Raw genomic sequence first — 226,995 nt, 5'->3', positions numbered from 1 at the left:
GCCGAGCCCGAGAACCAGCGCTTTCCGAGACGCTGCTGCGCGGGCACCGAGGTCACGTACGAGTCGAGGAGAGCCGACATGCGCCACGTCTGCGAGATGTGGCGATCGAGGCTGTGCGACTTGTACTGCGTGAGCACGACGATCTGGCGCAGACCCGAGTTGATGAGGTTCGAGATCGCGAAATCGATCAATCGGTACTGTCCGCCGAAAGGCACTGCAGGTTTGGCCCGATCGGCCGTGAGGGGCATGAGACGCTTTCCCTCGCCGCCGGCGAGGATGATGCCGAAGATCTTCTTTGGTGCGGACATGCACCAACCATAGATGCGATTCGGCTCGGCTAACTAGCATCTGGACAACTGAGTCACTACCGTCTAGACATGCGCGTCGAGATGATCACGAAGGAATACCCGCCGGAGATCTACGGAGGTGCCGGTGTGCACGTCGCCGAGCTCGTCACGGCCCTGCGGCAGAATATCGATGTACAGGTCAGGGCCTTCGGAGCTCCTCGTGACGAGGCGAGCACTTTCGCCTATCGGACACCCTCGGGACTGGCCTCCGCGAACCCCGCGCTGCAGACGCTCGGGACGGACCTCGAGATCGTCGCGGCGATCTCGGACGCCGATCTCGTGCACAGTCACACCTGGTACGCGAACTTCGCCGGGCACATCGCCTCGCAGCTTCACGGCATCCCGCACGTCCTCACCGCGCACAGCCTGGAACCGCTGCGCCCGTGGAAGGCCGAGCAGCTGGGCGGGGGATACGCGGTGTCGAGCGGAATCGAGAAGCTCGCGTACGAGAACGCGGCGGCGGTGATCGCGGTCAGCGCCGGCATGCGCGAGGACATCCTGCGGAGCTACCCGTCGGTCGACCCGACCCGGGTGCGCGTGATCCACAACGGCATCGACGTGGATCGCTGGCGGCCGGTGCAGAACCCGGCGTTCCTCGAGTCGGTCGGTATGGATCCGACCAGGCCGTCCGTCGTGTTCGTCGGCCGGATCACCCGGCAGAAGGGCCTGCCGTACCTCCTTCAGGCCGCTCGTCTGCTGCCCCCGGAGGTCCAGCTCATCCTCTGCGCCGGCGCGCCGGACACCCCCGAGATCATGGCGGAGGTGCAGGAGGGCGTGCGGCTTCTCCAGCAGACCCGCGAGGGCGTCGTCTGGATCGATCGGATGCTGCCGCGCGACGAGCTGTCGGCCATCCTCACCGCGGCGACGACATTCGTGTGCCCGTCCGTCTACGAGCCGCTGGGAATCGTGAACCTCGAGGCCATGGCCTGCGGCGCTGCCGTCGTCGGCACGGCGACCGGCGGCATCCCCGAAGTCGTCGACGACGGGGTCACCGGCCGCCTGGTGCCGATCGAGCAGCTCCAGGACGGCACGGGGACGCCGGTCGATCCGGAGCGCTACGTCGCCGACCTCGCTGACGTGCTCACCGAGGTGACGTCCGATCCCGAGCGAGCCCGTGCCTACGGCGCGGCTGGCCGGGAGCGGGCTCGCGACGAGTTCAGCTGGGGCGCGATCGCCGACACCACGCGGGCGCTGTACGCGGAGCTGACCGCCTGAGCCGATAGGCTGGAGGCATGTCGAGCGCTCTGGAATTCACCGACGTCGTCGTGCGCCGCGAGGGGCGCAACATCATCGATCACGTGACCTGGCAGGTCGACGATGATCAGCGGTGGGTGATCCTCGGACCCAACGGCGCAGGCAAGACGACGCTGCTCCAGCTGGCTGACACGCTGATGCACCCGACGTCCGGAACCGTCACGGTGCTGGGAGAGACCCTCGGACGCACGGATGTGTTCGAGCTGCGCCCGCGCATCGGCTTCGCGTCCTCCGCGATGGCGAAGCGCGTGCCGCGCGAAGAGACGGTTCTGAACACGGTGCTCACAGCGGCATACTCCGTGCTCGGGCGATGGAACGAGAGCTATGAGGACATCGACGAGCGTCGTGCGCTGCGCGTCCTCGGCGATTGGCGACTCGACCACCTCGCCGACCGGACCTTCGGAACGCTGAGCGACGGCGAGCAGAAGCGCGTGCAGATCGCCCGCGCCGTGATGACCGATCCCGAGCTGCTGCTGCTCGACGAGCCGACCGCGTCTCTCGACCTCGGCTCTCGCGAGGAGCTCCTTGCACTCCTGAGCGGCTATGCGTCGTCGCCGACGACGCCGGCGATGCTGATGGTCACGCACCACGTCGAGGAGATCCCGGTCGGATTCACTCATGTGCTGCTGATGCGCGAGGGGCGCATCGTCGCCGCCGGGCCCGTCGCCGAGACTCTGACGGCCGAGGCTCTGACCGAGACGTTCGGCATGCCGATCGTCCTCAGCAGCGAAGAGGGTCGATATGCGGCCCGCGCGGCATCCTGATGCGCATCTGATAGAATCGATCCTTGGTGCTCTCTGCACCGCAGACTTCCCTCGTCCCTGGCACAATCCAGGGCAGCAACTAAGGAATCCCATGAAGACTGACATTCACCCCGTGTACAAGGCTGTCGTGTTCCGCGACCTCGGCTCGGGCGAGACGTTCCTCACCCGTTCGACTGTCTCGAGCGACAAGACCATCGAGCTCGACGGCGTCGAGTACCCGGTGATCGACGTCGAGATCTCCTCGGCATCGCACCCGTTCTACACGGGCAAGCAGCGCATCATGGACTCGGCCGGTCGCGTCGAGAAGTTCAACCAGCGCTTCAAGGGCTTCGGCGGATCGTCCAAGTAACGACCCCCGCGATCGAAGGCCCCGTGTTCCTCGGAACACGGGGCCTTCGTCGTCTGCAGGGGGTTCGTCTTCTGCGGTCGGATCGCGCGCGAGTCGTCAGACGTCGATGACGATGCGCTCTCCGTCGATGCGGCCCAGCGGGTCGCCAGGGGCCGGTGCGGGGGCGGTGCGCTGAGTCTGACGGTCTCGCTCGGCACCGGCTTCGTGCGCCGACGGCATCCACACCGCGTCGAACGATCCGCCCAGGCCGCCGCCCGCGCTCTCGTACTTCTTCTCGAGCGGAGTACGGGAGTAGACCGCCACGATCACCACCACGACCGCGGTCGCGGCGACGAGGAGGATCGCGATCGTCAGCAGGGTCCCGAGAATGTCGGCCATGACTCCAGGCTAGGCGGGACGGCTCCGATCGGCATCCGTCTGCAGGAGGATCCTCAGCGGATGCGTCGGCCCTGGGCGAGATCGATGAGATGCGTCAGCACGGGACCCGACCGCAGGCCGTTGTGCTCGTGTTCGCTCGTCACCCAGAGCTTCACGCCCGGCAGCAGGCGCGCGGTCTCGAGGGAGTACTCCAGCGGCACGTAGACGTCGTTCACGTACACGGCGGCCGCGCCCGTCGCACCCGAGGTGGCGATCGCGACCTCGTCGTAGATGCGCGGCCACTCGAACTCGGCGAGCGCGAGCGTCACATCGCGCCACGGCCGGAAGGCCGGCACGGTCTCGGTCCAGTCGCGGCGGATGTGCTCTCCGGTGAACAGCGTGACGTCGTCCCGGAAGTCCTGGGGCTCCGCCCGCTCGGCGGACCAGCGGGTCGCGTGTCCGCTGGCGTAGCTCGACTCGTGGAAGACGAAGTAGAGCGGGTTGCGCCCGCTGTAGGGCAGCGCGTGCATGAGGTCGTGGCGGAACGCGTTCGATGCGGCATCTCGCTCCAGGAGCGACCACAGGGTCTGCCAGCCCTCGTTCGTGCCGAGCGCCGAACCCACAGAGCGCAGTCGAGACGGCGAGACCACCTCGCCGTCGGGGAGCACGATGTCGCCGGCCGCTGCCCGGTCGACCAGACCCCGCATGACGTCGCGATGCTGCGGGAATCGCCGGTAGTACTGCTCGGAGGCCGCGCGCATCTTGTCATAGCAGAGCGCGTACACCTCGTCAGGATGACGATCGACGGTGCTCAGGCCGCCCGTGATGAAGACGTCCGCCAGCGAGTCCGCATCAGTGGACAGATAGGCCAAGGTCGTGAACCCGCCGAACGACTGGCCGAGCACGCTCCACGTCTCAGCGCTGAGGTGCTCGCGCATCGCCTCGCAGTCCCGGACGATCGAGTCCGCGCGGAGATGGGTCAGGTACTCGGCCACTGCCTCGGAGCCTCGTGCGAGGTCGCCGTCGCCCACGGGCGTGGACAGGCCGGTGCCGCGCTGGTCGAGCATCACGACGCGGTAGTGCGCGAGGGCCTCGTCGAGCCAGGCGGGGGAGGATGAGGCGTGGAAGGGTCGCGGCGCTTCGTGACCGGGGCCGCCCTGCAGGTAGACGAGGAAGGGGAGTCGCTCGCCTCCCTCGCGGGTGACGACGCGGGCGAAGATGTCGATCGTGCGGGTGTCTGCGGCGTCGCCCCAGACGAGCGGCACGGTCAGCGTGTGCTCCTCGATCGTGAGGTCGAAGAGGCGGTGGATGGTGGTGGTCATGTCACATCACATTCCCGATGTAGGAGTACTTGACGAAGACCTCCGAGGCGATGTCGGCCTCGTGGAGCACGCCCTGCACTGCGTTCATCATGTAGTTCGAATCCCACCCCATGTAGAGGTGGTGCGTCTCGTCCAGCTGGTCCCACTGACCCTTCCAGGCCATGGTGTCGTAGATCGGACCGCCGTGAGCGGCGCAGTACGACACGGCGGCCGCGCGGGTGTCGGTCCAGGCGCGGCGGAAGACGCGGTTGAAGAGGTGCTTGACGTCGAAGACCTCCCAGCGCTCTCCGCGGTATTCGACGTACTCGAACTCGCGTTCCCACCCGGCGGGCCACCCACGGCGGCGGACGGCATCGAGGATGGGAGTGAGGCCGTCGTCATCGATCTCCGGCAGTGCGGGGCGGGCCCAGATCCGCAGCAGGTCGGCGGTCAGGCGGATCGTGCGCTGCGAGATGGCCGCGGTGCCCCAGGTGTCGGTGGCCGCGAGCGCCTTCGTCTCGGCGATCGTGCTGCGGGCGTACGCGGAGTCGCGCTTGACGGAATAGGACTCTCCGAAGACCCGCTCCGAAAGACGCTGCTCGAGAAGCGTGAGGTTGCCGAGCGTGGGTGCGAGAGCACGATGCGCGTTGCGTTCGTCGTCCGAGTACTCGATCCACTGGCGCACGCCGTCGCCGGACCAGCTGTCGCTGGGCACCGTGGGCACGATGTGCTCGACATCGAAGTCGATCGGGTCGTCGACTCCCTCGATGCGGCCCAGCACGTATGCCGGGTGCGCGAGCTCGCTGTACTTCACCACCGCACTCACCCGTTCGTCAGACGGGGTGATGCGGGCGAAGGCGCGAGCCAGGGCGTCGCGCCCATGCGCACGTGCGCGGCAGAGACGGGCGACCAGGCGCTCGTTCGGAAGATTGACGAGCGTCCGCCGCAGGTACATCGCCTGGATCCACTCGAGAGTCTCGACGAGCTCATCCCGCTCGATCAGACCTCGGGCGTGCTCGCTGTAGACGCTGAGGACGAGAGGGTAGGACGCCCGGCCGAAGGTGTTGACGTAGCGCAATTGCCGGGCGATCTCCGGGTCCTGCTCGCGCGAAGGATCGAGCAGGATGCCGTAGATCTCGGCGTAGTGGCGCCAGACCTCGGCATCCGCCTGCAGATGGTCCAGGTCGACGCGAGGGAACGACTGCCGGAACGCGCTGTAGACGCCGTGCTCGCCGTTGGCGGCGACCTCCCGTCCCGTCGTCATCACCAGATAGTGCCGCCAGAAGGCTCCGATCGCCTCTCCGGTGTGCCGTTCGATCGGAAGCCAGAACCGCTCCTCGACGTCGAGCTGCTCCGTGTGGGTCAGGCCCATGAGCATGTAGTTGTGGATGAGCTCGTGGTCGCGCAGCGGCTCGCCCGTCGAGTTCAGGCTTGCGAAGATCTGCTGGGCGTTCGCGTCGGCACCGAGCGTGATCGACACGTGCTCGAGCTTCTGCAGGCCCGCCCAGATGAGCGGGGCTTCATCGGCGTGCACCTGGCTGCGGAAGAACGCGTAGTTGTCATCGAACCGCGACTCGCGGTCGGCGTGACCGTCGCGTTCGAGCACCACGGATTCGTAGAGCTCGGCCCACGCGTCGTGCGGACGCAGCTTCGTGCGGGTGGGGTCGTCGGGGCGCACGAGCACGCGGTCGAGATCGGCGGCGAGCCGGGGGTCGGAGTCCTGGACCGCATGCCGAAGGGCCGCGACCAGCAGCATCAGCGTGGTGATGCGCTGCTGCCCGTCGATCAGGACGAGGTCGGTGTCGGCATCGCTGTCGTCGGAAGCCGACAGGATCGACCCGATGAAGTGGCGGTGGGATGAGTCCTCGCGGGCGACCGCACGGACGTCCGAGAGAAGCTGCTCGCACCCGCCGATGTCCCACCGGTACTGGCGCTGGTACACCGGCACGACGATGGTCGTGGAGTCCTCTGCGAGCCACTCGATCGTGTTGACAGCTGTCGCCTCGACGTTGGTCGCAGTGCTCATGCTGGTGTCTCGTCCTCCCGTAACGCCCGGCGCCGAGGAGTCGCCAGGCGCCCGATTCAGTCTATTCGCTTATTCACGGCGGCCCTCGGCGGCGCTCCAGAGGTGCCCTGTTAGGCTTGCCTTATCAGGGCCTGTTAAAACGTGCTGGCCCCCGATGAAGGGACATGACCTAGATCATGGGATACATCAAATCGAAGGCGCTCGAAGACAAGGGCTTCGTCGTGCTCGACAGCTACGACCAGGAGCTCGACCCCAAGGAGTGGCTCGACATCGAGTACAACGACTGGAAGTCGTCGGGCGACACCCGCTTCGCGCCGCTCGCCAGCGCCAAGGGCGAGATCGAGTGCAACGGCTTCTGGAACCACAAGCCGCCGCGCACCGACAAGGACGGCGTCTGGATCGACTCGCAGACGGCGAAGGCTCCGAACCTCACGCGTCGTGCACAGGAGCCCGGCGCGAACGTCGGTCGCTGCCGCGTCATCGAGCTGCAGCCGACCCCGTACGGCGAGTGCCTGTACAACCTCCACCAGGACGACAACAACCGTCTGAACCCCGACGGCACCGGATGGGTCGTGCGCGGATTCTTCAACCTCAGCGACGACAAGGACAGCTTCTTCGTCCTGCGCGAGAACCGCACGGACCCGAGCATCGAGTACCGCATCGCCCTGCCCGCCGGTGCACAGCTCATCGTCGACACGCAGCGTCTGTGGCACGCCGCGACGCACGTGGGCACCGAGCCCCGCTACTGCCTCATCACGTCGTGGACGTCCGGCCCTGAGCTCGACGCCTACATCGAGAAGTACCACGGCACCCAGGACGTGCCGAACGTCGAGGTCCCGCAGGAGGTCCTCGAGGCCGGGTACGCCGAGCAGGCTCGCCGTGACGCCGCCCGTGCCGCGTACTACGCCGCCAAGGGGCAGCAGGTCAAGCAGGCCATGAGCGAGGCCTGAGCCTCATCCGAATCAGGACCGGCGACGGTCCGAAGGCCCCGGTCCTCGTGACCGGGGCCTTCTTCGTGGAATCACATGCTTGTGATTTCGCCTGGTCTGGGCGAGAATAGCCCCATAACCGCATATTCACGCCAGTTCTCGGTGTTTCAGGTCGTTGGGGAAGACGCACCTGATGAAACGGAGAGATCATGGCGACGGCTTACGCACGCGGAGTGGTGTTCATCCACTCTGCACCTCGCGCGCTCTGCCCGCACCTGGAATGGGCGGTAGGACGCGCTATCGGTCGTGCGGTGAACTTCGACTGGAGCGACCAGCCCGTGCTCGACGGCGCACGCCGCGCCGAGTTCTACTGGGATGGTCCGGTCGGCACGGGCGCTGCTCTCGCGACCGCGATCCGCGGCTGGGAGCATCTCCGCTTCGAGGTGACCGAGGATCCGACTCCTCGCAGTGACGGAGGGCGCTGGCTGCACACTCCCGACCTCGGGATCCACTACGCCCAGACGGACGCGGCCGGAAACATCGTCATCGGCGAGGACCGCATCCGCTACGCGATGGAGATCGCGGCCGGGAGCGCGACCGAGCTGCAGCGTGAACTCGACATCGCACTCGGCTCGGCCTGGGACGAGGAGCTGGAGCCGTTCCGCCACGCGAGCGATGACGCGCGTGTCGTGTGGCTGCACAAGGTCGGCTAGGTAGCCGCCCACAGACCTGGAAGGGGAAGGCGCGAGTATCGGATGCCGGTGAGCGATCCCGGACGCTGAGAAGGCGAATTCCCTTTCCATACATGACGAGGACCCCGCCCCTGGACAACAGGGACGGGGTCCTCGTCCGTCAGATGACGGCTGACCGGGCCATGTCGGTGCGGGCGGTGGTTCCGCCGGACATCACGTCGTCCCACGCGAGCCGCAGTCGCTGCATCGCCTCGGCGGTGCGCTCCGGGGGCAGCGTGATCGGGATGCGCAGGCGCCGCTCGAGCACGCCACCCGTGGAGAAGCGAGGTCCGGGCGGGAGGATCAGCCCGTGATCACGTGCGGCCAGCGACAACTCCGTCGAGACGGGCGCGCCGAGATCGAGCCAGGCGGACAGTCCGCCGTTCGTCTGAGGCATCGAGAGGCTCTCGATCGATTCGAGTCCCTCCGCCACGGCATCCCGACCCGCGTGCAGGCGTGACGCGACGTGCGCGGTGAGAGCGGGCATCTCGCGCAGCAGCTCGACGGCGATGCACTGCTCGAGCAGCGCTGTGCCGAGCTCGAACGAGGGGCGGACGGCGAGCAGGCGGGTGATCATCGCGCGGTCGGCACGGATCCAGCCGATGCGCATGCCGCCCCAGGCGATCTTCGACATCGAGCCGACGGTGATGACGCGCGGGCCGAACGCCGCGAGAGGACGTGGAGTCCAGCCTCGATCGATGTCGAGCTCCGCGGTCGTCTCGTCGACGACGAGATGCGTCCCGACGCTCTGCGCCGTCGCCGCTATGCGTGACCGGGCCGTGTCGGGCAGCGTCGCGCCGGTGGGATTGTGGAAGTCGGGGATCAGATACGCCAGGTGGGGGCGACTGCGAAGAAGCGTGTCGGCGATGTGGCGCTCATCCCACCCGGTGACATCCACCGGAGTCGGCACCAGTCGGTAGCCATGGCGGTGGAGCGCCTCGAGAGCGTGCGGGAAGGTCGGCTGCTCGACGAGTGCACGCTCTCCGCGTCGGCCGATCGTCGCGAGCACCAGGTTGAACGCGTGGAGGGCGCCGGACGTGATCATGATCTCGTCGGCATCCGTCGGGAGCCCCCGCTGCGTGAAGCGCTCGGCGACTGCGTCACGCAGTTCAGGGAGGCCCTGCAGCGAGTATCCGCTCGTGCCGCGCAGCGCGGCCAGACGGGGGAGCGATCGTACCGTCGCGTCGTACAGCCCCGGCGTCGAATCCATCGAGGCGATCGACAGATCGATCGCCGAGGCGTCAGCCACAGGACCGACACGTGCTGCGGTGTGCGGAAGTGTGACACGTGTGCTGCCTCCGTGCCGACGCGAGACGTAGCCGTCGACCTCGAGGAGCCCGTACACGCGGGTCGTGGTGGAGCGGGACCGTCGCAGCTCGAGGGCGAGCGCTCGCTCGGACGGCAGACGCTCGCCCACCGTCAGTCGACCGTCGAGGATCAGCGCACGGATCTGTTCGGCCAGGGCCTTCGCTGTACCGCCGGCGACGTTCTGTGCGCCGAGCTGCTGGACGAGTCGTGAGGTCATCTGTCCAGCATGCCGTAAAGTGGCCTGAGGAAAGCAGGCCACTTCTCGTCGAGTGGACGTCTGGCGCGCATCCGCGGCGGGTGCACGATGGAGGGATGCAGCTCCGTTCCGTCTTCCTCCCCATCGCAGCCACCAGTCGTCGTGACGTCGTCGAGCGCATCGTCCAGTTGCTCGTCGGGCTGTTCCTCTACGGTGTGGCACTCGGTCTGATGGTGCGCGGAGGCATCGGTGTCGCGCCCTGGGATGTCCTCGCTCTCGGCATCGCCGGAAACGCAGGCATCGGCTACGGGGTGGTGACGGTGCTCGTCTCCGTGCTGGTGCTGCTCCTGTGGATCCCCCTGCGGCAGCGCGTCGGTCTCGGCACGCTGCTCAATGCACTGCTCGTCGGACCGAGTGCAGATCTCGCACTGTTCGTCCTCCCCGTGCCCCCGTCGTTGTGGGTGGGTGCCCCGATGTTCGTGGCGGGGCTGCTGCTCCTCGCGTTCGCCACCGGGCTCTACATCGCCGCGGACTTCGGTCCCGGCCCGCGTGACGGCCTCATGACGGGTCTCGTCGGGCGAACGGGCTGGCCGGTCTGGCTCGTCCGCACTCTGATCGAGGGCAGCGTGCTGCTGATCGGGTTCCTGCTCGGCGGACCTGTGGGCGTGGGAACCGTGCTCTTCGCGTTCGGAGTGGGGCCGCTGATCGGGTGGTTCCTGCCCTGGACGACGCGGCTGCGGGCGGCTCGCTCACGGCAGCTCGCCCGCGCGTAGTCCCACCGCTGTCGACGACAACGGCCCCCGGGATCACCCGGGGGCCGTTCTCTCTTCCGCCTCGGTCAGTCGGCGCTTGCGAACACGGCGACGGCGTTGTGCCCGCCGAAGCCGAACGAGTTGCTGATCGCGTAGAGCTGACCGTCGCCGAGGGGCTGCGGTTCGCCCGAGAGCTTGAACGGCACAGCCGGGTCGGGCTCGGTCATGTTGATGGTCGGCGGAGCGACGCGGTCCCGCAGGGCGAGCAGCGAGAAGATCGCCTCGAGGGCTCCGGTGCCGCCGAGCAGGTGCCCCGTCGACGCCTTCGTGGCCGACACGGGGATCTCATCGATCCGGTCGCCGAAGACCTTCTTGAGTGCGACGTACTCGTTGGGGTCGCCGACCGGGGTCGACGTCGCGTGGGCGTTGATGTGGGCCACCTGGTCGGCGCTGATGCCGGCCTCGTCGAGAGCCTGGGTGACGGCGCGGGCCGCACCGGTGCCCTCGGGGTCATTGCCCGTGATGTGGTAGGCGTCGGCCGTGACGCCACCGCCGAGCACGTAGCCGTAGATCTTGGCGCCGCGCGCCCGGGCGTGCTCCTCGGTCTCGAGGATAAGCGCCGCAGCGCCCTCTCCCATCACGAAGCCGTCACGGTCGATCGCGCCGGGGCGCGAGGCGGTCGCCGGGTCGTCATTGCGCCGCGACAGGGCCTGAGCCGAGGCGAAGGACGCCATCGTGATCGGGTGGATGGCGGATTCGGTGCCACCCGCGATCACGACGTCGGCGAGACCGTCCTGCAGGTGGTGGAAGGCGTGGATGATCGACTCGGTGCTCGATGCGCAGGCACTCACGACGGTCTGCGCGTAGGCGCGAGCCTGGAACTGCAGCGACAGGTTGCCGGCAGCGGCGTTCGGCATCAGCATCGGAACGGTCAGGGGCATCACCCGGCGCGGTCCCTTCTCGCGCAGGGTGTCCCAGGCGTCGAGGAGGGTCCAGAGGCCGCCGATGCCGGTGGCGAAGTCGACACCGAGGCGCTCGGGTGCGACCTCGGGCGAGCCGGCATCCGCCCAGGCCTCGCGCGCCGCGATGAGCGCGAACTGCGACGACGGGTCGAGACGCTTCGCCTCGTGGCGGGGAAGGACCTCTTCGGGGCGGACGATCGCCTCAGCGGCGAAGGTCACGGGGAGTTCGTACTGCTGCACCCAGTCGTGCTCGAGAGTGCGGGTGCCGGACTGGCCTGCGAGCAGGTTCGTCCAGTTCTCGGGAGCTGTCCCGCCGATGGCGGACGTGGCGCCGATGCCGGTGACGACGATGCGCTTGGTCATGTGTGGTTCCTTGTCAGGCGGGTCGAGCAGAGGGCGGGCAAGGCGGAGGATGCCACGCCCCGCAGACGCGGGGGTGGCATCCTGCGTGGATTACTCCTGGCCTGCGACGATGAAGTTGACGGCGTCGCCGACGGTCTTGAGGTTCTTGACCTCGTCGTCGGGGATGGTGACGCCGAACTTCTCCTCGGCGTTGACGACGATCGTCATCATCGAGATCGAGTCGATGTCGAGGTCGTCGGTGAACGACTTCTCGAGGGCGACCTCGGAGGCGTTGATGCCGGTCTCGTCGGTGATCAGCTCTGCGAGGCCAGCGAGGACCTCATCGTTGGTGAAAGCCATGTGGTCTTCCTCTTTCTTACGGGTTGTATTCGGAACCGTGGAACAGTCTAGGGAAAGTCGGCGCGTTGTCAGGGAAGGACGACGACCTGAGCGGCGAACACGAGACCCGCGCCGAAGCCGATCTGCAGTGCGAGGCCGCCCGAGAGCTCGGGGTGCTCGGCCATCAGACGGTGACTCGCGAGCGGGATGGAGGCCGCCGACGTGTTGCCGGTGGTCTCGATGTCGCGGGCGATCACGGTGCTCTCCGGAAGCTTGAGCTGCTTCGCGAACTCGTCGATGATGCGCATGTTCGCCTGGTGCGGGATGAACGCGGCGATGTCCGTCGGCTCGACGCCGGCCCGGTCGAGCGCCTCGCGCGCGACCTTCGCCATCTCCCAGACCGCCCAGCGGAAGACCGTCTGGCCCTCCTGACGAAGGGTGGGCCACGGCACCTCGCCGTCGCGGAACTCGGTGAGCGTCGCATTCATGCCGACAGCGTCGGCCTTCGACCCGTCCGATCCCCACACTGCGGGCGCGATGCCCGGCGTGTCGCTCGGGCCGATGAGCGCGGCTCCGGCACCGTCGCCCAGCAGGAACGAGATGCTGCGGTCGGTCGGATCGACGACGTCGGACAGCTTCTCGGTTCCGATCACGAGCGCGTAGCGGGCGGCGCCGGACCTGATCAGCGCGTCCGCCTGGGTGATCGCATAGGCATAGCCGGCACAGGCGGCGTTCACGTCGTAGGCCGCGGCGGGGTTGGCACCGACCCGGTCGGCGACGATCGCGGACACCGACGGCGACTGCTTGGGGTTGCTGATGGTGGCGACGATCACGAGGTCGACCTGGTCAGCGGGGATGCCCGACTTCTCGATGGCCTCAGCGCCGGCGATCGCGGCGAGATCGATCGCGTCCGTGTCCTTGTCCGCGCGGACACGTGTGACGATGCCGGTGCGCTGGCGGATCCACTCGTCGCTCGAGTCGATCGGTCCGATGAGGTCCTCGTTCGGCACGGCGTTCTCGCCCCGGGCAGCACCGAAGGAGTAGATGCGGGTGTAGGCGGGACCGGTGATCTGGTTCAGGGTGGGGCTCATGCGGCTTCTCCGTTCAGCAGCGCGACGGCCGCATCGAGATCATCGGGGGTCTTCACGGCGACGGTCGGCACGCCGCGCAGGCCGCGCTTGGCGAGACCGGTCAGCGCGCCCGCCGGGGCGAGCTCGATCAGGCCGGTGATCCCCTGGTCGGCGAACGAGGCCATGCACAGGTCCCAGCGCACCGGCGAGGAGACCTGGTCGACGAGATAGGTCAACGCCTGCGAACCGTCACGGACGACCGAGCCGTCGCGGTTGGTCCACAGTGTGATGTCGGGATCTGCGGGAGTCACGGTCGACACGGCGTCACGCAGCGCGGCGACGGCCGACCCCATGAACGAGGTGTGGAACGCGCCCGCCACCTGCAGAGGGATGACGCGGGTGCCCTTGACGGGCTCGGTGGCGAGAGCATCGAGCCCGGCGAGCTCACCGGCCACGACGAGCTGGCCGCCGCCGTTGTAGTTGGCGGGGGAGAGACCGAGCTCGCTCAGACGGGTGAGGATGGCCTCCTCGTCTCCGCCGAGCACGGCGCTCATGCCGGTCGGAGTCTGGGCGGCGGCATCGGCCATCGCGCGGCCGCGGATGCCGACGAGGCGCATGCCGGTCTCGGCATCGATCACTCCGCTGCCGACGAGTGCGGCGATCTCGCCGACGGAGTGTCCGGCGACGCCGTCTGCTCGGCGTCCCGCGCGAGCGGTGAGTGCGGCGGCGGCGATGAGGGACGCGGCGACGATCAACGGCTGGGCGATGCGCGTGTCGCGGATCGTGTCAGCATCCGACACCGTTCCGTGCTGCCGGAGGTCGACCTCGGAGGCCTCGGAGTACGAGGCGAGAGTCTCCGTCACGCCGTCCAGCTCGAGCCAGGGGGAGAGGAAACCGGGGGTCTGCGAGCCCTGTCCAGGGCATACGACGACAATCACCACCCCAGTCTGCCAACGATCTGCCAGAAGTGGTGGATGATCCATCACAAGATTCCGAAGAACCCTTGTGTGTGGCGTACAGCTGAAGGGCGTCTGGTGCGGCGATCAGCGTGAGGGACGCCGCAGCGGAGGGCGACGTCGCACCTGCTCGGCGGCGCCGATCGAACCGAGGATGAGGGCCGTCTGCAGGATCAGAGCCTCGCGTGGGCCCGTGGCGTCCCAACCGATGACCTCGCTGACGCGCTTCAGGCGATAGCGCACGGTGTTCGGGTGCACGAACAGCTCGCGGGCGGTCGCCTCGAGGGAGCGACCGTTGTCGAGGTAGCTCCACAGCGTCGTCACGAGGTCGGTCGAATGGGCCTGCAGCGGTCGGTAGATGCGCTCGATCAGCGTCTGCTTGGCGAGCGGATCACCGGCGAGGGCGCGCTCGGGAAGCAGGTCGTCGGCGTCGACGGGCCGCGGAGCGCTCCGCCACGCCCGCGCCACGGCGAATCCGGCGAGGGCGGCTCGGGCGCTCTGGCTCGCGTCGACGAGCGCGGCGACCGCGGGGCCGAGCACGACGTAGCCCGGACCGAAGGAGGGCTCGAGGCGCGTCGCGATCTCTTCGAAGCCGAGTTCCTCCTCTTCGCCCTCCGCGAGCTCCTGGCCGGCGACGCGTGCCCGCCCGATGACGAGAACGAGGCGCGAGCCCTGCACGCCGATCAGCACATCGACCGCGAGCTTGCGTGCCGTGCGACGCACCAGATCGACATCGAACTGCGGGGGAGTCGTGCCCACCAGCACCGCGACCTCGCCGTGTCCGTGCCAGCCCAGCGCGGCGATGCGACTCGGCAGCTCTTCGTCGGCTTCGCCGGTCAGGATCGAGTCGACGACGAGCGCCTCGAGCCTGGCATCCCAGAGGCCGCGGGCCTCAGCAGCGCGGGCGTAGACGTCGGCCGCGGCGAAGGCCACGTCGCGAGAGTAGAGGAGGATCGCCTCGCGGAGATCTGCACCCCGACCGGCGACCCTCTCTTCCGTCACCTCGACGGTGACGCGGATCAACTGGAGGGTCTGCTGCAGGCTGACGCTGCGGAGCAGCTCGCGCGGTGCCGCCGCGAAGATGTCGGCGGCGATCCACGGCGTCGACGTCGGGTCCTCGTACCACTGGATGAACGAGGTGATGCCCGCCTGGGCCACCAGCCCGACCGCAGAGCGGCGGGCTGGTGGCATGTCGGCGTACCACGGGAGGGTGTCCTCGAGGCGCTTGATCGTCACCGAGGCGATGTCACCGGAGATCCGGCGCAGCCAGGTGAGCGTGGCGGACTTGTCCATGCCGCGCGAAGAGGAGCCCGTCACCGATGACTCAGCTTTCGCCGCCCGCGTTGCCGCTGGTGCCGGCGTTCACGTCGAGCAGGCTGTACTTCTGGATGGCCTGCGCGGCGAGAGAGCGATCGACGACCCCGTCTTCGGCGAGCGACTGCAGCGTGCGGACGACGATCGACGGACCGTCGATCTTGAAGAAGCGACGAGCGGCCGCACGCGTGTCGGAGAAGCCGAATCCGTCGGCACCGAGCGTCGCGAAACGCTGGGGGACCCAGGGACGGATCTGGTCCTGCACGGCGTGCATGTAGTCGCTCACCGCGACGACGGGACCCTCGGCACCCTGCAGCTTCTGCGTGAGGTACGCGGTGCGGGGCTCTTCTTCGGGGTGCAGGAAGTTGTGCTCGTCGGCGGCGAGGCCGTCGCGGCGCAGCTCGGTCCACGAGGTGACCGACCAGACATCGGCGATCACGCCCCAGTCGTTCTTCAGCAGCTCCTGTGCTTCGAGAGCCCAGGGGAGTCCGACGCCCGAGGCGAAGAGCTGGGCACGCGGGCCCTCGCCCTCGCCGACGGAGATGCGGTGGATGCCGCGCACGATGCCGTCGACGTCCACGTTCTCCGGCTCGGCCGGCATCACCATCGGCTCGTTGTAGAGCGTGATGTAGTACATGACGTTCGGGTCTTCGTGGTTGCCGCCGTACATGCGCTCGAGACCGGAGCGCATGATGTGCGCGATCTCATAGCCGTAGGCCGGGTCGTACGAGACCGTCGCCGGGTTGGTGGCGGCGAGCAGGTGCGAGTGGCCGTCGGCGTGCTGCAGGCCTTCACCCGTGAGGGTGGTGCGGCCGGCCGTCGCCCCCATGATGAAGCCGCGCGCCATCTGATCACCGGCGGCCCACTGGGCGTCACCGGTGCGCTGGAAGCCGAACATCGAGTAGAAGAGGTAGATCGGGATCAGCGGCTCGCCGTGCGTGGCGTACGACGTGCCGGCCGCGGTGAACGCTGCGAGGGCGCCCGCCTCGTTGATGCCGACGTGCACGATCTGTCCCTGAGGGCTCTCCTTGTAGGCGAGGAGGAGCTCGCGGTCGACCGAGGTGTAGTGCTGGCCGTTCGGGTTGTAGATCTTCGCCGAGGGGAAGTACGCGTCCATGCCGAACGTGCGGGCCTCGTCCGGGATGATCGGGACGATGCGGTGCCCGAAGTCCTTCGAGCGCAGCAGGTCCTTCAGCAGACGGACGAACGCCATGGTCGTGGCGATCTCCTGCGTGCCGGAGCCCTTCTTCGGAAGCGCATAGGCCGTGTCGTCGGGAAGCGAGAGTCCCACGTGAGTGGAACGGCGCTCGGGCAGGTAGCCGCCGAGAGCCTGGCGACGCTCGAGCATGTACTGGATCGTCTCGTCCTGCGGGCCCGGGTTGTAGTACGGGGGCAGGTAGGGGTTCTCCTCGAGCTGCGCATCCGTGATCGGGATGTGCATCGCGTCGCGGAACGTCTTGAGGTTGTCCAGCGTCATCTTCTTCATCTGGTGGGTCGCGTTGCGGCCCTCGAAGTGCGGACCGAGGCCGTAGCCCTTGACGGTCTTCGCGAGGATGACGGTGGGCTTGCCCTTGTGCTCGGTCGCGGCCTTGAACGCGGCGTAGACCTTGCGGTAGTCGTGGCCACCGCGCTTCAGGTTCCAGATGTCGTCGTCGGAGTAGTCCTTGACGAGGGCCGCAGCACGCTCGTCGCGGCCGAAGAAGTGCTCGCGGACGTACGCACCGGACTCGGCCTTGTAGGTCTGGTAGTCGCCGTCGGGGGTGACGTTCATCAGGTTGAGCAGCGCACCCTCGGTGTCGCGGGCGAGCAGGTCGTCCCATTCGCGACCCCAGACGACCTTGATGACGTTCCAGCCCGCGCCGCGGAAGAACGACTCGAGCTCCTGGACGATCTTCCCGTTGCCGCGCACCGGACCGTCGAGACGCTGGAGGTTGCAGTTGACGATGAACGTCAGGTTGTCGAGCCCCTCGTTGGCTGCGACCTGCAGCTGTCCGCGGCTCTCGACCTCGTCCATCTCACCGTCGCCGAGGAAGGCCCAGACGTGGGACTGCGAGGTGTCCTTGATGCCGCGGTTCTCGAGGTACTTGTTCGACATCGCCTGGTAGATGGCGTTGATCGGACCGAGTCCCATGGAGACGGTGGGGAACTGCCAGTACTCCGGCATCAGACGCGGGTGCGGGTACGACGGGATGCCGTGCGGTGCGTGCGACTTCTCCTGGCGGAAGCCGTCGAGCTGGTCTTCGCTCAGGCGGCCCTCGAGGTACGAGCGCGCGTAGGTGCCGGGGGAGGCGTGGCCCTGGATGAAGATCTGGTCGGCGCCACCGGGGTGGTCTGCGCCCTTGAAGAAGTGGTTGAAGCCGACCTCGTACAGAGCGGCCGACGATGCGTACGTCGAGATGTGGCCGCCGACGCCGATGCCGGGGCGCTGCGCGCGGTGCACGGTGATCGCGGCGTTCCAGCGGATCCACGCACGGTAGCGGCGCTCGATCTCTTCGTCACCCGGGAACTCGGGCTCGTTCTCCGGCGCGATCGTGTTGATGTAGTCGGTGGTCGGGACCATCGGCACGCCCAGGTGCAGCTCCTTCGAGCGCTTGAGCAGGCTGAGCATGATCTCGCGGCCACGACCGTGGCCCTTCGCGTCGACGAGCTCGTCGAGAGACTGCTGCCACTCGCCCGTCTCTTCCGGATCGCTGTCGAGGGGGCCCTGGGAATACGGATCCTGGTCGTGCACAGTCACGGGGAGCCTTTCGTCAAGCTGGCAGGTCATGCCAATGAAACGGGAAGCGACGCGGGCAGCCTTGTCGGCTGTGCACAACGCGTGCCGCCCTCAGCCTATCCCTCTTCCACGACATCAGCGCGCATCGGGTCATCTGTAGACTGGGACGCACCAGGGCCTTTAGCTCAGCTGGTAGAGCGCCACGTTTACACCGTGGATGTCGTCGGTTCGATCCCGGCAGGGCCCACCGCATCGATCATCTGCTGAAGGCGGACGCTCCTCCACCCCGTGTCTCCGACGGGGCGCAGAACTCTACTCCGCAGGGTCGAGAATGGCCAGGGTCGGCTGATTTCTTCCTGCGGCGTCGCGCCGCTCGTAGAGTTCTCCGTGGACTCTGAGCGGCTTGCGGACGTCGAGGCGATGCCGGGAAGGAGGCCACGTGGACATCTGTCGAGAGTGTCGGTTCATCGTGGTCAATCCGGTGGGCCGACTCACCGTCTCGCGTGTGGGACTGCTCTCCGACGCCCGGTTCCCCGGCCGGAGCATCCTGAGCCTCCGCGATCACTACGACGACATCGCCGACGCGCCGGCGGAGATCGCCGAGCTCTTCCTGGTCGACATCCAGTTCGCCTCTCGCATCATCCGCCGAGCGACCGGAGCCGATCGGGTCGATGTCGTGCTCTCCGGAGCTGCAGGGCCGCATGTGCATGCGCACCTGGTCCCGCGCCGCCGAGACCGCGACCCTCGTCCTGACCACGGCCCCGACGAGGACCCGAGGGCGTGCCGGCCGCTCGAGCCGCTTCCTGAAGCGATGGCCGTCGGACTGCTCGCCGCGGCCTTCGACGTGGCCGGGGCCGGTCTCGCCGGGACATAGCGATGGCGCACCCGGACTCTCGGTCCGGATGCGCCATCGTGTGCCGCGTGGGCGGCTACTGCTGGATGAAGGCGAGGATGTCGGGGTTGATCACATCGGCGTGCGTCGTCAGCATGCCGTGGGGGAACCCGGGGTAGATCTTCAGGGTCGAGTCGCTCAGGAGCTCCGCCTGCTTCAGAGCGGCATCCTTGTACGGCACGACCTGGTCGTCGTCGCCCTGGATCACGAGGACCGGAACGGTGATCGCCGTGAGGTCTTCGGTCTGGTCCGTCTCGGAGAAGGCCCTGATCCCCTCGTAGTGAGCGAGGGCGCTGCCCGTCATGCCCTGTCGCCACCAGTTGTCGACCACGGGCTGCGACAGCGTGACACCATCACGGTTGAAGCCGTAGAAGGGCCCGGAGGCGACAGCCTGGAAGAACTCGGCGCGATTCGCGGCGAGTGCCTCGCGGAAGCCGTCGAAGACCGAGATCGGGGTGCCCTCGGGGTTGCTGTCGGTCTGCACCATCAGCGGCGGCACCGACGAGACGAGCACCGCCTTGGCGACGCGGCCCTGCGGCTGTCCGTACTGCGCGACGTAGCGCGCGACCTGGCCGCCGCCCGTCGAGTGCCCGATGTGGATGGCGTTGCGGAGGTCGAGGTGCTCGACGACGGCCGAGGCATCGCTGGCGTAGTGGTCCATGTCATGGCCGGTGCCGATCTGCGACGACCTTCCGTGGCCCCGGCGGTCGCTCGCGATGACGCGGTAGCCCTTGTCGAGGAAGAACAGCATCTGCGCATCCCAGTCGTCGGACGAGAGCGGCCAGCCGTGGTGGAACATGATGGGCTGCGCGTCGGGGCTGCCCCAGTCCTTGTAGTAGATCTCTGCGCCATCATCCGTGGTCACGAACGCCATGATCAGCCTCCAGGTTTCCGCCGTCCCGAGAGAGATCAGGACGACTGTCGAACGCCCCACGTCAGCTTCGTGGGAGCGCGACCACGCTAACCCGTCCGTCCTCACGGCGCGCTCGACATCTGTCCAGAATCCGTCCCCGCCGTTTTCGACATCTGTCCGGTGCGGCGTCGAGGCCGCATCGATAGCGTCTCGACCATGTCGAACTCCCGGATCTCGCACGGGGCGGGATTCTGGGTGGTCGCCTCCGCCTTCCTGCTCGTGATGGCGTACGCGACCGTGCCGACCCCTCTGTACCCGCTGTACCAGGAGGTCGACGGGTTCCCGGTCTCGGTGATCACCCTGATCTTCGCGGCCTTCGCCGTCGGCGTCGTGCTCAGCCTCTTCCTGCTCGGGCATGTCAGCGACTGGATGGGGCGACGGCGGATGCTGGTGATCGCGATCCTCATCGCGGCTCTCAGCGCCGTCTTGTTCCTCGCATGGCACGAGGTGCCGGGACTGCTCGCCGCGAGGCTGGTGAACGGCGCGAGCGTCGGCATCCTCACCGCCACCGCCACCGCGCATCTGGGTGAGCTGCGGGCCCAGGCGCGCCCCAGTGAGAACGCGATCATGGCCGCATCCGTGGCGGGTGCCGCCAATCTCGGCGGACTGGCGCTCGGACCGCTGATCGGCGGTCTGTTCGCCGAGTTCCTGCCCGCGCCGCTGGTGCTGCCGCACGCGGTCTTCCTCGTCGTGCTCATCGCGGCCGCGATCGCGGTGTCCGGTGTCCCGGAGACGGTGACGCCACCCGGCGAGCCGAGACGGTACAGGCCCCAACGCATCGCCGCACCGCCGCGATCGAGGGCGGCATTCATCGCCGCGGGCTTCGGAGCATTCGCCGGATTCGCCCTGTTCGGCCTGTTCACCTCTCTCGCGCCCACCATCCTCATCAGCACGTTCGGCGAGCATGACCACCTTCTCGCCGGGATCACCGCGTGCTCGGTGTTCGCTGCCGCGGCAACCGGCCAGGTGGCTCTCGCTCGGGTGCCGCTGCGCATCCAGCTGTCGGTCGCGGCTGTCTGCTGCGCATGCGGGCTCGTCGCCGTCGCCGCAGGAACGCTGGTGCCGTCGCTCGCGGTGTTCCTCATCGGAGGCGTCGTCGCAGGCGTCGGCGTCGGGCTGCTGTTCAAGTCGTCGGTCGCGACGGCCGCGGGCCTCGCCGAGCCGGGACGACGGGGGGAGACGCTCGCGCTGGTCTTCCTCATCGCCTACTGCGGCCTCGCACTTCCGGTGCTCGCGATCGGAGTGATCCTCACGTTCGCATCGCAGACCACGGTGCTCCTCGTCTTCATCTCGATCGTGTCGGTCGCGACCGTCTCGGCGGCGGTCGTCATGCGTCGCGCGCTCGTCGGCCAGGAGCCCGGCGCGAGGGCCGGACGTGCAGTGTCCGGTCCCGACGAAACCGCCCCGTAACCGGCGCGCCATCATCCCGCCGACGAGACCTGCCAAGCTGAGATCAGCGAAAGGCGGACGTCGTGACACAACCCTCACCCTTCGGGCTGATGCTGCGCTCGTTGCGCGTGGGCCAGAACCTGACTCTCGAAGCGCTCGCGTCTCGATCCGGGGTGAGCGTGCGCACGATCGGCGACCTCGAACGCGGAGCGAGCGCCTCGCCGCAACGGCGCACCGTCGATGCGCTCGCCGACGGACTCGGACTCGATGTGGCCGATCAGCATGCGTTCCTCCGCGCTGCGCGTGCCCGGCCCCGTGCCGCCGTCGCGACAGAGCCCGCGGGGGCCATAGCCCCGCACCGGGTGTTCGACTTCTCGGGCCGGCAGGCCGAGATCGATGAAGCACTTCGCATCCTGCACGGCCCTCCGCCCGCAGATCGGCAGCGACCGGCGCTGGTCATCAGCGGCGCGCCGGGAATCGGCAAGACGACCGGCGCCGTCGAGATCCTGTCGCGTGGAGGAGAGGCCGACCGCCGTCCGCTGGTCTTCGTGGGGCTGGACGGCTTCAGCTCGTCTCCGCTGACACCGCTCCAGGTGGTCACCGCCATGCTGCGGCAGCTCCCCGGAGCGGAGCAGAAGCCGCCTGCTGATCTGGCGACGGCGCGGACGCAATGGCAGGCAGCGGTCGCGGAGGCTCCCGTCCAGGTGCTGCTCGACAACGTCGCGAACGAGGCGCAGATCCGTCCGATCCTGTCGATCTGCGCGGGAGATGTCGTGGTCGTGACGTCGCGCCGCAGTCTCGCAGGCCTCGAAGGGGTGCGGCGCCTGCGGCTCGGGCCCCTGCAGCGGGACGAGAGCATCGCGTTCCTCGGTCGTCTCATCCCGCATGACGATGCCTCCGATCTGGACGCGCTGAGTGAGATCGCGGCCCTGTGCGACGACGTGCCCCTCGCGCTTCGAGTGGTCGGCAACCGCATCGCCAGTCGCCCCTCATGGACGGCCGCCGATCTCCTGAGCCGCCTGCGCATGTCGGAGGACAGGCTGCGCATGCTCGTCGCCGGTGACCTGGCCGTGGAAGCGGCCATCTCTCTCTCCTACGAGGAGCTGGACCCGCGCACTGCCGCGCTGTTCCGGTGGATCTCGCTCATCGACGGTCGCACCTTCGGGGCCCATCTCGCCGCGGCTGCCGTGCGATCGTCAGATGTGTCCGAGGTGGAGCGACGGCTGGACGACCTCACGGACCTGGGAATGCTCGAGGCGCGTGGTGGCGACCGCTACCGTCTGCACGACCTGATGCGTCTCTTCGGGCTGGGCAAGCTGCGCGATGCTGTCGGATCCGATGAGATCGCACGGCGCCACGCCCATATCCGCGCGTGGCTGCTGGGGAGTCTGGAGCGCGCCGGCGCGTGGTACGAACCGGGAAGGGATGCGAGCGCAGTCTCACGCAACGGCCGCAGCTTCATCGATGCCGAGGCCGCCGCGGTGTGGATCCGCGAGGAGGTCGAGCACTGGTGGCCGGCGTACGCGGAGGCAGCGGAGCTCGGCGAGGACGCGATGGTCTGCGACGTCGCGGATGCGCTGCACTGGTACTCCGACATCTGGATCACGTGGGGACACTGGCATCGATTCTTCTCTCTCGCGGCTGCGGCGGCGAAGAGGCTGGGCGACCCGAGAGCAGAAGCCGCGCAGCTGGGGTACGTCGCGTGGGCGGAGATCGTCGAGGTCGGTGACCGGGCGCACGCGGTGCTCACCGGGCATGCCGCGCTGGAGGCGGCCACCCGCGCGGGTGATGCCGCGCAGCAGGGCTGGGCGCACTACTACATCGGGTGGGCGAGCTGGACGCTGGATCGTCTCGTCGAGGCCGACGCGGCGGCCGCGGCCGCCATGGTCGCCTTTCGCGCGGCTCAGGAGACGACAGGGGCGGAGAACGCGCAGGTGCTCTCGTCGATGGTCAAGGCCCGACGCGGCAAGTACCTCGAGTCGATCCCCGAGACGGAGGCGACGCTCGCGCGCGTCCGGTCCGCCGAGACCACGGACAGTCTGACCAGCATCGTCACGCAGTTCGCGGCGTGCCTCGACCTCGTCGACGCCTATGTCGCCGTCGGACGACACGAGGACGCGGTCCGAGTCGGCGCGCTGGGCATCGAGATCGCACGATCGCTCAAGGACGACACCCGTGTGCTGCTGATGATGCGCCGACACATCCGTGCGCTGATCCACGCGGGCGACGGCGAGGCTGCGATCGCCGAGGCGGATGAGGCTCTGGCCATGCTGGGGCCGGGGAGCAGCGAGGCGTTCATCTTCGACAGAGTGCGCCGGGAGGTGTCGCTCATCGGCACGTCTCGCGCACCCGGTTCAGAGGGCGATGCAGCGTGATCGTCCGGCGGGGTCCCGCGGTCACAGGCGGCCGGTCGACTCCCAGAGCCTGATGAGCTTCAACGCAAGATGGAGAGTGCTGCGCGCGACGCCGTCGTCGAGCGCCTCTCTGACCACCTCGGGCAGACGCTCGAGCCGGTAGTAGAGCGTCGTCCGATGGACGAACAGGATGCGGCATGCCGCGACGACGTTCGCACCCACGTCGAGATACGTCTCGACGGTCACCCGCTGGCTGTCGTCTCGTTGGGAGTAGAGCGCATGCGCGGCGGGCGAGATGATCCGGAGTGCTGCCGGATCGGCTGACGCCGAGGCGAGCAGCCGCCATCCGCCGAGAGCGCTCGAGTCGACCGAGGGGTGGAACTGCGGGAGGGCGGCCGCGAGAGAGGCGGCGATGACGGCCTCATCGGCGGCGCTGCGCAGGTCCGACGCGCCCTGCGCAGGGGACGCGGTGCCGATTCCGAGAATGCGGATGCCGCGTCTCGCCGCCTCGTCGAGGAGGAGGTCGGTGAGGCCGTTGTCGGACGGCTGTCCCACGAGCAGGACGACACCGCGCTCCAGCCCGATGAAATGAGCCGGCACGGGCCGGAGGTGCGTCAGGTGGCGTCCGAAGGCGATGCGGTCGACATCGCTCACCGTCGCATCGATGAGGACGGCTCGAGCGACCGTGCCGGGGCCCGGCCGGAGCCACCGCTGCTGGACGGCGTGCGCGAAGGCGCCGCGACGCACGGACTCGTCGGCGTGCAGCAGATCGACCAGGATCGACTCTCGATCGACACGCGACGAGCCAGGGGCCCTGCGCAGGGCGATACGGGTGAGGGCGACGGCCGCATCGATCGCCTCGAACTCGCTCGCCGTGAGCTGCGGCCCATCTCCGAGGTCGATCTCGATGACGGCGACCGGGACACCGTCGTCATGCACCGGAACGGAGAGGAGCGAGGCGGATGCCTGAGGTGATGCGGACAGCCCGCCGTCGGACGCCGCCGGACCGAACTCGTGCACGACCACTCGGCGGTGCAGGGATGCTGCGAGTTGGAGGGCGATCTCCGACAGCGCCGTCGAGGCTGCGGGGGTCGTCGTATCGCTGATCGTCATGGGTCGCTCCTGTGCGGGGGATGGGCTCACCGTGTCGCTCTGCGTCGATGGATGCGGACGTCACATCCACCGAACTCGAGTACGCCCCATAGAAGCGTCTTCCGAGCAGCCGCACCAGGCGGAAAGCAGGCAGAAGTGAGGAACGACCGTCTTCGACTCCTGTCGCATGGTCGTGAGTCTGACGGTTCATAGATTCGTATTCAGCGGACGAAGGGACACGAGGTGACGCGATGATGAGCAGCAGCACGGTCGTCCTCGTGCACGGAGCCTTCCTCGACGCATCCGGTTGGTGGCCGGTCGTGCTCCGCCTGCTAGACGGCGGACACCGGGTGCTCGCTCCTCCGGTGACCAGCCGCAGCTTCCGCGGCGACTGCGACTACATCCGCACGATCGTCGAGCACGTCGACGGAGAGGTGCTGCTCGTCGGACACGGGTATGGCGCGGCCGTCATCACGGTCGTCGGCGAGGCGGCGAACGTCTCAGGGCTGCTCTTCATCGCGGGCTATGCGCTGGAACGGGGCGAGAGCATCGCCGAGATGCGAGACCTCTTCGCGCCGGCAGAGGCATCCGCGCATCTCGTGGCCACCGTGTTCCCGGGTGAAGACGGCGCACGGCGAACGGAGCTGACCGTCGCACCCGACCAGTTCGCGCGCCTTCTCGCGCAGGGCCTTCCCGCCGACGAATCGGGAGTCCTCGCGGTCTCACAGCGCCCGATCTCCGACTCCGTGTTCGCCGAGCGGGCGTCCGGCGCGGGCTGGAGCGTGACGCCGAGCTGGGGCGTCGTGGCGACTCACGACCGTCTCATCAGCCCGCACCTCCAGCGCTTCGGATATCGGCGAGCGGGATGTCGAGCGGTGAGGGAGCTGGACGCACCGCACCTGGTCACGCAGACGCACGCCGCGGAGATCGTGCGGTTCATCGACAGCATCCTCGACGAGATCGAGACCCGTGGCTGAGCAGCAGGGGAATGCTGTCGATCCCCGCCCCGGTTGGACGGCGGGGTTCGCGCCGCTCGCCGTCCCGATCTTCCGCCTGGTGTGGCTGGCATCGATCGTCAGCAACATCGGCAGCTGGATGCAGACCGTCGGCGCTCAATGGCTCCTGGTGCAGGACGACAGCTCGCCGCTGCTCGTCGCGCTCGTGCAGACGGCATCGGCAGCGCCCGTGCTCCTGTTCGCGATCCCGGCCGGCGTCATCGGCGAGTTCCTCAACCGTCGGCGCGTCCTTCTCTGGTCGCAGACGGTCCAACTCGCCGTCGTGCTGGGTCTCACGTATCTGACCGCGGTCGGCCAGACGACCACGACCATCCTGCTGGCGTCGACGTTCGTGCTGGGGACGGTCTCGGCCATCCAGCTGCCGGCATTCCAGGCACTCGTGCCGGACATCGTGCCACCGAAGCTCCTGATCGATGCGGCGAGCCTCTCCTCGATCGGCGTGAACATCGCCCGCGCGGTGGGACCGGCGATCGCCGGCCTCGTGGTCGCCCAGTTCGGCGTCGCGGCGGTCTTCCTGCTCAATGCGCTCTCCTTCCTGGTGTTCCTGGGCGTGCTGCTCTTCTGGAAGACCTACAGTCCGCCGGTGGCTCGGCCCGAGCCCTTCGTCGATGCGACGCGGGCCGGCATCCGCTACATCCGCCACTCGCGGATCGTCCGCCGCATCCTGCTGCGGCTCGCCGTCTTCCTGATACCGGCGAACGCGCTCTGGGCGCTGCTGCCGACCATCGCCAAGAACTCGCTCGGGTTCTCTGCGAGTGGCTACGGCCTTCTGCTGGCAGCGCTGGGAGCAGGATCGATCGTCGGTGCGTTCGTGCTCCCGTGGGCGCGGCGCGTCGCAGCGGTCAACGGTGTGGTGCTGACCTCGTCCGTGGTCTTCGGGGCGGGACTCGTGGTCCTCGTGACCTCGCCGACCCTGTGGATCACCTTTCCGGCGCTCGTGGCGACCGGTCTCGCCTGGATCGGGGTGATCGCGACCATCAACGGCACGGTGCAGGCGTTCCTGCCCGTCTGGGTGCGTACGCGCGGCCTGTCGTTCTACCAGCTCGTCCTCTTCGGCTGCACGGCCGCCGGGTCTGCGGGCGCGGGCGTGCTCGCGTCCGTGTGGGATCCCGGGCTCGTGGTCATCGGGGCCGGGATCCTCTGCGGCCTGGGCGGACTCTCCCTGCTCGTGTGGCCCATGCCGGCGACGAGCGGCATCGGCCGCGGCATCGTGGAGGTGCCGGGGGTCGAGGACCGGCCCCGCCCGGACGGTGCTGACGACGCGCCCGTTCTGGTGGTCATCCGGTATCGCATTCCGGTCGAGCGGAGACAGGAGTTCCTCGACACGATGACCGGCGTGCAGCAGACCCGTCTGCGGACGGGGGCGCGGGGGTGGCAGGTGTACGTCGACGCCGACGACCCGGGGTCGGTCATCGAGGCGTACTCCGTCGGCTCGTGGCGCGAGCACGTGAGTCAACACGAAGGTCGCACCACCGAGTTCGACGCCCAGCAGATCGCCCGTGCGCGCGCGATGAGCACCCAGGAGCTCGAGGTGACGCACCTGCTCGCCATCCCCCTGCCTCACCACCGCGGCGTCGAGAAGCGCCGCACCCGCGACAAGAGACGGAGCATCCCGCATGGAACGTGACGACAACCCCACCACTCACCCCGAGATCCCGTCGCTGGGCGACCCCGATCTGCCGCAGGAGGGGGAGGTGAACATCGCCGACCGCCCGCAGAGCAACACGATGACCGGTCCGCAGAACGAGGTCATCGAGTCGCAGTTCCCGAATCAGATGCACGCGCCGGCGACGGACATCAGCACGCAGCCGTTCTTCTGGTCCTCGTTCAACATCTCACCCCGCCGGGTGCAGCGCGGCGGCTGGGCGCGGGAGCTCACGAAGCAGGACTTCCACATCTCCGACGAGATCGCCGGGGTCAACATGTACCTCGAGCCCGGCGGGATCCGCGAACTGCACTGGCACCAGACCGCCGAATGGGCGGTGATGACCCGCGGCAAGGCGCGGGTGACGACTCTCAGCCGGTCGGGTCTGCCCGCGGTGGAGGATGTCGAAGAGGGTGATCTGTGGTTCTTCCCGGCGGGCACCCCGCACTCCCTGCAGGGGCTCGGGCCGGACGGGGCGGAGTTCGTGCTCGCGTTCGACGATGGCGACCAGTCCGAGTCGAACACGCTGCTGCTGACCGACTGGTTCGCACACACCCCGCCCGAGGTCCTCGCGAAGAACTTCGGCGTCGCCCAGGAGGTCTTCTCCGACATCCCGCTGCACAACCTCTGGATCTTCCCCGGCGAAGAACCACCCGCGCTCGACATCGACCAGGCCGCTGCAGGCGTGGAATGGGGCATGGAGCCCGTCATCTTCCGGCTGTCGCGCTCGAAGCCGCTGTATGAGAACACCGGCGGATCCATCCAGATCGCCGACTCCACCAACTACGCCTACTCCAGCACCGTCGCTGCAGCGCTGGTGACGGTCGAGCCGGGGTCGATGCGCGAACTGCACTGGCACCCGAACGCCGACGAGTGGCAGTACTACCTGCGCGGCTCCGCCCGCATGACCGTCTTCAACACCGGCCCCCATGCGAACACGACCGACTTCCGCGCCGGCGACGTGGGCGTGGTCAGGAAGAATCTCGGCCATTACATCGAGAACACCGGTGACGATGTGCTGCAGTTCCTCGAGGTGTTCCGCACCGACAAGTACGAGGAGATCTCGCTCGCGAACTGGCTCTCCCACGTGCCCCCGCAGCTCGTCTCCGCGCACCTGAACATCGACCCCGCAGTGCTCGCGACCTTCCCCCGCGGAGCACAGGGCATCACACCACTGCGCTGATCAGCGCCCTCCGAGCGCGATCAGCGTTGAGCGCCTTCGGCGAGGTATCGGTGGATGAGGGTGACGGCCATCGCGCCCTCGCCGACGGCGGATGCGACGCGCTTGACGGAGTTCGCACGGACGTCGCCGGCCGCGAAGATCCCGGGCACGGATGTCTCGAGGTAGTAGGGCGAGCGATCCAGCGGCCACTTCTGCAGGTCGTCGGAGGCGAGGTCCACGCCGGTGAGCAGGAACCCGCGACTGTCGAGCTGCACATCCGTCGTCGCCGCCCACTCGGTGTTGGGAGCCCCGCCGATGCAGACGAACAGGTGGGTCGCGGGCACGCGTGTGGTCCTGCCAGCCTGGTCGAGGGTGATCTCCCGCAGATGCTCGTCTCCGTCGACCGCGACGACGCGGGAGTGGACGAGGATGGTGACGTTGCTCTGCGCGGCGAGCCGGTCGAGCAGATAGGCCGACATGGTCGACGAGAGCGAGGGGCCGCGGACGACGACAGTGACGTGCGCCGCGTGGGCCGCGAGGTTCATGGCCGCCTGTCCTGCGGAGTTGGCGCCGCCGACGACGTACACGTGCTGACCGATGCAGGCGGAGGCTTCGCTGATGCCCGCGCCGTAGTAGATGCCGGCACCGCGGAAGCCCTGCTCGCCGTCGAGGCCGAGTCTGCGCCACTGCACGCCGGTGGCGCAGAGCGCCGCGCGTGCATGGATCTCCGACCCGTCGGCGAGCCGAGCCCGCACGTCGTGGTCCCTGAACGTGCGGGCGATGCCGTACCTCATGACGATGAGTTCGGCGCCGAAGGAGAGCGCCTGCCGGCGGGCGCGCTCGGCGAGCTCCGCCCCGGAGATCCCCCCGGGGAAACCGAGGTAGTTCTCGATGAGGCTGCTGAAACCGGCCTGCCCGCCGACGGCGTCGCGCTCTACGACGGCGACGCTGAGACCCTCGGATGCCGCGTAGACGGCGGCCGAGAGTCCGGCGGGTCCTGCTCCGTAGATGATGAGGTCGTACGTCGACTGCGCCGGAGGCTTCACCCAGCCGAGAGCCGCAGCGACCTGCTCGGGATTCGGGTCCTCCAACACGGCGCCTTCGGGAAGGACGACCAGCGGTAGCCGCCTGCCGGTCAGGTCGATTCCTGCCGCCGCGGCGGCACCTCGGGGAACCATGATCGGCAGGAACGGAACCTCGCTGCGGGTCAGATAGTCGCGCAACGCGAAAGCCTGCGGCCCGTCGGCGTCGGCGATGAGACGCAGGGGCGACCGCTGGTCGGGTGCCTCGGTCACGCGTCGCCTGCGAGCTGCTCCTGCCAGTCCGCAGGCACGCGCTCAGCCGGGCCGGGGGTGGTCTGCGACCGCGGATGGCTGTGCGGGGGAGCGAGGACGGGACCGTCGAAGGCTGTCTCGGTGCCGAAGTCCCAGAACCAGTCCTCACCGGGCTCGAAGCTCTGGATCACTCGATGGCCGCTCGTGTGCGCGTGCTTCGTCGCATGCTTGTGCAAGGAGTCGTCGCAGCATCCGATGTGCCCGCAGTAGGCGCACCGGCGCAGATGCAGCCACCACGAGCCGATCGCCTCGCAGTCCAGACACCCCGGGCCGGAGGGGGGAACGTCCGCCCGGATGAAGTCGCTGACGTCGCTCATGGGTGCATCTCCTGTCGTCGGTATGCCGTCGGGGTCATGATGTCGGGATTCCGTGTCGTACTCAAGGGTGCCCGCGGGAGTCCTCATGTTCCTTCGACACCCGTCGAAGCCGTGCTCGTCGACATCCTCTAGGTTCGGGGAGGTGAGCACCTCTTCCTCCCGCCGGGTCCCGATCGAATCGCAGAAGGTCGATGCGCCGCTGACGTCCAGCGCGACGTTCCTCGTGCTGCAGATCGCTGACGGAGCGGATGCCGCGTCGACCGCGCGCGACGCGATCGCCGGTATCGACGACCTCGTGAAGAACGTCGGATTCCGTGATCTCGACGCGATGCTGTCGTGCACGGTCGGCATCGGAGCCGCGGCGTGGCCGCGCCTCACCGCGCGCCGGGTTCCGGCCGAGCTGCACCCCTTCGCACCGGTCGTCGGCCCGGTGCACACCGCGCCGGGCACGCCCGGGGATCTCCTCTTCCATATCCGTGCGAACCGCCAGGATCTCGTGTTCGAGTTCGAGCGCCAGTTGCTCGACGTGCTGGGCGACGCCGTGACCGTGGTCGACGAGACCTCGGGATTCCGGTATTTCGACGTGCGCGACCTGCTCGGCTTCGTCGACGGGACCGCGAACCCGGTGGGGAACGCCGTCGCCGAGTCGACGCTGGTGGGCGCAGAGGACGGTGATCACGTCGGGGGCAGCTACGTCGTCGTCCAGCGATATCTGCACGACCTCGGTCAGTGGCAGGCGCTGACGACCGAGCAGCAGGAGGCCGTGATCGGCCGCAAGAAGGCCGACAATGTCGAGCTCGACGATGCGGCCGTCGGGCAGAAGTCCCACAAGACCCTCGCCACGATCGTGGTCGACGGTGTCGAGCACGACATCCTTCGTGACAACATGCCTTTCGGCAGCCCGGGCTCGTCGTCCTTCGGCACCTACTTCATCGGATACTCGCGCTACCTGTGGGTCATCGAGAAGATGCTCGAGAACATGTTCATCGGTGACCCGCCCGGCGCCTACGACCGACTCCTGGACTTCTCCCGCGCCACGACCGGCAGCACCTTCTTCGCGCCGTCCGCGGACTTCCTCAGCGGGCTCGCCGACGAGCCGATGCCCGTGCAGCGCATCTGAGGGCAGACGAGCGGACAAGAGTCACCTCCCATCTCGCGCCGCACGCGCGTAGCGTTGATATGAGGGAAGACTCTTCTACGGAGCCGCTCAGCCGCCGATCCTCATCGAGGACCGAGCGTTGGCTCACCTCAAGATCGTCGTCACGACGAAGCTGCGCCGCAACGAGAGCTTCACCCTGTCGTGGATCCACAAGGACGGCGAGGTCCCCGGTCGATCGACCATCTGGCTGCATCCATCGATCCCGCTGCGCTTCGTGTTCGACGAGACGGAGGCGCCGACGCTGAACCGTCGGTGGATCGAGGAGCTCTCTCAGACACTCAGCAGCACGGGCGGCGTCTGCCTGACTGCGGAGATCATCGATCCCACCGAAGGCGGCGAATCGGAACGCGCAGGCAGAGGGCGGTGACCGACTCGCTCACAGGGTGAGGCGGCGGTCGACGATCTGCTGCGCGACATCGTGCAGTCGCCCACCGACAGAGCGCGCGTGTCGTCGAAGGATGGTGAAGGCATCGTCGATGGAGACGCTGCGCTGAAACGACAGCGCGCCCTTCGCCTGCTCGATCAGGATCCTGCTGTCGAGCGCGTGCTGAAGCTGCGCGGTGCGGTCGGCGTGCGCGCGGAGCGTGCGATGCTGCACCAGACCGATCGTGGCGAACTCGCCGAGTGCCTGAGCGACGGCCGCATCCTGGTCGGTGAGCACGCCGACCCTGTCGAAGAAGAGGTTCAGCGCACCGACGTGCTGATCGCGAAGCGAGAGCGGCACCGCGTAGCCAGCGCGAAGGCCGCGTCGCACCGCGAGAGGAGCGAACTCGGGCCAGCGATCGGCGCTCGCCCGCAGATCGGCTGTCTCCACCACGCGCCCGGACCGGAAGCTGTCGAGGCAGGGGCCCTGCTCGATGCCGAGCTCTGCCTCCTCCACATCGCTCGCACGTTCACTCGTCGAGCCCAGCACGTGGAGTTGTCCTCCGGCATCGGCCAGGACGATGCCGGCGTCGACCGCAGGGGTGAAGTGCGTCCGGTCTCGACGAGAAGGTCCACGGTGTCGATGACGTCATAGTCCGGATCCAGAGCGTCAGCCAGGCGGCGGAAGACAGCGGTCAGGTCGTTCGGCGAGCGCGGGTCGCGGATCACATCGAACGGCATTCGGATGCGATCCTCAACTCACGCCCACGGCATGGCCCTGCTCTGCGCCCATGTTCTCGGGTTCGTGAACCAGATACAGTCCGGACGGCGCATTCGCGGTGAACGCGAGCGCGTCGATCCAGTGCCGATTGAGCTCGGGGACTTTGCCGCCGGTGTACTTGAAGACGAGGTTGCAGCCGGGGTGCATCCAGACCGAGCTCCGACCGCCGCCGATGCTGGCGTCCTCCCTCCAGGTGAAGAGGAACGGCTCGCCGCGGCGCAGCTTCGTCGTCATCACGACCTGCAGATGATGGAGCGCGCGGTCGTCGATCTCCACCTTCTGATTTCCCTCGTAGACGAACTTGCCCATGATGGGACGTCCCTTCGTAGATCTCCTTCTCTGCCCAGACCTACACAGGGGTGGGGTGCCCCCCGCAAGGCCCTTGCAGACCGATCGAGAGTGTTCCTGCGCCGTTCGCAGGCGTCTCGGTCGGACGCCTTTTACACCCGAGACCTCGATGTCGGCAAGGGTGCTGGAACGGCTTTCTCACCCCGTTAGACCAGTGCTCACCAATCCAGAGGATCGGTCGACGAAGTCGTTCGATCCGAGACGACCCCGCACGAAGGAGCACTGATGTCGGACACTTATGGCACGACGAGCCTGAGCGGCTCGGACGCGCATCACGAGCAGGATTCAGGGAAGGCGGAGGCTGCCAAGAACGAGGCGGCCGGTCTTGCCGACACGGCCGGCGCTCAGGCGAAGGACGTGATGGGCACCGCCAAGGAAGAGGCGGCGAGCGTCGTCGGCGAGGCCAAGACGCAGGCGAAGGACCTGTACGCGCAGACCACCCGTGAGCTGAAGGAGCAGGCGCACACGCAGCAGCAGCGCCTCGCCGGTGGGCTTCGGTCGGTCAGCGACGAACTCGGTTCGATGGCTGCGAACTCGGAGGGCAGCGGTGTCGCGAGCGATCTGGTGCAGCAGGTCGCCGGACGGCTGTCGGGCGCGGCGAGCTGGCTCGGGGACCGGGATCCGGCCTCCGTGCTCACGGAGGTGAAGCGGTATGCGAGACGCAAGCCCGGAACCTTCATCCTCGGGGCGGCGATCGTCGGCGTCGCCGTCGGCAGGCTCACCCGAGCGCTGGCCTCGAACTCGAGCGAGGTCGCCAACTGCAGGCGGGCATCGCCGCAGAGCGGGAGATCCGCCTTCCTCCGAGGGACACACGCAAGAGCGACAAGGCCGCAGAGAAGGAGCGGCAGGACATCGACGAGGCCCGCCGCATCCGCGAGCATGCCGATGCAGAATCGGGGCACCGCGAATCCGACGGGTCCGACCGTCGATGACCGATCAGCGTGCGGTCGGCGGAAGCTTGTCCACGCCGTGCCGGTTCGGCTTGTCGGGCTCCGCGGCGGTATCGGGAGACACGTGTGCGGGTCCGGTCGGCCCCGCTTCGGACGTCGGATAGTGCGGCTCGTCGATCTCGACGGCCTTGTCTCGCTCGTCGAGAGGAGGCAGATGGTCGAGCGGTTGCTTGATGTCGTCTGGGTGGCTCATGCCTACAGGCTCCGCCACCGGTGACGTGGGCGACCAGGGGCTTGTCATCGAAAGGATGATGTGGTGGGCGACTGCTCTCCGGTGAGGCGTAGGGTCGATTCCATGCACGCCCGGCCACTTCTCGTCTATGACGGCGATTGCGCGTTCTGCACCACGTGGGTGCAACGACTCGAACGCTGGCTCGGCAGGTTTCCCGAGGCTCAGCCGTGGCAATGGCTCGACCTCGATGAAATCGGACTGAGTTCCGCGGATGTCACCCGCTACGCGTGGCTGCTGGTCGGCGCGCGTCGGATGCGCGGACATGCTGCCTTCGCAGGATTGCTCCGCATGCAGCGATCCCGGCTGCTGCGCTTCGCCGGCGTGCTCCTCGTCACGCCCCCGTTCTCCTGGGTCGCTGCGCTGGGCTATTCGCTGATCGCGCGCTTCCGACACCGTCTTCCCGGCGGCACGGCCGCCTGTGCGCTTCCGCGGGCCTGAGACAGCACCCGACGATCCTCCGGTTGTCAACGCCCCTTCACCCGGGCGGGCGCTCACCTAGCATCGCCGGATGGGACGCCTCAGGTATGACAGCACACTCGACCCGATCGTCATCGACGATGTGACGCTCGCGCACATGAAGATCGTCGTCGGCACGAAGCTCAGGCGGCAGGAGAGCTTCATGATGTCCTGGATCCCGGGAGACGATTCCCGCGACGGCCGACTGACCGCATGGATTCATCCGAGCATTCCGCTCGTCCTGGCGTTCGACAGCGTCGAGCCGATTCACGTGGATGCCGAGCGCGTGTCACGGATGATGAACAGCCTCAACGCTCACGGAGAACTGTTGATCGAGGATATGTAGGCCGCTGACACCACTTACATCGGGATCCCGTCGGCTGTCAAGAGAGGCGAAGTTCGGGCCGCGCGGTCCGAAGAATGAACCGCATGAACCCATCGCCCCATGCGCTTGCCGCCCACCCCTCCTCCGACATGAGACTCGCACGGACCCTCCGGAGCATCGACTACCCCGCGACCAAGGACGATCTGCTGCGGATCGCCGTCGTCGATCATCTCGAGGTCGCGACCATCGACGCCATCCACGAGCTGTCCGCCCGCGACTATCACGGAGTCGCCGAGGTGCTGAAGACGCTCGATGGCGCCTGACTGACCCGCGGGCACCGCGCAGGGTGAGGGCGAACTTGTCAATACCCTGCGATAGCGCCCGCTGTGTTCCTAACCTGGCACCATGTCCGACCTCACCGGCGCGCCACTGACGCTCACGTGGCCGCACGAATCCGATACATCGTCGCCGTCGCGACTCACCATGCACGCGCCGCAGGGAGGTGCATGATGGGCAGATTCATCTATGAGGGCTTGATCAGGATCGAGATCGAGGATCGCGCGCTCAGTCACCTGCAGCTCGTTATCACCGCGAAGCTCCGACGAGCCGAGCCCTTCAACTTCAGCTCGCGCGAGGATCAGAGCATCGGGGGAGGCCGCACCACCGTCTGGCTGCACCCGGGGAGTGCGCTGGTCTATCGGTTCCTCGGCAGCAGGCAGCCATCGATCAACCGGCGGTGGGTCGATGCGCTCGCATTCACCGCGAATGCCCCGACCGGGCTGTACCTGGTCGCAGAGCCGGATGAGCTGTCATCGGGGGAGAAGCTCGGAGTGCCCGCCGACCTGTAGCCGCCAGCTGCCGCGATCCTCGGTGTGAAAACGGGGCGTGCTTACGGGCGGCGCCGCATCCTGATGACGATCCGAGAGCGGAGAGATCGGCACGAGAATCGCCACGTCTCGTCACGCTGACTCCGGTAACCTCATGCGCATGGCCACCGCAACGACGCAGACCCCGAAACGCGAGGCCTTCGGCTCGCGCAACGTCTTCATCCTCTCTGCGATCGGCTCTGCCGTCGGGCTGGGGAACATCTGGAGATTCCCCTACGTGGCGTACGAAGGCGGAGGCGGGGCGTTCCTCATCCCGTATCTGTGTGCGCTTCTCACTGCCGGAATCCCGCTCCTCTTCTTCGACTACTCGATCGGCCACCGGTTCCGCGGCTCCGCGCCGTTGGCCTTCCGACGGATGCACCGCAGGGCCGAGCCGCTCGGCTGGTGGCAGGTGCTCATCTGCGTGGTGATCGCGGTCTACTACGCGGTGATCATCGCGTGGGCTGCGATGTACACCTGGTTCTCGGCGCAGCTGACCTGGGGGCCGGGCAACGAGAACGACTTCTTCTTCATCGACTTCCTCCGCTCGGCCGATGTCGCCGAGGTGGGCATCTCGACGGACTTCGTGCCGCAGGTCGGCCTCCCGCTCGTGGCGGTCTGGCTGATCGTCATCGTCATCATGGCGCTGGGTGTGAAGCGCGGGATCGGCCGGGCGAACATGATCCTGATGCCTCTGCTCACGGTGATGTTCGCGATCCTCGTGGTGCAGTCGCTGTTCCTGCCGGGAGCCATGGACGGGCTGAACGCCTTCTTCACCCCCAACTGGGAAGCGCTCGGCGACCCGGCCGTCTGGGCATCGGCCTACGGCCACATCTTCTTCTCGCTGTCGGTGGCCTTCGGCATCATGGTGACCTACTCGTCGTACCTGAAGCGCAAGACCGACCTCACCGGTTCCGGTCTGGTCGTGGCGTTCGCGAACTCCGGCTTCGAGATCCTCGCGGGAATCGGCGTGTTCGCGGCCCTCGGCTTCATGGCGCAGGCACAGGGGACCGAGGTGGCCGGTGTCGCGTCGTCGGGAATCGGCCTGGCCTTCATCGCCTTCCCCACGATCGTCTCTCAGGCGGCAGGCGGCTCGATCATCGGCGTCCTCTTCTTCGGAGCGCTGGTCTTCGCGGGGGTGACCTCGCTCATCTCGATCCTCGAGGTGATCGTCGCGGCGCTGCAGGACAAGCTGGGCTGGGCGCGCATCCGCACGACGCTCACGGTGTCCATCCCGCTCGCGATCGTCTCGTTGGCACTGTTCTCGACGACCACCGCGCTGTCCGTGCTCGATACCGCTGACGCCTTCGTCAATGCCTTCGGCATCATGGCCGTCGCACTGGTCGCGGTGATCGTGGTCGCATGGCTGCTGCACAAGCTGCCGGCACTCGTCGACCACCTCGATCGTCGGTCGAGCTTCCGGGTCGGGCGAGTGTGGATGCTGCTCGTCGGCGCGCTCGCGCCCCTCGTGCTCGGGTACCTGCTCGTCACCGAGCTGATCTCGAAGATCTCCGAGCCGTACGGCGGCTATCCGGGATGGTTCCTCGCCGTCTTCGGATGGGGCATGGTCATCGCGCTCGTCGTGATCGCACTGCTGCTCTCGGCGCTGCCATGGAGCGGCCGCTCCCACGCCAAGGATGATCCCGAGTACGACGAGTTCCTCACCGAGGAAGACTACGAACCGGATGCCGAGACCTCGTCGATCCCGCTGATCGCGACCTCGGAACCGCACGCGACGGAGAAGGGAGCGGGCGCATGACCACGACAGCGGTCGTCATGATGATCATCGCGATGGTCACGATCTGGGGCGGCCTCATCGCCGCCGTCGTGAACCTCGCTCGTCACCCCGAGGCAGCGGATTCGGAGCCGGCGCCGCCCGTCGAGCTCTGACCGTCTTACCTGCACGGGGAGCGGGAATCAACCCGCTCCCCACGTTCCTCGATCCTGACTACTTTCTCTTCCAGAAGCACTGTCGACGGAAGAGGAGCCCATGAGCAGGACGCGGCCGAGATTCGATATCGACGAGTGGAGCATCGGTGCCGACGGCATCGACGTCGAGAACCTCGCCCATGAGGAGTCCGTCTTCGGCCTCTCGAACGGTCATGTGGGCTGGCGGGGGAACCTCGACGAAGGCGACCCGCGCGGCGTCGCGGGAAGCTATCTGAACGGCCTCTTCGAAGAGCACCCGATGCCGTATGCCGAAGAGGGATACGGCTACCCCGAGTGCGGGCAGAGCGTGATCAACGCGGCCAACGGCCAGCTCATCCGGCTGATCGTCGGGGACGAGCCGTTCGATGTCCGTCGTGGATCGCTCACGTCGCACACCCGTCGACTCGACTTCCGCGCGGGAACTCTCGAACGCGAGGTCGAGTGGACCAGTCCGACCGGCCAGCGGGTGCGGATCCGGTCGACGAGGATCGTCTCCTTCGCGCACCGCTCCGTCGCAGCGGTGCACTACCGTGTGCAGGCGCTCGGCGGTCCGGCGGACGTCACCGTCATCTCCGAACTGCTGGCGAACGAGCCGCTGCCGATCACGCACGACGACCCCCGGGTGCAGGAGCTGCTGAGCGAGCCGCTCGAGGGGGTGGCCTCGGCCGCCGGCGCGGGTGCCGCCACCCTCGTGCACCGCACGAGGAAGAGCGGGCTCACGACCGCTGTCGCGATGGACCATCGCGTGAGCGGTTCTCCCCGGAACGAGCCGAGCGTCGAGACGGATGTCGATGCGACGGGCGACCGTGCGCGTACCACGGTGCGCGCATCCCTGGCTGCCGGAGAGACGCTCGAGATCGTCAAGCTCGTCGGTCATGAGTTCTCGTCCGACCTCTCGACCGCCGCCCTGCGGGACCGGGCCGAGACGGCGGTCGGCGACGCGCTGCGGGCCGGATGGGACGCACTGGTCGCCGATCAACGAGCACGGCTGGACGACTTCTGGGAGTGCGCCGACGTGCGGGTCGACGGACCGGCACGGCTGCAGCAGGCCGTGCGCTTCGCGCTCTTCCAGGTGTTCCAGGCCTCCACCCGCATGGAATTGCGATCCGTTCCGGGCAAGGGGCTGACCGGCTCCGGATACGAGGGGCACACCTTCTGGGACTTCGAGGCGTTCGTGCTCCCCGTCCTCACCTCGACCCTCCCGCACGCCGCCGAGCAGGCGCTGCGATGGCGACATTCCGTGCTCGACCGCGCTCGTGACAGGGCGGCGCAACTGCATCTGCAGGGTGCCGCGTTGCCGTGGCGAACCATCGACGGCAGAGAGTCGTCGGGGTACTGGCCTGCCAGCACGGCCGCGTTCCACATCAACGCCGATGTGGCCGGAGCGGTTCTGCACTACGTGCGGGCGACGGGCGATGCCGACTTCGAACGGGAGGCCGGCCTCGAGATCCTGGTCGAGACCGCTCGCCTCTGGGCCTCGCTCGGTCGGTGGGACCCGCACGGCGGCTTCCACATCGACGGCGTCACGGGGCCGGACGAGTACTCGGCCATCGCGAACGACAACGTCTTCACGAACCTGGCGGCTCAGAAGAACCTTCGAGGGGCGGCGGCCGCTGCCCGACGGCATCCGGAGGTCGCGTCGGAGCTCGAGGTCGTAGACGACGAGATCGCGAGGTGGGAACTCGCTGCCGCGGCGATGACGGTGCCCTTCGATGACGAACGGGGCGTGCACCCGCAGTCCGCCGGCTACACCGACCTCGAACGGTGGAACTTCGAGTCGACGGCGCCGGACGAATACCTGCTGCACGACCACTTCCCGTACTTCGACCTCTACCGCAAGCAGGTCGTGAAGCAGGCCGACCTGGTGCTCGCCCTGTTCTTCTCGCATGAGTCGTTCACCGCGGAGCAGAAGGAGCGTGCGTTCGAGTATTACGAGGCGATCACCGTGCGGGACTCATCGCTGTCGGCGGCGGCGCAGGCCGTGGTCGCCGCAGAGGTCGGTCACCTGGATCTCGCGCTCGACTACCTCGCCGAGGTCGCGACTCTCGATCTCGACGACCTTCATGGCAACACCGGTCAGGGGCTTCATGTCGCCGCTCTCGCGGGGGTCTGGACGGCCATCACCGCGGGCTTCGGCGGGATGCGCGACAGCGACAGCGGCCTGCGGTTCTGCCCGCGTCTTCCGTCCGAGATCGACGGGCTCGAGTTCGGGGTGCGCATCCACGGCTGCATCCTGCGTGTCGATGTCCGCCAGGCGGAGGCCACCTATCGGCTCGCCTCAGGCGACCCGGTCACCATCACCCACTACGACGAGCAGGTGACGCTCGACGCCGGACATCCCGTCACCAGAGGGATTCCACCACTGCAGTCGCGGGGGCCGCAGCCCCGGCAGCCTCGAGGACGAGCGCCCCGACCGGCGCTCGAGGCGTTCAGCGCCTGAGGTGGCAGAGAGAGGAGACAGTCCTGTCGGATCGAACCATCGGTCGCGCATCGATGCGAATCGCGTTCTTGTCATGGACGCTCCTCATCGTGGTCGGGCTGGCGACCATGATCGCCCTGCCTGTGATGGGGAGGTGAACGAGATGCGTCGCTTCGTCGGAGACGGGGGACTCAGCCTCGTCTTCCTCGCGATCTTCGCGCTCAGCCTGATCGGGCAGTCGATCGCGGGACACGCCTACAACAACCAGGAGCTGGCTCGGCACGGTCAGCCGCCCACTCCGTATCTGGAGTTCATCACCTCCTCCGACTTCCTCGTCGATGTGGCGGAGAACTGGCAGTCGGAGTTCCTGCAGTTCTTCCTCTTCATCCTCGCGACCATCTGGTCATTCAGCGAGGATCACCTGAATCCAAGAAGCCGGGCGACGAGGGAGTGGGGTCGGACGCCGATCAACTCGTCGGAGAGCACGCGCATGTCGACTCCCCGCGCTGGGCGAAGGTGCACGGACTGCGCGGGTGGATCTACTCCAACTCGCTTCTGCTCGCGATGGGAACGATCTTCCTGCTCTCGTGGCTCGCCCAGTCGCTCGCCGGCCATGTCGTCGCCAACGAGCAGAACGCGCAGCACCCAGGATCCACGGCGAGATGAACAGGTATCCGGCCAGGACCTCACGCCTGTTGTACGGATCGCGCTGCCGTCGCTGCCGGTGTGCCGTCTTCATGAGAGGAGAAGTTAGACGCGCGGGGTGAAACCGGCCCGGGGCTTGTCACCGACCGGTTGTTGCGCAGCTCTCGGACTTCGTAGGTGCCTCCATCGCGCGGCCAGTCCGGTGGCGGTATCGTGAAGACCACTATGAGTGAGTCCTTCGACGATGCGCTGAGTGATCTGGAGCGCTCCGGTCGTCAGCTGGACGCCCTCAGTGTCTTCTTCGTCGATCGGTTCCCGGTCACCGGTGCCGCGGTCTCGACGGTGGGGGACGTGCTCGGGAGCGAGACGATCTCCGCGTCCGACGACGTGGCGGCACGCCTGGATGAGCTCCAGTTCGACCTCGGTGAAGGCCCGTGCTGGGAGGCCATGCGCACCTCTGCCGCTGTCCTCGAGCCCGACTTCCGGCACCGCGGCGTCTCTCGGTGGCCCGCCTTCGCCTCGGCTGTGGAGGACGGCGCGGAGGTCGCGTCGATGTTCGCCTTCCCGCTGTCGGTCGGCGAGATCAAGATGGGGGCGGTCGACCTCTACTCGACAGCACCCGTGGCGCTCACTCCGAGCGAGTGCACGCAGGCGCGCGCCATGGCGGATGTGGTGAGCCGGCATGTGCTGAGGGACGCGCTGTCGGACTTCGCGGACAACGACGCGCAGACGGGCATCTACTCTCGACGAACCGTGCACCAGGCGACCGGCATCGTTCTCGCGCAACTCGACATCGGTCCGGACGACGCGCTGCTCATGCTTCAGGCGCGGGCGTTCTCGACCGGGCAGCGCGTCATGGAGGTCGCGCAGGCGGTAGTCGACGGTACTCTCCGCTTCTCGCGCACGTCAGGCGGCATCGAGGCGGGGTCATGACCGCGCCCACGCGCGAAGCTCGGTTGCTGGAGCTCTTCGCCACCCTCGCCGACACGATGGTCGACGACTACGACGTCGTGGATCTGCTGCAGACACTCGTGGATGCGTGCCAGGAGCTGCTGGATGCGAGCGACGCCGGAATCCTTCTCGCCGACCCCTCCGGTGAACTCGAACTCGTCGCATCCACGAGCGAGGCGACCGAGCTCGTCGAGGTGATCCAGCTCGCCGCAGAGGCGGGACCCTGCATCGAGTGCTTCCTGACGGGGACAGCGGTGTCGGTTCCCGACATCGCCGCCGGTTCAGAGAAGTGGCCGGTCTTCCGCCAGGCGGCGTTGGAGAACGGCTTCGCGTCGATCGAGGCGATACCGATGCGGCTGCGGAACACGACGATCGGCACCCTCAACCTGCTCCGATCCGATACCGGGTCGCCGCCCCCTGAAGACCTCTCCGCGGCGCGAGCGTTCGCCGATGTGGCAACGATCGGGATCCTGCACGAGCGCAGCCTCCGAGAGCAGGAATCGCTGTCGTCGCAACTGCAGACCGCACTGAACAGCCGGGTGATGATCGAGCAGGCCAAGGGTGTTGTCTCGTTCACGGCGGGGGTGCCGATCCCCGATGCCTTCACGCTCATGCGCGCCTTCGCCCGTGATCGCGGCCTGCGTCTGAGCGAGGTGGCTGAACGCATCGTGCGGCGGGACATCAGGCTTGAATCACCTGAATCCTGAAAGCGCAAGGGGGGTCGACCTCGCACACGATCGGGCCTAGCGTGAAATCGCTGCCCCGGCCCCGGTAGCGGAAATGCAACCGTCGAGAGTTCCGGGAGTGATCATGAAGTCCCTCATCACCCAGGTCGGCACCTACCTGACGGGTGACGCGACCGCAGACGCGGTGCTGGAGTACTGGAAGGCCTTGGCGGAGGAGCGGCGCTCGGATGTCGTGGAGATCCCCGTCGTCGGCCCCGCGGGCGGTCGGTCGAGTGTGCGGGTGACGCTCGGTGCCATGCTGCCGATCGCGGTGGCGCACGCGGAGTTGTCGCCGCAGATCGAGGACGATGATGGCCGCAGCTGAGGGGATCCGGGCCCGTGCTCTGGCGCTTGTGCCGACGGCGACCACGGCATTCGAGCCTGACGACGTCCGTGAGGTGTTCGACGCCGAATTCGACTCGGGCCCCGTCTGAGCGCCGGTCGCCGACGAGCGAGCTAGTCGCCGTCGGAGGCCCACTCCAGGCGGGACAGAGCCCCGACATCGAGCGAGTACCGCCCGTCGATCTGAATACAGGTCAACAGGGTGTGTCCGCATCCGCGACACAAGAGGATCACGCCGGCCGGATCCAGTTCTGCGACGGCGTCGCCGAGCACGGCCTTGCGATCGCAGCGCGTGCAGGTGGCCCGAGCACCGGTCATGTCCCTGCCGAACACTTCGATCAGGATCCCGCCAGCGGCGTTGCCGTCGACTCTCGTGCGATGGCCGGGGTGGGCAGCGTTCATCAGGCACCTCCGAAACGCTCGGTACGGATGCGGTCGGGCGGATGCCCCGCCGCGACGAGCAGATCGGCGACCGCCTCGACGAAGCCGGTCGGCCCGCAGACGTATACCGAGGGGCGCTGGGCGGCGGGGATGGTCGAGGCCTCGAGCGTCGCGGCATCCACCCTGCCCGCGGGGCGAGCGAAGCCGACCGGTGCCGAGCGGCTGTACGCCCAGTCGACGCTGAAGGCGTCGTCGGCGAGATCGCCCAGTTCGGCCGCGTAGAAAGCGTCGTCCGCGGAACGCACCGCGTACAGGAGCCGCATCGGTGCGGAGCTGGCCGAGCGCGCATGCTCCCGGGCCATCGCGAGGAGCGGCACTATCCCTGACCCGCCCGCGATGAGCTGAACGGGCTCGGGCTGGGCAGGGGTCCACACGAAGTAGGCGCCGATCGGACCGCGGACCTCCAGCTCGTCGCCGGGCCGGACATCCTCGACGAGATACGGAGAGACCTCGCCCTCCGGCACCTCGTCGACGGCCAGCTCGAGCACGTCACCCTCTCCGGACGATGCGAGCGAGTACGACCGCACGGCCTGATAGCCGTCCTCAGCGGTCAAACGCACATCGACGTGCTGTCCGGCGAGATTCCCCGGCCACCCGTCGACCCGGAGGGAGAGCACGCGGCCATGGGGTGTGGCTCGTCGGACCTCGATGACACTGGCGACAAGCCACAGCGACGACGAGGTCACCAGTAACGCTCCTCTTTCCACGGATCGCCGTACATGTTGTATCCGTTCTGCTCCCAGAACCCCGGTTCGTCGTTCTCGAGAAGATCCAGGCCGTGGACCCACTTCGCGGATTTCCAGAAGTAGAGGTGGGGGACGAGAAGTCGGGCGGGGCCGCCGTGCTCTGCCGCGAGCGGCTCGCCCTCGAACTCGAATGCGATCCACGCCTTGCCGCCGGTCAGGTCGGCGCGGGGAACATTCGTCGTGTACCCGCCGTAGGAGAAGACCCGCGTGAAGTCGCCGTCTCCGGCATCCTGCAGCAGATGATCGAGCGAGACTCCGCGCCACTGCGTGCCCAGCTTCGACCACCGCGTCACGCAGTGGATGTCGGTGGTGATCGTATCGATCGGCAGTGCCTGCAGCTCATCCCACGACCAGGTGCGGCGAATGCCGTCGAGCCCGACGACCGCGAACTCCCAGGTGTCGGTCGCGACTCGGGGTGTCGGTCCGGCCGAGAGCACCGGGAAGTCCTCGGTGAGGTACTGACCCGGGGGGAGCCGGTCATCCGACTCGCGTCGCCGGGCGCCGAAGCCGCGGGAGATCACAGCCATGATCGCCTTCTTTCGTTGGTCCCACTCATTCCACCCGATTGAACGGGCGGACGCCTCCTGCAGGTGTCGAACGCGGCACGCGCGGGTCGCCCCGATTCTAGGACCGTGGGGCGCGGTGTCGCACCATTCGAGGGCGGAGAGCGCCGGACGGCGTCTCCGCCCTCGAGAGGTCAGACGACCTCGGCAGCCGCCTCGACGATGAACTGGATGATGTCCTGGGGGAGGGCGCGCATCACGAGGTGCGGTGCGTCGAGTTCGATGACGCGACGGAAGTTGCCGCGGGTGTAGCCGAAGCGCTCGACGTCCGGGTTGATGGTGTGGTCGGCAGCGGACACGATGCCGAAGGCAGGCTTGGTCTTCCATGCAGCGACCGGTGCGGCCTCGCTGAACGCAAGGGCTGCGAGGGGGCGCTGTGCCACGGCGAGGACCTCGGAGATGGCGGGGTCGATGCCGGCAGCGAAGACCTGCGGGAAAGCCTCGACCTTGACCGAGACGTCCGTGCCGTCCTCAGCGCCGGGGTTCGGGAACGGAGTGTAGACGACGTTGGCGGCCAGCTCGGAGTCGGGGAACCCGCCCTGCAGCTGGCCGAGGCTCTCGCCTTCTTCGAGTGCGTAGCCCGAGAGGTAGACCAGCCCCACGACGTTGTCCGCAGCACCGGCGACCGTGATCACTGCGCCACCGTACGAGTGGCCGACCAGGAGGACGGACCCCTCGATCTTCTCGACGACAGAGCGGATGTACGCCGAGTCGCCGAGCAGACTGCGGTTGGGGACGGCGGGGACGACGACCTCATGGCCGAGATCGAGAAGACCGCGAGTCGCGGTACTTGCCGGGGATGTGCATGTTCCACGCCTGGAACTGGTACTGCATGGCGACCGTGATCTCGCCGTACTGGCCGCCCAGGACCTCCTGGAGCTTTCGGGCGTAGACGGCATCCGGGGCTTCGGGGATGGCGGTGAACTGAAGTTCCTGACGATGGAAGAACATGGCTGCCTTTCTGGTCGGATCGTGATGGGTGCCCATGAGACCGGTTCTCGCTGCGACGGGATAAGGGCTTCACAGACCGCCGGGCGACGAGGATAATCCGCGAACCGGGTCCGGAGAACTGAACGACTCGAGGATCGAGTTCCGCGTTTTCTGCTCATAAACGTGTTGTTCGTGCTAGCTTCACTCGTAAAACAGTTGTTCTAGCCACGGAGTCACATTGCTGAGTAGTTCTGCTGTTTCCGCTGATTCCACTCAGCCCCCGGAAGCCCCCGCTTCGCCCGAGAAACTCGCACGCGACAACATGCCGCTCGCCACCTTCCTGGCTGTGGAGAAGGCGCGGTCGGCGACGCACGTCGATCTGGACGACCTTCTCTCCGCCGCCCGCCTGGGCCTCGCCCGCGCGGCCATGTCGTATGACGCCGCGCGGGGCATTCCTTTCGGTGCGTTCGCGAGCAGCCAGATCAACTGGGCGATGCTGTCGGAGATGCGCCGCGCCGACCCCGCCGGCGAGCGAGGACGCGACAAGATCGAGCGCGTGAGAGTCGCCGCCGAGACGGTGCTCGCCCGCTCCGGCCGAGCCGCGAGCACGGCGGAGCTCGCGCGGGAGTCGGGGCTCACCGCCGAGGTCGTCTCGGAGATGATGAAGCTCGACGAGATGGTGCGCACCGCGATCAGCTTCGAGGAGCACTTCGACGCCGAGACCGGCCGACAGGCGGTCGATCTCATTGACAGCGTCATCCTCCCCGAGCACGCCGTCGAGCAGTCCGAGACGCGAGCGATGATGAACCGAGTGGTCGACGCTCTGCCCACGGCGATGCAGCAGGTCGTGCGCGGCATCTATCTCGAAGACCGCATGGTGAAGGACATCGCCGAAGAGCTCGCCGTCAGTCATGCCTATGTGTCGAAGCTGCGCTCGCGTGGTCTCGAACTGATGCGCGAGGCCATGGAGGCCTGGGAGAACGGCACGACGGGTGACCGATCGACCAAGGCCAGGGCCGAGTTCTTCGAGGCGCTCTTCGGGCCCGTCCGCGCCGAGATCCGCGACCGGTCGAGCGAGCTCCTCGCCGCCGTGTGACGCGACCCGTGGAATCTTCCGGATCCGTGGTTACGCCGGCGGCCGATGTCGCGAATATCGGTTGTGCAGGCCCACGGACGGGCCCGCGTCCAGCCCCATAACCACGGAGGAATTCTCATGGGTCTTCAGATCGCAACCAACGTCGGTGCACTCAACGCGTACCGCAACCTCTCTGTCAACCAGAACGACGTCTCGAAGTCGCTCGAGAAGCTCTCGAGCGGTCTGCGCATCAACCGTGCAGCCGATGACGCCGCCGGCCTCGCCATCTCCGAGGGCCTGCGTTCGCAGGTCAACGGTCTGAACGTCGCAGCCCGCAACGCTCAGGACGGCATCTCGGTCATCCAGACCGCAGAAGGCGCGCTCACCGAGGTCCACTCGATCCTGCAGCGTGTCCGCGACCTCGCGGTCCAGGCCGGCAACGACTCGAACAACACCGAGTCGCGCGACGCCATCAAGACCGAGATCGACTCGCTGGGCGAGGAGCTCACCCGCGTCGCCGCCAGCACGAACTTCAACGGGATCAAGCTGCTCGACAGCGCGAACACCCTGACGTTCCAGGTCGGCGCAGGCTCCGAGGCCGCCGAGGACCAGATCGGCGTCACGCTGACCGACTTCTCGGGCCTGGGCGCCACGATCGGCGCTCTGACGGTCGACACCGCGGCCAACGCACTCACCTCGATCGGCGCGATCGATGACGAGATCACCGCCGTCTCGACCGCTCGTGCGGGTCTCGGTGCGGTGCAGAACCGCTTCGAGTCGACGATCAACTCGCTGCAGGTCTCGGCCGAGAACCTCGCCGCAGCGAAGAGCCGCATCGCGGACACCGACATGGCCGCCGAGATGGTCAAGTACACCGCCTCGAACATCCTGCAGCAGGCCGGCACCGCCATGCTCGCTCAGGCGAACCAGTCGGGCCAGGGCGTCCTGCAGCTTCTCCGTTGAGTCGCTGCGCCTGAGGCGCACAGGGCGCCCGGGCGGAGTCACCTCCGCCCGGGCGCCTTCCTGTAGGACACCCTTGACCGCAACGCACGGAAGACGACCGGGATGAAACTCGACGGACTGGTATCAGGGCTCAAGACCGAAGAGCTCATCAAGGCGCTCATGGACGTCTCGGCGATCCCGAAGACGCTCATCACGAACAAGATCACCGACCGCAACTCGGTCATCACCAACCTGCAGTCGCTGAACAAGACGCTGCAGGAGCTCGTCGACAAGGCCAAGACCGCCGCGGGTCCCAGCTCTCTGGCATCCTTCACCGCGTCCTCGTCGTCCGAGACGGTCACGATCACCGCCGGCAGCAAGGCGACCGCATTCTCGACCGCCATCGTGGTGGATGCCGTCGCCACAGCGCACTCCGTCGTCACCGCTGCCGCAGGAGGAACAGCGTGGGGCGGCACCTTCACCCTCGTGGGATCCGACGGCGAAGCCGTCGAGGTCACTCCGCTGGGCACCGGTCCGCAGGACCTCGCGAAGGCGATCAACGCGTCGAAGGCCGGTGTGAGCGCGACCGTCGTGCCCGCGGGAACGGATGCCGACGGCAAGCCGCTCTCGCGCATCCAGCTCACCTCCGCCGAGACGGGCGCGGCTGGTGCCTTCACCCTGAACCGCGGAACCGCGGCGGAGGTCACCGCCGGAACCGCGGTCGATCTCGGTGCCGCCCCCGGCGCCGCACTGCTCACCCAGGGCGCGGATGCCCGCATCCGCCTCTTCGCCGGCACCGACGCCGAGCAGACCCTGAACAGCGCGAGCAACACCATCACCGTCGGAGAGGGCATCGAGGTCACCGTCACGAAGGCCAGTGCCGACCCCGTCACCGTGACCGTCGCACGCGATGCGAAGAAGCAGAGCTCGACGGCGGAGGCGTTCGTCAAGGAGATCGCCGCGCTGCTGGTGCGCATCGACAACGGCTCGAAGGCGACCATCGGCGAGGTCGGCGAGACCACGACCCTCGGCGTCTTCACCGGCGACAGCACGGTGCGAAACCTCCGCGGCGCGCTGGCGACCGCCGTGCAGCATCCGATCGACGGCATCTCGCCCTCGACGATCGGCATCACCGTCAGCGACAAGGGCGTGCTCTCGTTCGACGCCGAGAAGTTCGCCGCAGCTCTCGCAGAAGACCCGGAGGGCACGCAGGAGCTGTTCTCCGCCGTCTCGGCGCGGGTGCAGGACGTGACGACCCAGTACTCCGACAAGTACGACGGCCTCCTGACCAAGCGCATCACCGGACAGGAGGACGAGGTCAAGACGCTCAAGACCCAGGTCGAGCGCTGGGACATCCGGCTCGAACAGCGCCGCGCCACCCTCGAACGCACGTACGCGCAGCTCGAGGTGCAGCTCTCGAAGCTGCAGTCGCAATCGTCGTGGCTGACCAGCCAGCTCGCCGGACTCACCCCGTCGGATTCCTGACCTCGTCCTCGTGACATCGCATCGCATCGGAGCACGTACTCATGGCACTCACCTCACTCGACCGGGCCAAGCAGCAGTATCTGGAGCAGCAGGTGGCCTCCGCCACGCCTGAGCGCCTTCTCGTGTTGCTCTACGACCGCCTCCTGGTCGACATCGAGCGCGCGGACGCCTGCCAGGAAGCGGGGGAATGGGCGGCCGCGGGGAACCACCTCGTGCACGCGCAGCAGATCGTCGCCGAGCTCAACGGCTCGCTCACCGATGAGTGGGACGGCTCCGCAGAGCTGCACGGCGTGTACACCTACCTCACGGGACGCCTGATCACCGCCAACATCGCTCGAGACCGCGCGGCCACCGCGGAATGCCGAGCTCTCGTCGTGCCGCTCCGCGAAGCGTGGCATGCGGCGGCTGCGGCGGTCGCGTCGACCGCGCAGACCCCCATCACGGCCCTGGCCTGAGCGACCGTGCCCGACACTCTCTCGGCCTGGCTGACGGTGCTCGACCAGTTCGAGCGCGCCCTCGACGCCGCCGACGAGCACCTCGACGAGCAGTCCTTCGAGGCGCCGGACGGCCCCGTCCCCGAGGAGCTGCGCGAGCGTGCCGAAGCCGTGCTCGCGCGGCAGCAGCTCATGATCGGCGGACTCGTCACGTCGCGCGCCAATGTGGCTCGCGAGATCGCCGCACTGCGACGCGTGCCGACCTCCACCCAGAATGTGCCGGCATACCTCGACGTCGAGGGTTGAGCACAGCGGTTACATGACTGCCCGGGTGCCGCGATAGTCGGCACAGAGCACGGATCGCTCGACGATTGGCCAGGGATCGGCCTCTCCACCAACATCCCGGAGTGCCCCCGTGCTCGAATCCGTCACGTCCTCTGCGCTCATCAGCGCGCTCGACGGGCTGGCCCTGCGCCAACGCTCGATCGCCGAGAACATCGCCAACGTCAACACGCCGGGCTACCAGGCCCAGCGCGTGCGGTTCGAGGATGAACTCCGTTCTGCTGTCCAGGGCGGCTCGGGAAGCGTCGCCGCGACGGTCGAGCGCTCGCTCGAGCCGACGAGGCTGAACGGCAACAACGTCAACCTCGACACCGAGACGCTCTCGAACATCGACACCGTGCTGCGTTTCCAGTTCGCGAGTCAGGCGATCGGCGGTCAGGCGGCCTCGATCACCAAGGCGATCGGGCAGGCCTCCGCATGACCTTCGACGCGATCGGCATCGCCGGCACCGGCCTGACCGCGCACCGCAAGTGGCTCGACGCGCTCAGCGACAACATCGCCAACGTGAACACCGCGACACCCGCAGGCCAAGAGGCGTTCCGGGAGAAGTTCGTGACCGTGCAGGCCGGCACCGACAGCCCCGGCGTGTACGTCGCCGGCGTGGTCGAATCCGAAGCCGACGCGAAGCTCGTGTACGACCCCGAGCACCCCTATGCGAACGAGGACGGCTACGTGCAGTACCCGAACGTCGAGCTCGGCGACCAGATGAGCATGCTGATCCTCGCCCAGCGCGGATACGAGGCGAACGCCGCTGTCGTCGACCGGGCGAAGACGACCTACGAGGCAGCGCTGCAGATCGGCCGCAACTGATGTCGGGCATCGAGGCCATCGGCGCCTCCGGTGTCGCGCCGCTCTCGGCGCTCAGCTTCGAGACGGGCCCGGACGCGACCAGCGCTCCTGCCTCCGGCAACGCCTTCGCCACGACGCTCTCGGGGGCGATGGAGAACCTGCAGCAGCTGCAGTCGACGTCGAACGAGCTCGCGGTGCAGGCGGTCACGGGAGACCTGCAGGACATCCATCAGGCGATGATCGCGTCGACGCGCGCCTCGGTGACGCTCGACCTGGTGGTGGCCGTGCGTGACCGCAGCGTCTCGGCGTTCAACGAGATCATGAGGATGCAGGCCTGACGATGCCCAAGATGCTCACGACCTACTACGACCGCGCCAAGCAGGTCGTCTCAGGATTCTCCCTCGCACAGCGCACGATCGCCATCATCGGTGTCGCGCTGCTCGTGATGGGCGCCATCGCCCTCGGCGCGTGGCTCACCAAGCCGCAGATGAGCCCGCTCTTCACCGGCCTGAGCGCCGGCGACGCGTCGGCCGTCGTCGAGCAGCTGAAGTCGGCAGGCGTGAGCTACGAGCTCGCCGAGGGAGGCGCGACGATCCTCGTTCCCGACGACCAGGTCTATCCGCAGCGTCTCGCGGCGGCATCCGCCGGGCTGCCCGGCGACACCAGCGAGGGCTACACCCTGCTCGACGAGATGGGTGTGACGGCGAGTGAATTCCAGCAGTCGGTGACCTACAAGCGTGCCATCGAGGGCGAGCTGGCCAGCACGATCGGCGCGATGGAGGGCATCTCGACGGCGTCGGTGCAGCTGGCGATCCCGGAGGAGAGCGTCTTCGTCTCGGAGCAGCAGAGCCCGACCGCATCCGTGTTCGTGAAGACCCGCAACGGCTCAGGGCTCAGCGACGAGAAGATCGAGGCGATCGTGCACCTCACGAGCGCCGCCGTGCCGGGGATGACGCCGGAGGACGTCGCGGTGACCGATCAGGACGGCCGCGTGCTCTCGGCGGTCGGCACCGGGCTCACCGGGAACTCCTCGAAGCAGGCGACGGAGCATGAGGCCAAGGTCGCGGCATCCGTCAGCAAGATGCTCGAGACGATCGTCGGGCCCGGCAACGCGACGGTGACGGTATCGGCCGATGTCGCGAACTCCACATCCGAGCGCATGGACGAGACGTACTCGGCCCCCGAGGGCGAGCTGAGCGCATCGGAGCAGACCAAGACCGAGACGTACAACGGCGGCGAGGGTGGAGGTGCCGGCGTGCTCGGCCCCGACAACATCGCGGTTCCCAACAACGCCGAGGGGACCGGCGCCTATGAGTTCGAGGAGACCTCTCGCAACAACGCCGTCAACAAGTCGACGGAGAAGACCATCACCCCCGCCGGAGAGGTGACGCGGCAGACCGTCAGCATCGCGCTCAACCGAGGGACGGTCACCGGAGTGACGGCGAACCAGATCGAATCGCTCGTGGCATCTGCGGCAGGGATCGATGTCGAGCGCGGCGACGAGATCGCGGTCGAGTTCGTCGAGTTCAACCAGGCGGGTGCGACGGCGGCGCAGACAGCGCTGCAGGCGGCGGAGGCCGAGCGCGACGCGCAGTTCCAGCAGGAGCTGCTGCGCTCTGCGATCATCGGCGGCGCGATCCTGCTCGCGGCGATCATCCTGATCGTCTTCCTCGTCGTGCGCCGCAAGATGAAGCGTCGGGTGATGTACACCGAAGACGGACCGATCGAGTACTTCGCGACGGTGACCGAGAGCGAGGAGCAGAAGCTCCGCTCGCTCAGAGGGCTGAAGGAGGCCGAGGCGATCATCGCCCCGGCGCCGACCAAGCTGCTGCCGTCCGCGTCGGCCGATCTCGACGACGAGCCCGAGCCCGACAAGGTGCTGGTCGAGCGCCGTCGCCGGGAGATCGACGACCTCGCCAAGCGCGAACCCGACACGATCGCCAGCGCACTGGCCGACCTGATGGATGAGGCGACCGTATGAGCGCGCTGACCGAGCTGCTGGACGCGCAGGCCGACACGGTCGAGGTGTCGGCCGTCGAGGCGCCGGCGCCCGTGGCTGCGCCGGAGATGAGCGGACTGCGCAAGGCCGCGATCGTGCTGATGAACATGGATCGCGCCGCCAGCGCCGAAGTGCTCCGCCACCTCGGCGAGGAGCGGTCCGAGATGCTCGCCGCCGAGCTGACACAGCTCGGGGGAGTGGACGTGGCCTCGACGGCCCGTGCTCTCGGCGAGTTCCGGCGCATCGCCACCGGCGGCTCGGTGCCGTCGCGCGGCGGACAGGAGCTCGCCACCGGACTGCTCGAGACGGCATTCGGCCGCGAGAAGGCGGTCGGGATGGTCGGTCGAGTCATGTCGCAGGGGTCGGTCTCGTTCGACTTCCTCAACGCGGCGGACCCGGCCCAGCTCGCCACGATCATCGAGGGTGAGCTTCCGACCACCGTCGCCGTCGTGCTGGCCAATCTCAGAGCCGATCGTGCGGCGGCGGTTCTCGCCGCCCTGCAGGATCCCCTGCGCACGGACGTCGCTCAGGCGATCGCGACGATGGGCACCGCCACGCAGGAGGCGATCTCGATCGTGGCCGACTCGCTGCGCTCACGCACCGGCGTCTTCGCGATGCGCGACAACCATGAGTCCATCGGAGGCGTGCAGCCTCTCGTCGAGATCATCAACCGCTCGGACACCGCGCTCGAGAAGTCGCTCCTCGCAAGCCTCGAAGGCCGTGATCTCGCCCTGGCCGAGGACATCCGCAGCCGCATGGTCACGTTCGCCGACATCGCGCGCCTCGAGGATCGCGACGTCCAGCGGGTGATGCGCGGTATCGACCTGCGCATGCTCGCCCTCGCGCTGAAGGGCGCGGACGACCAGATCACCGACAAGGTGAAGAGCAACATGACGGAGCGCAACCAGGAGAACCTCGCTGAGGAGACCCGAGTCCTCGGTCCCGTGCGCATGCGTCAGGTCGATGAGGCCAGAGCCGAGATCGTGCGCATCATCCGCGACCTGGAAGCCGCGGAGGAGATCACGATCTCGCGCGAAGACGAGGATGAGCTCATCGAGTGATCCCTCTGACGGCAGGTGAGTCGGCCGATCCGGTTACGGACGCAGCCGGGTGTCGCGATAGTGGGTCTGGAGCACGGATCGCTCGACCTACGGGCCACGGACAGGCCTTGCCCTTCGATTCCGAGGTGTCCGCCGTGCTCGATTCCGCCTTCACGCCACTGGTCGTGCCGCGCGTCGGCGAGACGCCCATGGACCTCCGCGGCGAGGCCGACAGGGCCCGCACCCGTGGCTATGCCGACGGCTTCGCCGAGGGCCGCAGGCTCGCCCTCCACGAGGGAGAGGTGCAGCACGCCGCGCAGCAGCAGCGGATGCACGAACTCCAGGAGCTGTACCTGCATGAGCGCGGCTCGGGTCTGCGCGCGTTGGAGAGCGCGCACGCGGCCCTCGACCGCCGCATCGACGAGCTGAGCATGCTCGCCGCCGATCGCATCGAAGAGCTCGCCGTCGCCCTCGCCACCACGATCCTCGGAGCAGAGCTGTCGGATCCGGCACGTTCGGCGGCGCATGCGCTGCGCCGGGCGCTCACGGAGATGCCGGCGGAGCGCTGGACAGGGGTCGCCTTCAGCGAGCAGGACGTCGCAGTCCTGCAGGACGAGATGTCGTCGATCGACGCGTTGCGCGGCATCCGGATCTCCGCCTCTCCGGCCGTGGACAACGGCGGCGCCATCGTCGAGATCGAGAACGGGGCCGTCGACACGCGCATCACGTCGGCGCTCGCCCGCGCGGCCGCAGCACTCGACGGCGACGAACAGGATGCCGAGGTGATCGTGTGATCACCGCGACGCGGTCGTGGAACCGTGCGCTCCTGGCAGCGCGCCCGGAGCGCTCAGGAACCGTGAAAGCCGTGCGAGGGCTCGGCGTCGAGGTGCTGGGCATCGACGGCGCGGTGGGCGACCGCATCCGCATCGACGCGACCGACGGCCGTGTGGTGGATGCCGAGATCGTCGCCGTCGACGGAGCCGCCGCCCGCTGCATGCCGCTGGGCAGGCTCGACGGGATCACCGCCCGTGCCCGGGTGCGGCACGGGGGAGCGCCGCTGCAGGTGCCGACCGGACGAGCGCTGCTCGGACGCGTGCTCGACGGACTCGGGCGGCCGATCGACGGCAAGGGGCCGCTCGACCGGGGTGTCGCTCCCGTCTCGCTCGACCACGATGCGCCGAGCGTCATGGATCGCCAGCGCATCGATCGTCAGCTCGGCCTCGGCGTCCGCGTGCTCGACACGATGACGCCGGTGGGTTCGGGGCAACGTCTCGGGCTCTTCGCCGGCTCGGGCGTCGGCAAGTCGTCGCTGATGTCGATGATCGCCCGTGGCTCCACTGCCGATGTGAACGTCATCGCCCTCGTCGGGGAGCGCGGTCGCGAGGTGCGCGAGTTCCTCGAGGACGACCTGGGCCCCGAGGGTCTGGCGCGGTCGGTGGTGGTCGTCGCGACCTCGGATCAGCCCGCGATGGCGCGCCTGCGCTCGGCATTCGTCGCGACCAGGATCGCCGAGGCGTTCCGCGACGACGGCCTCGACGTGGTGCTGATGATGGACTCCCTCACGCGCGTCGCCATGGCGCAGCGCGAGATCGGGCTCAGCGCCGGCGAACCGCCCGCCACCCGCGGGTATCCGCCATCGACGTTCTCGGTGCTGGCCCGCCTGCTCGAGCGCGCAGGAACCGGACCCGTCGGATCGATCACCGGCCTGTACACGGTGCTCGTCGACGGCGACGACCACAACGAGCCGATCGCGGACGCCGCGAGAGGAATCCTCGACGGCCATGTGGTGCTCGACCGCGCGCTGGCGATCCGCGGACACTTCCCCGCGATCGACGTGCTCGGCTCGGTGTCTCGCGTCGTGTCGAAGATCACCACTCCTGAGCAGCGTCAGGACGCGGTGATGCTGCGCAGCGTCCTGGCGGCTCGTCGCAGCGCGAACGACCTCATCGAGATCGGCGCCTACCGCCAGGGAGCGAACCCGATGGTCGACGCCGCCCTCGCGCACGAAGGCGCGATCTCGCGCTTCCTCACCCAGCGGATGGACGATCTTGCGGCATCCGACGACTCCTGGCAGCGGCTCGCCGCCCTCACCACCGACTTCGGAGGACTCACCCCATGACCTTCCCACTGGCTGGCCTGCTGCGCGTGCGCGGCGCCCAGGAGCGTGTCGCCGCCGAGCAGCTGTCGCGTGCGAGCGCGGAACGGGCGCAGGCCGAGCTCGACGAGCAGACCGCGATCTCGAGCCTCGCCGACATCAGCGCGCAGATCGACGATCCACGAGCGCTGATGGCCATGGCCGCCGCACGCGCCGCGGGACGCAGCACGCTCAGCGATCTGCAGGCGCTCGTCGAGATGAGGCGCGGCACGGAGTCGGAGGCGAAGTCGGCCCACGTCGAAGCGCGGCGCGACCTGAAGGGACTCGAGCGGCTCGAGAGCACCCACCGCGTGGAGGCGACCAAGGCCGAGCTCGCCGCGGAGCAGTCGGCGCTCGATGAGATCGCTGTGGTCCGCACCTCGCGACATGAGGGGAGCGCCGCATGACCGGGCTCGCGGCGGTGATCGCCCGCGTCGACGCGATCGAGACGCAGATCGTGTCGCTGGATCCGGCAGGCCGCGCGGCGGCGGCGTCGGCGACCGCGACCGCGACCGCGGCGACCGCCGAGACATCGGCGGCGAGCGCGACGACGTTCGCTGGAGTCCTCGAAGCGGCGAAGGCGGCGTCGACCCCGGAAGCACCCGCTGCCGGCCAGACCCCCCAGACTGCGGCGGTAGCCGGCACGGGAGCGGGCGGCGACGCGAGCGCTGAGGTCATCTCGGCGCTGCAGACGCTGTTCTCGGCCAATGCCACCGGCGCAGCCGGCTCGACGGCGTCGATGCAGAAGATCATCGAGATGCTCCGATGACCGCCGTGGGGCTGCTCGCGACGGTGGCGGGTTCAGGAACCGGCGAAACGGAGACAGGTGGACGATCTTCGGCCGTTTCGGGCTCTCTGTTCGGCGACGCGCTGATCGCCGCTGGACGGGTGCTCGACGGTGCGACGGATCAGGACGCAACGACGCTCACGCCGGACGGACAGGACGCGCCGACTGCCGAGGAAACTGCGGCATCCGACGACGCGAGCGGGGCAGAGGCGCCGATCGCGACCATGATGCACCTCACCGCGCAGTTCGCTCCGGCCGCGGCTGCGGCGGCCCCTGGATCCACGTCGACGCCTGCTCAGAGGACGCCGGATGCGACGACGCTCGATGGGACGACGCTCGTGCAGACGGCGCCGGAGGCGTCGGAGACAGCGGGGAGCGCCCGCAGCGCTCTCCCCGCTCCCGCCGCAACGTCGGGTGAGGCGCGCCCTGCCGAGCTCCCCACAGGCCCGGCCGCGGCAGCCGTCGAGACGGGCTCGACGGTGACCTCCCCGCCTCTCGGCGTGTCGGCGCCGGAACGGACTCCTGCGCCCGAGATCTCATCGGCATCGGCATCGGCATCGGCATCGGCGTCGGCGAGGGGCGCTGACGGGGCGCCTCCTGTGGCCGGCGCCCGGGTGCGCCCGGAGACCCTGTCGAGCGACGCTCCCCGTGACGCTCCGGTGACGGGTCAGCAGGACCCGGCGGAGGGCGTTGCCGACCCGGCGACATCCTCCCTTGCCGCTGCGGCTCCGCGGTCCGAGTCCCCGCGGAACGCGGCACCGTCGACTCCGATCCCGACCACCGTCGGCGTCTCCGCTGCGTCCGTGATGGGCGGCCACGCAGAGCCGCTGCCGGCGAGCGACTCCGTCGATCCACTTCCGGGTCCGCAGCCCGGGTCGCCTTCTATGACTCTCGCTCCGGTCGCATCTCCGACTGCGGTCACCGCCATGCCCGTGTCCTCGCCCGAAGCGGCCGCGTCGACCAACCGGGCCGTCGCCGCGCAGGTCGCACCCGTGGTGGTGAGCATCGCGCAGCGCCCGATGGGCACCCATCAGCTCACGATGACGGTGAACCCGGACAGCCTCGGCCCCGTCACCGTGCGCGCGCACATCAGCGCGGCGGGCGAGGTGCAGGTCGAGCTCAGCGGCGCCACCGATGCAGGGCGCGACGCGCTGCGGACCATGCTCGTCGACCTTCGCCGTGATCTCGCCGCGGTGATGCCGCACGCGACTCTCAACGTCTCCCACGGGGCATCGGCGGACACCGCCGGAGACCGCGGCCAGCAGGGCGCGGGCGATGCGTCACCGGAGCAGGGCTCCGGTGATCGCGACGCGCAGCGCGGACGCTCCGACCAGCGCCGCGGGGCCGAACAGAGCCCCGATCTTTCCCGCATCATCCCGACGACGTCCTCTGCCGCATCCGGTGCAGGGCTCGACATCTTCGCCTGAGAGGACGACCGAATGACTGTCGACGCAGTGACCGCACCGAGCTCCATCCACACGGGAGGAACGACCGATCCCGCAGCCCGCAAGCAGGTGCTCGACGGCGAGGTGTTCCTCAAGCTGCTGGTGACGCAACTGACCCATCAGGACCCCTCGAGCCCGATGGACACGAACGAGATGATCTCGCAGACGACCCAGCTCGCGATGATGGAGCAGCTCACCACGCTCGCCGACAACGGCGCCGAGGCCTTCGCCCTGAACATGCGTCAGGCGGCGAGCGCCCTGATCGGTCAGGAGGCGAGCTACAAGGACGCCGACGGCAAGACCGTCTCGGGCATCGTGACCAAGGTCTCGTTCGACGGACCGATCCCGCAGGTGACCATCGGCGACAAGACGGTCGCGCTCGACGTCATCACCGGAGTCGCGACCGCACCGACCACCCCCGCACCGACCACCCCCGCACCGACCACCCCCGCACCGACCACCCCCGCTGCGCCCACCCCCGCCGCAGTCTGACCCCGTCTCACCCAGGAAGAGAGAAACCCCATGCTTCGCTCGCTCTACTCCGGAATCTCCGGTCTCCGCTCGCACCAGACCATGCTCGACGTCACGGGCAACAACATCGCCAACGTCAACACGGCAGGGTTCAAGGGCTCGTCCGTGCTGTTCCAGGACTCGCTGTCCCAGCTCATCGGCAACCCGGGTATCCCCGACGACGAGGTCGGAGGTCGCAACCCCGCCCAGGTCGGTCTGGGCGTGCAGGTCGCCGGCGTGCGCACCAACTTCGCGCAGGGCTCGGCCCAGGCGACGGGCCGCGGTGGCGACCTGATGATCTCGGGCGACGGCTTCTTCGCCGTCCGAGCCGGTGGAGAGACCCTCTACACGCGGGCGGGCGGCTTCTCGTTCGACCCCACCGGCAAGATGGTGACCGCCGACGGCTCGATCGTGCAGGGCTGGTCGGCGCAGGACGGCGTGGTGAACACGGGGCAGGCGACGGGCAACATCGTGCTGCCGCTCGAGGCGGTGTCACCTGCGAAGGCGACGACCTCGGCGACGGTCACCGGCAACCTGCCCTCGACCGCCGCGGTCGGTGACGAGCTGGTGCGCGACGTGACCGTCTACGACGCCCAGGGCACGCCGTCGACCCTCAGCCTGACCTTCACGAAGACGGCGGCCGGATGGGACGTGACCGAGCCGACCAGCGGCGCAACGGGGGCGCTGACCTTCACCGACGGCAAGCAGGCCGGCGCAGGCCTCACGCTCGCAGCCGGCGCCGTCAGCGTCGACCTGGGTGCGGTCACGGGCTACGCGAACATGTCGACGGTGGCCGTGACGGAGCAGGACGGATCGGCTGCCGGCACGTTGAAGTCCTACAGCATCACCGGCGACGGATCCATCGTCGGCACGTTCAGCAACGGTGCGACGCAGACGCTGGGCAAGATAGCCATGGCGACGTTCGCGAACCCCGAGGGGCTGGAGAAGGCGGGCGGCACGGCCTACCGCGCATCCGTGAACTCCGGAGCTGTGCGCATCGGGGAGCCGGGCCAGGCCGGCTTCGGCAACCTCGTCTCGGGTGCGCTGGAGATGAGCAACGTCGACCTCTCGCAGGAGTTCACCAACCTCATCGTCGCCCAGCGCGGGTTCCAGGCCAACGCGCGCATCATCACCACGAGCGACGAGGTCCTGCAGGAGCTCACGCAGCTCAAGCGCTGATCGCCTGCGCCGACTCGGTCGGACACGCGCGACGAGGCCCGCCCCTGGTTACCGGGGGCGGGCCTCGTCGCGATAGTCGGAGCAGACTTCCCCCTCTCATCCGAAGCCCGGAGAACCCCCGATGATCATCGTCACCCGCCTCGACCGCACCCGGTTCGCGGTGAACCCCGACCTGATCGAACGCATCCACGCCTCGCCGGACACCACTCTGCACATGGTCGACGGTCATGTGTACGTGGTCGAGGAGGATCTCGACGCCCTGATCGATCTGATCGTCGCGTACCGGGCGCGCGTGCTCGGCGCTGCCCAGGCACTGACCTCGCAGACGGGGGCATGACGGTGGATCCCGCATTCATCATCGGGGTGATCCTGGCGTTCGGCGCGCTGGTGGCGATGATCACGATGGAGGGGGCGAGCTTCGAGGCTCTGCTCATTCCGGCGCCGATGATCCTCGTGCTCGGCTCGACGATCGGCGTCGGCATCGCCAGCCACACCCTCCGCGACACGATCCTCGCTGTGAAGAGCCTCGGGCGCATGGTCAGGGGCCCGAAGATGACGCCGGAGGCGGTCATCCCCTTCCTCGTGGGGTATGCCGAGAAGGCCAGGGGCGAAGGTCTGCTGGCACTGGAGCAGGAGCTCGACTCGGCACCCGATGCATTCACCCGACAGGCGCTGCAGGCTCTCGCCGACGGAACGGATGCCGAGGATCTGCGCACGGTCATGGACGACGAGATCGCCGCGACATCGTCGCGCAACCGCGTGGCGTCGAAGTTCTTCGGCTCGCTGGGCGGATATGCGCCCACGATCGGGATCGTCGGCACCGTCGTCTCGCTGACGCACGTGCTCGAGAAGCTCGACGAACCCGACCACCTCGGGCCGATGATCGCTGCGGCCTTCGTCGCCACGCTCTGGGGTCTGCTCTCGGCCAACTTCATCTGGAACCCGATCGCCGGTCGCCTCGGACGGATCGGAGCCGTCGAGCTCGAGCGGATGACCCTGGTCTCGGAGGGCATGCTCGCCATCCAGGCCGGAAGCGCTCCGCACCTGCTCCAGGAGCGCCTCGAGGCGCTGTCGACCGTGAAGCCCAAGGCCGCCAAGAAGAAGCGCGAGCCCGAACGGGCAGAGGGCGTGCAATGAGCACAGCCCGTCGAGCTCGCGGTCGCGGGCATGAGGATGACTCGCACGATGAGCCGGACGAGCGCTGGGCCGTCTCGTACGCCGACATGGTCACGGTTCTGATGTGCCTGTTCATCGTGCTCTTCGCCGTGTCGAACGTCGACAAGACGAAGTTCGAACTGCTCGCGAACAGCCTCGCCACGGGTTTCGGGCAGGAGAGCACCGAGGGCGGTGCCGACACGGCCGAGGGCGTGATCGTGCCGCCTGAACTGCAGGACGATGACGGGGTGGTCGACCTCGCGGCGCGGGCCGAGATCGAGTTCGAGTCGCTCGAGGGACTGCGCGATCGCATGAGCACCTCGCTGGCGGCACAGGGCCTGCAGGACACGGTGCAGTTCGTCATCGACGACCGGGGGCTCCAGGTGGGGCTGGTCGGCGCAGAGACGTTCTTCGCCGACAACAGCACCGACCTCTCGGCGAAGGCGGACGCCGTGCTCGACACGATCGGAGACGTGCTCGTCACGGTCGACAACCAGGTGAGTGTCGAGGGGCACGCCGACCACCGCGTCTCCGCCGCACCCTTCGCCACCAACTGGGAGCTCTCCGGCGGGCGCGCGACCCAGGTGGCGCGGTTCCTCGTCGAGCACGAAGGCGTCGGAGGACCCCGTGTGAAGGCGACGGCGTTCTCGGACACCCGACCCATCGTGCCGGGCGACACCCCTCAGGCGCTGGCCAGCAACAGACGCGTCGACATCATCGTCGAATCGAACGAAGAAGAGCAGGTGAGAGCGCTGATACCCGCTCTTGCGGCTGCTGCGAACAACTGAGCTCACGTGAACACCACCGTCGAGGAGACCGTCATGACCGCATCCGCCTTGCTCGATGACCCCGCCCTGCGCCATCCGGCATACGATTTCGGACGCCCCGCCCAGCTCGGACGCGAGAGCACCCGCCATCTCGAAGCGGCCTTCGAGTCGTTCGCCCGGCTGTGGTCGTCCCAGCTCACGGCGAAGATCCGCGTGCGCGCGCACCTCGCACTCGAGACCGTCGAGCTCGTGTCGTACGAGGAGTACGCCGACACCCTGCCCGGGACGACGGCCATGGTCGCCGGCTCGTTCGCCGACCGCGACGAGCCGTGCGTCGTGCAGTTCGGCCTCGACAGCGCCCTGCTGTGGGTGGTGCAGATGATGGGCGGCAGGAGCACATCGCTTCCCGAAGCCCGCACCTTCACGCCGATCGAGCTCGCCCTCGTCCGCAACCTGATGGAGGGCACCTTCGAGCACCTCCACGCCAGCCTCGGCGCCCTGCTCCCTGGTGCACCGCGCTTCACCGCGGTGCACTACAACCCCCAGTACATGCAGGTCATCTCCGCGACGGCGGCGGTGATCGTCGCCCGATACACCATGCGTCTCGGCGATTCCGAGTCGACCGCGACGGTGATGCTGCCGGCGACCGCGGTCGTCGACCGCCTCGCGGCCACGGGATCGGACGCGGCATCGGCGCATTCGACGGATCAGACCCTGGAGCAGGTGCGCAGCACGCCGTTGGAGCTGACGCTGCGCCTCGCGCCCATCACGATCGGCACCGGAGAGATCCTCGATCTCGCACCGGGCGACCTGCTGCGCCTGCCTCACCCCGAGACCCGGCCGTACGAGCTCATGGCCGGGCAGACCCGGATAGCTCTCGCGACACCGGGCAGCAGAGGCTCGCGCCTCACCTGCAAGATCACGACCACCCATGAGGAGACCCACTGATGAGCACCTTCCACGAGACCGCCATCGCCGCGGCGATCGCCGGCAAGCTGCCGTTCGGCTACCCCGTGATCCCCGCACCGTCCACCGACCCCGGCGCGTCGGGCGACGCGGTGGTCGTCACCTTCACGGGCAGCCCCGGGGCCCGCATCGCGATCCAGGTCGTCGACCCGTCGCAGCTCGAGGACGGCTCCAAGAACGCTCAGCTGGCCGATCGCCTGCACCCGATCTTCGAGGCGGCCGCCGCCGTGCTCGGCAGCGGCTCGCTCGGCGACGGAGCCGTGGTCGACGCCGCCGAGGTCTTCACCGACTCCGGGACCCAGGTGTTCGACATGGTCGACGCCGACGGCAGCGTCGTGGCGCGTGCATCCGTGCGCATCGACGGAGCCAGGGCGGCATCCGCGTCGGGTCCGCAGCGGCTCAACCGCATCGCGGGGGTCGAGATGGAGCTCGTGGTCGAGATCGGGCGCACGCGGATGCCGGTGCGCGACGTGCTCTCGCTCGAGCCGGGCCGTGTGGTCGAGCTCGACCGCGCCGCCGGGTCTCCCGCCGACATCAAGCTCAACGGCCGACTGATCGGGCACGGCACGGTCGTCGTCGCCGAGGGCGACTTCGCGATCCGCGTCGAGCGCATCCTCGACAGCGCCGAGACGGTCTGAGCGTGGACGACATCCTCGTCGCGCTCCGTGCGATCGTCGCGCTGGGAGCGGTGCTCGGGCTGCTGCTCTTCCTGAGCCGCCGCCTGCAGAAGTCGCAGGCGAAGGGCATGAGTCCGCTGGCTGGGCTGATGCCGAAGAAGCTCGCCAAGCTGACCGAGCTCGTGCCGACGCGGCCCGCCGCGGCGCCGCGTGCGCGCCCGGAGAAGATCACCGTGGTGGCGAGGTCGGGCATCGGCGGCAAGGCCCAGCTCGTCGTGGCGGAGTTCGGCGGCATCCGCTACGTGCTCGGCGTGACGGAGCACGGGATCAACGTCGTCGACACCCAGGAGGCTCCTCCTCTCGAGCAGGAGGAGGTCGTCTCCTCGGACGTACGATCCGCCTCCGTCGAGATGCCCGATGACATCGTGGACCGCGCGCTGCGCTCGGTCGCCTGATACGCGGTCAGCGCATCGGTCGACGCGGTTACGTGCACCTCGTGATGTCGCGATAGTCGACTGCGAGCACGGATCGCTCGACCCCCTGGCTACGGATCGGCCACGCCACCCATCTTCGGAGTGCCGCCGTGCCCGCATCCGCCGCAGTCGCCGCGCCGCCGTCTGCGCGCGCACCGCGAGTGCCTCGCCGCCCGTGGGTGCTGCTCGCCGCGGTGCTCGTCGTCGTGACCGCACTCGTGCTGCTGCAGGCCACAGGGGCGCACGCAGCGGCGATGCACGTCCCGACTCAGGTCGGTGACGGCGAGGGCGACGGTGTGACGATCAACGGCATCAACGGGGCGCCGTCCGACAGCATCATGACGTTGCTGGGCATCACCGTGCTCAGCGTCGCTCCGGCGCTGCTGCTGATGATGTCGAGCTTCACCAAGATCTTCGTCGTGCTGGCCCTCACCCGGAACGCGCTCTCGCTGCCGTCGATCCCGCCGAACCAGGTGCTGGCCGGTCTCAGCCTGTTCCTGACGCTGTTCATCATGTGGCCGGTGCTCACCGACATCAACACCGTCGCCGTCGCGCCGTTCACCGACGGCCAGATCGACTTCGGCAGGGCGTTCGATCTCGCCCAGGAGCCCTTGCGGCAGTGGATGCTCTCGTACACGCGCGAAGAGGACATCGCGCTGATGCATCGCGCAGCGCAGATGGAGAACCCCACCGACGCCGCGAGCATCCCGCTGCAGACGCTCGTCCCGGCCTTCATGATCAGCGAACTGCGCGCGGCGTTCCTGATCGGGTTCATCATCTTCGTGCCGTTCCTCGTCATCGACCTGGTGGTCGCGAGCGCACTCATGTCGATGGGCATGATGATGCTGCCGCCCGTCATGATCTCGTTGCCGTTCAAGATCCTCCTGTTCCTGCTCATCGACGGATGGGGCATGGTCATCACCGCGCTCGTCCAGTCCTACAACGGGGGTGGCGGGTGAACCCCGAAGCGGTCATCGACATCGGTCAGGCGGCGCTCATCGTCGGTGCGAAGCTCTGCGCGCCCCTGCTCATCACCGCCCTGGTGGTGGGCTTCGCGATCTCGCTGCTGCAGTCCATCACCCAGGTGCAGGAGATGACGATCTCGTTCGTGCCGAAGCTCGTCGCCGTCGGCATCGCGCTCCTCGTCACGGGGCACTGGATGATCGCCGAGATGATCGCGTTCACGAACGAGATGTTCGCGCGGATACCGTCGCTGCTGAACGGCGGCTGATGAACATCCCGATCGATTTCACCTGGCTGGAGGCGACCTCGCTCGCCTGCGTGCGGATCACGGCATTCCTGGTCCTCGCCCCGCCGTTCAGTCACGGCACGATCCCGATGCGGATCCGCGCGATGCTCGGCGTCGGTCTCGCTCTCGCCGTGTCGCCGGTCGTGACCGCAGGATATGAGCGCCTCGACACCGGGGCCTTCATGCTCGCACTGGCAGGGCAGGCCCTCACGGGGGCGCTCCTCGGCTTCCTCGTGATGGTGCTCTTCAGCGCGATCCAGGGCGCCGGCCACCTCGTCGACACCTTCGGCGGGTTCCAGCTGGCTCAGGCCTTCGATCCCGGCATGGCGATCAACGGCGCACAGTTCACCCGACTGTTCCAGATGACCGCGATCATGCTGCTGTTCGCCTCCGACGGATACCAGCTCGTGCTCGGCGGTCTGTTCCGATCGTTCGACGCGGTGCCGGTCACCGGCATGATCGATCTCGCCAAGCCCGCCGAGGCGCTCGTCGGCGCTGCGGGACAGATGATGCTCAGCGCGGTGCAGATCGCGGGACCGCTGCTCATCGTGCTCTTCCTCGCCGACGTCGGACTCGGTCTGGTCAGCCGCGTCGCGCCCGCCCTGAACGCCTTCGCGATGGGCTTCCCGATCAAGATCGGTCTCACCCTCCTGCTCGTCGGATTCGTCTACGCGGCGCTCCCGAGCGTGGTCGCCGTGATCGCCGAGGAGGCTGCGCGACTGCTCCTGGGGGTGACCCGATGAGCGAGACCGACACCGGCGAACGCACCGAGAAGGCGACCGAGCGTCGCCTGAAGGAAGCGAGGAAGAAGGGCCAGATCGGCCGCAGCCAGGACTTCACGGCCTGGGTCTGCATCGCCGCCGCGGCCGTCATGATGGTGCCGACGATCGCCTCGGGCACGCAGGTGGTCACCGAGCTGTTCCTCGCCGTGACGCCCGTCGCGATGAACCCCACCGACGGCGCCGCCATGGATGTGCTGAGCTCGGCCATCACCTCGCTCGGTGGCATCCTGCTCCCGATGCTGGTGGTGGTGCTGCTCGCCACCACGGCCACCGCGGTCGCGCAGGGCGGCATCCACCTGCGCGGGGTGACCATGCGCACCGAGCAGTTCAACATCGTGTCGGGCGTCAAGCGCGTCTTCGGCCGGCAGGCGCTCTGGGAGGGCGCCAAGGCGCTGCTGAAGACCGTGGCCATCGGGCTCGCACTGTGGATCGTCGTCTCGGGTCTCGTCCCGGTACTGATGGCCAGCGGCAGCCACAACATCACCTGGCTGCTCGAGCAGGCGGCCGGGGGAGCGGTCGCGCTGCTGCAGGTCGCCGTGGCGGTGGGCATCCTGCTCGCAGCGATCGATGTGGCGGTGGTCATGCGGCGCAACCGCAAGCACACGCACATGACGAAGAACGAAGCCAAGGACGAGCACAAGAAGACCGAGGGCGACCCGCTCGTGCGCTCCCAGCGCCGCTCGCGGCAGCTCGCCATGAGCCGCAACAGGATGATCGCCGCGGTGGGCGACAGCGACGTCGTGCTCGTGAACCCCACGCACGTGGCGGTGGCGCTGCGCTACGAGCCGGGCAAGTCGGCGCCACGGGTCGTGGCGAAGGGCGCGGGGATCGTCGCGCAGAAGATCCGCGAGAAGGCGGAGGAGAACGGCGTGCCGATGATCAGGGACATCCCTCTCGCACGCGCGCTGCACTCGGCCTGCGAGATCGGGCGGGAGATCCCCGAAGAGCTCTACACCGCGGTCGCCCAGGTGCTCGCCTTCATCGAGCACCTCAAACGTCGAGGCTCGGCCAGGGGAACGCACACGATGCCCTTCGCCAGCACCAGGGACCGCGGCCTGTGAGTCCGGCCGCGAGCACATCAGAACGAGCAGAGAGAATCAGAAGGCGAGACGCATGATCGGTCAGCTGTTGTCCAAGGGGGCTGTTCCCGTCGGTGTGGTGGGGATCATCCTCCTGCTCATCGTGCCCATCCCGACCGGTCTGCTCGACGTGCTCATCGTCCTGAACATCTCGTTCGCGCTGCTGATCCTCCTGACCGCGATGTTCGTGAAGAAGCCTTTGGACTTCTCGGTGTTCCCGAGTCTGCTGCTCGTCGCGACCCTCTTCCGGCTCGGCCTCAACGTCGCGTCGACCCGCCTCGTGCTCAGCGAGGCCCACGCGGGTCAGGTGATCCAGGCGTTCGGTCAGATCACCATCAGCGGCTCACTCGTGATCGGTGCCGTGATCTTCCTCATCCTCACCGTCATCCAGTTCGTCGTGGTCACCAAGGGTGCCGAGCGCGTCGCCGAGGTGGGCGCGCGCTTCACGCTCGACGCCATGCCGGGCAAGCAGATGGCGATCGACGCCGACCTGAACGCCGGTCTGATCACGGATGACGAGGCGCGCAGGCGACGCGCAGAGGTCGCCGCGGAGGCCGACTTCTACGGTGCGATGGACGGTGCGTCGAAGTTCGTCAAGGGAGATGCGATCGCGGGCATCGTGATCGTGGTCATCAACTTCGTCGGCGGCATCATCATCGGCATGGTGCAGCACGGGATGGAGGTCGGCGAGGCGCTCGAGACCTACAGCATCCTCACCATCGGCGATGGGCTGGTGACCCAGATCCCCGCCCTGCTCATGGCGGTGTCGACCGGCATGATCGTCACGCGTGAGAACGCGGAGGCCGAGATGGGTCAGGCCGCCGGCCGTCAGCTCATGCAGTCCCGCAACGCCCTGGTGATCACCGGACTCGCCGCCATCGCCATGGGGTTCATCCCCGGGATGCCGCTCGTGATCTTCCTGGCGATCGGAGCGGTCCTGCTGTTCGCGGCATCCCGCGTGAAGGCGAACGAGGACCGCGATGCCGCACGTGAAGCGGATGCCCTGCAGCAGGAGGCCGTCGAGGCCGGCAGCGAGGGCCCGGAGGACCTCATGGACCGGATGCGCGTGCACGCCCTCGAGATCTCGCTGTCTCCCGACATCGTCGATCTCGCCTCAGGGGGAGCGGGAGATCTGCTCACCCGGGTGAAGTCCCTCCGCCGCAAGCTCGCCCTCGACATCGGCATCCTCATGCCGCCGGTGCGCACGCGGGACAACATCGAGCTGCCCGCGCAGACGTACTCGATCCTCATCGCCGGGGTCGAGGCCGGACGCGGGTCGGTTCCTCGGGGCCACGTTCTCGCGATCGGCACGGGACTCGAGCAGCTTCCGGGCACGGCCGTGGTCGACCCGGTGTTCGGTCTCGAGGGCAAGTGGGTGCCCGCCGAGATGTCGCACGCCGCCGACATGGCCGGCGCGACGGTGATCGATCGGGCGAGCGTCATCATCACCCACCTCTCCGACATCGTGCAGAGCCAGGCCGACCGCCTGCTCTCCCTCGAAGACGTCCGTCAGCTGACCGAGCACCTTAAGCAGTCCAGCCCTGCGACGGTCGAGGAGCTCACCCCGGCCGTGCTGTCGCTCGCCGCGATCCAGCGCGTGCTGGCGGGGCTCCTCTCCGAGCGGGTGCCGATCAACGACCTGGCGCGCATCTACGAGGCGCTCGCGCTCCGAGGCAAGACGTCGACGGAGACGGCGGGTCTCATCGACGCGGCCAGGGCGGCGCTCGGGCCGGCGATCGCCTCGCGCTTCGCCGAGGACGGACGCATCCGGGTCGTCATGTTCGAGCCGATCCTCGAGCAGCAGATGCTCGAGGGCATGCGCGTCGTCGACGGTCACCCGCAGATCGTGCTGACGCCGGAGGCGACGATGCAGGTGCTCGAGAACGTGCGCCGCACTGTCGCCGAACTCGACCAGGTCGGTCCGGAGCCGGTTCTCGTCTGCGCGCCGTCGCTGCGACAGGCGGTGCGTCGGATGGTGTCATCGCAGGTCAGCGGCCTTCCGGTGCTCTCCTACGACGAGGCTGCGGCGGGCGGTCTCGCGACCGACGTGGTCGGCGTCGTCCGCATGACGCAGTCGGCTCTTCCCAGCGGCGCGTTGTAGCGTTCGATTCTGCTCATTTATGAGTTGAGTGCGATACGTTTGTGAGCAGAGGGCGCACCGGCGCTCACGCCATGGAAGGCAGACGACGCATGCTGGTACTGACGAGACGCGCCAACGAGAGCATCGTGATCGGCGACGACATCACCGTCACGATCCTCGCCGTGACGCCGAGCGGTGTCCGTGTCGGCATCGACGCCCCTCGCGACAAGCGCATCAACCGCGCCGAGATCGTCATCGCCGTGAGCGATGCGAATCAGGAGGCCGTGCAGACCTCCTCCGACGACTCCGCCGAATCGCTCATTCTCGGCGCCCTGGGCAGAACCACCCCTGCTCCATGATCGGACGCTCGGAGTGTCATCTCCGGGACTCCGAGTTACTGCGTCGAGCGTTGTCGCGATAGTCGTTCATGTGACGGGCGATCCCGTCATGGAAACCGCGACATGACGAGGTGACGAATCGTGGCCGCTCACGACCTGAGCATGCAACTGATGCGAGAGCGCGATCTGCTGGAGGTGCTGCTGTTCAAGCTCGACGAGCAGCAGATGCTGCTCGCGACCGGACGCAACCGGTGGATCCACCATGCGGCGAACGAGATCGAGCGGGTCCTCGCGGCCATGCCGACCGTCGCACTGTCGCGCGACACGCTGGTCATCGCGGTGGCTGATGAGTGGGGCGTGCCCGAGGCGACGACGCTCCGCGATCTGATCGAGGCTGCGCCGACCGACGCGTGGCGCGAGATCCTGTCGGGTCATCTCGAGGCCATGACCACTCTGGCCGACGAGATCGGCGACATGAAGAAGGTCAACGAGCAGCGTCTGCGCACGGCGATCCGGGTGACGCAGGAGACGATCGCCGGCCTCGGGGTGCCGACCGGCGAGTACGACACGCACGGCGACGTCGTCCGCGGCGCGGACGCCCGACTTCTCGACACCAGGGTCTGAGGTAACCATGTCTTCCTTCGCAGGGCTCCGCCTCGCAGAATCCGCGCTCTCGGCCGCACGCGCGGGGATGACCGTCACGGGTCAGAACATCGCCAACCAGACGACTCCGGGCTACACGCGCCAGCGGGTGGAGCAGACCTCGCTCTCGGCGCCGGGGCAGACGGGGCTCTGGCCATCCGGCATCGCCATCGGCGGGGGAGTGGGCGTGACCGGGATCGCGAGGCTCGGCGACGACATCCTCGATGCCCGTGTGCGCGACGCGCTGTCGACCTCCGGCTTCTGGTCGGCTCGTGCGACGGCAGCGAGCCGCGCAGAGGACGTGCTGGCCGAACCCACGAAGGACGGTCTCGCGGCGAACCTCAACAGGTTCTGGTCGGGCTGGTCCGACCTCGCCAACACGCCGGATCCGGCAGCGGCGCAGGTCGTGCTCTCGAATGCCGACGTGCTCATCGGACAGATCGCGGAGGGCTACCAGACCATTGCGGGGCAGTGGAACGACCTGCGCAGTCAGGTCGACGGTCAGCTCGCCGACGTCAACGCCGCTGCGAGCCAGGTGGCCACTCTCAACGGGCAGATCAGGGAGGCGCTGCAATCGGGGCGCAACGCCAACGAGCTCATGGATCAGCGCAGCGTCCTCGCCCAGCAGCTCTCGTCGGCCGTCGGTGCGAAGGGCATCGTCGAGCCGGACGGCACACTGACTCTTCGCGTCGACGGCAATGCGCTCGTGTCGGGCGACAGCAGCCGAGCGCTCGTCGCGAGCGGACCGCGTGACATCGCGGACGCAGGTCGGATCACCGTCTCATGGGCGGATCGACCGAACCTCGCGGTGCCGATCACGGGTGGCGTCGTCGGCGGCACGATCAGCGCTCTGGCCCCCGCGTCCGACGGGGGGACGCTCGCCGGTGTCGCGGCCGCCTACAACGAGACGGCGACCGCGCTCGCGACCGCCGTGAACGACGTGCACCGCACCGGCGTCACCTCGTCGGGGGCGGCCGGAGGCGACTTCTTCGCGCTCGACGGTTCGGGTCCGGCGGCGCTGGGACTCCGTGTCGTCCCGACGGGACTCGATCAGCTGGCACTGGCAGCGCCGGGTGCGGGCGCGAAGGACACCACCATCGCCGACCGCATCAGTGCGCTGGGGACATCTGCGGCGGGGCCCAGCAAGACGTGGTCGACGTTCGTCACCGGGTTCGCAGTCGCCGTCGCCGGGGATCTGCAGCGCGCGGACATCGCCGATATGGGCGCGGTCGCGGCGGTCACCGCGCAGCAGTCGAACGCCTCGGTGGACGGCGACGAGGAGACGATCAACCTCCTGACCTACCAGACCGCATACCAGGCGGCGGCTCGCGTTCTGACGGCCGTCGACGAGGCACTGGATCTGTTGATCAACCGCACCGGCCTCGTCGGCCGCTGACTCTGGGGAGAGTGAAATGATCGGTCGAATCACGACCAGCACCATGACGCAGCAGTCGCTGCGCACACTGCAGACCAACCTCGCGGATCGCGCACGGCTGCAGGATCAGGCCGCGTCGCAGCGCGCCTTCCGCGCGCCGAGCGACGATCCGGCCGCCGCGGCCACGGCGCTCGGTGTGCACGGTGATCAGGCGCGCGTCGCTCAGTTCGCCCGCAACCTCAGCGACGGGATGGCGTGGGTGACCACGGTCGACACCGCTCTCGGCGCGAGCGCCGATCTGCTCAACCGCGCGCGTGATCTCACCGCACAGGGAGCGAACTCGGGCGCGCTGAGCCCGACCGCTCGCGAGTCGATCGCCCAGGAGCTCGAGTCGATCAGCGCAGAGCTGCTCGCCAAGGCGAACACGAGGGTGCTCGGCCGCAGCGTCTTCGCGGGAACGAGCGATGCGGGAGCCGCGTTCGATCCCACCACCTTCAGCTTCAACGGCGGCGCGGGCGACGGCGTGCATCGCCGCATCAGCGAGAACGAGACCGTGCGCGTGGACTTCGACGGCGCTCAGGCGTTCGGCGAAGGGGCCGACAGCGCCTTCGCCCTGCTGAACGACATCGCGGCGGAACTGCGCAGCGGTGCCGAGGTCGGCTCGCGTCTCGGCGACATCGATGCGCGGCTGAAGGACGTCACCGCGGCTCGCGGATCCACGGGCGCTCGTCAGGTGCAGATCGAGCGGGCGTCGGCGCAGAATCTCTCCTCGTCGATCGACCTCGAAGCGCGCCGTGCCGAGGTCGAGAACGTCGACAGTCTCGAGGTGCTCGTGCACCTGCAGTCGGCCGAGCTCGTGTTCCAATCCGCCCTGCAGGTGACGGCCCGCTCGCTGCAGACCAATCTGATGGAGTTCCTGCGATGAGCGCACCCACTGACCGAACGACGGCGACGGTCGACGTCGAGTTCGCTTCGCCGATGCCCGGACTCGCTCCGCACACGTCTTTCACCCTCGAGCAGATCGACGGAGCGGAGGGCCTGCACGCGCTGCGTGCGACGGATGCCGACGTGCGCCTGTTCCTCCTCGACCCGCGATCCGGGGACTACGGCTACGAGCCGAGCATCCCCGCAGACGTGCAGTCCGAGATCGGCGCAGCCGACGAGTCGGAGATCCGGGTGTTCGTCGTGGCGAACCCCTCGGCCGACGGCGTGTACATCAACCTGCGTGCGCCGATCCTGATCCACACCGGATCCGGCCGTGCCGCACAGGCGATCCTCGAGGATCAGCGCTACCCGATCCGCGCCCTGCTGGGTGCCTGAGCAGGACGCGACGTTCGACGGCTCTTTCGACAGGGTGGACTCCCGGCACGGGGAGAATTCCGAGATTCACCGCATATACCAAGGAAGAGCATCTATGCTCTAAGAGCACAGGCTGGGGTACTGGCGGGATCCCGGCGTCGTCGCAGGAGATCGGGACCTGGGGCACGTCATGGATGCGGTTGGTAGGGGTACAGCGCACGACGCTCGGTGACGAGCGACATTCCATGGGACGGAAGACGACATGAGCACATCAAGGACGCTCGAGACGAATCGGGTGAGCAAGCGGGAGTTCGTGCAGAGATTCGCACGACGCGGTGGCATCTCGGTTCAGGCCGCACAGACGGCGTACAACGCGATGATCGACGAGCTCCTCGACCTCGTAGGCCGCGGGAACACGGTCACACTCACCAACTTCGGCAAGTTCTATCCGCAGACGCACAAGGGGCACCGGGTGCAGTTCGCGAAGGACGACGGAGACGCCGAGGTCAACGACTACACCGTGCTGAAGTTCTCCGCGACGCGCGAGGTGAACCGCCGCGTCAAGGTGAACGATTAGTCATCGTTATCTGAACGTAAACGAGAATCCCCGGAGGTTTTGGCCTCCGGGGATATTTCTTGCCCGTCGCACCCCTAGTCTGTAGTCAGATGTAGTTCTGGCCACTGGGGAGAGGCCGCGCTGTGAGTCGCTGGGGAGGGCTTGCACTTACAGTGAAAGAGGCGAATCCGATGCCTATGCGTGCCCGCAACCAGCTCGTGGTCGATCACCTGCACATCGTCGGCGCGGCGACGGCCTATGTGGCGTCTCGACTCACGCATGTCTCCCGTGACGACCTCGCCTCTGCCGGTGCGTTCGCGCTGGTCCGCGCAGCCGAGAAGTTCGACGCGACCCTCGGCGTGCCCTTCGGCGCGTTCGCTCGAGGACGCGTCAACTGGGCGCTGAAAGACGAGCTGCGGTCGATGGACTGGGCGCCTCGAGATGTTCGGGTGCGAGCCAAGCAGACGACGAAGGTCCGACAGACACTCACGGCCGCCCTCGGTCGCACGCCCACTGTGGCGGAGATCGCGGCAGCCATGGGCGTCGACACGGCCGTCGCGCGCGAAGGGCTCGCCGACGCCGAGCGTCTGCTGACGAGTCTCGATGCGCCGGACGCGCCGGAGATCGTGTGGACCGGCTACCTGCCCGAGGAGCTCGCGATCGCCTCCGAGCGCGACGAGTTCCTGCGGCGCGCCGTCGACGCGCTGCCGGAGCGCAAGCGGGCGATCATCACGGCGATCTATTTCGAGGACCGCACGGTCAAGGATCTCGCGGAGCAGCTCGGCGTCTCCCACGCCGCCGTCTCGCAGCAGCGTGCGGAAGCCGTGCGCATGCTTCGAGATGCGCTGGATCGGCACTACGCCGACACCCCTCAGCGTGAGGCAGCACCGGCAGCGCGGTCCTCCGCGTCGGCGCTGGACGCGTACTTCGAGCGCCTCGCGGCCGGCGGTCAGCGGTTCACGCGCGCGATACTGTCGCACGCGGTCGGCGTCTGATCCGTCGCGCGCACGCGCGTGGCCGCAGGGCCGTCAGAGACCGAAGCCGTAGCTGGGCTGACCCACCAGGATGAGACTGACCGTCGTCGGGTAGACCTCGGGCTCTTCATCCTCATCGTCGAGCAGCTCGAGCTTGTGGATCGGCACGAAGATGCCGCCGTCCGGCTCGAAGATCAGATCCTTCGGCACAAACGAGGCGAAGATCGACCGTGTCGCGTGGCGCAGCTCGAACGTGCGACCGACGTCGCCGCGCTCGAAGAGGTTCATCTCGACCTCATCCGACCACACCTTGCCGTCGGGGAAGCGAGCCTCGATGCGATAGGTGCTCGGTTCGACCGCCTTGATGTTGAGATCCTCCACGACGTCCGCGAACAGTGCGTCCGGCTGCTCGAGTTCGAAGGCGATGGCGCGGAGGTGGTCGTAATTGAGGCGAGCGCGACGCGAGAACAGCGCGACGTTCTCGATCTCGTCCGGGTCCGCGTGGGGGGCCTGATCGATGAGGTACTGGCGCACCTCGTCGGGACCGGGGTACTCGAATCGCATGTGGTAGTGGAACCGGCCGGGGCGATTGACGATGTACGTGCTGACGTCGCTGATGTCGTTCACCGTGAGGCAGTAGATGCGCTTCACGGACGAGAGGCCGTCGAACAGGGACAGGAACTGGTTCTGTCGATTGCCTCCCTCTGCGCCCCCGCGGCGGCCAGCGGGGAAGATCTTCTCGAACTCGTCGAAGATGATCAGACACTCGTCGAGGGTGTCCAGGAACTCCACGATGCCGTCGTTGTCCTCTGAGACGATCACGACGGGCAGGCACTGCTCGAGGGCCTCCTCGGCGACCATGCGAAGGAACAGCGTCTTGCCGATCCCCTTGTCGCCGGAGAGCATCACGCCCAGGCTGCGGTCCGAGAGGGCGTAGGACCGGAAGATCTTGTCGACCTTCCTGTCTCGGCCGCCGTAGACGCGCTCGGTGCCGACGGTGAGGTCGTCGATCTTGATCAGGCTGAAGCCCTCTTTCGAGGTGAAGTGCACCCGATAGGTGCCGAGAGGGAACTCATGATGCGTGCGGACGGCGTCGTCGTAGACGCGGACGTGTCCGCCCGTCTCGATGTAGGTGCTGGTCAAGATCCTTCTCCTTCGCTCCCCGTGTTGATATATCGGTTGAGATCGGACTGTCGTAAGGCGTTCGGCGAGATAATTTCGCAGTACCCTGAGCGGACAGCGGGCGTGGGGACGCCCGGGTCAGGGGAACCGCTATGGGGACGAACGCAGGCGAGCAGCCGATCGCGGGGTCGATCGTCATCGTGGTCGAGGCCGCGCCGCAGGGGCTGCTGCAGTACACGCTGGATCCTGACGATCGTCAGCCCGAATGGCAGGTGATCCTCATCGCCCATGACGATGCCGTGATGGGCGCCGCGACGACACCGGAGCAGACGGCGGAGCTGCTGGTGCGCGGCAGCGTCGAGTGCATCAGGCAGAGCATCCCGAGCCTCGAGGTCGGCGGACTCACCATGCGGCCGGAGCTCGGGCCGAACGACAACGCCCAGATCGTCGCCGCCGGCGAGGCCACCTTCCTACAGTCCGAGTGGGATGCGGTCGTGAAGCAGGCGGGCGATCTCCCCGAGGGCTGAGCGCGAGCCTGCCACTCCCGGCGGCACCGTCAGGCCGGCGTCAGGAACGCGTCGACGATCAGCGCCCCGCGGATCTCGCGAAGCTCGTCGATGATGCGATCGATTCCCCGCGCGGTCACCGAAGGCATCTGCAGATCGTGGGGTCCCAGTGGTTCGAGCCGTCCGGTGCGAACCCGGATCACCTCCCAGCCGGCGGAGCGCAGGGCGCGATCCTTGCGGAGATCGGTCTGCTCGCGGGTGCCGACATGCTCGAGTCCGTGGCGCCCGACCGTGTCGTACTCGATCGCGACACGGAGCTCCGGCAGCAGGATGTCCGGCCACACCTCGGTATGGCGGAAGAACGGGCGAGAGACTTTGACCGCGTTGACACCGGTCGTGACGGAGATGCGGGCGGCGAGCATCGCGCGGAGTCTGGCCTCGGCGGCGGATGCCGGTGCCGGGGCGCAGACGCTGGAGAAGGCTTCGCCGGAGGGGAGATCGGGCGTCTTGCTGCAGAGGGTGAGCGGGCGTTTCGGCCGTCGGGGTATCGCGCGGGCTTCGCCCAGCACGACCGGCTGGGGCCTGGCGAGCGTCGAGCATTCCGGGCACCACGCCGACTGGCGGCGCACCCGCCCGGGGCGTTCGCGCTGCTCAGTGGGGGTGGCGGCGAAACGATGGCCCACTCGGCATTCCCAGCACAACAGCACATCGGCCGCCAACGGCACCTGCGAGAGTGCGATGCCGTGATTGAGTTCGGGGTGGTACTGGCGGATCAGTTCGGGGTAGGCGGCCCACTGCGAACGATAGGTGCCGATCTCGTAGGGCACCTCCCGTCCTCGCGAGAACTGGCGTCTCGCCCACCACGACTGCACGGGTTCGGTCACGTCGGGCAACCTACCGGGCACTCCGGACATCGCCAGGAGGGGCTGGACGTGACAGACTCGCGGAGAGCAATGAGTCCGATGAACGGACAGAGGGAGTCGTCATGCCGCAGCGGATCGTGATCAGTGGCGCATCGGGCCTGATCGGCACGGCGCTCGCCTCGTCGCTGCGGTCGGACGGTGTGGAGGTGACGACCCTCGTGCGTCGCCCTCCGCGTGATCTGTCTGAGGTGCAGTGGATGCCGGGGGAGCGCGAGCTCGACCCCGATGTGCTGGCGGGCGCTGTCGCCGTGGTCGCGCTGGGTGGTGCGAGCGTCGGGCGTCTGCCTTGGACGCGACGGTATCGCCGCGAACTCGTCGAGTCCCGACTGACGGGTACCCGCACGCTCGCGACGGCGGTGCGCACCCTGCGAGACGATGCTCCGGCGTTCGTGTCGGCATCCGCTGTCGGCTACTACGGCTCGGCGCCGGGCGAGGTGCTGACCGAGGCGTCGCTCGCGGGCGACACGTTCCTGGCGCAGCTGTGCGTCCGATGGGAGCAGGAGGCGCTGCGCGCGGGGGAGCAGACGACGGTCGCGCTGCTGCGCACCGCTCCGATCATCCATCGCAAGGGTGTGCTGAAGCCGCTCATCCAGCTCACTCGGTTCGGGGTCGCCGGTCCGATCGGGCCCGGCACCCAGATCTGGCCATGGATCTCTCTCGACGATGAGGTGCGCGGCATCCGACACGTGATCGACCAGCGCCTCGAGGGGCCCGTCAACTTCACCGGGCCGACGCGTGCCTCGGCGAACGACATCGGTCGCGCCCTCGCGAAGAGGATGCGCCGACCGTTCTGGATCCCGGCTCTTGCCTGGGCCCTCCGGCTCGCGCTGAGTCGGTCGGCCGCCGATTCGCTGCTGCTCTCCGATGCGGACGTCAGACCCGGCGCGCTCGAAGGCTCGGGCTTCGAGTTTCGGCACACGACAGCCCAGCAGGCCGTCGACGCCGCGCTGTGATCGGGCGACGACGACGGCCGTGCAGGCTCAGTGCCCGTGCGGGTCGCGCCGATTGAGTGTCTCGACCACCTGCGCATAGTCTCCCCGTGCTTCGCCGTAGCGCAGGAACTTCACGTTCTCGACCTGGATCTCGGTCGCATCCGGCTGGGTCTCGATCAGGTCGACGACCTCGCTGACGAACTCGTCGAGCGGCATCGCGAACTCGCTGGTCTCCTGCCCCGGCATGAGCGAGGTGCGGACGGAGGGCGGTTCGAGCTCGAGCACGCTCACACTCGTGTCGGCGAGCTGCAGACGCAGAGATTCGCTGAGCATGTGGATGGCCGCTTTCGTCGCGTTGTAGGTGGGCGTCACGCGGAGCGGCGCGAAGGCCAGACCGGACGACACCGTCATGATCGTCGCGTCCGGCATGGTGCGCAGGTGCTCGATGAAGGCCGCGATCAGCCGGATCGGACCCAGGAGGTTGGTGGTGACGGTGGCCTCGGCGTCGTCGAGGAACCCCTCGGGCGACGTCCAGTCCTCGACCCGCATGATCCCGGCCATCGGGATGACCACGTTGAGCGAGGGGTGGGCGGCCATGACCGTCTGCGCGGCCGCCCGGATGCTGTCGGCGTCCGTCGTGTCGATCCGGACGGTGTGGATGCCCGGGTTCGCCGCGGCGATCTCGTCGAGCAGCTCGGCGCGACGCCCGCCCACGATCACGGTGTTGCCCCGATCGCTGAGCCGCAGAGCGAGGGCGAGGCCGATACCGCTCGTGGCACCGGGGATGAAGATGGTGTTTCCGCTGATGTTCATACGTCCACTCTTCGTGCTCTCGCCCAGGCCCTCCAGAGATGGCGCATCCAGGGATCGGGCGTCCCTGGATGCGCGAGGCAGAGCACGAGATACTGCAGAGGTGGACAGAGAAGCACTGGCCGAGTTCCTCGTGCGTCGCAGGGAGCAGCTGAAGCCGTCCGACGTCGGCCTCGGTGCGGGGGCGCGTCGACGCACCCCCGGGCTTCGACGCGAGGAGGTCGCGCAGCTCGCCGCCATGTCGACCGACTACTACGCGCGGCTCGAGCAGCAGCGCGGGCCGCAGCCCAGCGTGCAGATCCTCGGCTCGCTCGCACGGGCGCTGCGTCTGACCCCCGACGAGCGTGACTACCTGCATCGGGTCTGCGGACACAGCGCACCGGACCGCACGATCTTCACCGACTACGTGCATCCGGGGATGCTCCGCGTGCTCGACCGGCTTCACGACACGCCCGCATTCGTCGTCTCCGCGCTCGACGAGGTGCTGATCCAGAATGACGCAGCACGCGCTCTGCTCGGCGACGCGAGCGGTCTGGAGGGGATCGAGCGCAGTGGGATCTACCGCTGGTTCGCGCACCCGGACGACGAGCGCCGGCGGTACCCGGAGGAGGATCATCCGCGTCACAGTCGTGTGCTCGTGGCCTCCCTCCGATCCGCCTATGGCGCCCTGGGCGAGCGGTCTCGCGCCGGCGAGATCGTCCGCGAGCTCGCGTCGCTCAGCCCGGAGTTCGCACAGCTGTGGGAGGTGCACGAGGTCAGGCGGCGCTTCGAAGACCACAAGGTCCTGATCCATCCCGAGATCGGTCCGATCGAAGTCGACTGCCAGGCGCTTTTCACCGAGGACGAATCCCAGGCGCTCATCGTCCTGACAGCGGCGCCGGGCAGCGACGCCGAGAGCAAGCTCGAGCTGCTCAGAGTGCTCGGGACGCAGCGCGTCTGAGAGCCGTGACGCGCCGTCGTCCGAGGGTCTACGACCGAGACGCCTCAGGACGCCTCAGGACTCCTCGTGCGATGCGGGATCCGCGTCGAACAGTCGCCCATCGGGGCGTCCGAGCGCCGTGATCGCCTCGACCTCCGCATCCGACAGCACGATCGCTCCGGCCGCGAGGTTCGACACCTGATGCTCGAGCGACGACGCCTTCGGGATCGCGACAGTCTCGCGTGCCACATGCCAGGCGAGCACGGTCTGCGCGGGGGAGATCCCATGGGCGGCAGCCACCTCGCCGATCACCCTCTCCTCGATGAGTTGCTTCGCCCGACCGAGAGGACTCCATGCTTCGGTGAGGATGCCGTGCTCCCGGTGGTAGGCGAGCTGATCGGTCTGCGGGAAGTACGGGTGCACCTCGATCTGGTTCACGACGGGCCTGACCCCGGTCTCCCGCTCGATGCGCTCGAGGTGCTCCGGCAGGAAGTTCGAGACGCCGATCTGCCTCACGACGCCGCGCTGCTGAGCGTCGACCAGCGCCTCCCAGGCCTGCACGTACTCGTCCTGCTGCGGGTTCGGCCAGTGGATCAGATGCAGATCGATCGCGTCGACCCCGAGCCGCGACCGGCTCTCCTCGATGCTCGTCCGCGCCTTCGCGCGCGGGTGATGGCGTCCGGGCAGCTTGGTCGTGACGATGAGCTCTGCGGCGTCCACGTCGGATGCGCGCACGCCGCGACCGACTGACCCCTCGTTCTCGTAGTTGAAGGCCGAGTCGATCAGGCGGTATCCGGCCCCGATCGCCGTGGTGACCGCATCCGCACCCGCGTCGCCGTCGAGCGCGTATGTTCCGAGTCCGAGAGCCGGAAGAGCGAAGCCGTTGTGTGCCGTGAAGTGAGGAAGAGCCGTCATGGCGCCAGCGTACGCTGGAGCGATGAGCGTGGTGCAGAGGATGGCGTCGGATGACGGTGTCCCCGATAATGCCGAGCGGTGTCCCTGTGGCTCCGGAGATCTCTTCGGCGGATGCTGCGGCCCGCTGCTCGGCGGCGCCGCTGCGCCGACGGCCGAACGCCTGATGCGCTCCCGGTTCACGGCGTTCGCGATCGGGGATGCCGCGTACCTCCTGGCGTCCTGGCATCCGTCGACCCGTCCGACCGACCTCGACCTCGACCTCGACGTGGTGTGGCGGCGGCTCGTGATCATCGATCGGGTCGACGGCGGACCCTTCGACCGAGAGGGCGTGGTCGAGTTCGAGGCGTTCTGGCGGCAGGATGCCGAGCGCGGTTCGCTGCGTGAACGGAGCCGCTTCGTGCGGGAGGAGCGCAGCTGGCTGTACCTCGACGGACAGGTCGGGTGATGGACGGGGCTGGGCAGCGACTAGATTTGAGAGCGTGAACGCCAGCCCAGAACACCAGCGCATCCTGCTCGACGTCGCCGACCTGGACCGGCGCATCGCGCAGGCTGAGCGCGCGCGCACCAAGCCGCCGCAGGCCGCTCGCATCGCCGAGCTCGTCGCCATCCGTCAGGAGCAGCTCCGAGAGCTGACGACTCTGACGGGTGTGCGCGATGACGTTCGCACCGAGCTCACGCGTCTCGAAGCCGATGTGAAGCTCGTCGAACAGCGTCGCGCCCGTGACGCCGATCGACTGGCCACGGCGACGAACTCGAAGGAGGCGCAGGCTCTCGAGCACGAGATCGCCAGTCTCGCCAAGCGCCAGAGCGATCTCGAGGATATCGAGCTCGACGTCATGGGGCGCGTAGAGGACGCAGACGCGGCGGTCGCCGCTCAGCAGGCACTGCTCGGGACGACCACCGCGGAGGGCACCGCGCTCACCGCTCAGGCCAAGGCCGACGTCGCCACTGCGACCGATCTGATCGCGCAGTTGACTCGCGACCGTGAGGCGGTCACGGCGACCCTTCCGGCGCCGCTCCTCGCCGAGTACACGCGTCGCGCTGCGAACAGTGCCGGTGCGGCGCTGCTCACCCGCGGAACGTGCGAGGGATGTCGGATCCTGCTCCCCGGCACCGACCTGAACGACATCCGCAATGCGGCAGACGACCTCGTGGTGTCCTGCCCCGAGTGCGGGTGCATCCTGGTGCGCACCGAGGAATCCGGGCTGTGATCTGCGCGCCGCGAGCGCGACGGCGGTGAGCTCGCGGCTCCAGACCGAACGTCGGATCGCCCTGGTCAAGGGCGTGACGGGTGCATACATCGCCGTGGAGCTCGACTCGGACGATGTCGAGGTCGCGCGGACCGAGCTCTCTCCGACCGAGATGCCGGTGTGGGTGGCCGAGCAGGAACGCGTCGATCCGCCCCGGTGGGTGATCCGCAGCGCCCGGGAGATCTACCCCGTGCTGCTCGCCTCGGGTGTTCTTCTCGGCCGATCGCATGATCTGGTGCTCTGCCACGCGATCCTCCGCGACACCGACACCGTCGCTCGTCCGCTCGCACCGTCCGCATCGTGGGTGCGACGCGAACCCGTCGACGACGCACCGGCATTGTTCGAGGTCGCCGAGCACAGCGATTCGCACGACCCCGTGGCGGATGCGCTCGATCAGTACCGCGAGCAGCGCCGAGTCCTGCGCGACAGCAAGGACGGGCGGCTGACCCTGCTCACGTCGGCCGAGTCGGCGGGTGGCCTCATCGCCGAGGAGATGCGCGCTGCCGGCCTGCCGTGGAACGAGTCCGTGCACGACGGCATCCTCACCGAGATCCTGGGCACTCGACCGATCGCGGGCGGCCTTCCCAGCCGCATGGTGGTTCAAGGAGAGAGGGTGCGCTCGATCCTCAGCGACCCCACGCTCAACCTCGAGAGCCAGCCGAAGCTGCTGCGCGCTCTGCACCGCGTCGGCGTGCAGGTCGAGTCGACGAGCCGGTGGGAACTCGCCCAGCACAGCCACGCCGTGGTCGAACCGCTCCTGGCCTACAAGAAGCTGTCGCGGCTGCTGAGCGCCAACGGGTGGGCCTGGCTCGCCGAGTGGGTGCACGACGGCCGGTTCCGACCGATCTACATCACGGGCGGCGTCGTGACGGGACGATGGGCATCGGCGGGTGGCGGCGCCCTCCAGCTGCCGCGCAATCTGCGCGCCGCCGTGCGCGCTGACGACGGATGGACGCTCGTCGTCGCGGATGTCGCCCAGCTCGAGCCGCGGATGCTGGCCGGCATGGCCGGTGACCGCGCGATGGCCCGGGCGGCCCAGGGCAAGGACCTCTATGAGGGAGTCGTCGAGTCCGGCGCGGTCGCCACGCGAGAGGAGGCCAAGTACGCCGTCCTCGGGGCGATGTACGGCGCGACCACCGGTGACAGCGGCAGGTTGGTCCCTCGACTGCGCAAGGTGTATCCGCGCGCGATGGCCCTCGTCGACCGCGCCGCGCGCTTCGGAGAGGACGGGGGAGTCGTCTCGACGTGGTTGGGACGATCGTCTCCTCGCCCGTCGACGGAGTGGGAGGCGATGCAGGCTGCGGCTACCGGCGCGGATGCCGACCCTGCGGAGGTCGCCCTCGCCCGGCGTCGGGCCCGGGACTGGGGCCGCTTCACCCGCAACTTCGTGGTGCAGGGGACCGCGGCCGAGTGGTCGTTGATCTGGCTGGCGGAGATCAGGCATCGCCTGCAACTGCTGCCCGTCGCGGAGCGCGAAGCGCCGGCATCCGGGATCTTCGGTTCCCGCGCACACCTGGCCTTCTTCCTGCACGACGAGGTGATCCTGCATGTCCCGCAGGAGCAGGCGGATGCTGCGGCCGACGCGGTGCGCGAGGCCGCGGCCGTGGCCACCCGCCGCCTCTTCGGCAACTTCCCGATCGACGTGCCGCTCGATCTCCGCATCGCGGAGTCGGCGGAGAAGTAGCGCAGCCTGGTCGTAGACTGGAGCTGTGAATGGGTCGACTGGACGGCCGCGTGGCGGGCAACCGCACCGAGGAACGTCCGGGCTCCTCAGGGCAGGACGGTGGGTAACGCCCACCCGGAGCAATCCGCGAGAAAGTGCCACAGAGAGCAGACCGCCCCGCAAGGGGTAAGGGTGAAAGGGTGGTGTAAGAGACCACCGGGGGCCATGGTGACATGGCCCGCCAGGTAAACCTCGTCCGGAGCAAGGTCAGACAGAGGATGTTGACGCGGCTCGCCGAGTCCTCGGGTAGACCGCTAGAGTGCCACGGCAACGTGGCGCCGAGAGAGATGGCCGTCGAAGGGGCGAAGAACCCCGGAACAGAACCCGGCGTACAGGTCGGCCCATTCGCACCCACCTCCTGAGCAGGGCCGCGCTGGCTTCCTGGCCGGATGCTCGATAGCGTTCGGGCATGTCGAACCGTTCTGCCGCCACGACGCTCCTCGCGGCTCTGTCACTCGCAGCGCTCAGCGGGTGCACCGCCACGATGCCTGAGGTCGCAGCGACCACGGCAGCCGTTCAGCCCGCGGCTGTGCCGACGCCGAGCGACACGCCCGCGCCGACACCGACCCCACCCGCAGAGGCGAGTCGCTGCACGGTGCTGTCGATGATCTCGATCCCGGGATACAGCGAGGGAGACGAGGAACCCACCTTCTACGCGACATGGAACGGTGTCGCACCGGTGGACAACGGCGAGACCGACTTCGCTCGCGGCACGGTCACGCATACGGCAGACGGGCTCATCTCGACTTACACGGTCGCGGCGGGGGATGCGCCATCCGCCGTGAGGGAGCGGCTGTGCACGGACGTCTATGCGGCGATGACCTACAGCCGTCTGGGTTCGATGCTGTACCCCGGTGATGTGCTGACGCTGGGACCGGGAGCCATGGAGCCGCTCGTGACGGAGCCGTTCGTGAGGGAGCCGCAGCGTCAGTGAGAGCGGGGGAGCGTGGCGATCGCAGTTGCATTGCCGAGCAAGTCTTTTGCTTAGCTAGTTATCTTGATATGTTGTGCGCGTGACCGCGACTTCTGGGTCACCTGCCAGCAGGTCCCCAGCATGCTGGCGAGCGCCCCGCGAATTCCCCAGGTTCCCCGGGGCGCTCTTTTCTCTCGCTCACGGCATCGGCGTGGTCGTCACGCCAGACGGTCCTGCCCCGGCTGATCCTTTCGGGGCATGGAATCTTCGAGCTTCCTGCGCGCGAGGTTACGTCGCACCAGCGGCCAGAACAGCACGAGCGCGCCGGTGGCGACGAGGCTCGTCCAGACCTGGGTGCGACCCCCTTCGCTGAACATCATCACGACGATCACCGCGGCGATGCACGCGATCAGGAGCACGTTCAGCCAGGGGTGCAGCCACATCCTGAGTTTCAGGTTCGCCACCTCTTCCGGCGTCATCTTCTGGCGGAGTCGCCACTGTGTGACGGCGATGAAGACGTACACGAACAGTGCGACCAGGCCCGCGGAGTTCATGATGAAGTCGAAGATGCCCGATCCCGGGGTGAAGAAGTTCACGAGCGTTGCGATCAGGCCGCCGCTGGTCGAGGCGAGCAGCGCCATCACCGGGACGCCGCTCTTCGACCGCTTCGCCACGATCTTCGGCGCGAAGCCCTGCTCGGCGAGGGCCGCGAACATGCGCGACGCCGAGTACAGGCCCGAGTTGAGCACCGAGATCACCGCCGTGAAGATCACGAGCTGCATGATGATGCTCGCGCCCGGGATGCCGAACTGCTCGAGGGCGTAGGTGAAGGGCGCGTTGGCGACGTCGGTCGGCACAGGCAGTTCGTTCCAGGGCACCACGGTGACGATGATGAGCACCGAGCCGACGAAGAACAGCAGGATGCGCCAGATGATCGTGCTCGTCGCCTGACGGATGCCCTTGGCGGGATCCTCCGATTCGGCGGAGGCCATGACGGCGATCTCGGTGCCGAAGTACGAGAAGATCACCAGGGCCACACCGGTGAACGCAACGCCGAAGCCGTTCGGGGCGAATCCGCCGTGTTCCCAGAGGTTGGAGATCGACACCTCCGAGTTCGGCCACAGGCCGAAGGCGAACAGCAGACCCGCGCCGAGGAAGACGACGATCGCGAGCACCTTGACGCTGGCGAGCCAGAACTCCACCTCGCCGAACGCGCGCACCGAGATGATGTTCGTGCCGACGAAGATGCCGATGAGGATCAGCGACCAGGCCCATGACGGCACGGCGGGGAACCAGCTCGCCATCGTCTCGCCGCCCAGCACCGCCTCATACGCGAGGACTCCGACCCAGAAGTACCAGTACAGCCATCCCACGAGGTAGGCGGCCCAGTTGCCGAGGCCCACTCGCGCATATTCCATGAACGAGCCGATCGCCGGGCGCGACGCCGCCATCTCGCCCAGCATGCGCATGGCGAGGAAGACGAGCAGGCCGCCGATGAGGTACGACAGCACGGCGGCCGGACCCACGGCGCGGATGACATTCCCGGATCCGACGAACAGGCTCGCTCCGATGATGCCGCCGAGGGTGATCATGGTGACGTGACGCGACCGCAGCTTCTTCGCCTGTGGTCTGTCGACGGGCACCATCCCGGCTGTCGTCTCCGGCGATACCGGCCGGTCCCATGATGATTCGGATGGTTCGTTCATCTCGACGCTGCCTTTCGTTGCCGTCCGGCCTCACCGTCGAGGCGCAGACGGGCGGGGTGCCATAGTGTCACGTCGTCGGGCCGCCGCGCGGGTGATCCGGTGAGACGCGCCGCAATCCCGGACGCGACGAAGGCCCCGCCGGATCGGCGGGGCCTTCGTCGTCTCTGTGGTCGGGGAATCAGTCGCCGGCGAGCGAAGCCGCGCCGATGATGCCGGAGTTGTTGCGGTGGATCGCCGGGACGATCGGTGTCTTGAGGTCGAGAAGCGGGAGGAAGTCACCGGCGTTCTTCGACACTCCGCCGCCGACCACGAACAGGTCGGGGCTGAAGAGGAACTCGATGTGCGAGTAGAACTTCTGCAGACGTTCCGCCCACTCCGCCCAGCTGAGTCCCTCGCGCTCGCGCGCCGAGGTGGCTGCATACGTCTCGACCGACTCGTACTCGCCGAAGTTCAGGTGGCCGAGCTCGGTGTTCGGCAGCAGGACTCCGTCGTACAGGAATGCCGAGCCGATGCCCGTGCCGAGGGTCGTGAGCAGCGTGAAGCCGCGCACATCCCGCGCCGCGCCGTGGCGGGCCTCCGCGACGCCGGCGGCATCCGCATCGTTGACGAAGACGATGTTGCGCCCGAGCCCGTCGCGGAAGAACCGCTCGGCGTCGAAGTCGATCCATTCCTTCGAGACGTTGGCGGCCGAGAGCGTCTTGCCGCGCTTGACGATCGCCGGGAACGCCACGCCGAGGGGAAGAGTCGTGTCCTTGACGTCGAGCGTCTTCAGAACCGTCTGCACGGCCTGCAGGACGTCCTGCGGTGATGCGCCCTCAGGAGTGGGTACGCGTACCCTGTCCGAGGCCATGGTGCCGTGCTCGAGGTCGACCAGACCTGCCTTGATACCCGTGCCGCCGATGTCGACGCCGATCGCTTTTGCCATGCTGGTTAGCTTAGCGACCACGCTCAGCGCCAGTAGGATCGATGACACCACGTGAAGAAGGGGATCGGCCATGTCGAACGGCGATGAGAAGTACTGGTACAACCTGGAGACCGGCCAGGTGGAATTCGGCATGATCTCCGCATCGGCCGACCGCGTCGGCCCCTTCGACACCGAGGCTGAGGCGTCTCGGGCTCCGGAGAAGCTCAAGGAGCGTTCGCGCGCCTGGGCTGAGGAGGAAGCAGCCGAGAGCGGCTGGGACGCCGGTATCGGCAAGGCCGAGTGACCGTGGACAAGCAGAGGGATTTCGTCCTCCGGACGATCGAAGAGCGCGGCGTCAAGTTCGTCCGCCTGTGGTTCACCGATGTCATCGGCACGCTCAAGTCCGTCGCCATCGCGCCGGCCGAGGTCGAGGGCGCGTTCGCCGAGGGCATCGGATTCGACGGTTCGGCCATCGAGGGCCTGACCCGCAGCTACGAGTCCGACCTGCTCGCCCAGCCCGACCCCACCACCTTCCAGACCCTGCCGTGGCGCGGCGAGATCGACCCGACCGCGCGCATGTTCTGCGACATCACGACGCCGGACGGCCGTCCTGCCGTCTCCGACCCCCGCCATGTGCTCAAGCGCACGCTCGCCAAGGCGGCGGATGCCGGATTCACGTTCTACACGCACCCCGAGATCGAGTTCTACCTCCTCAAGTCGTCGTCGTTCGGCCCTGAGGGTCCGGTTCCGGTCGACTCCGCCGGCTACTTCGACAACGTTCCCGGCGGCACGGCGCACGACTTCCGCCGCCGTTCCGTGCGGATGCTCGAGGATCTCGGCATCTCCGTCGAGTTCAGCCACCACGAGGGCGGCCCGGGTCAGAACGAGATCGACCTGCGCTACGCGGACGCGCTGACGATGGCCGACAACGTCATGACCTTCCGCACCGTCATCAAAGAGGTCGCGATCGAGCAGGGCGTCTACGCCACCTTCATGCCGAAGCCGCTGAGCGGTCACCCCGGAAGCGGCATGCACACGCACATGTCGCTCTTCGAGGGCGAGCGCAACGCGTTCTATGAAGAGGGCGCCAAGTACCAGCTCTCCAAGACCGGACGACACTTCATCGCCGGCCTGCTGCGTCACGCCAACGAGATGGCGGCGGTGACCAACCAGTTCGTGAACTCCTACAAGCGGCTCTGGGGCGGCGACGAGGCTCCGAGCTTCGTCACCTGGGGCCACAACAACCGCTCCGCTCTGGTGCGCGTGCCGATGTACAAGCCCAACAAGGGCGGTTCGTCGCGTGTCGAGTACCGCGCGCTCGACTCGGCAGCCAACCCGTATCTCGCGTACGCCCTCATGCTCGCGGCCGGCCTCAAGGGCATCGAGGAGGAGTACGAGCTGCCTCCCGAGGCCGAGGACAACGTGTGGTCGCTCAGCGACGCAGAGCGCCGCGCGCTCGGCTATTCTGCGCTTCCGGCGAGCCTCGACCACGCGCTCGAGTACATGGAGAGCTCCGAGCTCGTCGCCGAGACCCTCGGCGAATCGGTCTTCAACTACGTGCTGCTCAACAAGCGCAAGGAGTGGGAGGCCTACCGCGGCCAGGTCACTCCGCTGGAGCTGAAGAACAACCTCGAGCTGCTCTGAGCGTCGCCGATGGCCCGTTCGGACGACTCCGTCTCTCTCTCCGCGCTGGCCAGGCTGGGGTTCGCCGAGCTCAGTGAGGCGGCGGCGAATCTCACCGAGCTCGCGACCCTGATCGGAGTCGAGCGCTCACTTCTGCTCAGCGAGGCGGACGCGGCCGACCCCGATGCGGCGGTCGAGGGGATGCTGCGCGTGGCACGGCGCGATGCGGCACCCATCGCCGCCCTGTTCACCGACCAGCGGGCGCGCCGACGTGCGTGGCGGGTGTTCGGGGCGTCGCAGGGCTTCGCCGACTTCTTCCTGCGGCATCCGACCGAGATCTCGGTGCTCGGCGACACGTCCACCGAACTGCCCTCTGCGCACGAGCTGCGCGATCGGATGCTCGAGGCCGTCGGAGCGCGCGACGGATTCGCCGAGTCGGGCGATGACAGCGCGGTGGTCACGCTGCGTGTGGCGTATCGCCGCAACCTCGCTCTGATCGCCGCGATCGACCTGACGGCGCACAACCCTGTGCGCATCGTCGCGGATGTCGCCGCCGCGCTGGCCGATATCGCGGGCGCGGCGCTGGAGGCGTCTCTGGCGATCGCGCGTCGGCGGCTGGTCGACACGATGAGTCGCGAGCAGGTCGCGGCCACGCAGCTGGCAATCATCGGGATGGGCAAGGCGGGTGCACGCGAGCTGAACTACGTCAGCGATGTCGATGTGATCTTCGTCGGCGGAACCGCAGACGAGGACGCCGTCCCGGAGTCGCGCGCGATCGACATCGCGACCCGTCTCGCGAGGGAGACGATGCGAGGACTGAGCGGCATCGAGGTCGAGCCCCCGCTGTGGGAGGTCGACGCCGCGCTCCGTCCCGAAGGCAAGCAGGGCGCGCTCGTCCGGTCGCTCGGCTCGCACCTGGCCTACTACGACCGCTGGGCGAAGAGCTGGGAGTTCCAGGCGCTACTGAAGGCGCGACCCCTCGCGGGCGATGCGGAGCTCGGCGCCGAGTACATCGCCGCCGTGCAGCCGAAGGTCTTCTCCAGTGCCGCGCGTGAGAACTTCGTCGACAGCGTGCAGCGCATGCGCGAGCGGGTCATGGAGCACATCGACCCCGAGGATGCCCCGTACCAGCTCAAACTCGGCTCGGGCGGCCTGCGTGACATCGAGTTCACCGTGCAGCTGCTGCAGCTCGTGCACGGCCTCACAGACCCCCGTCTGCGCACGCGGGGCACACTCGAGAGCCTCGACGCCCTGGTGGAGGGCGGCTACATCGGCCGGGCCGAGGCTGCGTCTTTCGCCGATGACTACTGCGTGCTGCGGTTGATGGAGCACAGGTTGCAGCTCCGCGAGCTCAGCCGCACCCACCTGATGCCCCGCACACCGGCGGGCCTCCGGGTGCTCGCGCGCAGCACCGGCCTGGGCGAGTCCGGTGAAGCGATCTGGGCGCGCTGGGAGAGCGTGCGGCGGGAGGTGCGCGACATCCACACCCGCCTGTTCTACCGGCCTCTCCTGAGCGCTGTGGCGGCGCTGCCGGAAGAGGAGCGCACGCTGTCCACGGCACAGGCGCACGACCGGCTCATGGCGATCGGCTTCCGGGATCCGGCCGGCGCCCTGCGCCACATCGGTGCACTCACCACCGGATTGAGCCGCAAGGCGACCATCCAGCGGCATCTCATGCCCGTGATGGTGCGCTGGTTCGCCGACGGCAGCGACCCCGACTATGCGTTGATCGCGTTCCGTCGCATCAGCGAACGCCTCGGCGACACTCCCTGGTTCCTCCGGATGCTGCGTGATTCCTCGGGCGCTGCCGAGAGCCTGACGCGCCTCCTCTCGTCGTCGCGCTACGTCGGCGAGCTCATGGAGTGGATACCCGAGTCCGTCGCCTGGCTCGACAGCAGCGAGCTGCTGCGGCCCCGCAGCGGGGCCGCTCTCGACGAGGAGGCCAGGGCCATCCAGACGCGGCACAGGAACGTCGGCGACGCGCTGCAGGCGGTGCGAGCGCTGCGGCGGCGCGAGCTGCTGCGAACGGCGATGGGCGGCGTCCTCGACGTGCTCTCGATCGAGCAGATCGCGACGTCCCTGACCGAGATCACCGACGCGACGATCCAGGCGGCGCTGCGCGCGGTCCGCCGCGAGATCGTCCCGCTCGACGATGAGGCGCTCGACTTCGCGGTGATCGGCATGGGGCGGTTCGGGGGAGCGGAGCTGGGCTTCGGCTCCGATGCCGACATCCTCTACGTGTACGACGCGAACGGCGTCGATCCGCAACGCGCGCAGACGCTCGCCACGCGCATCGTCGCCGGCCTCCGAGAGCACCTCACCGACCACCGTGTGCCGTTGGACCTCGATGCCGATCTCCGTCCGGAGGGACGCAACGGACCCGTCGTCCGATCGATCGACGCGTATGCGGAGTACTACCGGCGCTGGTCGCTCTCCTGGGAGGCTCAGGCACTCCTGCGGGCGAGAGGCGTGGCGGGCAGCGCGACTCTCATCGAGAAGTTCACCGCCCTCGCCGACAGCATCCGCTACCCCGCCGAGATCGACCTGCAGGGAACCCGCGAGATCAAGCGCATCAAGGCGCGAGTCGAGGGAGAGCGGCTGCCTCAGGGAGTCGATCCTCGTCGACACCTGAAGCTCGGTCCGGGCACGCTGAGCGACGTCGAGTGGCTGGTGCAGCTGCTCCAGCTGCAGCACGCCCATGACGCACCGGCCCTGCGCACCACGTCGACGCTCACGGCGCTCCAGGCGGCCGTCGACGCAGGCTACGTTCCCGCCGAATCCGCCGATCTCCTCCGGGCCGCGTGGCTGCTGTCGAGCCGTCTGCGATCCGCGATCACCCTCTACACGGGCAAGACGAGCGACGTGCTCCCGACGGATCCGCGCGACCTCGACGCCATCGGTCGGCTGCTCGGGTACCCCGACCGTTCGGCGAGCATTCTCGACGACGACTACCTCGGCGTGACCCGGCGTGCGCGCCGGGCATTCGAGCAGCTCTTCTACGGCTAGCCTGGCTCCATGACGATCTCGAAGCTCGGTGTGATCTGGAACCCCTCGAAGGTCGATGGGGACTCGCTGCGCGCAGCCGTCGCCGAGACCTTCGTCTCCGACGGTGTCGGCACTCCTGTCGAGTGGTGGGAGACCAGCATCGAGGACCCGGGGCGGGGAATGGCCGCCGAAGCTGTGGCCGCAGGCTGCGACGTGGTGATCGCCGTCGGCGGCGACGGCACCGTCCGGGCGGTCGCTGAATCGTTGGCGGGCACGGACGCCGCGCTGGGCATCGTGCCGCAGGGCACGGGCAACCTGCTCGCGCGGAACCTCGAGATCCCCCTGAACGACATCCCCGCCGCGTTGGTTCGGGTGCGCGACGGCGAGCCGCAGCGGATCGACATGGGCTGGGTCGACCACGACGGCACCGAGCACGCGTTCGTGGTGATGGTCGGTTTCGGCATCGACGCGCAGATGCTGGTCGAGACCGACGAGGATCTGAAGAACCGAGCCGGATGGATCGCCTACGTCGAGGCGATGGGACGTGCTCTCGCCGGCACCGAGATGACCGACATCACCCTGACGCTCGACGATCAGGAGCCGCAGGGGCTTCGCGGTCACACCATGCTGATCGGCAACTGCGGCATGCTGCAGGGCGGCATCCGTCTCCTGCCGGATGCGGTGCTCGACGACGGACTGCTCGACATGCTGCTCGTGAGCGCCGAAGGGCCCCTCCAGTGGCTCGACACCGTCCGTGCCTTCGTCTGGGAGAACGGCATCCGTCGCATGATGGGCAATGTCGACACCGCTGTGAGCACCGACTCGACGACGCACATCTCCGCGGAGCGGGTGCGCGTGCAGCTCGCGTCACCGCAGATGTTCGAGATCGATGGCGAAGAGGTCGGACACATCTCCGACTTCACCGTGCGGGTCCAGCCCGCCGCCCTCACCGTTCGCTGAGGGTTCCCGGTGGGACGACCTTGCTGTCCTGCGTCGGGAAGACGACCTTCTGCACGATGATGATGATGCTCGCGGCGACGGGGATGGCGACGAGTGCGCCGAGGATCCCGCCGAGTGCGCCACCGGCGACGGCCGCGATCACCACGAGCGCTCCGGGAACGGCGACCGCCTTGTTCATGATTCGCGGGGACAGGACGTATGCCTCGATCTGCATGTAGACGAGGTAATAGCCGAACGCGATGAGAGCGGTCACCGGGCTCACGATGAGGCAGATCAGCGCATTGATGATCGAGGCGCTCAACGTTCCGACGAGCGGGATCATCGAGCCGATGAAGGCGATCAGCGCGAGAAGCGCCGGCACGGGGGCTCCGATGATGCTCAGCACGATCAGGCTCAGGATGCCGTTGATGAGCGCCAGGCTGGCCTGCCCCATCACGTAGCGCCCGACGGCGCCGGAGACGTCTTCGAGGAGCCCTCCGAAGGTGTCGCGCTGGTAGGACGGGACGAAGCGCACCGCGACGCGCTTCATGCTGCGCAGCGAGGCCATGAAGTACAGGGTCAGGATGAGCACGATGGTGACGCCGGTGAAGCCGCCGGCGATGCCGGCGCCGACCGCGAAGACTCCGCCGCTGATGTTGAGGATGTTGCCCGGATCCTGGACGAAGCTCAGCACGCCCTGCGCCGCGTCGTCGAAGGTGGAACCGAACTGCTCGCTCACGTCCTTGAACCAGGCGCTGGCCATGAAGTCCTCGACCATCTTCGGGCCGTCCTGGATCAGGTTGGTCACCTGCTCGATGAGAAGAGGCACGATGGCCAGGATGATGCCGGCGAAGACCAGGATCACGACGGACACGACGATGGCGACGGCGGCCGGGCGAGGGAGCTTGCGTTCGATGAACGAGACGATCGGGTCGAGCCCGAGTGCGAGGAAGATCGCCACCCCGATGTAGACCAGCACCGTGGCGAGCTGGTTGACGATTCCGCCGAGCATCAGCGCGACGAGCACACCCAGAGCACCGAGGAGGCCGAACATGAACGGGTTGATCCGGGCGATCGCCGCCGCCGCTGTCTTCGGCTGCGCGGGAGGAGTCTCGGTGGTGTGGACCCTCTTCGGCTGCAGCCTGTCGTACTTGCGGCGCATGATGGCCCCCCACTTGTGTTCATTCGGACCCCTCAGTTGACCAGTAGGGGCGGGTGAAAGCAAGCGCGACACGGTCGTGCGGGTGCCGGATCCCCCATGCGGGGGATGCGGTGACCGCGAGGCGTTCGTACGGTGGATGACATGACGGATGCAGAGAAGGATTCGCAGAAGAAGCCGCAGAACGGTCTTGCAGTCGGCCTCGGCCTGGGCATCGCCGTCGGGGCGGGGCTCGGACTCACCGTGTTCGACAACCTCGCTCTCGGAATGGGCCTCGGTCTCTCGATCGGCGTCGCGATCGGCGTCGCGGTGGATTCGCGCGCCGGCGAGTGAGAACTTCCGCGACCGCGGGGACGTCGCGGGCTCGCGTAGTCTTCAGAACATGGCGAAGCGGGGTGGACGGGGTGCACGGTGGCGGTACCGCCGCGAGTGGCTGCTGACTGCGGTGTCGGCGCTGCTCTTCGCCTACATGGTCGGGCTCGTGCTGGTCACGCTGACCTGGAGCGTCGCCTATTCCCTCCCGCAGTGGATCCTCATCGGAGTCATGGTGACCGGGTCGGCCGTGCTGCTCGCATGGCAGGTGCGCAAGGTCCGCGGGCTTCGACGCAGCCGCGACCGGTGAGCTCGGCGCCGCCGTCCGTCGCCCAGGGCTACACCGTAGCGGGCGCGTAGGCCCATCCCGGCCCGGCTCGAACGGGCAGCCTCCCTCTCCGAAAAACTGGACGCGGAGCCGGGGTGAGCTCACGCGCCTAGGGCGGGACCGAGAAAGACTCTACGCGAGACGCACAGAGAGCCCGCCAGGCATGGCCTGACGGGCTCTCTGTGCGATTCGGCGGACCTACCCCCGAAATCCCGCGGGATCTGGTTACACCCCGAAGTACAGCTCGTACTCGAACGGGTGCGGGCGCTGAGCCATCGGCAGGATCTCGTTCTCGTACTTGTACGAGATCCAGGTCTCGATGAGCTCCTCGGTGAAGACGCCACCCTCGAGGAGGAACTGGTGGTCCTCCTTCAGTGCGTCGAGCGAGTCGAGCAGCGAGTTCGGGACCTGCGGGATGTTCTTCGCCTCCTCGGGGGGAAGCTCGTAGAGGTCCTTGTCGACGGGCTCGTGCGGCTCGATGCGGTTCTTGATGCCGTCGAGGCCGGCCATGAGCTGCGCGGCGAAGGCGAGGTACGGGTTGCCCGATGCGTCAGGCGCGCGGAACTCGATGCGCTTGGCCTTCGGGTTGGAGCCCGTGATCGGGATGCGGATGGCAGCCGAGCGGTTTCCGGCCGAGTAGACCAGGTTGACCGGAGCCTCGAAGCCCTTGACCAGACGGTGGTAGCTGTTCAGGGTCGGGTTCGTGAAGGCGAGCAGCGCCGGAGCGTGCGCCAGGATGCCGCCGATGTACCAGCGAGCGATGTCGCTGAGCTGACCGTAGCCGGCCTCGTCGTAGAAGAGCGGCTTGCCGTCGTTCCACAGCGACTGGTGCGTGTGCATTCCCGATCCGTTGTCGCCGTACAGCGGCTTCGGCATGAAGGTGGCGACCTTGCCCCACTCTTCGGCGGTGTTCTTGACGATGTACTTGAACTTCAGGATGTCGTCCGCCGAGTGCACCATGGTGTCGAAGCGGTAGTTGATCTCCTGCTGGCCGGCGGTGCCGACCTCGTGGTGCGAGCGCTCGAGGATGAACCCGGCGTCGATCAGCTTCAGGGTGATGTCGTCGCGCAGGTCAGCGGTCTTGTCGACCGGGCTGACGGGGAAGTAGCCACCCTTGTACGGGGTCTTGTTGGCGAGGTTTCCGCCCTCTTCCTCACGACCGGTGTTCCACGCGGCCTCTTCGGAATCGACCTTGTAGAAGCTCTCGCCGGCGGTGACCGAGTAGCGCACGTCGTCGAAGATGTAGAACTCGGCCTCGGGGGCGAAGAACGCCGTGTCGGCGATGCCGGTGGAGGCGAGGTACTTCTCGGCCTTCTTCGCGACCTGGCGCGGGTCCTTCGAGTAGATCTCTCCCGTGCGCGGGTTGTAGATGTCGAAGATCATCACGAGGGTGCTCGCCTCGCGGAACGGGTCCATGTATGCCGTCGTGACGTCAGGGATGAGCTGCATGTCGGACTCGTGGATGCTGGCGAAGCCACGGATCGAAGAGCCGTCGAACAGCTGTCCGTCCACGAAGAAGTCCTCGTCGACAGTGGCCGCAGGGATGTTGAAGTGCTGCTGAACACCAGGGAGATCAGTGAATCGGATGTCAAGGAACTTGACGTCGTTCTCCTTGATGTAGGTCAGCACCTCGGACGAATCTTTGAACATGTACGACTCCTGGATTGCGGATCGATGGCTTCACGGCCATTGTGCACAGTACGTGCGGGGCGTTACCCCACGGTATCCGCTTTGTTTCGAGCATGTTACGCGCCGGTAGGCTGGATACGTGACGGACGCTGTGAACACGTACCCCGGAGAACGACTCGGAATGCCGCAGACGGGGACGGGCAGCATCGCCCGCCCTGGACGGCGAATCGGGGCCCTTCTCATCGACTATGTGGCTGCGACGATCATCGCCACCGGGTTCCTCGGCTACGACCAGTTCGCACTGCCCGCCGAGGCCGGCCTCACCATGTTCGCGCCGATGGCGGTCTTCGCCCTGCTGCAGATCCTCTTCATCCCGACGGCCGGCGGAAGCCCCGGGCACCGTATCCTCGGCATGCGCGTGGTACGTCTGGGCGGCGGCTGGGTGGGGATCTGGCGTCCGATCGTCCGCACGCTGCTGATCATCATCGTGATCCCGGCGGTCATCTGGGACGCCGATCAGCGAGGAATCCACGACAAGGTGACGGGACTCGTGCTCATCCGCGCCTGATCGGGCTCACTCCTTGCCGCGATTGCGGCGTCTGGCCTCGCGCGGAGCGCGACCGCCGAGGAACGAACGGGCAGGGTCGACGATATAACCCTGTCGCAGCGCTTCGCGACCGATGAGCATGCGGAAACCCATCTCGTCCCGGTTGCTCAGCGTGACCTCCGCGAGCACCTCCCGGTCATGCAGACGGATCAGCATCTCGACGACGAGTCGCTCCTGGGCATGGCCCGATGAGCTGCGCACGGCGCGGCGATCATGCACAGGGGACTCGACGATGACGGCATCCTCCTGGCTGTCCTGCCAGGGCTTCACACGGAACCGAACCCACGACACGCCGTCGCGCTCGAACTCCTGGATCTGGAATGCGTGCAGCGAAGAGGTGCGCGCGCCCGTGTCGATCTTGGCTTTGAGCCAGTCGACTCCGAGATCAGGCAGGCTCACCCATTCTCGCCACCCGATAAGGGTGTTTGAATGGGATGACTTACTCACCCGACCATCCTGGCAGGAAATCCCCCGTGAAGATCGCAGTGCTCTCCCGCGCGCCGCAGGCGTACTCCACCCAAAGGCTGCGCGCCGCTGCGCTCCAGCGCGGTCACAACGTCAAGGTGCTCAACACGCTGCGATTCGCGATCGACCTCACCGCAGACGAGCCGGACCTGCACTACCGGGGCCGTCAGCTCAGCGACTACGACGCGATCCTGCCTCGCATCGGCAACTCGATCACCTACTTCGGCACCGCCGTCGTGCGCCAGTTCGAGCAGATGGACGTCTACACGCCGAACACGGCGAACGGGATCTCGAGCGCGCGGGACAAGCTCCGCGCGAATCAGATCCTCTCGCGCCACAACATCGCGATGCCTCCCACGGCCTTCGTCCGCAACCGTGCGGACGTCCGTCCGGCGATCGAACGCGTCGGGGGTGCTCCTGTCGTCATCAAGCTCCTCGAGGGCACGCAGGGGATCGGTGTGATCCTCGCGCCGCAGGTGAAGGTGGCCGAGGCCATCATCGAGACGCTGCACTCGACCAAGCAGAACGTGCTGATCCAGAAGTTCATCTCCGAGAGCCGCGGGCGCGACATCCGCGCTCTCGTCGTGGGCGACCGCGTGGTCGCCGCGATGCGGCGATCGGCGGCGGGTGACGAGTTCCGCTCGAACGTCCACCGTGGAGGCTCGGTGGAAGCCGTCGAGCTCGATCCGATCTACGAGCGCGCAGCCGTGCGCTCAGCCCAGATCATGGGGCTCCGCGTCGCCGGAGTCGACATGCTCGAAGGCGACGACGGCCCGCTCGTCATGGAGGTCAACTCGTCGCCTGGCCTGCAGGGCATCGAGACGGCCACGAAGCTCGACGTCGCAGGCGCCATCATCGACTACATCGCCGGCCAGGTCGCATTCCCCGAGATCGATGTGCGTCAGCGCCTGACCGTCTCCACGGGATACGGGGTCGCCGAGCTGATGGTGCACGGAGCTGTCGACCTCGTCGGCAAGACACTCGGCGAAGCCGGACTGTGGGAGCGCGACATCACCGTGCTCACGCTGCACCGCGGCGTCTCCGTCATCCCGAACCCGCGCAAGCACGTCGTCCTCGAGGCCGAGGATCGGCTCTTCTGCTTCGGCAAGCTCGACGAGATGCGGTCGATGGTTCCGGAACGTCGCCGTCGCCGCGCGAAGGTCCGTCGCCTTCCGCGTCAGCCGCTGTCGGAGTGAACGACGAAGCGCGGACGCCCTCGCGATGAGGTGCGGCCGCGCTTCTGCGTGTGCGGGGGTCAGCTCAACGCGGACGCTGCGCCCTGACCTTGGTGGGGTCGATGCCCTTCGGGATAGGGAGCGACGAGATCGACTGCGACACGGACTCGATGCGTCGGATGACGGCACCCATGGTGGCCTTGTCGATGACCTTCGGAAGCTTCTTGATGGTCTTTGCGAGGTCGGCGATCGCGACGTCGTCGTCGCCGTGGCCGACGTAGAGCACCGTGACCGGCACGCCGTGGGCCACACGGGCTGCCTTGCTGCGCTCATCGTTGACCAGTCGGGTGAGGCGGCCGCGGGAGCCCTCTCCGACGACCACGACGCCGCCGCGACCCACGGTGCGGTAGACGGCATCCTGCGTCTTCGGGTTGATGCCGACCGGCGTCTCGGATCCCTGCCAGTTGCGTCCGAGGCTCGTGCTCAGCACGTGGCCCGTGGCGCCCGGCATACCGTCGATCTTCTGGTACATCGCAGAAGTCGATAGGCGCGTCATCAGGAACATCGCGCCGAGCAGACCGAGCATCAGACCGGAGATGCCCCAGAGGATGAGAGTCCAGACCTGGAACGGCGGGATCAGGTAGCCCACGATGAGGCCGATGAGGACACCGATGACCAGCAGCGCGATCTGGGCCCAGGGCAGCCAGGGGTAGATCTCCCTCGTGAACTTGAAGAGGGACTTGATCTGGGAGAAGAATCCCGGACGCTTCTCGGGCGCGGACGTGCGGTTTGCCATGTGCATAAGAATACCGACTCCGGGGTGCGCTGATGGCGTCGTTCGCGTCGGGCGGATTCGGGCGCCTCGTCTTCTCCTGCACACGCGGCCGATTCGTGCGCATGCGTGCACATCATGCGATGTCTGCGTGGGAGCGCCGTGCGATGCGATGACATGGGGGAATGGCGGAGAAGGAAACGAAGGCGAGCGGTGCGGCACTGGTGCCCGGTGCGCATCGGACGATCAGGAGGATCGACGCGGACGAGGGGCCGTACGCGGGAACGCTGGTCACCCGAGGCGCGGCGATGGCCGTTCTGGTGGACTCCGCCTCGATCAGCGGGTGGGCTGGGTGGGACCACGCCGGTGACGACCACGTCGCGGGGCCGCTCGACATCGTGCGGCGCGCCGACGGGCACGACGCGCTGCTCCCATGGTGCACCGAGAGGGTCTCGACGTTCGTCGGTCGTCGCGCGGCAGCCGGCGTCGCGCTCGGCTCCGGGGAGATGACGACCCTGGTCGCCAGCATCCTGCGAGGTCTCGGTGAGCTCGGACGGACCGACGAGCACGAACACACGGGTGGCTGGTGGCTCACGGATGACGGGCGACCGACTTTCGTGATCGGCGCAGGCGAGACGGCACGGACGGCAGCGGCGGGTCTCGTCGCGCGGATTCGCGAGGACTGCGTCGACCGCGCACTCGGTCGCCTGCTCGTCACGATCGAGGAAGGGCTGAGCGCTGCCACAGGACGGCCGGGGATGCCGATGCGACAGCTCGAGGGGTGGGAGGCAGAGCTGTTCGACACCGCGGCGCCGAAACCGCTGAGACGCGATGTGCATGCGCCTGAGCTGGCGAGAAGTGCGGACGCAGCGATCCGCGCAGCGGTCGTGCGACCCGACGAGCGAAGTCGGATGAGAACCCGTGCCACTCGCCCTATGGCGGATAGCCGCGTGCGCGCTGTGACGTCTCGCGTCGTCGCGCCCTTGCTGCGTCGCCTCGACCTCTGGCGGGGTGCGATGCTCCTCGTGGTCGCGCGCCGGCATCGGAGAGACGCGGATCGAGCACGCGCCGCCCGCGTCGACAGGAGGATGGAGGCCCCCACAGGGGGCGTCCGAACCCCCGTGCGACGTGGGCGGAGGGCGATCGTCGCTGCGGCTGCGGCCGTAGCGGTGCTCGCCGGCGGACTCCTCTGGCCTGGGGGAGCGACAGGGGAACCGGGCGACGGGGGTACCACGGCGGTGCCGACGAGCGGTCGGGACGCGGAGCAGATCGACTCTGCGTCTGCCGATCCGTCACCGGCGGCGACGCCGACGGCACCCGAACCGAAGCCGGACGAGTCCCCGAAGGGATCACCGCCCGAGCGAGCCGATCCGGAGGATCCGGTCGAGGCGGCGCACCACCTCATCGACGCGATCAGTACCTGCGCGGCGAACGACGACGCGGTCTGTGCCGAAGCGGTCGCTCAGGGGTCCATCGGGGTCGCGGACGCATTGGCGGAAGGTGAGGAAGCATTACAGCTCGAACCCGTGGACGAGTACGGGGATGTCGCCGTGATCCGAGCTTCTGCGTCGGGAGGGGAAGAGGACGGGGCGGAGTCCGCCGCTGGGGAGCGGATGGTCGTACTCGTCCGGGTGGCAGAGAAATGGCTGGTCCGCGACGTGTACGACGTCGCGGACCAGCCAGGATGATGCGGCGGTCAGGCTCCGAGCTGAGCGGCGAACTGCGCCGACTCGAGGCGGGCCTTCACAGCACCGAGGAAGCGTGCGGCGTCTGCTCCGTCGATGATGCGGTGGTCGTACGAGAGAGCGAGGTACACGTACGAGCGGACGGCGATCGCATCTGCGCCGCCGACCTTGACGAGACCGGGGCGCTTGACGACCGTTCCGGTGCCGAGAATCGCCGACTGCGGCAGGAAGACGACCGGAGTGTCGAACAGCGCGCCACGCGAACCCGTGTTGGTCAGCGTGAACGTGCCGCCGGCGAGCTCGTCGGGCTTCAGCTTGTTGTCGCGCGTGCGTGCCGCGAGGTCGGCGATCTCATGCGCGATCTCGGCGATGTTCTTCGACGCGGCGTCGCGCAGCACCGGCGTGAGCAGACCGCGCTCGGTGTCCACGGCGATCGAGACGTTCTCGGACTCGGGGTAGACGATCTGCTCGCCGTCGACCGTGGCGTTCACGATCGGGAAGGCACGCAGAGCCTCTGCGGCAGCGAGGGCGAAGAACGGCAGGAACGACAGCTTGTCGCCCGTCTTCTCGAGGAAAGACGCCTTGACGCTGTCGCGGTACTCCGCCAGAGCGGTCACATCGACCTCGACGACCGTCGTGAGCTGTGCGGTCTGCTGCATCGACTCGACGGCGCGCTTGGCCAGAACCTTGCGCAGGCGCGACATCGGCTGCGTGGTGCCACGCAACGGCGAGACCTCGAGCGGAGCGGGCGCAGCAGGGGCGGCCGCAGCGGCGGGTGCCGCCGACGCGCTCTCTGCGGCCTTGAGCACATCTTCCTTACGGATGCGTCCGCCGACGCCGGTACCGGTGACACTGGCCAGGTCGACGCCCTGCTGCGAAGCCAGACGGCGCACGAGCGGGGTCACGTACAGGTTGTCGCTCTCGGTCGGGAGGGACAGCTTCTGCTCGGCCGGAGCCGGAGCCGGAGCCGGAGCCGGAGCCGATGCCGCCGCGGGCGCGGGCTCGGACGGCGCTGCCGCCGGGGCGGGGGCGACAGGTGCGGACGCACCCTCGCTTGCCGGAGCCTGCTGCACGGGGGCCTCTGCCGCGGGAGCAGCAGGTGCTTCTGCCGCAGATGCGGGAGTCTCGGTGGGAGCGGCAGGAGCCTCGGCGGCCGGAGCCTGCGCAGCCGGTGCGGCGGCGGGAGCTGCTCCAGAACCGACACGAGCAAGCACAGCGCCGACCTCGACGGTCTCGTCTTCGGCGGCGACGATCTCCTGCAGCACGCCGGCGACCGGCGAGGGGATCTCGGTGTCGACCTTGTCGGTCGAGATCTCCAGCAGTGCCTCGTCGACCTCGACGGTGTCGCCGATCTGCTTGAGCCAGCGGGTGACGGTGCCTTCGGTCACACTCTCGCCGAGTTCGGGGAGGACGATGTCCGTAGCGTCGCCTGCGGGGGCAGCGGCCGGGGCAGCCGCGGCAGCGGGCGCAGCTTCGGCAGCAGGAGCGGGCTCCGAGGGGGCCTCGGCCTGCGGTGCTGCATCCTGAGGGGCCTCCTCCGCGGCGGGCGCTGCGGCTGCAGGAGCATCCGCGGCAGGAGCAGCGGCGCTGCCGTCGCCGATACGCGCGAGGAGCGCGCCGACCTCGACGGTCTCGTCCTCGGCGACGAGGATCTCCTCGATCACACCGGTGACGGGCGAGGGGATCTCGGTGTCGACCTTGTCGGTCGAGATCTCGAGCAGGCCCTCATCCGCCTGAACGGTGTCTCCCACCTGCTTGAGCCAGCGGGTGACGGTACCCTCTGTGACGCTCTCGCCGAGAGGGGGGAGGACGACGGATGTGCTCATGACTGAGTCTCCTTCAGGAAGTTAAATGACGCGTGTCTAGCTTAGTGAACTGTTCACCGGTTGGTGTTCAGAGGGCGTGCAGCGGTTTTCCGGCGAGGGCGAGGAAGGCTTCACCGAGCGCCTCGCTCTGTGTGGGATGCGCATGGATCAGGGGGGCGATGTCCTCGGGGTGGGCCTCCCACGCGACGGCCAGCTGGCCCTCGGTGATGAGCTCGCCCACTCGGTCGCCGAGCAGATGGACACCGATGACGGGCCCGTCCTTGAGCCGGACCACCTTCACGAGGCCGGCTGTGCCGATGATCTCGCTCTTGCCGTTGCCGGCGAGGTTGTACTCGTACGCCACGACAGCGTCGGCGCCGTGCTCGGTGACGGCAGCCTCCTCCGTGACGCCGACCGAGGCGACCTCGGGGCTCGAGTACGTGACCTTCGGGATCTGGATGTCGGGGACGTGCGCGGGGGAGAGACCGGCGATGCGTTCCGCGACGGCGATGCCCTGCTGGAAACCGCGGTGAGCGAGCTGCAGACCGGGCGTGATGTCTCCGACGGCCCAGAGCCCGGGCACACCGGTGCGCAGGTCCTGATCGACCGTGACGAAACCACGATCGAGAGTCACGCCGGCCTCTTCGAAGCCGAGGTCGGCCGTGACCGGACCTCGTCCGACCGCCACGAGAAGGAAGTCGGCGGTGAACTCCTTGCCGTCCTCCAGCGTGACGGTCACCGAGCTGTCGTCCTGCGTGGCGCTCTGGTAGCGGATTCCGAGGGAGTACTGGATGCCGCGGCGGCGGAACGCCCGTTCGAGGCCCTTGCTCATCGCGATGTCCTCGTTGGGCACCAGGTGCGGCAGCGCTTCGATGATGGTGACCTCGGTGCCGAACGAACGCCAGACGCTGGCGAACTCCACGCCGATCACGCCGCCGCCGAGCACGAGCACGCGCTCGGGGATCACGTCGAGCGACAGCGCCTGTTCGCTGGTGAGGATCCGCCCGCCGATCTCGAGTCCCGGGAGGGTCCGGCTGTACGAGCCGGTGGCGAGGATGACATCGGCGCCGACGTAGACGTCGTCGCCCACGCTCACCGACCGGTCGGCGTTCAGGCGACCGAAGCCGGCGACGGTCGTGATGCCGCGGGCCTTCACCAGGCCCTCGAGGCCCTTGTACTTCTTAGCGACGATCCCCTCGCGGTATGCGCGCACCCCGGCGGGGTCGATTCCGTCGAGGGTCGCGGAGATGCCGACGTGGGCGGCGTCTCGCACATGCTCGGCGACCTCGGCCGCGTGCAGCAGCGCCTTCGTCGGGATGCAGCCGCGGTGCAGGCAGGTGCCGCCGACCTTGTCCTTCTCGATGAGCGCGACGGACTTGCCGAGCTCGCTCGCACGCAGAGCGGCGGCGTACCCGCCGCTGCCTCCGCCCAGGACGACGATGTCGAAGGTGTGCGTGGTCATGGTCATGCCTCCTTGTGGGATGCTTCGGCGAACGCGATGATCGACCGGACCATCGCTCCGGTGGGGCCCTTGTCGGTGAAGCCGTACGGTGCGCCGTTGTGCTCGCCGGAGCCGGCGATGTCGAGGTGCACCCACGGGATGCGCGGGGCGTCCTTCTCGTCGGAGACCCGGCCGACGAAGCGGCGCAGGAAGAGGCCGGCGTACGACGCCCCACCCATCCGATCGCTCATGTTGGCGTTCTGCATGTCGGCGATGGGGGAGTCCAGCGAGTCCTCCATGTAGGCCGGGAGCGGCATGTGCCACGCGAGCTCATCGGCGGCGTCGGCGGCGGCGAGGAACTCCGCGACGGAGTCGTCGTCACCGAATACGCCGGTGTGGCGGTGCCCGAGAGCCATCACGATCGCTCCGGTGAGAGTCGCGACGTCGATGATGACGTCGGGGTTCTCGCGGCTGGCCGCGACGAGGCCGTCGGCCATGACCAGGCGCCCCTCTGCATCCGTGTTCGGAACCTCGACGGTCGTGCCGTCGAGGATGCGGATGACGTCTCCCGGACGCAATGCACGACCTGACGGCATGTTGTCGGTGATGCAGAGCCAAGCGGTGACGTGCACGGGCAGGGCGAGAGCGGCGATCGCCCGCAGTGCTGCGACGCTCGTCGCGGCACCGGCCATGTCGAACTTCATGCCGACCATCGAGGCCGCCGGCTTGAGCGACAGCCCGCCGGTGTCGAACGTGATCCCCTTGCCGACGAGTGCGATGTGACGTGTGGCGTTCGCGGGTGCGTAGTCGAGACGGACGAGGCGCGGCGGCCTGTCGGAGCCCTGCGCGACGCCGAGGATACCGCCGAAGCCCTGTTCGGCGAGCGACTTCTCGTCGAGGATCTCCACCGAGACATCCGCCAGCCCGTCGACGCTGTCGGCTGCGCTCTGTGCGAGCTGGGCCGGGCTCTGCCACTCGGCCGGGACGAACACGAGATCCTTGATGAGGGCCATCGCCTCGCCGACGGCGATGGACCTGGAGAGTGCGGACTCGTCGAGGTCGGCATGCAGCAGGACGGAAGACGCGCGGGTCTTGCCCGACTCCTTGCGGTAGCCGTCGAACCGGTAGCCGCCGAGCACGGCGCCCTCTGCGGCGGCGGCCGCGAACTGCTCGAGACCGGGAGCCAGGGCCACCGAGACCGTCTCGAAGCCGGTCAGAGACCGGAGGGCTGTGCCTACGGCGTTGCGCACGGCGGAGGCATCGGGCTCACGGCCTACGCCGACGACGGCGAACGGCAGGGTCGTGACCTCGGGGGCGTAGGCCCGCGTGAACGACGAGGCCGAGCCGGTGTGGCCGACGGCCTGCAGGGAGTCGGCGAGTCCGGGGTAGCCGGTCAGCGACTCTGCGGAGTCCGAGATCTCGGGGATGACGAGCACTGCGGCGTCTGCAGCGCTTCCTGGGAACTGATCTGTGGTGCGCGAGAGCGCGGGAAGCGTCATACCTCCATCCTAGGAGGGTCGCGCGCCCGGGCGCCGAGCGGGTGTTCGCTCTCAGCTTGAAGGTCACCGCCCGGCCGTCCGAAGCTGCTCGTAGCATTGACTCATGCCCTTCTCCGGAGAGATCCATGAACGTGTAGCGAACGCACCGGTCGTGCCGCGCGGACTGCCCCTTGTCCTGCTCCTGACGGGTTTCACCGACGCAGGCAGCGCCGTCTCCGGGCTCATCGAGCACCTTCGCGAGACGACGTCGCCCGAGCCGATCGCCGTCTTCGACAACGACGTGCTGCTGGACTACCGCGCCCGCCGCCCGGTGATCTCCTTCGACCAGGATCACCTGACCGAGTTCCGTCCTGCCCGGCTGGAGCTCTCGCTCGCGACCGACGCCCTCGGCCAGAAGTTCCTCCTCCTCGCCGGTTACGAGCCGGACTTCGCCTGGAACGAGTTCGCGCGCACCGTGCTCGAGCTCGCCGACGAATTCGAGGTCTCCGGGCTCAACTGGGTGCACTCGATCGCGATGCCGGTCCCGCACACCCGCCCCATCGGCACGACGGTGAGCGGCAACCGCCGTGAGCTCACCGTGGCTCACTCGGTATGGCGCCCGCGCACCCAGGTGCCGGCCACTGCGGGGCATCTCCTCGAATTCCGCTTCGCGGAGCACGGTGAGCGCGTCGTCGGGTTCGTGCTGCTCGTACCGCACTACCTCGCCGAGACCGAGAACCCCGACGCCGTGATCGCGGCAGCCGAGAAGCTGATGGCCGCCACAGGCCTGGTCATCCTGCTCGATGAGGTGCAGGAGCGCCGCCAGGACTACCTCACGCGCGTCGACGACCAGGTGCTGGGCAACGATGAGCTGCAGCAGATGGTGCAGGGGCTCGAGCGCCGCTACGACGCGTATATGGCCGGTCGTGATCCTGAGGACGGGTCGTACGACGAGGGCGGATTCAACGAGCGCGACCTGCCGAGCGCGGATGAGCTCGCCGCAGAACTCGAGCGCTACCTCGCCTCGCGCCCCAGCGGCGACGAGGACAAGCCGGGTCGCGGCTGACATCGAGCGAGCGAACTTGGGCGGATTGCACCTGCATGCCCACACGTGTGCGATACTAGGACTCTGACCCGTTGTCAATCGATCTTTCCGGAGATCGGACTTGACAAGGGTCTTACTAGTGTCCGAAATGCTCCGGGGCCTGCGAGCGGCCCCGTGAAAGGCGAAACGTGACTCCTGCCACGACGAAGAAGACCCGGACGAAGAAGACCGCCGACGCTCCCGAGGTCGATGCTCCGGTCGAGGAGGCCGCTGAGAAGCCGGCGCCCAAGACCGCCGCGCAGCGTGCCGCTGCCAAGCGCGCGCCCGCGAAGAAGAAGAAGGCCGATGACATCGTCGAAGACGACGAGACTCCTCCCGCCGCAGAGCCCGATGAGGACGATGAGGACTCCAAGCCGAAGTTCACCGAGCCTCTGCCCACGGGAGCGATCGTCATCTCGTCGAACGACGACGAAGACGTGCCCGTCTACTCCACCCAGATCACCGGTGCGACCGCCGACCCTGTCAAGGACTACCTGAAGCAGATCGGAAAGGTCGCCCTGCTGAACGCGGCCGAAGAGGTCGAGCTCGCGATGCGCATCGAGGCCGGCCTGTTCGCCGAGGAGAAGCTCTCCACGATGACGGCCGCCGAGAAGGCCAGCCAGCTCGGGCTCGACCTGCAGTGGGTCGCCCGCGACGGTCAGCGCGCGAAGAGCCACCTGCTCGGTGCGAACCTCCGCCTCGTCGTCTCGCTCGCCAAGCGCTACACCGGCCGCGGCATGCAGTTCCTGGACCTGATCCAGGAGGGCAACCTCGGTCTGATCCGCGCCGTCGAGAAGTTCGACTACACCAAGGGCTTCAAGTTCTCGACGTACGCCACCTGGTGGATCCGTCAGGCGATCACCCGCGCGATGGCAGACCAGGCCCGCACCATCCGCATCCCCGTGCACATGGTCGAGGTCATCAACAAGCTCGCCCGAGTGCAGCGCCAGATGCTGCAGGACCTGGGCCGTGAGCCCACGCCCGAAGAGCTCAGCCGCGAGCTGGACATGACGCCCGAGAAGGTCGTCGAGGTGCAGAAGTACGGCCGAGAGCCGATCTCCCTGCACACGCCTCTCGGTGAGGACGGCGACAGCGAGTTCGGTGATCTCATCGAGGACACCGAGGCAGTGGTCCCCGCGGATGCCGTGGGCTTCACGATGCTGCAGCGTCAGCTGGAGCAGCTGCTCGACTCGCTCTCCGAGCGTGAGGCCGGTGTCATCCGGATGCGCTTCGGACTCGGCGACGGACAGCCCAAGACCCTCGACCAGATCGGTGACACGTTCGGCGTGACGCGTGAGCGCATCCGTCAGATCGAGTCGAAGACGATGGCGAAGCTCCGCCACCCGAGCCGCTCGCAGTCGCTGCGGGACTACCTCGAGTGATGCAGGCGAACGAAGGCAAGGCGCTCGAGGCGAGCGTCGACGGCAAGAACTACGCGCGCATCCCGCTGCGGACGCGCGTCGTCATGCCGAACGACGACCTCGACTCCGTCGTCCTGGAGTACGCGAAGGAAGCTGTTCAGCCCGGTGACCTGCTGTTCGTGACCGAGAAGATCGTGGCGATCACGCAGGGCCGGTCGTACCGGCTCGACGAGATCACGCCCCGTCCGCTTGCGCGCTTCCTGTCGCGATACGTCGTCCGCACCTCCTACGGCATCGGTCTCGGCATGCCCGAGACGATGGAGATGGCCCTGCGCGAATGCGGCACCCTGCGGATCCTCTTCGCAGCCGGCGTCTCGGTGATCACCAAGGCCTTCGGGCGTCGCGGTGACTTCTACCGCATCGCAGGTGACAAGGCACGCGCCATCGACGGCCCGACGAAGAACACGATCCCGCCGTACAACCAGGCGGTCGTCCTCGGACCGAAGAACCCGCGTGAGGTGGCCCTCCGTCTGAAGAAGATGCTCGGCGGCGACCTCGAGGTCGCCGTCGTCGACATCAACGACATCGGCGGCAACATCCTCGGCTCGACGCTCGACAAGGCGGGGGAGCGTCGGCTCGTCCAGATCCTGGGCGACAATCCTCTCGGCCAGGCGACGCAGTCGACCCCGATGGGGATCGTCCGCGAGGTCTGACCTCCGCGTGAGCGACGCCTCAGCAAGAAGGGCCCGGATGCTCAGCATCCGGGCCCTTCTTCATGCCTGCCGCGGTCAGAACCCGATCGCGGCCTGGTAGCGCGGCTTGTGCCCTGTGCGGATCCCGGTGACGCTCGGCTTGTTCTCGTACACGCCGGCGCCCCAGTTGCCCTCGACGAGCACCGGACCTTCAGGCGTGACCACGACATCCCAGCCGACGTACTGGATCTGCGGTACGACGCGCGCGACCTGGTCGACGAACTCGCGGACCTCGTCCATCATCGGCAGCTGGAAGTCGGCGATCGGGAAGCCGGAGTCCGGGTGCGTGACGTGCACGTGGCCGTGAGAGTCGTATCCGGATCCCACAGAGTGACCGTTCTCGTCGAGCATCGTGTAGAAGCCGCCGAAGCTCATCTGGTCGCTCACCGCTCCGCGTCCGAACTTCTGGGCCATCGCGAGGATGTGCGTCTTCTCGCCATCGAAGAATGCGGTGATGCGGGTGGTGTTCACGGTGCCGGGGCACACGGCCGCGAGGTCGGCGTGCTGGCGGATGACCTCTTCGACGAGGACCTGCTTCTTCGAGAGCAGCTCGGCGTGGAACGCATCCCAGTCGGTCACGTCGGCGGCGTGGTAGCGGTGGACACCCGTGCCCGCCTGGCCGTGCGTCTCCTTCACGACGATCGTGCCCTGGCGCTCGGTGAATGAACGCAGCTCGTCCGCGTTGCCCTGCGTGATGAGCATCCACTCCCTCTTGAGGAAGGCATCGAAGACGGCGTTGAACTCTGCCTTGTCATGGAACAGGTGCCGATAGTCGGGGTGGTCGTACTTCTGCGAGATCTCGTTCGACACGGGGTGGGTCATGAACGTGTCGCGCTCCGCCTTGGTGAGGATCGCGAAGTCGTAGTCGATGTAGTCCTGGAACCCGACGTTGTGGCGGCCCGCTGACCACAGCATGTCGACGACCACGAGGGGAACGGCCTTGCCGTGCTGAGAAGACGCCTCTTTGGCCCTCTCGATGACCGAGGCGACGTCGATGCGGCGAGCACGCGCCAGCAGATAGCGGACGCGGGGCGCGAGGGAAAAGCGTGACATGGATCTCCAAGTTCGGGGTCCTCTCCAGTCTACGGTGGGTGCGTGGGGCATCCTGAGAAGGCGGAGCTAGGCTGGAAGCGTGTGTGAGAAGACATCCAGCTCCCGCCCGCGCGCGATGATCTCGCGGTCGGCGCTCGCGGTCGCATCCGCTGCCGCCGTCGATGCAGGGGGACGCGTCGCCGACCTCCGCCGCGATGCCTGGGGGCATGGGGTGCTCTCCGTCGCACACGCGGTGGTCGCCGCCGGTGCGGAGGCCGTGCTGGTCGACCATGCCGAGGAGGTCGAGGCCCTGGCTCTCGAAGGCATCGACGCCGTGACGACCGGCGCACCGGATATCGACCCCTTCCTGCTCTACGGGCTCCCCGATGCGGAGGGAGCACTGAGCGCGAGGCCGGTCATGCGGCTCGTCGGCAGAGTGCTCTCCACGAAGCCGCTCAGGGCCGGAGACGCGGTCTCCTACGGCTACACCCATCGAGTGGCCCATGACACGACGGCCGCACTCATCACCGGCGGCTACGCCCAGGGGATCGTGCGCGCGCTGGGCAATGCCGCCCACGTGGAGATCGACGGTGTGCAGCGCCCGATCATCGGGCGTGTCGCGATGGATGTGTGCGTGATAGATCTGCAGGGATCCGCCGCCGTCACCGTGGGCGCCGAGGCCACCTACTTCGGAGGTCGCGGGCCGGCCGCTCCCGGGCTCGCCCGATGGAGCGCCGTCACCGGACTCACGATCGCCGAGCTCGTCACCGTCGCGGGTGCACACGCGGAGCGGGGGTGGGAGGCATGAGTCGGCCGGAGCTGCGGATCGACACCGACCTGTTCCGAGCGAACATCCGCGCGGTCCGCGATCGCATCGCCCCGTCGGAGCTCATGGTCGTCCTCAAGGACGACGCGTACGGTCACGGACTCCGGTGGGCCGTCGAGGCGGCGAAGGACACGGGCGTCGAGTGGTACGGGTCATACGACGTCCGAAGCGGGGTCGAAGCACGACGCGTGCTCGGCGACACCGGTCGGATCTTCGCGTGGGTCACCTCGACGGACGAGGAGATCGACGACGCGCTGCGCGCCGACATCGACCTCGGCGTCGGATCGGCGGAGTACCTGGCGCGCATCACCGCCAGGGCTGCGCATGCCGGCGCGCGGGCACGTATCCACCTCAAGATCGACACGGGGCTGCATCGCAACGGTCTGCTCCCGGCCGAGTGGGAGCGCACCGTCGCCGATGTGCGCGCGGGTGAAGCGGCGGGACACCTCGAGCTCGCCGGGATCTGGAGCCATCTCGCCGAGGCGAGCGACGACGAGGACGACGATGCTCAGGCCCTGTTCCTCGATGCCGTCCGTGTCGTGGAGCAGTCCGGACCGACGCCCGAGGCGCTGCACCTGACGGCATCCGCTGCGTCCTGGTGGCGGCCGGAGCTCCGCGGCTCGCTGTCGCGGATCGGGGCGTTCTGCTACGGCGTCCGCTCGGCGGAGGGACCCGACCTGCCGGGTGTCACGCCGGTGGCCGAGCTCACGGCGACGGTCCGGAAGATCGTGGACGGGAACGCTCAGGTCGGCGTCGGGTCGTTCGACGGCATCCCGTCCACTCTCGCAGGAGCAGACGTGGGCACCCCGGGCGGATCTCGCGAGCTGCTGCGGATCGACGAGACGACGTCGCTGGTCCAGGGGTGGCCGGGGATGCAGATCGGCGACTCGGTCTGGCTGTTCGGCGCGGGCGAGCACGGAGAAGCGAGTGCGACGACCCTCGCCGAGCGCGTCGACACCGTCGGCGAGGAGATACTCACCCGGCTCACGAGCCGCGTGCGCCGGGTCACCACCCCTTAACGAAGGCGGAGCCCGTCTGATGACGGGCTCCGAGGCGGATCGAACCGCGACCGATCAGTCGATCAGTCGTGCGGTCTCGTCGTGCCAGCTCGTTGCGATGCTGCGGAGCTTCTCTTCGTACTTGCGACCGTGGTGGGCGCAGAACAGGAGCTCGGATCCGTTGACCTCGGCGGCGATGTAGGCCTGAGCGCCACATGAATCACAGCGATCCATGGCGGTCAGGCGGAACTCGACGGCGGAGGTCTCACGTTCGGTCGTTGCGTTCATCTCGGGGCCTCCTTGAGTGTCGGGTTCGCTGGCTGGGCGTGTTCAATACAACCACGCTGGGGCTGTGTGCATGCCCGGTTTGCGGCGTGTTTCGCTCAGCGCGTACGTGCGGGTGCCGTACTGAGGGCTCCCGGGGAGTGTCTGCGGCTGGTGGAGAGGCATCGCGAATAGACTCGGAGATTGTGACCGCCGAGTATTCCGCCCATCATCTCCAGGTGCTCGAAGGGCTCGAGGCCGTCCGCAAGCGCCCAGGTATGTACATCGGCTCGAACGGATCCCCGGGCCTGATGCACTGCCTCTGGGAGATCATCGACAACGCCGTCGACGAGGCCGTCGCGGGCAACGGCTCGAAGATCGACATCATCCTGCATGAGGACGGCAGTGTCGAGGTCCACGACCGCGGTCGCGGCATCCCCGTCGACGTCGAACCGCGCACCGGTCTCACCGGCGTCGAGGTCGTCTTCACGAAGCTGCATGCCGGCGGCAAGTTCGGTGGAGGCTCTTACGCGGCATCCGGTGGTCTGCACGGTGTGGGCGCCTCTGTGGTGAACGCCCTCTCGGAGCGGCTCGACGTCGAGGTAGACCGAGGTGGCAAGACCTATGCCATGTCGTTCCATCGCGGCGAGCCCGGACTCTTCGCCGACAAGGGTGAGAAGCGGCCGGACGCTCCGTTCACCCCGTTCCAGGACAAGAGCGAGCTGCGGGTCGTCGGCAAGGCGCCGCGCGGCACGAGCGGAACACGTATCCGCTATTGGGCGGATCACCAGATCTTCACGAAGGATGCCGCGTTCCAGCTCAACGACCTGGTGACTCGCGCACGTCAGACGGCGTTCCTCGTCCCAGGGCTGGAACTCGTGATCCGCGACGAGCGCGCGGCCAACGGCGCCGAGGTCGAGGGCCAGCCGATCGAGACGTCCTACCGGTACGACGGCGGCATCTCGGAGTTCGTCGAGTACCTCGCGAACGACGCTCCCGTCACCGACACCTGGCGCATCCAGGGCGAAGGCACGTTCAAAGAGACAGTGCCGGTGCTGCAGGCCGACGGCCACATGATCGCCACAGAGGTCGAGCGCGTCTGCGCCGTCGACATCGCGATGCGGTGGGGCACCGGCTACGACACGACCACGCGGTCGTTCGTCAACATCATCGCGACCCCCAAGGGCGGCACCCACCAGCAGGGCTTCGAGCAGGAGCTGCTCAAGGTGCTGCGCTCGCAGGTCGAGCAGAACGCACGTCGATTGAAGGTCGGCAGCAACGACAAGCTCGAGAAGGACGACGTCCTCGCCGGGCTCACCGCGGTGCTCACGGTGAACGTCCCCGAGCCGCAGTTCGAGGGCCAGACGAAGGAGATCCTCGGCACCCCGGCCGTGCGTCAGATCGTGGCCCAGGTGCTCCGGAAGGATCTCGGCGCCCGATTCAGCTCGACGAAGCGCGACGACAAGAGCCAGTCGACGCAGCTGCTCGACAAGGTGGTCGCGGAGATGAAGGCACGAGTCTCCGCTCGTGCCCACAAGGAGACCCAGCGCCGAAAGAACGCGCTCGAGTCCTCGACCCTTCCGACCAAGCTGGTCGACTGCCGCACGAACGAGGTGGAGCGCAGCGAGCTGTTCATCGTCGAGGGAGACTCCGCGCTCGGCACAGCGAAGAACGCACGGAACAGCGAGTTCCAGGCGCTGCTGCCCATTCGCGGAAAGATCCTCAACGTCCAGAAGGCGTCGGTCGGCGACATGCTGTCGAACGCCGAGTGCGCATCGATCATCCAGGTGATCGGTGCGGGCTCCGGCCGCAGCTTCGACATCGACGCCGCGCGGTACGGCAAGGTCATCCTGATGAGCGACGCCGATGTCGACGGCGCGCACATCCGCACGCTCCTGCTCACGCTGTTCTATCGCTACATGCGGCCGCTCATCGAGCATGGCCGCGTGTTCGCCGCGGTGCCGCCGCTGCACCGCGTGATCGTGATGAATCCGGGCTCCAAGCCCAACGAGACCATCTACACCTACAGCGAGCAGGAGATGCACGCCCTTCTCGCCAAGCTCCGCAAGTCGGGCAAGCGGTGGCACGAGCCGATTCAGCGTTACAAGGGACTCGGCGAGATGGACGCGGAGCAGCTCGCCACGACCACCATGGAACGCGGCGGCCGCCTGCTGCGCCGGGTGCGCATGGAGGATGCCGAGGCGGCGGGTCGCGTGTTCGAGCTGCTGATGGGCAACGAGGTCGCGCCTCGACGTGAGTTCATCATCGATTCGTCCGATCGCCTCTCCCGGGAATCGATCGACGCCTGATCGGTCAGCGCCTCAGCGCCAGAGCCGCGCGGTAGACGTCGAGCAGCGCGTCGCGGTGGGCGTTCGGCAAGCGGCGTGGAACAGCGCTCAGACCAGAGTGCGGCCGATGCTCCCGATCACGCCGTCCACCGGCTGACCCGATGCGTCGCGTCGTGCGCCGGGTGCGGGGAGCTTGCGCACCGCACCCGTCGGATCGACGGCCTGCGCCGGGCTCGGCCCGACCCAGGCGACCATGAGGCGGTCCTCGCCCTTCAGGAAGGCGTGGGCACGGACTCCGCCGGTCGCTCGGCCCTTCGAGGGATACTCCGCGAACGAGGTCACCTTGGCACGTCCCGGTTCGGTACCGGGCAGGCTGCTGTCGGAACCGGAGACCGTGGCGACGACGGCATCGGCATCCGGAGTGACAGCGCCGAAGAACAGCACGGACGCGCCGGCCCCCAGCTTCATGCCCGCCATGCCGCCGGCCGGTGCTCCCTGCGGGCGCACCGCTGAGGCCGAGAAGCGCAGCAGCTGGGCATCCGTGGTCACGAACACGAGGTCTGCGTCATCCTGAGCCTCGACAGCACCCACGACCGTGTCGCCGGGCTTCATGCCGATGACCTCGAGGTCGGGACGCACGGGGAGCGTGGAGGGAACGATCCGCTTGACTGTGCCCTGGGCCGTGCCGAGGGCGATCGGGACGTCGCTGTCGAAGCGCACGAACGCGAGGATCCGCTCTCCGCGGGTGGTGATCCCGAGGTAGTCGCGCAGCGGCGCGCCTGCCGCGAGCTGCACGGAAGACGACGGTACCGACGGCAGATCGACGGGGGAGAAGCGCAGCACGCGCCCTTCCGTCGTCAGTGCACCGATCTCCGCGCGCACCGTCGTGTCGACGGTGGTCAGGATCGCGTCGTGCTTGCTCCGTCGGGCCGGCAGCGTGAGCTCCTGCCCCTCGGCGAGGTCCACGCGCACGGCGCGTCCGGTCGTCGACAGCACGAGCACGGTGGGAGCATCGGCGATCTGCAGGTCGACGGCACCCTTCGTCGCGCGCGGCTTCGGGGGCGCGGCGTTCATCAGGAGCGTACGGCGAGGAGTGCCGTAGGCCTCGGCTGCGGCATCCAACTCCTGTGCGACCACTGCGCGCAGCAGGGCCTCGCTCGACAGGAGATCGCGGAGTCTGGCGATCTCGGCGAGCAGCGCGTCGCGCTCGGTCTCGAGCTCGATGCGCGAGAACTTCGTCAGACGCCGCAGGCGCAGCTCGAGGATGTACTCCGCCTGCAGTTCGCTGAGGTCGAAGACGGACCGCAGTCGTGCGCGCGCCTGCTCGGAGTCGTCGGAGGAGCGGATGACCTGTATGACCTCGTCGATGTCGAGGATCGCGATGAGGAGCCCCTCGACGAGGTGCAGACGCTCTTCGCGGCGAGCGAGGCGATAGCGGCTGCGGCGCGTGATGACCTCGAGCCGGTGCGCGACATAGACGCGCAGCATCTCCTTGAGCCCGAGGGTGCGCGGCTGGCCGTCGACCAGAGCCACGTTGTTGATGCTGAAGGAATCCTCGAGAGGCGTGAGCCGGTAGAGCTGCTCGAGGACGGCGTTGGGGTCGAACCCGGTCTTGATGCCGATTGCGACGCGCAGGCCGTGGTTGCGGTCGGTGAGGTCGGTCACGTCGCTGATGCCCTGCAGCTTCTTCGACTGGACGGCGTCACGGATCTTCTCGATCAGTCGCTCCGGCCCGACCATGTACGGCAGCTCGGATACGACGATGCCGGTGCGCCGCGGGCCGAGTGGCTCGACCGACACCTTGCCGCGCACCTTCAATGCGCCGCGTCCGGTCGCGTATGCGTCCTTGACTCCGTCGAGACCCATCAGGATGCCGCCCGAGGGGAAGTCCGGTCCGGGGACGAACTCCATGAGCTCTTCGGTCGTCGCGTCGGGATTCTCGAGCAGGTGGGTGGCGGCGGCGACGACCTCGATCAGGTTGTGCGGTGCCATGTTGGTCGCCATGCCGACGGCGATACCGCTCGCTCCGTTGACGAGCAGGTTCGGGAAAGCTGCGGGCAGCACGGACGGCTGCTGGAACTGGCCGTCGTAGTTCGGGATGAAATCGACGACGTCCTCGTCGAGGTTCTCGGTGAGCGCCATCGCGGGGGAGGCAAGACGCGCCTCGGTGTAGCGCGCAGCCGCGGGACCGTCGTCGAGCGAGCCGAAGTTGCCGTGTCCGTCGACCAGCGGCACGCGCAGCGCCCACTCCTGGGCGAGGCGCACGAGGGCGTCGTAGATCGCCGAGTCGCCGTGCGGGTGCAGCTTTCCCATGACCTCGCCCACGACGCGGGCGCTCTTGACGTGACCGCGGTCGGGACGGAGGCCCATCTCGGCCATCTGATACAGGATGCGTCGCTGTACGGGCTTCAGGCCGTCGCGAGCGTCGGGCAGAGCCCGCGAGTAGATCACCGAGTAGGCGTACTCGAGGAAGGAACCCTGCATCTCTGTCTCGAGATCGATGTCCTGGATACGCTCAGGGGCGAGCTCGGCAGGCGGGGTCTTCGGCATGGGCATCCTGAATGGTGCGAGGCTGAGGGCGTACGGGAGCCTGTGTCAGACTGGCTCGGATGTCCCTCATTCTACCGTCCGAGTCGCCGGCAGCCCGGAGCGTCGTCGGGGTGGCGGACGACGTGTTCGCCGCTCTGCGCGGTGAGTCCGCGACCCTGCCGCGGGCTGAGTCCGTCGTCCTCGTGCTCATCGACGGCCTCGGCGCCATCAGTCTGCGCGCCCATGCCGGCCACGCCAGAGCGCTCACCGCCGGCATGGCGAAGAAGGATGTCGCCCATTCGGTCTTCCCGTCGACCACCGCGGCGGCTCTCACCAGCATCCTCACGGGTACATGGCCCGGCCAGCATGGACTGGTCGGCTACCGGGTCCTCGATCCCGACAGGGACGTGCTGGTCAACCAGCTCACGGGCTGGGAATCGGAAGGTCTCGATCCGGCGACGTGGCAGGCGGCTCCGACGGTCTTCGAGCGCGCCAGGTCAGAGGGTCGTCCGACCTTCGCCGTCGGCGTCGCGGCGTACGCGGGGAGCGGGTTCACCCGTGCGACGCTGCGCGGTGCCGACTTCGTCGCCGCCCAGACACCCGCCGAGCGAGTGGAGGCCGCATACGACCTCGCGGAGCGCCACCCGGGCTCGCTCGTCTACTGCTACCTGCCCGAGGCCGATAAGGCGGGGCACAGATACGGCCTCGACTCCGTGCACTGGATCGCCGCGCTCGAGGAGATCGACGCCGCGCTCTCACGACGTGTGCCGCCGGGTGTCGGTGTGCTCGTGACGTCGGACCACGGCATGCTCGACGTGCCGGCGCACCGGCAGATCGTTCTCGAGGCAGAGCACCTCGAGGGAGTTCGCCATCTCGGTGGGGAACCGCGGATGCTGCACGTCTTTGTCGAACCGGATGCCGACGCATCTGCGGTCGCCGAGCGGTGGGTTCGTGACCTCGACGGCGTCGCTGATGTCGGAACCCGGGATCAGGCGATCGCGGCGGGGTTGTTCGGCCCGGAGGTGACCGAGGCGGCCTCGTCGCGGATCGGCGATGTCCTCGTCGTGGCCCGGGGCAACGGTGCCGTCTACGACGGCACGGCTGCAGACCAGCGCGGCCGTGGAATGATCGGACAGCACGGGGGGCTGACTCCGGAAGAGCGTCAGGTTCCGCTGCTCAGGTTCGGAGCCTTCGCGCGCTGAGTTCTCGCACTCGTGCCGGGTGCCGGTCTACTCGTCGGTGCGGGCCCCGAAGACGATCTCGTCCCACGACGGCATCGCGTTGCGGCGTCGACGGCGACCGTTGCCCTCGTTCGCGGGCTCCGGTGCGGGCTCCGGCTCGTCACTTTCCGCAGGAACGCTCTCGAAGGCGTCGAACAGCGCGATCGGACTCTGGTCCGTGTTCTCGTCGTCCGGCTCGTCGAGGATCGGTGCGGTCTCGCGCTGACCCCGCCGGCGTCGCAACGCCTCGAGCAGGTCGGCGGTCTCGGGGCTCGTCGTCGCGGACTCCGGCGCGCGCTTGATCGCGGCGTCCTGCGCCGCTGCCATCGAGCGCTCTGGGGCGATGCTGTCGTCGACCTCGGCTTCGGGCGCCGGGAGCAGACGTGGCCCGAATGCGCCGGAGTCGAAACGGCTGTCGTCCTTGTAGGGCGATGCCTGCCGCTCGGCCTCGACGGCGCGCAGTCGCGGGATGAGTCCGTCCGGCAGCGAGCCCTGGCGAGACAGCTGGGTCGCATCGGCGTTGAGCGGTGCGAGGGCGCTGCGGCGGGGGTCGAAGCTCCAGCGAGCGTCGTGCTCGACCTCGTTGGCGGTGAACTCGAGCTTGATGATCCAGCCGCTCTCGTCCTTCCAGCTCGCCCAGCGCTCGGCAGAGGCCTCGACCTCTGACAGCTTGGCTCGGATCGCGGTGCCGAAAGTCGGTTGAGCGTCGGGCTCGACATCGCTGCCGATCAGGACGGGTACGGCGAGCGCCTGGCCGATGACGTGCTCGCGCTCGGCGAGAACGGGTCCTTCGAAGCGGATGACGTCGTCGACGCCGATGCCGAGGAGGGCCGCGACCTCGGGCGCCGTGAGACCGGCGCGGATCTGAGCCTGGATGTCGCGCGGGCTCGCCGCGAGACGCTGAGCAGCCGGCTCGCTCTGTCGCGTCGCCCGACGGATCTCTCGGTGCAGGACGTCGTCGATGGGCAGCGCGAACCGCTCGCCCGACTCGGTCGCGAGTACGAGCAGTCCTGCTTCTGTGCCGACGATGGTGACGTTTTCCATGCGAATGCCCCTCTGATGGGTGTGCGTTCATGGTGTCACGCGGGGCCGCTCAGAACCGGGAATAGTCTGGGCGTGCCGTGAGTTTGGTCTGTCGCAGCCGCGGGCATTTGCTTATTCCTCCGCGGTCATGCAAACTATGGCCGCCGATTACCCCGACGGCGCACCACCCACTCGCATGAAAGTGGAGATTTACCACATGGCAACCGACTACGACGCTCCCCGCAAGAGTGAAGACGACTCCGAGTCGATCGAAGCCCTCAAGGAGCGTGTGCCGGACAAGCTCTCCGGCTCATCGGGAGACGAAGACGCGGACAACCCGTCCAGCTTCGACCTCCCGGGAGCGGATCTCTCCGACCTCGAGCTCGATGTCGTCGTGCTGCCCGCGCAGCAGGACGAGTTCACCTGCATGAACTGCTTCCTCGTGAAGCACCGTTCTCAGCTCGACCACGAGGGCGCATCCGGCCCCATCTGCAAGGAGTGCGCCGCCTGAGCGCACCATAGAGCGAGATCTCACGCGCCCCCGACCTCTTGGTCAGGGGCGCGTCGTCTTTCCGGCCTTGAGCGGCGTGATCGATCCCGCAGCGTGCTCAGGCGGGCGGCGTGGTCAGCGCTGGGCGGCGACGATCGCGGCGGCCAGCCGATCGGGCGTGCGCGACGAGATGGTCCAGGTGTCGACGGGATCGTCGGGGTCGATGTTCGGAACGACGACGATGCCGTCTACCCCGCCCCGGATCAGATGCCAGCCTCGCGCCGGAAGCCCCGGTCCTCGAGCCTGGCGCGCCTCTTCGCCGTTCAGCGCCCGTGGTGTGCCGAGGTGTCGGACGTCGATGTGCGCTCGACCGGCCCGCAGCACATCGCCGTCGACCGAGACGGGCGGGGCGAGTGCGAGGAAGGCGATCACGAGGAGAGCCGAGACCGCTGCGCCGACGACCAGGGCGATGGTCGAGCCGACGGGCACGAAGATGAGCGCCACCATGGGGCCCGCCAGAGCGACCGTCACCAGCAGCCACAGGCTGGGGGACAGTCTCTCGCGGTAGTGGATCCGCGCGTCAGGAGCGATGTTCTGCATTAGCCTCGTGGGGTGACTGATTCCGTTGATGTCCCCATTATCGCCTCTGTGGTGCCCGGCTACGCCCACCCCGGTGATGCGGGCGCCGATCTCGTCGCCGCCGAGGCCGTCCACCTGGCACCCGGCGAGCGGGCGCTCGTGGCCACCGGAGTGCGCATCGCCCTGCCCGAGGGATACGCCGCCTTCGTGGTGCCGCGCAGCGGACTCGCGGCCAAGCACGGGATCTCGATCGTCAACTCGCCCGGCACGGTGGATGCCGGCTATCGCGGTGAGATCAAGGTGAGCCTGATCAACACCGACATCCACAGCGCGTACGATGTCGCCGTCGGCGATCGCATCGCGCAACTGATCGTGATGCCCGTGACCCGAGCCGTGTTCATCCCGGTCGAGGAGCTGCCAGAGAGCGTCCGCGGCGAGGGTGGCTTCGGCTCGACGGGCTACCAGGCAGGATCCCATTCCCCTTCGGCAGGACAGACCAATGACTGACAACAACGCGACTCCTTCGAAGTCCGCACCGGACGACCGGGCGACACAGGGCCCGTTCGACGACTCCGAGGCGAACCCCGTCCGGCCCTACATCGATCTCGGCGGCATCAAGATCCTTCCGCGCGAGGGCCTCAACCTTCGGCTCGAGGTCGAAGAGCAGTCCAAGCGCATCGTGGCCGTCGGGCTCGACTACGCCGATTCGTCCCTGCAGGTGCAGCCTTTCGCGGCACCGCGCTCGGGCGGCCTCTGGGACGAGACCCGGGTGCAGCTGCGTGATCAGGTGCGCACCCAGGGCGGCCGGGTCGAGGAGCGCGACGGTCCCCTCGGCAAGGAGCTCCTCGCCGAGGTTCCCGCGGCGGCCAACGAGGGATCCGAGCTGCGCCTCGCGCGCTTCATCGGCATCGACGGGCCCCGCTGGTTCCTTCGTGGGGTCATCGGCGGAGCCGCGGCATCCGATCTCGAAGCGGCCGCCAAGGTCGAGGATCTCTTCCGGTCGATCGTCGTCGTGCGCGGTGGCGCTCCGATGCCGCCGCGCGACCTGATCCCGCTGAAGATGCCCGCGACTCCCGGCTCCGCGTGACCACCCCGGCCCCGGAGCCCGAGCGCGAGCAGAGCGCGTCGGACATCGTCGGCGCGGCTCTCGGCGGCGCCGCTCGCCGAGCGGGTCTCGACCCGAACGAGAGCGGCGCGACGCACCGTGTGGTGTGGTCCGCGATCGGCGGATGGCGCGGCATCCTCGAGTCCGTCCTTCCGAGCCTCGCGTTCGTCATCCTCTTCACCATCCGCCCCGAGCCGCTGATCGTTCCTCTGGGCGTGTCGGTCGGGCTCGCCGCGGTGTTCACCGTCGTGCGGCTGATCCAGAAGTCACCCCCGTCTGCGGCCATCGGCGGTCTCGTGGCCGCCGCAGCCGCGGCTGCGCTCGCGCTGTGGACGGGCCGCGGCGAAGACAACTTCGTCCCCGGTCTCATCACCAACGCCCTCTATGGCACCGGCATGCTGGTGTCGGCGCTGATCGGCTGGTCGCTGATCGGTCTCGCGGTCGGTTTTCTGATGGGGGAGGGCACCGCATGGCGGCGCGACCGTCGCAAGCGTCGTGCCTTCCTGTGGCTCGGCGTGGCCTGGGCCGCTCTGTTCTTCGCACGTCTCGCAGTGCAGTTGCCGCTGTACCTCGCCGGAGACGTCACCGCGCTCGGCACGCTGAAGCTGATCATGGGCCTGCCGCTGTTCGCGCCGCTGATCGCCGTCACCTGGCTCGTCGTGCGCGCGCTGTATCCGCGCGGCGCCGATGCCGACAAGGCCGCTCAGCCGTGATAGATTTATCTTGACATCAAGATAAATTGCAGGCTTTCGCCTGAGGGCTGAGCGGAGCAGACTGGTTAGGTCTGCCTTGCTAGCCGCAGGGGCTCGCTGGCGAGCAAGATGGAGGCGCCTGTCGCTCCCATCCGAATAGAAGGAGACGGATTCGTGTCCACGGTGAACAGCTTCGGTGCCAAGAGCACCCTGACGGTCGGCAGCACCGACTACGAGATCTTCCGCATCGACACGGTGCCCGGTTTCGACAAGCTCCCTTTCAGTCTGAAGGTCCTCCTCGAGAACCTGCTTCGCACCGAGGACGGCGCGAATGTGACCAAGGCGCAGATCGAAGCACTGGGTTCGTGGGATGCCGCGGCTGAGCCGAGCACCGAGATCCAGTTCACGCCGGCCCGTGTGGTCATGCAGGACTTCACCGGTGTTCCCTGCATCGTCGACCTCGCCACCATGCGCGAGGCCGTCACGGCGCTGGGTGGCGACGCGAACAAGATCAACCCGCTCTCGCCCGCCGAGATGGTCATCGACCACTCGGTGATCGCCGACCTCTTCGGTTCCGAGAACGCCCTCGAGCGCAACGTCGAGATCGAGTACGAGCGCAACGGCGAGCGGTACCAGTTCCTTCGCTGGGGCCAGACGGCATTCAGCGACTTCAAGGTCGTTCCCCCCGGAACCGGCATCGTGCACCAGGTGAACATCGAGCACCTGGCCAAGGTCATCTACGACCGTGACGTCGACGGAGTGCTGCGCGCCTACCCCGACACCTGCGTCGGCACCGACTCGCACACCACGATGGTCAACGGCCTGGGTGTGCTCGGGTGGGGCGTCGGCGGCATCGAGGCCGAGGCCGCGATGCTCGGCCAGCCCGTGTCGATGCTCATCCCGCGCGTCGTCGGATTCAAGCTCTCCGGCGAGATCCCGGCCGGCGTCACGGCCACGGACGTCGTGCTGACGATCACCGACCTGCTGCGCAAGCACGGAGTCGTCGGCAAGTTCGTCGAGTTCTACGGTGAGGGCGTGGCATCCGTGCCGCTGGCCAACCGCGCGACGATCGGCAACATGTCGCCCGAGTTCGGTTCGACGGCGGCGATCTTCCCGATCGACGACGTGACCCTCGACTACCTGCGTCTGACCGGCCGCAGCGACGAGGCCGTCGCGCTGGTCGAGGCGTACGCGAAGACCCAGAAGCTCTGGCACGACGCATCGCAGGAGCCCGTCTTCAGCGAGTACCTCGAGCTCGACCTCGGCACTGTGGTGCCGTCGATCGCCGGCCCGAAGCGCCCGCAGGACCGCATCCTCCTCTCCGAGGCGAAGTCGCAGTTCGAGCAGGACATCCTGGCCTACGCCGCACCGTCGACCTCGGACGACGTCGTCGACCTCGAGTCGAAGCACTCGTTCCCCGCCTCCGACCCGGGCAATGCGCCCGGTGAAGAAGAGCCGCGCACCACCCGGCCCGTGCACATCAACAGCGGCGCACCGGCGAACGCGTCGAAGCCCGTGCCGGTCACCACTCCGTCGGGGGAGAAGTACATCCTCGACAACGGTGCAGTGACTCTCGCGGCGATCACCTCGTGCACCAACACCTCGAACCCCTCGGTGATGATCGCCGCAGGTCTCGTCGCCCGCAAGGCGCTCGAGAAGGGCCTGAAGCAGAAGCCCTGGGTCAAGACCACCCTCGGCCCCGGCTCGAAGGTCGTCACCGACTACTACGAGAAGTCCGGACTCGACAAGGACCTCGAGGGCCTCGGCTTCTACACCGTCGGCTACGGCTGCACCATCTGCATCGGAAACTCGGGTCCGCTGATCGAAGAGGTCTCCGCGGCCATCAACGATCACGACCTCGCCGTGACCGCCGTGCTCTCGGGCAACCGCAACTTCGAGGGCCGCATCAGCCCCGACGTGAAGATGAACTACCTCGCGAGCCCGCCGCTCGTGATCGCCTACGCCCTCGCGGGGTCGATGCACTTCGACTTCGAGAACGATGCGCTCGGCAAGGGATCCGACGGCAACGACGTGTTCCTCAAGGACATCTGGCCGACGCCCGACGAGGTGCAGGAGATCGTCGATTCCTCGATCTCGCGTGAGCAGTTCATCAAGCAGTACGCGACCGTCTTCGACGGTGACGAGCGCTGGCGCAGCCTGCCCACCCCGGACGACGACATCTTCCAGTGGGACGAGAACTCGACGTACGTGCGCAAGGCTCCGTACTTCGACGGCATGACGATGGAGCTCACCCCGGTGCGCGACATCGAGGGCGCCCGCGTAATGGCGACTCTGGGCGACTCGGTCACGACCGACCACATCTCGCCCGCCGGCAACATCAAGCCCGGCACCCCCGCGGCGCAGTACCTCATGGAGCACGGGGTCGACCGCAAGGACTTCAACTCCTTCGGATCGCGTCGCGGCAACCACGAGGTCATGATCCGCGGCACGTTCGCGAACATCCGCCTGAAGAACCTGATGGTCTCGGCTGTCAACGACGGCCAGGTCGTCGAGGGTGGCTACACCCGCGACTTCACCCAGCCCGGTGGACCGCAGTCGTACATCTACGACGCGAGCATGAACTACCAGGAGCAGGGCACGCCCCTCGTCATCTTCGGTGGCAAGGAGTACGGTTCGGGATCGTCGCGCGACTGGGCGGCGAAGGGCACGAGCCTCCTCGGCGTCAAGGCGGTCATCACCGAGAGCTTCGAGCGCATCCACCGCTCGAACCTGATCGGAATGGGCGTCGTCCCGCTGCAGTTCCCGGCCGGTGAGAGCTGGGAGTCCCTGGGTCTCGACGGCACCGAGATCGTCTCGATCTCCGGTCTCGAGGAGCTCAACAACGGCGTGACCCCGAAGACGGTTCGCGTCACGGCCACGCCGAGCGAGAACTCGCCCGAGGGCAAGCAGGTCGTCGAGTTCGACGCGGTCGTCCGCATCGACACCCCCGGTGAGGCGGATTACTACCGCAACGGCGGCATCCTGCAGTACGTGCTGCGTTCGCTGGTCTGATCGCACGATCGGAAAGGGCTCGGTTCCTCGGAACCGGGCCCTTTCCGCGTGCCGGGGGCGGTGTCAAGGGGGAGTCGCTCTCCGAGCTTTCCCGGGTGCCCGGGGTAGGATCGAGCAGGCGTCCGTACCGGAATCGGCGCCGCGAACGGTGCCTAAGAGGAGGTGCAGATGCCCATTCTTCCGAGCATCTCAGGACCCCGTGACCTCGACTCCCTGTCAGAGGATCAGCTGATCGAACTCGCCGGTGAGATCCGCGAGTTCCTCGTCGAGAACGTGTCGCGCACCGGCGGGCATCTCGGCCCCAACCTCGGTGTCGTCGAGCTCACGATCGCTCTGCACCGCGTCTTCTCGTCGCCCGACGACCCCTTCATCTTCGACACGGGGCACCAGTCCTACGTGCACAAGCTCCTCACCGGTCGCCAGGACTTCTCGTCTCTGCGAGTGCGCGGTGGACTCGCCGGGTATCCCCAGCGCGGCGAGAGCCCTCACGACGTGGTCGAGTCCTCGCACGCGTCGAGCTCGCTCAGCTGGGCCGACGGTGTGTCGCGCGCGCTGACCGCCACGGGGCGAGCCGACCGTCACGTCGTGGCCGTCGTCGGCGACGGAGCACTCACGGGCGGCATGACGTGGGAGGCGCTCAACAACATCTCCGACGACAACGATCGCAACCTCGTGATCGTCGTGAATGACAACGGTCGTTCCTACGCGCCGACCATCGGCGGCATGTCCCGGTTCCTCAACCGGGTGCGCACCGCGGCTGCGTACAAGGAGCTGCACCACAAGTCGGACCGACTCTTCCGTGCGTTCGGTCCGGTCGGCCGCGCGGTGTTCCGCGGGGTGCGCGGCGGCACCCACGGCTTCCTCTCGCGGTTCACGAACAACGAGGCGCTGTACTCGAACCTCGACATCAAGTACCTCGGCCCGGTCGACGGGCACGATCTCCCCGCCCTGCTCGAGACGCTCGAGCTGGCCAAATCGTACGGTGCGCCGGTGATCGTGCACACGATCACCGAGAAGGGCCGCGGCTACCAGCCTGCTCGCGACGATGAGGCCGACCAGTTCCATGCGGTCGGACGCATCGACCCCGCGACCGGCGAGACACTCTCTTCCAGCGGAACGGGCTGGTCCGACGTGTTCTCCGAGTCGCTCGTCGCCATCGGAGAGCGTCGAAGCGATGTCATCGCGATGACCGCAGCGATGCTGCGACCGACCGGTCTCGCGCCGTTCGCCGAGCGCTTCCCCGATCGCGTGTACGACGTGGGCATCGCCGAGCAGCACGCCGTCGCGTCGGCCGCAGGTCTCGCCTTCGGAGGTCTGCACCCCGTCGTCGCGGTCTACGCCACCTTCATGGGGCGCGCCTTCGACCAGGTGCTCATGGACGTCGCTCTGCATCGGGCGGGCGTGACCTTCGTGCTCGACCGCGCCGGCGTCACCGGCCCGGACGGTCCCAGCCACCACGGCATGTGGGATCTCGCGATGCTGCAGATCGTCCCGCACATCCGCATCGCCGCGCCCCGTGACGGAGCCCGGTTGCAGGAGGCCCTCGATGAGGCGGTGCTCGTCGACGATGCGCCGACCGTCATCCGCTTCCCGAAGGGCGACGTCGCGGCGGATCTTCCGGCCATCGAGCGGCTGCACGACGGCGTCGATGTGCTCGCCCGCGGCGAATCCGAGGATGTCCTGCTCATCGGCATCGGCCCGTTCGCCGCGCTCGCGATGGACGTCGCAGAGCGTCTGCGCGCTCAGGGCATCGGCGCCACGGTGATCGATCCGCGCTGGGCCATCCCGGTGCAGCCCTCGATCGTGAGCATGGCAGCTCGTCATCGTCTGGTCATCACCATCGAAGACGGCATCCGCGTCGGCGGCATCGGCACGCGTGTCCGGCAGGTGCTTCGCGAGGCGGGCATCGACACCGCCGTCGACGAGCTGGGGCTTCCTGACGAGTTCATCGATCACGCGTCGAGGGACCAGATCCTCGCCGACGCCGGTCTCACCGCATCGAAGATCGCGCAGGACGTCGTGTCGCAGGTGCTCGGGACTCGGATCCCCGTCGCTCGGGATGCGGGCACGAGCGGGACGGTCGATCTGCCGCTGCACGAACGCCGCTGACCGGCGTCGCCACCGCGTGACGGCGGATGACGGTCACAGACCGTTCGACCGCTGCGATCAGTTGAGAGCGTGGAGTGCGGCGACCGCCTGCGCCCCGCGATCGGTGTCCCGGAGCGCGGCCGAGAGCAGATAGCCGTCGGTGAGCGCGTCACCGGTGACCATGACGCGTACCAGCTCGACGCCGCATGCCCGACGCACCTCGTCGGCGCTGGCCGCGATCACGCGGGTGTTGATCTCGTCGTTGTGGGGCAGCTCCGCGCCCTCGAGGCCGCGGATGACGTCGCGCAGTGCGGCGCCCACGATGTTCGAGGCCCGTTCTTTGACGTTCACGACGTCGAGTTCGAACACTCGGAGATCTCGTCCGGTCGGGATCGGTCGCCACTCGAACGACGCGTGCACCCGGTGCTGATGGCCGCTCGCCCCGGTCATCTCGCGCGCGGGCAGATCCGTCGCCCTGCAGCGCACATCGATCAGTCGATACCAGTAGAACAGGGGGAACGCGCCATGCGACCCCGGATCGAGGACCACGACTTCGCCGACCGCTCCGCCACGTGAGGTGGGGCGCCGTTGCGGGCGGTTCCGGATGATCGGCTTGCCGTTCCGGGTGCGGATCGCAGCCCACCCCTCATCGACCGTGACGATGAAGATCTTCAGCAGCGCCGGCACGACCAGCAGGATCGTGAGGATCGCCGTGCCGGTCTTGAAGAGCCCCGACATTCCCTTGCCGCCCAACATCGAGAGGAGCATGTCCATGCCACCACTGTGCCCCCTCGATCGCGTTCGGAGCGCTCTCTGAGCGGCGCTGGCGAAGGTGTTCATTCGCTGTTCCGTGCTCGTTACCCGGTGTGCCGTGACGCGGATACGGTTGGCGGCGGTCGCGCGGATGCGGCGTCGTCAGGAGAACGTGGCGAGGATCGCGGCGACCTCGGATTCGACGAACGCCCTCTGCCGCTCCCGGTCGTCGTCGACGAGGCCGAGCCGGGTGCGGCGATCGAGGACGTCGTCGGCGGTCATCGCGCCCTCCGCGCGGACGGCGAAGTCGATGGTCGCTGGGGAGATGTGCCCCCGGCCCCCGCTGTCCTCGGCCCTCATCGCGGAGTCGGTGAGGCGGAGGGATACCGTGCGGCTCGCGCCGGCGTCGAGCCCCGCCGATGCCACGGCGAGGTCGACCGCATCCTCCGCCATCCGCCGGTAGGTGGTCAGCTTGCCTCCGAGGACGTTGACGAAGCCGCGCTCGGACACGCTGACCAGATGTCGACGGGAGATGTCCGCCGTCGACGCCGCACCGGTGTCGACGAGCGGCCGCAGGCCCGCGAACGATCCCCTGACCTGCGTGCGCGTGATCGGGACGGTCAGTACTCGGTTGAGGTTCGCGAGCAGGAACTCGATCTCGCCCTCGGTCGGCTCGGGGACCCGCGGAACAGGGCCCGGCGCATCTTCGTCAGTGATTCCGACGATCACGCGGCCGTGCTGCTGCGGCAGCGCGAACACAAAGCGGCTGATCGACCCCTCATGCGGAATGGTCAGTGCCGAGGACGGGTCGCCGAGATCCGCGGCATCCAGCACGATGTGCGTTCCGCGGCTGGGCCGCACGGTGATCGACTCGTCGAGGCTTCCGGCCCAGACGCCGGTGGCATTGACGACGGACCGGGCGCGCATGTCCAGACGCTCGCCCGTCAGCACGTCTTCGGCGGTCGCGCCGTCGACGCGCAGCTCGAGCGCTCGGACGCGGGTGAGGACGCGGGCGCCCAGACTGGCGGCTGTCCTGGCGACGGTCACGACCAGGCGGGCGTCGTCGATCAGCTGCCCGTCGTAGGAGAGCATCCCTCCGCGCAGCCCAGCTCCGGCGAGCGACGGGAAGAGCCGCTGTGCCGTACGCGCCGAGACGAGACGCGGCGGGGGGAGGAACCGGCGCGGCGTGCCCGCTCGCATCCGCAGCAGATCACCCAGGGCCATCCCGACCGCGCCGGCTGCGCGCTGGCGGGCCGTCAGCCCTGTCGTGAAGGGCAGCAGCTGCGGGAGAGAGCGAATGAGGTGCGGCGCGATCCTGGTCATCAGCAGGTGACGCTCGAATGCGCTCTCCTTCGCCGTGGCCACATCGCCGGTGGCGAGATAACGGAGTCCACCGTGCACCAGTTTCGAGCTGAATCGGCTGGTGCCGAACGCGAGGTCCTCGCCTTCGAGAAGAGTGACGCTCAGACCCCGCGAGGCGGCGTCGAGCGCGACACCGACCCCCGTGATGCCTCCGCCGATCACCAGAACGTCGACGGTCTGCTCCGCGGCCAGGGAGAGCTCTGCGGCCCGACGCGCGACGTTGAGGTCGGGGGAGTGCGCGGTCATGGCCGCAGGAGCCCGTCGAGGGCTGCTCGCAGCTCGCGCTCCCAAGACTCCTCAGAGAGGAGCTCCGACACCGTTCCGTGCGAGAGCACGGCCGACTGCGCGATGAGCAGCAGCATGACGGCAATCTCGTCGGGATCGCCGTGCCTCACCGATCCTCCCTGCTGCGCCGCACCGATCGCGGTCGCCAGCCACCTCAGGATGAGTCTCTGGCTCGAACCCACACGCTGCAGCGTGTAGCGGGTGAACGCCTCCGGTTCATCGGCGAGAAGCCGTCCGTACACGTCGTCGGCACGGAAGAGGGTGGAGAAGCGGAGAACATCGTCGACGAGTCCGTGTCGGCTGGTCGCGTGCGTGGGGAACTGCGCGAGGATCACCGCGACTCTGCGCAGGAGCGCTGAGCGGACGACATCGTCGGCGTCGTTCCAGCTGCGGTAGATCGTCGGCCGGCTGTGACCCGCGCGCCGAGCGAGCTCTGCGATCGTGACGCCATTCACGCCTCGTCGACCGATCAGCGCATCGGCGGCGTCGAGGATGCGCGACTGCGTGGCATCCCACTCCGGAGCGCGGTCGGACATCGCGTCGAGCACCAGTTGACGTTCTTCCATGATCTGTCACACTGTAACGCATGGGCTCAGAGAACGGCAGGGTTGCCGTGACGACGGAGATGCGATGGAACGGCTGGGGCGATCCCGCCAGGGCGTCGGATCTGCCGCGCGCCGTCCGGATGATGCTGCCGTTGCTGCTCGGTCGCGTGCACAGGCCCGCGACGCCCGTGGAACTCGCCGAGGTGGCGCTCGCGCCGTCGTCGCTCCAGGAGGACGATCTCGAGGGACTGGCCGCCGTCGTCGGCGCGGAGCACATCGACATCTCGAGCGAGACGCGCATCCGCCATGCCGGGGGACGTTCGACGCCGGACCTTCTCCGGCGCCGTAGACCTCAGCAGACTTCCCCTGACGCGGTGGTGCTGCCGGGAACCCACGATGAGGTCGCGGCGCTGCTCCGGGCGTGCGTCGACCGGAGGATAGCCGTGATCCCGTTCGGTGGTGGCACGAGCGTGGTGGGCGCTCTCGATCCCGAACGCGGCACGCACCGCGCTGTCGTCAGCCTGGATCTGCGCCGGCTCTCGGGCCTCATCCACTTCGACGAGGCGAGCGGCGAAGCGATTCTCGCCGCCGGAACGACGGGGCCGGATGCTGAGGCTCTGCTCGCGGCCAGGGGGTTCGAACTCGGTCACTACCCCCAGAGCTTCCGGTACGCCACGATCGGAGGGTTCGCCGCTGCACGCTCGTCAGGTCAGAACTCGGCAGGGCATGGGCGATTCGACTCCATGGTCACCGGGCTGAGAGTCGCGACGCCGACCGGCGACATCGAGCTCGGACGGTCGCCGGGATCTTCAGCCGGGCCCGATCTCGTCCGCGTCTTCCTGGGGTCGGAGGGCATCTTCGGCGTCATCACCGAAGTGAGAGTGCGCGTTCATCCGGTACCGCGTGACCGCCTCTTCGAAGCCTGGACCTTCGCGGACTTCACGCAGGGCGTCGAGGGACTGCGCCGCGTGACGCAGCACGGTGGCGGCCCGACAGTGCTGCGTCTGTCGGATGAAGCCGAGACGGCGGTCAGCCTCGCCCAGGTCGGTCGGATCGGGCGGGCCCTCGCGAAGGGCGCGAGCCTCGTCACCGTCTATGAGGGAGACGACATCGCCGAGCGTCGGGGGCGCACATCGGCGATCCTGGCGGCGGCCGGTGGGATCTCGTCGGGTGAGGGCGCCGCAGAGGGGTGGCTCTCCGGGCGCTTCGACGGTCCGTATCTGCGCGACTCGCTGCTGGACGCAGGAGTGTTCTGCGAGACGCTCGAGACGGCGACCACCTGGTCGAACCTGCTGCACCTCAGAGCGGCGGTCACGTCGGCTCTTCGTGCAGGATTCGAGGATGCCGGCGCCCGGTCGTACGTGATGTGCCACGTCTCGCACGTCTATCCCACCGGAGCCTCGCTGTATTTCACGGTGATCGCGAACCTCCGATCCGAACCGCTCGACACCTGGACGCAGATCAAGCGACGGGTGAACGATGCGCTGCTCGCGGCGGGGGGTACCATCAGCCATCACCATGCGGTCGGTCGTGATCATGCCGCCTGGCTGGAGCAGGAGATCGGAGACACGGGGGTGCGAATCCTCGCGGCCATCAAGCGGGAGCTCGATCCGACGTGGATCCTCAACCCGGGAGCGGTCATCTCGTCGGATCGGGCGCGCGGACGTGGCTGAGCACATCGCGGTGCTGTCGAACCCGTTCGCAGGAAAAGGTCGTGGCGCCCGAGAGACCGAGGTCGCCGTGGCGCACCTGCGATCCCGAGGAGCGGACGTGCGGGCGTACACGGGAGAGTCGGCAGCATCGAGTCGGCTCCTGGCGACTCGGGCGCTCGACGCGCGCCCGGGGGTGCTCGTCGTGGTGGGCGGAGACGGCACGCTGTCCGGCATCCTCGACGTGGTCTGCGCTGCGGGGGTTCCGGTGGTCCTGGTGCCTGCGGGCACGGGCAACGACCTCGCTCGAGCCCTGGGCCTGCCGCGTCGCGACGCGGTCGCTGCGGCCGAGCTCGCTCTGACGGGTATCCCGCGCACGATGGATGTCGGCGAAGTCCGCGCCGCCGGCCGTGTCGATCTGTTCCTGACGATCGCCGCCCTCGGCTTCGATGCGAAGGTGAGCGATCGGACCAATCGTCTGCGCTGGCCGCGCGGCGTGCTGCGCTACTACCTGGCGCTGGTCGTGGAGCTCGTGCGACTGCGGCCGATGGATTTCACCGTCTCCCTCGATGGCGCGGAGCCGGTTCACGTGCCGGGAACGCTCGTCGCCGTGGGCAATACGCCGAGCTACGGAGGTGGCATGCCTCTCTGCGTGGGCGCCGCCGCGGACGACGGGATGCTGGACATCGTGCACGTCGCGCCGCTGACCCGGCTCCGCCTGCTGCGGCTGTTCCCGCTCCTGCTGCGCGGAGTGCATCTCGCTCGACCGGAGGTGACGCGGCGCCAGGCTCGTACCGTGACAGTGAGCGCGCCTGGACTCGTCGTCTACGCCGACGGAGAGCGCATCGCCGAAGATGAGTGCACGATCGGAATCCGGCGCTCCGCGCTGGCCGTCCTCGTCCCCTCGGGTGCCGGAGGGACACCGTGAACCACAGGTCGGCTTCTCCTCGCCACGCCCAGGACTTCGACGAGGACGTCGTCGTCATCGGCTCGGGGTTCGGCGGATCGGTCGCTGCGTTGCGGCTCGTGGAGAAGGGCTACCGTGTCCGCGTGTACGAGGCGGGCCGACGCTTCGAGGACGAGGACTTCGCGAAGACCAGCTGGGACGTGCGCCGCTATCTGTGGGCACCGAGGCTCGGCTGTTTCGGCATCCAGCGCATCCATCGCCTGCCGCACGTGATGATCCTCGCCGGGGCGGGCGTGGGCGGCGGGTCTCTCAACTATGCCAATACGCTGTACCAGCCCGGCGGAGCGTTCTTCGCGGATCCGCAGTGGGGCGCTCTCGCAGACTGGGAGGAGGAGCTGGCGCCGCACTATGCGACGGCGAAGCGGATGCTCGGGGTGGTCGAGCGCTACCCGCACTCCGGACCCGTCGAGCGCATCATGGCAGGAGCGGCCGAAGATCTCGGCGTAGGAAGCACATTCCGACACGCGCCGGTCGGGGTCTGGTTCGGCGCGCCGGGAGTTCGAACGCCCGATCCCTTCTTCGATGGGGAGGGGCCGGACCGCACCGGATGCACTCTCTGCGGCAACTGCATGGTCGGATGCCGCGTCGGCGCGAAGAACACGCTCATGAAGAACTACCTGGCTCTGGCCCAGAGGCGAGGCGCCGTCATCGAAGCGCTGCGCACCGTCACCGAGGTGCGTGCCCTGGCAGACGGCGGCTTCGCCGTGACGACGGAGCGCAGCGGAGCGTGGTTCCGGCGCGACCGTCGCACCGTGAGCGCGCGTCAGGTGGTGCTCGCCGCGGGAACCTGGGGCACGCAACAGCTGCTGCATCGGATGAAGCTGTCCGGGGCCCTTCCACGGGTCTCCGATGCGGTGGGTCGCCTGACGCGGACCAACTCCGAGGCTCTCGACGGTGCCGTCGCCGTCGCCGTTCCGGCGTCCCTCGAACTCGCGCACGGTGTCGCGATCACGACCTCGTTCCACATCGACGAGAGCACTCACGTCGAGAATGTGCGGTACGGGCCGGGATCGAACCTGATGGGGGCCCTCGCATCGCTGATGGTGCCGGGCGACCGAGGTCTCGGAGGCCGTCTCGTGAGTGTGCTGGGCCAGGTCGTCCGCGCACCGATCCGTCAGTTGCGCCTGGGCTCGCTCCGACGTTGGAGCGAACGGGGCATCATCGCACTCGTGATGCAGACCCTGGACAATTCGCTCACTCTGTCGCTCCGGCGCAGATTCGGGCGGATGGTCATGACGAGCGCGCAGGGGCACGGCGCACCGAACCCCAGTCATCTTCCGCAGGCTCATCGCGCGGCTTCGGCGATCGCCGCGCGTGTCGAGAAGGACGGCGGGGTCGCCGCCGAGCCTCGCGGATCCTGGCCCGAGATCTTCGGGATTCCGCTCACCGCCCACTTCCTCGGCGGAGCGGTGATCTCTGGGGCGCCCGAGACCGGTGTCGTCGACCCCTTCCACCGGGTGTGGGGTCACCCGGGGCTGCACGTCATGGACGGCGCAGCGGTTCCCGCGAATCCCGGGGTGAATCCGTCGCTCACGATCACCGCGCTCGCTGAGAGAGCGATGTCGTTCTGGCCGCGTTCCGGTGAGCTCGACGAGCGTCCTGCACCGTAGACACGGAAAAGGGGGCCGCCGGACGGCGGCCCCCCCCAGAGGTTCAGCTCAGCCGTGCTCGATGCCGCGGATCTGCGGGGTGTGGAACTCTCCGCCGAACGCGCGCTGCGAGGCGCCCTCGCGGTCGAGGTAGGGCGAAGCCCCGCCATCGATGAAGGGCCAGCCCGCGCCGAGGATCAGGCACAGGTCGATGTCCTCGACCTCGGGTACGACGCCCTCGTCGAGCATCATCTTGATCTCGCTCGCAAGGCCGTCCTGCACCCGTTGCAGGATCGTCTCGGCCGACGCGGGCGTCTTGCCGACAGCGGGCTTCAGCAGCTTCTCGGCCTGCTTCGTCCAGCCGGTCACACGACCGCCCTTGTCCTTCTCGATGACCCCGTCGAGCTCCGCGAGAGCGTGGAAGTTCTCGTTCGCGTAGAAGCGATCGGGGAACGCGTGCGCCATCGTGTCCTGCACGTGGGCGGCGACCTTCCATCCGACGAGATCGATCAGCTGGAAGGGACCCATCGGGAGTCCGAGGGGCGCGAAGGCCTTCTCGACATCCGTGATCGGGGTGCCCTCGTACACCGCGCGAGCCGCTTCGCCCATGACCTTGGCCAGCAGACGGTTCACGACGAAGCCCGGCGCGTCGGCGGTGAGGACCGCGTTCTTGCCGAGATTCTTCGCGACGACGAACGCGGTCGAGAGCGCCGCCTCCGAGGTCGTCGGTGTCTTGACGATCTCGATCAGCGGCATCACTGCCACCGGGTTGAAGAAGTGGAAGCCGACGAGGCGCTCGGGGTGAGCGAGCTTCGCGCCGATCTCCTCGACCGAGAGCGAGGAGGTGTTGGTCGCCAGGATCGCGTCCTCGGCGATGATCTTCTCGATCTCGCCGAACACCTGCTGCTTGACGCCGACCTCCTCGAACACGGCCTCGATGACGAAGTCGCAGTCCGCATAGAGGTTCTTGTCCGTCGTCCCGGTCACGAGCGCGCGCAGCTTGTTCGCGGAGTCCGCATCCAGGCGGCCCTTGGCCTCGAGCTTGCCGATCTCCTCGTGGATGTAGGCCACGCCCTTGTCGACGCGCGCCTGATCGAGGTCGGTGATGAGTACCGGCACCTGCAGCTTGCGCACGAAGAGCAGGGCGAACTGGCTCGCCATGAGACCAGCGCCGATGATGCCGACCTTCGTGACCTTCTTCGCAAGTGCCTTGTCGGGGGCTCCCACCGGACGCTTCGCACGCTTCTGCACGAGGTCGAAGGCGTACATGGATGCTGCGAACTGGTCGCCCGTGACGAGTTCGGCGAGCGCCTCGTCCTCACGGGCGAAGCCCTCCGCCTTGGTGCCGCTCTTGGCCTTGTCGAGCAGGTCGAGTGCGGCGTAGGGCGACTTCGGGACGGTGCCGATCTTCGATTCCAGCATGCCGCGTGCCATCTTGATGGCGATCGGCCACTTCGTGAGTCGCTCGATCTTACCCGGCTCGTTCCTGCGCTCGACCTTCTTGCCGCCGAGCACGGCGTCCGCCCACGCGAGCGAGTTCTCGAGATAGTTCGCGGCGGGGAAGATCGCGTCGACGATGCCGAGGTCGAACGCCTGCTGCGGCTTCAGCATCCGGTTCTGCTTGAGCGGGTTCGAGATGACCACCTCGAGGGCGTTCTCGATCCCGATCAGGTTGGGCAGCAGGTAGGCGCCGCCCCAGCCGGGGATGATGCCGAGGAAGACCTCGGGGAGTGCGATCGCCGCGGCGGAGGCGTCGACCGTGCGGTAGGTCGAGTTGAGTGCGATCTCGAGTCCGCCTCCGAGTGCGAGTCCGTTCACGAAGGCGAACGACGGAACGCCGAGCTCCCCGAACTTTCCGAGCACCTTGTGGCCGAGCTGCGCGATCAGGCGAGCGTTGTCCCGCGACCCGACCTTGCTGATGTCGGAGAGATCGGCGCCAGCGGCCAGGATGTACTGCTTGCCGGTGATGCCGACCGCCTGGATCTCGCCGGCTGACGCACGAGCGGCCAGGCCGTCCAGCGTCTCACCGAGGGCGGTGAGCGTCGCCGGCCCCAGAGTGTTCGGACGCGTGTGGTCGCGTCCGTTGTCGAGGGTGATCAGTGCGAGCACCTTGCCCGACGCGAGACGAATGTCACGCACGGGGGAGTGCGTGATCACCTCGCCGTCGGTGAGCGCCTGGATGGGGGAGAAGTCCACGTTCGCGTACTGCTCGGAAATCGAGTGGGCCATCAGGCTTACTTCCTCTTCTTGCCGTCGAAGTGCGGGTTCTCCCAGATGACCGAGCCGCCCTGTCCGAGACCGACGCACATGGCCGTCAGGCCGTAGCGCACATCGGGTCGCTCGGCGAACTGCGCCGCGAGCTGGATCATCAGACGCACGCCGGATGCCGCGAGCGGGTGGCCCAGCGCGATCGCACCGCCCCACTGGTTGACGCGGGAGTCGTCGTCGGCGATGCCGAAGTGGTCGAGCAGCGAGATCACCTGGATGGCGAAGGCTTCGTTGAGCTCGAACAGGCCGATGTCGCCGATCGTGAGTCCGGCCTTCTTCAGAGCCTTCTCGGTCGAGGGAATCGGGCCGATTCCCATGATCTCCGGCTGCACGCCTGCGAAGGCGAACGAGACCATGCGCATCTTCGGTGCGAGACCGAACTCCTTGACCGCGCCGCCTCCGGCGAGCAGTGACATCGTGGCGCCGTCGGTGAGGGGCGACGAGGTTCCGGCGGTCACACGGCCGTGCGGGCGGAAAGGAGTCTTGAGGGCCGCGAGGTCCTCCATGGTGGTCTGCGGACGACGACCTTCGTCCTCCGTCGCCAGGCCCCATGCGCCGTCGGCGGTCTTGGTCGCGACGGGCACGAGATCCGGCTGGATCTTGCCCGCGTCGTACGCCGCCTGCACCTTGTGCTGGCTGAGCATGCCGAATCGATCGGAGCGCTCCTTGGTGAGGTGCGGGAAGCGATCGAAGATGCGCTCGGCCGTGACACCCATGTTCAGAGCGCCGGGGTCGACCATGCGCTCCGCGACGAATCGCGGGTTGGGGTCGGCGTTGCCGCCGATCGGGTGGTGACCCATGTGCTCGACCCCGCCGGCGAGCGCGAAGTCGTACATGCCGACCCCGATCGATGCTCCCATCGTGGTGACGCTCGTCATCGCTCCCGCGCACATGCGCTCGACGGCGAGTCCGGGCACCGTCTGCGGGAGTCCCGCGAGGATCGCCACGGAGCGCCCGAGGGTCAGGCCCTGGTCTCCGGTCTGGCTGGTCGCGGCGATGGCGACGTCGTCGATGCGGTCGGCCGGAACGGCTGCATTCCGCTCCATCAGGCCGATGGTCGCCTTGACGGCGAGGTCATCAGCGCGGGTGTTCCAGTACATGCCTTTTTCGCCGGCGCGCCCGAAGGGGGTGCGCACTCCATCGACGAAGAAGACGTCCGAGATCTCGGCCACTCTGCCTCCAAGTTTGTGCGGTGGCCTCAGTCTATGGAGGGCCGGAAACGGGGAGGAATCGGTTGGATCGAACCTACGAAGCCGGTGCGGACGCCTCGTCGGGCGTTTGCGCCGCCTCTACAAAGGCGTCCGCGATCTTCTGTGCAGTCTGTGCAATCTGCCACGGGCGGGCACCCAGTGCGGCGAGTGCCTCGCCGATGGCCTCGGGCGTCGTTCCCGGTACATCCCACGCCACACGGCGCAGGTGATCGGGGGTGAGCAGGTTCTCGGTCGGCATCCCGAGTTCCTCGGCCGTGGCCTCGACGACCGGGCGGGCGGCTTTGAGTCGCGCGTCGGCCTCCGGATTGCGATCGGACCAGGCTCGCGGCGGCGGCAGCGTATCGCTGGGAACCCGCTCCCGGGGAAGCTCCTCCGTGGCACGTCCGTCGACCATCGCCTGCCACCAGCGGTCGAGCTGGGTGCGGCTCGCTCGGCCCTGGAACTCCTTGATCCCCGCGAGCGCCTGCTTGCTCTGCGGGTTCGCCAGCACGGCCGCGATGAGCGACCGATCCGGCACCAGACGGCCGGGAGAGACGTCCTGATCCTGGGCGAAGCTCTCGCGAGCCTGCCACAGCGAGCGAGCGACCGCGAGGTTCCGCGCGCCGCGCACCTGGTGCAGTCCGCTGAGTCGTCGCCAGGGGTCTTCGCGAGGAGGCTTCGGCAGTCGGGCGAGCGTGGCGGCGAACTCCTCGGCCGCGTACTCGGTCTTCCCCTGCTCCTCGAGCTCCGCCTCCAGGGCCTCGTAGACGTCGATGAGGTGCAGCACATCGAGTGCCGCGTACTCGAGCCATGCAGCGGGAAGGGGTCTGGTCGACCAGTCCGCCGCGGAGTGCTCCTTCTTGAGCGTGATGCCGAGCGTGTTCTCGACGACCGCGGCGAGTCCGACTCGGTCATGACCCAGCAGTCGCGATGCGAGCTCCGTGTCGAAGATCGTGTGGGGGAGCAGATCGAGTTCGCGCAGAGACGGAAGATCCTGGCTGGCGGCGTGGAACACCCACAGGGCGTCGCCGATGGCCTGCTGCAGAGGGCTGAAGTCGCCGAGAGCGGGAGGGTCGAACAGGAAGACCCCCGCGTCGCGGCGGAACACCTGCACGAGATAGGCGCGCTGGGAGTAGCGGAATCCGGATGCCCTCTCGACGTCCACGGCGACAGGCCCAGTTCCTGCGGCCAGTGCGGCGCATGCCGCGTGGAACTCCGAGACGTCGGAGATCACGGAGTATTCAGTCACGTGCTGCCTTTCGCGCGCCGATAACGGCGATGCCCTCGGAACCGGGCGGAAGACCCGCCAGCATCCCGACCAGTTCGACCCAGGCCTCGACATGGGGTGTGAAGGGGCCCTCGGGTGTCCAGGACGCCCTCAACTCTATCTGTGCGCCGTCTCCTTCGTCGGCGAGTCCGCCGAACCCCTTCGACAGGGTCTTGGTCGACGTGCCCGACGCGGAGTGGTAGCCAGCGCCTCTCGAGTCGAGTGCATCGACGAGCCAGGACCACGTGACGTCGGCGAGCAGGGGGTCGGTGCCGATCTCGGTCTCGAGCGGCGCCTGGGCGAAGATCACGATCCGCCAGTCGCCGTCCCATGCGGCCGGGTTGTCGGGGTCATGCAGCAGAACGAAACGTCCCGTCCCGTATGCCGACTCTCCGCCGTCGTCCGGGCGGACGTCGGCTGCGAGGGCGAGGGCGTGCGGAGCGAGGCCCTGCGGCGTCGCTATCTCGCGGATGGTGATGTCTGAGCGGAAGGCGATGTCGCGCAGTTCAGCCACGGCGGCGTCGAAGATCGTCCCGGCATCGGGGTGTGCGGTCACGGCAACAGGCTAGAGTCAGGAAGCGATGAAGAGTCTCAGGCACGCCGTTGCACTCCTTGTCCCTGCTCTGCTCGCTCTGGGGACGGCGCTGGCTCTGCTCGTCTTCAGCGTCGCCCGTCGGGTCGTCATGCCGGCGAAGCGACCGGCGAACGTCGAGATCCTCGCCGTCGACACCGGGGCGCAGACGATCGAGCTCACCCGGACGCGGGACACCGAGCTCCCGGGTCGATACGGACTCTTCACCTCGGGAACGTATGGCTACGTCAAGCTCGGCGCGGTGCTGAGCGCTGATGCCACCACCGTGAGGCGCAAGCTGCTGACGCAGATCGAACCGGGCGCCCGCGTCGACAGGAGCGCGGCGTTCAGCGGTTGGTACTACTCCACTCCCGGCGAGCTCCACCTGCCCTCGCAGAACGTGCTCATCGGTTCCCCGGCCGGGCCATGCCCCGCCTGGCTGTTCCCGGCCGACTCCTCGACGTGGGTGATCCAGGTCCACGGACGAGGGGTCACCCGAGCCGAGTGCCTTCGTGCCGTCCCCGTGCTGCATGCCGCGGGCTTCCCGAACCTCGTCGTCTCGTACCGCAACGACGGTGAGGCGCCGCGCAGCCGAAGCGGTGCGTACGCTCTGGGGGCTTCGGAGTGGCGCGACGTCGATGCGGCGGTGTCGTATGCGCTCCGACACGGCGCCGATCGAGTGATCCTGATGGGATGGTCGATGGGCGGAGCGGTCGCGATGCAGACCGCCCTGAACTCGGGCAACCGCGACCGCATCGTCGGTCTCATCCTCGAGTCGCCGGTGATCGACTGGCGCAGCGTGCTGCGATTCCAAGCGCGCGAGTCCGGCATGCACGCACCGCTGCCGGACCTCGCGATGGGCGCACTGTCCGTCCCGTTCACCGCGCGGCTCAGCGGCGCGGAGAACGCGATCCCGTTCGACAGCCTGGACATGGTGTCGCGCGCCGACGAGCTGTCGGTGCCCATCCTCATCCTGCACAGCGACGACGACGGATTCGTGCCCGCCGATGCATCGCACGCACTCGAGCAGGCCAGACCCGACCTGGTCACGATGCCCCGCTTCACGGTCGCCCGGCACACCAAGATCTGGAACTACGACCAGGCAGGGTGGAGCGATGCCATCACCGGATGGCTCGCAGCGCAGGGGTTCAGCGCTTCTGCATGACCTGCTTCTTGGCGCGCATCAGCATGCCGGTCATGCCGCCGATGCGCAGCGGCGACACCGCGCGGGTGAGACCGATCGACTGCGGATAGTCGTCGGGGATCGCGAGAACCTCGTCAGGGGTGAGGCCGGAGATGCCCTGAACGAGGATGCTCGCGAATCCGCGCGTGGTCGGCGCCTCGGGCGGGGCGGTGGCGTGCATGGTGACGATTCCGTCGGCGACCTCGACGTAGATGTAGACCGGTGACTGGCACTCCGCGACGCGCTCGCACATCTCGGGGTGATTCGCGACCTCTTCGGAGACCTCCGGCAGCTCGTCCGAGTACTCCAGCAGGAGCAGCAGTCGATCCGCCTCGGGGGTCTCGAGGAATCCGTCGCGGATCTCGGCGAGGGCGTCAGGAACGTGCGTGGTGCTCATCCCTGTCATTCTCCCACGATCAGAGGGATCCGGGCTCCGCGCCGGTCACGATCGGGACCCGCACCGCGCTGCCCCACTCGGTCCACGAGCCGTCGTAGTTGCGGACGTTCTCGAATCCGAGCAGGTGCTTGAGGACGAACCACGTGTGGCTCGAGCGCTCTCCGATGCGGCAGTACGCGACGACCTCGTCGCCATCGGCGAGTCCGGCCCCGTCACGGTAGATCGCGTCGAGTTCGGCCCGCGACCGGAAGCCGCCGTCCTCAGCCACGGCCTTCGCCCACGGCATGCTCTGGGCGGTGGGGATGTGCCCCGCGCGCAGGGCTCCCTCTTCGGGGTAGGCCGGTGCGGTGGTGCGCTCACCGCTGTACTCCTCGGGAGAGCGCACATCGATCAGCGGGCTGCCGATGTGAGCGAGGACATCTTCCTTGTATGCGCGGATCTCCGAATCGTCGCGTTCGACCACGGGATACTCCGTCGGCGTGATCTGCGGGGCGTCACGGGTGATCTCGCGGCCCTCGGAGATCCAGCGATCGCGACCGCCGTCGAGCAGCCGAACGTCCTCGTGGCCGAACAGCGAGAAGACCCAGAGCGCGTAGGCGGCCCACCAGTTGTTCTTGTCGCCGTAGATCACGACGGTGTCGTCGCGGGAGATGCCCTTGGTGCTGAGCAGCTTCGCGAAGCCCTCGCCGTCGACATAGTCGCGCACGACGGGATCATTGAGCTCGGTGTGCCAGTCGACCTTCACGGCGCCGGGGATGTGGCCCGTCTCGTACAGCAGCACGTCCTCATCGGATTCGACGACGACCAGGCCCGGTGTGCCGAGGCGCTCGGCCAGCCACTCGGTGCTCACGAGACGGCCGGGCTCGGCGTACTCGGCGAACTTTGACGAAGTGGTGTCGAACTCGATGGCCACAGGGATCTCCTCAGACGGTGAGCGGCGATGATGCAGGGGACGACGGCGTAATGTGGAGCCGATACTTCGACGATAGATCCACGCCGTGCGCCCTGCACCCGATTCGTAAGACTTCGACACAGGTGCGCCCCCGACACAGGACCGTGATGACCGACACGCCCAGCCGCACGGGCATCGTGCACCTGACAGATCGACAGCCGACCGTCACCGGTCCCGAGATGCTGGCCAGCCTCGTGCCGCCGCCGCAGTTCGACGGTGCGACGTTCGAGAGCTATCGTGCCGATGCGGCCTACCCCTCGCAGGAGGACGCCAAGGAGACGCTCATCCGGTTCGCCGGACGCGGTGCTCCGCTCAAGCGGGGCGGATTCTTCAGCCGAGCCAAGAAGGAGCCGGAGACGAAGCCGGGCGTCTATCTCGACGGCGGATTCGGCGTCGGCAAGACCCACCTGCTGGCGTCGATCTATCACGCGATGCCCGCGCGCAGGAAGTACTTCGGCTCGTTCATCGAGTACACGGCTCTGGTCGGCGCGCTCGGTTACAAGAACACCGTCGACCTGCTCAAGGGTGCAGACCTGCTGTGCATCGACGAGTTCGAACTCGATGACCCGGGCGACACCATGGTCATGACTCGGCTCATCGGTGAGCTGGTTCCCACCGGCACCAAGCTCGCGGCGACCTCGAACACTCCGCCGAACGCACTGGGTGAGGGCCGCTTCGCCGCACAGGACTTCCTCCGAGAGATCCACGCGATGTCCGACAGCTTCCAGACGATCCGCATCGACGGTGTCGACTTCCGCCAGCGGGCGCTCGACGGGCACGCCGTCGTGAGCGACGACGATTCCTATGCCCGCGCGATCGACGAGGGGGCGGGGCACGGAAACGCGTCCGACGATTCCTTCGCCGACGTCATCCGTCACCTGGCCCGGGTGCACCCCTCGCGGTATCTGCGGATCATCGCCGAGCTGGATCTCGTGGGCCTGCGGGATGTGCGGGTCCTGACCGATCAGTCCGAGGCTCTGCGCTTCGTCGCGTTCGTCGACCGCGTGTACGACGCGCAGATCCCGATCGTCGCCACCGGTGTGAGCCTCGACCAGGTCTTCGCAGAAGAGATGCTGAACGGGGGATACCGCAAGAAATACCTGCGCGCTGTCTCCAGACTCAATGCACTTACACACGCGGATCGCAGTGTCGCGTAACGCAGTGTTCACACACGCGGCGTCTCTGTAACGCCACCGCAACAAACCTCACGCATTCCGGAAATCGGGCCTCGTCACACTGAAGCTCTCAGTTTCCCGAATGTGAGGTTTGACTATGGATGCTCCAGGCAACATCTCCTGGGCGATCACCGCGACCGCCCTCGTACTGCTCATGACGCCCGGCGTCGCCTTCTTCTACGGCGGTCTCGTCAAGGCCAAGAGCGTCGTCAGCATGATGATGATGAGCTTCGGCTCGATCGGTCTCGTCGCCGTCCTCTGGATCCTCTTCGGATTCTCGATGAGCGCGGTCGACAGCCCGACGGCATTCGCCGGCAACCCCTTCGCCGACTTCGGTCTCTCGAGCCTCGCGGCCGGTGAGGGCTCGAACGTCGCACTTCTCGGAGTCGCCTACGGCGCGACCTTCGCGATCATCACCGTCGCGCTCATCTCGGGCGCCATCGCCGACCGCGCGAAGTTCGGCAGCTGGCTCATCTTCGCCGGTGTCTTCGCCACCGTCGGATACTTCCCCGTAGCCGCATGGGTCTGGGGCGGCGGCTGGATCATGAACCTCGGCACCACGCTGTTCGGTGAGGACAGCGGCATCGGCGTCATCGACTACGCCGGTGGTACCGCGGTGCACATCAACGCCGGCGCCGCGGCTCTCGCCCTCGCGATCGTCCTCGGCAAGCGCATCGGCTTCCAGAAGGGCATCCTCAAGCCGCACAACGTGCCGCTGACGCTCCTCGGCGCAGCGCTGCTGTGGTTCGGCTGGTTCGGCTTCAACGCCGGCGCGGAGTGGCTCGCAGAGGACATGGGCGGCGTCGGACTCATCGGCCTGAACACCCTCGGCGCCACGGCGGCCGCGATCCTCGGCTGGATCCTCATCGAGCGCATCAAGGACGGCAAGGCAACCTCGGTCGGTGCAGCGTCCGGCGCGGTCGCCGGTCTCGTCGCCATCACCCCGGCCTGCGCGAACCTGACGCCCGGATGGTCGCTGCTGCTCGGTGCCGTCGCCGGTATCGTCTGCGCCCTGGCGGTCGAGATGAAGTTCCGTCTCGGCTTCGACGACTCGCTCGACGTGGTCGGCATCCACCTGGTGGGTGGCCTCATCGGAACGCTGTACCTCGGCTTCTTCGCCACCGAGACCGGTCTGTTCGTCGGAGGCGACGCACGTCAGCTCGCCGTCCAGGCGATCGCAGCGCTCGGTGTGCTGATCTACTCCTTCGTCGTCGCCTTCATCATCGGCTTCGCGATCGAGAAGACGATCGGCTTCCGCATCACGAGCGAAGACGAGATCGCCGGTGTCGACCAGGTCGTCCACGGCGAGGAGGGCTACGCGCTGGCCGACGCCTGAACTGCCGTTAGGGTGACCGTGTGAGCAACACCAACGGCATCCTGGCACGACTCGCGGAGATCCTCTTCACAGCACTGGGATCTGACCGGGCGTCTCGGACGAAAACTCGTCCGAGACGCCCGGTCTCGCGTCTGCGCACCTCCGAGGAGGTTCTTTCCGCCTCAGGGGAGTCGAGAGGGGCGTCGCGCGGCACCGAGACACGGCGGGTCGACCCCGACCGGATCGATGAGCTCCGCATCGGCTACGCGCCCGACCGGGACCGCGCCCCTGACGCGGGTGAGATCATCTGGACCTGGGTGCCCTACGAGGAGAACGACGGTCGAGGCAAGGATCGGCCGGTGCTCGTGATCGGGCGCGAATCCGCAGAACGTGTCTATGCGGTGCGGATGACGAGCAAGCCGCACGACGGCGACCGCGACTATCTGTCGATCGGCTCCGGCGGCTGGGACACGCAGGGACGGGAGTCCTGGGTCGACATCGAGCTGCTGTACAGCGTGCACGAGAGCGGACTGCGCCGTGAGGCCGCGGTTCTCGACCGATCGCGCTACGGGGAGGTCGCTTCGGCTCTGGCTCGACGATACGGCTGGGCGAGCGCATGAGGCTCCGACCCGTGTGACCGTTCGCAATCCGTTCGACGAACGGCTGCGAACAGTCTGTGAGTCGCAGGATGCGACGACACCACAGGAGGAATCATGCGTTTCATCCCCACCAAGGTCCATGGAATTCTCGACTACATCGTCGGAGTGGCGCTGATCGCCGCTCCGTGGCTCTTCGGCTTCTCGAGCATGGGCGGCCCCGCCGTGATCATCCCGATCGTGCTCGGAATCGGGCTCATCGTCTACAGCCTCTTCACGAAGTACGAATGGGGGCCGTTCGGCGTCATCCCGATGCCCGTCCACCTCGTGTTCGACATCGTCGCGAGCCTGTTCCTGGCGCTGTCGCCGTGGATCTTCGGCTTCTCGACGGAGGCGCCGAACGTCTGGGTGCCGCACGTGGTCGTCGGCGTCGCCGTGATCGTGGTCGTGCTGTTCTCGCAGCCGCAGCCCGCGAAGGTCAAGGCCACCGCTCGCGTCTGATGGCGTACGAACTCTGAAGCCCCGCACGGAACGTCGGCCCCGTGCGGGGCTTCAGTTCTGCAATGCCGCCGCCACCCAGCGCGCGTAGAGCTGCCAGGGGTCGTCCAGCGTGCGCAGCCCATCGATGTGGGCCGCGAGATACGGGGTGAGGGTGAACCATTCGCCGCCCTCCCGGATGTCGGCGAACTCGCGGTGTCTCGATTGCTCCACCGCACGGCCACCCGGCTCGAACGCGAGGAGCTCGTCGTGGCGGATGCTCGCGAGTCGTTGACGCGGCCGGCGACTCGTGCCGATCTTCACTCGACGGTCGTAGCGGATGTAGTAGACCACCTCGACCACCGGGCGGGGGAGGTCGGGGTCGGGGGAGTCGCCGTAACGCCACCCGCACCAGTCGCACAGCAGCGCGGTGGTCACGCGCACCGCGTCTCCATGGCCGCAGAGCGGACAAGGGCTCGGGAGCGGAGTGCGCGGCATGGTCGGAACGCTACCGCCGGCCACCGACGTCAGACCTCTCCGCGGCTTCTCTTCACCCCGCGCGGCACCCATCTCCACCACATGAAGTGATGGTCCCCCTGCTCGACATCGAACAGCCTCCCGCACACGGCGCATTCGGTGACATAGGTCATCGACCAGCCAGGATCACTCGTCGAGAGGATGCTGACGTGGCCGAGCGCCTGTTCCTTCTCGGGGTCATTCGTGAGCAGCCCGGGGTAAGCGGCGCACCAGCACTCCCTGTCGCGATACTGTTCGAGTTTGGTGAGCGCGTGCGCCAGATGGGCGTTGTTCGAATAGATCATCCCGCCCAGATCGAGCCTCGTCGCCTCGCGCCGGAGCTGCGGAAGCGCGGCGACGAGGGGGTCGAGAGTCGCGGCATCCCGCGAGCGGATCGTCTCCCACACCGCGTGCATCACGCGTCCGCGATCTCCGGACAGGAAGTCGTCGAGCAGGGTGGGCATGCCGCAACGCTAGCAATCGAAAGATCGGCGCTGGCTCCCGCGCCCTCGCGACATGAGAAAACCCCGCGGCATCTCAGATGCGCGGGGTTCTGTGGTGGGCGATACCGGACTCGAACCGATGACCTCTTCCGTGTGAAGGAAGCGCGCTACCAACTGCGCCAATCGCCCATACCTGCGGGGTACGTCAACCGATACTACCCGACCGTCGGAGGCCAAGTTGACCACCCTGCGAGACACGCGCGAGATTCGGTTTCGGTTTGGACAGTCGCCGATCATCGGCTAATGTTTCATAAGTGCCCGGGACAACAACCGGGAACAACGCGGATGTAGCGCAGTTGGTAGCGCACAACCTTGCCAAGGTTGGGGTCGCGAGTTCGAGTCTCGTCATCCGCTCAAGTGCAGGGGCCTTCTTCGGAAGGCCGTCGGCACGTGGGGTCAATCCACACGGTGGCGTGGCCGAGCGGCTAGGCACCGGCCTGCAAAGCCGTTTACACGGGTTCGAATCCCGTCGCCACCTCTCAGTAACTGAATAGCCCCAACGGGCGCGATTGGCGCAGCGGTAGCGCGCTTCCCTGACACGGAAGAGGTCACTGGTTCGATCCCAGTATCGCGCACAGACAAAACCCCCGGTTCTCCGGGGGTTTTTTGTTGTCCCATGACGGGACGCAGCCGTCACCGGCGGCGGTCACCCCGAGACCGGGGACGACCGCTTGACGACCTCGTACGCTGCGAGCGCCGCTTTGCGGGTGGCCGCGAGATCGACGATCGGCTCTGTCGGGGCATCCGACGCCCACTCCGAGATGTACAGGCCGTGCGGGTCGAACTTCTTCGCCTGCAGCTCGGGATTGAAGACGCGGAAGTACGGGGCGGCGTCGGCGCCGGATCCTGCCACCCACTGCCAGTTGAACGGGTTGCTCGCGCCGTCGGCGTCGACCAGGGTGTCCCAGAACCACTCCTCGCCGCGCCGCCAGTCGATGAGCAGGTTCTTCACGAGGAACGAGGCCGTCACCATGCGCACCCTGTTGTGCATGAAACCCGTGCGCCACAGTTCACGCATCCCCGCATCGACGAGCGGGATCCCGGTATCGCCGCGCTGCCACGCCTCGAGTTCCGACGGCTTGAGCCGGGGCCAGGGGAAGGCGTCGTACTGACGGCGGAGGTTCTTCGTGGCGATGTCCGGTGCGTGGAACGTCGTGTGCCAGGCGAATTCGCGCCAGCCCAACTCCGAGAGGAACCCGGCCGCGCCATCGGCCTCCACCGCCGCGTGCCACACGGTGAACGGGCTCAGCTCGCCCCAGCGCAGACGCGGTGACAGCAGTGACGTCGCGCCCGCCGACGGCTCGTCCCGCGCGCGATCGTACGAGCCGATGTCGTCATGCAGGAACGTACGCAGCCGAGCTCTGGCCGCCGGCTCACCGGGCTCCCAGGCGTCGCGGAGTCCGCCCGCCCAGTCGGGGCGGGTCGGCAGCAGATTCCAGTCGACGAGATCGTCGGACGCCGGGGGCCGGGGCACGCCAGCGACACTCCGGGGCGCGGGGAGGGGCACTCGCGGCGTGGGGAGGGAGAGACATGCCCGCCAGAACGGCGTGAACACCGAGAAGTGGGTGCCGCCGCCGGTCTTCACCGTCCACGGTTCGTGCAGCAGCGACGCCTGGAACGACGTGACCTCGTGGCCGTCCGCGCGCAGCGCCGCCTTGAGCGCGGTGTCGACCTCGCGTTCGGCGCCCCCGTATCGCCGGTTCCAGAAGACGGCCGTCGCGCCCGAGTCTGCGACGGTCTCGCGGACGATGCGTTCGGCAGGACCTCGACGCAGCGTCAGAGTGGCGCCGAGTTCCCGCAGCGCGTCGTCCAAAGACGCGAGGGAGTGGTGGAGCCACCAGCGTGCGGCTCCGCCGAGCGGTCGGATGCCGGGGGACTCCTCGTCGAGGACGAACAGCACGACCAGTGGTTCACCGCGATCGATCGCCGCCCTGAGCGCCGGATTGTCGGCGAGTCGAAGGTCGTCGCGGAGCCAGACGAGCGAGGGAGAGGCCATGGCTCCATTCTGACGGGGTGGACGGAACGAGTGGGCGGGCTTGCGCTGCCGGCTGCTCAGCGGATACGAGGCACTGCGCGCATCCGCGGTCGAGCCGGCTCAGTCGTCGCCCACAGCGCCCAGACGACGAGAAGAGGCTGGAGGAAGAGTCGTCCCAGACGCCGCGCCTCGGTGTCGAGCCCCGGGGTGGACCGGTGAGTGCGCCACTGGTGCACGTTTCCCGGGAACACGGCGACGAAGAACGCGGCGGTGGCGATTCCGACACGCCGTCTCTCGTTCGGCAGCAGGAGCAGCCCGGCGGCGAGGGCGACCTCCGCGGCGCCCGACGCGATGATGATCGCCTCCTTGTCAAGACGAGTGGCCCGAGTCGCCCAGTCAGGCACGACGACGCGGAAACCGCGGGTGCTCGTGAAGTGGACGATGCCGATCGCACCCAGGGCGAGTGCGAGGATCCAGCGCGCCAGTGGTCTGATCATCCGCTCACGCTACCCCGGCGGAATCGGAGCTCACGGGTGTCGCCCGGGCGCGTCGCGGCAGGTCTGCCCGCCCAAGTGGCGGCCTTTGCCACACTGAGTGCATGACCGTCCTGCGCATCAGCATCCTCTTCGTGCTCGCCGCCGTCGCCGAGATCGGCGGCGCGTGGCTGATCTGGCAGGCCGTGAAGGAGAACCGTGGCTGGGTCTTCGCTGTGCTCGGCGTGATGGCTCTCGGTGCGTACGGGTTCATCGCGGCGCTCCAGCCTGACGCGAACTTCGGACGTGTGCTCGCCTCGTACGGCGGGGTGTTCATCGCCGGATCGCTCGCGTGGGGCATCATCGTCGACGGCTTCAAGCCGACCGTCTGGGACTGGGTCGGCTCGGCGATCGCGCTCGTCGGCGCGGCGATCATCATCCTCGCTCCCACGGCGGCGAACACCGAGTCTGACGTGGCGTCGTAGCGGTCAGCGGCCCCCGGGCATGCGAGTAGCCTAGATCCAGACCCAGATGGAGTGTGCAGTGCCTGAAAATGCTCAGCCGAAAGACGGCTTCGCCCTGTTCTCTGACCGTTCAGTCGTCGCCATGCGCGTCAACGGGACCCTCAAGGACCTCGCCGCGACAGTGACGGATGCCGACGAGGTCGAGCCGGTCACGATCGACAGTTCCGACGGGCTGAACATCCTGCGTCACTCGGCCGCGCACGTGCTCGCGCAGGCGGTGCAGCGGATCAACCCGCAGGCGAACCTGGGCATCGGGCCGCCCATCACCGACGGCTTCTACTACGACTTCGGCGTCGACACCCCGTTCACGCCCGAAGACATCAAGGCCATCACGAAGGAGATGCAGCGCATCGTCCGTGAGGGGCAGCGCTTCGTGCGTCGTGTCGTCACGGACGACGAGGCGCGGGCAGAGCTGGCCGACGAGCCGTTCAAGCTCGAGCTCATCGGTCTCAAGGGCGGCAAGGAAGCCGCCGAGGGCGCCTCCGTCGAGGTCGGCGAGGGCGAGCTGACGATCTACGACAACACGACCCGCGACGGCGAGGTCGTCTGGAAGGACCTCTGCCGCGGGCCGCACCTGCCCAACACCCGCATGATCGGCAACGGCTGGGATCTGACCCGCATCGCCGCCGCGTACTGGCGGGGCAGCGAGAAGAACCCGCAGCTGCAGCGGATCTACGGCACCGCCTGGCCGTCGAAGGACGAGCTGCGTGAGTACCAGCACCGCCTCGAGGAGGCCGCCAAGCGCGACCACCGCCGTCTCGGCAAGGAGCTCGACCTCTTCTCGTTCCCCGAGGAGATCGGTTCGGGTCTGTCGGTCTGGCACCCCCGTGGCGGCATCGTCCGCGGCGAGATGGAGCAGCACGCTCGCAGGCGCCACATCGAGGGCGGCTACACCTACGTGTACACCCCGCACATCTCGAAGGAAGACCTCTTCCTCACCTCGAACCACCTCGTGACGTACAAGGAGGGCATGTACCCGCCGATCGTCATGGACGAGGAGCGCGACGACGAGGGCAACATCACGAAGCAGGGCCAGGACTACTACCTGAAGCCCATGAACTGCCCGATGCACATCCTGATCTACAAGGAGCGCGCGCGCAGCTACCGTGATCTGCCCCTGCGGTTCGCCGAGAACGGCACCGTCTATCGCAACGAGCTCTCCGGTGCGCTGCACGGCCTCACCCGAGTGCGCGGCTTCACTCAGGATGACTCGCACCTGTTCGTCACCCCCGATCAGCTCGAGGGCGAGGTCGCGAAGGTCCTGGAGTTCATCCTGTCGATGCTGCGCGACTTCGGTCTCACCGACTTCGAGCTCGAGCTGTCGATGAAGGATGACGAGAAGTCCAAGTGGATCGGCTCGGACGAGTTCTGGGAATCGTCGACCGATGCTCTCCGCCGGGTCGCCGTGGCATCCGGCCTGAAGCTCACCGAAGTCCCCGGCGAGGCCGCGTTCTACGGACCGAAGATCGACCTCAAGACGCGTGATGCGATCGGCCGCACCTGGCAGCTGTCGACCGTGCAGGTCGACCCGAACCTGCCCGAGCGCTTCGAGCTCGAGTACATGGACAAGCACGGCCAGAAGAAGCGTCCGATCATGATCCACCGTGCGCTGTTCGGCTCGATCGAGCGGTTCTTCGCGATCCTCCTCGAGCACTACGCCGGCGACTTCCCGGTGTGGCTGTCGCCCGTGCAGGTCGTGGGAATCCCCGTCGCCGACGAGTTCGCCGACTACCTGGGCGAGATCGTCCAGACGCTGCGCACGCAGGGCGTGCGCGCCGAGCTCGACGCCTCCGACGACCGGATGCAGAAGAAGATCCGCACGCACACGACCGGCAAGGTCCCGCTGCTGCTGATCGCGGGCGAGAAGGATCGCGACGCGGGCACCGTCTCGTTCCGCTACCGCGACGGCACGCAGGAGAACGGCGTGCCGATCACCGATGCAGTAGCGCGCATCCGCGCAGCGATCGATGCACACACTCTCGTGCAGACAGCAGGGGACCTGGCGTGACGTCCTCGGAGTCGTGGGAGGACGCCGGCGAGTTCGCGGGCGTCCCCGACGAGTTCCAGCGGCTCTGGACGCCGCACCGGATGGCCTACATCCAGGCTGGTCCTGAGCCACTGCGCGAGGAGTGCCCGTTCTGCGAGGCTCCGAAGTTCCCGGATGCCGAGCGGCTGATCGTCGCCCGGGGGGAGACGGCCTATGTGCTGCTCAACCTTTTCCCGTACAACTCCGGACACCTGCTGGTGTGCCCGTACCGCCACATCGGCACCTACGACCAGGCAACACCCGAGGAGGTCGCCGAGATCGGGGCACTGACCCAGATCGGCATGCGCGTGCTCCGCGAGGTCTCGCGCTGCGACGGCTTCAACATCGGGATGAATCAGGGTGCCGTCGCCGGTGCCGGAGTCGACGGCCACCTGCACCAGCACATCGTGCCGCGGTGGACGTCGGACGCCAACTTCTTCCCGATCATCGCCAAGACCAAGGCCCTGCCCCAGCTGCTCGGCGAGGTGCGCGAAGCCGTGGCGAACGCCTGGCCGACGACGGCGTAGGCCACGGCTCGGAATCGCGGGTCAGCGCACCTGGCGTGCCGTGAACTGCATCCGAGGGTTCGCGTAGAACTCCTGCGCTTCGACGAGCTGCAGCTCGCGCGCACCCGACTCGAGGGTCGCGGCGAGCAGGTCGAACACGCTGGACGCGGTGCGCTCGAGCGCCGTCTTCGCGTCACCGGATCCGACATAGTGGGCCGTGAAGAGCGCCGCGGTGACGTCGCCCGAGCCGTTCGCCTTCATCGGAAGCCGAGGCGTCTGCACGATCCAGGCTCCTGCGGCGTCGGCCACGAGCATCTCGATCGTGTCGTCCTCACGGTCCGGCCGCTCGACGCTCGTGACCAGCACCGTGCTCGGTCCCATCGCCATGGCCAGGTCGACCGAGGCCAGGGTGGACTCGAGCGTGTCGGGCTCGGTGCCGGTCAGGAACCCGAGCTCGAACTGGTTCGGGGTGATGATGTCGGCAGCCGGCACGACCTTCTCGCGCAGCAGGATCGGGATGGCCGGGGCGACGAAGCATCCTGACTTCGCGTTGCCCATCACCGGATCGCAGGCGTACACGGCGGCGGGATTGGCGGCCTTGACGCGCGCCACGGCGTCGATGATCACATCGCCGATGCCCTCGCCGCCCTGGTAACCGCTCAGCACCGCGTCGATCTCGCCGAACACGCCGCGCTCCTCGATGCCCGTGATGACCTCGCGCACGTCGTTCGGAGAGATGAGCGGACCGCGCCAGGCGCCGTAGCCGGTGTGATTGGAGAAGTTCACGGTGTAGACCGGCAGAACCTCGACGCCGATGCGCTGCAACGGGAAGACCGCGGCGGAGTTCCCGACATGCCCGTACGCGACGGCGGACTGGATGGAGAGGACCTTCATTCCCCGATCCTTTCTTTCAGAGCGGGAATGCTCCCGCGGCGGTGGGTCATCGTGCGGCCGATACGAGGTCGGCGACGAGTGTCGCAGTGTCGTCTTCGGACAGATCATGCACTGTGAGGCGCAGATGGCGCGACGGATCGGCGCGTTCGTCGAGGGCGAAGTCGTCGCCGGTTCGAGCGAGCCAGCCCCGACGCATGAGGCGTTCGGCGACGATGCGCGCCGGCTTCGGCAACTCGATCCACAGGCTCAGACCGTCGGTGGCGGGGGAGTCGAGGCCATGCTCGCGCAGCCGCGACGCGAAGGCCGCATTGCGTGCCGCGTAGTGCTCGCGGGCGTCGGCGATGCGTGCGAGCACCGACTCGTCGGTCAGCTGAGTGAGGGTGAGACGCTGCAGCAGGTGGCTGACCCAGGTGGTTCCGGGACTCAGACGCATGGCGAGGCGCTCTGCCGTGGTGGCATCCGTCGCCGCGATGGCGAGGCACATGTCCGGCCCGAGGAACTTCGAGACCGAGCGAACCAGCGCGAACCGCCGGTGGTCCGGGCCGATCAGCGATTCGTATGGACGCTGCGACAGCATCGAGAAGTGATCGTCCTCGATGATCAGCACGTACGGATGAGCGGCGAGCACGGCGCGCAGCTCCGCCGCACGAGCGGCCGTGAGACTTGCCCCCGTCGGGTTCTGAGCGCGCGGGGTGCAGATCACCGCTCGCACGCCGGCATCCAAGGCGGCGCGCAGCCCCTCGACCGTCATCCCCTGTTCGTCCACCGGCACGGGAACGGCCCGATACCCGCCGAGTCGGACCGTGTGGATGCTCGCCAGGAAGCAGGGATCCTCGAGTGCGACGGCATCGTCGCGCATCAGCGCCTGCGCGAGCAGTCGCTCGACGGCGTCGACGGCGCCGCTCGTGACGGTGATGCCGAAGTCGAGGTGACCGAGATCATGCGCGATCCATTCGCGCGCCCAGTCCTGCAGCCCCGGGTCGATGACGGGCTCGCCGTAGAGCACCGGACGACCGGCCACCGTGGCCAGCGCAGGCGATGGATCGGGGATCAGTCGAGGGTCCGGGTTGCCGGTCCCGACGTCGCGCAGCACCGTATCGGAGGCGTAGCCCTCCTGGGCCACCGACTCGAGACCGGCGATGACCGTGCCGGCGCGACCTCGGGAGATCACGAGCCCGGCCTGAGCGAGCTGTCGGTATGCGGCGACCGCGGTGTTGCGATTGACTCCGAGGGTCGTGGCGAGCTCCCGCACGGGAGGGAGGGGACTGCCGGCGCGCAGCACACCGCGCTCGCGCAGACCGCGCACGCTGTCGGCGATGTCCGCTGCGGTCGTTCCGGTGATCTGGTCGCTCATGTGTCCTCACCACCGATTCTAGGTCGTTCCGGACAGTGCTACTGTTTGGCCTAGATCAAACGAGACATCGTTCGACACACTCATGCACATCGTGCTTCCCCGACAGGAGCTCTCATGACCGAACAGACCACCACCGGATCCTCGCGCGTCAAGCGCGGTCTCGCCGAGATGCTCAAGGGCGGCGTGATCATGGACGTGGTCACCGCCGATCAGGCCAAGATCGCCGAAGACGCGGGCGCCGTCGCCGTCATGGCGCTCGAGCGGGTTCCCGCCGACATCCGCGCACAGGGCGGTGTCTCGCGCATGAGCGACCCCGACATGATCGACAGCATCATCGCGTCGGTGTCGATCCCCGTCATGGCGAAGGCACGCATCGGCCACTTCGTCGAAGCGCAGGTGCTGCAGGAGCTCGGCGTCGACTACATCGACGAGTCCGAGGTGCTCTCTCCCGCCGACTACGTGAACCACATCGACAAGCACGGCTTCGCTGTGCCCTTCGTCTGCGGTGCCACCAACCTCGGTGAGGCGCTGCGCCGCATCAATGAGGGCGCGGCGATGATCCGCTCCAAGGGTGAGGCCGGCACGGGGGATGTCTCCGAGGCGATGAAGCACATCAGGAAGATCCGTGGCGAGATCGCGGCTCTCACGGCTCTTCCGAAGGACGAGCTGTTCGTCGCGGCGAAAGAGCTGCAGGCGCCGTACGAGCTCGTGGCCGAGATCGCCGAGACCGGCAAGCTCCCCGTCGTGCTGTTCGTCGCGGGTGGCGTCGCGACCCCCGCGGATGCAGCGATGATGATGCAGCTGGGCGCCGACGGCGTCTTCGTGGGCTCGGGCATCTTCAAGTCCGGCAACCCGGCGGAGCGCGCCAAGGCGATCGTCAAGGCGACCACCTTCTTCGATGACGCCAAGGTGATCGCCGAGGTCTCACGCGGACTCGGCGAGGCTATGGTCGGCATCAACGTCTCCGACCTCCCCGCGCCGCACCGCCTGGCCGAGCGTGGCTGGTAGTCCACGGGTCGGCGTCCTCGCGCTGCAGGGCGACGTGCGCGAGCACGCCGCCCTGCTCGCGGGACTCGGAGCCGAGGTGGCGCTGGTGCGCCGCCCGGAGGAGCTTGCGTCTGTCGACGGTCTCGTCATCCCCGGCGGCGAGTCCAGCGTGATCGACAAGCTGTCGCGCACATTCGGGATGCAGGAGCCGATCAGGGACGCGATCGCTGCGGGACTCCCCGTGTACGGGACATGCGCCGGGCTGATCCTTCTCGCCGATGAGGTACTCGACGGCATCGAGGGACAGCAGTCATTCGGCGGCCTGGACATCTCCGTACGCCGAAATGCCTTCGGACGCCAGACGGAGTCCTTCGAGATGGACCTCGACGTTCCGGCGCTCGGTGAGGTGCCCGTGCACGCGACGTTCATCCGAGCTCCGATCGTCGAAGGCGCAGGCGAGCGGGTCGAGGTGGTCGCCTCGCTTCCGGACGGCAGAATCGTCGCCGTGCGGCAGGGGCCACTCGTCGGCACCAGCTTCCACCCCGAGGTCGACGGCGAGACGCGCTTTCACGAGCTGTTCCTCGCGGGAGTCCGGGAGCGCACCTCGCGCCGTTGACGCCATGCCGTGCGACCCGCCACGGACCGGCGCGTGACAGGCGAGGGCCCGAGGTCGGACTATTCTCGTTCGAGTGACTGGATCCAGGGCTGAGGCCGCGTATGCGCGTGCCGTCACCGCATTCAGCACCCCGACACTCGATCTGCTGCACGGTCGGTTCGCCCCGTTCGTGGTCGCGTCGCTCACTCTTCTGTTCACCGCCGACCGGGCGTCTGTCGCGGTCGCGGATGCGCACGCCGAGCTGGGCGAGGTGCTCGACGAACTCCGAGCGGCGGGGTACGACGACGACAGGCGCCTTCCGTCCGGGAGCGGCCGGGACGTGTGCCGGAACTGGGTGCGCCTCGGCTGGCTGATCCAGCAGATCGACGACGACGTCGAGGTCTACCGCCTGTCTGCGCATGCCGTCGCAGCACTCGAGATATCCGGCCGCACCGGCGGAGGGCGCACGCGCGTGTCGAACTCCCGCGTGCGCACCCTCCTCGACGCGGTCGACCACCTGTCGGTGAGCGCGGAAGTCGACCCGGTCCGGCGGCTGGCGCGGCTGTATGACGAACGCGATCTGCTCGACGCAGAGATCGCTCGCATCCAGGAGACCGGGCATGCCGACCCTGCCGACGATGAGGAGCTCCTCGAGGAGGCCGAGAACGTCCTGCACCTGGCACGCGAACTGCCCGCCGATTTCACGCGCGTCGCCGAGTCGCTCAGGTCGATGCAACGCGACGTCGTCGCCCACCTGCGCAGGGACGAGAGACCGACGAGCGAAGTGCTCCGCGAGTATCTGCAGCGCGCCCAGGATGTGATGCAGTCGACACCGGAGGGGCGCGCGTTCGCAGGAGCCCTGCGTCTGATCGGCGACCCCGATCGCATCGATGCCCTCACAGAGCAGCTTCGCGGACTGCTCGGCCGGCCCTTCGCCCGTATGCTCGACGGCGCGCAGCGCGCCGAGCTCGACGCCATCGGTCGACGCGTAGAGCAGGGGGTGGAGGAGGTGCTGGCCGCGCAGCGCCGCGCTTCGCACGTGATCACCGGCCAGGTGAAGACCCACGATCCGCTGCGCGATCGTCAGATCGACGACCTCCTGCGCGACGTCATCGCCGGGCTCCATGGGTGGTCCGGCCCGGCGACGGTCGTCGACCCGGTGCGCAGCATGCCGCTGATCGATCTCGGGCATCTGCGTCAGACCACCAGCGATATCCGCCCGCCGCGTGCACCGGCGCCCCTCGCCGACGCCGATGACGTCGACTTCCTCGATCATGACACGCGCGCCTGGGGCGGTCCGAGATATGCCGAGCTCGAGGAATACGTCGCCGGACTGGGGACGGACTTCGACCTCGCCGATGCCTTCCGGTCGGTGCCCGACGCGGCTCGGCGCCCTGTCGATCTGCTCGGTCTGCTCGAGATCGCGCACCGGAACGGCCTCACCGAGGGAGATGGTATCTCGACGGTCGAAGCATTGCGCCCGGACGGCACGAGCAGGCGATTCGCATTCGGCGCCGTGACCGCCCGCAGCACGAAAGAGGATTCAGATGATGAGTGACGACGACCTCACCACAGCCGGCGCGGATGAGGGGTTCATCGCTCCGACGGCGATGGAGGACGACCTCGAGGCGCACTTCCCCGGCGATCGCGGCACGCTCGATCCCGAGATCAGACGCGTGCTCGTGCACCTGCTCCAGCGGCGTTTCATCTCGATGGAGCGCAACCGACGTGAGTGGACGCTGCTGCTCGAGCACCAGCAGGTGATCGAGTCGCGGCTCAACGACATCTACCTGCGTCTGATCATCGATCACGCCAGAGGGTTCGCGTACAAGCAGCAGCTGCGCTCTGACGAGGTCGAGATGCCCGTGCTGCTGAAGGACTCTCCGTACTCGCGCGCCGAGACGCTCGTTCTCGTGCACCTGCGGACCGTCTACCAGCGCGAGTCCGCGTCCGGCGAGGGTTCAGTGCGGATCGACATCGAGGACGTCGAGCAGACCGTGCTGAGCTACTTCGCGGACGTCGACGGCGGAACCGCGAAGCAGCAGCGCGCCATCCGCAGCGCATTGGATCGGCTGGATCGAGAGGGCATCGTGCAGGAGGAGACCAGCGGACGCTACCGGATCACCGCGCTCGTCGAGGTGGTGCTCAGTGCGGAGACGCTCAAGGAGCTGCGGGAGTGGCTGCGATCCCAGGCGGTGGTGGCGCGATGACGATGATGGACACGCTCTTCGGGATGATCCCCGCGAGCTCACGCGGTCAGCAGTGGGTCGCGGAGGAGCTCCAGCTCATCAACTGGGGCGGCTACGACGGCGGTCCCCACCGAGTGCGGTTCTCGCCCGATGCGACCCTGCTGTGCGGCGGATCGGGGTCGGGCAAGTCGACGCTCATGGACGGCTACATCGCGCTGATGATGCCGCACACGACGCCCTTCAACGGCGCGTCCAACGGCGGCGTCACGGGCCGTCCCCGCGGCGACGAGCAGCGGAACATCCTGTCGTACGGGCGCGGCAAGATCGACGAGTCCCGCACCGAGGAGGGGACGAAGCTCCGCGTGCTGCGCGGCGACGGCGAGGACACCTGGAGCGCCGTCTCGATGACGTGGTTGGATCACGACGGCTCGCGCTTCACGGCGGTGCGCGGGTGGTACATCCCCGCGGACGCCCGCACCCTCGAGGACACCACGCGATTGCGGGCCACGATCGACGGCGCCTTCGACCTCTCGCAGCTCGAACGCGCTGCGGTCCAGCGACTCAGTGACGCGTCGGTGCGCGCCGTCGGGCTGGAGCCCGTGGCGACCGACCGCGAGTTCTCGGCTCGACTTCACGCCGTGCTCGGCATCGGCGCGGCCGGTTCGGGGGCGAAGGCGATCAGTCTTCTGGCCCGCATCCAGGCCGGTCAGCAGATCACGACGGTCGACGACCTCTACAAGAAGCTCGTGCTCGAGGAGCCCGAGACGATGGCGACCGCGGACGCGGTGGTCGCTCATTTCGATGAGTTGGAGAGCACCCGGACGCGGATGCTCGTCGCCAAGCAGCAGGTGGCGGCTCTCGAGCCGATCCGCGAGATCTCGCAGCGCATCGCGGCGGCGTCGGCGCGGATGAGCGTCGTGGACGAGGTCGGGGTCTTCTCGGAGCCGACCTCCCTCGCGTCCCTGTGGAGCGCCGAGCGCCGCCTCGATCTGCTGCGCGAGGTGGAGGCGGATCTGCGTGACCGCACCCAGGCGCTGCAGCTGGCCGTCCGCGAGAAGAACGCACTGATCGCCGCCGCCGAGGTCGAGCGGGAGGGGCTGCTCGACGTCCTGCGGCAGTCCGGAGGCGACCGCCTCGAGACCGCTCAGCGCGAGCTGCGGGGTGTCGAGCGCCGACTGGAGGACGTCCAGCGCGAGCGGGCGCGCTTCGACAGCGTCGCCAGGGAGCTCGGCGCCGAGGTGCGCACCGCATCCGATTTCGAGGAACTGCTCGCCCGCGTCGGCCGGGAGCTCCCGCAGAGCGGACTGCGCGGAGCCCGCGCCGCCTTCGCCGATGCAGAGTCGTCGCGCCGAGCGGTCGAGAGCGAGCTGAGTCGGGCGCGTGCCGAGCAGGACCGCACCCGTGAGCTCCGCGGGAGCATTCCCGCGCATCTGCATGAGGCGAGAACTCTCCTCGCCCAGGCGGCCGGGCTCACCCCGACGGATCTGCCCTTCGTCGGTGAGCTCATCGAGGTGCGCACCGAGTTCGAGCCCTGGCGGGACGCGTTCAACCTCGCCCTCGGCGGGTTCGCGCGGACATTGCTCGTCGATGTCGCGGACCTCGGGCGGTTCCGTGCGGCCATCGAGTCGGTGCGCATCGCTGAGCGGATCAGCTACGAAGGCGTCCCGACGGGCGTCGCCGAGTCTCGGACGGCGGACCCCCGCACGCTCCCCGGTCGTCTCGATCACCGATCGACGCCGTTCACCGGATGGCTTCAGCAGCGACTCCGTGAGCGGTTCGAGTACGTGTGCGTGGACTCGTCGACCGAGCTCGCCGAGCACCCTCGCGCGCTGACGCTCGCGGGGCAGGTGTCGCACGGAGACCGCGGGTCCCATGGCGGGCATGGCCGGGCGAACATGCTCGGATTCTCGAACGCGCGCCGTCTTCGCGAGCTCGACGAGCAGATCAGCCAGCTCGAGAGCCGCCGCGATGCTGCGACTCAGGCCGCTGCGGACGCCGAGGCCGACCTCGACCGGATCGAGGCGACGTCCAAGGCGCACGCGAAGATCGAGGACCTCACCTGGGATCAGATCGACGTCGAGGCCGTCACGGCGGAGCGCGCGCGATGGGTCGCAGTGGAGGCGGAGGTCACCGACGAGAACCCGAAGATCGCCGAGCTGAAGTCGCAGGCCGAGGAGCTCAGAAGACGGGTCGGCCGTCTGCGCGACGAGAGCTCCCGACTCGGGGGAGACCTCACACTCGCTCAGGACCGTTGGGTGGAGGTCACCGACCAGGTCGACGACTGTCAGCGGATCGTCGATGCGGCTGAGGCGGCCGAGATCGCGCTGGAGGAGCGGCATCGTTCGTTCCTCGACGCGCGCTTCCTCGGAGCAGACGCGGCCGTCAGCGTGACGGCGTCGGAGCGCCTCGCTCACCTCGACGCCGCATTGCGCACGGCCGCGACCAGATTGCTCGAGGATCGCACGTCGGCAGCCGCGGCACACGCCGAGCAGCGTGAGCAGATGCGACGCCTGATGACCGGCTTCCTCGAGCGCTGGGATACGCTCACGATCCTCCCCGACCCCGACGAGTCGGTCGCGGAGTTCGAGAGCATCCTCGTGGCGCTCGAGACCAACGGCCTGCACGAGCTGGAATCCGAATGGCGAGACAGCCTCCTCAAGCTCTCCGGAAACGATCTGACGAGCCTGGATTCGACGCTGGGTCGTGCACTGCGCGAGATCAAGAACCGCATCGACCCGATCAACAGGATCATGGAGGAGCTGCCGTTCTACGACGATGATCACCGTCTTCAGATCACACCGCGCGAGAACCAGTCCGAGGCGCGCAGGCGATTCCGCAAGGAGCTTCGCGAGGTGCGCAGTCTCATCGACGCAGCGGAGACGGATGTCGATCGTGAGAGCGTCTACCGGAGGATGAGCCGTCTCATCGGTCGGATGCGACGCACGGCTCCCGACTTCGCCGAGCTCATCGACGTGCGCAACCATGTGCGGGTGAGCGCGGAGCGGGTCCATGCGACGACCCGGGAGCATGTCGCGCTCTACGACCACATCGGCGAGAAATCGGGTGGAGAGTCGCAGGAGCTGGTCGCCTTCATCGTGGGCGCGGCACTGCGCTACCAGCTCGGCGACGCGGGTGCCGAGCGTCCGAGGTATGCACCCGTGTTCATGGACGAGGCCCTGATCAAGGCGGACGCGCACTTCACGAAGCGTGCGATCGGAGCATGGCGGGGTCTCGGCTTCCAGCTCGTGATCGGTGCGCCGAACGACAAGTACAGCGCCATCGAACCGCATGTCGACGTGGAGTACGACATCCTCAAGGACACGCGCGGCCGCTCGTGGGCACGGCCGAAGGTCGGTCTGCCCGCCGAGTGACACCGGCGATAATGGTCAGCGCGACACGAGAGTTCGGATCGCGCCGACCGTGCGGTCGATGTCGTCCCGGGTCGTCGCCCAGGACGACATCGAGCAGCGCAGCGCAGCGCGACCTCTCCACTCGGCCCCGGTCATGGCGGCGGTGCCCTCCACGAGCACGGCCTCACCCAGCCGTCGCGTCGCCTCATCGGAATCGAGACAGAACATGACCTGCGTGTAGTCGACGTCGTTGAGGATGCGGATGCCGTCGATCGTCGTGAGCCCGTCGGCCATCGCCACCGCGTTCTCGTGCAGCCTGTCGATCAGGTTCGAGATGCCGTCCCGTCCGAGGCTGCGCATCGCCGCCCACGCGGGCACGCCGCGTGCGCGACGGGACAGTTCCGGCGTCACGTCCCACGGGTCCAGACTCGTGTAGATGAGGTAATCGCCACCCGTGCGGAACGCGGCGATGGAGTCCGCAGGGTCGCGGACGATCGCCATGCCGCAGTCGTAGGGCACGTTGAGCGTCTTATGCGCATCTGTCGCCCACGAATCGGCGTCGGACATGCCCGCCGTCAGCGGCTGCAGCGACTCGGAGGCCGCAGCCCAGAGGCCGAATGCGCCGTCGACGTGCACCCAGGCTCCGTGCCGATGGGCTATCGGTATGAGGGCTGCGAAGTCGTCGAATGCGCCGGTGTGCACTTCTCCGGCCTGTAGACAGACGATGGTCGGTCCTGAGCCGTCCGCGAGGACGCTGTCCAGGGCGTCTGGTCGCATGCGCCCCTGCGCGTCGGATTCGACGGCAGTGATGCCGGTGCGTCCGATCCCGAGGAACCGCGCTGCACGGTCGATCGACCCATGGCGGTCGGCACCTACGACGAAGCGCATCTGCGGAGATCCGTGCAGTCCCTTCTCGCTGAGGTTCCAGCCGACTCGAGCGAGAACGGCGTTCCGTGCCGTCGCGAGGCAGGTGAAGTTCGCCATCTGGCCGCCGGTGACGAATCCGACGCTCGCGTCGTCGGGCAGGCCCAGGATGTCGAGCATCCACCGGCCGGCTATGCGCTCCAACGCCACGGTCGTCGGCGTGAGCAGGGCGGATCCCGAATTCTGGTCCCAGGCGGACACGAGCCAGTCGGCGGCGAGGGCAGCGGGATGCGTGCCGCCGATGACGAACCCGAAGAATCGTCCTCCGGGGATCGCGACGAGACCGGGGTCCGCCCGCGACACGATCTCGCCGATCACCTCTTCCGGGTCCATGCCTTCGGCGGGCAGGGGGCCGCCGAAGGCGTCGAGCATCTCGGCGAGGGTCGCCCGCGGCCACACCGGTCTGTCGTCGAGCGACCCGAGGAACTCGAGTGCTGCTCGGTGGGCGGCGTCCAGTCCGCGGATCCTGTCATCGTCGACGCTCTGGTCCATGTGTCAGGACTACACCCACGCCTGACCTCACACCAGAGCGATCACGGGAACAGGAGGCCGCCGCTCCGTGTGCGGCCACAGGCCGCGGGCATGGTTCGATAGAATGGACGATGCCCTGGGCCGTGCCCACGGGCGGATACGACGAGCGGAGAATTATGTCCGGGCATTCCAAGTGGGCCACCACGAAGCACAAGAAGGCCATCATCGACTCCAGGCGCGCCAAGTCCTGGGCCAAGCTCATCAAGAACATCGAGGTCGCGGCCAAGCTCGGCGGAGCCGACCTGCAGGGAAACCCGACGCTGTTCGACGCGGTGCAGAAGGCGAAGAAGACGTCGGTCCCGAAGGACAACATCGATCGCGCAGTGAAGCGCGGCGCGGGCATCGGCGGCGAAGCGGTCGAGTACACCTCGATCATGTACGAGGGGTACGGACCCAACGGCGTCGCGATGATGATCGAATGTCTGACCGACAACAAGAACCGTGCTGCGGCCGAGGTCCGCACTGCTCTCAGCCGCAACGGCGGAACCCTCGCCGACCCGGGCAGCGTCGCCTACAACTTCAGCCGCAAGGGCGTGATCGTGGTCGGCTCCGAGGGGACCACCGAGGATGACGTGATGATGGCCGCGCTCGAAGCGGGGGCCGAAGAGATCGAGCCGCACGCCGAGGGCTTCGAGATCATCACCGAGGCGACGGATCTCGTGACCGTCCGCAGCGCGCTGCAGGAGGCGGGAATCGACTACGAATCCGCCGACGTCGAGTTCGTGCCGAACCTCAAGGTCGAGATCGACGCCGACACCGCTCGCAAGATCTTCCGCCTCATCGATGCACTCGAAGACAGCGAGGACGTGCAGAACGTCTTCACCAACTTCGATCTCACCGCCGAGGTGCAGGCCGAGCTCGAGAACGACGACGCGTAGGCGCGCCGACCGCGTGCCGTCGGACGAGACGCTTAGCCTGGGGGAGTGACCTCCTCCTCGCTTCGCGTGCTCGGCATAGACCCGGGTCTCACCCGGTGCGGCGTGGGGGTCGTCGACGTCGACCGGGCTCGACGAGGGACGCTGGTGCATGTCGGAGTCATCCGCTCGGCGCCCGATCTCCCGATCGGCGAACGACTCGCGATCGTCGCCGCGGGCATCCGAGAAGTGCTGGAGCTCCATCGGCCCGACGCTGTCGCGGTCGAGCGCGTGTTCGCGCAGCAGAACAGTCACACGGTGATGGGCACCGCCCAGGCGAGCGGCGTGGCTCTGCTGCTCGCTGCTGAGGCAGGACTCCCGGCGGCCACGCACACTCCGAGCGAGGTCAAGGCGGCGGTCACCGGCTACGGCTCGGCGGACAAGCGTCAGGTGCAGACCATGATCGCCCGGATCCTGCGCCTGGATGCGCCGCCGCAGCCGCCGGATGCCGCTGACGCCCTCGCGATCGCGCTCTGCCACGCGTGGCGTCGGGGCGCAGCGGGGGTCCCGGGTGTGGATGCGCTCACCCCGGCCCAGAAGGCTTGGGCCGACGCGGAGCGTGTCGCTCGAACATATCTACGATCGGGTGCGTAGGCTGGGCGGATGATCTCCTCGCTGCACGGCGCTGTCCTCCACTCGACCGCCGATCAGGTCATCATCGACGTCGGGGGAGTCGGGTTCTCCGTCTCGGTGCCCGCAGACGTGGCTCACACCGCGACCGTCGGCGAGAAGCTGATGCTGCACACGAGCCTCATCGTGCGCGAGGATGCGCTGTCGCTCTACGGTTTCGCCGACCGCAGCGAGCTGGAGATCTTCGGTCTGCTGATCAGCGTGACCGGCGTCGGGCCGAAGTCGGCGCTGGGGGTGCTGTCGCATCTCACCGTCGACCAGATCGCGGAAGCCGTGACATCGGAGGATGACGCCCCGTTCCGCCGTGTCTCGGGTATCGGCCCCAAGACCGCCAAGCTCATCGTCCTCCAGCTCGCGGGCAAGGTGCATCCGGTGGGCGCGGCGTCGAAGCCCGCCGCGAACGGACCCGTCGACGTCGTCGATCAGGTCGCTGCCGCGCTCGTCGGTCTGGGGTGGTCCGAGAAGGTCGCCGCCGAGGCCGCCGCGCAGACGGCCGCGGAGGCCTCTGAGGCCGAGCGGGCAGCCGTCGCACCGCTGCTGCGCCGCACCCTCGCACTGCTGGGGCCGGCGCGTGTCTGACATCCGCGACGCTGCCGAGCCCTCCGACGACACCGAGCTGGCGATCGAGGGAGCCCTGCGACCCACGAGCCTGGGTGAGTTCGTCGGTCAGCAGAAGGTGCGGGGGCAGCTCCAGCTGCTCCTCGATGCCGCACGGATCCAGAATCGCCCGCCCGACCACATCCTGCTCGCGGGCCCGCCCGGGCTCGGCAAGACCACGCTGGCGATGATCGTCGCTCACGAGAGCGAACGTCCGCTGCGCCTCTCGAGCGGACCGGCGATCCAGCACGCCGGCGACCTCGCCGCGCTCCTCTCGAGCCTCGTGCCCGGCGAGGTGCTGTTCATCGACGAGATCCACCGGATGGCGCGGTCGGCGGAGGAGATGCTCTATCTCGCGATGGAGGACTTCCGCATCGACATCATGGTGGGAAAGGGCGCGGGGGCGACCAGCATCCCGCTGGACCTCGCACCGTTCACGCTCGTGGGTGCGACGACGCGCTCGGGTCTGCTGCCGAACCCGCTGCGGGATCGCTTCGGCTTCACCGGTCACCTGGAGTTCTACGAGGAGGCGGAGCTCGAGCGCGTCATCGCACGCTCGGCCCTCATGCTGGGCGTCGATCTGCCGCGGGATTCACTGTCGGAGATCGCCCGTCGCTCGCGCGGCACTCCTCGTATCGCGAACCGCCTGCTGCGTCGAGTGCGCGACTATGCGCTCGTTCACGGCGGCGGCGCGGCCTCCCTGGTCGGGGTCAAGGCGGCGCTGGAGCTCTACGACGTCGACCCCATCGGACTGGACCGCCTCGACAGAGCGGTGCTCGAGGCGCTCGTTCGGCGCTTCCGCGGGGGTCCCGTGGGGCTCAGCACGCTCGCGGTCGCCGTGGGCGAGGAGGCCGAGACGGTCGAGAGCGTCGTCGAGCCCTATCTCGTGCGCATCGGATTCCTGGGTCGCACACCTCGAGGTCGCGTCGCCATGCCGGAGGCCTACAGCCACCTCGGCATCGCGCACCCGGACGGGGCGCTCCGACTTGATGACCTATAATCGCTGAAGACTTCCCCTGATAGAACTGCGCGACCGTCCTGTGGTGCGCGCACCTGAGAAAGGCCCTTTGCCACCATGCCCATGGAAATCCTCCTCTTCGGCCTTCTCGCCGTTCTCGTCGTCTTCATGTTCGTCAACGGACGCAAGCGCCAGAAGCAGATGAAGGCTGAGCAGGAGGAGAAGGCGACCAAGACCGTTCCCGGGGTCAAGGTGCTCCTCCAGGGTGGTATCTACGGCACGATCGTGGCCTACGACCACGACGACCTCGACTCGCCCGCGCTCGTCGAGATCGCTCCCGGCACCGTCATCGAGGTGCACAGCCAGGCGATCCTGCGCATCGTCGAGCCCAAGGACGCGATCGAGACCGACCCGGCAGTGCTCGCCGCCGAGGATGCACCGATCGTGAACGACGTTCCCGTCGTCGACGACGCTCCGGCCCTCGAGACTCCCGAGGAGACCCGTCGCCGCCTCGAGCGCGACGCCGACGACAAGTAGCCTTCGCGCTGCACCACCTCGGCACTCCGGCATCTTAGAAAGCTGATCACACGTGGCCACTTCTTCCCCGGTCCGTCATGCCTGGCGGGTCCTCATGGGCCTGCTCCTGGTGACGGGCGTCCTCTTCGGCATCAACGCGCTCGGCGTCCACGTGTTCGAGAAGAGCTCCTGGACCCCTGAGCTCGCGCTCGACCTGCAGGGCGGCACGCAGATCGTGCTCAGTGCCGAGACCGAGGACGGCGCTGCGCCCTCCCCGGAGCAGCTCGATCAGGCGGCCGCGATCATCCGCCAGCGCGTCGATGCGTCCGGTGTGGCCGAGGCCGACATCACCACCGAGGGCGGCCGCAACATCGTGGTGCAGATCCCGGGTGTCGCAGACGAGCAGACGCGTGCGCGCATCCAGTCGAGCGCGCAGCTGGAGTTCCGCCCGGTGCTCGCCACGACGGCCGGCACCAATCAGTACGTGGGTGAAGACGGCAACGAGACGGCGTATCCGACCCCGGACGACTCGCTGAACGCGACGCCGACGGCCGAGCCGACGGATGCGAGCGACCTCGCCTGGGTGACCGACAGGCTCGCCGCGGAGTTCCAGGCCTACGACTGCGCCAACCCCGAGAACGACCCCTCGAATGCGCCCAAGGACCAGCCGCTCATCGCGTGCGATCCCTCGGGCCAGGCGAAGTACCTCCTCGGTCCGACCGAGCTCACGGGTGACGCCATCACCGACGCATCCGCGGGTCGCGACCCGAAGACGGGCGCGTGGCTCGTCCAGCTGACGATGAACGGCGACGGCGCCGAGGCCTTCGGCGAGGTGAGCACCCGCCTCAACCAGAACCGCCTCGCGGAGCTCTCGCCGCGTGATCAGTTCGCCTTCGTCCTCGACGGATCGGTGATCAGCGCACCGCGCATGAACGGACAGATCCTGGACGGTCGCCCGAGCATCTCGGGAGACTTCAACCAGGAGTCGGCGACGGCCCTCGCCGACCAGCTCAAATTCGGCGCCCTGCCCCTGAGCTTCGAGGTTCAGAGCTCCGACACCATCTCCGCGACCCTGGGCACCCAGCAGCTTCAGATCGGTCTCATCGCGGGCCTCATCGGTCTCGCACTCGTGGCGATCTACTCACTGATCGTCTATCGGGCGCTCGGCTCCGTGATCATCGCGTCCATCGCGGTGATGGCGGTTCTGACGTACATCATCATCTGCATCCTCGCGTGGCGATTGGGCTTCCGCCTGTCGCTCGCCGGCGTCGCGGGCCTCATCGTCTCGATCGGCTTCACCGCCGACTCGTTCATCGTGTACTTCGAGAGGATCCGAGACGAGCTCCGCGACGGAAAGTCGATCACCTCGGCGGTCGAAGACGGCTGGGGCAGAGCGAAGCGCACGATCTACATCTCGAAGTCGATCAACATCCTCGCGGCAGTGGTGCTGTACATCCTCGCGGACTCCACTGTGAAGGGCTTCGCCTTCACTCTGGGGCTCACGACCCTCATCGACGTGTTCATCTTCGTGATCTTCACGCACCCGGTGATGCAGCTGCTCGCCCGCACCAAGTTCTTCGGCGGAGGCCACAAGCTCTCCGGTCTCGATCCCGAATCGCTCGGTGCGGTGTACCGCAGCCGATCGCAGTTCCGTCAGGTGTCGACCGCCACCGCGGGCCGCGGCGCGAAGAACGCCAGAGCCAAGGGCGAAGCCGAGCGCCGTCAGACCATCGCAGAGCGCAAGCGCGCCGAAGCACTAGCCGGTGAGAGAACCACCCGCACCGGAAGCGAGGGGGACGCCTGATGGCTTCCATGAACGAGTTCGGTAACAACCTCTACACGGGAAAGACGTCCTTCCCGTTCGTCGGCAAGCGCCGCCTGTGGTTCATCATCGCGATCGTGCTGGTCGTCGGCTCGGCGCTGGTGCCGCTCATCCGCCCGATCCAGTTCTCGATCGAGTTCACGGGCGGGTCGCAGTTCACCGTGCAGGCGCCCGACAGCTTCGAGCAGGAGACCGCGAAGACCGCGGTGCAGTCGGTCGTACCCGGCGCGGCGACCAAGGTCGTCGTGGTGGGCGGCAACGACATCCGCGTCCAGACCGATCAGATGAGCGCCGCCGAGACGCAGCAGGTCTCCAACGCCCTCGCCGATGCCTACGGCGTCGAGCCCGAGAGCGTGACCTCGTCGTTCATCGGACCGGCGTGGGGTGAGAACGTCACCAAGCAGTCCCTCTGGGGTCTCGCGATCTTCCTCGCACTGACGTTCCTGATCCTCGCGATCTACTTCCGGACGTGGAAGATGTCCGCGGCAGCGATCCTCGGCCTGCTCGACGTCCTCGTCATCACGGTCGGCGTCTACGCCCTGGCCGGGTTCGAGATCTCACCGGCCGCGGTCATCGGATTCCTGACGATCCTCGCCTACTCGCTGTATGACACCACGGTGGTGTTCGACAAGATCAGGGAGAACACCACGGAGGACGGCGAGAACTCGACGCGAACCTTCGGCGAGTCGGTCAACCTCGCGGTGAACCAGACGCTCATCCGATCGATCAACACCTCGGTCGTCGCCGCACTGCCGGTCGGCGCGGTCCTCTTCATCGGAGCCTTCTGGCTGGGCGCCGAGTCCCTCACGGACATCTCGCTCTCGATCTTCGTCGGCATCCTGGTCGCGACCTACTCGACCCTGTTCGTGGCCGCGCCGCTCTACTCGCTCTTCCGCGAGAACGAGCCGCAGATCGCGGCACGAGATGCCAAGATCCGCGAGGCGCGAAGCCTCGCGACCGCAGAGACCCGATAGTCCCCGCTCCGCGGGGCCGCACCCCGTGGAGCACGCGTAAGCTGTTGTGATTCGGAGGTGAGCGGATGGCGGAACCGCAGACGGCGTCGCAGGGCTCCAGCCTGAGACGACTGGTTCCCCGCATCTTCTCCCGCGCGCCCAGGATCAACGACCTCGACAATCTGATCCGCACGGTCCGTGCGAATCACCCGCGAGGCGATCTCGCCGTCATCGAGCGCGCCTACGCCGTGGCCAAGGAGAAGCACACCGGCCAGCAGCGCCAGAGCGGCGAGCCCTACATCACGCACCCGCTCGCCGTCGCGCAGATTCTCGCGGAGATGGGCCTGGGTCCTCGAGCCATCGCTGCGGCGCTGCTGCACGACACCGTCGAAGACACCGGCTATGCGCTCACCGACCTCACGGCGGAGTTCGGCGACGAGGTCGCGATGCTCGTCGACGGCGTCACCAAGCTCGACAAGGTCAAGTACGGCGAGAGCGCCCAGGCCGAGACCGTCCGCAAGATGATCGTCGCGATGTCGAAGGACATCCGCGTCCTGCTGATCAAGCTCGCCGACCGCCTGCACAACGCCCGCACGTGGGGATTCGTCCCGCCCGAGAAGGCTGCGAAGAAGGCCAAGGAGACGCTCGAGATCTACGCGCCTCTGGCCAACCGCCTCGGTATCCAGGCGATCAAGTCCGAGCTCGAGGACCTCTCGTTCGCCGTGCTGCATCCGAAGATCTACAACGAGATCCACAACCTGATCGCCCAGCGCACCCCGCAGCGCGAGAAGTACCTCGCTCAGGTCGTCGAGGAGATCGACGAGGACCTGCGCGATCTGCGCATCCGAGGCAAGGTCGTCGGGCGTCCGAAGCAGCTGTACTCGGTGTACCAGAAGATGGTCGTACGAGGCCGTGAGTTCGACGACATCTACGACCTGATCGGCATCCGCGTGCTGGTCGCGTCGGTGCGCGACTGCTACGCGGTGCTCGGCGCCATCCACGCGCGCTGGACGCCGCTGCCCGGTCGCTTCAAGGACTACATCGCCACCCCGAAGTTCAACCTCTACCAGTCGCTGCACACCACGGTGATCGGACCGTCGGGTCGGACGGTCGAGATCCAGATCCGCACGCACGAGATGCACCAGCAGGCGGAGTACGGCGTCGCCGCGCACTGGATGTACAAAGAGCGGATGAACGGCGGCAAGACCGAGGTCCGCGCCGCCGACAACGACATGGCGTGGCTCGCGCACATCTCGGACTGGCAGGCCGAGACGGCGGATCCCGGCGAGTTCCTCGACTCTCTGCGCTTCGAGATCGGCGCGAAAGAGGTCTACGTCTTCACGCCGAAGGGGCGCGTCGTCGGGCTACCGGCGGGTGCGACGCCGGTCGACTTCGCGTACGCCGTGCACACCGAGATCGGCCACCGCACGATGGGCTCGAAGGTCAACGGGCGCCTCGTGCCGTTGGAATCGGAGCTCAAGAGCGGTGACGTGGTCGAGGTCTTCACCTCGAAGAACCCCGACGCCGGCCCTAGCCAGGATTGGCTCGGCTTCGTCAAGAGCACCCGCGCACGCAACAAGATCCGCGGATGGTTCACGAAGGAGCGTCGCGAAGAGGCGATCGAGCAGGGCAAGGAGGCCATCGCTCGCGCGATGCGCCGCCAGAACATGCCGCTGCAGCGCCTGATGAGCCAGGACTCGTTCGCCGAGGTCGCACATCAGCTCCGCTATGAGGACGTCTCTGCGCTGTATGCCGCCGTGGGCGAAGGTCACGTCTCCACGCAGTCCGTGCTCGAGAAGGTCACCGCGCTGGTCGCGGCGACCGATCCCGCCACAGGTCCGATCGACCTCCCCGGCAGCATGCCGTCGCGGGAGCCACGGGCAGGGGATTCGGGTGTCCTGGTGCGCGGAGCATCGGACATCCTCGTGAAGGTCGCGAAGTGCTGCACTCCGGTTCCCGGAGACGAGATCGTCGGTTTCGTGACGCGTGGTAGCGGCGTGTCCGTGCACCGCACGGACTGCCCGAACGTCAAGGCGCTCGCGAGCGAGGAGGACCGCTTCGTCGAGGTGTCGTGGGCCCCGACGACGAAGAGCGTCTTCCGGGTGCAGATCCAGGTCGAGGCCCTCGACCGTTCGGGGCTGCTCTCGGATGTCACCCGGGTGCTGAGCGAGCATCACGTCAACATCCTGTCGGCGACCGTCAGCACCACCGACGAACGCCTCGCCATCAGCCGCTTCGTCTTCGAGATGGGCGATGCCGTCCACCTCGACCGGGTGCTGAACGCGGTGCGTCGCATCGACGCGGTGTATGACGTGTACCGCGTCACCTCGTCCTGACGAGAATCCTCTCGAGCGCGCCGCGTCCGGCGCGCTTTCCCGGCACGCGGGTCATGCGCTCGAGCTCCCGAAGCGCAGCGGATACGAGATCGGGTTCGGCGTCGGCGAGGAGCACCATCCACCGATGCAGGGATCCGTCGCGGTGGAGTCCGAGAGCGAGATCGACCATGGTGCGCTCCGGCGTCATCACCGGTACGCCGCCGATCACGACGAGATCCGACGGTGGCAACGCTGTGTCATGAAGGATCACTCGTGCGGGCAGTGCGGGGCGGATCCGATGGCTCACTGCGCGCCGGACGTGATGGCGTGCAGGGGGAGTGTCGCCGGCACCGTGGATCCAAGCTGCCGTCGGGCCGGAGGCGGCCGTGTCCGCAGGGACGAGGGGCGCGAGCGCGGCTGCTCTCGCGCTTGCGCTCTCGACGAGATCGGCGGGGATGTACCCCTCGCCCAGATCGACGAGATGCCCGTCGAGCCTCGCCGCGCTGAGTTCGGGGATCGTGAGGCGTTGGCCGGGCAGATACAGGAACGCGGGATGCATCACGCCAGTCTGGCGCGGTGCATCCCGCGTACTGATTCGATCCGGAGATCTGTGGAGAAGGTCAGCCGCCGAGGGCGTTGAGCCAGGTGCGGCGCGCTTCGAGTGCATCCGCCGCGGCCTTGGCGGCCTTCTTGTCTCCCGACTTCTCTGCGGCGGCCAGCTCGGACTCGAGCTTCTCGATCGCCTCGAGCAGCTGCGAGCTCATGTCGTTGGCGCGTGCCTTGGTCTCGGGGTTGTTCTTCTTCCAGTCGACCTCTTCGCGTGCCTTGAGCGCCTGCTCGATCACACGGAGACGATCGTCGAGAGCGCGCTCCTTCTCGCGGGGGAAGATGCGGCCGATCTCATCCCACTGGCGCTGGATGCCGGTGAGCAGCGCGCGGGCGCGCTTGATGTTCGGCTCGTCTGCGACTGCCTTGGCCTCTTCGAGAAGGGCCTGACGCGCTTCGATCTTCGGGGCGGAGTCCGCCTCTTCAGCCGCCGACTGCTCGGCACGAGCGGAGTACAGCGCGTCGCCGGCTGCCTTGAATCGCGCCCAGAGCGCGTCGTCGGCCTTGCGACCAGCGCGACCGGCGGCCTTCCACTCGTCGAGCAGACTGCGATACGCGGGGATGCCGTCGACTCCGCGAGGAGCGAGAGCCTCCGCGCGCTCGACCAGCCGCGTCTTGGCGTCACGAGCGGTCTTGTGGGTGTCGTCGAGCTCGGAGTAGAACGCGCGGCGTGCCTTGTCGACGGTGCCGCGCGCATCACGGAACCGCTTCCAGAGCTGCTGGGACACCCCCTTCGACAGACGAGGGCCGTTCTGCTGCTGCGCCTGCCACGCGTCGAAGAGCTCGCCGAGCTCGGCGGTCACCTGCTTCCACTGCACCTTCGAGAGGTCGCGGGCTGCGATCTCCTCGGCGCGCTCGACGAGAGCCGTGCGCTCGGCGATGGCCTTGTCGACCAGCTCCTTGGCCTGCTGGGCCTCCTGAGCGGTCGCCTCGGAGAGCGAGGAGGTCAGGGTGTTCAGACGCTCACGGAGTCCGGCGAGGTCGCCCACAGCGGCAGCGTCGGTGGCCTCGGTGAGAAGATGACCGGCCTGCTTGACCAGGTCACCCGCAGACGCGCCGCCGGCCTGGTGACGCTGCTCGAGCGTGTGCACCTTGAACGCGATGTCCTCGTACTTACGCACGAAGTAGGCGAGTGCCTCGTCGGGGGTGCCGTCGGGATACTGCCCGACCACGCGCCACTCGTCGCCCTCGCGAACCTCGACCGTGCCGTCTTCGGCGACACGGCCCCACTTCGCTGCCTCGGCACTCGATGCGGAGGTCGCGGGCGATGCTGCGGCTGCGGGAGTCGCTGCAGTGGGCTTGGTCAGCTTTCGCGGCAGCGGCGCTGCCGGGGGAGCGGGAATGGGGGGAGTCGGCTTGGACGGCTCAGACACGGTGATTCTCCTTGCGCGGTAGGGCCCGCGGGAGGCGGAAAGGACGAGCTTCAGCCTAGTACGAGAGCGAGGTTGCAGTGTGGTCGTCGAACCTCACAATGGCCGTTACCGTTCTGTGAGCGAATCGTTCGACGCACGAAACACCGCGCGTCACATGCGGGAAACACCAGGCTCCTATCGTCGCCATCACGACGTCCCCCGGCGATTGGAGCAACATGAGCGAGGTCCTCCTCACACCCCAGGAGATCGTGGTGGTCGGTGCAGGGATGGTCGCGCATCGATTCGTGGAGAGCCTGATCAGCCGGGCCGAGACGCCGATGCATGTGACGGTGATCGGAGACGAGGCCCGTCGACCGTACGATCGGGTCGGACTCACCGGGTTCTTCTCGGGGGCGACTCCCGAGGAGCTCGAACTCGATCGCTCGGTGTTCGACGACTTCCGCGTGCGATTCCTCGCCGACGACAGAGTGCTGCGGATCGATCGCTCGGCCCGCACCGTCACGACGAGGTCGCGCACGAGCATCCCGTACGACACCCTGGTGCTCGCGACCGGCTCCTACGCCGCGAAGGTCGCCGTGGACGGTGCGGACCTGCCCGGCTGCTTCGTCTATCGCACACTCGACGACGTCCAGGGCCTCAAGGACTTCGTCGAGCGGCGAGGACGCATGCTCGGTCGTCCGCTGCGCGGCGCGGTGATCGGCGGAGGGCTCCTCGGGCTCGAGGCCGCCGGCGCTCTGCAGGGAATGGATGTCGACGCCACCGTCGTGCAGTACTCCGATCGCCTGATGTCCGCTCAGCTCGACTCAGCGGGTGGAGGGATGCTCAAGCGTCTGCTCGAAGCGCGTGGCATCTCGGTGCGCACCGGATCGAGAACGACTCGGCTGGACCCGGATGACTCCGGCGCGGTCACGGCGCTCGAGTTCCAGGACGGATCGATCGAACGGGCGGACGTCGTGGTCTTCACCGTCGGCGTGCGTCCCCGGGACGAGCTGGCGCGCAATGCGGAGATGCAGGTGGACCCCCGCGGCGGTGTGATCATCGACGATCGGTGCTCGACGTCCGACCCCCACATCCTGGCGATCGGCGAGGTCGCCAACTTCGACGGTCGCTGCGTCGGACTGGTGGCTCCCGGATACGCCATGGCAGAGGTGGCGGCGACGCGCCTGCTCGGAGGCGATGCGGCGTTCCCCGGCTACGACGACTCCTCCAAGCTGAAGCTCTCGGGTGTCGATGTCGCGAGCTTCGGCGATGCGATGGCCACGACTCCCCATGCGCTCGACGTCGTCTATGCGGATCCTGTCGCCGGTGTCTATAAGAAGCTCGTGCTGTCGGATGACGCTCAGACGCTGCTCGGTGGGATCCTCGTCGGCGATGCGGCGGCCTACGGCGCGCTGCGTCCCCTCGTCGGCGCGAAGCTCGGCGCCGACCCGGCCGCCTACCTGCTGCCGGAAGGCGGGAACGAGGCTCCTGGTGGCGAGCTGCCGGATGAGGCCGTGGTCTGCTCGTGCTCGAATGTGACCGCCGGGCGCATCCGCCGGGCAGTGCACGACGAGGGGTGCACGGACGCCGCCGCGGTGAAGGGCTGCACGAAGGCCGGGGCGACCTGCGGATCCTGCGTGCTGATGGTGAAGAAGGTCGTGGGGCAGGAGCTCACCAAGCTCGGCCAGACCGTGTCGCATGCCCTCTGCGAGCACTTCGATCTCTCGCGCCGCCAGCTCTTCGACGCGGTACGGGTGGCTCAGCTCACGACGTTCAGTGGCATCGTCGAGCGCTTCGGGCGCGGCCGAGGGTGCGACATCTGCAAGCCGGCGATCGCCAGCATCCTCTCGGTGCTCGTGGGCGCGCACGTGCTCGACGGCGAGAACGCCACGCTGCAGGACACCAACGACCACGTGATGGCCAACATGCAGAAGGACGGCACGTACTCCGTCGTCCCGAGGATGGCCGGTGGCGAGGTCACCCCGGAGGGACTGATCGCGATCGGGCAGATCGCGAAGGACTTCGCGCTGTACACGAAGATCACCGGCGGGCAGCGGATCGACATGTTCGGAGCGCGGCTGGAACAGCTTCCGGTGATCTGGCAGCGTCTGGTCGACGCGGGCTTCGAGTCGGGGCAGGCGTACGGCAAGTCGCTGCGCACGGTGAAGTCGTGCGTCGGGTCGACGTGGTGCCGCTATGGCGTCCTCGACGCGGTCGGCATGGCCGTCAAGCTCGAACTGCGCTATCGGGGGCTCCGTGCTCCCCACAAGCTCAAGCTCGGCGTCTCGGGCTGCGCTCGTGAATGCGCGGAGGCGCGGAGCAAGGACGTGGGAGTCATCGCCACCGAGACGGGGTGGAACATGTATGTCGGCGGCAACGGCGGCTTCACGCCGCGGCACGCGCAGCTGCTCGCGTCGGACCTCGACGACGAGGGTCTCATCAGGGCCATCGACCGCTTCTTCATGTACTACATCCGCACCGCCGATCGTCTGCAGCGCACGGCTCCCTGGTGCGAGGAGCTCGAGGGCGGACTCGACGGGCTGCGGAGTGTGATCTTCGACGACAGCCTGGGCATCTGCGCCGACCTCGATGCCTCGATGGCGCAGCACGTCGATCGCTACGAGGACGAATGGGCGGCCACCCTCGCCGACCCCGTGAAGCTCGAACGGTTCCGGTCGTTCGTCAACGCGGCCGATACGGCGGATCCGTCACTCGCCTATGTCTCTGAGCGCGGGCAGATCCGCCCGGCGTCGCCGGAGGAGCGTCGCGCCGGAGGCATCCTGATCGCCGGAACCGCTCTGGAGGTGCGCCGATGACCGTCGCGATGGACTCCACCACGCATGTGCGGGTATGCACGCTCGAGGACCTCGAGGTCGAACGAGGGCGAGCCGCTCTCTTGGACGGACAGCAGGTGGCACTGTTCCTCCTCTCGGACGGCACCGTGCTCGCAGTCGACAATCTCGACCCGTTCAGCGGAGCCAATGTCATCTCCCGCGGGATCGTGGGAAGTCGTGGGGATGTCCCCACGGTCGCATCCCCACTCCACAAGCAGATCTTCGATCTCCGCACCGGCGAGTGCATCGAGACCCACGGCAAGCCCCCCGCAGCACTGCGGGTGTGGCCGGTCGCGATCGACGACGGCGTCGTGTACGTCCGGATGCCGGAGAGCGTCGGATCATGAGGCGGACGCGTGTGGGCAGGGTCGACCTCGTCGGCGGTGGGCCGGGTCCCGCCGACCTCATGACGGTGCGCGCCTATCGCCTGCTGATGGCGGCCGACGTCGTGGTCGCCGATCGCCTCGGTCCGTTCGCGGAGCTCCGGAACGAGCTCCCGTCGCACGTCGAGGTCATCGATGTCGGCAAACGACCGGGTCACCACCCCGTCCCTCAGCACGAGATCGATGCCCTCCTCGTCGAACGCGCCCTCGCCGGCCACCGCGTGGTGCGGCTGAAAGGCGGCGATCCCTTCGTGCTCGGTCGCGGGGGAGAAGAGGTTCTCGCGTGTGAGGCCGCCGGTGTGCCGGTCAGTGTGACCCCGGGCGTCAGCAGCGCGATCTCGGTGCCTCAGGCCGCGGGGATCCCGGTGACCCATCGCGGCGTCGCGTCAGCGGTGCACATCATCAACGGGCACGGCGACCTCACCCCGAGTGCGCTCGCATCTCTGTCCGATCCGACGGTCACCACCGTCGTCCTGATGGGCGTGGCCTCGCTGCCTCGCCTCGCAGCCTCGGCCGCGTCGCACGGGGTGTCCGGCGACATCCCCGTGGCGATCGTCGAGAACGGTCACACCGAACGACAGCGGACCATCCGCAGCACCCTGGCGACGGCGGCGCAGGACGCGGCCGCTGCGCAGGTCGTGAACCCGTCCGTCATCGTGATCGGCGAGGTGGCTCGCGCGGGACTGCTGCTGCCGACGAGGGCGATGATCGCGGAGAGCGCCACATGACGACCGCGCGCACGCTCGACTCGGCGCTGGCCGGATGCACGATCATCGTCGCCGCAGACCGCCGCTCGATCGACCTGGCGACAGCCCTCGAGCGTCGCGGTGCGGTGGTCCATCGCGCGCCGGCGCTGAGCATCGTCACCAACTCCGACGACGCGCAGCTTCTCGCCCGCACCGAGCAGGTGATCGCCGCTCCTCCGGACATCGTGATCGTCACCACGGGCGTCGGGTTTCGCGGATGGATGGATGCCGCGCACGAGCACGGCCTCGACGGACAGCTCGACGCGGCACTGCAGGGCGCGCACTTCGTCGCACGGGGACCCAAGGCGCACGGCGCGATCCAGCAGGCGGGTTTCACGGCTGACTGGGTCGCCGAATCCGAGACGTCGGCCGAGGTCGGCGAGTACCTCCTCGCCTCCGGGGTCGCGGGCAAGCGGATCCTCGTGCAGCATCATGGCGCCGGATCGGACGGCCTCGACGAGTTGCTGGCGGATGCCGGAGCCGAGGTGCTGAGCATCACGGTCTACCGGTGGGGGCCGCCGCCGGATCCTGAGGTGGTGCGGCGTTCGGCATTGCAGGCGGCGGCCGGCGAGGCGGACGCCGTGCTGTTCACCTCGGCACCGGGAGCGGCGTCGTGGATCGCGGTGGCAGAGGAGTCCGGCGCGCTCGAGCGCATCAGGAGACGCGCGGAGTCGGGCCGCCTCCTCCTGGCGTGCGTGGGCCCGATCACGGCCGCGCCGCTGCACGGCGCGAACCTCCGCACCACGATCGCCGACCGGGGGCGACTCGGATCCCTCGCTCGAACGGTCATCGCGCATTTCGGCGGCGGGAGGGCACCGTCACTCCCGACCGACGCGGGTCTGGTCGAGGTACGCAGCGGCGGAGTCCTCGTGGACGGCGTGTTCATCCCGCTCTCGCGGTCGGCTGCCGCCTTGATCGAGGCGCTCGCCTCTGCGGGCGGGCGTGTGCTCTCGCGCGCCGAGCTCGGGGGCGTTCTCCCCGGCGCCGAGCGCAACGGACATGCGGTCGAGGTGGCCGTCGCACGGCTGCGGGAGGCTCTCGGCGGCAACGAACTCGTGCACACGGTGGTGAAACGCGGCTACCGCCTGGCGGTCACCGAGTACTGAGCGAGGTGCGCGCGGGGGAGTGCGGGCAGTGAACGCCCGTGTCCGCCACCCACAGGGACCGTGTTCTATCCGGCGGGGGCCTCAGTGGGTGCAGGCTCCGGCGTCGCGGGGTCTGTCGGCACGGGCGCCTCCGTCGGCTCGACGGTAGGCGAAGGCGAGGGGGCCGGGGGATTCACCTGCGCGTGAACGACCTGGCTCACCACGGCTCCGGCGACGATGAGCAGTCCGGCGACGACGGCGATCGTGTTGTCGCGGGTGCGACGCCGGATCTGACCCTCATGCCACGTCTTGCGGGCGGTGTGCAGACGTGCGCGCTCCACCTCGGTGCGCGACTGCTGCGTGCTCTTCCCGCGTCCGGCCATTGCGTGCTCCCTTACTGGACGTGAATGTGCAACGTCGCCTGAGAGCCTACCGTCGAGATCGCGTCACGCCGTTCCCACCCGAAGTGTCGGTGCCCCGCGTTAGCCTGGACGGATGACCTCCGCCTCCGCACTGCTCTCCGGGCAGACGCCTCTCGCCGTGCGAATGCGCCCCGTGTCGCTCGATGAGGTCGCCGGTCAGAAGCACCTGCTGCGCGCGGGTTCCCCGATCGTCGCACTCGCCGACCCTGCCGCGACATCCCCGGGTGCCGTCTCGATCATCCTGTGGGGTCCGCCCGGCACCGGCAAGACCACTCTGGCGCAGGCGATCGCACGCTCATCGGGCCGCCGGTTCGTCGAGCTCTCCGCGATCACCGCCGGCGTGAAGGACGTGCGCGAGGTCATGCAGGAGGCGATCACCCAGCGCGACCTCTATGGCCAGACGACGATCCTCTTCCTCGATGAGATCCATCGGTTCACCAAGGCGCAGCAGGACGCCCTGCTCCCGGGCGTCGAGAACGGCTGGGTGCTGCTGATCGCGGCGACCACCGAGAATCCCTCGTTCTCGGTGATCTCGCCGTTGATGTCGCGATCGCTGCTCCTCACGCTCCAGCCGCTGACGGATGACGACATCGGGCTCCTGGTCGATCGGGCGGTGACCGATGCGCGCGGACTCAATGGCGCGGTCACCCTGGCCGACGACGCGCGCGCGGCGCTGATCCGGCTGGCGTCGGGCGATGCGCGGCGTGCGCTCACCGGACTCGAGGCGGCAGCGGCCGTAGCCCTCTCGAAGGGGGAAGAAGGCGCGGTGCCCGCCGCGACGGCGGACGACGTCGCTCAGGCCGTCGACAAGGCGCTGCTGCGATACGACCGTCAGGGAGACGAGCACTACGACGTCATCAGCGCGTTCATCAAGTCGATCCGAGGATCCGACCCGGATGCGGCCCTGCACTATCTCGCGCGGATGATCGAGGCGGGGGAGGACCCTCGCTTCATCGCTCGGCGCCTGGTCATCTCGGCCTCCGAGGACGTGGGCCTCGCCGACCCGCAGGCGCTCTCCATCGCGGTCGCGGCCGCGGACGCCGTCGCGTTCATCGGAATGCCGGAGGGGCGGATCCCGCTCGCCGAAGCGACCGTCTATCTGGCCACGACAGCCAAGTCGAATGCGGCGTACGTGGGAATCGACCAGGCGATCGCCGACATCCGCTCCGGGGGGTTCGGACGCGTCCCGCTGCATCTGCGAGACGCGCACTATCCGGGCGCGAAGCGGCTCGGTCACGGCCGGGGATACGTCTACCCGCACGACAGCGAGTTCGGCATCCTGCCGCAGCAGTACCTCCCTGACGAACTGCGCGGAAAGCGGTACTACGAACCCAAGAACCTGGGTGCCGAGCGCGACATCTCGGCTCGCCTCGAGCGCATCAGACGCATCCTCGACGGGCGCTGACGCGAATCTGTTAGACTTGATCGGCTCGAAACCGTGTTTTCGGGCATCTCCTCGTTCACACCACACCTTGCTGGCGCCCCGGCGTGCGCTCCAAGGCAGAACGCGGACGATACGTCCGTGAGTCGTGAAAGACGCGACCACGTCATCGGAAGGAACACTTCGTGACCACGAAGTCCCAGGACCGCCGCAAGGTACGTCTGAGCCGTGCCCTCGGCATCCCGCTCACCCCGAAGGCCGCCCGCTACCTCGAGAAGCGTCCCTACGCTCCGGGTGAGCACGGCCGCACCAAGCGCAAGGCAGACAGCGACTACGCCGTCCGTCTGCGTGAGAAGCAGCGTCTGCGCGAGCAGTACGGCATCCGCGAGAAGCAGATGCGCAACACGTTCAACGAGGCTCGCCGTCAGGACGGCCTGACCGGTGAGAACCTGGTCGAGCTGCTCGAGATGCGTCTCGACGCCCTCGTCGTGCGTTCGGGCTTCGCCCGCACCACCGCGCAGGCTCGTCAGCTCGTCGTGCACCGTCACATCCTCGTCGACGGCCAGCTCGTCGACCGCCCGTCCTTCCGCGTGAAGCCGGGTCAGCTCATCCACGTCAAGGCCAAGAGCGAGGGCACCGAGCCCTTCCAGGTCGCAGCGGCCGGCGGTCACGCCGAGGTCCTGCCTCCCGTTCCCGGCTACCTCGAGGTCGAGCTCGACAAGCTCCAGGCTCGCCTGGTTCGTCGCCCGAAGCGCGCCGAGGTCCCCGTGACCTGTGAAGTGCAGCTCGTCGTCGAGTACTACGCAGCTCGCTGAGTTCCAGCTTTTCCGCAGAAGGCGTCGGGGTCACCCGACGCCTTCTGTCGTTTGCGCATACGATGGTGACACCGCGCCTTCGCGGGTCAGAGGCAAGGATGACGACATGAAGAACGTGCTGTGGTTCCTGATCGGTGTGATCGGCGGATTCGTCGCTGCGCATTTCATGAACAAGGACCCGCGCGGTCACGACATCCTCGCCGAGGTCGACGCTCGCTTCAACGAGTTCACCGGCATCATCGGCGACTCGTACCGCGAGCAGCAGGCGCGACTCGTAGACCCCGCGGACGACTGATCGCGCGCGGTCTCCCGGCCGCTGCCGCATCATCGCCCCGCCCTTCCACACCCTGTACGCAAGGACACCTGGCACCCCTATGAAAACTGCGGAGATCGCGCAGCGCTATCTCGACTTCTTCGAGAAGAACGACCACGTCATCGTCCCCTCGGCCTCTCTGGTCAGCGACGATCCGTCGCTGCTGTTCACGGTCGCCGGAATGGTGCCGATGATCCCGTACCTCACCGGAGTCGTGCCCGCACCGCACCCGCGCATCGCGGACCTGCAGAAGTGCATCCGCACCAACGACATCGAAGAAGTCGGGAAGACCGCGCGTCACGGCACCTTCTTCCAGATGATGGGCAACTGGTCCTTCGGCGACTACTTCAAAGAGGGCGCGATCCGCTACGCGTGGGAGCTGCTGACGAGCTCGGAGGCAGACGGCGGCCTCGGTTTCGACGAGAAAGACCTCTGGGTCACCGTCTACGAGACCGACGACGAGGCTGAGGCCATCTGGCGCGACATCATCGGCCTGAAGCCGGAGCGCATCCAGCGTCTGGGGCGTGCGGACAACTACTGGAACACCGGTCAGCCCGGTCCCGGTGGCCCCGACAGCGAGATCTTCTTCGACCGAGGTCCCGCGTACGGCAAGGACGGCGGTCCCGCGGCCGACGACTCGCGGTTCCTCGAGATCTGGAACCTCGTGTTCATGCAGGACTTCATCGACAACATCCGCGGCAAGACCGAGTTCGACATCGTGGGCGAGCTGCCCCAGAAGAACATCGACACCGGCATGGGACTCGAGCGCGTCGCGTTCCTCAAGCAGGGCGTCGAGAACATGTACGAGACGGATCAGGTGCGCCCGGTCCTCGATCGCGCGGTCGAGCTCTCCGGCCGCCGTTACGGTGCCGTCCACGAAGACGACGTGCGCTTCCGTGTCGTGGCCGACCACGTGCGCTCGTCCCTCATGCTGCTGTCCGACGGCGTCCGCCCGTCCAATGAGGGCCGCGGATACATCCTCCGCCGCCTCATGCGGCGCACGGTGCGCTCGATGCGTCTGCTCGGCGTCGACGAGCCGGTCTTCCCCGAGCTCTTCGCCACGTCCCGTGATGCCATGAAGTCGGCATACCCGGTGCTCGAGAAGGAATGGTCGACTCTCTCGGCCTCCGCCTTCGCCGAGGAGGAGACCTTCCGGCGCACTCTGGCGCAGGGGTCGACGATCCTCGATCTCGCGCTGGACGAGACGAAGAAGGGCGGCGGGGCGGCGCTGAGCGGCTCCGAGGCGTTCCTGCTGCACGACACGTACGGCTTCCCGATCGATCTCACGCTCGAGGTCGCTGAGGAAGCCGGTCTCGCGGTCGACCGTGAGGCGTTCGACACCCTGATGCAGGAGCAGCGCTCGCGCGCCAAAGCTGACGCACGCAATCGCAAGCGTCAGCTCGCGGACGTCTCGGTGTACCGCGATCTCCGTGCGCTGGGCGAGACGGGCTTCGACGGCTACTCCGAGCTGGAGGTCGACTCGCGCATCCTCGGCATCCTGGTCGACGGACAGCCGGCCCGCACCGCCTCAGAGGGGCAGATCGCCGAGGTCGTGCTCGCCGAGACGACTCTCTACGCCGAGTCCGGCGGTCAGGTCGCCGACAAGGGCGTCATCGTCGGGCCGGGCTACGAGCTCGAGGTGCTCGATGTGCAGCGTCCGGTGCCCGGTCTGATCAGCCACACGGTCGAGGTCACTCGCGGGGCTGTAGCCGTGGACGACCCCGCGACCACGGTCGTCGACGCCGCCAACCGACGCGCCGCCAGGCAGGCGCACTCGGCGACGCACCTCGTGCATGCGGCGCTGCGTGACACGCTCGGACCGACCGCCACGCAGGCCGGTTCGCTCAACCGTGCCGGGTACATGCGTTTCGACTTCTCGTGGTCTCAGGCTCTCTCGGCCGACACGCGCACCGAGATCGAGGAGATCACCAACCGCGCGGTCAACGACGCCCTCGAGGTCACGACTCGCATCGTGACGCTCGACGAGGCGAAGGAGGCCGGTGCTATGGCGCTCTTCGGCGAGAAGTACGGCGACGTCGTGCGGATGGTCGACATCGGCGGTCCGTGGTCGCGCGAACTCTGCGCGGGCACGCACGTCACCACGAGTGCCGAGATCGGCCTCGTCAGCGTCGTCGGCGAGTCGTCGGTCGGCGCGTCGAACCGCCGCATCGAGGCCCTGGTCGGCCAGGACGCGTTCCGCGAGCTCGCTGCAGAACGCGCGCTCGTGTCGCAGCTGACCACCTCGCTCAAGACCCCTCGCGACCAGCTCGCCGAGCGCATCGCGGATCTCTCCGCCAGCCTCAAGGCGGCCGAGAAGCGCATCGCCCAGTTCGAGTCCAAGGAGCGCGCGGGCCGTGTCCCGGCCATCGCCGATGCCGCGAACCGCGTCGGCACGTTCCGTGTGGCCGCGCAGTCGCTCGGTGAGGTGGCGTCGGCCGACGATGTGCGCGAGCTCGTCCTCGGCGTCCGCGACCGTCTCGGTTCCGACCCCGCCGTCGTCGCTCTCGGCGCTGTCGTGAACGGACGCCCGGTGGTGGTCGTCGCGACGAACGATGCCGCACGCACCGCCGGAGCGAAGGCCGGTGCCCTCGCGAAGCGCGCCGCCTCCGTACTCGGCGGCGGCGGAGGAGGTCGTGACGACGTCGCTCAGGGTGGTGGCACAGATGTCGCGGCCCTGCACGCAGCGCTCGAGGCCGTGTCGCAGGAGCTGCAGTCAGCGTGAGCGGCTTCCGCCGCGGCGTGCGGCTCGGTGTCGATGTCGGGCGTGCCCGGGTCGGCGTCGCCCGCTGCGATCCGGACGGCATGCTCGCGGTGCCGGTCGAGACCGTGCAGCGCAACGACACGTCGATCGACAGGATCGCCGCGATCGCCGAGGACTTCGACGTGCTCGAGTTCGTGGTCGGGCTGCCGGTCAATCTGCAGGGCGCCGACACCGCGTCGACGACCGACGCTCGCGAGTTCGCCGCGGCTCTGCAGGCGCAGACGGGCACTCCCGTCCGGCTCGTCGACGAGCGCCTCAGCACCGTCACCGCACACGCCGCTCTGCGTTCTTCGGGCAGAACACAGAAGAAGTCTCGTAGCATTGTGGATCAGATCGCCGCGGTGATCCTGCTGCAGCAGGCGATCGACACGGAGAAGAGCACCGGAAACCCGCCCGGTGCCACGATTCCGCTCGACGAGGAGTCCCCCCGATAATGCCCGAACGCGAGAGCGCTTCGCCTCAGCACGATCCGGATGCCCGTCTGGGCGATCTGTTCGAGAACCTTCCCGACCCGTCGCCGCAGATCCCGACGGTCGACAACACCCCGCCCGCTCCAGGGTCGCGCCGGGCGGCGCGTGAAGCCGCGGCTGCGCAGCCGGGGGCTCCGGCCGGGCCAGCCGGCACCCCCGCGGACCGCTCGTCGTCGGACGATGCGTCGACCAGGGCGATGCCCGCACTGTCCGCGGACGAGCCCGTTGCCGCCCGACTTTCCGAAAGCGAGTCCTCCGTCGGCGAGGCGGCCGCGGACCGAGCCGAATCCGGCTCGGGGTCGGAAGCATCTGCCGGCGCCGCGGTGGGTGCCGCGTCGGGGAGCGCGGCAGCAGGCGGACGCCTCGAAGACCTCTTCCACGCGCATCCGGAACACGATGCCGGCCACCCAGCGCCCGCGAAGAAGAAGCGCCGCACGGGCTGCCTGGTGGCGCTCGTCATCGTCCTCGCCGTGATCGGCGGCATCGTCGGCGCGGGATTCTGGGCGTGGGGCACCTACGGCGACAAGATCAGCGAGGCGCTCGGATGGGGCGACCCCAAGGACTGGGAGCCCGGGCTCGCATCCGGCGAGGTGCTCGTCACCATCCATGAGGGCGACACCGGCGCTCCCGTGTCCACCGCGCTCTACGAAGCGGGCGTCACGCGCACGGAGGACGTCTTCTACGACTACCTGGTCACCGAGAACGTCGCGGTCACCTTCTATCCGGGCATCTACAGCCTGAAGGAGAAGATGACAGCCCAGGCGGCGCTCGAGGCACTGCAGGACCCCGCCAACAAGCGCGAGAACTCTGCGAGCGTGGGCGAGGGCGCAACCATCGAATCCTCCCTGCCCGACATGGCCGAATCGCTCGGCATGCCCATCGAGGAGCTCCAGGCGGCGGTCGACGCCGACCCTGCGACCTATGGCGTGACCGCCCAGAGCCTCGAGGGGTGGCTGTTCCCGGCCGTCTACACGTTCGATCCGGGAGTCACCGCCACCCAGGTCATCCAGCGGATGGTCGACCGCACGAAGGAATCGCTGACAGAGGCCGGGGTGCCGGCGGAGGATGCTCAACGCGTGCTCACGATCGCCTCGATCATCCAACGTGAGGGCCTCACCGCAGACTTCCCGAAGGTGTCTCGTGTGATCGAGAACCGCCTCGACATCGACATGAAGCTGCAGATGGACTCGACGGCGCAGTACGGCTACGGTTCGCTGCACGAGGGCGTCGTGTCGAGTTCGGCCGAGGCGCTCGAGGACGACAATCCCTGGAACACCTACGTGCACACCGGCCTGCCGGTCACGCCGATCGCGAGCCCGAGCTTCGCTGCGATCGACGCGGCGATGCACCCCGCAGACGGCCCCTGGCTCTACTTCGTGACGACGAACCTCGCCACCGGAGAGACCCAGTTCTCGGTCACCTACGAGGAGCACCTGCAGGGAGTCGAGAAGTGGGAGCAGTGGTGTCAGGAGAACCCCGACGGGGGTTGCTCGGCCGGATGAGCTCCCCGCGGCTCGCAGTCTGGGGCGACCCGATCGCGCACTCCAAGTCTCCGCAGCTGCACGCGGCCGCCTACCGTGCGCTGGGCCTCGATTGGGAGTACACGCGTCGCCAGGTCGACGACGTGGCGTTCGACACGGCTCTGGCCACTCTGGACGATTCGTGGCGGGGGCTCTCGCTCACGATGCCGCTGAAGGAGAAGGCGCACAGCGCGTCGGTCACGCACGACCGCTATGCCGACCTCACCGGAGCAGTGAACACGCTGCTGCTCACCGACGGCATCCGCGGCTTCAACACCGATGTCGGCGGGATCCTCGACGCCCTGGGCGAGCAGGACCTTCGGGGAATCGGTGATGTCCGCATCCTCGGCGCCGGCGCCACGGCATCCTCGGCTCTGCTCGCGTGCGTCGAGGCCGGGGCCCGCACTGTCGATGTGAGGGCGCGCCGTCCCGAACGGGCAGCCGGACTGGTGGCTCTCGGACGGAGACTCGGCGTCTCGATCACGACCTCGACGTTCGATGCCGACGCCGACGATGTCGGGCTCACCGTCGCGACGCTCCCCGGAGGCTCCGTGCTGGACGAGGCGACGTCAGCGCGCCTCAGCGAGAGCGGGGGCGCGCTGTTCGACGTCGCGTACTCACCCTGGCCGTCGGCGCTCGCATCGGTGTGGCGCGGGGGGCGGGCCGTCTCCGGGGAGGCGATGCTGCTGCGTCAGGCCGTGCGCCAGATCCGCATCTTCCTGCACGGAGACCAGAGCGTTCCGCTCCCCTCGGAGGAGGTCGTGGTCGCCGCGATGGAAGCCGCCCTGTAGTCACCGGCCGTCACGCGGCACGATCCGAGGCGAAACGCGTGGGAGACTAGACCAATGCTCCGCGTGCTCACGGCCGGCGAATCGCACGGCCCAGAACTCATTGCCGTCATGGAGGGTCTGCCTTCGGGCGTCCCGGTGTCCTCCGAGGCGATCCAGGCCGATCTCGCACGACGCAAACTCGGCTACGGTCGAGGCTCGCGCATGAAGTTCGAGCAGGACGAGCTGACGATCTCGGGCGGCGTCCGCCACGGCAAGACGCTCGGAAGCCCGATCGCTCTTCGCATCGGGAACACGGAGTGGCCGAAGTGGATCGAGGTCATGAACCCGGAGCCGGTCGAGCTGACAGACAGGTCGCGTGGCCGGAGCGCACCGCTGACCCGCCCGCGGCCGGGACACGCCGATCTCGTCGGCATGCAGAAGTACGACTTCGACGAGGCTCGACCCATCCTCGAACGCGCCAGCGCCCGAGAGACGGCGGCCAGGGTGGCGCTCGGCGCCATCGCGCGCTCGTTCCTCGGCGAGCTGGGCATCCGTCTCGTCAGCCACACCCTCTCGATCGGACCGGTGCGCGTACCCGACGGCGCCGCGCTGCCGACCCCGGACGACGTGGACCGGCTGGACGCCGATCCGCTGCGCTGCTTCGACGCGTCGACCTCCGCCCTGATGGTGGCCGAGGTCGATGACGCGAAGAAGGACGGCGACACGCTCGGCGGGATCGTCGAGGTGCTCGCCTACGGTCTTCCGCCCGGACTCGGCTCGCACGTCCACTGGGATCGCCGTCTGGACGCGCGCCTGGCGCAGGCCCTGATGAGCATCCAGGCCATCAAGGGCGTGGAGGTCGGCGACGGCTTCGAGACCACACGACGACGCGGATCCGCGGCTCACGACGAGCTGTTCGCGACGGCAGACGGCATCTCGCGCGGCTCCGACCGCGCCGGAGGCACCGAGGGCGGGATGTCGACGGGCACGGTGTTGCGCGTCCGTGCAGGCATGAAGCCGATCGCCACCGTGCCGCACGCGCTGCGCACGATCGACATCGCGTCCGGCGAGGATGCCACGGCGCACCATCAGCGTTCCGACGTGTGCGCCGTGCCTGCGGCAGGCGTCGTGGCCGAGGCCATGGTCGCCGTCGAGCTCGCCAACGCCGTGCTCGAGAAGTTCGGCGGCGACAGCATCGGCGAGACGCGCCGCAACCTCGACGCCTACCTCGCTGCGATCCCGGCCGAGCTGCGGACGACGCCTGCGTCCGAGGCGGCGCTCATCGCGCATGACGAGCGCGGCTGACCAGCTGTCGCTGGTGCTCGTCGGCCCGATGGCGGCGGGCAAGACCAGCGTCGGTCGTCGTGTCGCGCGCAAGCTCGGCGTCCCGTTCGTCGACACGGACAAGCGGGTGGTCGCGGTGCACGGCCCCATCCCCCTGATCTTCGAGGAGCACGGAGAGTCGCATTTCCGCGCGCTCGAACGGGCCGAGGTCGCAGAGGCGCTGCGTGCGGGCGGCGTGATCTCGCTGGGCGGGGGAGCGGTGACCGACCCTGAGACCAGGAGGCTGCTGCTCGACCACCCGGTCGTCTTCCTGACGGTCACCCCCGCAGCGGTGGCTGACCGCATACAGAGCGGCGGCCGACCGCTGCTCGCGGGCGACGACCCTGTCGGGCGATGGACGCAGATCTTCGAAGAACGTCGAGACTGGTATGACGAGGTGGCATCCGTGACGTTCGACACGTCGCGGCGCCCCATGCAGCGCATCGCCGACGACATCGCGGCGTGGAGGAGAGAACTGGGATGACTACGACAACCATCAGCGTGACGGGCGAGAACCCCTACGACATCGCCATCGGGCGGGGGATCCTCGATCAGGTGTCCGCGGCACTCGAGCCCGGAGTCCGCAAGGTGCTGGTCGTCCACCCGCCGACCCTGGCCGCGCGTGCGGCAGAGCTTCGTGACAGGCTGCTCGCCGATGTCGAGAACGGTCCGCGGGAGGTCCTGCTCGCCGAGGTGCCGGATGCCGAGCAGGGCAAGCGCATCGAGGTCGCCGCCTTCTGCTGGCAGGTCATGGGGCAGGCTGACTTCACGCGCTCGGACGCGGTCGTCGGATACGGCGGAGGCGCCGTGACCGACCTCGCCGGATTCGTCGCGGCGACCTGGCTTCGCGGCGTGCAGCTCGTGCAGGTGCCCACCACCGTGCTCGGCCTCGTCGATGCCTCCGTGGGCGGCAAGACGGGGATCAACACCGCTGAGGGCAAGAACCTCGTTGGAGCGTTCTGGGCTCCCCGTGCGGTGATCGGCGATCTCGACGAGCTGGCGAGCCTCAGCCCGAACGAGGCGACCGCCGGATTCGCCGAGGTGGTGAAGGCGGGGTTCATCTGGGCACCGGAGATCCTCGACATCATCGAAGCCGATCCGGTGCGCGCCGTCGACTCGACCACACCGGAGTTCCGGCGTGCGGTCGAGCTCGCGATCGACATGAAGGCCCAGGTCGTCTCGGACGACTTCCGCGAGGCGGGGCAGCGCGAGATCCTCAACTACGGCCATACGCTCGGCCACGCCATCGAGCATGCCGAGCGCTACCGCTGGCGGCACGGCGCGGCGATCTCGATCGGCATGCTGTACGCCGCCGAGCTGTCGCGACTCGCGGGGCGACTGTCGGACTCCGCAGCGGAGCGCCACCGCACGATCCTCGAGTCGCTGGGCCTTCCGACCGGCTACCGTGCCGGTGCGTGGCCGCAGCTGCTGGCGACGATGCAGCGCGACAAGAAGAGCCGCGGCGGCATGCTGCGCTTCATCCTCCTCGACGACATCGCGAAGCCCACCGTGCTGCAGGCACCCGATGAGTCGCTGCTCTTCGCCGCCTACCAGGAGATCGGCGAATGACCCGCCGCATCCTGCTCGTGAACGGGCCGAACCTCAACCTGCTCGGCAGTCGCGAGCCCGAGGTCTACGGCACGGCGACGCTCGCCGATGTGGAGCGACTCACCGCTGAGGCGGCCGCAGCCGAGGGCTTCGAGATCCGCGCTGTGCAGAGCAATCACGAGGGTGTGCTGATCGACGCGATCCATGCCGCGCGCGCGGACTGCGCGGCGATCATCATCAATCCGGGCGGGCTCACGCACACGAGCGTGTCGCTGCGCGATGCGCTCACGGGAGTCGCGCTGCCGTTCGCCGAGGTGCACATCTCCGACGTGTACGCACGTGAGGAGTTCCGGCACCACTCGTACCTGCACGATGTCGCTGCGGTGCGGGTCATCGGCGAGGGTGTCGACGGCTACGCGAGCGCTGTGCGGCAGCTCGCAGCGCTGATCCCGTAGAATCGACTCTCGGCCCACCCCAGTCCAGACCGGACGCGAGCGGCCCCCAGACTCGAGAAACGGAAAGTCCAGCGCATGGCATCTACCGCAGACATCAAGAACGGCGTCGTCCTGAGCATCGAGCGGCAGCTCTGGAGCGTCGTCGAGTTCCAGCACGTCAAGCCCGGAAAGGGTGGCGCCTTCGTGCGCACCAAGCTGAAGAACGTCATGACCGGAAAGGTCGTCGACAAGACGTTCAACGCCGGCGCCAAGGTCGAGATCGAGAACGTCGACCGTCGCGACTTCACCTACCTCTACACCGATGGTGACGGGTACGTCTTCATGGACCAGACGGACTACGACCAGATCACGGTCCCCGCCGCGACCGTCGGCGACGCGAAGAACTTCCTGCTCGAGAACCAGCAGGTCACGATCGCGCTCAACAACGGCAACCCGCTGTACATCGATCTCCCCGCGTCCGTGATCCTCGAGATCACCTACAGCGAGCCCGGTGTGCAGGGCGACCGCTCGTCGGCGGGAACGAAGCCGGCCACGCTCGAGACGGGCTACGAGATCCAGGTGCCGCTCTTCGTCGAGACCGGCACCAAGGTCAAGGTCGACACGCGCACCGGCGACTACCTCGGTCGCGAGAAGTAAGGCGTGAGCGCCCGTACGAAAGCGCGCAAGCGCGCACTCGACATCCTGTTCTCCGCCGACGTCCGTGGAGACGAGATCGCGGTGACCCTGGCCGCAGAGGCCAAGCGCGCCGCGAGCGAACCCGCTCGCGAGGCCTCCTGGCTCTACGCCCGTGAGGTGGTGGACGGCATCATCGACCACCACGACGAGATCGACGAGCAGATCACGACGCACAGCCGCGATTGGAGGATCGAGCGCATGCCCGCGGTCGATCGCGCGCTGCTGCGCATCGGCGTCTGGGAGATCCTGTTCAATGACGCGGTGCCGACCGCTGTCGCCATCGATGAGGCGGTCGAACTCGCCAAGGAGTTCTCCACCGACGATTCGGGCGCGTTCGTGCACGGCGTGCTCGCACGCGTCTCTCGCGCGGCCTGAGCGACGACTCGGGACGCGGTCTCCGAGATGTCGGAGGCCGCGGGAAGGATGGGGCCATGCCCGCGCCGCACGTCGATCTTCGCGACCTCATGCAGATCACCGATGTCGGGGGCTACCAGCGCGGTCTCGCGTACTTCCGCGAGGGGAATGTGCTCGACGTGGTGTGGCACGAGGATCTGCTCGAACTCGAGGGCCATGTGCGCGGCAGCTCGGACGCCCAGTATGTGACCGAGATCGTCTTCCTCTCGTCCAACGGGACGAGACGGGTTCGGACGACCCGCTGCACCTGCCCGGTGCGGAGCGGCTGCAAGCACGTGGTCGCCACGCTGCTCGCGTCCAATGTGCACGAGTACTCGCAGCAGGCCGCGGCTCTCCAGCGGCAGCCCGACGCGGAGCAGAAGCCCGCCGCACCGCGCACCGCCGCAGTAGCGTCGTGGCGGACCCTGCTCGACCGTGCGGTGTCGCAGCACCCGCAGCGCCTCGCTCTCGGCATCGAACTGCGTCACCGTGAGTCTCGGAGCGAGAACCACTGGGGGCCGCGCCCCGTCCGGGCGGCGACCGCGCGCGATCTCGCCCACCCGAGCGGTGAGCTGCTTCTGGCGATCCGCCCGATGATGCGCAGCGCGCAGACCGGTGCATGGATCCAGGGCGGCGCAGGCTGGGATGCGGTCCGTCGCGACGCCTCGCAGTTCGGTCGCGACCAGAACCGCTGGTTCGGGGATCTCCTCAGCATCTCGCGGGACTCGCTGCTCTCCGGCAATGCCGGCGAGTGGCTCGTCCTCGACCAGGTCGAGTCGCCGCTGCTGTGGAGGCACCTCCGATCGGCCACCGACGTCGGAATCCCTCTCGTTCCCAGTCAGAAGAGCGCCTCGGTGCGGATCGCATCCGCGGCCGACGTCTCCGCGAAGATCAGTCGCACCGAGGAGGGTGCTCTGGAGGTCGCCGCCGACGTGCGCATCGACGATCGAGTGATTCCCGCCCGCGAGGTGCATCCGATCGGTCGTACGGGTGTCTACGCGGCGAGCCTCGTGGGTGCGCGGATCGAGGTCGTCCTCGCCGAAGTGTCGTTGAGCGAGCAGACACGTGCCCTGCTCGCGGCCTCCGACCCTATCCTCGTGCCGGCCGACGACGAGCAGGCGTTCATCGCCGACGCCTATCCGCTTCTGGCCCGGCGCAGCACCGTGCGCACGGTCGGGGAGGTCGCGCTTCCCGACGTGCCCGAACCGGAGGCGGTGCTCACGGTCAGCTACGAGCGCGGCGACGTCGTCAGCTACGCATTCGAGTGGTCGTACGGTCCGTTCGGCCGAGTGCCGTTCGCGTGGAATGACGCAGCGGTGCGAGATGCCGAGAGCGAGACGATCAGACGCGCGGCGATCGAGGCGGCATGGCAGGAGTTCCGCACGACGAGCTTCCGCCCGAGCGGTTCGTTCCACGACATCGATGCGGCGGCGTTCATCGCGGAAGGCGTTCCCGCGCTCGAGGCTGTGGGCGTCCGCGTCGAGTCCCACGGAGAACGCAAGGCGTATCGCGAGCTGACGGGGGATCCTGAGGTCAAAGTCACGACCGTCGAATCGACCGACTCGGACTGGTTCGATCTCGGCATCCTCGTGACGATCGACGGTCGACTCATCCCGTTCGGACCGCTGTTCACGGCGCTGAGCAGGGGGCGCAAGAAGCTGCTCCTCTCCGACGGCGGCTACTTCTCGCTCAACCACCCGTCGCTGGATCGTCTGCGTGATCTCATCGAGGAGGCGGGCGAGCTCGACGAGTGGGAGACCGGTCCGCGCATCAGCCGCTACCAGACCGATCTGTGGGAGGAGTTCGAAGACCTCGCCGACGAGGCCCAGCCGGCTGTCAGCTGGCGCGCCACGGCCGACGGGCTCCGTCAGGCCACGGGGGTTCCGCCGACGCCCGTTCCTGCGGGAGTGCAGGCCGATCTCCGCCCTTATCAGAAGGCCGGCTTCGACTGGCTTGTCTTTCTGTGGCGTCACCGACTGGGCGGGATCCTCGCCGACGACATGGGTCTGGGCAAGACCCTGCAGCTCCTCACGTTCGTCCAGCACACGCGGGATGCCGGCGAGACGAGACCGTTCCTGGTGCTGGCCCCCACGTCTGTCCTGAGCACGTGGCGGTCGGAGGCGGCCCGATTCACTCCCGGGCTTCGTGTCTCCATCGTCGACAGCACGAGCGGGAAACGGGCCGATGTCCTGAGGGCGGCGGCCCGGTCGAGCGATTTCGTCGTCAGCTCGTACACGGTCGCCCGACTCGACGAAGAGGAGTTCCGCGAGATCGAGTGGGCCGGACTGATCCTCGATGAGGCCCAGTTCGTCAAGAACCCCAAGACGCGGCTCCACCGCGCCATCTCGACATTCCATGCCGACGTCACGTACGCGGTCACGGGAACCCCGATGGAGAACAGCCTCTCCGAGCTGTGGTCGCTGCTCAAGCTCGCCGCCCCCGGCCTGTTCCCCTCGGCTCGGAAGTTCAAGGACCGCTACATCCAGCCGATCGAGAAGGGCAAGGTGCCCGAGAACGAGGAGGGCGGCGAGTACCGCGCGCGGCGCCTCGCTCAGCTGCGTCGTCGAGTGAGGCCCCTGATGCTGCGACGTACCAAAGAGCTCGTCGCTCCCGACCTGCCGGCGAAGCAGGAGCAACTGCTCGAGGTCGAGCTGAGTCCGGCGCACAGGGCCCTCTACGACGTCGTGCTGCAGCGCGAACGGCAGAAGGTCCTGGGGCTGATCGACGACCTCGATCGCAACCGCTTCATCGTGTTCCGCTCGCTCACCCTGCTGCGCATGCTGAGTCTCGCTCCCGCGCTGGTCGACGAGGCCGACGCCGAAATCGGGTCGAGCAAGCTCGACACACTGCTCGAGCGCGTCGCCGAACTGCAGGCCGAAGGCCACCGTGCTCTGGTCTTCAGCCAGTTCACGTCGTTCCTCGACCTCGCGGCTGCCCGGCTCGAGGCCGCCGGCATCCCTTACGCGCATCTCGACGGCTCGACGCGCCGCAGAGAGCAGGTGATCGACGGCTTCAAGTCGGGGGAGCAGCCGGTCTTCCTCATCAGCTTGAAGGCGGGTGGGTTCGGACTCACGCTGACGGAAGCCGACTACGTGTTCCTCCTCGATCCGTGGTGGAATCCCGCGGCCGAGGAGCAGGCGATCGACCGCACGCACCGCATCGGTCAGACCAATCAGGTGTTCGTCTACCGGATGATCTCGACCGGCACGATCGAGGAGAAGGTGCTCGAGCTGCAGCGCCGCAAGGCCAGGCTCTTCACCGCGGTGATGGACGACGACGAGCTGTTCGCGCAGTCCCTCACCGCAGACGACATCAAGGGTCTGTTCGACGGCGCGTGATTTCTCCCGGCCGGGTCACCGCGTCCGCCCAGGACCCCGTCGGTAGAATCGAACGGTTCACTTCAGGAGGAATGCATGCGGATCACGGGACTCGGCCACGCCGGGATGTTCATCGAGACGGTCGGCGGGAACATCATCTGCGACCCGGTTCTCGGGCCCTCGTTCTTCGGCTCGTGGTTCCCGTTCCCCGACAACCGCGGGCTCGACTGGGAGCGTTTCGGACGCGAAGCGGACTTCCTGTACATCTCGCACCGGCACCGCGACCACTTCGATCCCCGGCTCCTCGAGCGCTACATCCGCAAGGACATCGAGGTGCTGCTACCCGAGTACCCGATCGATGACCTCGAGCAGGACATCAGGGCGCTGGGCTACACGAACATCACCTACGCCCCGGCCGGTGAGATCATCGAGCGCGGCGATCTGAAGATCATGATCACTCCGCTGCGCGCTCCGAGCGACGGACCCATCGGAGACTCGTCGCTGAGCGTCGACGACGGCACCGGCTCGGTGCTCAACCAGAACGACTCGCACCCTCTCGATCTCGACACGTTGCTGCACTTCGGCAAGCCCGACGCGTACTTCACGCAGGTCTCGGGTGCGATCTGGTGGCCCATGGTCTATGACCTGCCGCTGGATGCGAAGCAGAACTTCGCGAAGCTCAAGCGCGACGCGCAGAACAAGCGGGCGATGTACTACATCGACAAGGTGGACGCGCCTCACGTCTTCCCGATGGCCGGTCCGCCGATGTTCCTGCGCGACGAGCTCTTCGATTTCAACGGCGTCGGGCGCAACGGCGAATCGATCTTCACCGACCAGAAGCAGTTCCTGGCCCACATGAAGGAGCTCTCGCCCCAGTACGACGGACATCTGTTCGTGCCGGGCACGGTGGTCACCGTCGAGAGCGGCTCCGTGTCCACCGAGCAGTCGCTCTACACCGAGGCCGAGCTCGCCCACATCTTCGACGAGAAGTGGGACTACCTCGAGGAGCAGCGCGCCTCCCGACGGCGGGAGATCCGTGACGAGGAGGCGTCGCGCGCCGAGGTCATGCCCGCCGCCGAGATGCTCGAGGAGCTGAAGACCTGGTGGGAGCCGCTGCTGAAGAAGTCGCGCACCATCCGGCTCGGAGTCGGGGGATGCGTGCGCTTCAGGATCGGCGACCTCGACATGGTCGTGGACTTCCCCCGCGCGAAGGTTCGCGAGTACGCGGGCGAGGAGTGCATCTACTGGTACACGATCCCCGCCGACCTCGTCTCGACGAACATCCGCGACCACGAGATCGACTGGTCGAACTCGATCTTCCTCTCGATGCAGTTCGAGGTGGGGCGCAGCGGAAAGTTCAACGAGTTCCTCACGACGTTCCTCAAGTGCCTCTCGGTCGATCGCATCGAGTACGTCGAGAACTGGTATCAGGAGCAGACGGACCAGACCGAGGATGCCGAGATCGGCGACTGGGTCGTGCAGCGTCGCTGCCCCCACCTGCGCGCCGACCTGACCAAGACCGGAAAGGTCGACGACGACGGCATCCTGACCTGCAGCATGCACGACTGGAAGTGGGACCTCAACACAGGCCGCTGCCTGTCGACGAGCGGCCACCCGATCCGCTCCACGAAGATCGACGAGGTCACCGACGCAGTGCTTCGCGAGGCCAGCTGACGTGGTTCGTTCCTCGCACCCGCACGGATCGGGGCGCGACGCTCGAACGCCGATGCCGATGTTCACGGGGCCTCTCCGCGGGGCTCGATGGATCACCCGCTCCACGCCGGAACGGCTGATCCGGGTGGCCGTGGCATTCCTCGAGGACGCCGGTTTCGAGCAACGGCACGATGGCTTCGACGAGAAGCTGAGAGGCCGCGGATCCGAGTGGACGGCCGTCGCGCTGGAGATCGGGGACGAGGAGAAGTCGAAGAGGCGCGCACTGCTCGGGCTCGTGATCGACGAACTCCCGTTCCCCGTCCCCCGGGCGTTCCAGCGTGTGCTGTCGCCGACGCTGGTCGTCGTCGCGTCCCGTCCCGTCGGACCCCTCGTGTCGGAGCTGATCGTCTTTCCCCACACCTCGCGTCGCGGTGCGCCGCCCTACTCGAGAGCCGCGGCTCCTCGCGTGCGCGACGCCCTCGAGCAGATCACCGCGGCAGCGGGCCTGGAAGGCGCGATGCTCTCGCACGAATCGCTCGCCGGAGTCCCGGATGACGGTTCCCCCGTCTCGCAGGCGGTCGTCCGAGAGGTCCTGGGCTGGCACTGACGCACGCTAGACTGGTGCCATCAAGCAACCTTTAACACCGTCCTGTGAGGCGGAGAAGGGAGCGGCCGATGTCTGCACGAACCGTGCTGCACGAAGCCGATATCTCGCGGGCTCTCACCCGTATCGCGCACGAGATCCTCGAATCCAATCGAGGGGCTGAGAACCTCGTCCTGCTGGGCATTCCGACCCGCGGCGTCACTCTCGCCCACCGCCTGTCCGCAGCGATCGGCGCCATCGCGCAGACCACCGTTCCGGTGGGGGCTTTGGACGTCACCCTCTTCCGTGACGACCTCGCCTCGCAGCCGACGCGTTCTCCGCGGCCCACGGACATCCCTGCCGGCGGGATCGACGGCAGGACCGTCGTCCTCGTCGACGACGTGCTGTTCTCCGGCCGCAGCATCCGCGCCGCACTCGACGCGCTGCAGTCGATCGGTCGCCCGTCGATCGTCCGCCTCGCGATCCTCGTCGATCGCGGCCACCGGGAACTCCCGATCCGCCCCGACTTCGTCGGCAAGAACATCCCGTCGTCTCGCCAGGAGCGCGTCAACGTCCGGCTGACCGAGCACGACGGCACCGAAGAGGTGACGATCGAAGCATGAGACACCTGCTGGATACCCGCACCCTCGACCGAGAGTCGGCTCTGCGCATCCTCGATGTCGCCGAGGACATGTCCGACACCCAGTCGCGCGAGGTCAAGAAGCTTCCGACCCTTCGCGGCAAGACGGTCGTGAATCTGTTCTTCGAGGACTCGACCCGCACCCGCATCTCCTTCGAAGCCGCTGCAAAGCGCCTCTCAGCCGATGTGATCAACTTCGCAGCCAAGGGCTCGAGCGTGTCGAAGGGCGAGAGCCTCAAGGACACCGCCCAGACGCTGCAGGCGATGGGAGCGGATGCGGTCGTCATCCGCCATCCCGCCTCCGGCGCCCCGCAGACCCTCGCGACCAGCGGGTGGATCTCCGCCGGAGTCGTGAACGCCGGCGACGGCACGCACGAGCATCCGACCCAGGCTCTCCTCGACGCGTTCACGATCCGCAAACGGCGCTTCGGCGCCGACAGCCGCGGTCGTGATCTCGCCGGCATCCGGGTCGTGATCGTCGGCGACGTGCTCCACTCCCGCGTCGCACGGTCGAACGTCTGGCTGCTCGCCACGCTCGGCGCCGAGGTCACCCTGGTCGCGCCGCCCACCCTGGTGCCGCAGAACGTCTCGCTCTGGCCTGCGAAGGTCGTCTACGACCTCGATCAGGCTCTGGCAGACGGTCCGGACGCCGTGATGATGCTCCGCATCCAGCTCGAACGGATGAGCGCTGCATATTTCCCCACTGAGCGGGAGTATTCCAGGCGATGGGGTCTGGACGCACTGCGTGTGGCCGGCCTTCCGGACGGTAGCATTGTGATGCACCCCGGACCCATGAACCGAGGGTTGGAGATATCCTCCGAAGCCGCAGATTCCCCGCGCTCGACAGTGCTGGAACAGGTGACGAACGGGGTGTCCATCCGCATGGCGGTGCTGTACCTGCTCCTTGCAGGAGAACGAGACGACGAACGAGGGGGAGACCAGTGAGCGAGACCCTCGTCATCACCGGAGCACAGCTTCTCGGTGCCGAGCGCGCCGACATCATCGTGGAGAACGGGCAGATCTCCGAGATCGGCACCGGACTGAGCCGCTCCGGTGCGCGAGTCATCGACGCCGACGGCCTGGTGGCCCTTCCCGGACTCGTCGACCTGCACACCCACCTCCGGGAGCCGGGCTACGAAGCCTCCGAGACGATCCTCACCGGGACCCGTGCTGCGGCGGCAGGCGGGTTCACGGCGGTGTTCGCGATGCCGAACACCTCGCCGGTCGCGGACACGGCCGGTGTGGTCGAGCAGGAGCTCGCCCTGGGCGAGGCCGCCGGGTACGCGACCGTGCAGCCCATCGGCGCCGTCACCGTGGGGCAGAAGGGCGAGCGCCTCGCCGAACTCGGTGCGATGGCCACCTCGCGCGCCCAGGTGCGCGTCTTCAGCGACGACGGCTTCTGCGTCTTCGATCCGCTGATCATGCGGCGCGCACTCGAGTATGTGAAGTCGTTCGACGGAGTCATCGCGCAGCACGCTCAGGATCCACGCCTCACCGAGGGCGCCCAGATGAACGAGGGCACAGTGTCGGCCGAGCTCGGACTCGCCGGATGGCCGGCGGTCGCGGAGGAGTCGATCATCGCTCGCGATGTGCTCCTCGCGGAGCATGTCGGATCCCGACTGCACGTGTGCCACCTGTCGACCGCAGGCTCTGTCGACATCATCCGCTGGGCGAAGAAGCGGGGGATCAACGTCACGGCCGAGGTCACCCCGCACCACCTCCTGCTCACCGATGAACTGGTGCGCGGCTACGACGCCCGCTACAAGGTCAACCCGCCGCTGCGCCGTGAGGAAGACGTCATGGCGGTGCGCGAGGGCCTCGCCGACGGCACCATCGACATCGTGGCGACCGATCACGCCCCGCACCCGAGCGAGCACAAGTCGTGCGAGTGGCAGGCCGCAGCCAACGGCATGGTCGGACTCGAGAGCGCCCTGCGCGTCGTGCACCAGTCGATGGTGCAGACCGGCCTGATCGGCTGGGAGGACGTCGCCCGGGTGATGAGTGCGGCCCCCGCACGGATCGGACGTCTGTCCGATCATGGGCTGCCCCTGCAGGCCGGTGCCGCTGCGCAGATCACCCTCTACGACCCGTCCGCCGCCGGCGTCTTCACCGAATCCGACCTGCACGGTCGGAGTGTGAACTCGCCGTACCTCGGTCGCGACCTCCCCGGCCGCGTCGAGTTCACGATCCACCGCGGGCTGCTGACGGTCGACGGCGGATCCGTGGTCGAGGAGCTGAACGCATGAGCACGCGCGACATCGCCATCGCGATCACGATCGCCGTGGCGGCACTCGTCCTGGTCGCCATGTTCACGGCGTGGCGCCGACGACTCCGACGCGACTCGGGTCTGGCGGCTCCCTTGGGCGTGCCGGAGCATGCGGAGGTCCTCGACCGTCACGAGGTGCTCTACGTCTCGACGACGAAGCACGATCAGCCGCTGGAGCGCCTCGCCATCCGGCCGCTCGCCTATCGCGCCAGGGGAGAGGCTGCGGTCACCGATCGCGGACTCGCACTCTGCCTCGACGGTGCGCCGACCGTCTTCCTCGCCTCTGCACGGCTCGCGAGCGTCGACCGCGCCACGGTGACGATCGACCGCGTCGTCGAACCGGGTGGACTCGTCCGCGTCGCCTGGAATGCGGACGACGACACGATCGTCGACTCGTATCTCCGGGTCACCGACGGCGATCCCCAGAACTTCATCTCAGAACTGCAGCGCCTCGTCCCCGCCACGGACGACAGCGCCGCCCCCGACACAGGAGCAACGTCATGACAGCCCTCCCCGAACCCGCCGTCCTCGTCCTCGAAGACGGGACCCGCCACGTCGGCCGTGCATACGGCGCGCTGGGCACCACCTTCGGCGAGGTCGTCTTCTCGACCGGCATGTCCGGATACCAGGAGACGCTCACCGACCCGTCGTACGCGGGCCAGATCGTCCTGCAGACGGCCCCGCACATCGGCAACACCGGCATGAACGACGAGGACCCTGAGTCCCGTCGCATCTGGGTCGCCGGCTACATCGTGCGCGACCCGTCACGAGTCGTCTCGAACTGGCGTGCGACCGCTTCGCTGGACGAGATCCTCGAGCGGGACGGCATCGTCGGCATCAGCGGCATCGACACCCGATCGATCACGCGGCACATCCGCTCTGCCGGGTCTATGCGCGGCGGCGTCTTCTCGGGCGAGGCCGCGCAGATCGACGCCGACGAGCAGCTGCGCCTCGTGCGCGAGGCGCCTCAGATGGCCGGCCAGAACCTCTCGGCGCAGGTCTCGGTCGACGTCGCCACGGTCACGACGGCGATGGGGGAGCGGGTCGGCAACCTCGCCGTCCTCGACCTCGGCGTCAAGCAGGCCACGATCGACAACCTGGCGGCCCGTGGCTTCGAGGTGCACGTCCTGCCTCAGAACGTCACGATCGATGACATCCGTGCGATCGATCCCGTCGCCGTCTTCTACTCGAACGGCCCTGGCGACCCCGCAGCCTCCGGGGACCATGTCGAGCTGCTGCGCTCGGTGCTCGACGACGGGCTGCCCTTCTTCGGCATCTGCTTCGGCAACCAGCTGCTCGGCAGGGCGCTGGGTCTCGGCACCTACAAGCTGCCGTTCGGGCACCGCGGCATCAACCAGCCCGTACTCGACAAGTCCACCGGACGCGTCGAGATCACCGCGCACAACCACGGGTTCGCCGTGGAGGCGCCGCTGGAGGGCTCGTTCGACAGCCCCCACGGCTACGGCAAGGTCGAGGTCAGTCACATCGGCCTGAACGACAACGTGGTCGAGGGCCTCCGCGCTCTCGACATCCCGGCGTTCTCGGTGCAGTACCACCCGGAGGCTGCGGCCGGACCGCACGACGCCAACTATCTCTTCGACCGGTTCCGTGACATGGTCATCGCCAGCAAGAAGGACACCAAGTAATGCCCAAGCGCGACGACATCAACTCCGTTCTCGTCATCGGCTCCGGCCCGATCGTCATCGGTCAGGCGTGCGAGTTCGACTACTCCGGCACCCAGGCCTGCCGCGTCCTGCGCGAGGAGGGCGTGAGGGTCATCCTGGTCAACTCCAACCCGGCGACGATCATGACCGACCCCGACTTCGCCGACGCGACGTACATCGAGCCGATCACCTGGCAGGTCATCGAGACGATCATCGCGAAGGAGCGTCCCGACGCGATCCTGCCGACCCTCGGCGGGCAGACGGCCCTGAACGCCGCGATCGAGCTGCACAACCACGGCATCCTCGAGAAGTACGACGTCGAGCTGATCGGTGCGAGCTTCGAAGCCATCAACAAGGGCGAGGACCGCCAGATCTTCAAGCAGCTCGTGCTCGATGCCGGCGCCGACGTCGCCCGCAGCATCATCGCGCACACCATGGACGACCTGCTCGAGGGAGCGGCCGAGCTGGGCTACCCGCTCGTCGTGCGCCCCTCGTTCACGATGGGCGGTCTCGGGTCCGGCTTCGCCTACGACGAGGCGGATCTGCGTCGCATCGGCGGTGCCGGTCTGCGCGACTCTCCGACCACGGAGGTGCTCCTGGAGGAGTCGATCCTCGGCTGGAAGGAGTACGAGCTCGAGCTCATGCGCGACACCGCCGACAACACGGTGGTCGTCTGCTCGATCGAGAACGTCGACCCCGTCGGCGTCCACACGGGCGACTCGATCACCGTGGCTCCCGCTCTGACGCTCACGGACCGCGAATACCAGAAGCTCCGCGACATCGGCATCGACATCATCCGCGCGGTGGGCGTCGACACCGGCGGCTGCAACATCCAGTTCGCCATCGACCCGAGCAACGGGCGCATCATCGTCATCGAGATGAACCCTCGCGTCTCGCGCTCGAGCGCCCTGGCCTCCAAGGCCACGGGGTTCCCGATCGCGAAGCTCGCCGCGAAGCTGGCGCTCGGCTACCGTCTCGATGAGATCCCGAACGACATCACGGGCGTCACCCCGGCGAGCTTCGAGCCCACGCTCGACTATGTCGTCGTCAAGGTGCCGCGGTTCGCGTTCGAGAAGTTCCCGGCCGCTGACGCGACGCTGACGACCACCATGAAGTCGGTCGGCGAGGCGATGGCGATCGGCCGCAACTACGCGACCGCGCTGCAGAAGGCGCTGCGCTCGCTCGAGAAGCGCGGTTCCAGCTTCCACTGGGGCGCGGAGAGCCGTTCCGTCGACGAGCTGCTCGAGATCTCGAAGGTCCCGACGGACGGTCGGATCGTCACCCTCCAGCAGGCGCTGCGCAAGGGCGCGACGGTCGAGCAGGCGTTCGAGGCCACGGCGATCGATCCCTGGTTCATCGACCAGATCGTCCTGATCAACGAGGTCGCCGAGATCGTGCGCACGGCACCGGAGCTCGACGCGGCCACGCTGCGCTACGCCAAGGAGCACGGCTTCTCCGACGCGCAGATCGCGGAGCTCCGCGGCGAGAAGGAAGCGGAGATCCGCGGCGTGCGCCACGGACTCGGCATCCGTCCGGTGTTCAAGACCGTCGACACCTGCGCCGGCGAGTTCCCGGCTCTCACGCCTTACCACTACTCGAGCTACGACTTCGAGACCGAGGTCACACCGTCCGATCGCACCAAGGTCGTGATCATCGGATCGGGTCCGAACCGCATCGGTCAGGGCGTCGAGTTCGACTACTCGTGCGTGCACGCGTCGTTCGCCCTCTCGGATGCCGGCTTCGAGACCATCATGGTCAACTGCAACCCCGAGACGGTGTCCACCGACTACGACACGTCCGACCGGCTCTACTTCGAGCCGCTCACGCTGGAGGACGTGCTGGAGGTGCTCGACGCGGAAGCCGCGAGCGGCACCATCCTCGGAGTCGTCTGCCAGCTCGGCGGCCAGACGCCGCTGGGGCTCGCAAAGGGCATCGAGGCAGCCGGCTACCAGGTGCTCGGCACCAGCCCGGAGGCCATCGACATCGCCGAGGAGCGCGAGCTGTTCTCGCAGCTGCTCGACACGGCAGGCCTCATCGCCCCGCGCCACGGCACCGCTGTGGACGCGGACGGCGCGGTGGCCGTCGCCGAGGAGATCGGATACCCGGTGCTCGTGCGTCCGAGCTTCGTGCTCGGCGGACGCGGCATGGAGATCGTCTACAGCTCCGAGTCGCTGCGCGAGTACTTCGTGCGCACGGCGGGCGAGGTCATCATCGAGGAGGGCAAGCCCCTGCTCGTCGATCGCTTCCTCGATGACGCGATCGAGCTCGATGTCGACGCCCTCTACGACGGCACCGAACTGTTCATCGGCGGCGTGATGGAGCACCTCGAAGAGGCCGGCATCCACTCGGGCGACTCGAGCTGCACCCTTCCGCCCGTCTCGCTCGGCCGCACCGACATCGACCGGGTGCGCGAGGCGACACTCGCGATCGCGAAGGGCGTGGGCGTCCGTGGCCTGCTCAACGTGCAGTTCGCGATCAGCGCCGGCGTCCTCTACGTGATCGAGGCGAATCCGCGCGCGAGCCGCACCGTGCCCTTCGTCTCTAAGGCGCTGGGCATACCGATGGCCAAGGCCGCGAGCCGTGTGATGGTGGGGTCGACGATCGCGGAGCTCCGCGCCGAGGGCATGCTGCCCGAGCAGGACGGCTCGCGAGTGCCCCTCGACGCCCCCGTCTCGGTCAAGGAGGCCGTGCTTCCGTTCAAGCGGTTCCGTACGGCCGACGGCAAGACCGTCGACTCGATCCTCGGCCCGGAGATGCGCTCGACCGGCGAGGTCATGGGCATCGACCGCGACTTCCCGACCGCGTTCGCCAAGAGCCAGGCGGCCGCGTACGGCGGAATGCCGACCTCCGGCACGGTGTTCATCTCGGTCGCGGACTCCGACAAGCGCGCCGTGATCCTGCCGGCGCATCGCCTGCAGCAGCTGGGGTTCACGATCGTCGCCACCGAGGGCACTGCCGAGATCCTCTCGCGCAACGGCATCGCGGTGACGGTGGTCGAGAAGTACAGCGAGACCCAGGAGTCCGGCGCGACGAACATCGTCGACCTCATCAACGACGGCTCGATCGACATCGTCGTGAACACGCCGTCCGGGGGCGCGGCGCGTGCAGACGGCTATGAGATCCGCGCGGCGGCTGTCGCGGCCGACAAGGCGCTGTTCACCACGATGGCGGTGCTCGGCGCCGCCGTGAGCGGTATGGACGCAGCGCACGAGGGCTTCCAGGTGAAGAGCCTGCAGGAGTACGCCCTCGACCGGAAGGCCGCAGTGTGAGCGCACGCTTCGGCGAACGGGTCCGTGTCGCCCTCGCGGCGCACGGCCCGCTGTGCGTGGGCATCGACCCGCACGCCGCCCTGCTCGGATCCTGGGGCCTCGGCGACGACGCCTCGGGCGTCCGGGAGTTCGGGCTGCGCACGGTCGAGGCCGCGGCGGGCCGTGCCGCGATCGTGAAGCCTCAGGTGTCGTTCTTCGAGCGCTTCGGATCCGCAGGATTCGCGGCGCTCGAAGAGGTCATCGCGGCTGCGAGGGACACCGGCCTCCTCGTGATCGCGGATGCCAAGCGCGGCGACATCGGGTCGACCATGGACGCCTACGCGGCTGCCTGGCTCACCCCGGGGTCTCCGCTCGAGGCCGACGCCCTCACCGTGAACCCGTTCCTGGGTGTCGGCGCGCTCGACGGCGCCTTCGCCCTCGCCGATCAGCACGACAAGGGTCTGTTCGTGCTGGCTGCCACGAGCAACCCCGAAGCCGAGGTGCTGCAGCGCTCGATCTCCGAGACCGGCCGTGCCGTCTCGGCGGACATCGTCTCGGTCGTCTCGGCGCGCAACACCGAGCACACGCCCGCAGGGGAGTGGGGGAGCTTCGGCTTCGTCATCGGCGCGACCGTGGACTGGACGGATGCCGGCATCGCCGCCTTCGCACCGGTGGCACCCATCCTCGCTCCGGGATTCGGCACGCAGGGTGCGACGCCGTCAGACCTGCACCGCCGGTTCGGTTCGATGAGCGCCGCCGTCATCGCGAGCGAGAGCCGCAGCATCCTCTCGGCCGGACCCGCCGGTCTCGCCGCCGCCATCGACGCCCGCGTCGCAGAGTACAGGGAGGCCGGCCGTGGCTGAGTCCCGTCCCGTCCCCGAGGTCGACCGCGCTGCCGCCGCACGCAAGGCGGTCGAACGGCGCCGCGCCCGCGCATCGCTCAAACGCGATCTGACCACGCGTGTCGTCACACCGCAGGCCGTGCTCGAGCGGGCGACCGCAGACCCGGACTCGGTCGAGGGGTCCATGCGCATCACGGACTTCCTGCTCGCTCTCCCCGCGATCGGCGCGGGCAAGCGCGACCGCATCCTGGCAGAGCTGCACATCTCGCCGGTCAAGCGACTGGGAGGGCTCGGCGTCCGCCAGCGGGTGGCGCTCTCGCAGTGGCTCGACGTGCGCTTCCCGCTGCTCGAGCCGCGTGGCGCACGAAGCCGTCTGCTCGTGCTCGCCGGGCCCACGGCAGTCGGCAAGGGCACCGTCGCCGCCCACATCCGTGAGCACAACCCCGAGATCCATCTGTCGGTCTCGGCGACGACGCGCGCACCGCGACCTGGCGAGATCGATGGCGTGCACTACTACTTCGTCGACGATGCGGAGTTCGACCGTCTGATCGCGGACGACGAACTCCTGGAGTACGCCGTCGTCCACAACAAGTCGCGCTACGGCACGCCGCGGGCTCCGATCGACGCCGCTCTCGCTGCAGGCAAGACCGTGCTGCTCGAGATCGACCTGCAGGGCGCACGCCAGGTGCGCAAGGCGGAGCCTGCTGCCACGCTCATCTTCCTGCTGCCTCCGACCTGGGACGAACTCGTCCAGCGGCTGGTCGGACGAGGCACGGAGGGCGCGGAGGAACGCGCTCGCAGACTGCGCACCGCGAAGGTCGAATTGGCGGCGCAGAACGAGTTCGACCACCTCATCGTGAACGAGGACGTCGCCGCTGCGGCCGCGGAGGTCGTAGAATTGTCTTCGAGCTCTGCGCGCTGAGCGTCTTCGCGCGCCCGCATCACCGTCTTCGCGACGATCCCGTCGCCTGATCAGGAGGTCCCACCATGGCCGGACACCACACCAACGGAATCATCGATCCCCCCATCGACAACCTGCTCGACCGGGTCGACTCGAAGTACGAGCTCGTGATCTACGCCGCCAAGCGCGCCCGTCAGATCAACGACTACTACTCCGACCTCCACGAGGGCAACCTGTTCGACAACGTCGGGCCGCTCGTCGACTCGTCCGTCGAGGACAAGCCGCTGACCATCGCTCTGCACGAGATCAACGAGGACAAGCTCCGCCTCCGTCACGCCGAGTGACGTCCGATGACCGCACCGCCGACTGATGTCGGCGGTGCGGTCCATCATGGGAGCCACCCCCTTCCTGCTGTCCGATTCCGTTCTGGAGCCCTGATGAGCGCGCTGCGTCTGTTCACGTCCGAGTCCGTCACCGAGGGGCACCCCGACAAGATCTGCGACCAGATCTCGGACAGCATCCTCGACGGACTCATCGCGAAAGACCCCGGCTCCCGGGTGGCCGTCGAGACGCTGGTGACCACCGGTCTCGTCCACGTCGCCGGCGAGATCCGCACCGAGGCGTACGTCGACATCCCGACGATCGTCCGCCAGGTGGTCAACGGCATCGGCTACACCTCGAGCGAGACCGGCTTCGACGGAGACTCCTGCGGTGTGAGCATCTCGGTGGGAGAGCAGTCGACCGACATCGCCCACGGCGTCGACAACGCTCAGGAGCACCGCGACGGCGGCTCCATCGATCCTCTCGACGGCCTCGGCGCTGGCGACCAGGGCATCATGTTCGGCTTCGCGACGAACGAGACCCCGCAGCTCATGCCCATGGCTGCGTGGACCGCGCATCGCATCGCGGAGCGGCTCAGCGAGGTCCGACGATCGGGTGCGCTGCCGTTCCTGCGCCCGGACGGCAAGACCCAGGTCACTCTCGGATATGAGGGCTTCACCCCCAAGACCGTGGATGCCGTCGTGCTGTCGACCCAGCACCACCCCGACATCTCGCAGGACGACCTCAAGGCTCAGGTGCGCGAGCACGTGATCGATCCGATCCTGGCCTCCACGGGGCTCGATCTCGGCGACCTCACGTACTACATCAACCCCGCCGGTCCGTTCGTGACGGGCGGCCCCAAGGGCGATGCCGGACTCACCGGACGCAAGATCATCATCGACACCTACGGCGGAGCGGCGCGACATGGTGGCGGTGCCTTCAGCGGCAAGGATCCGTCGAAGGTCGACCGCTCCGGCGCCTATGCCACGCGCTGGGTGGCCAAGAACGCGGTCGCCGCAGGACTCGCCGACCGTCTCGAGGTCCAGGTCGCCTACGCGATCGGGGTCGCTCGTCCGGTCGGTCTCTACGTCGAGACATTCGGCACGGGCAAGGTGTCCGACGAGGTGATCACGCGCGCCATCGACGAGGTCTTCGATCTGCGTCCCCAGGCGATCATCGAGCAGCTCGACCTCCTGCGCCCGATCTACGCGCAGACCGCCGCCTACGGGCACTTCGGACGGGAGCTGCCGGAGTTCACGTGGGAGCGCACCGACCGCGCGGAAGAGCTGCGGCGCGCTGCAGGACTCTGAGGGCCGCATGCCTGATGGCGTCCCTTCTCCTCTGACATCGCAGAGTCGGAGGATCGCGCGCGTGCTCTTGGACTCGCCGCTTCCACAGTTGGATCGTCTCTTCGACTACGCCGTGCCTGCGGAGCTCGGAGACGTCCCTCTGGGCGTGCGCGTGCGTGTGCCCCTGCGTACCGCCGGTCGTGTCATCGACGGCTACGTCGTCGAACTCGACACCGAACACGATGGCGACAGGCCACTGTCCGAGGTCGACAGCGTCGTATCCCCTGTGGCGGTGCTTCCGGAGCGTCTCTACCGCCTCGCGCGCCGCGCCGCCGATCGCGCTGCGGGCTCCGCCTCCGACGTCCTGCGGCTCGTCATCCCGAAGCGCCAGGTGCGGGTGGAGAAGGCCTGGAGCGACGACTCCCCGGAGCTCGCCCCATCAGACGAAGCACTCTCCGCCGCATCCGAGCTGATCGCGTCCTACGACTCGCTCGCCGATGTGCTCGATGCGGGCGGCCGGGCCGCGGTCGAGGCGATCCCCGTGCGCCATCATGACGATCCCGGGTGGGCGGCTCTTCTCGCGTCCGCAGCGGCGCGGACGCTGGCAGCGGGCCGCTCCAGTGTTCTCGTCGTGCCTGACCACCGCGACCTCGATCAGCTGCTCGCCGCTCTCGGCTCGTATGTCCCTGACCAGGCCGTCGTGCGCTTCGACTCGCGCCAGACGAACCCCGATCGGTACCGCGCGTTCCTCCGCTCGCTCGAGGACGCGCCGTGCATCGTGGTGGGCAATCGTTCTGCGGTGTACGCGCCGGTTCGTGCGGGCGTCGTCGCTGTGTGGGACGACGGCGATCCTCTCCTCGGCGAGCCGCTCGCGCCGTACATCAACGCACGGGACGCTGCTCTCCTCCGTCAGGAGCAGGAGCGATCCGCACTGCTGTTCGTCGGCCACACCCGCACCACCGACGTCGAACGCCTCGTCGCCCACGGATGGCTGCAGGATGTCCGGGCCGCGCGTCGGGTGCTGCCGCGCGTGATCCTCAGCACACCCCAGGAGATGGATGCTCCGACTGCACAGCGGATGCCGTCGTCCGCGTTCCTCTCCGCACGCAATGCCGCAGCCGAGGGACCGGTGCTGGTGCAGGTGTCTCGACCGGGGTTCGCCCCGTCGCTGGTCTGCGCCGAATGCCGGGCGCCTGCACGGTGCGCCCACTGCGGCGGACCGCTCGGAGCCAAGCACCGTGGTGCCGTGCCGGTGTGCGCCTGGTGCGGCAGGGGAGCCCGAGCGTGGGCGTGCCCGACGTGCGCGTCGACCAAGCTGCGCCTCGCGTCCTCGGGCAGCGAGCGGACGGCGGATGAGCTGGGCAAGGCGTTCCCCGGAATCCGGGTCATCGTGGCAGACAGCGCTCATCCGGTCGAGCGCGTCGCCGACAAGCCGGCCCTCGTCGTCGCGACACGGGGGGCCGAGCCGCTGGCGGAGGGCGGATACCGTGCCGTGGTCCTGCTCGACGGACCGAGGATGCTCCAGGCTCCCGACCTGCGGATCGGCGAGTCCTGTCTGCGCTGGTGGTCGAACGCGGCTGCACTCGCGGCTCCCGGTGCTCCCATCCATCTGGTCGGCGTCGACGGAGCGATCGCGCGAGCGCTTGCCACCTGGAGCCAGTCCGCCTATGCGAGGACCGAGCTCTCCGAACGTGCGCCGTTGCACATGCCGCCGGCTGCGAGGGTCGCGCTGGTCGAGGGGTCGACGGCATCCGTGGCGAGAGCGCTGGCGTCGCTGCAGGAGCTCGCTCTGCCCTCCGACGCGGTACTCGGCCCGGTGCCGATCGAGTCTGATGACTACCCGCCGCGTGTCAGGGCCCTGATCCGGTTCGACTACAGCGCGGGTGCCAGGGTCGCCACCACGTTGCGGGCCGCGGTCGTCGCCGAAGCGGTCAGCAACCGGCGGGGCAAGGGCAAGTCGACTCGGAGCGCCCTCACGGTTCGACTCGATATCCTCGATCCGGAACTCTGAACGCGAAGAACCACCTCGCGCTCCGATTTCACCCGATCCACCCCCGCATCCCTCCGGAGCACCTTCATGCGTCTCGTCTTCGCCGGCACACCGTCGGCAGCCGTCCCCACACTCCGCCGCCTCGCGGCCGAGCACGACATCGCTGCGGTCGTCACCCGCCCGGACGCGCCGCTGGGCCGCAAGCGGGTGCTCACGCCGTCGCCTGTCGCTCACGCCGCCGACGAGCTCGGACTGCCGGTCATCAAGGCGGCTCGCCTCGACGACGACGCGACGGCCGCCATCACCGCGCTCGATGTCGAGCTCGGTGTGATCGTGGCGTACGGCGGACTCGTTCGCGAGCCGCTGCTCTCCACACCGTCGAAGGGCTGGATCAATCTGCATTTCTCGCTCCTCCCGCAGTGGCGCGGTGCCGCACCCGTGCAGCGCGCACTGATCAACGGCGATGCGCAGATGGGTGCCAGTGTGTTCCAGCTCGTTCCCGCGCTCGATGCCGGTGATGTCTTCGCGACGCGGGTCGTCGCGGTCGCTCCCGAGGCGACGGCGGATGCCGCACTCGACGCACTCGCTCTCGATGGCGCCGAACTGACGGCGGAAGTGGTCGCGGCCATCGCCGACGGCACTGCGCGCGCTGTGCCCCAGGAGGGGGAGGCGTCGCTGGCCCCGAAGCTGACTCTCGACGATGGTCTGCTCGATTGGACCCGCCCGCTCAGCGAGGTGTTCGCGCGGTTCCGTGGAGTCACCCCCGAACCGGGCGCCCACACGACCGTCGACGGGATCCGCCTCAAGGTGCTGGAGGCCACTCCCTCGGAAAGCGACATCGCCCTCGCGCCGGGCGCGTTCACCGCGACCAAGTCCGCTCTCCTCATCGGAACGGCCTCGGCCCCGCTCGCGGTCACGCGTGTGCAGCCCTCGGGCAAGGGCGCGATGAGCGCGGTCGACTGGTGGCGCGGGCAGCGCGACACCGAGAACCTGCGAGCCGGCGCATGAGCGGGCGGCAGGACGACGGCGCACGTCGCGAGCCGCGTCGCGGCGAGTCCGGCCGCGGATCCCGTTCGGGACCGAGCACGCCGCGCGATCAGCGTCCACGTGACGGCCAGGCTCGGGGCGGGAAGCGCGACGGACAGTCCCGCGGCGCGCAGCGCACGGTGCAGCCTGCGCGGCGCGTGGCCTACGACGTGCTGCGGGCGGTGTCGGAATCGGATGCCTACGCGAACCTGATCCTTCCGGCCGCGATCGCGGACGCAGGACTCACTCCACAGGACGCCGCTCTCGCCACAGAACTCGCCTACGGCACACTGCGACGCCGCGGAACGTATGACGCGATCATCGCCGCGGCCGCCGACAGGCCTGTCGAGCAGATCGACGCCGGTGTGCTCGACGCGCTGAGACTCGCGACCCATCAGCTGCTCGCGACCCGCGTCGCGTCGCACGCGGCCGTCAACGAGTCGGTGAACATCGTCGCCGCCACCCAGGGCCGCGGTGCATCCAGCTTCGCGAACGCCGTGCTGAGGCGAATCTCCCGCGAGACGCCGGGGGAGTGGGAGCAGCGCATCGAGTCCTCCGCGCGGTCGGACGACGAACGGCTGGCGCTGCGCTCCGCTCACCCCGTCTGGATCATCCGTGCCCTGCGTCGCGCGTTGGCCGCTGAAGGTCGCGTCGAGGAGCTCGACGACCTCCTCGACGCCGACAACGCCTCGCCGGAGGTCACTCTCGTCGCTCTGCCCGGCCTCGCCGAGCCCGGGGAGCCACGTCGACCGTATGCGCCGACGGCCTACGGATCTCCGGGCGGCGACCCGCACCACGTGATCGCCTCCTCGGGCGGCACGGTGCGTGTGCAGGATGAAGGGTCGCAGCTCGTCGCACTGGCTCTCGCCGAAGCTGCGCCGATCCGTTCCGGCGAACGCTGGCTCGACCTGTGCGCAGGCCCCGGCGGCAAGACGGCGCTGCTCGCGGCGGTCGCGCGACAGCACGATGTGTCGCTGGAGGCGAACGAGGTGGTGCCCACCCGTGCGCGACTCGTCCGCAACGCCCTGCGCACCGTGCCCGCCGATGTCGTGGTTCATGAAGAGGACGGCCGCACGTTCGGCACCTCCCACGCGGGCCAGTTCGATCGCATCCTCGTCGATGCGCCGTGCACGGGACTCGGGGCTCTGCGGCGGCGGCCCGAGGCGAGATGGCGCAAGACCCCCGGTGATGTCGCCGAGCTGGTGCCGCTGCAGGTCGAACTGCTCTCGGCGGCCCTCGACGCGCTGGCGCCCGGCGGCATCGTCGCGTACGCGACCTGCTCGCCGCATCTCGCCGAGACGACGGGCGTCGTCCAGGAGGTGCTCCGTGGCCGCACCGACATCACCGAGCTCGATGCGCGTGCGGTCCTCGAGGGTGTCGTGACCTCACCGATCGATCTCGGCAGCGACGGCACCGGGCGGGTCCAGCTGTGGCCACACCGGCACGGGACCGATGCGATGTTCCTCACGCTCCTCCGACGAGCCGACACCGATCAGCGCGACGCCAGCGCCGAGCAAGGAGACTAGAGAGTGGACCTGCCCCGCGCACCGCGCATCAACCCCAGCATCCTGGCCGCCGACTTCGTGAACATGCAGCGTGATCTCGCCAAGATCGCCACTGCCGACTTCGCGCATGTCGACGTCATGGACAACCACTTCGTCCCGAACCTCACGTTCGGGCCGCAGATGGTCGAGCGGATCCAGGCGACCAGCCCGATCCCGCTCGACGTGCACCTGATGATCACCGACCCCGAGCGGTGGGCTCCCGCGTATGCGGAGCTCGGTGCCGCGAGCGTCACGTTCCACCTCGAGGCCGCCGCCGATCCGATCTCGCTGGCCCGCACTCTGCGCAGCATCGGGGCGAGGGCCGGAGTGGCGATCAAGCCGGACACCCCCGCGGACGGTCTCTACAGCGTGCTCGAGGAGTTCGACCAGATCCTCGTGATGACCGTCGAACCAGGGTTCGGCGGGCAGGGATTCATGCCCGAGACGATGCCGAAGCTGCGCGCTCTCGCCGACGAGGCGAAGCGGCGAGGGTCGAACGTCTGGCTGCAGGTCGACGGCGGGATCTCCGATGCGACGATCGAGGCGGCGGCCGCCGCCGGCGCAGACACCTTCGTCGCAGGATCCGCGGTCTACGGCGCCGACGACGTCGAGGCGGCCGTCACCCGGCTCAGAGACCGCGCCAGAGCCGCTAGCCTGGAATCGTGAAGACTTTCGACGAGCTGTTCGCCGAGCTCAGCGTCAAGGCCGAGACCCGCCCCGAGGGATCAGGCACGGTTGCAGAGCTCGACGGCGGCGTGCACACGATCGGCAAGAAGATCGTCGAGGAGGCTGCCGAGGTCTGGATGGCGTCCGAGTACGAGTCCGACGAGGCCGCTGCAGAGGAGATCTCGCAGCTGCTGTACCACGTGCAGGTGATGATGCTCGCGAAGGGCCTGAGCCTGCAGGACGTCTACCGACATCTGTGAAGCGCTCCGCCCCACTCGCTTCGATCTGAAGGCATCCCATGCTGCGCATTGCTGTTCCCAACAAGGGCTCTCTCTCCGAGACGGCCGCCGACATGCTTGCGGAGGCCGGCTACGCCGGTCGCCGTGACCCCAAGACGCTCCACGTCGTCGACAGCGACAACGACGTCGAGTTCTTCTACCTCCGTCCGAAGGACATCGCGACGTACGTCGGCTCCGGCGCCATCGATGTCGGCATCACGGGTCGCGACCTGCTTCTCGACGCCCGCATGCCCGGCGCGCGCGAGATCGAGGCGCTCGGCTTCGCCGGCTCGACCTTCCGCTTCGCCGCGCCCTCGGGGCGCTACACCGAGGTGTCCGAGCTCGACGGTCTGCGCATCGCGACGTCGTATCCGGGTCTCGTCGACGCGTTCCTCGATGAGCGCGGAATCGCGGTCGACCTCGTGCCGCTCGACGGTGCGGTGGAGTCCGCCGTGCGCCTCGGTGTGGCCGACGCCGTGGCTGACGTCGTCGAGACGGGCACGACACTGCGTCAAGCGGGGCTCGACGTCTTCGGTCCCGTGATCCTGCAGTCCGAGGCCGTGCTGATCGCCGGTCCGCAGGATGCCGAGGGATCCGAGACGCTTCTCCGCCGTCTCCGCGGCGTCATGGTGGCCCGCCGGTTCGTGATGATCGATTACGACCTGCCGCTCGCTCTGCTCGACGACGCCGTGAAGATCGCCGGCGGCATCGAGTCTCCCACCGTCTCGCCCCTGCGCGACCCCGAGTGGGTCGCGGTGCGGGTCATGGTGGCCCGCGCGCGGGTCAACCCCGTGATGGATGCGCTCTACGCTCTCGGTGCCCGAGCGATCCTCGTCACGGCGATCCACAACGCGAGGCTCTGATGGCGCTCGCGAGTCGCGTCATCCCCTGCCTCGACGTCGCCGCCGGCCGCGTCGTCAAGGGAGTCAACTTCGAGAACCTGCGCGACATGGGCGACCCGGTCGAACTTGCCCGCCACTACGCGGCGCAGGGCGCCGATGAGATCACCTTCCTCGACGTGACCGCGACGGTCGATGCACGCGCGACGACCTACGACGTCGTCCAGCGCACCGCCGAGCAGGTGTTCGTGCCGCTGACGGTCGGCGGGGGAGTCCGCAGCGTCGACGACGTGTCCCGCCTGCTGTCCGTCGGAGCCGACAAGGTCGGTGTGAACTCCGCTGCGATCGCGCGCCCCGAGCTGATCGGCGAGATCGCCGACCGCTTCGGGGCGCAGGTGCTCGTGCTGTCGCTCGATGTCAAGCGGGCCGACACGACCGCATCCGGCTTCGTGGTCACCACCCACGGCGGACGCACGCAGACCACCCTCGACGCACTCGACTGGGCGCGAGAGGCCGCTGAACGCGGCGCGGGCGAGCTGCTCGTCAACTCGATCGATGCCGACGGCACGCGAGACGGCTTCGATCTCGAGCTGGTGAAGCTGATGCGCGAGGCCGCCTCGGTGCCCGTGATCGCGTCGGGCGGAGCAGGCAAGGCCGCAGACTTCGCTCCGGCGATCAAGGCCGGGGCGGATGCGGTTCTGGCAGCCAGCGTGTTCCACACCGGCGCGCTCACGGTCGGCGACGTGAAGGATGCACTGCGTGCGGAAGGAGTGCTCGTCCGATGAGCGACGTCGAAGAGCGCATCGCGCAGGTCGCCTTCAATGACGACGGTCTCGCACCGGTGATCGTGCAGCAGTGGGACACTGCAGAGGTCCTGATGCTCGCCTGGGTGGATGCCGAGGCGCTGCGACGTACTCTCACCACCGGACGTGCGGTCTACTGGTCTCGATCCCGCCGGGAGTACTGGCGCAAGGGCGACACCTCGGGCAACATCCAGGTGGTGCACGAGGCGCGGCTCGACTGCGACGGCGATGCGATCCTGCTTCGTGTCGACCAGACGGGACCGGCCTGTCACACGGGCACGCGCACCTGCTTCGACACGACCGACCTGCAGGCCGTCGAGGGGGGCTCCGCAGAATGACGCTCGCACGCAGAGGCCGGTCGATCGCCGTCTCGGGGTTCCTCCTCTCCGGTGCGATCGGCATCATCTCGTCGACGCAGACCTGGCTGACCGTCGCGCGCACCGATGCGGGAGAGGCGATCCTCGTGCCGGGGGCGTCCGCGCTGCCCTTGCTCGCGCCTCTCAGCCTCGCCGTGCTGGCGCTCGGCATCGCGCTCTCGATCGTCGGTCCCGTGCTCCGGCTGATCTTCGGCGTGCTCGCCACCGCTGCCGCGCTCTTCCTCGGGTGGACGACGCTCCAGTTGGTGCTGACCGAGCCGCTGAGCGCCGTGGGCCCCACCGTCACCGAGACGACCGGTCTCGCCGGGAGCTCGGCGATCACGGACGTGGTCGCCGGCATCGAGCTCTCCGCCTGGCCCGTCATGACGCTCATCGGCTGGGTCATCCTGCTCGCGGCATCCCTCGTCGTGCTCGTCACGTGGCGCCGCTGGAAGCGCGGCGGCCGCCGCTACCGCACCGATGCCGCACATGTGGACGCGACCGCCGGCCCCGTGGACGCGATCGATTCGTGGGACGACCTGTCTCGCGGAACCGACCCGACGCGATGACCCCGATAGACTTGACCCGAACCAGCACGTCGTCCCCCGGAGGAGACCATGACCAACCCGATCGCTGACCCCGGCCACGGACACTCGCCTGCCGCATGGACGGGCGTCATCATCATGCTCGCCGGCTTCACGATCGGCACGCTGGCGTTCTGCCTCGCCGAGTTCAGCCCCGTCTGGGTCGCCCTGATCTGGGTCGGCGCGGCCATCATCCCGATCGGCGCGCTCGTGGGCTGGCTGCTCGCGAGGGCCGGCTACGGCGTGAAGGGCCCCAAGTACTCGCCGAAGGCGCACTAATGGTGCTCGCCGACCTCACGGCCGGCGCAGTCGCAGACGCTGAGCGTCGCGCTCTCACCAGGCCACTGGCCGAGGTGGAACGCGATGCTCTCGCACGCCCCGCCGCCAAGGACGCCCTGGCGTTCCTCGCTCCCGCCGAGCGCGTGAAGATCATCGCCGAGGTGAAGCGCGCGAGCCCGTCGCGTGGCGCCCTGGCCGAGATCCCGGATCCCGCTTTCCAGGCGTCGCTGTACGAGACGGGCGGCGCGTCGGCGATCAGCGTCCTGACCGAGGAACGCCGGTTCGGCGGCAGCCTCGCCGATCTCGAAGCCGTCACCGCGCGCGTGTCCCTTCCCGTGCTGCGCAAGGACTTCATCGCGAATCGATATCAGGTCCTCGAAGCACGAGCCGCCGGTGCCGATCTCGTGCTGCTGATCGTCGCGGGGCTCGAGCCGCATGTGCTCCGTGAGCTCTTCGGCTTCATCACCGAGCTCGGCATGACGCCGCTCGTCGAGACGCACTCGGCCGACGAGCTCGAGGTCGCGATCGATCTCGGGGCATCGCTGATCGGCGTCAATGCGCGCGACCTGAAGACCCTCGAGCTCGACCGCGATCTCTTCGGCCGTCTCGTCGACCGGATCCCTGAGACCGCGGTCAAGATCGCGGAATCCGCGGTCCTCACACCTGAAGACGTCAGGCACTACCGCTCAGCGGGCGCTGACGTCGTCCTGATCGGGGAGGCGCTCGTCACGGGCGACCCGGTCGCCACACTCAAGAGCTTCCTGGAGGCGTGATGAGCCTGCGAGACCAGCACGGTCCACTGTTCGGCGACTACGGCGGACGCTACATGCCCGAGTCGCTGATCGCCGCGATCGACGAGCTCTCGGCGGCATACGCCGACGCGATCGTCGATCCGGTCTTCCGCGACGAGCTGGCGTCTCTGCTCAGCTCCTACGCCGGGCGCCCGTCGCCGCTCACCGAGGTCGCCCGGTTCGCCGAGCACGCCGGCGGAGCGCGAGTGTTCCTCAAGCGCGAGGACCTCAACCACACCGGCTCGCACAAGATCAACAACGTGCTGGGGCAGGCGCTGCTGACGAAGCGCCTCGGCAAGACCCGCGTGATCGCCGAGACGGGGGCAGGCCAGCACGGCGTCGCCACGGCTACCGCTGCCGCTCTCTTCGGCCTCGACTGCACCATCTACATGGGCGAGGTCGACACCGAGCGCCAGGCGCTCAACGTCGCGCGGATGCGACTGCTCGGCGCCGAGGTGATCGCGGTCACCTCCGGATCGCGCACGCTGAAGGACGCGATCAACGACGCGTACCGCGACTGGGTGGCGAGCGTCGAGACGACCAACTACATCTTCGGCACCGCGGCGGGGCCGCACCCGTTCCCCGCGATGGTTCGGGACTTCCAGAAGATCATCGGCGAAGAGGCTCGCCAGCAGCTGCTCGACGAGGTCGGCCGACTGCCTGACGCGGTCATCGCGTGCGTCGGAGGCGGCTCGAACGCGATCGGAATGTTCGATGCGTTCCTCGACGACGCCGGCGTGAAGCTCTACGGAGTCGAGGCGGCCGGCGACGGCGTCGACACACCTCGCCACGCGGCCTCCATCGAGCGTGGGCGTCCCGGCATCCTGCACGGCGCGAAGACCTACGTCCTCCAGGACGAAGACGGCCAGACGGTCGAGTCGCACTCGATCTCCGCAGGTCTCGACTACCCGGGCGTGGGCCCGGAGCACTCCTGGCTCGCCGACATCGGTCGCGCCGAGTACATCCCGGCGACCGACGACGAGGCCATGCAGGCGCTGCGCCTGCTGAGCCGCACCGAAGGCATCATCCCCGCCATCGAGTCCGCCCACGCCCTCGCGGGCGCCCTGCGCCTCGGACGTGAGATGGGTCCGGACGCCGTGCTCGCGATCTGCCTGTCGGGTCGCGGCGACAAGGACATGGACACCGCAGCCCGCTACTTCGACCTCTACGACGCCGAGGCGCTCGCGCACGATGTCGCCGACGAGAGCGACGCCGAAGCAGCCGCGTCGAAGGGGGAGCCGGAGCTGTGAGCCGCGTCGAACAGGCGATCGCCGCCGCCCATGACGCGGGCCGCAGCGCCTTCGTCGGATACCTCCCCGTCGGCTACCCCGACCTCGAGACGAGCATCCGCGCCGCCATCGCCCTCGCCGAGAACGGCGTCGACATCATCGAGCTCGGACCGCCCTACAGCGACCCGGTGATGGACGGCGCCGTGATCCAGGAGGCGACCACCGCGGCTCTCGCGAACGGCTTCAAGATGAAGGACCTCTTCACGGCCGTGCGCGCGATCACCGACGCCACCGATGTGCCCGTCCTGGTCATGACGTACTGGAATCCGGTGTTCCAGTACGGCGTCGATCGCTATGCGGACGACCTGCTGGCCGCGGGGGGAGCGGGCCTGATCACGCCCGACATCACCCCTGACGTGGCAGGGGAGTGGATCGCAGCGAGCAAGCGCACGGGCCTCGACCGCGTCTTCCTCGCCGCGCCCACCTCGACCGACGAGCGCCTCGACCTCGTCGTGAAGTCGTCCACCGGCTTCGTCTACACCGTCTCGACCATGGGCATCACCGGTGAGCGCACCGAGCTCGACCGCGCTGCGCGCACCCTGGTCGGACGCCTTCGCGAGCACGGCGACATCCGCGCCTGCGTCGGGATCGGCATCTCGACCGCCGAGCAGATCGCCGGAGTCTCCGAATACGCGGACGGCGCCATCGTCGGCACCGCACTCGTCCGCGCCCTCCGCGACGGCGGCATCCCCGCCCTCGCAGAGGTCACCCGAAACCTGGCGGTCGGCACGTCGTCGGCACGCCCCGTACACGAGAACTAGAATCGCACTCATGTCCCTCGCGCTCCACAGCACCTTCAGCGGCGTGCTCGCCAGCATCCCGAGCCCCACGGTCTCCTACATCGACCTCGGCCCGCTCCGGATCCACTTCTACGCGCTCTGCATCATCGCCGGCATCATCGCGGCGGTACTGCTCACCAACCACCGCCTCACCAAGCGCGGTGCAGAGCCGTGGGTCGTGATCGACATCTCGATCCTCGCCGTTCCGCTGGCCATCATCGGCGCGCGCATCTTCCACGTCCTGACCCACCCGAACTTCTACTTCGGCGAGGGCAGGAACACCTGGAATCCCTTCGAACCCGGATCCGTCTGGGCCATCTGGGAGGGCGGCATCGCCATCTTCGGCGCCCTCATCGGCGGCGCAGTGGGCGCGTACCTCGGATGCCGGTGGACCGGCATCCGCTTCTGGACCTTCGCCGACGCACTGGCACCCGGGCTCCTGCTCGCACAGGCCATGGGCCGTTTCGGCAACTGGTTCAACAACGAGCTCTACGGTCTGCCCACCGACCTGCCGTGGGGCCTCGAGATCCCCTCCGACAACTCCGCGTTCCCTCCCGGCCTTCCCGAGGGCACGCTCTTCCACCCCACGTTCCTGTACGAGGTGATCTGGAACGGTCTCGGCGTGATCGTGCTGCTCTGGCTGAGCCGCAAGGCGACCGCGTTCCAGTGGGGAAAGCTCTTCGCCATCTACCTCATCTGGTACAGCGCCGGACGTGTGGTCTGGGAGTCGATCCGCATCGATCCGAGCGAGATCATCCTGGGTCTCCGCAGCAACGTGTGGGCCGCCATCATCGGCATCATCGTGGGCATCGCGATCCTCATCGTCCAGTCTCGCCGCCACCCCGGTCTCGAGCCGTCGCCGTACCAGCCCGGCCGCGGCCGGAAGGACCTCGACGCTGATGTAGAATCGCAGAACAATCCCTCCGATTTCGTGGACGTGAGTGAGCCTCCGTCCGAAGAAGTCGCCGCAGGAGCCAGCGCCACAAGCACCGCTCCCACGGACTCGGAAGGCGCTCGATAGCCCACCGGTCCGTGCGGACCCCATCGCATCCACCCGGCCAATGACGCCCCCGGGTCATCCGAAGATCTGAGGACGGTACTGGTGTATTTTCAGCCTCCCTACGGCGCTTCCGGCGCTTACCCCCCGAAGCAGGGCATGTACAACCCGGCGTTCGAGAAGGACGCCTGCGGCCTCGCCATGGTCGCGACCCTCCGCGGCGAGGCGGGCCACGACATCATCGCGCTCGCGCTCGAAGCGCTGCGCAACCTGGAGCACCGCGGGGCGATCGGCTCGGATGCCGGCACCGGAGACGGCGCGGGCATCCTTACGCAGATGCCGGACGCGTTCCTGCGCGCCGTCACCGACTTCGAACTGCCCCCGGTCGGCGAGTACGCCGCGGGCCTGGCATTCCTGCCGCGCGATTCCAGCGAGCGCCGCCAGCAGAAGGCCGGCATCGAGAAGATCGCCCGCTCGGAGGGACTCCGCGTCCTCGGCTGGCGCGAGGTTCCGACGGTCAACGACAACCTCGGAAAGCTCGCCGACGAGGCGCGTCCCGCCTTCGAGCAGCTCTTCGTGAGCGCCGGGGGAGCGACGCACTCGGACGCCCCGCTCACCGGCATCGCCCTCGACCGCGTCGCATACCGACTGCGCAAGCGCGCCGGTCACGAGCTCGGCGCCTACTTCGTGACGCTGTCCGCCCGCACTCTCGGCTACAAGGGCATGGTCACGACGCTGCAGCTCGAGCCGTTCTACCCCGACCTGCAGGACGAGCGCTTCATGTCCGAGCTCGCGGTCGTGCACTCCCGCTACTCCACGAACACGTTCCCCTCCTGGCCGCTCGCTCAGCCGTTGCGCATGCTCGCGCACAACGGCGAGATCAACACGGTCGGCGGCAACCGCAACTGGATGCGGGCTCGCCAGTCGCAGCTCGAATCCGAGCTGCTGGGCGACGTCGCGCCGCTGCTGCCGATCTGCACCGACGGTGCCAGCGACTCCGCGTCGTTCGACGAGGTGCTCGAGCTGCTCACCCTCACCGGTCGCAGCCTGCCGCACGCCATCATGATGATGGTCCCCGAGGCATACGAGAAGCAGTCCGACATCTCTCCGGAGCTTCGTTCGTTCTACGAGTACCACTCGAACCAGATGGAGCCCTGGGACGGCCCCGCGGCGCTCATCTTCACCGACGGCACCGTCGTCGGCGCGACCCTCGACCGCAACGGGCTCCGCCCCGGGCGCTGGACCGAGACGACCGACGGCCTCATCGTCATCGGCTCGGAGACCGGTGTGCTCACCTTCGAACCCGAGCGGATCAAGCGTCGCGGACGCCTGCAGCCCGGCAAGATGTTCCTCGTCGACACGTCGCAGCGACGCATCATCGAAGACGAGGAGATCAAGCACGATCTCGCGACCATGCACCCGTGGCAGGAATGGCTGGATGCCGGTTCCGTGCGGCTCGCGGACCTCCCCGAGCGTGAGCACATCGTGCACCCGCCCGCATCGATCACCCGCCGTCAACGCACCTTCGGCTACACGGAGGAGGAGGTGCGCATCCTGCTGACCCCGATGGGCCAGAACGGTGTCGAGCCTCTCGGCGCGATGGGATCCGACACTCCGATCGCGGTCCTCAGCAAGCGTCCCCGCCTGCTCTTCGACTACTTCACTCAGCAGTTCGCGCAGGTGACCAACCCGCCGCTCGACTCGATCCGCGAAGAGGTCGTGACGAGTCTGAAGCTCGGTCTCGGCCCCGAGAGCAATCTGCTCACCTGGGGTCCCGACCACACCCGCACGGTGTCGCTCGACTTCCCGGTGATCGACAACGACGAGCTCGCGAAGATCCGTCACATCGACAAGGCTCTTCCCGATCGCTCCAGCGTGACGATCAGGGGCCTGTACCACTTCGACGCCGGCTCTAACACGCTCGAGAAGCGTCTGACCGAGATGTGCGACGAGGTCGATGAGGCCATCGAGAGCGGTGCCGAGTTCATCATCCTGTCGGATCGCGACTCGAACAAGGATCTGACCCCGATCCCTTCGCTCCTCATGGTCTCGGCCATCCATCACCACCTGATCCGTCGTGAGAACCGCATGAAGGTCGGTCTGATCGTGGAGGCGGGTGACGTCCGCGAGGTGCATCACGTCGCGACGCTGATCGGATACGGCGCGTCGGCCGTGAACCCGTACCTCGCGATGGAGACCGTGGAGCACCTGGTGCGCACCGGCTACATCACCGGCATCAGCCCCGAGAAGGCCGTCCGCAACCTGATCTACGCGCTCGGCAAGGGCGTGCTGAAGATCATGTCGAAGATGGGCATCTCGACCGTCTCGTCGTACGCCGGCGCACAGGTCTTCGAGGCCGTCGGTCTGAGCGAGGAGTTCATCGACAAGTACTTCACGCGCACCGAGTCGAAGCTCGGCGGCATCGGGATCCAAGAGATCTTCATCGAGAATCAGGCTCGTCACGACTACGCCTACCCGGAGGATGAGGCTGCTCGCGCTCACGAGCGCCTCTGGACCGGTGGCGAGTACCAGTGGCGTCGCGACGGTTCCCCGCACCTCTTCAACCCGGAGACGGTGTTCAAGCTGCAGCACGCCACACGCGAGCGCCGCTACGACATCTTCCGCGAGTACACCAGGATGGTCGACGATCAGGCGGCGGAGCTCAAGACTCTGCGCGGTCTGTTCTCGCTGCGGACCGGTACGCGCAAGCCGGTGCCGCTCGACGAGGTCGAGCCGGTCTCGGCGATCGTCAAGCGGTTCTCGACCGGCGCGATGAGCTACGGATCGATCTCGAAAGAGGCCCACGAGACTCTCGCGATCGCCATGAACAGGCTCGGCGGCAAGTCCAACACGGGTGAGGGCGGGGAGGATGCCGACCGTCTGCTCGATCCCGAGCGCCGCAGCGCGATCAAGCAGGTCGCCTCGGGACGCTTCGGTGTCACCAGCCTGTACCTCACCGAGGCCGACGACATCCAGATCAAGCTCGCCCAGGGCGCGAAGCCCGGCGAGGGCGGTCAGCTGCCTCCGCAGAAGGTGTATCCGTGGGTCGCGCGCACGCGCGGCGGAACACCCGGTGTGGGACTCATCTCGCCCCCACCGCACCACGACATCTATTCGATCGAAGACCTGAAGCAGCTCATCTTCGACCTGAAGCGGGCCAACCCCGAGGCGCGGATCCACACGAAGCTCGTCAGCCAGTCGGGCATCGGCGCGGTCTCGGCGGGTGTCGCGAAGGCTCTGAGCGACGTCATCCTGGTCTCAGGTCACGACGGCGGCACGGGTGCGAGCCCGATGAACTCGCTCAAGCACGCGGGAACGCCGTGGGAGCTCGGCCTCGCCGAGACCCAGCAGACGCTGATGCTCAACGGCATGCGCGATCGCGTGGTCGTGCAGGTCGACGGCCAGCTCAAGACGGGACGCGATGTCATCATCGGCGCTCTGCTGGGCGCGGAGGAGTTCGGGTTCGCGACGGCTCCGCTCGTCGTCAGCGGCTGCATCATGATGCGCGTCTGCCACCTCGACACCTGCCCGGTGGGCGTCGCGACGCAGAACCCCGTGCTGCGCGAGCGCTTCACCGGCAAGCCGGAGTTCGTCGTGAACTTCATGGAGTTCATCGCCGAAGAGGTGCGCGAGATCCTGGCCGAGCTCGGCTACCGCTCGATCGATGAGATCGTCGGCCGCACCGAGCTGATCGAGGCGAACGCCGCACTCCAGCACTGGAAGGCGGAGGGCCTCGACCTGAGCCCCGTGCTCGAGGGGCCGGCATTCCCGGCGAGCGAGCCGCGTCGCAGCCGCCGCACGCAGGATCACGAGCTCGAGAAGCACTTCGACGTGCAGCTCATCGACATCGCCAAGCCGGCGCTCCTCAACGGCGAACCGGTGGTGGTCGAGCTGCCGATCGCGAACACCGAACGCGCCGTCGGGACGATGCTGGGTCACCAGGTCACCTCCCGACACGGCGCCGCGGGGCTTCCCAGCGGCACCATCGACGTCACGCTGCACGGCACCGCCGGTCAGTCGCTCGGCGCTTTCCTGCCTTCTGGAATCGTGCTTCGACTCGAGGGCGACGCGAACGACTACGTCGGCAAGGGGCTCTCGGGCGGTGACATCTCGATCCGTCCCGCTCGCGGGGCTGCCATCGCTCCGCACGAGAACGTGATCGCCGGCAACGTGATCGGCTACGGCGCGACGTCCGGGACCATGTATCTCTCCGGCGTGGTCGGCGAGCGATTCCTCGTGCGCAACTCCGGCGCGACCGCCGTCGTCGAGGGAGTGGGCGACCACGCGCTCGAGTACATGACGGGCGGCGTCGCGGTGATCCTCGGCTCGACGGGTCGCAACCTCGGCGCCGGCATGTCCGGGGGAGTGGCCTACATCCACTCGCTCGACAGCGGCAAGATCAACGCCCAGTCGCTCGGCAGCGGCGAGCTCCGGCTCGAACCGCTCGACCGAGCCGACCTCGAAGTGCTGCGGAGCCTGATCGTGGCACACGTGGAGCGCACGGCCTCGCCGCTCGGCTCCGACATCCTGGCCCGGTTCGATGAGACCGCAGGCCAGTTCACGAAGGTGCTTCCTCGCGACTACGCGGCAGTCCGCAGCATGCGCGAAGAAGCAGTCGCCGAGGGCATCGACCCCGACGGCGACATCGTCTGGAACCGCATCCTGGAGGTGACCGGTGGCTGATCCCAAAGGTTTTCTGAAGGTCACAGAACGTGAGCTTCCCCCGCGTCGCCCTGTGCCCGTGCGCATCATGGACTGGAAAGAGGTCTACGAGCCCGGCGACCAGGCCGTCCTGAAGCGGCAGGCAGGTCGCTGCATGGACTGCGGCGTGCCGTTCTGCCATCAGGGCTGCCCGCTGGGCAACCTGATCCCCGAGTGGAACGACCTGACCTGGCGCGGCGAGGGCCGTGCGGCGATCGATCGCCTGCACGCGACCAACAACTTCCCGGAGTTCACCGGTCGCCTGTGCCCGGCCCCGTGCGAGAGCTCCTGCGTGCTCGGCATCAACCAGCCTCCTGTCACGATCAAGCAGATCGAGGTCTCGATCATCGACGAGGCGTTCGCCAAGGGCTGGGTCGAACCGCAGCCACCGGCCCGCCTGACGGGCAAGACCGTCGCGGTCGTCGGGTCCGGCCCTGCCGGTCTCGCCGCTGCTCAGCAGCTCACGCGCGCCGGTCACACGGTCGCGGTGTTCGAGCGCGACGACCGCATCGGCGGCCTGCTGCGTTACGGGATCCCCGACTTCAAGATGGAGAAGGGGCAGCTCGAGTCGCGCCTTCGCCAGATGCAGGAAGAGGGAACACGCTTCCGCGCCGGAGTAGAGATCGGCAAGGACATCTCGTGGGCCGACCTGCGCGCCCGCTACGACGCCATCGTGATCGCCACCGGATCCACGGTTCCGCGCGACCTGTCTATCCCTGGTCGCGACCTCGACGGAGTGCACTTCGCGATGGAGTACCTGGTCGAGTCGAACCATGCGGTCGCCGGTGACAAGGTGCCGGAGCAGATCACCGCCGAGGGCAAGCACGTCATCGTGATCGGCGGCGGTGACACCGGTGCGGACTGCATCGGCACCGCACACCGTCAGGGCGCGATCAGCGTGACGAACCTCGCGATCGGCAAGCAGCCAGGCACCGAGCGGCCGGGCCACCAGCCCTGGCCGATGATGCCGACGCTGTTCGAGATCTCCTCGGCACATGAAGAGGGCGGCGAGCGGGTCTTCCTCGCCTCGACCGTCGAATTCCTCTCGAACGATGTCGGCGAGGTGCGCGCGCTCCGCGTCGCCGAGACCGAGTTCATCGACGGCCGCCGGGTTCCCAAGAGCGGGACGGAGCGCGAGATCCCCGCAGATCTGGTACTGATCGCGATGGGCTTCACCGGTCCGGAGCAGGACGGCTACTCCGAGGACACCCTCCCGCAGGTGACAGACCGCGGTGCCTTCCGACGTGATGACAGCTACGAGTCCACGGTTCCCGGCGTCTTCGTCGCCGGCGATGCCGGTCGCGGACAGTCGCTGATCGTCTGGGCGATCGCCGAGGGCCGCGCGGCTGCGGCGAACGTCGACCGATTCCTCATGGGGACCACCGTGCTGCCCGAGCCGGTGCGACCACATGAAGTCGCTATCGGTCTCCAGCCCGCGTAGGCTGAGCGGCGGCACCGTCGCCTGATTTCCATCCCCCACTACCCTGGAGCAATCTTTGAGACGCGCGAAAATCGTCGCCACCCTGGGCCCCGCCACCTCCACGTACGAGACCGTGCGTGCACTCATCGACGCCGGAGTGGACGTCGCCCGTCTGAACCTCAGCCACGGTGACTACTCCGTGCACGAGAACAACTACGCCAACGTCCGTCGCGCTGCCGACGATGCGGGCCGCGCCGTCGCCATCCTCGTCGACCTTCAGGGGCCGAAGATCCGTCTCGGCAAGTTCGAGAACGGTCCCTACGAGCTCGCCGAAGGCGACATCTTCAAGATCACGACCGAAGACATCATCGGCAACAAGGAGATCTCGGGCACGACGTTCAAGGGCCTGCCCAACGACGTCAAGCCGGGCGACTTCCTGCTTATCGACGACGGCAAGGTCCGCGTCGAGGTCGTCGAGACCGACGGAGTCACCGTCACGACGCGCGTGATCGTCGCGGGCGCCGTCTCGAACAACAAGGGCATCAACCTGCCCGGCGTCGCCGTCAACGTCCCCGCGCTCAGCGAGAAGGACGAGGACGACCTCCGTTGGGGCCTGCGCATCGGCGCCGACCTCATCGCCCTGTCGTTCGTCCGCAACGCCGAAGACGTCAGCCGCGTGCACGAGATCATGGCAGAGGAGGGCGTCAAGGTCCCCGTCATCGCCAAGGTCGAGAAGCCGCAGGCCGTCGACGCTCTCGAGGAGATCGTCGACGCGTTCGACGCGATCATGGTCGCCCGTGGCGACCTCGGGGTCGAGCTGCCTCTGGAGGCCGTGCCGATCGTCCAGAAGCGCGCTGTCGAACTGGCACGCCGCAACGCGAAGCCCGTCATCGTCGCCACTCAGATGCTCGAGTCGATGATCAACAGCCCGGTGCCGACGCGCGCCGAGACCTCCGACGTCGCCAACGCCGTGCTCGACGGCGCGGATGCCGTGATGCTCTCGGGCGAGACCAGCGTGGGTGACTACCCGGTCGTCGTCGTCGAGACGATGGCTCGCATCATCGAGTCCACCGAAGAGCACGGACTCGAGCGCATCGCCCCGCTGACGAACAAGCCGCGCACGCAGGGTGGTGCGATCACTCTCGCCGCTCTCGAGGTGGCCGAGTTCGTCGACGCGAAGTTCCTCTGCGTGTTCACCCAGTCCGGTGACTCGGCGCGTCGTCTCTCGCGTCTGCGCTCGCGTATCCCGATGATCGCGTTCACACCCGAGCCGAGCATCCGCCGTCGCATGGCGCTCACCTGGG

At 68.1% G+C, this 226,995-nt stretch carries 218 protein-coding genes, 5 tRNA genes, 1 other RNA gene and 3 pseudogenes (2 of these 227 only partly in view); 167 read left to right on the top strand and 60 right to left on the bottom strand.

Features of this window, described 5'->3' with window-relative positions; translation table 11 throughout:
• Positions 1–308, bottom strand: partial view of a glucose-1-phosphate adenylyltransferase gene (glgC, locus tag ASE34_RS11115; protein WP_053096406.1) — the beginning only. Its footprint begins 934 nt before the window's first position; the window shows 308 of its 1,242 coding nt (coding positions 1–308); the start codon lies at positions 306–308; its stop codon lies beyond the left edge, outside the window.
• Positions 309–377: 69 nt separating this feature from the next.
• On the opposite strand from glgC, the gene glgA reads away from it, so the two are divergent.
• From glgA to ASE34_RS11100, 3 genes are all read left to right on the top strand, one after another.
• Positions 378–1,562, top strand: a complete 1,185-nt coding sequence (gene glgA / locus ASE34_RS11110; RefSeq protein WP_056278871.1) for a glycogen synthase — start codon at positions 378–380, stop codon at positions 1,560–1,562.
• A 17-nt stretch (positions 1,563–1,579) separates the two neighbouring features.
• Positions 1,580–2,365 (top strand): ABC transporter ATP-binding protein, encoded by a 786-nt coding sequence (locus ASE34_RS11105; protein WP_053096402.1) that lies wholly within the window; start codon positions 1,580–1,582, stop codon positions 2,363–2,365.
• 91 nt (positions 2,366–2,456) lie between these two features.
• Positions 2,457–2,714, top strand: a complete 258-nt coding sequence (locus tag ASE34_RS11100; RefSeq protein WP_042537536.1) for a type B 50S ribosomal protein L31 — start codon at positions 2,457–2,459, stop codon at positions 2,712–2,714.
• Between the two features lie 96 nt (positions 2,715–2,810).
• Here ASE34_RS11100 and ASE34_RS11095 read toward each other — a convergent pair whose 3' ends face one another.
• The 3 genes from ASE34_RS11095 to ASE34_RS11085 are packed head-to-tail and all read right to left on the bottom strand — an operon-like array spanning position 2,811 to position 6,398.
• Positions 2,811–3,092 (bottom strand): hypothetical protein, encoded by a 282-nt coding sequence (locus tag ASE34_RS11095; protein ID WP_056278870.1) that lies wholly within the window; start codon positions 3,090–3,092, stop codon positions 2,811–2,813.
• A 53-nt stretch (positions 3,093–3,145) separates the two neighbouring features.
• On the bottom strand, positions 3,146–4,393 hold the full coding sequence (locus tag ASE34_RS11090; protein ID WP_056278869.1) for an alpha/beta fold hydrolase: 1,248 nt from the start codon (positions 4,391–4,393) through the stop codon (positions 3,146–3,148).
• A 1-nt stretch (position 4,394) separates the two neighbouring features.
• On the bottom strand, positions 4,395–6,398 hold the full coding sequence (locus tag ASE34_RS11085; protein ID WP_056278868.1) for a DUF262 domain-containing protein: 2,004 nt from the start codon (positions 6,396–6,398) through the stop codon (positions 4,395–4,397).
• 176 nt (positions 6,399–6,574) lie between these two features.
• On the opposite strand from ASE34_RS11085, the gene ASE34_RS11080 reads away from it, so the two are divergent.
• Together ASE34_RS11080 and ASE34_RS11075 are read left to right on the top strand one after the other, a co-directional pair.
• Entirely contained in the window at positions 6,575–7,348 is a 774-nt protein-coding gene (locus ASE34_RS11080) for a hypothetical protein (protein ID WP_053096395.1), read from the top strand.
• 188 nt (positions 7,349–7,536) lie between these two features.
• Positions 7,537–8,040: a DUF3145 domain-containing protein gene (locus ASE34_RS11075; RefSeq protein ID WP_053096393.1), complete on the top strand. Its 504-nt coding sequence runs from the start codon at positions 7,537–7,539 to the stop codon at positions 8,038–8,040.
• A 139-nt stretch (positions 8,041–8,179) separates the two neighbouring features.
• Here ASE34_RS11075 and ASE34_RS11070 read toward each other — a convergent pair whose 3' ends face one another.
• Positions 8,180–9,583 (bottom strand): PLP-dependent aminotransferase family protein, encoded by a 1,404-nt coding sequence (locus ASE34_RS11070; RefSeq protein WP_056278867.1) that lies wholly within the window; start codon positions 9,581–9,583, stop codon positions 8,180–8,182.
• 95 nt (positions 9,584–9,678) lie between these two features.
• Between ASE34_RS11070 and ASE34_RS11065 the strand changes: the two genes are divergently transcribed.
• Positions 9,679–10,335 carry a YczE/YyaS/YitT family protein gene (locus tag ASE34_RS11065; RefSeq protein WP_056278866.1) on the top strand — a complete coding sequence of 219 codons (657 nt, stop codon included), beginning with the start codon at positions 9,679–9,681 and terminating at the stop codon, positions 10,333–10,335.
• Positions 10,336–10,400: 65 nt separating this feature from the next.
• Here ASE34_RS11065 and ASE34_RS11060 read toward each other — a convergent pair whose 3' ends face one another.
• From ASE34_RS11060 to aceE, 6 genes are all read right to left on the bottom strand, one after another.
• Positions 10,401–11,639 (bottom strand): beta-ketoacyl-[acyl-carrier-protein] synthase family protein, encoded by a 1,239-nt coding sequence (locus ASE34_RS11060; protein WP_056278865.1) that lies wholly within the window; start codon positions 11,637–11,639, stop codon positions 10,401–10,403.
• Positions 11,640–11,729: 90 nt separating this feature from the next.
• Positions 11,730–11,978 carry an acyl carrier protein gene (locus ASE34_RS11055; protein ID WP_017202249.1) on the bottom strand — a complete coding sequence of 83 codons (249 nt, stop codon included), beginning with the start codon at positions 11,976–11,978 and terminating at the stop codon, positions 11,730–11,732.
• Positions 11,979–12,046: 68 nt separating this feature from the next.
• A complete protein-coding gene (locus ASE34_RS11050; protein WP_053096388.1) occupies positions 12,047–13,048 on the bottom strand; it encodes a beta-ketoacyl-ACP synthase III in 1,002 nt (333 codons plus the stop codon).
• A complete protein-coding gene (locus ASE34_RS11045; protein ID WP_056279107.1) occupies positions 13,045–13,965 on the bottom strand; it encodes an ACP S-malonyltransferase in 921 nt (306 codons plus the stop codon). The genes ASE34_RS11050 and ASE34_RS11045 overlap by 4 nt, the downstream gene beginning before the upstream one ends.
• A gap of 105 nt (positions 13,966–14,070) precedes the next feature.
• Positions 14,071–15,276: a PucR family transcriptional regulator gene (locus tag ASE34_RS11040; protein WP_056278864.1), complete on the bottom strand. Its 1,206-nt coding sequence runs from the start codon at positions 15,274–15,276 to the stop codon at positions 14,071–14,073.
• A gap of 31 nt (positions 15,277–15,307) precedes the next feature.
• Positions 15,308–18,034 carry a pyruvate dehydrogenase (acetyl-transferring), homodimeric type gene (gene aceE, locus ASE34_RS11035; RefSeq protein WP_053096386.1) on the bottom strand — a complete coding sequence of 909 codons (2,727 nt, stop codon included), beginning with the start codon at positions 18,032–18,034 and terminating at the stop codon, positions 15,308–15,310.
• A 153-nt stretch (positions 18,035–18,187) separates the two neighbouring features.
• Between aceE and ASE34_RS11030 the strand changes: the two genes are divergently transcribed.
• Positions 18,188–18,260, top strand: a tRNA-Val gene (locus ASE34_RS11030).
• A 192-nt stretch (positions 18,261–18,452) separates the two neighbouring features.
• On the top strand, positions 18,453–18,887 hold the full coding sequence (locus tag ASE34_RS11025; protein WP_056278863.1) for a hypothetical protein: 435 nt from the start codon (positions 18,453–18,455) through the stop codon (positions 18,885–18,887).
• Between the two features lie 55 nt (positions 18,888–18,942).
• On the opposite strand, the gene ASE34_RS11020 is transcribed toward ASE34_RS11025, so the two are convergent.
• The gene (locus ASE34_RS11020; RefSeq protein WP_056278862.1) at positions 18,943–19,779 is read right to left on the bottom strand and encodes an alpha/beta fold hydrolase; all 837 of its coding nucleotides are present in this window, start codon (positions 19,777–19,779) and stop codon (positions 18,943–18,945) included.
• Between the two features lie 195 nt (positions 19,780–19,974).
• On the opposite strand from ASE34_RS11020, the gene ASE34_RS11015 reads away from it, so the two are divergent.
• A complete protein-coding gene (locus tag ASE34_RS11015) occupies positions 19,975–21,228 on the top strand; it encodes an MFS transporter (RefSeq protein WP_082586601.1) in 1,254 nt (417 codons plus the stop codon).
• Between the two features lie 62 nt (positions 21,229–21,290).
• Positions 21,291–23,582: a helix-turn-helix domain-containing protein gene (locus ASE34_RS11010; RefSeq protein WP_157538205.1), complete on the top strand. Its 2,292-nt coding sequence runs from the start codon at positions 21,291–21,293 to the stop codon at positions 23,580–23,582.
• Between the two features lie 21 nt (positions 23,583–23,603).
• Here the strand turns inward: ASE34_RS11010 and ASE34_RS11005 are convergent, their stop codons facing one another.
• Positions 23,604–24,674 carry a PucR family transcriptional regulator gene (locus tag ASE34_RS11005; RefSeq protein ID WP_056278860.1) on the bottom strand — a complete coding sequence of 357 codons (1,071 nt, stop codon included), beginning with the start codon at positions 24,672–24,674 and terminating at the stop codon, positions 23,604–23,606.
• Between the two features lie 233 nt (positions 24,675–24,907).
• Here ASE34_RS11005 and ASE34_RS11000 point away from each other — a divergent pair, with 233 nt between their 5' ends.
• Genes ASE34_RS11000 through ASE34_RS10990 form a run of 3 tightly spaced genes read left to right on the top strand, consistent with a single transcriptional unit; the run spans position 24,908 to position 28,497 of the window.
• Entirely contained in the window at positions 24,908–25,630 is a 723-nt protein-coding gene (locus ASE34_RS11000) for an alpha/beta fold hydrolase (protein WP_056279105.1), read from the top strand.
• Positions 25,623–27,296: an MFS transporter gene (locus ASE34_RS10995; protein ID WP_056278859.1), complete on the top strand. Its 1,674-nt coding sequence runs from the start codon at positions 25,623–25,625 to the stop codon at positions 27,294–27,296. Before ASE34_RS11000 ends, ASE34_RS10995 begins: the two co-directional genes overlap by 8 nt.
• Positions 27,286–28,497: a cupin domain-containing protein gene (locus tag ASE34_RS10990; RefSeq protein WP_056278858.1), complete on the top strand. Its 1,212-nt coding sequence runs from the start codon at positions 27,286–27,288 to the stop codon at positions 28,495–28,497. The genes ASE34_RS10995 and ASE34_RS10990 overlap by 11 nt, the downstream gene beginning before the upstream one ends.
• A gap of 20 nt (positions 28,498–28,517) precedes the next feature.
• On the opposite strand, the gene ASE34_RS10985 is transcribed toward ASE34_RS10990, so the two are convergent.
• Together ASE34_RS10985 and ASE34_RS10980 are read right to left on the bottom strand one after the other, a co-directional pair.
• The gene (locus tag ASE34_RS10985) at positions 28,518–29,771 is read right to left on the bottom strand and encodes an NAD(P)/FAD-dependent oxidoreductase (protein ID WP_200955171.1); all 1,254 of its coding nucleotides are present in this window, start codon (positions 29,769–29,771) and stop codon (positions 28,518–28,520) included.
• Positions 29,768–30,127 (bottom strand): UBP-type zinc finger domain-containing protein, encoded by a 360-nt coding sequence (locus ASE34_RS10980; RefSeq protein ID WP_053096379.1) that lies wholly within the window; start codon positions 30,125–30,127, stop codon positions 29,768–29,770. The genes ASE34_RS10985 and ASE34_RS10980 overlap by 4 nt, the downstream gene beginning before the upstream one ends.
• A gap of 142 nt (positions 30,128–30,269) precedes the next feature.
• On the opposite strand from ASE34_RS10980, the gene ASE34_RS10975 reads away from it, so the two are divergent.
• Complete coding sequence (locus ASE34_RS10975) at positions 30,270–31,247, top strand: Dyp-type peroxidase (RefSeq protein WP_053096378.1); 978 nt, start codon at positions 30,270–30,272, stop codon at positions 31,245–31,247.
• A 118-nt stretch (positions 31,248–31,365) separates the two neighbouring features.
• Complete coding sequence (locus tag ASE34_RS10970; protein WP_230100760.1) at positions 31,366–31,653, top strand: hypothetical protein; 288 nt, start codon at positions 31,366–31,368, stop codon at positions 31,651–31,653.
• Between the two features lie 9 nt (positions 31,654–31,662).
• Here ASE34_RS10970 and ASE34_RS10965 read toward each other — a convergent pair whose 3' ends face one another.
• Positions 31,663–32,232 (bottom strand): ANTAR domain-containing protein, encoded by a 570-nt coding sequence (locus tag ASE34_RS10965; RefSeq protein ID WP_414855535.1) that lies wholly within the window; start codon positions 32,230–32,232, stop codon positions 31,663–31,665.
• Between the two features lie 171 nt (positions 32,233–32,403).
• Entirely contained in the window at positions 32,404–32,739 is a 336-nt protein-coding gene (locus ASE34_RS10960) for a hypothetical protein (RefSeq protein ID WP_056278856.1), read from the bottom strand.
• Positions 32,740–33,003: 264 nt separating this feature from the next.
• Here ASE34_RS10960 and ASE34_RS17815 point away from each other — a divergent pair, with 264 nt between their 5' ends.
• From ASE34_RS17815 to ASE34_RS18280, 13 genes and pseudogenes are all read left to right on the top strand, one after another.
• Positions 33,004–33,945: a hypothetical protein gene (locus ASE34_RS17815; protein WP_056278855.1), complete on the top strand. Its 942-nt coding sequence runs from the start codon at positions 33,004–33,006 to the stop codon at positions 33,943–33,945.
• A 78-nt stretch (positions 33,946–34,023) separates the two neighbouring features.
• Positions 34,024–34,398, top strand: a complete 375-nt coding sequence (locus ASE34_RS10950; RefSeq protein WP_056278854.1) for a thiol-disulfide oxidoreductase DCC family protein — start codon at positions 34,024–34,026, stop codon at positions 34,396–34,398.
• 136 nt (positions 34,399–34,534) lie between these two features.
• On the top strand, positions 34,535–34,762 hold the full coding sequence (locus tag ASE34_RS10945) for a hypothetical protein (protein WP_232224444.1): 228 nt from the start codon (positions 34,535–34,537) through the stop codon (positions 34,760–34,762).
• An 83-nt stretch (positions 34,763–34,845) separates the two neighbouring features.
• On the top strand, positions 34,846–35,064 hold the full coding sequence (locus tag ASE34_RS10940; RefSeq protein WP_162253854.1) for a DUF2795 domain-containing protein: 219 nt from the start codon (positions 34,846–34,848) through the stop codon (positions 35,062–35,064).
• 186 nt (positions 35,065–35,250) lie between these two features.
• The gene (locus tag ASE34_RS10935) at positions 35,251–35,589 is read left to right on the top strand and encodes a hypothetical protein (protein WP_056278851.1); all 339 of its coding nucleotides are present in this window, start codon (positions 35,251–35,253) and stop codon (positions 35,587–35,589) included.
• 139 nt (positions 35,590–35,728) lie between these two features.
• Positions 35,729–37,366 (top strand): sodium-dependent transporter, encoded by a 1,638-nt coding sequence (locus ASE34_RS10930; RefSeq protein WP_056279101.1) that lies wholly within the window; start codon positions 35,729–35,731, stop codon positions 37,364–37,366.
• Positions 37,363–37,497, top strand: a complete 135-nt coding sequence (locus ASE34_RS17595; RefSeq protein WP_072591348.1) for a methionine/alanine import family NSS transporter small subunit — start codon at positions 37,363–37,365, stop codon at positions 37,495–37,497. Before ASE34_RS10930 ends, ASE34_RS17595 begins: the two co-directional genes overlap by 4 nt.
• A gap of 100 nt (positions 37,498–37,597) precedes the next feature.
• Positions 37,598–39,976 (top strand): glycoside hydrolase family 65 protein, encoded by a 2,379-nt coding sequence (locus tag ASE34_RS10925; RefSeq protein ID WP_056278850.1) that lies wholly within the window; start codon positions 37,598–37,600, stop codon positions 39,974–39,976.
• A gap of 73 nt (positions 39,977–40,049) precedes the next feature.
• A pseudogene (locus ASE34_RS18345) lies at positions 40,050–40,621 on the top strand (DUF6766 family protein).
• Positions 40,622–40,825: 204 nt separating this feature from the next.
• Positions 40,826–41,533 (top strand): GAF and ANTAR domain-containing protein, encoded by a 708-nt coding sequence (locus ASE34_RS10910; protein ID WP_056278847.1) that lies wholly within the window; start codon positions 40,826–40,828, stop codon positions 41,531–41,533.
• Positions 41,530–42,258 carry a GAF and ANTAR domain-containing protein gene (locus ASE34_RS10905; RefSeq protein ID WP_056278846.1) on the top strand — a complete coding sequence of 243 codons (729 nt, stop codon included), beginning with the start codon at positions 41,530–41,532 and terminating at the stop codon, positions 42,256–42,258. Before ASE34_RS10910 ends, ASE34_RS10905 begins: the two co-directional genes overlap by 4 nt.
• Before the next feature lie 103 nt (positions 42,259–42,361).
• Positions 42,362–42,601: a hypothetical protein gene (locus ASE34_RS10900; protein WP_157538201.1), complete on the top strand. Its 240-nt coding sequence runs from the start codon at positions 42,362–42,364 to the stop codon at positions 42,599–42,601.
• Entirely contained in the window at positions 42,588–42,710 is a 123-nt protein-coding gene (locus ASE34_RS18280; protein WP_268778159.1) for a hypothetical protein, read from the top strand. Before ASE34_RS10900 ends, ASE34_RS18280 begins: the two co-directional genes overlap by 14 nt.
• A gap of 22 nt (positions 42,711–42,732) precedes the next feature.
• Here the strand turns inward: ASE34_RS18280 and ASE34_RS10895 are convergent, their stop codons facing one another.
• From ASE34_RS10895 to ASE34_RS17585, 5 genes and pseudogenes are all read right to left on the bottom strand, one after another.
• Positions 42,733–43,020, bottom strand: coding sequence for a DUF6510 family protein (locus ASE34_RS10895; RefSeq protein ID WP_056278844.1), 288 nt, complete (start codon positions 43,018–43,020; stop codon positions 42,733–42,735).
• Positions 43,020–43,745 (bottom strand): ferredoxin reductase, encoded by a 726-nt coding sequence (locus ASE34_RS10890; protein WP_056278843.1) that lies wholly within the window; start codon positions 43,743–43,745, stop codon positions 43,020–43,022. The genes ASE34_RS10895 and ASE34_RS10890 overlap by 1 nt, the downstream gene beginning before the upstream one ends.
• Entirely contained in the window at positions 43,742–44,332 is a 591-nt protein-coding gene (locus tag ASE34_RS10885; RefSeq protein WP_053096353.1) for a sulfite oxidase-like oxidoreductase, read from the bottom strand. Before ASE34_RS10885 ends, ASE34_RS10890 begins: the two co-directional genes overlap by 4 nt.
• A gap of 170 nt (positions 44,333–44,502) precedes the next feature.
• Positions 44,503–45,102: pseudogene (locus tag ASE34_RS10880) on the bottom strand (alpha/beta hydrolase); the annotation flags it as partial.
• 46 nt (positions 45,103–45,148) lie between these two features.
• Positions 45,149–45,319, bottom strand: a pseudogene (locus ASE34_RS17585) (manganese catalase family protein); the annotation flags it as partial.
• 217 nt (positions 45,320–45,536) lie between these two features.
• On the opposite strand from ASE34_RS17585, the gene ASE34_RS10875 reads away from it, so the two are divergent.
• The 35 genes from ASE34_RS10875 (at position 45,537) to ASE34_RS10705 (ending at position 73,832) form a co-directional block, all read left to right on the top strand.
• Positions 45,537–46,394 (top strand): sigma-70 family RNA polymerase sigma factor, encoded by an 858-nt coding sequence (locus ASE34_RS10875; RefSeq protein ID WP_268778158.1) that lies wholly within the window; start codon positions 45,537–45,539, stop codon positions 46,392–46,394.
• A 117-nt stretch (positions 46,395–46,511) separates the two neighbouring features.
• Positions 46,512–47,336 carry a flagellin gene (locus ASE34_RS10870; RefSeq protein WP_053096345.1) on the top strand — a complete coding sequence of 275 codons (825 nt, stop codon included), beginning with the start codon at positions 46,512–46,514 and terminating at the stop codon, positions 47,334–47,336.
• Positions 47,337–47,438: 102 nt separating this feature from the next.
• Positions 47,439–48,800: a flagellar filament capping protein FliD gene (gene fliD / locus ASE34_RS10865; protein ID WP_056278841.1), complete on the top strand. Its 1,362-nt coding sequence runs from the start codon at positions 47,439–47,441 to the stop codon at positions 48,798–48,800.
• Positions 48,801–48,841: 41 nt separating this feature from the next.
• Complete coding sequence (gene fliS, locus ASE34_RS10860) at positions 48,842–49,255, top strand: flagellar export chaperone FliS (RefSeq protein WP_056278840.1); 414 nt, start codon at positions 48,842–48,844, stop codon at positions 49,253–49,255.
• 6 nt (positions 49,256–49,261) lie between these two features.
• On the top strand, positions 49,262–49,540 hold the full coding sequence (locus ASE34_RS10855; protein WP_056278839.1) for a hypothetical protein: 279 nt from the start codon (positions 49,262–49,264) through the stop codon (positions 49,538–49,540).
• 109 nt (positions 49,541–49,649) lie between these two features.
• Positions 49,650–49,997: a flagellar basal body rod protein FlgB gene (flgB, locus tag ASE34_RS10850; RefSeq protein WP_053096341.1), complete on the top strand. Its 348-nt coding sequence runs from the start codon at positions 49,650–49,652 to the stop codon at positions 49,995–49,997.
• Positions 49,994–50,386 carry a flagellar basal body rod protein FlgC gene (gene flgC, locus ASE34_RS10845; protein ID WP_053096340.1) on the top strand — a complete coding sequence of 131 codons (393 nt, stop codon included), beginning with the start codon at positions 49,994–49,996 and terminating at the stop codon, positions 50,384–50,386. The genes flgB and flgC overlap by 4 nt, the downstream gene beginning before the upstream one ends.
• On the top strand, positions 50,386–50,703 hold the full coding sequence (fliE, locus tag ASE34_RS10840) for a flagellar hook-basal body complex protein FliE (RefSeq protein ID WP_056278838.1): 318 nt from the start codon (positions 50,386–50,388) through the stop codon (positions 50,701–50,703). Before flgC ends, fliE begins: the two co-directional genes overlap by 1 nt.
• Positions 50,704–50,705: 2 nt before the next feature.
• Positions 50,706–52,346, top strand: coding sequence for a flagellar basal-body MS-ring/collar protein FliF (gene fliF / locus ASE34_RS10835; protein ID WP_056278837.1), 1,641 nt, complete (start codon positions 50,706–50,708; stop codon positions 52,344–52,346).
• On the top strand, positions 52,343–53,425 hold the full coding sequence (fliG, locus tag ASE34_RS10830; RefSeq protein WP_230100771.1) for a flagellar motor switch protein FliG: 1,083 nt from the start codon (positions 52,343–52,345) through the stop codon (positions 53,423–53,425). The genes fliF and fliG overlap by 4 nt, the downstream gene beginning before the upstream one ends.
• 134 nt (positions 53,426–53,559) lie before the next feature.
• Positions 53,560–54,198: a FliH/SctL family protein gene (locus ASE34_RS10825; protein ID WP_157538197.1), complete on the top strand. Its 639-nt coding sequence runs from the start codon at positions 53,560–53,562 to the stop codon at positions 54,196–54,198.
• Complete coding sequence (locus ASE34_RS10820; RefSeq protein ID WP_056279097.1) at positions 54,198–55,523, top strand: FliI/YscN family ATPase; 1,326 nt, start codon at positions 54,198–54,200, stop codon at positions 55,521–55,523. Before ASE34_RS10825 ends, ASE34_RS10820 begins: the two co-directional genes overlap by 1 nt.
• The gene (locus tag ASE34_RS10815) at positions 55,520–55,945 is read left to right on the top strand and encodes a hypothetical protein (RefSeq protein ID WP_056278835.1); all 426 of its coding nucleotides are present in this window, start codon (positions 55,520–55,522) and stop codon (positions 55,943–55,945) included. The genes ASE34_RS10820 and ASE34_RS10815 overlap by 4 nt, the downstream gene beginning before the upstream one ends.
• Positions 55,942–56,307: a hypothetical protein gene (locus ASE34_RS10810; protein ID WP_056278834.1), complete on the top strand. Its 366-nt coding sequence runs from the start codon at positions 55,942–55,944 to the stop codon at positions 56,305–56,307. The genes ASE34_RS10815 and ASE34_RS10810 overlap by 4 nt, the downstream gene beginning before the upstream one ends.
• Positions 56,304–57,752: a flagellar hook-length control protein FliK gene (locus tag ASE34_RS10805; RefSeq protein WP_056278833.1), complete on the top strand. Its 1,449-nt coding sequence runs from the start codon at positions 56,304–56,306 to the stop codon at positions 57,750–57,752. The genes ASE34_RS10810 and ASE34_RS10805 overlap by 4 nt, the downstream gene beginning before the upstream one ends.
• A gap of 12 nt (positions 57,753–57,764) precedes the next feature.
• Positions 57,765–58,262, top strand: coding sequence for a flagellar hook capping FlgD N-terminal domain-containing protein (locus ASE34_RS10800; RefSeq protein ID WP_056278832.1), 498 nt, complete (start codon positions 57,765–57,767; stop codon positions 58,260–58,262).
• 30 nt (positions 58,263–58,292) lie between these two features.
• The gene (locus ASE34_RS10795; protein WP_053096332.1) at positions 58,293–59,459 is read left to right on the top strand and encodes a flagellar hook protein FlgE; all 1,167 of its coding nucleotides are present in this window, start codon (positions 58,293–58,295) and stop codon (positions 59,457–59,459) included.
• Between the two features lie 121 nt (positions 59,460–59,580).
• Positions 59,581–59,796, top strand: coding sequence for a flagellar FlbD family protein (locus tag ASE34_RS10790; RefSeq protein ID WP_042541095.1), 216 nt, complete (start codon positions 59,581–59,583; stop codon positions 59,794–59,796).
• Positions 59,793–60,596 carry a motility protein A gene (locus ASE34_RS10785; protein ID WP_372983484.1) on the top strand — a complete coding sequence of 268 codons (804 nt, stop codon included), beginning with the start codon at positions 59,793–59,795 and terminating at the stop codon, positions 60,594–60,596. The genes ASE34_RS10790 and ASE34_RS10785 overlap by 4 nt, the downstream gene beginning before the upstream one ends.
• Entirely contained in the window at positions 60,593–61,402 is an 810-nt protein-coding gene (locus ASE34_RS10780) for a flagellar motor protein MotB (RefSeq protein ID WP_053096330.1), read from the top strand. The genes ASE34_RS10785 and ASE34_RS10780 overlap by 4 nt, the downstream gene beginning before the upstream one ends.
• Before the next feature lie 33 nt (positions 61,403–61,435).
• Complete coding sequence (locus ASE34_RS10775; protein WP_157538193.1) at positions 61,436–62,329, top strand: flagellar motor switch protein FliM; 894 nt, start codon at positions 61,436–61,438, stop codon at positions 62,327–62,329.
• Positions 62,329–62,985: a FliM/FliN family flagellar motor switch protein gene (locus tag ASE34_RS10770; RefSeq protein WP_056278829.1), complete on the top strand. Its 657-nt coding sequence runs from the start codon at positions 62,329–62,331 to the stop codon at positions 62,983–62,985. Before ASE34_RS10775 ends, ASE34_RS10770 begins: the two co-directional genes overlap by 1 nt.
• A 2-nt stretch (positions 62,986–62,987) precedes the next feature.
• The gene (locus ASE34_RS10765; RefSeq protein WP_056278828.1) at positions 62,988–63,419 is read left to right on the top strand and encodes a flagellar biosynthetic protein FliO; all 432 of its coding nucleotides are present in this window, start codon (positions 62,988–62,990) and stop codon (positions 63,417–63,419) included.
• 128 nt (positions 63,420–63,547) lie between these two features.
• Positions 63,548–64,396 carry a flagellar type III secretion system pore protein FliP gene (gene fliP / locus ASE34_RS10760; protein ID WP_230101203.1) on the top strand — a complete coding sequence of 283 codons (849 nt, stop codon included), beginning with the start codon at positions 63,548–63,550 and terminating at the stop codon, positions 64,394–64,396.
• The gene (gene fliQ, locus ASE34_RS10755; protein WP_042541106.1) at positions 64,393–64,668 is read left to right on the top strand and encodes a flagellar biosynthesis protein FliQ; all 276 of its coding nucleotides are present in this window, start codon (positions 64,393–64,395) and stop codon (positions 64,666–64,668) included. Before fliP ends, fliQ begins: the two co-directional genes overlap by 4 nt.
• Positions 64,668–65,429: a flagellar biosynthetic protein FliR gene (locus ASE34_RS10750; RefSeq protein ID WP_042541108.1), complete on the top strand. Its 762-nt coding sequence runs from the start codon at positions 64,668–64,670 to the stop codon at positions 65,427–65,429. The genes fliQ and ASE34_RS10750 overlap by 1 nt, the downstream gene beginning before the upstream one ends.
• On the top strand, positions 65,426–66,529 hold the full coding sequence (locus tag ASE34_RS10745) for a flagellar biosynthesis protein FlhB (protein ID WP_056278827.1): 1,104 nt from the start codon (positions 65,426–65,428) through the stop codon (positions 66,527–66,529). Before ASE34_RS10750 ends, ASE34_RS10745 begins: the two co-directional genes overlap by 4 nt.
• Positions 66,530–66,581: 52 nt before the next feature.
• Positions 66,582–68,648: a flagellar biosynthesis protein FlhA gene (locus ASE34_RS10740; RefSeq protein WP_056278826.1), complete on the top strand. Its 2,067-nt coding sequence runs from the start codon at positions 66,582–66,584 to the stop codon at positions 68,646–68,648.
• 89 nt (positions 68,649–68,737) lie between these two features.
• The gene (csrA, locus tag ASE34_RS10735; RefSeq protein ID WP_053096324.1) at positions 68,738–68,986 is read left to right on the top strand and encodes a carbon storage regulator CsrA; all 249 of its coding nucleotides are present in this window, start codon (positions 68,738–68,740) and stop codon (positions 68,984–68,986) included.
• Between the two features lie 120 nt (positions 68,987–69,106).
• Positions 69,107–69,589 carry a flagellar export chaperone FlgN gene (gene flgN / locus ASE34_RS10730; RefSeq protein ID WP_053096323.1) on the top strand — a complete coding sequence of 161 codons (483 nt, stop codon included), beginning with the start codon at positions 69,107–69,109 and terminating at the stop codon, positions 69,587–69,589.
• 7 nt (positions 69,590–69,596) lie between these two features.
• Positions 69,597–71,003 carry a flagellar hook-associated protein FlgK gene (gene flgK, locus ASE34_RS10725; protein ID WP_056278825.1) on the top strand — a complete coding sequence of 469 codons (1,407 nt, stop codon included), beginning with the start codon at positions 69,597–69,599 and terminating at the stop codon, positions 71,001–71,003.
• A gap of 16 nt (positions 71,004–71,019) precedes the next feature.
• Positions 71,020–71,907, top strand: a complete 888-nt coding sequence (flgL, locus tag ASE34_RS10720) for a flagellar hook-associated protein FlgL (protein ID WP_082586599.1) — start codon at positions 71,020–71,022, stop codon at positions 71,905–71,907.
• Positions 71,904–72,302: a flagellar assembly protein FliW gene (locus tag ASE34_RS10715; RefSeq protein WP_056278824.1), complete on the top strand. Its 399-nt coding sequence runs from the start codon at positions 71,904–71,906 to the stop codon at positions 72,300–72,302. Before flgL ends, ASE34_RS10715 begins: the two co-directional genes overlap by 4 nt.
• A gap of 241 nt (positions 72,303–72,543) precedes the next feature.
• Positions 72,544–72,858 carry an HU family DNA-binding protein gene (locus ASE34_RS10710; RefSeq protein WP_053096320.1) on the top strand — a complete coding sequence of 105 codons (315 nt, stop codon included), beginning with the start codon at positions 72,544–72,546 and terminating at the stop codon, positions 72,856–72,858.
• A gap of 170 nt (positions 72,859–73,028) precedes the next feature.
• Entirely contained in the window at positions 73,029–73,832 is an 804-nt protein-coding gene (locus tag ASE34_RS10705) for a sigma-70 family RNA polymerase sigma factor (protein WP_053096318.1), read from the top strand.
• Positions 73,833–73,865: 33 nt separating this feature from the next.
• Here the strand turns inward: ASE34_RS10705 and ASE34_RS10700 are convergent, their stop codons facing one another.
• On the bottom strand, positions 73,866–74,954 hold the full coding sequence (locus ASE34_RS10700; RefSeq protein WP_053096315.1) for an AAA family ATPase: 1,089 nt from the start codon (positions 74,952–74,954) through the stop codon (positions 73,866–73,868).
• A gap of 131 nt (positions 74,955–75,085) precedes the next feature.
• Between ASE34_RS10700 and ASE34_RS10695 the strand changes: the two genes are divergently transcribed.
• The gene (locus ASE34_RS10695) at positions 75,086–75,460 is read left to right on the top strand and encodes a hypothetical protein (RefSeq protein ID WP_056278823.1); all 375 of its coding nucleotides are present in this window, start codon (positions 75,086–75,088) and stop codon (positions 75,458–75,460) included.
• 29 nt (positions 75,461–75,489) lie between these two features.
• Here the strand turns inward: ASE34_RS10695 and ASE34_RS10690 are convergent, their stop codons facing one another.
• The gene (locus ASE34_RS10690) at positions 75,490–76,323 is read right to left on the bottom strand and encodes a zinc-ribbon domain-containing protein (RefSeq protein WP_082586598.1); all 834 of its coding nucleotides are present in this window, start codon (positions 76,321–76,323) and stop codon (positions 75,490–75,492) included.
• Between the two features lie 101 nt (positions 76,324–76,424).
• Between ASE34_RS10690 and ASE34_RS10685 the strand changes: the two genes are divergently transcribed.
• Positions 76,425–77,315 carry a TIGR01777 family oxidoreductase gene (locus tag ASE34_RS10685; RefSeq protein ID WP_056278821.1) on the top strand — a complete coding sequence of 297 codons (891 nt, stop codon included), beginning with the start codon at positions 76,425–76,427 and terminating at the stop codon, positions 77,313–77,315.
• A 27-nt stretch (positions 77,316–77,342) separates the two neighbouring features.
• Here ASE34_RS10685 and ASE34_RS10680 read toward each other — a convergent pair whose 3' ends face one another.
• Entirely contained in the window at positions 77,343–78,107 is a 765-nt protein-coding gene (locus ASE34_RS10680; RefSeq protein ID WP_056278820.1) for an SDR family oxidoreductase, read from the bottom strand.
• A 100-nt stretch (positions 78,108–78,207) separates the two neighbouring features.
• Between ASE34_RS10680 and ASE34_RS10675 the strand changes: the two genes are divergently transcribed.
• Complete coding sequence (locus ASE34_RS10675; RefSeq protein WP_053096305.1) at positions 78,208–79,044, top strand: helix-turn-helix transcriptional regulator; 837 nt, start codon at positions 78,208–78,210, stop codon at positions 79,042–79,044.
• 54 nt (positions 79,045–79,098) lie between these two features.
• On the opposite strand, the gene ASE34_RS10670 is transcribed toward ASE34_RS10675, so the two are convergent.
• Positions 79,099–79,938: an aldo/keto reductase gene (locus tag ASE34_RS10670; protein ID WP_053096303.1), complete on the bottom strand. Its 840-nt coding sequence runs from the start codon at positions 79,936–79,938 to the stop codon at positions 79,099–79,101.
• Between the two features lie 22 nt (positions 79,939–79,960).
• Between ASE34_RS10670 and ASE34_RS10665 the strand changes: the two genes are divergently transcribed.
• The 5 genes from ASE34_RS10665 to ASE34_RS10650 all read left to right on the top strand — a co-directional run bounded on the left by ASE34_RS10665 (position 79,961) and on the right by ASE34_RS10650 (position 83,845).
• A complete protein-coding gene (locus ASE34_RS10665) occupies positions 79,961–80,383 on the top strand; it encodes a YchJ family protein (RefSeq protein ID WP_053096300.1) in 423 nt (140 codons plus the stop codon).
• Positions 80,384–80,417: 34 nt separating this feature from the next.
• Positions 80,418–81,149: a zinc ribbon domain-containing protein gene (locus ASE34_RS10660; RefSeq protein WP_053096298.1), complete on the top strand. Its 732-nt coding sequence runs from the start codon at positions 80,418–80,420 to the stop codon at positions 81,147–81,149.
• A gap of 25 nt (positions 81,150–81,174) precedes the next feature.
• Positions 81,175–82,872 carry a bifunctional 3'-5' exonuclease/DNA polymerase gene (locus ASE34_RS10655; RefSeq protein ID WP_235567491.1) on the top strand — a complete coding sequence of 566 codons (1,698 nt, stop codon included), beginning with the start codon at positions 81,175–81,177 and terminating at the stop codon, positions 82,870–82,872.
• A 30-nt stretch (positions 82,873–82,902) separates the two neighbouring features.
• Positions 82,903–83,259: RNase P RNA component class A (gene rnpB, locus ASE34_RS12410), an RNA gene on the top strand.
• 61 nt (positions 83,260–83,320) lie between these two features.
• Complete coding sequence (locus tag ASE34_RS10650; protein WP_056278819.1) at positions 83,321–83,845, top strand: hypothetical protein; 525 nt, start codon at positions 83,321–83,323, stop codon at positions 83,843–83,845.
• Positions 83,846–84,042: 197 nt separating this feature from the next.
• Here the strand turns inward: ASE34_RS10650 and ASE34_RS10645 are convergent, their stop codons facing one another.
• Together ASE34_RS10645 and ppgK are read right to left on the bottom strand one after the other, a co-directional pair.
• Positions 84,043–85,530 carry an amino acid permease gene (locus ASE34_RS10645; RefSeq protein WP_056278818.1) on the bottom strand — a complete coding sequence of 496 codons (1,488 nt, stop codon included), beginning with the start codon at positions 85,528–85,530 and terminating at the stop codon, positions 84,043–84,045.
• A gap of 178 nt (positions 85,531–85,708) precedes the next feature.
• Positions 85,709–86,455: a polyphosphate--glucose phosphotransferase gene (ppgK, locus tag ASE34_RS10640; protein ID WP_053096292.1), complete on the bottom strand. Its 747-nt coding sequence runs from the start codon at positions 86,453–86,455 to the stop codon at positions 85,709–85,711.
• A 70-nt stretch (positions 86,456–86,525) separates the two neighbouring features.
• Here ppgK and ASE34_RS10635 point away from each other — a divergent pair, with 70 nt between their 5' ends.
• Genes ASE34_RS10635 through ASE34_RS10620 form a run of 4 tightly spaced genes read left to right on the top strand, consistent with a single transcriptional unit; the run spans position 86,526 to position 92,002 of the window.
• Complete coding sequence (locus ASE34_RS10635; RefSeq protein WP_053096290.1) at positions 86,526–86,738, top strand: hypothetical protein; 213 nt, start codon at positions 86,526–86,528, stop codon at positions 86,736–86,738.
• A 2-nt stretch (positions 86,739–86,740) separates the two neighbouring features.
• A complete protein-coding gene (gene glnA, locus ASE34_RS10630) occupies positions 86,741–88,078 on the top strand; it encodes a type I glutamate--ammonia ligase (RefSeq protein ID WP_042541155.1) in 1,338 nt (445 codons plus the stop codon).
• A gap of 9 nt (positions 88,079–88,087) precedes the next feature.
• On the top strand, positions 88,088–91,063 hold the full coding sequence (locus tag ASE34_RS10625) for a bifunctional [glutamine synthetase] adenylyltransferase/[glutamine synthetase]-adenylyl-L-tyrosine phosphorylase (protein ID WP_056278817.1): 2,976 nt from the start codon (positions 88,088–88,090) through the stop codon (positions 91,061–91,063).
• Positions 91,064–91,072: 9 nt separating this feature from the next.
• Complete coding sequence (locus tag ASE34_RS10620; RefSeq protein WP_053096286.1) at positions 91,073–92,002, top strand: diacylglycerol/lipid kinase family protein; 930 nt, start codon at positions 91,073–91,075, stop codon at positions 92,000–92,002.
• On the opposite strand, the gene ASE34_RS10615 is transcribed toward ASE34_RS10620, so the two are convergent.
• Positions 91,989–93,143 carry an AI-2E family transporter gene (locus tag ASE34_RS10615; RefSeq protein ID WP_082586596.1) on the bottom strand — a complete coding sequence of 385 codons (1,155 nt, stop codon included), beginning with the start codon at positions 93,141–93,143 and terminating at the stop codon, positions 91,989–91,991. The two genes, ASE34_RS10620 and ASE34_RS10615, sit on opposite strands and share 14 nt — an antisense overlap.
• Positions 93,144–93,284: 141 nt before the next feature.
• Between ASE34_RS10615 and ASE34_RS10610 the strand changes: the two genes are divergently transcribed.
• Together ASE34_RS10610 and ASE34_RS10605 are read left to right on the top strand one after the other, a co-directional pair.
• Positions 93,285–93,473 (top strand): hypothetical protein, encoded by a 189-nt coding sequence (locus ASE34_RS10610; RefSeq protein ID WP_053096284.1) that lies wholly within the window; start codon positions 93,285–93,287, stop codon positions 93,471–93,473.
• Between the two features lie 49 nt (positions 93,474–93,522).
• Entirely contained in the window at positions 93,523–93,762 is a 240-nt protein-coding gene (locus tag ASE34_RS10605) for a hypothetical protein (protein WP_053096281.1), read from the top strand.
• Between the two features lie 243 nt (positions 93,763–94,005).
• Here ASE34_RS10605 and glnA (ASE34_RS10600) read toward each other — a convergent pair whose 3' ends face one another.
• A complete protein-coding gene (glnA, locus tag ASE34_RS10600; RefSeq protein WP_053096279.1) occupies positions 94,006–95,430 on the bottom strand; it encodes a type I glutamate--ammonia ligase in 1,425 nt (474 codons plus the stop codon).
• A gap of 160 nt (positions 95,431–95,590) precedes the next feature.
• On the opposite strand from glnA (ASE34_RS10600), the gene ASE34_RS10595 reads away from it, so the two are divergent.
• On the top strand, positions 95,591–95,977 hold the full coding sequence (locus ASE34_RS10595; protein ID WP_150115179.1) for an RDD family protein: 387 nt from the start codon (positions 95,591–95,593) through the stop codon (positions 95,975–95,977).
• Between the two features lie 6 nt (positions 95,978–95,983).
• Here the strand turns inward: ASE34_RS10595 and ASE34_RS10590 are convergent, their stop codons facing one another.
• Positions 95,984–96,463: an ATP-dependent zinc protease gene (locus ASE34_RS10590; protein WP_053096276.1), complete on the bottom strand. Its 480-nt coding sequence runs from the start codon at positions 96,461–96,463 to the stop codon at positions 95,984–95,986.
• 26 nt (positions 96,464–96,489) lie between these two features.
• On the opposite strand from ASE34_RS10590, the gene ASE34_RS10585 reads away from it, so the two are divergent.
• The gene (locus ASE34_RS10585; RefSeq protein ID WP_053096274.1) at positions 96,490–97,677 is read left to right on the top strand and encodes a RimK family alpha-L-glutamate ligase; all 1,188 of its coding nucleotides are present in this window, start codon (positions 96,490–96,492) and stop codon (positions 97,675–97,677) included.
• Between the two features lie 64 nt (positions 97,678–97,741).
• Here the strand turns inward: ASE34_RS10585 and ASE34_RS10580 are convergent, their stop codons facing one another.
• The gene (locus tag ASE34_RS10580; RefSeq protein WP_053099128.1) at positions 97,742–98,452 is read right to left on the bottom strand and encodes a DUF4191 family protein; all 711 of its coding nucleotides are present in this window, start codon (positions 98,450–98,452) and stop codon (positions 97,742–97,744) included.
• Positions 98,453–98,613: 161 nt separating this feature from the next.
• Between ASE34_RS10580 and ASE34_RS18150 the strand changes: the two genes are divergently transcribed.
• Positions 98,614–100,116, top strand: a complete 1,503-nt coding sequence (locus tag ASE34_RS18150; protein ID WP_056278816.1) for a hypothetical protein — start codon at positions 98,614–98,616, stop codon at positions 100,114–100,116.
• A gap of 8 nt (positions 100,117–100,124) precedes the next feature.
• On the opposite strand, the gene sucB is transcribed toward ASE34_RS18150, so the two are convergent.
• From sucB to ASE34_RS10560, 3 genes are all read right to left on the bottom strand, one after another.
• Positions 100,125–101,939 (bottom strand): 2-oxoglutarate dehydrogenase, E2 component, dihydrolipoamide succinyltransferase, encoded by a 1,815-nt coding sequence (sucB, locus tag ASE34_RS10570; RefSeq protein ID WP_056278815.1) that lies wholly within the window; start codon positions 101,937–101,939, stop codon positions 100,125–100,127.
• Between the two features lie 67 nt (positions 101,940–102,006).
• Positions 102,007–103,380, bottom strand: a complete 1,374-nt coding sequence (gene lpdA / locus ASE34_RS10565; protein ID WP_056278814.1) for a dihydrolipoyl dehydrogenase — start codon at positions 103,378–103,380, stop codon at positions 102,007–102,009.
• Positions 103,381–103,382: 2 nt separating this feature from the next.
• Entirely contained in the window at positions 103,383–104,858 is a 1,476-nt protein-coding gene (locus tag ASE34_RS10560; RefSeq protein ID WP_056278813.1) for a leucyl aminopeptidase, read from the bottom strand.
• A gap of 103 nt (positions 104,859–104,961) precedes the next feature.
• Here ASE34_RS10560 and ASE34_RS10555 point away from each other — a divergent pair, with 103 nt between their 5' ends.
• The 3 genes from ASE34_RS10555 (at position 104,962) to ASE34_RS10545 (ending at position 107,995) form a co-directional block, all read left to right on the top strand.
• Positions 104,962–105,903, top strand: coding sequence for a proteasome assembly chaperone family protein (locus ASE34_RS10555; RefSeq protein WP_053096264.1), 942 nt, complete (start codon positions 104,962–104,964; stop codon positions 105,901–105,903).
• A 167-nt stretch (positions 105,904–106,070) separates the two neighbouring features.
• Positions 106,071–107,303 (top strand): RNA polymerase sigma factor, encoded by a 1,233-nt coding sequence (locus tag ASE34_RS10550; protein ID WP_053096261.1) that lies wholly within the window; start codon positions 106,071–106,073, stop codon positions 107,301–107,303.
• The gene (locus tag ASE34_RS10545) at positions 107,303–107,995 is read left to right on the top strand and encodes a coenzyme F420-0:L-glutamate ligase (protein WP_053096259.1); all 693 of its coding nucleotides are present in this window, start codon (positions 107,303–107,305) and stop codon (positions 107,993–107,995) included. Before ASE34_RS10550 ends, ASE34_RS10545 begins: the two co-directional genes overlap by 1 nt.
• 75 nt (positions 107,996–108,070) lie before the next feature.
• Here ASE34_RS10545 and ASE34_RS10540 read toward each other — a convergent pair whose 3' ends face one another.
• Complete coding sequence (locus tag ASE34_RS10540) at positions 108,071–109,087, bottom strand: sugar-transfer associated ATP-grasp domain-containing protein (protein ID WP_056278812.1); 1,017 nt, start codon at positions 109,085–109,087, stop codon at positions 108,071–108,073.
• A 79-nt stretch (positions 109,088–109,166) separates the two neighbouring features.
• Here ASE34_RS10540 and ASE34_RS10535 point away from each other — a divergent pair, with 79 nt between their 5' ends.
• Together ASE34_RS10535 and ASE34_RS10530 are read left to right on the top strand one after the other, a co-directional pair.
• Positions 109,167–109,874 carry an alanine racemase gene (locus ASE34_RS10535; protein ID WP_230101208.1) on the top strand — a complete coding sequence of 236 codons (708 nt, stop codon included), beginning with the start codon at positions 109,167–109,169 and terminating at the stop codon, positions 109,872–109,874.
• On the top strand, positions 109,871–110,911 hold the full coding sequence (locus ASE34_RS10530) for an alanine racemase (protein WP_056279082.1): 1,041 nt from the start codon (positions 109,871–109,873) through the stop codon (positions 110,909–110,911). The genes ASE34_RS10535 and ASE34_RS10530 overlap by 4 nt, the downstream gene beginning before the upstream one ends.
• A 54-nt stretch (positions 110,912–110,965) precedes the next feature.
• On the opposite strand, the gene ASE34_RS10525 is transcribed toward ASE34_RS10530, so the two are convergent.
• The gene (locus tag ASE34_RS10525) at positions 110,966–111,178 is read right to left on the bottom strand and encodes a hypothetical protein (RefSeq protein ID WP_042540282.1); all 213 of its coding nucleotides are present in this window, start codon (positions 111,176–111,178) and stop codon (positions 110,966–110,968) included.
• 182 nt (positions 111,179–111,360) lie between these two features.
• Between ASE34_RS10525 and ASE34_RS10520 the strand changes: the two genes are divergently transcribed.
• The gene (locus tag ASE34_RS10520; protein ID WP_082297819.1) at positions 111,361–113,463 is read left to right on the top strand and encodes a DNA gyrase/topoisomerase IV subunit B; all 2,103 of its coding nucleotides are present in this window, start codon (positions 111,361–111,363) and stop codon (positions 113,461–113,463) included.
• Between the two features lie 87 nt (positions 113,464–113,550).
• Here the strand turns inward: ASE34_RS10520 and ASE34_RS10515 are convergent, their stop codons facing one another.
• Positions 113,551–115,992: a DNA topoisomerase (ATP-hydrolyzing) subunit A gene (locus tag ASE34_RS10515; RefSeq protein ID WP_082586595.1), complete on the bottom strand. Its 2,442-nt coding sequence runs from the start codon at positions 115,990–115,992 to the stop codon at positions 113,551–113,553.
• 59 nt (positions 115,993–116,051) lie between these two features.
• Here ASE34_RS10515 and ASE34_RS10510 point away from each other — a divergent pair, with 59 nt between their 5' ends.
• Positions 116,052–117,173 carry an alkaline phosphatase family protein gene (locus tag ASE34_RS10510; RefSeq protein WP_056278809.1) on the top strand — a complete coding sequence of 374 codons (1,122 nt, stop codon included), beginning with the start codon at positions 116,052–116,054 and terminating at the stop codon, positions 117,171–117,173.
• Positions 117,174–117,200: 27 nt separating this feature from the next.
• Here ASE34_RS10510 and sepH read toward each other — a convergent pair whose 3' ends face one another.
• Positions 117,201–118,235 (bottom strand): septation protein SepH, encoded by a 1,035-nt coding sequence (gene sepH, locus ASE34_RS10505; RefSeq protein WP_053096248.1) that lies wholly within the window; start codon positions 118,233–118,235, stop codon positions 117,201–117,203.
• A gap of 196 nt (positions 118,236–118,431) precedes the next feature.
• Here sepH and ASE34_RS10500 point away from each other — a divergent pair, with 196 nt between their 5' ends.
• Positions 118,432–118,725, top strand: a complete 294-nt coding sequence (locus ASE34_RS10500) for a DUF4193 domain-containing protein (RefSeq protein WP_042540214.1) — start codon at positions 118,432–118,434, stop codon at positions 118,723–118,725.
• Between the two features lie 114 nt (positions 118,726–118,839).
• Here ASE34_RS10500 and ASE34_RS10495 read toward each other — a convergent pair whose 3' ends face one another.
• Complete coding sequence (locus ASE34_RS10495; RefSeq protein ID WP_056278808.1) at positions 118,840–119,304, bottom strand: DUF3093 domain-containing protein; 465 nt, start codon at positions 119,302–119,304, stop codon at positions 118,840–118,842.
• Between the two features lie 12 nt (positions 119,305–119,316).
• On the opposite strand from ASE34_RS10495, the gene dut reads away from it, so the two are divergent.
• From dut to dxs, 5 genes are all read left to right on the top strand, one after another.
• A complete protein-coding gene (gene dut / locus ASE34_RS10490; protein WP_056278807.1) occupies positions 119,317–119,790 on the top strand; it encodes a dUTP diphosphatase in 474 nt (157 codons plus the stop codon).
• Positions 119,783–120,370, top strand: coding sequence for a DUF3710 domain-containing protein (locus tag ASE34_RS10485; RefSeq protein WP_056278806.1), 588 nt, complete (start codon positions 119,783–119,785; stop codon positions 120,368–120,370). Before dut ends, ASE34_RS10485 begins: the two co-directional genes overlap by 8 nt.
• Positions 120,367–121,101, top strand: a complete 735-nt coding sequence (locus tag ASE34_RS10480) for a DUF3159 domain-containing protein (RefSeq protein WP_056278805.1) — start codon at positions 120,367–120,369, stop codon at positions 121,099–121,101. Before ASE34_RS10485 ends, ASE34_RS10480 begins: the two co-directional genes overlap by 4 nt.
• Positions 121,102–121,209: 108 nt before the next feature.
• The gene (locus ASE34_RS10475; RefSeq protein WP_171821918.1) at positions 121,210–124,092 is read left to right on the top strand and encodes an aconitate hydratase; all 2,883 of its coding nucleotides are present in this window, start codon (positions 121,210–121,212) and stop codon (positions 124,090–124,092) included.
• Positions 124,093–124,260: 168 nt separating this feature from the next.
• Positions 124,261–126,201 (top strand): 1-deoxy-D-xylulose-5-phosphate synthase, encoded by a 1,941-nt coding sequence (dxs, locus tag ASE34_RS10470; protein ID WP_056278804.1) that lies wholly within the window; start codon positions 124,261–124,263, stop codon positions 126,199–126,201.
• 57 nt (positions 126,202–126,258) lie between these two features.
• On the opposite strand, the gene ASE34_RS10465 is transcribed toward dxs, so the two are convergent.
• The 3 genes from ASE34_RS10465 to ASE34_RS10455 form a co-directional block, all read right to left on the bottom strand.
• On the bottom strand, positions 126,259–126,954 hold the full coding sequence (locus tag ASE34_RS10465) for an SPFH domain-containing protein (RefSeq protein ID WP_053096235.1): 696 nt from the start codon (positions 126,952–126,954) through the stop codon (positions 126,259–126,261).
• Positions 126,955–127,095: 141 nt separating this feature from the next.
• Positions 127,096–128,541 carry a glycerol-3-phosphate dehydrogenase/oxidase gene (locus ASE34_RS10460; protein WP_056278803.1) on the bottom strand — a complete coding sequence of 482 codons (1,446 nt, stop codon included), beginning with the start codon at positions 128,539–128,541 and terminating at the stop codon, positions 127,096–127,098.
• Positions 128,538–129,146: a TetR/AcrR family transcriptional regulator gene (locus ASE34_RS10455; RefSeq protein WP_230101212.1), complete on the bottom strand. Its 609-nt coding sequence runs from the start codon at positions 129,144–129,146 to the stop codon at positions 128,538–128,540. The genes ASE34_RS10460 and ASE34_RS10455 overlap by 4 nt, the downstream gene beginning before the upstream one ends.
• A 20-nt stretch (positions 129,147–129,166) precedes the next feature.
• Between ASE34_RS10455 and ASE34_RS10450 the strand changes: the two genes are divergently transcribed.
• The 3 genes from ASE34_RS10450 to ASE34_RS10440 are packed head-to-tail and all read left to right on the top strand — an operon-like array spanning position 129,167 to position 133,351.
• The gene (locus tag ASE34_RS10450; RefSeq protein WP_235567488.1) at positions 129,167–130,798 is read left to right on the top strand and encodes an FAD-binding oxidoreductase; all 1,632 of its coding nucleotides are present in this window, start codon (positions 129,167–129,169) and stop codon (positions 130,796–130,798) included.
• Complete coding sequence (locus tag ASE34_RS10445) at positions 130,791–131,702, top strand: diacylglycerol kinase family protein (RefSeq protein WP_056278802.1); 912 nt, start codon at positions 130,791–130,793, stop codon at positions 131,700–131,702. Before ASE34_RS10450 ends, ASE34_RS10445 begins: the two co-directional genes overlap by 8 nt.
• Positions 131,699–133,351 carry a GMC oxidoreductase gene (locus ASE34_RS10440; RefSeq protein ID WP_056278801.1) on the top strand — a complete coding sequence of 551 codons (1,653 nt, stop codon included), beginning with the start codon at positions 131,699–131,701 and terminating at the stop codon, positions 133,349–133,351. Before ASE34_RS10445 ends, ASE34_RS10440 begins: the two co-directional genes overlap by 4 nt.
• A gap of 48 nt (positions 133,352–133,399) precedes the next feature.
• On the opposite strand, the gene ASE34_RS10435 is transcribed toward ASE34_RS10440, so the two are convergent.
• The 4 genes from ASE34_RS10435 to ASE34_RS10420 form a co-directional block, all read right to left on the bottom strand.
• Positions 133,400–135,559: a 3-hydroxyacyl-CoA dehydrogenase NAD-binding domain-containing protein gene (locus ASE34_RS10435; RefSeq protein ID WP_056278800.1), complete on the bottom strand. Its 2,160-nt coding sequence runs from the start codon at positions 135,557–135,559 to the stop codon at positions 133,400–133,402.
• 5 nt (positions 135,560–135,564) lie between these two features.
• A complete protein-coding gene (locus ASE34_RS10430) occupies positions 135,565–136,770 on the bottom strand; it encodes a thiolase family protein (RefSeq protein ID WP_056278799.1) in 1,206 nt (401 codons plus the stop codon).
• Positions 136,771–136,843: 73 nt separating this feature from the next.
• A complete protein-coding gene (locus ASE34_RS10425) occupies positions 136,844–138,037 on the bottom strand; it encodes a ribonuclease D (RefSeq protein WP_053096223.1) in 1,194 nt (397 codons plus the stop codon).
• Positions 138,030–138,611: a DUF3000 domain-containing protein gene (locus ASE34_RS10420; RefSeq protein WP_056278798.1), complete on the bottom strand. Its 582-nt coding sequence runs from the start codon at positions 138,609–138,611 to the stop codon at positions 138,030–138,032. Before ASE34_RS10420 ends, ASE34_RS10425 begins: the two co-directional genes overlap by 8 nt.
• Before the next feature lie 25 nt (positions 138,612–138,636).
• On the opposite strand from ASE34_RS10420, the gene ASE34_RS10415 reads away from it, so the two are divergent.
• Positions 138,637–139,791: an alpha/beta hydrolase family protein gene (locus tag ASE34_RS10415; protein WP_056278797.1), complete on the top strand. Its 1,155-nt coding sequence runs from the start codon at positions 138,637–138,639 to the stop codon at positions 139,789–139,791.
• On the opposite strand, the gene ASE34_RS10410 is transcribed toward ASE34_RS10415, so the two are convergent.
• Positions 139,775–140,206 carry a SufE family protein gene (locus ASE34_RS10410; protein WP_056278796.1) on the bottom strand — a complete coding sequence of 144 codons (432 nt, stop codon included), beginning with the start codon at positions 140,204–140,206 and terminating at the stop codon, positions 139,775–139,777. The two genes, ASE34_RS10415 and ASE34_RS10410, sit on opposite strands and share 17 nt — an antisense overlap.
• Before the next feature lie 19 nt (positions 140,207–140,225).
• On the bottom strand, positions 140,226–141,119 hold the full coding sequence (locus tag ASE34_RS10405; RefSeq protein WP_056278795.1) for a sulfurtransferase: 894 nt from the start codon (positions 141,117–141,119) through the stop codon (positions 140,226–140,228).
• A 146-nt stretch (positions 141,120–141,265) separates the two neighbouring features.
• Between ASE34_RS10405 and zapE the strand changes: the two genes are divergently transcribed.
• The 4 genes from zapE (at position 141,266) to ASE34_RS10385 (ending at position 144,745) form a co-directional block, all read left to right on the top strand.
• Positions 141,266–142,315: a cell division protein ZapE gene (gene zapE, locus ASE34_RS10400; protein ID WP_056278794.1), complete on the top strand. Its 1,050-nt coding sequence runs from the start codon at positions 141,266–141,268 to the stop codon at positions 142,313–142,315.
• 115 nt (positions 142,316–142,430) lie between these two features.
• Positions 142,431–143,669: an ammonium transporter gene (locus ASE34_RS10395; RefSeq protein ID WP_053096211.1), complete on the top strand. Its 1,239-nt coding sequence runs from the start codon at positions 142,431–142,433 to the stop codon at positions 143,667–143,669.
• Between the two features lie 20 nt (positions 143,670–143,689).
• Positions 143,690–144,268: a type II toxin-antitoxin system PemK/MazF family toxin gene (locus ASE34_RS10390; protein ID WP_082586594.1), complete on the top strand. Its 579-nt coding sequence runs from the start codon at positions 143,690–143,692 to the stop codon at positions 144,266–144,268.
• 93 nt (positions 144,269–144,361) lie between these two features.
• Positions 144,362–144,745, top strand: a complete 384-nt coding sequence (locus ASE34_RS10385) for an SPW repeat domain-containing protein (RefSeq protein ID WP_056278793.1) — start codon at positions 144,362–144,364, stop codon at positions 144,743–144,745.
• 51 nt (positions 144,746–144,796) lie between these two features.
• Here ASE34_RS10385 and ASE34_RS10380 read toward each other — a convergent pair whose 3' ends face one another.
• From ASE34_RS10380 to ASE34_RS10370, 3 genes are all read right to left on the bottom strand, one after another.
• Positions 144,797–145,159: a GIY-YIG nuclease family protein gene (locus ASE34_RS10380; RefSeq protein WP_230101217.1), complete on the bottom strand. Its 363-nt coding sequence runs from the start codon at positions 145,157–145,159 to the stop codon at positions 144,797–144,799.
• 89 nt (positions 145,160–145,248) lie between these two features.
• Positions 145,249–145,701 carry a hypothetical protein gene (locus ASE34_RS10375; protein WP_056278792.1) on the bottom strand — a complete coding sequence of 151 codons (453 nt, stop codon included), beginning with the start codon at positions 145,699–145,701 and terminating at the stop codon, positions 145,249–145,251.
• 92 nt (positions 145,702–145,793) lie between these two features.
• A tRNA-Val gene (locus tag ASE34_RS10370) sits at positions 145,794–145,869 on the bottom strand.
• Between the two features lie 152 nt (positions 145,870–146,021).
• Between ASE34_RS10370 and ASE34_RS10365 the strand changes: the two genes are divergently transcribed.
• The 3 genes from ASE34_RS10365 to ASE34_RS10355 all read left to right on the top strand — a co-directional run bounded on the left by ASE34_RS10365 (position 146,022) and on the right by ASE34_RS10355 (position 146,315).
• Positions 146,022–146,094, top strand: a tRNA-Gly gene (locus ASE34_RS10365).
• A 53-nt stretch (positions 146,095–146,147) separates the two neighbouring features.
• Positions 146,148–146,218: transfer RNA gene (locus tag ASE34_RS10360), tRNA-Cys, on the top strand.
• 25 nt (positions 146,219–146,243) lie between these two features.
• Positions 146,244–146,315: transfer RNA gene (locus tag ASE34_RS10355), tRNA-Val, on the top strand.
• Positions 146,316–146,386: 71 nt separating this feature from the next.
• Here the strand turns inward: ASE34_RS10355 and ASE34_RS10350 are convergent.
• Together ASE34_RS10350 and ASE34_RS10345 are read right to left on the bottom strand one after the other, a co-directional pair.
• Positions 146,387–147,736 carry a cryptochrome/photolyase family protein gene (locus tag ASE34_RS10350; RefSeq protein WP_056278791.1) on the bottom strand — a complete coding sequence of 450 codons (1,350 nt, stop codon included), beginning with the start codon at positions 147,734–147,736 and terminating at the stop codon, positions 146,387–146,389.
• Between the two features lie 56 nt (positions 147,737–147,792).
• The gene (locus tag ASE34_RS10345) at positions 147,793–148,212 is read right to left on the bottom strand and encodes a hypothetical protein (protein WP_053096202.1); all 420 of its coding nucleotides are present in this window, start codon (positions 148,210–148,212) and stop codon (positions 147,793–147,795) included.
• Positions 148,213–148,313: 101 nt separating this feature from the next.
• Between ASE34_RS10345 and ASE34_RS10340 the strand changes: the two genes are divergently transcribed.
• The 3 genes from ASE34_RS10340 to ASE34_RS10330 all read left to right on the top strand — a co-directional run bounded on the left by ASE34_RS10340 (position 148,314) and on the right by ASE34_RS10330 (position 151,265).
• Positions 148,314–148,673: a YnfA family protein gene (locus tag ASE34_RS10340; protein WP_056278790.1), complete on the top strand. Its 360-nt coding sequence runs from the start codon at positions 148,314–148,316 to the stop codon at positions 148,671–148,673.
• Positions 148,674–148,794: 121 nt separating this feature from the next.
• A complete protein-coding gene (thrS, locus tag ASE34_RS10335) occupies positions 148,795–150,720 on the top strand; it encodes a threonine--tRNA ligase (RefSeq protein ID WP_235567504.1) in 1,926 nt (641 codons plus the stop codon).
• Positions 150,717–151,265: an HIT family protein gene (locus ASE34_RS10330; RefSeq protein ID WP_053096196.1), complete on the top strand. Its 549-nt coding sequence runs from the start codon at positions 150,717–150,719 to the stop codon at positions 151,263–151,265. Before thrS ends, ASE34_RS10330 begins: the two co-directional genes overlap by 4 nt.
• Positions 151,266–151,286: 21 nt before the next feature.
• Here ASE34_RS10330 and pdxY read toward each other — a convergent pair whose 3' ends face one another.
• Together pdxY and ASE34_RS10320 are read right to left on the bottom strand one after the other, a co-directional pair.
• On the bottom strand, positions 151,287–152,138 hold the full coding sequence (pdxY, locus tag ASE34_RS10325; RefSeq protein ID WP_056278788.1) for a pyridoxal kinase PdxY: 852 nt from the start codon (positions 152,136–152,138) through the stop codon (positions 151,287–151,289).
• 46 nt (positions 152,139–152,184) lie between these two features.
• On the bottom strand, positions 152,185–153,492 hold the full coding sequence (locus ASE34_RS10320; protein ID WP_053096192.1) for an aminotransferase class I/II-fold pyridoxal phosphate-dependent enzyme: 1,308 nt from the start codon (positions 153,490–153,492) through the stop codon (positions 152,185–152,187).
• 114 nt (positions 153,493–153,606) lie between these two features.
• On the opposite strand from ASE34_RS10320, the gene pdxS reads away from it, so the two are divergent.
• From pdxS to ASE34_RS10295, 5 genes are all read left to right on the top strand, one after another.
• Positions 153,607–154,500 carry a pyridoxal 5'-phosphate synthase lyase subunit PdxS gene (pdxS, locus tag ASE34_RS10315; RefSeq protein WP_056278787.1) on the top strand — a complete coding sequence of 298 codons (894 nt, stop codon included), beginning with the start codon at positions 153,607–153,609 and terminating at the stop codon, positions 154,498–154,500.
• Positions 154,490–155,095 (top strand): pyridoxal 5'-phosphate synthase glutaminase subunit PdxT, encoded by a 606-nt coding sequence (gene pdxT, locus ASE34_RS10310; RefSeq protein WP_056278786.1) that lies wholly within the window; start codon positions 154,490–154,492, stop codon positions 155,093–155,095. Before pdxS ends, pdxT begins: the two co-directional genes overlap by 11 nt.
• Before the next feature lie 73 nt (positions 155,096–155,168).
• Entirely contained in the window at positions 155,169–156,632 is a 1,464-nt protein-coding gene (locus tag ASE34_RS10305) for a DUF3375 domain-containing protein (RefSeq protein ID WP_053096186.1), read from the top strand.
• The gene (locus tag ASE34_RS10300; RefSeq protein ID WP_053099121.1) at positions 156,625–157,284 is read left to right on the top strand and encodes a DUF4194 domain-containing protein; all 660 of its coding nucleotides are present in this window, start codon (positions 156,625–156,627) and stop codon (positions 157,282–157,284) included. The genes ASE34_RS10305 and ASE34_RS10300 overlap by 8 nt, the downstream gene beginning before the upstream one ends.
• A complete protein-coding gene (locus ASE34_RS10295) occupies positions 157,281–160,634 on the top strand; it encodes an ATP-binding protein (RefSeq protein WP_056279074.1) in 3,354 nt (1,117 codons plus the stop codon). The genes ASE34_RS10300 and ASE34_RS10295 overlap by 4 nt, the downstream gene beginning before the upstream one ends.
• A 15-nt stretch (positions 160,635–160,649) precedes the next feature.
• Here the strand turns inward: ASE34_RS10295 and ASE34_RS10290 are convergent, their stop codons facing one another.
• Positions 160,650–162,029, bottom strand: a complete 1,380-nt coding sequence (locus ASE34_RS10290; RefSeq protein ID WP_056278785.1) for a pyridoxal phosphate-dependent decarboxylase family protein — start codon at positions 162,027–162,029, stop codon at positions 160,650–160,652.
• 155 nt (positions 162,030–162,184) lie between these two features.
• Between ASE34_RS10290 and ASE34_RS10285 the strand changes: the two genes are divergently transcribed.
• From ASE34_RS10285 to ASE34_RS10250, 8 genes are all read left to right on the top strand, one after another.
• Entirely contained in the window at positions 162,185–162,946 is a 762-nt protein-coding gene (locus tag ASE34_RS10285) for a YebC/PmpR family DNA-binding transcriptional regulator (RefSeq protein WP_053096182.1), read from the top strand.
• A 45-nt stretch (positions 162,947–162,991) separates the two neighbouring features.
• On the top strand, positions 162,992–163,576 hold the full coding sequence (gene ruvC, locus ASE34_RS10280) for a crossover junction endodeoxyribonuclease RuvC (RefSeq protein ID WP_053096180.1): 585 nt from the start codon (positions 162,992–162,994) through the stop codon (positions 163,574–163,576).
• Positions 163,577–163,585: 9 nt separating this feature from the next.
• Positions 163,586–164,191, top strand: a complete 606-nt coding sequence (gene ruvA, locus ASE34_RS10275; RefSeq protein ID WP_056278784.1) for a Holliday junction branch migration protein RuvA — start codon at positions 163,586–163,588, stop codon at positions 164,189–164,191.
• On the top strand, positions 164,184–165,209 hold the full coding sequence (gene ruvB, locus ASE34_RS10270; protein ID WP_053096175.1) for a Holliday junction branch migration DNA helicase RuvB: 1,026 nt from the start codon (positions 164,184–164,186) through the stop codon (positions 165,207–165,209). Before ruvA ends, ruvB begins: the two co-directional genes overlap by 8 nt.
• 75 nt (positions 165,210–165,284) lie before the next feature.
• Positions 165,285–165,704, top strand: a complete 420-nt coding sequence (locus tag ASE34_RS10265; protein ID WP_308418036.1) for a preprotein translocase subunit YajC — start codon at positions 165,285–165,287, stop codon at positions 165,702–165,704.
• A gap of 52 nt (positions 165,705–165,756) precedes the next feature.
• Positions 165,757–167,487, top strand: coding sequence for a protein translocase subunit SecD (gene secD, locus ASE34_RS10260; RefSeq protein ID WP_053096171.1), 1,731 nt, complete (start codon positions 165,757–165,759; stop codon positions 167,485–167,487).
• On the top strand, positions 167,487–168,479 hold the full coding sequence (gene secF / locus ASE34_RS10255) for a protein translocase subunit SecF (protein WP_056278783.1): 993 nt from the start codon (positions 167,487–167,489) through the stop codon (positions 168,477–168,479). Before secD ends, secF begins: the two co-directional genes overlap by 1 nt.
• Before the next feature lie 65 nt (positions 168,480–168,544).
• Positions 168,545–170,794 carry a RelA/SpoT family protein gene (locus ASE34_RS10250; protein WP_053096167.1) on the top strand — a complete coding sequence of 750 codons (2,250 nt, stop codon included), beginning with the start codon at positions 168,545–168,547 and terminating at the stop codon, positions 170,792–170,794.
• Here ASE34_RS10250 and ASE34_RS10245 read toward each other — a convergent pair.
• Together ASE34_RS10245 and ASE34_RS10240 are read right to left on the bottom strand one after the other, a co-directional pair.
• The gene (locus ASE34_RS10245) at positions 170,781–171,332 is read right to left on the bottom strand and encodes a type IV toxin-antitoxin system AbiEi family antitoxin (RefSeq protein ID WP_053096165.1); all 552 of its coding nucleotides are present in this window, start codon (positions 171,330–171,332) and stop codon (positions 170,781–170,783) included. The genes ASE34_RS10250 and ASE34_RS10245 overlap by 14 nt on opposite strands.
• 61 nt (positions 171,333–171,393) lie before the next feature.
• Positions 171,394–172,758, bottom strand: coding sequence for a DUF349 domain-containing protein (locus ASE34_RS10240; protein WP_082586592.1), 1,365 nt, complete (start codon positions 172,756–172,758; stop codon positions 171,394–171,396).
• A 209-nt stretch (positions 172,759–172,967) separates the two neighbouring features.
• Between ASE34_RS10240 and nirB the strand changes: the two genes are divergently transcribed.
• Genes nirB through ASE34_RS10220 form a run of 4 tightly spaced genes read left to right on the top strand, consistent with a single transcriptional unit; the run spans position 172,968 to position 177,800 of the window.
• Positions 172,968–175,547, top strand: coding sequence for a nitrite reductase large subunit NirB (gene nirB / locus ASE34_RS10235; RefSeq protein ID WP_200955170.1), 2,580 nt, complete (start codon positions 172,968–172,970; stop codon positions 175,545–175,547).
• Entirely contained in the window at positions 175,544–175,912 is a 369-nt protein-coding gene (gene nirD, locus ASE34_RS10230; RefSeq protein ID WP_053096163.1) for a nitrite reductase small subunit NirD, read from the top strand. The genes nirB and nirD overlap by 4 nt, the downstream gene beginning before the upstream one ends.
• Positions 175,909–176,676 (top strand): uroporphyrinogen-III C-methyltransferase, encoded by a 768-nt coding sequence (gene cobA, locus ASE34_RS10225; RefSeq protein WP_053096161.1) that lies wholly within the window; start codon positions 175,909–175,911, stop codon positions 176,674–176,676. The genes nirD and cobA overlap by 4 nt, the downstream gene beginning before the upstream one ends.
• A complete protein-coding gene (locus tag ASE34_RS10220; RefSeq protein ID WP_053096159.1) occupies positions 176,673–177,800 on the top strand; it encodes a uroporphyrinogen-III synthase in 1,128 nt (375 codons plus the stop codon). Before cobA ends, ASE34_RS10220 begins: the two co-directional genes overlap by 4 nt.
• 65 nt (positions 177,801–177,865) lie before the next feature.
• Here the strand turns inward: ASE34_RS10220 and ASE34_RS10215 are convergent, their stop codons facing one another.
• Positions 177,866–178,162 carry a hypothetical protein gene (locus ASE34_RS10215; protein WP_056278782.1) on the bottom strand — a complete coding sequence of 99 codons (297 nt, stop codon included), beginning with the start codon at positions 178,160–178,162 and terminating at the stop codon, positions 177,866–177,868.
• Between the two features lie 112 nt (positions 178,163–178,274).
• Between ASE34_RS10215 and ASE34_RS10210 the strand changes: the two genes are divergently transcribed.
• The 43 genes from ASE34_RS10210 to pyk all read left to right on the top strand — a co-directional run.
• Positions 178,275–179,606 (top strand): replication-associated recombination protein A, encoded by a 1,332-nt coding sequence (locus ASE34_RS10210; protein ID WP_082297813.1) that lies wholly within the window; start codon positions 178,275–178,277, stop codon positions 179,604–179,606.
• Between the two features lie 161 nt (positions 179,607–179,767).
• Complete coding sequence (gene rpsD / locus ASE34_RS10205) at positions 179,768–180,397, top strand: 30S ribosomal protein S4 (RefSeq protein WP_052677824.1); 630 nt, start codon at positions 179,768–179,770, stop codon at positions 180,395–180,397.
• Between the two features lie 106 nt (positions 180,398–180,503).
• A complete protein-coding gene (locus tag ASE34_RS10200) occupies positions 180,504–180,692 on the top strand; it encodes a hypothetical protein (RefSeq protein WP_053096155.1) in 189 nt (62 codons plus the stop codon).
• 79 nt (positions 180,693–180,771) lie between these two features.
• Positions 180,772–183,432: an alanine--tRNA ligase gene (gene alaS, locus ASE34_RS10195; protein ID WP_056278781.1), complete on the top strand. Its 2,661-nt coding sequence runs from the start codon at positions 180,772–180,774 to the stop codon at positions 183,430–183,432.
• A complete protein-coding gene (ruvX, locus tag ASE34_RS10190) occupies positions 183,429–183,905 on the top strand; it encodes a Holliday junction resolvase RuvX (protein ID WP_053096151.1) in 477 nt (158 codons plus the stop codon). The genes alaS and ruvX overlap by 4 nt, the downstream gene beginning before the upstream one ends.
• Positions 183,905–185,443, top strand: a complete 1,539-nt coding sequence (gene mltG / locus ASE34_RS10185) for an endolytic transglycosylase MltG (RefSeq protein ID WP_056278780.1) — start codon at positions 183,905–183,907, stop codon at positions 185,441–185,443. Before ruvX ends, mltG begins: the two co-directional genes overlap by 1 nt.
• Positions 185,440–186,252, top strand: a complete 813-nt coding sequence (locus tag ASE34_RS10180) for a shikimate dehydrogenase (protein WP_056278779.1) — start codon at positions 185,440–185,442, stop codon at positions 186,250–186,252. The genes mltG and ASE34_RS10180 overlap by 4 nt, the downstream gene beginning before the upstream one ends.
• A 54-nt stretch (positions 186,253–186,306) precedes the next feature.
• Entirely contained in the window at positions 186,307–187,536 is a 1,230-nt protein-coding gene (gene aroC / locus ASE34_RS10175; RefSeq protein WP_056278778.1) for a chorismate synthase, read from the top strand.
• Positions 187,520–188,038, top strand: coding sequence for a shikimate kinase (locus ASE34_RS10170; protein ID WP_056278777.1), 519 nt, complete (start codon positions 187,520–187,522; stop codon positions 188,036–188,038). The genes aroC and ASE34_RS10170 overlap by 17 nt, the downstream gene beginning before the upstream one ends.
• On the top strand, positions 188,035–189,123 hold the full coding sequence (gene aroB, locus ASE34_RS10165; RefSeq protein ID WP_056278776.1) for a 3-dehydroquinate synthase: 1,089 nt from the start codon (positions 188,035–188,037) through the stop codon (positions 189,121–189,123). Before ASE34_RS10170 ends, aroB begins: the two co-directional genes overlap by 4 nt.
• A complete protein-coding gene (gene aroQ, locus ASE34_RS10160) occupies positions 189,120–189,557 on the top strand; it encodes a type II 3-dehydroquinate dehydratase (RefSeq protein WP_056278775.1) in 438 nt (145 codons plus the stop codon). Before aroB ends, aroQ begins: the two co-directional genes overlap by 4 nt.
• Positions 189,558–189,632: 75 nt before the next feature.
• Entirely contained in the window at positions 189,633–190,193 is a 561-nt protein-coding gene (efp, locus tag ASE34_RS10155) for an elongation factor P (RefSeq protein ID WP_053096137.1), read from the top strand.
• Positions 190,194–190,196: 3 nt separating this feature from the next.
• Positions 190,197–190,607 (top strand): transcription antitermination factor NusB, encoded by a 411-nt coding sequence (gene nusB / locus ASE34_RS10150; RefSeq protein WP_053096135.1) that lies wholly within the window; start codon positions 190,197–190,199, stop codon positions 190,605–190,607.
• A 56-nt stretch (positions 190,608–190,663) separates the two neighbouring features.
• Positions 190,664–193,963, top strand: a complete 3,300-nt coding sequence (locus tag ASE34_RS10145; RefSeq protein WP_235567486.1) for a DEAD/DEAH box helicase — start codon at positions 190,664–190,666, stop codon at positions 193,961–193,963.
• Between the two features lie 75 nt (positions 193,964–194,038).
• Positions 194,039–195,616: a Rieske 2Fe-2S domain-containing protein gene (locus ASE34_RS10140; RefSeq protein ID WP_056278774.1), complete on the top strand. Its 1,578-nt coding sequence runs from the start codon at positions 194,039–194,041 to the stop codon at positions 195,614–195,616.
• Between the two features lie 52 nt (positions 195,617–195,668).
• A complete protein-coding gene (locus ASE34_RS10135) occupies positions 195,669–196,202 on the top strand; it encodes a hypothetical protein (protein WP_157538191.1) in 534 nt (177 codons plus the stop codon).
• A 68-nt stretch (positions 196,203–196,270) separates the two neighbouring features.
• Complete coding sequence (pyrR, locus tag ASE34_RS10130; protein ID WP_056278772.1) at positions 196,271–196,801, top strand: bifunctional pyr operon transcriptional regulator/uracil phosphoribosyltransferase PyrR; 531 nt, start codon at positions 196,271–196,273, stop codon at positions 196,799–196,801.
• Complete coding sequence (locus ASE34_RS10125; RefSeq protein WP_053096128.1) at positions 196,798–197,763, top strand: aspartate carbamoyltransferase catalytic subunit; 966 nt, start codon at positions 196,798–196,800, stop codon at positions 197,761–197,763. The genes pyrR and ASE34_RS10125 overlap by 4 nt, the downstream gene beginning before the upstream one ends.
• Positions 197,760–199,064 (top strand): dihydroorotase, encoded by a 1,305-nt coding sequence (locus tag ASE34_RS10120; protein WP_056278771.1) that lies wholly within the window; start codon positions 197,760–197,762, stop codon positions 199,062–199,064. The genes ASE34_RS10125 and ASE34_RS10120 overlap by 4 nt, the downstream gene beginning before the upstream one ends.
• A complete protein-coding gene (locus ASE34_RS10115; protein WP_056278770.1) occupies positions 199,061–199,588 on the top strand; it encodes a hypothetical protein in 528 nt (175 codons plus the stop codon). The genes ASE34_RS10120 and ASE34_RS10115 overlap by 4 nt, the downstream gene beginning before the upstream one ends.
• Positions 199,585–200,730, top strand: a complete 1,146-nt coding sequence (gene carA, locus ASE34_RS10110) for a glutamine-hydrolyzing carbamoyl-phosphate synthase small subunit (RefSeq protein ID WP_053096121.1) — start codon at positions 199,585–199,587, stop codon at positions 200,728–200,730. The genes ASE34_RS10115 and carA overlap by 4 nt, the downstream gene beginning before the upstream one ends.
• Positions 200,730–204,017: a carbamoyl-phosphate synthase large subunit gene (carB, locus tag ASE34_RS10105; protein ID WP_053096119.1), complete on the top strand. Its 3,288-nt coding sequence runs from the start codon at positions 200,730–200,732 to the stop codon at positions 204,015–204,017. The genes carA and carB overlap by 1 nt, the downstream gene beginning before the upstream one ends.
• Positions 204,014–204,859, top strand: a complete 846-nt coding sequence (gene pyrF / locus ASE34_RS10100; protein WP_056278769.1) for an orotidine-5'-phosphate decarboxylase — start codon at positions 204,014–204,016, stop codon at positions 204,857–204,859. The genes carB and pyrF overlap by 4 nt, the downstream gene beginning before the upstream one ends.
• Positions 204,852–205,760: a guanylate kinase gene (gmk, locus tag ASE34_RS10095; protein WP_056278768.1), complete on the top strand. Its 909-nt coding sequence runs from the start codon at positions 204,852–204,854 to the stop codon at positions 205,758–205,760. The genes pyrF and gmk overlap by 8 nt, the downstream gene beginning before the upstream one ends.
• 65 nt (positions 205,761–205,825) lie before the next feature.
• Entirely contained in the window at positions 205,826–206,083 is a 258-nt protein-coding gene (gene rpoZ / locus ASE34_RS10090; protein WP_042536631.1) for a DNA-directed RNA polymerase subunit omega, read from the top strand.
• Between the two features lie 93 nt (positions 206,084–206,176).
• A complete protein-coding gene (gene metK, locus ASE34_RS10085) occupies positions 206,177–207,370 on the top strand; it encodes a methionine adenosyltransferase (RefSeq protein WP_053096114.1) in 1,194 nt (397 codons plus the stop codon).
• 7 nt (positions 207,371–207,377) lie between these two features.
• Positions 207,378–209,360, top strand: a complete 1,983-nt coding sequence (locus tag ASE34_RS10080) for a hypothetical protein (protein ID WP_056278767.1) — start codon at positions 207,378–207,380, stop codon at positions 209,358–209,360.
• A 66-nt stretch (positions 209,361–209,426) separates the two neighbouring features.
• A complete protein-coding gene (gene fmt / locus ASE34_RS10075; protein ID WP_056278766.1) occupies positions 209,427–210,347 on the top strand; it encodes a methionyl-tRNA formyltransferase in 921 nt (306 codons plus the stop codon).
• Complete coding sequence (locus tag ASE34_RS10070) at positions 210,344–211,891, top strand: RsmB/NOP family class I SAM-dependent RNA methyltransferase (RefSeq protein WP_082586591.1); 1,548 nt, start codon at positions 210,344–210,346, stop codon at positions 211,889–211,891. Before fmt ends, ASE34_RS10070 begins: the two co-directional genes overlap by 4 nt.
• 3 nt (positions 211,892–211,894) lie before the next feature.
• Positions 211,895–212,575 carry a ribulose-phosphate 3-epimerase gene (gene rpe, locus ASE34_RS10065; RefSeq protein WP_053096108.1) on the top strand — a complete coding sequence of 227 codons (681 nt, stop codon included), beginning with the start codon at positions 211,895–211,897 and terminating at the stop codon, positions 212,573–212,575.
• Positions 212,572–212,835: a phosphoribosyl-ATP diphosphatase gene (locus ASE34_RS10060; RefSeq protein WP_017202142.1), complete on the top strand. Its 264-nt coding sequence runs from the start codon at positions 212,572–212,574 to the stop codon at positions 212,833–212,835. Before rpe ends, ASE34_RS10060 begins: the two co-directional genes overlap by 4 nt.
• 38 nt (positions 212,836–212,873) lie before the next feature.
• Entirely contained in the window at positions 212,874–213,716 is an 843-nt protein-coding gene (gene hisG, locus ASE34_RS10055; protein ID WP_053096106.1) for an ATP phosphoribosyltransferase, read from the top strand.
• Positions 213,716–214,477 (top strand): imidazole glycerol phosphate synthase subunit HisF, encoded by a 762-nt coding sequence (hisF, locus tag ASE34_RS10050; protein ID WP_053096104.1) that lies wholly within the window; start codon positions 213,716–213,718, stop codon positions 214,475–214,477. Before hisG ends, hisF begins: the two co-directional genes overlap by 1 nt.
• Complete coding sequence (hisI, locus tag ASE34_RS10045; protein ID WP_056278765.1) at positions 214,474–214,833, top strand: phosphoribosyl-AMP cyclohydrolase; 360 nt, start codon at positions 214,474–214,476, stop codon at positions 214,831–214,833. The genes hisF and hisI overlap by 4 nt, the downstream gene beginning before the upstream one ends.
• Positions 214,830–215,420 carry a Trp biosynthesis-associated membrane protein gene (locus tag ASE34_RS10040; protein WP_053096100.1) on the top strand — a complete coding sequence of 197 codons (591 nt, stop codon included), beginning with the start codon at positions 214,830–214,832 and terminating at the stop codon, positions 215,418–215,420. Before hisI ends, ASE34_RS10040 begins: the two co-directional genes overlap by 4 nt.
• 48 nt (positions 215,421–215,468) lie before the next feature.
• On the top strand, positions 215,469–215,714 hold the full coding sequence (locus ASE34_RS10035; protein WP_053096098.1) for an HGxxPAAW family protein: 246 nt from the start codon (positions 215,469–215,471) through the stop codon (positions 215,712–215,714).
• Between the two features lie 2 nt (positions 215,715–215,716).
• Positions 215,717–216,487 carry an indole-3-glycerol phosphate synthase TrpC gene (gene trpC, locus ASE34_RS10030; protein WP_053099114.1) on the top strand — a complete coding sequence of 257 codons (771 nt, stop codon included), beginning with the start codon at positions 215,717–215,719 and terminating at the stop codon, positions 216,485–216,487.
• Entirely contained in the window at positions 216,487–217,755 is a 1,269-nt protein-coding gene (gene trpB / locus ASE34_RS10025) for a tryptophan synthase subunit beta (protein WP_053096096.1), read from the top strand. Before trpC ends, trpB begins: the two co-directional genes overlap by 1 nt.
• Positions 217,752–218,555, top strand: coding sequence for a tryptophan synthase subunit alpha (gene trpA / locus ASE34_RS10020; RefSeq protein ID WP_056278764.1), 804 nt, complete (start codon positions 217,752–217,754; stop codon positions 218,553–218,555). The genes trpB and trpA overlap by 4 nt, the downstream gene beginning before the upstream one ends.
• Before the next feature lie 10 nt (positions 218,556–218,565).
• The gene (lgt, locus tag ASE34_RS10015; RefSeq protein ID WP_053096092.1) at positions 218,566–219,594 is read left to right on the top strand and encodes a prolipoprotein diacylglyceryl transferase; all 1,029 of its coding nucleotides are present in this window, start codon (positions 218,566–218,568) and stop codon (positions 219,592–219,594) included.
• Positions 219,595–219,729: 135 nt separating this feature from the next.
• A complete protein-coding gene (gene gltB / locus ASE34_RS10010; protein ID WP_157538235.1) occupies positions 219,730–224,253 on the top strand; it encodes a glutamate synthase large subunit in 4,524 nt (1,507 codons plus the stop codon).
• Entirely contained in the window at positions 224,246–225,712 is a 1,467-nt protein-coding gene (locus ASE34_RS10005; protein ID WP_053096090.1) for a glutamate synthase subunit beta, read from the top strand. Before gltB ends, ASE34_RS10005 begins: the two co-directional genes overlap by 8 nt.
• A 55-nt stretch (positions 225,713–225,767) precedes the next feature.
• Positions 225,768–226,995, top strand: the 5' portion of a protein-coding gene (gene pyk, locus ASE34_RS10000) for a pyruvate kinase (RefSeq protein WP_053096089.1). Its footprint extends 224 nt past the window's final position; only the first 1,228 of its 1,452 coding nucleotides appear in the window; it begins with the start codon at positions 225,768–225,770; its stop codon lies off the right edge, out of view.

Source organism: Microbacterium sp. Root280D1 (assembly GCF_001428975.1).
Lineage (GTDB): Bacteria > Actinomycetota > Actinomycetes > Actinomycetales > Microbacteriaceae > Microbacterium.
Note: the sequence above shows the minus strand (reverse complement) of the source record. Positions and strands in the feature narration are given on the sequence as shown.

What these genes read in the sequence shown, in the direction of transcription:
- glnA (WP_053096279.1), bottom strand. Translation starts at nt 95,430, where the DNA reads ATGTTCAAAGATTCGTCCGAGGTGCTGACCTACATCAAGGAGAACGAC.
- fliS (WP_056278840.1), top strand. Translation starts at nt 48,842, where the DNA reads ATGGCACTCACCTCACTCGACCGGGCCAAGCAGCAGTATCTGGAGCAG.
- ASE34_RS11005 (WP_056278860.1), bottom strand. Translation starts at nt 24,674, where the DNA reads ATGACGATCAGCGATACGACGACCCCCGCAGCCTCGACGGCGCTGTCG.
- ASE34_RS10465 (WP_053096235.1), bottom strand. Translation starts at nt 126,954, where the DNA reads ATGGACATGCTCCTCTCGATGTTGGGCGGCAAGGGAATGTCGGGGCTC.
- ASE34_RS10705 (WP_053096318.1), top strand. Translation starts at nt 73,029, where the DNA reads ATGCCTATGCGTGCCCGCAACCAGCTCGTGGTCGATCACCTGCACATC.
- ASE34_RS10515 (WP_082586595.1), bottom strand. Translation starts at nt 115,992, where the DNA reads ATGCCGAAGACCCCGCCTGCCGAGCTCGCCCCTGAGCGTATCCAGGAC.
- ASE34_RS11090 (WP_056278869.1), bottom strand. Translation starts at nt 4,393, where the DNA reads ATGACCACCACCATCCACCGCCTCTTCGACCTCACGATCGAGGAGCAC.
- ASE34_RS10385 (WP_056278793.1), top strand. Translation starts at nt 144,362, where the DNA reads ATGCGTTTCATCCCCACCAAGGTCCATGGAATTCTCGACTACATCGTC.
- ASE34_RS10285 (WP_053096182.1), top strand. Translation starts at nt 162,185, where the DNA reads ATGTCCGGGCATTCCAAGTGGGCCACCACGAAGCACAAGAAGGCCATC.
- zapE (WP_056278794.1), top strand. Translation starts at nt 141,266, where the DNA reads ATGACCGACACGCCCAGCCGCACGGGCATCGTGCACCTGACAGATCGA.
- ASE34_RS10450 (WP_235567488.1), top strand. Translation starts at nt 129,167, where the DNA reads ATGGGCTCAGAGAACGGCAGGGTTGCCGTGACGACGGAGATGCGATGG.
- ASE34_RS10695 (WP_056278823.1), top strand. Translation starts at nt 75,086, where the DNA reads ATGGGGACGAACGCAGGCGAGCAGCCGATCGCGGGGTCGATCGTCATC.
- ASE34_RS10885 (WP_053096353.1), bottom strand. Translation starts at nt 44,332, where the DNA reads ATGGCTGTGATCTCCCGCGGCTTCGGCGCCCGGCGACGCGAGTCGGAT.
- ASE34_RS10905 (WP_056278846.1), top strand. Translation starts at nt 41,530, where the DNA reads ATGACCGCGCCCACGCGCGAAGCTCGGTTGCTGGAGCTCTTCGCCACC.
- ASE34_RS10615 (WP_082586596.1), bottom strand. Translation starts at nt 93,143, where the DNA reads ATGCGCCGCAAGTACGACAGGCTGCAGCCGAAGAGGGTCCACACCACC.
- ASE34_RS10810 (WP_056278834.1), top strand. Translation starts at nt 55,942, where the DNA reads ATGACCGGGCTCGCGGCGGTGATCGCCCGCGTCGACGCGATCGAGACG.
- pdxS (WP_056278787.1), top strand. Translation starts at nt 153,607, where the DNA reads ATGACCGAACAGACCACCACCGGATCCTCGCGCGTCAAGCGCGGTCTC.
- ASE34_RS10580 (WP_053099128.1), bottom strand. Translation starts at nt 98,452, where the DNA reads ATGGCAAACCGCACGTCCGCGCCCGAGAAGCGTCCGGGATTCTTCTCC.
- ASE34_RS10170 (WP_056278777.1), top strand. Translation starts at nt 187,520, where the DNA reads ATGACGAGCGCGGCTGACCAGCTGTCGCTGGTGCTCGTCGGCCCGATG.
- aroC (WP_056278778.1), top strand. Translation starts at nt 186,307, where the DNA reads ATGCTCCGCGTGCTCACGGCCGGCGAATCGCACGGCCCAGAACTCATT.
- ASE34_RS11060 (WP_056278865.1), bottom strand. Translation starts at nt 11,639, where the DNA reads ATGACCAAGCGCATCGTCGTCACCGGCATCGGCGCCACGTCCGCCATC.
- flgK (WP_056278825.1), top strand. Translation starts at nt 69,597, where the DNA reads ATGTCTTCCTTCGCAGGGCTCCGCCTCGCAGAATCCGCGCTCTCGGCC.
- ASE34_RS10870 (WP_053096345.1), top strand. Translation starts at nt 46,512, where the DNA reads ATGGGTCTTCAGATCGCAACCAACGTCGGTGCACTCAACGCGTACCGC.
- ASE34_RS10125 (WP_053096128.1), top strand. Translation starts at nt 196,798, where the DNA reads ATGAGACACCTGCTGGATACCCGCACCCTCGACCGAGAGTCGGCTCTG.
- ASE34_RS10795 (WP_053096332.1), top strand. Translation starts at nt 58,293, where the DNA reads ATGCTTCGCTCGCTCTACTCCGGAATCTCCGGTCTCCGCTCGCACCAG.
- ASE34_RS10710 (WP_053096320.1), top strand. Translation starts at nt 72,544, where the DNA reads ATGAGCACATCAAGGACGCTCGAGACGAATCGGGTGAGCAAGCGGGAG.
- fliD (WP_056278841.1), top strand. Translation starts at nt 47,439, where the DNA reads ATGAAACTCGACGGACTGGTATCAGGGCTCAAGACCGAAGAGCTCATC.
- ASE34_RS10680 (WP_056278820.1), bottom strand. Translation starts at nt 78,107, where the DNA reads ATGAACATCAGCGGAAACACCATCTTCATCCCCGGTGCCACGAGCGGT.
- ASE34_RS10715 (WP_056278824.1), top strand. Translation starts at nt 71,904, where the DNA reads ATGAGCGCACCCACTGACCGAACGACGGCGACGGTCGACGTCGAGTTC.
- ASE34_RS10435 (WP_056278800.1), bottom strand. Translation starts at nt 135,559, where the DNA reads ATGGCCCACTCGATTTCCGAGCAGTACGCGAACGTGGACTTCTCCCCC.
- ASE34_RS11000 (WP_056279105.1), top strand. Translation starts at nt 24,908, where the DNA reads ATGAGCAGCAGCACGGTCGTCCTCGTGCACGGAGCCTTCCTCGACGCA.
- ASE34_RS10980 (WP_053096379.1), bottom strand. Translation starts at nt 30,127, where the DNA reads ATGAGCGACGTCAGCGACTTCATCCGGGCGGACGTTCCCCCCTCCGGC.
- dxs (WP_056278804.1), top strand. Translation starts at nt 124,261, where the DNA reads ATGCCCATTCTTCCGAGCATCTCAGGACCCCGTGACCTCGACTCCCTG.
- ASE34_RS10935 (WP_056278851.1), top strand. Translation starts at nt 35,251, where the DNA reads ATGGGCAGATTCATCTATGAGGGCTTGATCAGGATCGAGATCGAGGAT.
- ASE34_RS10670 (WP_053096303.1), bottom strand. Translation starts at nt 79,938, where the DNA reads ATGACGGCTCTTCCTCACTTCACGGCACACAACGGCTTCGCTCTTCCG.
- rpoZ (WP_042536631.1), top strand. Translation starts at nt 205,826, where the DNA reads ATGGCCGGACACCACACCAACGGAATCATCGATCCCCCCATCGACAAC.
- ASE34_RS10785 (WP_372983484.1), top strand. Translation starts at nt 59,793, where the DNA reads ATGACGGTGGATCCCGCATTCATCATCGGGGTGATCCTGGCGTTCGGC.
- ASE34_RS17595 (WP_072591348.1), top strand. Translation starts at nt 37,363, where the DNA reads ATGACCACGACAGCGGTCGTCATGATGATCATCGCGATGGTCACGATC.
- ASE34_RS10940 (WP_162253854.1), top strand. Translation starts at nt 34,846, where the DNA reads ATGAACCCATCGCCCCATGCGCTTGCCGCCCACCCCTCCTCCGACATG.
- ASE34_RS10135 (WP_157538191.1), top strand. Translation starts at nt 195,669, where the DNA reads ATGCCGATGTTCACGGGGCCTCTCCGCGGGGCTCGATGGATCACCCGC.
- ASE34_RS10460 (WP_056278803.1), bottom strand. Translation starts at nt 128,541, where the DNA reads ATGACCGCGCACTCCCCCGACCTCAACGTCGCGCGTCGGGCCGCAGAG.
- ASE34_RS10900 (WP_157538201.1), top strand. Translation starts at nt 42,362, where the DNA reads ATGAAGTCCCTCATCACCCAGGTCGGCACCTACCTGACGGGTGACGCG.
- glgA (WP_056278871.1), top strand. Translation starts at nt 378, where the DNA reads ATGCGCGTCGAGATGATCACGAAGGAATACCCGCCGGAGATCTACGGA.
- ASE34_RS10770 (WP_056278829.1), top strand. Translation starts at nt 62,329, where the DNA reads ATGAGCACCTTCCACGAGACCGCCATCGCCGCGGCGATCGCCGGCAAG.
- ASE34_RS10780 (WP_053096330.1), top strand. Translation starts at nt 60,593, where the DNA reads ATGAGCACAGCCCGTCGAGCTCGCGGTCGCGGGCATGAGGATGACTCG.
- carA (WP_053096121.1), top strand. Translation starts at nt 199,585, where the DNA reads ATGACAGCCCTCCCCGAACCCGCCGTCCTCGTCCTCGAAGACGGGACC.
- ASE34_RS11020 (WP_056278862.1), bottom strand. Translation starts at nt 19,779, where the DNA reads ATGGCGTTCGTGACCACGGATGATGGCGCAGAGATCTACTACAAGGAC.
- ASE34_RS10540 (WP_056278812.1), bottom strand. Translation starts at nt 109,087, where the DNA reads ATGTCACGCTTTTCCCTCGCGCCCCGCGTCCGCTATCTGCTGGCGCGT.
- ASE34_RS11040 (WP_056278864.1), bottom strand. Translation starts at nt 15,276, where the DNA reads ATGGACAAGTCCGCCACGCTCACCTGGCTGCGCCGGATCTCCGGTGAC.
- ASE34_RS10930 (WP_056279101.1), top strand. Translation starts at nt 35,729, where the DNA reads ATGGCCACCGCAACGACGCAGACCCCGAAACGCGAGGCCTTCGGCTCG.
- aroB (WP_056278776.1), top strand. Translation starts at nt 188,035, where the DNA reads ATGACTACGACAACCATCAGCGTGACGGGCGAGAACCCCTACGACATC.
- ASE34_RS17815 (WP_056278855.1), top strand. Translation starts at nt 33,004, where the DNA reads ATGTCGGACACTTATGGCACGACGAGCCTGAGCGGCTCGGACGCGCAT.
- gltB (WP_157538235.1), top strand. Translation starts at nt 219,730, where the DNA reads ATGTACAACCCGGCGTTCGAGAAGGACGCCTGCGGCCTCGCCATGGTC.
- thrS (WP_235567504.1), top strand. Translation starts at nt 148,795, where the DNA reads ATGCGCGTCAACGGGACCCTCAAGGACCTCGCCGCGACAGTGACGGAT.
- ppgK (WP_053096292.1), bottom strand. Translation starts at nt 86,455, where the DNA reads ATGGCAAAAGCGATCGGCGTCGACATCGGCGGCACGGGTATCAAGGCA.
- trpB (WP_053096096.1), top strand. Translation starts at nt 216,487, where the DNA reads ATGAGCCTGCGAGACCAGCACGGTCCACTGTTCGGCGACTACGGCGGA.
- ASE34_RS10945 (WP_232224444.1), top strand. Translation starts at nt 34,535, where the DNA reads ATGAAGATCGTCGTCGGCACGAAGCTCAGGCGGCAGGAGAGCTTCATG.
- ASE34_RS11085 (WP_056278868.1), bottom strand. Translation starts at nt 6,398, where the DNA reads ATGAGCACTGCGACCAACGTCGAGGCGACAGCTGTCAACACGATCGAG.
- ASE34_RS10410 (WP_056278796.1), bottom strand. Translation starts at nt 140,206, where the DNA reads ATGAGCACCACGCACGTTCCTGACGCCCTCGCCGAGATCCGCGACGGA.
- flgL (WP_082586599.1), top strand. Translation starts at nt 71,020, where the DNA reads ATGATCGGTCGAATCACGACCAGCACCATGACGCAGCAGTCGCTGCGC.
- ASE34_RS10555 (WP_053096264.1), top strand. Translation starts at nt 104,962, where the DNA reads ATGCCCTTCTCCGGAGAGATCCATGAACGTGTAGCGAACGCACCGGTC.
- ASE34_RS11100 (WP_042537536.1), top strand. Translation starts at nt 2,457, where the DNA reads ATGAAGACTGACATTCACCCCGTGTACAAGGCTGTCGTGTTCCGCGAC.
- alaS (WP_056278781.1), top strand. Translation starts at nt 180,772, where the DNA reads ATGAAAACTGCGGAGATCGCGCAGCGCTATCTCGACTTCTTCGAGAAG.
- ASE34_RS11075 (WP_053096393.1), top strand. Translation starts at nt 7,537, where the DNA reads ATGGCGACGGCTTACGCACGCGGAGTGGTGTTCATCCACTCTGCACCT.
- ASE34_RS10345 (WP_053096202.1), bottom strand. Translation starts at nt 148,212, where the DNA reads ATGATCAGACCACTGGCGCGCTGGATCCTCGCACTCGCCCTGGGTGCG.
- fliE (WP_056278838.1), top strand. Translation starts at nt 50,386, where the DNA reads ATGTCGGGCATCGAGGCCATCGGCGCCTCCGGTGTCGCGCCGCTCTCG.
- ASE34_RS10140 (WP_056278774.1), top strand. Translation starts at nt 194,039, where the DNA reads ATGCGGATCACGGGACTCGGCCACGCCGGGATGTTCATCGAGACGGTC.
- ASE34_RS10620 (WP_053096286.1), top strand. Translation starts at nt 91,073, where the DNA reads ATGACGATCTCGAAGCTCGGTGTGATCTGGAACCCCTCGAAGGTCGAT.
- ASE34_RS10790 (WP_042541095.1), top strand. Translation starts at nt 59,581, where the DNA reads ATGATCATCGTCACCCGCCTCGACCGCACCCGGTTCGCGGTGAACCCC.
- ASE34_RS10415 (WP_056278797.1), top strand. Translation starts at nt 138,637, where the DNA reads ATGAAGAGTCTCAGGCACGCCGTTGCACTCCTTGTCCCTGCTCTGCTC.
- ASE34_RS10080 (WP_056278767.1), top strand. Translation starts at nt 207,378, where the DNA reads ATGCCTGATGGCGTCCCTTCTCCTCTGACATCGCAGAGTCGGAGGATC.
- ASE34_RS11050 (WP_053096388.1), bottom strand. Translation starts at nt 13,048, where the DNA reads ATGAGCCCCACCCTGAACCAGATCACCGGTCCCGCCTACACCCGCATC.
- hisG (WP_053096106.1), top strand. Translation starts at nt 212,874, where the DNA reads ATGCTGCGCATTGCTGTTCCCAACAAGGGCTCTCTCTCCGAGACGGCC.
- ASE34_RS10645 (WP_056278818.1), bottom strand. Translation starts at nt 85,530, where the DNA reads ATGAACGAACCATCCGAATCATCATGGGACCGGCCGGTATCGCCGGAG.
- lgt (WP_053096092.1), top strand. Translation starts at nt 218,566, where the DNA reads ATGTCCCTCGCGCTCCACAGCACCTTCAGCGGCGTGCTCGCCAGCATC.
- metK (WP_053096114.1), top strand. Translation starts at nt 206,177, where the DNA reads ATGAGCGCGCTGCGTCTGTTCACGTCCGAGTCCGTCACCGAGGGGCAC.
- efp (WP_053096137.1), top strand. Translation starts at nt 189,633, where the DNA reads ATGGCATCTACCGCAGACATCAAGAACGGCGTCGTCCTGAGCATCGAG.
- ASE34_RS10525 (WP_042540282.1), bottom strand. Translation starts at nt 111,178, where the DNA reads ATGAACGCAACGACCGAACGTGAGACCTCCGCCGTCGAGTTCCGCCTG.
- ASE34_RS10805 (WP_056278833.1), top strand. Translation starts at nt 56,304, where the DNA reads ATGACCGCCGTGGGGCTGCTCGCGACGGTGGCGGGTTCAGGAACCGGC.
- hisF (WP_053096104.1), top strand. Translation starts at nt 213,716, where the DNA reads ATGGCGCTCGCGAGTCGCGTCATCCCCTGCCTCGACGTCGCCGCCGGC.
- ASE34_RS10990 (WP_056278858.1), top strand. Translation starts at nt 27,286, where the DNA reads ATGGAACGTGACGACAACCCCACCACTCACCCCGAGATCCCGTCGCTG.
- ASE34_RS10340 (WP_056278790.1), top strand. Translation starts at nt 148,314, where the DNA reads ATGACCGTCCTGCGCATCAGCATCCTCTTCGTGCTCGCCGCCGTCGCC.
- ASE34_RS10070 (WP_082586591.1), top strand. Translation starts at nt 210,344, where the DNA reads ATGAGCGGGCGGCAGGACGACGGCGCACGTCGCGAGCCGCGTCGCGGC.
- ASE34_RS11095 (WP_056278870.1), bottom strand. Translation starts at nt 3,092, where the DNA reads ATGGCCGACATTCTCGGGACCCTGCTGACGATCGCGATCCTCCTCGTC.
- mltG (WP_056278780.1), top strand. Translation starts at nt 183,905, where the DNA reads ATGCCCGAACGCGAGAGCGCTTCGCCTCAGCACGATCCGGATGCCCGT.
- ASE34_RS10220 (WP_053096159.1), top strand. Translation starts at nt 176,673, where the DNA reads ATGACGACCGCGCGCACGCTCGACTCGGCGCTGGCCGGATGCACGATC.
- ASE34_RS10295 (WP_056279074.1), top strand. Translation starts at nt 157,281, where the DNA reads ATGACGATGATGGACACGCTCTTCGGGATGATCCCCGCGAGCTCACGC.
- ASE34_RS10495 (WP_056278808.1), bottom strand. Translation starts at nt 119,304, where the DNA reads ATGCAGAACATCGCTCCTGACGCGCGGATCCACTACCGCGAGAGACTG.
- ASE34_RS10200 (WP_053096155.1), top strand. Translation starts at nt 180,504, where the DNA reads ATGAAGAACGTGCTGTGGTTCCTGATCGGTGTGATCGGCGGATTCGTC.
- ASE34_RS11070 (WP_056278867.1), bottom strand. Translation starts at nt 9,583, where the DNA reads ATGACCTCACGACTCGTCCAGCAGCTCGGCGCACAGAACGTCGCCGGC.
- sucB (WP_056278815.1), bottom strand. Translation starts at nt 101,939, where the DNA reads ATGAGCACATCCGTCGTCCTCCCCCCTCTCGGCGAGAGCGTCACAGAG.
- fmt (WP_056278766.1), top strand. Translation starts at nt 209,427, where the DNA reads ATGCGTCTCGTCTTCGCCGGCACACCGTCGGCAGCCGTCCCCACACTC.
- ASE34_RS10800 (WP_056278832.1), top strand. Translation starts at nt 57,765, where the DNA reads ATGACTGTCGACGCAGTGACCGCACCGAGCTCCATCCACACGGGAGGA.
- ASE34_RS18280 (WP_268778159.1), top strand. Translation starts at nt 42,588, where the DNA reads ATGGCCGCAGCTGAGGGGATCCGGGCCCGTGCTCTGGCGCTTGTGCCG.
- ASE34_RS11055 (WP_017202249.1), bottom strand. Translation starts at nt 11,978, where the DNA reads ATGGCTTTCACCAACGATGAGGTCCTCGCTGGCCTCGCAGAGCTGATC.
- ASE34_RS10650 (WP_056278819.1), top strand. Translation starts at nt 83,321, where the DNA reads ATGTCGAACCGTTCTGCCGCCACGACGCTCCTCGCGGCTCTGTCACTC.
- ASE34_RS10950 (WP_056278854.1), top strand. Translation starts at nt 34,024, where the DNA reads ATGCACGCCCGGCCACTTCTCGTCTATGACGGCGATTGCGCGTTCTGC.
- ASE34_RS10265 (WP_308418036.1), top strand. Translation starts at nt 165,285, where the DNA reads ATGCCCATGGAAATCCTCCTCTTCGGCCTTCTCGCCGTTCTCGTCGTC.
- ASE34_RS10395 (WP_053096211.1), top strand. Translation starts at nt 142,431, where the DNA reads ATGGATGCTCCAGGCAACATCTCCTGGGCGATCACCGCGACCGCCCTC.
- pdxY (WP_056278788.1), bottom strand. Translation starts at nt 152,138, where the DNA reads ATGAAGGTCCTCTCCATCCAGTCCGCCGTCGCGTACGGGCATGTCGGG.
- ASE34_RS10040 (WP_053096100.1), top strand. Translation starts at nt 214,830, where the DNA reads ATGACGCTCGCACGCAGAGGCCGGTCGATCGCCGTCTCGGGGTTCCTC.
- ASE34_RS10115 (WP_056278770.1), top strand. Translation starts at nt 199,061, where the DNA reads ATGAGCACGCGCGACATCGCCATCGCGATCACGATCGCCGTGGCGGCA.
- ASE34_RS18150 (WP_056278816.1), top strand. Translation starts at nt 98,614, where the DNA reads ATGGCGGAGAAGGAAACGAAGGCGAGCGGTGCGGCACTGGTGCCCGGT.
- ASE34_RS10740 (WP_056278826.1), top strand. Translation starts at nt 66,582, where the DNA reads ATGATCGGTCAGCTGTTGTCCAAGGGGGCTGTTCCCGTCGGTGTGGTG.
- ASE34_RS10475 (WP_171821918.1), top strand. Translation starts at nt 121,210, where the DNA reads ATGGAGGCGCCTGTCGCTCCCATCCGAATAGAAGGAGACGGATTCGTG.
- ruvA (WP_056278784.1), top strand. Translation starts at nt 163,586, where the DNA reads ATGATCTCCTCGCTGCACGGCGCTGTCCTCCACTCGACCGCCGATCAG.
- ASE34_RS10180 (WP_056278779.1), top strand. Translation starts at nt 185,440, where the DNA reads ATGAGCTCCCCGCGGCTCGCAGTCTGGGGCGACCCGATCGCGCACTCC.
- ASE34_RS10210 (WP_082297813.1), top strand. Translation starts at nt 178,275, where the DNA reads ATGACCTCCGCCTCCGCACTGCTCTCCGGGCAGACGCCTCTCGCCGTG.
- ASE34_RS10510 (WP_056278809.1), top strand. Translation starts at nt 116,052, where the DNA reads ATGTCCCTCATTCTACCGTCCGAGTCGCCGGCAGCCCGGAGCGTCGTC.
- ASE34_RS11015 (WP_082586601.1), top strand. Translation starts at nt 19,975, where the DNA reads ATGTCGAACTCCCGGATCTCGCACGGGGCGGGATTCTGGGTGGTCGCC.
- ASE34_RS10925 (WP_056278850.1), top strand. Translation starts at nt 37,598, where the DNA reads ATGAGCAGGACGCGGCCGAGATTCGATATCGACGAGTGGAGCATCGGT.
- secF (WP_056278783.1), top strand. Translation starts at nt 167,487, where the DNA reads ATGGCTTCCATGAACGAGTTCGGTAACAACCTCTACACGGGAAAGACG.
- ASE34_RS10685 (WP_056278821.1), top strand. Translation starts at nt 76,425, where the DNA reads ATGCCGCAGCGGATCGTGATCAGTGGCGCATCGGGCCTGATCGGCACG.
- ASE34_RS10350 (WP_056278791.1), bottom strand. Translation starts at nt 147,736, where the DNA reads ATGGCCTCTCCCTCGCTCGTCTGGCTCCGCGACGACCTTCGACTCGCC.
- ASE34_RS10245 (WP_053096165.1), bottom strand. Translation starts at nt 171,332, where the DNA reads ATGCATCCCGCGTTCCTGTATCTGCCCGGCCAACGCCTCACGATCCCC.
- ASE34_RS10625 (WP_056278817.1), top strand. Translation starts at nt 88,088, where the DNA reads ATGGCCCGTTCGGACGACTCCGTCTCTCTCTCCGCGCTGGCCAGGCTG.
- csrA (WP_053096324.1), top strand. Translation starts at nt 68,738, where the DNA reads ATGCTGGTACTGACGAGACGCGCCAACGAGAGCATCGTGATCGGCGAC.
- ASE34_RS10750 (WP_042541108.1), top strand. Translation starts at nt 64,668, where the DNA reads ATGAACATCCCGATCGATTTCACCTGGCTGGAGGCGACCTCGCTCGCC.
- ASE34_RS11065 (WP_056278866.1), top strand. Translation starts at nt 9,679, where the DNA reads ATGCAGCTCCGTTCCGTCTTCCTCCCCATCGCAGCCACCAGTCGTCGT.
- fliG (WP_230100771.1), top strand. Translation starts at nt 52,343, where the DNA reads ATGAGCGCGCTGACCGAGCTGCTGGACGCGCAGGCCGACACGGTCGAG.
- fliF (WP_056278837.1), top strand. Translation starts at nt 50,706, where the DNA reads ATGCCCAAGATGCTCACGACCTACTACGACCGCGCCAAGCAGGTCGTC.
- ASE34_RS10250 (WP_053096167.1), top strand. Translation starts at nt 168,545, where the DNA reads ATGGCGGAACCGCAGACGGCGTCGCAGGGCTCCAGCCTGAGACGACTG.
- ASE34_RS10610 (WP_053096284.1), top strand. Translation starts at nt 93,285, where the DNA reads ATGACGGATGCAGAGAAGGATTCGCAGAAGAAGCCGCAGAACGGTCTT.
- ASE34_RS10745 (WP_056278827.1), top strand. Translation starts at nt 65,426, where the DNA reads ATGAGCGAGACCGACACCGGCGAACGCACCGAGAAGGCGACCGAGCGT.
- ASE34_RS10215 (WP_056278782.1), bottom strand. Translation starts at nt 178,162, where the DNA reads ATGGCCGGACGCGGGAAGAGCACGCAGCAGTCGCGCACCGAGGTGGAG.
- ASE34_RS10455 (WP_230101212.1), bottom strand. Translation starts at nt 129,146, where the DNA reads ATGGAAGAACGTCAACTGGTGCTCGACGCGATGTCCGACCGCGCTCCG.
- sepH (WP_053096248.1), bottom strand. Translation starts at nt 118,235, where the DNA reads ATGGAAAACGTCACCATCGTCGGCACAGAAGCAGGACTGCTCGTACTC.
- ASE34_RS10145 (WP_235567486.1), top strand. Translation starts at nt 190,664, where the DNA reads ATGCCCGCGCCGCACGTCGATCTTCGCGACCTCATGCAGATCACCGAT.
- ASE34_RS10500 (WP_042540214.1), top strand. Translation starts at nt 118,432, where the DNA reads ATGGCAACCGACTACGACGCTCCCCGCAAGAGTGAAGACGACTCCGAG.
- ASE34_RS11105 (WP_053096402.1), top strand. Translation starts at nt 1,580, where the DNA reads ATGTCGAGCGCTCTGGAATTCACCGACGTCGTCGTGCGCCGCGAGGGG.
- pyrR (WP_056278772.1), top strand. Translation starts at nt 196,271, where the DNA reads ATGTCTGCACGAACCGTGCTGCACGAAGCCGATATCTCGCGGGCTCTC.
- ASE34_RS10375 (WP_056278792.1), bottom strand. Translation starts at nt 145,701, where the DNA reads ATGCCCACCCTGCTCGACGACTTCCTGTCCGGAGATCGCGGACGCGTG.
- ASE34_RS10895 (WP_056278844.1), bottom strand. Translation starts at nt 43,020, where the DNA reads ATGAACGCTGCCCACCCCGGCCATCGCACGAGAGTCGACGGCAACGCC.
- ASE34_RS10035 (WP_053096098.1), top strand. Translation starts at nt 215,469, where the DNA reads ATGACCAACCCGATCGCTGACCCCGGCCACGGACACTCGCCTGCCGCA.
- ASE34_RS10300 (WP_053099121.1), top strand. Translation starts at nt 156,625, where the DNA reads ATGAGTGACGACGACCTCACCACAGCCGGCGCGGATGAGGGGTTCATC.
- lpdA (WP_056278814.1), bottom strand. Translation starts at nt 103,380, where the DNA reads ATGACCACGCACACCTTCGACATCGTCGTCCTGGGCGGAGGCAGCGGC.
- ASE34_RS10775 (WP_157538193.1), top strand. Translation starts at nt 61,436, where the DNA reads ATGACCGCATCCGCCTTGCTCGATGACCCCGCCCTGCGCCATCCGGCA.
- ASE34_RS11080 (WP_053096395.1), top strand. Translation starts at nt 6,575, where the DNA reads ATGGGATACATCAAATCGAAGGCGCTCGAAGACAAGGGCTTCGTCGTG.
- ASE34_RS10545 (WP_053096259.1), top strand. Translation starts at nt 107,303, where the DNA reads ATGCAGGCGAACGAAGGCAAGGCGCTCGAGGCGAGCGTCGACGGCAAG.
- ASE34_RS10320 (WP_053096192.1), bottom strand. Translation starts at nt 153,492, where the DNA reads ATGAGCGACCAGATCACCGGAACGACCGCAGCGGACATCGCCGACAGC.
- ASE34_RS10290 (WP_056278785.1), bottom strand. Translation starts at nt 162,029, where the DNA reads ATGGACCAGAGCGTCGACGATGACAGGATCCGCGGACTGGACGCCGCC.
- ASE34_RS10560 (WP_056278813.1), bottom strand. Translation starts at nt 104,858, where the DNA reads ATGACGCTTCCCGCGCTCTCGCGCACCACAGATCAGTTCCCAGGAAGC.
- cobA (WP_053096161.1), top strand. Translation starts at nt 175,909, where the DNA reads ATGAGGCGGACGCGTGTGGGCAGGGTCGACCTCGTCGGCGGTGGGCCG.
- flgC (WP_053096340.1), top strand. Translation starts at nt 49,994, where the DNA reads ATGACCTTCGACGCGATCGGCATCGCCGGCACCGGCCTGACCGCGCAC.
- ASE34_RS10595 (WP_150115179.1), top strand. Translation starts at nt 95,591, where the DNA reads ATGCCGCAGACGGGGACGGGCAGCATCGCCCGCCCTGGACGGCGAATC.
- ASE34_RS10530 (WP_056279082.1), top strand. Translation starts at nt 109,871, where the DNA reads ATGAGTCGGCCGGAGCTGCGGATCGACACCGACCTGTTCCGAGCGAAC.
- ASE34_RS10485 (WP_056278806.1), top strand. Translation starts at nt 119,783, where the DNA reads ATGACTGACAACAACGCGACTCCTTCGAAGTCCGCACCGGACGACCGG.
- ASE34_RS10910 (WP_056278847.1), top strand. Translation starts at nt 40,826, where the DNA reads ATGAGTGAGTCCTTCGACGATGCGCTGAGTGATCTGGAGCGCTCCGGT.
- aroQ (WP_056278775.1), top strand. Translation starts at nt 189,120, where the DNA reads ATGACCCGCCGCATCCTGCTCGTGAACGGGCCGAACCTCAACCTGCTC.
- ASE34_RS10635 (WP_053096290.1), top strand. Translation starts at nt 86,526, where the DNA reads ATGTCGAACGGCGATGAGAAGTACTGGTACAACCTGGAGACCGGCCAG.
- nirD (WP_053096163.1), top strand. Translation starts at nt 175,544, where the DNA reads ATGACCGTCGCGATGGACTCCACCACGCATGTGCGGGTATGCACGCTC.
- hisI (WP_056278765.1), top strand. Translation starts at nt 214,474, where the DNA reads ATGAGCGACGTCGAAGAGCGCATCGCGCAGGTCGCCTTCAATGACGAC.
- ASE34_RS10960 (WP_056278856.1), bottom strand. Translation starts at nt 32,739, where the DNA reads ATGGGCAAGTTCGTCTACGAGGGAAATCAGAAGGTGGAGATCGACGAC.
- ASE34_RS10815 (WP_056278835.1), top strand. Translation starts at nt 55,520, where the DNA reads ATGACCTTCCCACTGGCTGGCCTGCTGCGCGTGCGCGGCGCCCAGGAG.
- ASE34_RS10605 (WP_053096281.1), top strand. Translation starts at nt 93,523, where the DNA reads ATGGCGAAGCGGGGTGGACGGGGTGCACGGTGGCGGTACCGCCGCGAG.
- carB (WP_053096119.1), top strand. Translation starts at nt 200,730, where the DNA reads ATGCCCAAGCGCGACGACATCAACTCCGTTCTCGTCATCGGCTCCGGC.
- ASE34_RS10665 (WP_053096300.1), top strand. Translation starts at nt 79,961, where the DNA reads ATGAGCGTGGTGCAGAGGATGGCGTCGGATGACGGTGTCCCCGATAAT.
- nirB (WP_200955170.1), top strand. Translation starts at nt 172,968, where the DNA reads ATGAGCGAGGTCCTCCTCACACCCCAGGAGATCGTGGTGGTCGGTGCA.